Annotated in this window: 152 protein-coding genes and 3 pseudogenes (1 of these 155 running past the window's edge); 78 read left to right on the top strand and 77 right to left on the bottom strand. The window is 72.1% G+C overall.

From position 1 onward, the window contains the following. Nucleotides 1–162: 162 nt before the first annotated feature. Entirely contained in the window at nucleotides 163–615 is a 453-nt protein-coding gene (locus ADK67_RS14395) for a VOC family protein (RefSeq protein ID WP_053716910.1), read from the bottom strand. A 205-nt stretch (nucleotides 616–820) separates the two neighbouring features. Here ADK67_RS14395 and ADK67_RS54625 point away from each other — a divergent pair, with 205 nt between their 5' ends. Next, nucleotides 821–952: a hypothetical protein gene (locus ADK67_RS54625; protein ID WP_269435998.1), complete on the top strand. Its 132-nt coding sequence runs from the start codon at nucleotides 821–823 to the stop codon at nucleotides 950–952. A gap of 28 nt (nucleotides 953–980) precedes the next feature. Beyond that, nucleotides 981–1526, top strand: coding sequence for an isochorismatase family protein (locus ADK67_RS14390; protein ID WP_197289443.1), 546 nt, complete (start codon nucleotides 981–983; stop codon nucleotides 1524–1526). 51 nt (nucleotides 1527–1577) lie between these two features. On the opposite strand, the gene ADK67_RS14385 is transcribed toward ADK67_RS14390, so the two are convergent. From ADK67_RS14385 to ADK67_RS14365, 5 genes are all read right to left on the bottom strand, one after another. Continuing rightward, nucleotides 1578–2327, bottom strand: coding sequence for a GH12 family glycosyl hydrolase domain-containing protein (locus tag ADK67_RS14385; protein WP_082403466.1), 750 nt, complete (start codon nucleotides 2325–2327; stop codon nucleotides 1578–1580). 98 nt (nucleotides 2328–2425) lie between these two features. Next, the gene (locus ADK67_RS14380; protein ID WP_053716909.1) at nucleotides 2426–3025 is read right to left on the bottom strand and encodes a hypothetical protein; all 600 of its coding nucleotides are present in this window, start codon (nucleotides 3023–3025) and stop codon (nucleotides 2426–2428) included. A gap of 41 nt (nucleotides 3026–3066) precedes the next feature. Continuing rightward, nucleotides 3067–4905, bottom strand: a complete 1839-nt coding sequence (locus ADK67_RS14375; protein WP_197289442.1) for an outer membrane protein assembly factor BamB family protein — start codon at nucleotides 4903–4905, stop codon at nucleotides 3067–3069. Nucleotides 4906–4949: 44 nt separating this feature from the next. Next, nucleotides 4950–6332, bottom strand: a complete 1383-nt coding sequence (locus ADK67_RS14370; RefSeq protein WP_053716907.1) for an FAD-binding oxidoreductase — start codon at nucleotides 6330–6332, stop codon at nucleotides 4950–4952. A 63-nt stretch (nucleotides 6333–6395) separates the two neighbouring features. Beyond that, nucleotides 6396–6977 carry a TetR/AcrR family transcriptional regulator gene (locus ADK67_RS14365; RefSeq protein ID WP_053716906.1) on the bottom strand — a complete coding sequence of 194 codons (582 nt, stop codon included), beginning with the start codon at nucleotides 6975–6977 and terminating at the stop codon, nucleotides 6396–6398. Between the two features lie 78 nt (nucleotides 6978–7055). Here ADK67_RS14365 and ADK67_RS14360 point away from each other — a divergent pair, with 78 nt between their 5' ends. Then, the gene (locus tag ADK67_RS14360; RefSeq protein ID WP_053716905.1) at nucleotides 7056–8231 is read left to right on the top strand and encodes a YbfB/YjiJ family MFS transporter; all 1176 of its coding nucleotides are present in this window, start codon (nucleotides 7056–7058) and stop codon (nucleotides 8229–8231) included. Here ADK67_RS14360 and ADK67_RS14355 read toward each other — a convergent pair. Both ADK67_RS14355 and ADK67_RS14350 read right to left on the bottom strand, forming a co-directional pair. Beyond that, nucleotides 8149–9087: a helix-turn-helix transcriptional regulator gene (locus tag ADK67_RS14355; RefSeq protein WP_053716904.1), complete on the bottom strand. Its 939-nt coding sequence runs from the start codon at nucleotides 9085–9087 to the stop codon at nucleotides 8149–8151. The two genes, ADK67_RS14360 and ADK67_RS14355, sit on opposite strands and share 83 nt — an antisense overlap. A 53-nt stretch (nucleotides 9088–9140) precedes the next feature. Next, entirely contained in the window at nucleotides 9141–9488 is a 348-nt protein-coding gene (locus ADK67_RS14350) for a hypothetical protein (protein WP_053716903.1), read from the bottom strand. Between the two features lie 104 nt (nucleotides 9489–9592). Here ADK67_RS14350 and ADK67_RS14345 point away from each other — a divergent pair, with 104 nt between their 5' ends. Next, nucleotides 9593–10171, top strand: coding sequence for an RDD family protein (locus ADK67_RS14345; protein ID WP_053716902.1), 579 nt, complete (start codon nucleotides 9593–9595; stop codon nucleotides 10169–10171). A gap of 54 nt (nucleotides 10172–10225) precedes the next feature. Here the strand turns inward: ADK67_RS14345 and ADK67_RS14340 are convergent, their stop codons facing one another. Together ADK67_RS14340 and ADK67_RS14335 are read right to left on the bottom strand one after the other, a co-directional pair. Beyond that, nucleotides 10226–11065: a hypothetical protein gene (locus tag ADK67_RS14340; protein ID WP_053716901.1), complete on the bottom strand. Its 840-nt coding sequence runs from the start codon at nucleotides 11063–11065 to the stop codon at nucleotides 10226–10228. After that, entirely contained in the window at nucleotides 11062–11562 is a 501-nt protein-coding gene (locus ADK67_RS14335; RefSeq protein WP_053716900.1) for a SigE family RNA polymerase sigma factor, read from the bottom strand. The genes ADK67_RS14340 and ADK67_RS14335 overlap by 4 nt, the downstream gene beginning before the upstream one ends. A 151-nt stretch (nucleotides 11563–11713) precedes the next feature. Here ADK67_RS14335 and ADK67_RS14330 point away from each other — a divergent pair, with 151 nt between their 5' ends. After that, nucleotides 11714–12859, top strand: a complete 1146-nt coding sequence (locus ADK67_RS14330) for an acyl-CoA dehydrogenase family protein (protein ID WP_053716899.1) — start codon at nucleotides 11714–11716, stop codon at nucleotides 12857–12859. Here ADK67_RS14330 and ADK67_RS14325 read toward each other — a convergent pair whose 3' ends face one another. Next, the gene (locus ADK67_RS14325; RefSeq protein ID WP_053716898.1) at nucleotides 12860–13786 is read right to left on the bottom strand and encodes an NAD(P)-dependent alcohol dehydrogenase; all 927 of its coding nucleotides are present in this window, start codon (nucleotides 13784–13786) and stop codon (nucleotides 12860–12862) included. 93 nt (nucleotides 13787–13879) lie between these two features. Between ADK67_RS14325 and ADK67_RS14320 the strand changes: the two genes are divergently transcribed. Continuing rightward, a complete protein-coding gene (locus ADK67_RS14320) occupies nucleotides 13880–14497 on the top strand; it encodes a TetR/AcrR family transcriptional regulator (protein ID WP_053716897.1) in 618 nt (205 codons plus the stop codon). Between the two features lie 30 nt (nucleotides 14498–14527). Here the strand turns inward: ADK67_RS14320 and ADK67_RS14315 are convergent, their stop codons facing one another. From ADK67_RS14315 to ADK67_RS52505, 4 genes and pseudogenes are all read right to left on the bottom strand, one after another. After that, nucleotides 14528–15346 carry a siderophore-interacting protein gene (locus ADK67_RS14315; RefSeq protein WP_053716896.1) on the bottom strand — a complete coding sequence of 273 codons (819 nt, stop codon included), beginning with the start codon at nucleotides 15344–15346 and terminating at the stop codon, nucleotides 14528–14530. A 127-nt stretch (nucleotides 15347–15473) separates the two neighbouring features. Then, nucleotides 15474–16565, bottom strand: a complete 1092-nt coding sequence (locus ADK67_RS14310) for a hypothetical protein (RefSeq protein ID WP_053716895.1) — start codon at nucleotides 16563–16565, stop codon at nucleotides 15474–15476. A 219-nt stretch (nucleotides 16566–16784) separates the two neighbouring features. Further along, nucleotides 16785–17885, bottom strand: a pseudogene (locus tag ADK67_RS48210) (aminotransferase-like domain-containing protein); the annotation flags it as partial. A 300-nt stretch (nucleotides 17886–18185) separates the two neighbouring features. Continuing rightward, nucleotides 18186–18419, bottom strand: a pseudogene (locus ADK67_RS52505) (GntR family transcriptional regulator); the annotation flags it as partial. Nucleotides 18420–18540: 121 nt separating this feature from the next. Here ADK67_RS52505 and ADK67_RS14300 point away from each other — a divergent pair. From ADK67_RS14300 to metG, 4 genes are all read left to right on the top strand, one after another. After that, nucleotides 18541–19146, top strand: coding sequence for a LysE family translocator (locus ADK67_RS14300; protein ID WP_053716893.1), 606 nt, complete (start codon nucleotides 18541–18543; stop codon nucleotides 19144–19146). 153 nt (nucleotides 19147–19299) lie between these two features. Continuing rightward, entirely contained in the window at nucleotides 19300–19920 is a 621-nt protein-coding gene (locus ADK67_RS14295) for an L-threonylcarbamoyladenylate synthase (protein ID WP_053716892.1), read from the top strand. A 102-nt stretch (nucleotides 19921–20022) separates the two neighbouring features. Next, nucleotides 20023–20802: a hypothetical protein gene (locus tag ADK67_RS14290; protein ID WP_053716891.1), complete on the top strand. Its 780-nt coding sequence runs from the start codon at nucleotides 20023–20025 to the stop codon at nucleotides 20800–20802. A gap of 177 nt (nucleotides 20803–20979) precedes the next feature. Continuing rightward, nucleotides 20980–22476, top strand: coding sequence for a methionine--tRNA ligase (gene metG / locus ADK67_RS14285; protein WP_053716890.1), 1497 nt, complete (start codon nucleotides 20980–20982; stop codon nucleotides 22474–22476). 27 nt (nucleotides 22477–22503) lie between these two features. Here the strand turns inward: metG and ADK67_RS14280 are convergent, their stop codons facing one another. The 3 genes from ADK67_RS14280 to ADK67_RS50800 form a co-directional block, all read right to left on the bottom strand. Then, nucleotides 22504–23310 carry a hypothetical protein gene (locus tag ADK67_RS14280; RefSeq protein ID WP_053716889.1) on the bottom strand — a complete coding sequence of 269 codons (807 nt, stop codon included), beginning with the start codon at nucleotides 23308–23310 and terminating at the stop codon, nucleotides 22504–22506. 211 nt (nucleotides 23311–23521) lie between these two features. Beyond that, a complete protein-coding gene (locus ADK67_RS14275) occupies nucleotides 23522–25018 on the bottom strand; it encodes a chitinase (RefSeq protein WP_053716888.1) in 1497 nt (498 codons plus the stop codon). A 115-nt stretch (nucleotides 25019–25133) separates the two neighbouring features. Next, nucleotides 25134–25298 (bottom strand): hypothetical protein, encoded by a 165-nt coding sequence (locus ADK67_RS50800; RefSeq protein WP_157620298.1) that lies wholly within the window; start codon nucleotides 25296–25298, stop codon nucleotides 25134–25136. 168 nt (nucleotides 25299–25466) lie between these two features. On the opposite strand from ADK67_RS50800, the gene ADK67_RS14270 reads away from it, so the two are divergent. From ADK67_RS14270 to ADK67_RS14255, 4 genes are read left to right on the top strand one after another with little or no spacing between them, the layout of a single operon-like run. Further along, the gene (locus tag ADK67_RS14270) at nucleotides 25467–27932 is read left to right on the top strand and encodes a hypothetical protein (protein WP_053716887.1); all 2466 of its coding nucleotides are present in this window, start codon (nucleotides 25467–25469) and stop codon (nucleotides 27930–27932) included. Further along, nucleotides 27925–28590, top strand: a complete 666-nt coding sequence (locus ADK67_RS14265) for an ABC transporter ATP-binding protein (RefSeq protein ID WP_231648179.1) — start codon at nucleotides 27925–27927, stop codon at nucleotides 28588–28590. The genes ADK67_RS14270 and ADK67_RS14265 overlap by 8 nt, the downstream gene beginning before the upstream one ends. Then, complete coding sequence (locus ADK67_RS14260; protein WP_053716886.1) at nucleotides 28587–29231, top strand: ABC transporter ATP-binding protein; 645 nt, start codon at nucleotides 28587–28589, stop codon at nucleotides 29229–29231. The genes ADK67_RS14265 and ADK67_RS14260 overlap by 4 nt, the downstream gene beginning before the upstream one ends. Before the next feature lie 6 nt (nucleotides 29232–29237). After that, nucleotides 29238–30281: a GDSL-type esterase/lipase family protein gene (locus ADK67_RS14255; RefSeq protein WP_053716885.1), complete on the top strand. Its 1044-nt coding sequence runs from the start codon at nucleotides 29238–29240 to the stop codon at nucleotides 30279–30281. Here ADK67_RS14255 and ADK67_RS14250 read toward each other — a convergent pair. Beyond that, entirely contained in the window at nucleotides 30256–30882 is a 627-nt protein-coding gene (locus ADK67_RS14250; protein ID WP_053716884.1) for a hypothetical protein, read from the bottom strand. The genes ADK67_RS14255 and ADK67_RS14250 overlap by 26 nt on opposite strands. A 17-nt stretch (nucleotides 30883–30899) precedes the next feature. Next, entirely contained in the window at nucleotides 30900–31490 is a 591-nt protein-coding gene (locus ADK67_RS14245; protein WP_053716883.1) for a winged helix-turn-helix domain-containing protein, read from the bottom strand. A gap of 73 nt (nucleotides 31491–31563) precedes the next feature. Here ADK67_RS14245 and ADK67_RS48945 point away from each other — a divergent pair, with 73 nt between their 5' ends. Both ADK67_RS48945 and ADK67_RS48940 read left to right on the top strand, forming a co-directional pair. Continuing rightward, complete coding sequence (locus ADK67_RS48945; protein ID WP_053716882.1) at nucleotides 31564–32325, top strand: MFS transporter; 762 nt, start codon at nucleotides 31564–31566, stop codon at nucleotides 32323–32325. A 15-nt stretch (nucleotides 32326–32340) separates the two neighbouring features. Then, complete coding sequence (locus ADK67_RS48940; protein WP_053716881.1) at nucleotides 32341–32772, top strand: hypothetical protein; 432 nt, start codon at nucleotides 32341–32343, stop codon at nucleotides 32770–32772. A 4-nt stretch (nucleotides 32773–32776) separates the two neighbouring features. Here the strand turns inward: ADK67_RS48940 and ADK67_RS14230 are convergent, their stop codons facing one another. Together ADK67_RS14230 and ADK67_RS14225 are read right to left on the bottom strand one after the other, a co-directional pair. Further along, complete coding sequence (locus ADK67_RS14230; RefSeq protein WP_053716880.1) at nucleotides 32777–33028, bottom strand: hypothetical protein; 252 nt, start codon at nucleotides 33026–33028, stop codon at nucleotides 32777–32779. 7 nt (nucleotides 33029–33035) lie between these two features. Continuing rightward, nucleotides 33036–33617, bottom strand: coding sequence for a GNAT family N-acetyltransferase (locus tag ADK67_RS14225; protein ID WP_053716879.1), 582 nt, complete (start codon nucleotides 33615–33617; stop codon nucleotides 33036–33038). A gap of 852 nt (nucleotides 33618–34469) precedes the next feature. Here ADK67_RS14225 and ADK67_RS14220 point away from each other — a divergent pair. From ADK67_RS14220 to ADK67_RS14200, 7 genes are all read left to right on the top strand, one after another. Further along, on the top strand, nucleotides 34470–34928 hold the full coding sequence (locus tag ADK67_RS14220) for a nitroreductase/quinone reductase family protein (RefSeq protein ID WP_053716878.1): 459 nt from the start codon (nucleotides 34470–34472) through the stop codon (nucleotides 34926–34928). 143 nt (nucleotides 34929–35071) lie between these two features. After that, nucleotides 35072–36718 (top strand): FAD-binding oxidoreductase, encoded by a 1647-nt coding sequence (locus tag ADK67_RS14215; protein WP_082403463.1) that lies wholly within the window; start codon nucleotides 35072–35074, stop codon nucleotides 36716–36718. A gap of 56 nt (nucleotides 36719–36774) precedes the next feature. Further along, nucleotides 36775–37473 (top strand): SDR family NAD(P)-dependent oxidoreductase, encoded by a 699-nt coding sequence (locus ADK67_RS14210; RefSeq protein ID WP_197289440.1) that lies wholly within the window; start codon nucleotides 36775–36777, stop codon nucleotides 37471–37473. 168 nt (nucleotides 37474–37641) lie between these two features. Continuing rightward, nucleotides 37642–37776 carry a hypothetical protein gene (locus ADK67_RS54620; RefSeq protein WP_269435997.1) on the top strand — a complete coding sequence of 45 codons (135 nt, stop codon included), beginning with the start codon at nucleotides 37642–37644 and terminating at the stop codon, nucleotides 37774–37776. Between the two features lie 460 nt (nucleotides 37777–38236). Further along, a complete protein-coding gene (locus ADK67_RS50795) occupies nucleotides 38237–38539 on the top strand; it encodes a hypothetical protein (protein ID WP_157620291.1) in 303 nt (100 codons plus the stop codon). 8 nt (nucleotides 38540–38547) lie between these two features. Then, a complete protein-coding gene (locus ADK67_RS14205) occupies nucleotides 38548–38718 on the top strand; it encodes a hypothetical protein (RefSeq protein ID WP_157620289.1) in 171 nt (56 codons plus the stop codon). Between the two features lie 139 nt (nucleotides 38719–38857). After that, the gene (locus ADK67_RS14200) at nucleotides 38858–40036 is read left to right on the top strand and encodes an acyl-CoA dehydrogenase family protein (protein ID WP_053716875.1); all 1179 of its coding nucleotides are present in this window, start codon (nucleotides 38858–38860) and stop codon (nucleotides 40034–40036) included. A gap of 98 nt (nucleotides 40037–40134) precedes the next feature. On the opposite strand, the gene ADK67_RS14195 is transcribed toward ADK67_RS14200, so the two are convergent. The 3 genes from ADK67_RS14195 to ADK67_RS14185 are packed head-to-tail and all read right to left on the bottom strand — an operon-like array spanning nucleotide 40135 to nucleotide 43491. Next, nucleotides 40135–41409, bottom strand: coding sequence for a dihydrolipoamide acetyltransferase family protein (locus ADK67_RS14195; RefSeq protein WP_053716874.1), 1275 nt, complete (start codon nucleotides 41407–41409; stop codon nucleotides 40135–40137). After that, complete coding sequence (locus tag ADK67_RS14190; RefSeq protein ID WP_053716873.1) at nucleotides 41402–42421, bottom strand: alpha-ketoacid dehydrogenase subunit beta; 1020 nt, start codon at nucleotides 42419–42421, stop codon at nucleotides 41402–41404. The genes ADK67_RS14195 and ADK67_RS14190 overlap by 8 nt, the downstream gene beginning before the upstream one ends. Then, a complete protein-coding gene (locus tag ADK67_RS14185; RefSeq protein WP_053716872.1) occupies nucleotides 42418–43491 on the bottom strand; it encodes a thiamine pyrophosphate-dependent dehydrogenase E1 component subunit alpha in 1074 nt (357 codons plus the stop codon). The genes ADK67_RS14190 and ADK67_RS14185 overlap by 4 nt, the downstream gene beginning before the upstream one ends. Nucleotides 43492–43612: 121 nt before the next feature. Here ADK67_RS14185 and ADK67_RS14180 point away from each other — a divergent pair, with 121 nt between their 5' ends. Continuing rightward, nucleotides 43613–44095, top strand: a complete 483-nt coding sequence (locus ADK67_RS14180) for an Lrp/AsnC family transcriptional regulator (RefSeq protein ID WP_053716939.1) — start codon at nucleotides 43613–43615, stop codon at nucleotides 44093–44095. Here the strand turns inward: ADK67_RS14180 and ADK67_RS14175 are convergent. The 4 genes from ADK67_RS14175 to ADK67_RS14160 all read right to left on the bottom strand — a co-directional run bounded on the left by ADK67_RS14175 (nucleotide 44077) and on the right by ADK67_RS14160 (nucleotide 47603). Further along, entirely contained in the window at nucleotides 44077–44772 is a 696-nt protein-coding gene (locus tag ADK67_RS14175; RefSeq protein ID WP_053716871.1) for a CAP domain-containing protein, read from the bottom strand. The two genes, ADK67_RS14180 and ADK67_RS14175, sit on opposite strands and share 19 nt — an antisense overlap. A 243-nt stretch (nucleotides 44773–45015) precedes the next feature. Continuing rightward, complete coding sequence (locus ADK67_RS14170) at nucleotides 45016–46296, bottom strand: HAMP domain-containing sensor histidine kinase (RefSeq protein ID WP_053716870.1); 1281 nt, start codon at nucleotides 46294–46296, stop codon at nucleotides 45016–45018. Next, the gene (locus tag ADK67_RS14165; RefSeq protein ID WP_053716869.1) at nucleotides 46293–46973 is read right to left on the bottom strand and encodes a response regulator transcription factor; all 681 of its coding nucleotides are present in this window, start codon (nucleotides 46971–46973) and stop codon (nucleotides 46293–46295) included. Before ADK67_RS14165 ends, ADK67_RS14170 begins: the two co-directional genes overlap by 4 nt. Before the next feature lie 69 nt (nucleotides 46974–47042). Further along, entirely contained in the window at nucleotides 47043–47603 is a 561-nt protein-coding gene (locus tag ADK67_RS14160; RefSeq protein ID WP_053716868.1) for a TetR/AcrR family transcriptional regulator, read from the bottom strand. Nucleotides 47604–47738: 135 nt separating this feature from the next. Between ADK67_RS14160 and ADK67_RS14155 the strand changes: the two genes are divergently transcribed. After that, nucleotides 47739–48521, top strand: a complete 783-nt coding sequence (locus ADK67_RS14155) for an SGNH/GDSL hydrolase family protein (protein ID WP_231648178.1) — start codon at nucleotides 47739–47741, stop codon at nucleotides 48519–48521. Nucleotides 48522–48725: 204 nt separating this feature from the next. Here the strand turns inward: ADK67_RS14155 and ADK67_RS14150 are convergent, their stop codons facing one another. After that, on the bottom strand, nucleotides 48726–49457 hold the full coding sequence (locus ADK67_RS14150; protein ID WP_053716938.1) for an SDR family NAD(P)-dependent oxidoreductase: 732 nt from the start codon (nucleotides 49455–49457) through the stop codon (nucleotides 48726–48728). Nucleotides 49458–49563: 106 nt separating this feature from the next. Here ADK67_RS14150 and ADK67_RS14145 point away from each other — a divergent pair, with 106 nt between their 5' ends. The 7 genes from ADK67_RS14145 to ADK67_RS14115 all read left to right on the top strand — a co-directional run bounded on the left by ADK67_RS14145 (nucleotide 49564) and on the right by ADK67_RS14115 (nucleotide 58723). Beyond that, nucleotides 49564–49926 carry an ArsR/SmtB family transcription factor gene (locus tag ADK67_RS14145; RefSeq protein WP_053716866.1) on the top strand — a complete coding sequence of 121 codons (363 nt, stop codon included), beginning with the start codon at nucleotides 49564–49566 and terminating at the stop codon, nucleotides 49924–49926. Between the two features lie 46 nt (nucleotides 49927–49972). After that, nucleotides 49973–50518 carry a hypothetical protein gene (locus tag ADK67_RS14140; RefSeq protein ID WP_053716865.1) on the top strand — a complete coding sequence of 182 codons (546 nt, stop codon included), beginning with the start codon at nucleotides 49973–49975 and terminating at the stop codon, nucleotides 50516–50518. A gap of 58 nt (nucleotides 50519–50576) precedes the next feature. After that, nucleotides 50577–51074: a MarR family winged helix-turn-helix transcriptional regulator gene (locus ADK67_RS14135; protein ID WP_082403473.1), complete on the top strand. Its 498-nt coding sequence runs from the start codon at nucleotides 50577–50579 to the stop codon at nucleotides 51072–51074. A 274-nt stretch (nucleotides 51075–51348) separates the two neighbouring features. Continuing rightward, nucleotides 51349–52053 (top strand): VIT1/CCC1 transporter family protein, encoded by a 705-nt coding sequence (locus ADK67_RS14130; protein WP_053716863.1) that lies wholly within the window; start codon nucleotides 51349–51351, stop codon nucleotides 52051–52053. Between the two features lie 140 nt (nucleotides 52054–52193). Continuing rightward, a complete protein-coding gene (locus tag ADK67_RS14125; protein ID WP_053716862.1) occupies nucleotides 52194–52406 on the top strand; it encodes a hypothetical protein in 213 nt (70 codons plus the stop codon). Between the two features lie 382 nt (nucleotides 52407–52788). After that, nucleotides 52789–57279 carry a glutamate synthase large subunit gene (gltB, locus tag ADK67_RS14120; RefSeq protein ID WP_053716861.1) on the top strand — a complete coding sequence of 1497 codons (4491 nt, stop codon included), beginning with the start codon at nucleotides 52789–52791 and terminating at the stop codon, nucleotides 57277–57279. Next, nucleotides 57272–58723 (top strand): glutamate synthase subunit beta, encoded by a 1452-nt coding sequence (locus ADK67_RS14115; RefSeq protein WP_053716860.1) that lies wholly within the window; start codon nucleotides 57272–57274, stop codon nucleotides 58721–58723. The genes gltB and ADK67_RS14115 overlap by 8 nt, the downstream gene beginning before the upstream one ends. A gap of 183 nt (nucleotides 58724–58906) precedes the next feature. Here ADK67_RS14115 and ADK67_RS14110 read toward each other — a convergent pair whose 3' ends face one another. The 3 genes from ADK67_RS14110 to ADK67_RS14100 form a co-directional block, all read right to left on the bottom strand. Further along, nucleotides 58907–59515 carry a DUF4360 domain-containing protein gene (locus tag ADK67_RS14110; RefSeq protein ID WP_442974139.1) on the bottom strand — a complete coding sequence of 203 codons (609 nt, stop codon included), beginning with the start codon at nucleotides 59513–59515 and terminating at the stop codon, nucleotides 58907–58909. A gap of 106 nt (nucleotides 59516–59621) precedes the next feature. Beyond that, entirely contained in the window at nucleotides 59622–60239 is a 618-nt protein-coding gene (locus tag ADK67_RS14105; protein ID WP_053716858.1) for a DUF4360 domain-containing protein, read from the bottom strand. Nucleotides 60240–60498: 259 nt separating this feature from the next. Further along, nucleotides 60499–61017 (bottom strand): MarR family winged helix-turn-helix transcriptional regulator, encoded by a 519-nt coding sequence (locus ADK67_RS14100; RefSeq protein WP_053716857.1) that lies wholly within the window; start codon nucleotides 61015–61017, stop codon nucleotides 60499–60501. Nucleotides 61018–61076: 59 nt separating this feature from the next. Here ADK67_RS14100 and ADK67_RS14095 point away from each other — a divergent pair, with 59 nt between their 5' ends. Next, nucleotides 61077–62588 carry a GGDEF domain-containing protein gene (locus ADK67_RS14095; protein ID WP_053716937.1) on the top strand — a complete coding sequence of 504 codons (1512 nt, stop codon included), beginning with the start codon at nucleotides 61077–61079 and terminating at the stop codon, nucleotides 62586–62588. 229 nt (nucleotides 62589–62817) lie between these two features. Here the strand turns inward: ADK67_RS14095 and ADK67_RS14090 are convergent, their stop codons facing one another. Beyond that, the gene (locus tag ADK67_RS14090) at nucleotides 62818–63792 is read right to left on the bottom strand and encodes a hypothetical protein (protein ID WP_157620287.1); all 975 of its coding nucleotides are present in this window, start codon (nucleotides 63790–63792) and stop codon (nucleotides 62818–62820) included. 189 nt (nucleotides 63793–63981) lie between these two features. On the opposite strand from ADK67_RS14090, the gene ADK67_RS14085 reads away from it, so the two are divergent. After that, nucleotides 63982–65616, top strand: a complete 1635-nt coding sequence (locus tag ADK67_RS14085) for a serine/threonine-protein kinase (RefSeq protein ID WP_157620285.1) — start codon at nucleotides 63982–63984, stop codon at nucleotides 65614–65616. A 63-nt stretch (nucleotides 65617–65679) separates the two neighbouring features. Further along, nucleotides 65680–66723 carry a methyltransferase gene (locus tag ADK67_RS14080; protein WP_197289439.1) on the top strand — a complete coding sequence of 348 codons (1044 nt, stop codon included), beginning with the start codon at nucleotides 65680–65682 and terminating at the stop codon, nucleotides 66721–66723. A 12-nt stretch (nucleotides 66724–66735) separates the two neighbouring features. On the opposite strand, the gene ppk2 is transcribed toward ADK67_RS14080, so the two are convergent. From ppk2 to ADK67_RS14065, 3 genes are all read right to left on the bottom strand, one after another. Beyond that, nucleotides 66736–67683: a polyphosphate kinase 2 gene (ppk2, locus tag ADK67_RS14075; RefSeq protein WP_231648181.1), complete on the bottom strand. Its 948-nt coding sequence runs from the start codon at nucleotides 67681–67683 to the stop codon at nucleotides 66736–66738. 110 nt (nucleotides 67684–67793) lie between these two features. Next, nucleotides 67794–68936: a trypsin-like serine peptidase gene (locus ADK67_RS14070; RefSeq protein ID WP_157620283.1), complete on the bottom strand. Its 1143-nt coding sequence runs from the start codon at nucleotides 68934–68936 to the stop codon at nucleotides 67794–67796. Nucleotides 68937–69154: 218 nt separating this feature from the next. Then, entirely contained in the window at nucleotides 69155–69745 is a 591-nt protein-coding gene (locus ADK67_RS14065; RefSeq protein ID WP_053716853.1) for a hypothetical protein, read from the bottom strand. Nucleotides 69746–70044: 299 nt separating this feature from the next. Between ADK67_RS14065 and ADK67_RS55340 the strand changes: the two are divergent. Together ADK67_RS55340 and ADK67_RS55335 are read left to right on the top strand one after the other, a co-directional pair. Continuing rightward, nucleotides 70045–70629: pseudogene (locus tag ADK67_RS55340) on the top strand (ankyrin repeat domain-containing protein); the annotation flags it as partial. Between the two features lie 74 nt (nucleotides 70630–70703). After that, entirely contained in the window at nucleotides 70704–71009 is a 306-nt protein-coding gene (locus ADK67_RS55335) for an ankyrin repeat domain-containing protein (protein WP_442974138.1), read from the top strand. Nucleotides 71010–71015: 6 nt separating this feature from the next. Here ADK67_RS55335 and ADK67_RS14055 read toward each other — a convergent pair whose 3' ends face one another. Next, a complete protein-coding gene (locus ADK67_RS14055) occupies nucleotides 71016–72008 on the bottom strand; it encodes a LacI family DNA-binding transcriptional regulator (protein WP_053716851.1) in 993 nt (330 codons plus the stop codon). A 102-nt stretch (nucleotides 72009–72110) separates the two neighbouring features. On the opposite strand from ADK67_RS14055, the gene ADK67_RS14050 reads away from it, so the two are divergent. From ADK67_RS14050 to ADK67_RS14040, 3 genes are all read left to right on the top strand, one after another. Continuing rightward, on the top strand, nucleotides 72111–74027 hold the full coding sequence (locus ADK67_RS14050; RefSeq protein ID WP_053716850.1) for a discoidin domain-containing protein: 1917 nt from the start codon (nucleotides 72111–72113) through the stop codon (nucleotides 74025–74027). 86 nt (nucleotides 74028–74113) lie between these two features. Continuing rightward, nucleotides 74114–74656 carry an SMI1/KNR4 family protein gene (locus tag ADK67_RS14045; RefSeq protein WP_053716849.1) on the top strand — a complete coding sequence of 181 codons (543 nt, stop codon included), beginning with the start codon at nucleotides 74114–74116 and terminating at the stop codon, nucleotides 74654–74656. Nucleotides 74657–74740: 84 nt separating this feature from the next. Further along, entirely contained in the window at nucleotides 74741–76192 is a 1452-nt protein-coding gene (locus ADK67_RS14040) for a protein adenylyltransferase SelO (protein WP_053716934.1), read from the top strand. Between the two features lie 3 nt (nucleotides 76193–76195). Here ADK67_RS14040 and ADK67_RS14035 read toward each other — a convergent pair whose 3' ends face one another. Then, on the bottom strand, nucleotides 76196–77386 hold the full coding sequence (locus ADK67_RS14035; RefSeq protein ID WP_082403460.1) for a UDP-N-acetyl glucosamine 2-epimerase: 1191 nt from the start codon (nucleotides 77384–77386) through the stop codon (nucleotides 76196–76198). Nucleotides 77387–77551: 165 nt separating this feature from the next. On the opposite strand from ADK67_RS14035, the gene ADK67_RS14030 reads away from it, so the two are divergent. The 3 genes from ADK67_RS14030 (at nucleotide 77552) to ADK67_RS14020 (ending at nucleotide 80758) form a co-directional block, all read left to right on the top strand. After that, on the top strand, nucleotides 77552–78781 hold the full coding sequence (locus ADK67_RS14030) for a sensor histidine kinase (protein WP_197289438.1): 1230 nt from the start codon (nucleotides 77552–77554) through the stop codon (nucleotides 78779–78781). After that, a complete protein-coding gene (locus tag ADK67_RS14025; protein ID WP_053716847.1) occupies nucleotides 78778–79455 on the top strand; it encodes a response regulator transcription factor in 678 nt (225 codons plus the stop codon). The genes ADK67_RS14030 and ADK67_RS14025 overlap by 4 nt, the downstream gene beginning before the upstream one ends. Nucleotides 79456–79576: 121 nt before the next feature. After that, nucleotides 79577–80758 (top strand): hypothetical protein, encoded by a 1182-nt coding sequence (locus ADK67_RS14020; protein ID WP_053716846.1) that lies wholly within the window; start codon nucleotides 79577–79579, stop codon nucleotides 80756–80758. A 9-nt stretch (nucleotides 80759–80767) separates the two neighbouring features. On the opposite strand, the gene ADK67_RS14015 is transcribed toward ADK67_RS14020, so the two are convergent. The 4 genes from ADK67_RS14015 to ADK67_RS14000 form a co-directional block, all read right to left on the bottom strand. Continuing rightward, on the bottom strand, nucleotides 80768–81553 hold the full coding sequence (locus ADK67_RS14015) for a cyclase family protein (protein ID WP_231648177.1): 786 nt from the start codon (nucleotides 81551–81553) through the stop codon (nucleotides 80768–80770). 86 nt (nucleotides 81554–81639) lie between these two features. Next, nucleotides 81640–82740, bottom strand: a complete 1101-nt coding sequence (locus ADK67_RS14010) for a zinc-binding dehydrogenase (protein WP_053716845.1) — start codon at nucleotides 82738–82740, stop codon at nucleotides 81640–81642. Next, nucleotides 82737–83153, bottom strand: coding sequence for an acyl-CoA thioesterase (locus tag ADK67_RS14005; RefSeq protein WP_082403458.1), 417 nt, complete (start codon nucleotides 83151–83153; stop codon nucleotides 82737–82739). Before ADK67_RS14005 ends, ADK67_RS14010 begins: the two co-directional genes overlap by 4 nt. 32 nt (nucleotides 83154–83185) lie before the next feature. Then, the gene (locus tag ADK67_RS14000; protein ID WP_053716843.1) at nucleotides 83186–85678 is read right to left on the bottom strand and encodes a helix-turn-helix transcriptional regulator; all 2493 of its coding nucleotides are present in this window, start codon (nucleotides 85676–85678) and stop codon (nucleotides 83186–83188) included. 170 nt (nucleotides 85679–85848) lie between these two features. Between ADK67_RS14000 and bdeA the strand changes: the two genes are divergently transcribed. The 5 genes from bdeA to ispH all read left to right on the top strand — a co-directional run bounded on the left by bdeA (nucleotide 85849) and on the right by ispH (nucleotide 92189). Beyond that, the gene (gene bdeA, locus ADK67_RS13995) at nucleotides 85849–86715 is read left to right on the top strand and encodes a bis(hydroxyethyl) terephthalate hydrolase (RefSeq protein WP_157620280.1); all 867 of its coding nucleotides are present in this window, start codon (nucleotides 85849–85851) and stop codon (nucleotides 86713–86715) included. A 431-nt stretch (nucleotides 86716–87146) separates the two neighbouring features. Next, nucleotides 87147–88550 carry a family 2B encapsulin nanocompartment shell protein gene (locus ADK67_RS13990; RefSeq protein ID WP_053716841.1) on the top strand — a complete coding sequence of 468 codons (1404 nt, stop codon included), beginning with the start codon at nucleotides 87147–87149 and terminating at the stop codon, nucleotides 88548–88550. 31 nt (nucleotides 88551–88581) lie between these two features. Beyond that, nucleotides 88582–89991 (top strand): family 2B encapsulin nanocompartment shell protein, encoded by a 1410-nt coding sequence (locus ADK67_RS13985; protein WP_053716840.1) that lies wholly within the window; start codon nucleotides 88582–88584, stop codon nucleotides 89989–89991. Between the two features lie 196 nt (nucleotides 89992–90187). After that, nucleotides 90188–91228, top strand: a complete 1041-nt coding sequence (locus ADK67_RS13980) for a family 2 encapsulin nanocompartment cargo protein polyprenyl transferase (protein ID WP_053716839.1) — start codon at nucleotides 90188–90190, stop codon at nucleotides 91226–91228. Between the two features lie 22 nt (nucleotides 91229–91250). After that, nucleotides 91251–92189: a 4-hydroxy-3-methylbut-2-enyl diphosphate reductase gene (ispH, locus tag ADK67_RS13975; protein ID WP_053716838.1), complete on the top strand. Its 939-nt coding sequence runs from the start codon at nucleotides 91251–91253 to the stop codon at nucleotides 92187–92189. Nucleotides 92190–92206: 17 nt separating this feature from the next. Here the strand turns inward: ispH and ADK67_RS13970 are convergent, their stop codons facing one another. Then, on the bottom strand, nucleotides 92207–94744 hold the full coding sequence (locus ADK67_RS13970) for an ABC transporter permease (RefSeq protein ID WP_053716837.1): 2538 nt from the start codon (nucleotides 94742–94744) through the stop codon (nucleotides 92207–92209). After that, the gene (locus ADK67_RS13965) at nucleotides 94744–95502 is read right to left on the bottom strand and encodes an ABC transporter ATP-binding protein (protein WP_053716836.1); all 759 of its coding nucleotides are present in this window, start codon (nucleotides 95500–95502) and stop codon (nucleotides 94744–94746) included. The genes ADK67_RS13970 and ADK67_RS13965 overlap by 1 nt, the downstream gene beginning before the upstream one ends. Before the next feature lie 586 nt (nucleotides 95503–96088). Between ADK67_RS13965 and ADK67_RS48935 the strand changes: the two genes are divergently transcribed. After that, nucleotides 96089–96433 (top strand): DUF742 domain-containing protein, encoded by a 345-nt coding sequence (locus ADK67_RS48935; RefSeq protein ID WP_082403457.1) that lies wholly within the window; start codon nucleotides 96089–96091, stop codon nucleotides 96431–96433. Here the strand turns inward: ADK67_RS48935 and ADK67_RS13955 are convergent. From ADK67_RS13955 to ADK67_RS13945, 3 genes are all read right to left on the bottom strand, one after another. After that, a complete protein-coding gene (locus ADK67_RS13955) occupies nucleotides 96386–97294 on the bottom strand; it encodes an NAD(P)-dependent oxidoreductase (protein WP_053716931.1) in 909 nt (302 codons plus the stop codon). The genes ADK67_RS48935 and ADK67_RS13955 overlap by 48 nt on opposite strands. Before the next feature lie 271 nt (nucleotides 97295–97565). Next, entirely contained in the window at nucleotides 97566–98303 is a 738-nt protein-coding gene (locus tag ADK67_RS13950; RefSeq protein WP_053716834.1) for an anti-sigma factor family protein, read from the bottom strand. A gap of 4 nt (nucleotides 98304–98307) precedes the next feature. Further along, nucleotides 98308–98871: a sigma-70 family RNA polymerase sigma factor gene (locus ADK67_RS13945; RefSeq protein ID WP_082403456.1), complete on the bottom strand. Its 564-nt coding sequence runs from the start codon at nucleotides 98869–98871 to the stop codon at nucleotides 98308–98310. Nucleotides 98872–99049: 178 nt separating this feature from the next. Here ADK67_RS13945 and ADK67_RS13940 point away from each other — a divergent pair, with 178 nt between their 5' ends. The 9 genes from ADK67_RS13940 (at nucleotide 99050) to ADK67_RS13900 (ending at nucleotide 111472) form a co-directional block, all read left to right on the top strand. Continuing rightward, entirely contained in the window at nucleotides 99050–99628 is a 579-nt protein-coding gene (locus ADK67_RS13940; protein ID WP_197289437.1) for a hypothetical protein, read from the top strand. Between the two features lie 12 nt (nucleotides 99629–99640). Then, on the top strand, nucleotides 99641–100393 hold the full coding sequence (locus ADK67_RS13935; protein WP_053716832.1) for a DUF4142 domain-containing protein: 753 nt from the start codon (nucleotides 99641–99643) through the stop codon (nucleotides 100391–100393). A 194-nt stretch (nucleotides 100394–100587) separates the two neighbouring features. Further along, nucleotides 100588–101427: a ferredoxin gene (locus ADK67_RS13930; protein ID WP_197289436.1), complete on the top strand. Its 840-nt coding sequence runs from the start codon at nucleotides 100588–100590 to the stop codon at nucleotides 101425–101427. Then, nucleotides 101424–103292 (top strand): NAD(P)/FAD-dependent oxidoreductase, encoded by a 1869-nt coding sequence (locus tag ADK67_RS13925; RefSeq protein ID WP_063797596.1) that lies wholly within the window; start codon nucleotides 101424–101426, stop codon nucleotides 103290–103292. The genes ADK67_RS13930 and ADK67_RS13925 overlap by 4 nt, the downstream gene beginning before the upstream one ends. Nucleotides 103293–103346: 54 nt before the next feature. Beyond that, complete coding sequence (locus tag ADK67_RS13920; protein ID WP_053716831.1) at nucleotides 103347–104615, top strand: hypothetical protein; 1269 nt, start codon at nucleotides 103347–103349, stop codon at nucleotides 104613–104615. Between the two features lie 164 nt (nucleotides 104616–104779). Then, nucleotides 104780–105457: a D-Ala-D-Ala carboxypeptidase family metallohydrolase gene (locus ADK67_RS13915; protein ID WP_231648176.1), complete on the top strand. Its 678-nt coding sequence runs from the start codon at nucleotides 104780–104782 to the stop codon at nucleotides 105455–105457. Between the two features lie 239 nt (nucleotides 105458–105696). Next, nucleotides 105697–110106, top strand: coding sequence for an nSTAND1 domain-containing NTPase (locus tag ADK67_RS13910; protein ID WP_053716830.1), 4410 nt, complete (start codon nucleotides 105697–105699; stop codon nucleotides 110104–110106). Nucleotides 110107–110110: 4 nt separating this feature from the next. Next, nucleotides 110111–110953, top strand: coding sequence for a hypothetical protein (locus tag ADK67_RS13905; RefSeq protein ID WP_231648175.1), 843 nt, complete (start codon nucleotides 110111–110113; stop codon nucleotides 110951–110953). 108 nt (nucleotides 110954–111061) lie between these two features. Next, nucleotides 111062–111472 (top strand): hypothetical protein, encoded by a 411-nt coding sequence (locus tag ADK67_RS13900; RefSeq protein ID WP_053716829.1) that lies wholly within the window; start codon nucleotides 111062–111064, stop codon nucleotides 111470–111472. Between the two features lie 206 nt (nucleotides 111473–111678). Here ADK67_RS13900 and ADK67_RS13895 read toward each other — a convergent pair whose 3' ends face one another. Beyond that, complete coding sequence (locus ADK67_RS13895; protein ID WP_157620276.1) at nucleotides 111679–113163, bottom strand: S1 family peptidase; 1485 nt, start codon at nucleotides 113161–113163, stop codon at nucleotides 111679–111681. After that, a complete protein-coding gene (locus tag ADK67_RS13890) occupies nucleotides 113163–113801 on the bottom strand; it encodes a hypothetical protein (RefSeq protein ID WP_157620274.1) in 639 nt (212 codons plus the stop codon). The genes ADK67_RS13895 and ADK67_RS13890 overlap by 1 nt, the downstream gene beginning before the upstream one ends. A gap of 118 nt (nucleotides 113802–113919) precedes the next feature. Here ADK67_RS13890 and ADK67_RS50790 point away from each other — a divergent pair, with 118 nt between their 5' ends. Further along, nucleotides 113920–114387 (top strand): YkvA family protein, encoded by a 468-nt coding sequence (locus ADK67_RS50790; RefSeq protein WP_053716826.1) that lies wholly within the window; start codon nucleotides 113920–113922, stop codon nucleotides 114385–114387. Between the two features lie 3 nt (nucleotides 114388–114390). On the opposite strand, the gene ADK67_RS13880 is transcribed toward ADK67_RS50790, so the two are convergent. Then, nucleotides 114391–115125, bottom strand: a complete 735-nt coding sequence (locus ADK67_RS13880; protein ID WP_053716825.1) for a lysophospholipid acyltransferase family protein — start codon at nucleotides 115123–115125, stop codon at nucleotides 114391–114393. A 77-nt stretch (nucleotides 115126–115202) separates the two neighbouring features. Here ADK67_RS13880 and ADK67_RS13875 point away from each other — a divergent pair, with 77 nt between their 5' ends. The 3 genes from ADK67_RS13875 to ADK67_RS13865 are packed head-to-tail and all read left to right on the top strand — an operon-like array spanning nucleotide 115203 to nucleotide 118320. Then, nucleotides 115203–116393, top strand: a complete 1191-nt coding sequence (locus tag ADK67_RS13875; protein WP_053716824.1) for a PP2C family protein-serine/threonine phosphatase — start codon at nucleotides 115203–115205, stop codon at nucleotides 116391–116393. Next, the gene (locus ADK67_RS13870; protein ID WP_053716823.1) at nucleotides 116393–117886 is read left to right on the top strand and encodes a sensor histidine kinase; all 1494 of its coding nucleotides are present in this window, start codon (nucleotides 116393–116395) and stop codon (nucleotides 117884–117886) included. The genes ADK67_RS13875 and ADK67_RS13870 overlap by 1 nt, the downstream gene beginning before the upstream one ends. Continuing rightward, entirely contained in the window at nucleotides 117883–118320 is a 438-nt protein-coding gene (locus ADK67_RS13865) for a response regulator (RefSeq protein ID WP_053716822.1), read from the top strand. Before ADK67_RS13870 ends, ADK67_RS13865 begins: the two co-directional genes overlap by 4 nt. On the opposite strand, the gene ADK67_RS48925 is transcribed toward ADK67_RS13865, so the two are convergent. From ADK67_RS48925 to ADK67_RS13840, 6 genes are all read right to left on the bottom strand, one after another. Then, on the bottom strand, nucleotides 118317–118430 hold the full coding sequence (locus ADK67_RS48925) for a hypothetical protein (protein ID WP_231648180.1): 114 nt from the start codon (nucleotides 118428–118430) through the stop codon (nucleotides 118317–118319). The genes ADK67_RS13865 and ADK67_RS48925 overlap by 4 nt on opposite strands. Nucleotides 118431–118825: 395 nt before the next feature. Next, complete coding sequence (locus tag ADK67_RS13860; RefSeq protein WP_053716821.1) at nucleotides 118826–119827, bottom strand: MBL fold metallo-hydrolase; 1002 nt, start codon at nucleotides 119825–119827, stop codon at nucleotides 118826–118828. 9 nt (nucleotides 119828–119836) lie between these two features. Continuing rightward, nucleotides 119837–121084: a glycosyltransferase 87 family protein gene (locus ADK67_RS13855; protein WP_053716820.1), complete on the bottom strand. Its 1248-nt coding sequence runs from the start codon at nucleotides 121082–121084 to the stop codon at nucleotides 119837–119839. Nucleotides 121085–121100: 16 nt separating this feature from the next. Beyond that, nucleotides 121101–122345 (bottom strand): glycosyltransferase 87 family protein, encoded by a 1245-nt coding sequence (locus ADK67_RS13850; RefSeq protein WP_053716927.1) that lies wholly within the window; start codon nucleotides 122343–122345, stop codon nucleotides 121101–121103. Next, nucleotides 122338–124110, bottom strand: a complete 1773-nt coding sequence (gene mptB / locus ADK67_RS13845; protein WP_157620272.1) for a polyprenol phosphomannose-dependent alpha 1,6 mannosyltransferase MptB — start codon at nucleotides 124108–124110, stop codon at nucleotides 122338–122340. The genes ADK67_RS13850 and mptB overlap by 8 nt, the downstream gene beginning before the upstream one ends. Before the next feature lie 277 nt (nucleotides 124111–124387). Next, the gene (locus ADK67_RS13840; RefSeq protein WP_053716818.1) at nucleotides 124388–124657 is read right to left on the bottom strand and encodes a GNAT family N-acetyltransferase; all 270 of its coding nucleotides are present in this window, start codon (nucleotides 124655–124657) and stop codon (nucleotides 124388–124390) included. Between the two features lie 63 nt (nucleotides 124658–124720). Here ADK67_RS13840 and ADK67_RS13835 point away from each other — a divergent pair, with 63 nt between their 5' ends. After that, entirely contained in the window at nucleotides 124721–125743 is a 1023-nt protein-coding gene (locus ADK67_RS13835) for an LLM class flavin-dependent oxidoreductase (protein ID WP_053716817.1), read from the top strand. Between the two features lie 83 nt (nucleotides 125744–125826). Here the strand turns inward: ADK67_RS13835 and ADK67_RS13830 are convergent, their stop codons facing one another. Beyond that, nucleotides 125827–126165 (bottom strand): hypothetical protein, encoded by a 339-nt coding sequence (locus ADK67_RS13830; protein WP_053716816.1) that lies wholly within the window; start codon nucleotides 126163–126165, stop codon nucleotides 125827–125829. 251 nt (nucleotides 126166–126416) lie between these two features. Between ADK67_RS13830 and ADK67_RS50785 the strand changes: the two genes are divergently transcribed. Beyond that, nucleotides 126417–126581, top strand: a complete 165-nt coding sequence (locus tag ADK67_RS50785; protein ID WP_157620269.1) for a hypothetical protein — start codon at nucleotides 126417–126419, stop codon at nucleotides 126579–126581. Here the strand turns inward: ADK67_RS50785 and ADK67_RS13825 are convergent. Beyond that, nucleotides 126578–129688: a BTAD domain-containing putative transcriptional regulator gene (locus ADK67_RS13825; protein ID WP_053716926.1), complete on the bottom strand. Its 3111-nt coding sequence runs from the start codon at nucleotides 129686–129688 to the stop codon at nucleotides 126578–126580. The two genes, ADK67_RS50785 and ADK67_RS13825, sit on opposite strands and share 4 nt — an antisense overlap. 127 nt (nucleotides 129689–129815) lie before the next feature. Between ADK67_RS13825 and ADK67_RS13820 the strand changes: the two genes are divergently transcribed. Next, nucleotides 129816–131345, top strand: a complete 1530-nt coding sequence (locus tag ADK67_RS13820; RefSeq protein ID WP_053716925.1) for an MFS transporter — start codon at nucleotides 129816–129818, stop codon at nucleotides 131343–131345. Between the two features lie 47 nt (nucleotides 131346–131392). On the opposite strand, the gene ADK67_RS13815 is transcribed toward ADK67_RS13820, so the two are convergent. Then, on the bottom strand, nucleotides 131393–133384 hold the full coding sequence (locus ADK67_RS13815; RefSeq protein ID WP_053716815.1) for a UvrD-helicase domain-containing protein: 1992 nt from the start codon (nucleotides 133382–133384) through the stop codon (nucleotides 131393–131395). 156 nt (nucleotides 133385–133540) lie between these two features. On the opposite strand from ADK67_RS13815, the gene ADK67_RS13810 reads away from it, so the two are divergent. Continuing rightward, nucleotides 133541–134374: an SDR family NAD(P)-dependent oxidoreductase gene (locus tag ADK67_RS13810; RefSeq protein WP_231648174.1), complete on the top strand. Its 834-nt coding sequence runs from the start codon at nucleotides 133541–133543 to the stop codon at nucleotides 134372–134374. 30 nt (nucleotides 134375–134404) lie between these two features. Here ADK67_RS13810 and ADK67_RS13805 read toward each other — a convergent pair whose 3' ends face one another. Then, nucleotides 134405–134959: a TetR/AcrR family transcriptional regulator gene (locus ADK67_RS13805; RefSeq protein WP_053716813.1), complete on the bottom strand. Its 555-nt coding sequence runs from the start codon at nucleotides 134957–134959 to the stop codon at nucleotides 134405–134407. A gap of 80 nt (nucleotides 134960–135039) precedes the next feature. On the opposite strand from ADK67_RS13805, the gene ADK67_RS13800 reads away from it, so the two are divergent. Further along, the gene (locus ADK67_RS13800) at nucleotides 135040–135939 is read left to right on the top strand and encodes an SDR family oxidoreductase (protein ID WP_053716812.1); all 900 of its coding nucleotides are present in this window, start codon (nucleotides 135040–135042) and stop codon (nucleotides 135937–135939) included. A 3-nt stretch (nucleotides 135940–135942) separates the two neighbouring features. On the opposite strand, the gene ADK67_RS13795 is transcribed toward ADK67_RS13800, so the two are convergent. The 3 genes from ADK67_RS13795 to ADK67_RS13785 are packed head-to-tail and all read right to left on the bottom strand — an operon-like array spanning nucleotide 135943 to nucleotide 138769. Next, on the bottom strand, nucleotides 135943–136746 hold the full coding sequence (locus tag ADK67_RS13795; protein ID WP_082403470.1) for an ABC transporter ATP-binding protein: 804 nt from the start codon (nucleotides 136744–136746) through the stop codon (nucleotides 135943–135945). Next, entirely contained in the window at nucleotides 136743–137771 is a 1029-nt protein-coding gene (locus ADK67_RS13790; protein WP_082403448.1) for a FecCD family ABC transporter permease, read from the bottom strand. Before ADK67_RS13790 ends, ADK67_RS13795 begins: the two co-directional genes overlap by 4 nt. Then, the gene (locus ADK67_RS13785; protein WP_053716809.1) at nucleotides 137768–138769 is read right to left on the bottom strand and encodes a FecCD family ABC transporter permease; all 1002 of its coding nucleotides are present in this window, start codon (nucleotides 138767–138769) and stop codon (nucleotides 137768–137770) included. Before ADK67_RS13785 ends, ADK67_RS13790 begins: the two co-directional genes overlap by 4 nt. 74 nt (nucleotides 138770–138843) lie before the next feature. Between ADK67_RS13785 and ADK67_RS13780 the strand changes: the two genes are divergently transcribed. Beyond that, entirely contained in the window at nucleotides 138844–139374 is a 531-nt protein-coding gene (locus ADK67_RS13780) for a hypothetical protein (protein WP_053716808.1), read from the top strand. 71 nt (nucleotides 139375–139445) lie between these two features. On the opposite strand, the gene ADK67_RS13775 is transcribed toward ADK67_RS13780, so the two are convergent. Both ADK67_RS13775 and ADK67_RS13770 read right to left on the bottom strand, forming a co-directional pair. Further along, nucleotides 139446–140072, bottom strand: a complete 627-nt coding sequence (locus ADK67_RS13775; RefSeq protein ID WP_053716924.1) for an FMN-dependent NADH-azoreductase — start codon at nucleotides 140070–140072, stop codon at nucleotides 139446–139448. Nucleotides 140073–140167: 95 nt separating this feature from the next. Next, nucleotides 140168–140812, bottom strand: coding sequence for a TetR/AcrR family transcriptional regulator (locus ADK67_RS13770; protein WP_053716807.1), 645 nt, complete (start codon nucleotides 140810–140812; stop codon nucleotides 140168–140170). A gap of 102 nt (nucleotides 140813–140914) precedes the next feature. Here ADK67_RS13770 and ADK67_RS13765 point away from each other — a divergent pair, with 102 nt between their 5' ends. From ADK67_RS13765 to ADK67_RS13755, 3 genes are all read left to right on the top strand, one after another. Beyond that, nucleotides 140915–141820, top strand: a complete 906-nt coding sequence (locus tag ADK67_RS13765; protein WP_053716806.1) for an NADP-dependent oxidoreductase — start codon at nucleotides 140915–140917, stop codon at nucleotides 141818–141820. Further along, complete coding sequence (locus ADK67_RS13760) at nucleotides 141817–142626, top strand: hypothetical protein (protein ID WP_053716805.1); 810 nt, start codon at nucleotides 141817–141819, stop codon at nucleotides 142624–142626. Before ADK67_RS13765 ends, ADK67_RS13760 begins: the two co-directional genes overlap by 4 nt. Nucleotides 142627–142708: 82 nt before the next feature. Continuing rightward, nucleotides 142709–144205, top strand: a complete 1497-nt coding sequence (locus ADK67_RS13755) for a hypothetical protein (RefSeq protein ID WP_053716804.1) — start codon at nucleotides 142709–142711, stop codon at nucleotides 144203–144205. 49 nt (nucleotides 144206–144254) lie between these two features. Here ADK67_RS13755 and ADK67_RS50780 read toward each other — a convergent pair whose 3' ends face one another. From ADK67_RS50780 to ADK67_RS13735, 4 genes are all read right to left on the bottom strand, one after another. Then, nucleotides 144255–145037: an IS630 family transposase gene (locus ADK67_RS50780; RefSeq protein WP_197289435.1), complete on the bottom strand. Its 783-nt coding sequence runs from the start codon at nucleotides 145035–145037 to the stop codon at nucleotides 144255–144257. After that, complete coding sequence (locus ADK67_RS52500; protein WP_197289434.1) at nucleotides 144926–145396, bottom strand: helix-turn-helix domain-containing protein; 471 nt, start codon at nucleotides 145394–145396, stop codon at nucleotides 144926–144928. The genes ADK67_RS50780 and ADK67_RS52500 overlap by 112 nt, the downstream gene beginning before the upstream one ends. Nucleotides 145397–145483: 87 nt before the next feature. Continuing rightward, on the bottom strand, nucleotides 145484–146887 hold the full coding sequence (locus ADK67_RS13740; protein ID WP_053716802.1) for a hypothetical protein: 1404 nt from the start codon (nucleotides 146885–146887) through the stop codon (nucleotides 145484–145486). Then, complete coding sequence (locus ADK67_RS13735) at nucleotides 146887–147747, bottom strand: WXG100 family type VII secretion target (protein ID WP_053716801.1); 861 nt, start codon at nucleotides 147745–147747, stop codon at nucleotides 146887–146889. The genes ADK67_RS13740 and ADK67_RS13735 overlap by 1 nt, the downstream gene beginning before the upstream one ends. Before the next feature lie 164 nt (nucleotides 147748–147911). On the opposite strand from ADK67_RS13735, the gene ADK67_RS13730 reads away from it, so the two are divergent. Continuing rightward, entirely contained in the window at nucleotides 147912–148781 is an 870-nt protein-coding gene (locus tag ADK67_RS13730; RefSeq protein ID WP_053716800.1) for a class I SAM-dependent methyltransferase, read from the top strand. Here ADK67_RS13730 and ADK67_RS13725 read toward each other — a convergent pair. Then, a complete protein-coding gene (locus ADK67_RS13725) occupies nucleotides 148747–149184 on the bottom strand; it encodes a DUF4267 domain-containing protein (protein ID WP_063797595.1) in 438 nt (145 codons plus the stop codon). The two genes, ADK67_RS13730 and ADK67_RS13725, sit on opposite strands and share 35 nt — an antisense overlap. A 90-nt stretch (nucleotides 149185–149274) precedes the next feature. Here ADK67_RS13725 and ADK67_RS13720 point away from each other — a divergent pair, with 90 nt between their 5' ends. Then, the gene (locus ADK67_RS13720) at nucleotides 149275–149844 is read left to right on the top strand and encodes a TetR/AcrR family transcriptional regulator (protein ID WP_053716799.1); all 570 of its coding nucleotides are present in this window, start codon (nucleotides 149275–149277) and stop codon (nucleotides 149842–149844) included. Here ADK67_RS13720 and ADK67_RS13715 read toward each other — a convergent pair. Beyond that, nucleotides 149841–150248 (bottom strand): PPOX class F420-dependent oxidoreductase, encoded by a 408-nt coding sequence (locus tag ADK67_RS13715; protein ID WP_053716798.1) that lies wholly within the window; start codon nucleotides 150246–150248, stop codon nucleotides 149841–149843. The two genes, ADK67_RS13720 and ADK67_RS13715, sit on opposite strands and share 4 nt — an antisense overlap. A gap of 193 nt (nucleotides 150249–150441) precedes the next feature. Between ADK67_RS13715 and ADK67_RS13710 the strand changes: the two genes are divergently transcribed. From ADK67_RS13710 to ADK67_RS13700, 3 genes are all read left to right on the top strand, one after another. After that, nucleotides 150442–151197: an SDR family oxidoreductase gene (locus ADK67_RS13710; protein WP_053716797.1), complete on the top strand. Its 756-nt coding sequence runs from the start codon at nucleotides 150442–150444 to the stop codon at nucleotides 151195–151197. Further along, on the top strand, nucleotides 151194–152114 hold the full coding sequence (locus tag ADK67_RS13705; protein WP_053716796.1) for an RNA polymerase sigma-70 factor: 921 nt from the start codon (nucleotides 151194–151196) through the stop codon (nucleotides 152112–152114). Before ADK67_RS13710 ends, ADK67_RS13705 begins: the two co-directional genes overlap by 4 nt. 154 nt (nucleotides 152115–152268) lie before the next feature. Next, nucleotides 152269–153042, top strand: a complete 774-nt coding sequence (locus ADK67_RS13700; protein ID WP_157620265.1) for a hypothetical protein — start codon at nucleotides 152269–152271, stop codon at nucleotides 153040–153042. Nucleotides 153043–153053: 11 nt separating this feature from the next. Here ADK67_RS13700 and ADK67_RS13695 read toward each other — a convergent pair whose 3' ends face one another. The 3 genes from ADK67_RS13695 to ADK67_RS13685 are packed head-to-tail and all read right to left on the bottom strand — an operon-like array spanning nucleotide 153054 to nucleotide 155344. Then, entirely contained in the window at nucleotides 153054–154232 is a 1179-nt protein-coding gene (locus ADK67_RS13695) for an FAD-dependent oxidoreductase (protein WP_053716794.1), read from the bottom strand. Beyond that, nucleotides 154229–154810, bottom strand: a complete 582-nt coding sequence (locus ADK67_RS13690) for a PadR family transcriptional regulator (protein ID WP_053716922.1) — start codon at nucleotides 154808–154810, stop codon at nucleotides 154229–154231. Before ADK67_RS13690 ends, ADK67_RS13695 begins: the two co-directional genes overlap by 4 nt. Nucleotides 154811–154861: 51 nt before the next feature. After that, entirely contained in the window at nucleotides 154862–155344 is a 483-nt protein-coding gene (locus tag ADK67_RS13685) for a GNAT family N-acetyltransferase (protein WP_053716793.1), read from the bottom strand. A gap of 148 nt (nucleotides 155345–155492) precedes the next feature. Here ADK67_RS13685 and ADK67_RS13680 point away from each other — a divergent pair, with 148 nt between their 5' ends. Next, nucleotides 155493–156065, top strand: a complete 573-nt coding sequence (locus ADK67_RS13680; protein ID WP_053716792.1) for a snapalysin family zinc-dependent metalloprotease — start codon at nucleotides 155493–155495, stop codon at nucleotides 156063–156065. Nucleotides 156066–156157: 92 nt separating this feature from the next. Then, entirely contained in the window at nucleotides 156158–156457 is a 300-nt protein-coding gene (locus ADK67_RS13675; RefSeq protein ID WP_053716921.1) for a DUF6191 domain-containing protein, read from the top strand. A gap of 55 nt (nucleotides 156458–156512) precedes the next feature. Here ADK67_RS13675 and ADK67_RS13670 read toward each other — a convergent pair whose 3' ends face one another. Together ADK67_RS13670 and ADK67_RS13665 are read right to left on the bottom strand one after the other, a co-directional pair. Continuing rightward, entirely contained in the window at nucleotides 156513–156707 is a 195-nt protein-coding gene (locus tag ADK67_RS13670) for an MbtH family protein (protein WP_053716791.1), read from the bottom strand. Further along, nucleotides 156704–163174 carry the end of a non-ribosomal peptide synthetase gene (locus tag ADK67_RS13665; protein ID WP_053716790.1) on the bottom strand. The gene runs 6879 nt beyond the window's last position, so 6471 of the gene's 13350 nt are visible here — the last part of the coding sequence; its start codon lies off the right edge, out of view; it ends in the stop codon at nucleotides 156704–156706. The genes ADK67_RS13670 and ADK67_RS13665 overlap by 4 nt, the downstream gene beginning before the upstream one ends.

Here is a 163174-nt window from a genome sequence, read left to right as displayed (position 1 = left end):
ACGATCCACGGCGGCGACTCACCCCTCCTCACGACCGAACATGATCCACATCGGGCAGACCCGACGCCACCACAGTGATCATTTTGTTAGGACCAGTAAGAGTCAAGTGAGCCTCAGGTACCCGATCAACGCCCCCGTCACTCCTCGAAGACCGCTCCGGCGCTACGAAGCGCAGAACTCGTTGCCCTCCGGGTCCAGCATGACCCACCAGTGCCCCGCCGGGCCCTTGTCGAACTCGCGGACGCGGGTCGCGCCCAGCCCTTCCAGCCGGGCCACCAACCGGTCGAGCCCGCCCGGCTCGCTGTGGATGTCGATGTGCAGGCGGTTCTTGCCGGACTTCGCCTCGGGCACGTCCTGGAACAGCAGCCGCCGCCCGCGGCCGACGCCGCTGGCCGCGTCGAACGGGTCGTCGGGGTGGCGGACGGCGGCGTAACCGCGGAAGTTCTTGCGCCCGTTGTGCTCGATGACCGCTTCCGCGCCGAGGTGGCCGGCCGCCAGCAGCTGCTCGATGAGCGCGCTCGGGTCCTCCACCTCGTAGTCCAGGGCCGCGGCCCAGAAGTCCGCGAGGGCGGGTGCGTTCTTGCTGTCGATGACCAGCTTCCAGCTCAGTGCCATGTAACCAAGTATGACGGTTACATGGGCCGACCGCAATCCGATAACCCCTCGAGTGGACGTTCACGGTGTTGCGGCATTGGGGTGACAGGCCGGGGCAGCCGTCGGCGTTCGAGCCTCGGGCCCGCACTCCTCTGCGACACTCCTCTGCGACACTGGCCGGGCCTGCGCTCGCCAGGCGACCTCGTCGGATCGAAAGGAACGCGCCATGGCAAGGGTTCTGCGACTGCTGCCGGTGCTCGCGCTCGCGATCGGCACGATCTTCCTCGGCTCGGCCGCGACGGCGTCCGCCGACAGCGGCGCCCAGGTCGGGACCAACGGCTACACGTGGAGCAACTGACCGGTCCGCCCGGACAGGCCGAGCCGGCGTGAACGCGGCACTGCTGATCGTCGACCTGCAGGAGATGCTGGTCCCGCTCGTCTGGCGCGGCGAGGAACTGGCCGACCGCGTCGCCGCGTTGGCGCGCGAAGCCCGGCGGCACGGTGTGCCGGTGGTCGCGCTGCGGCAGATCGGGCCCAGTGGCACGGACTTCGACCCCGAGTTGCCGGGAACGCGGATCAGCTCGCGCCTCGGCCTCGAACCGACCGACGTCGTGGTCGACAAGACGGCGACCGACGCGTTCTACGGCACGGACCTCGCCGCGTTGCTCGCCGAACGGGACGTGGACACCGTGGTGCTGACCGGCCTGGCCACGGACTACTGCGTGGACGCGACGGCGCGGTCCGCGTTGAGCCACGGCCTGGACGTCGTGCTGGTCAGCGACGGCCACGCGCCGGCGGCCGACGGCGACCCCGCGGCGGGCCTGACCGCCGAGCAGGTCGTCGACCGGCACAACCGGCTCCTCGGCACGGCCGTCCACCCCGGCGGGACGGTGCGCCTGGTCGCGGCGGCGGACGTCGTGTTCGGACGGTGAGCGCGCCGAGGGCCGGTCCGGGGGTCGGCCCGGACCGGCCAGGTCGTGCGATCAGCCGCTGACCGAGGCGGAGAAGCTGTTGACCGCCAGGCCGGTGCCGCCGTTCCACGGCTCGAACCCGGCTTGGATGCTGGTCAGGTACCAGGACGTGGTGATCGCGCCGCGGTTGCGGACGTCGTTGACGAAGTCGAGCACGTTGAACGACCACGAGTTGATCGGCGACGGCGCGACGTAGGAGATCACGTTGTTGGCGCCGTTGCTGCCGCGCCAGACCTGCCAGCTGCGGCCGCCGACGGTGGTGTTCCCGACCGCGCTGCCGATCGGCTGGATCGAGCCCTGGCGGTTGAACCAGATCATGATCTCCATCTGGTTGACCCCGTTGGTCTTGGGCGTCGGGTCGAGCCAGATGTCGTAGGAGGCGTTGTAGGTGCCGCCGACGTAGGTGTAGTTGATCGAGGACGACGCGCTGCGGATCCGGCTGACCTGCATGGGCAGGTTGCTGCCCGGCGAGCAGTTGGAGTAGTGGCAGCCGAGGAACACCGACGGGTACGACAGCGGCGCGCCGTTGGTCGGCGCCGAGCCCTGCTGCTGCGTGATCCGGAAACCGGTCGAGGTGACGTTGATGCACTGGGTCGCCGACGTGCCCCAGCGGTTGTTCTGGACCACGTAGCGGCCCTGGATGGTGGTCGATCCGTACTGCTCGCAGATCGTGGTGTCGGCTTGGGCCGGCCCGGCTGCGGCGACGACCGCGGACGCGGCCATCAGGCCGGCCAGCACGAAGGCGCGGACAGTGCTTCGCATGGAACTCCTTCCGAAGGGTCCACGACGGCGGGGATCTCCTGGGAGCGCTCCCAGGGTAGCCCGGAACGCCCCCGGACGCCTACGTCCCACCGGGACGATCAGTCGTACGTCGTCAGCACCAGGCAGAGCAGCGCGCCCTCGTCCACGATCTCGTGGCCGCTGAGGGACTCGGACCCGACCGGGAAGACCAGCCCGTTCAGCCCGGTCTCGGCGTCCAGCACGACGTTCGCCCAGTTGTCGCGGCGGAAGTGCGGTCCCTTGGTCAGGATGCGGTCCTGCACGGCGGGGAAGAACGACGGCCGGTCACCCTCGAACGGGAGCGTGGCACGCATGGCTTCCTCGCCCCACAGCACGGCGAAGTCCTCGATCAGGTGGATGTCGTCGTAGCCGTGGACGTCCCAGTCGGCCGCCGCGATGCGCGCGGGCTCGGCCAGGGGGATCACGAGCATGCTCGCGAAGTACCGGGACTCGTCGGGGTTCCAGCTGTCGATGTCGACGTAGCCGCCGACGTAGACCGGGTTGGGGCCGGCGGGCAGCGCGTGGGTGAAGCCGCCCTCCGTGTGCCACGGCGTCTCCCAGATCACCCGGCCGTCCGCCACCACGAGGTCGCCCGCGTGGTCGAAGCAGTCGGGCCGGATCGTGCTCGACCGCCTGGTGTACTTGTCGGCCAAGCGCCACAACAGCTGCTGCACGTCCACGTGGTCGTGTCCTCCCGGTCGTCCGGCGCCCCGCGCCGCGGTCACGCGGTCGACCGCCGCGTCGTGATCCCCGTCTCCGACGAGCCGGTGACGATCACCAGCCCACCGCCCGCCGTGCCGCGCGCGGCCGGCTTCGTCACCTTGCCGTCGCAGTCGATCGGCTCGCCCACGCGGCGGCCGGTCTCCGCGTCCCACCGCAGCACGATTCCGTCGAGCCCCGCGCTGACGAACACCGCGCGGCCACCTTCCGGGCGGGCCGCGACCAGCGCGGTCACCGAGCGGGACGGCGTGTGCCCAGCCATGGGATCACCCACGGGCTGCCCGGTCGCCGCGTCCCACCGCCGCAGGACGCTCTTCCGCACCACGCCGGCGAGGAGTGCCCGTCCGTCGTCCAGGACGACCGCGGCCAGGGGACCGCGGACGCCGTCGTCGCCGGTGATCGGCTCGCCCACGCGTTCGCCGGTCTCGACGTCCCAGCGCAGCACGGTGTTGTCGGAGGCGCCGCTCGCCAGGAGCGTGCGGCCGTCGGGGAGGCGCACGGCGGCCAGCGACCGCACGTTGCCGGTGTGGCCGGTGAGCGGGTCGCCGACGGGCTGTCCCGTCGCGGCGTCCCAGACGCGCACGGTGTGGTCCTGGGAGCCACTGGCGACCAGGACGCGCCCGTGGTGGTCGAACGCGAGCACGGACGTCACGGTCTTGGTGTGCCCGGTGAGGGGTTCACCCCGCTGCCGGCCGGTGGTGAGGTCCCAGAGCCGCACCGCCAGGTCCTCTCCCCCGCTGACGAGCAGCGGGCCGAAGGCGGCGACCGACCACACCGGCGCGGTGTGGCCGACGAGCGGTTCGCCGACGGGTCGGCCGGTGGCCAGGTCCCAGCGGCACACCGTCGTGCCGCCCGCGCTCACGAGCAGCGTCCCGGTGGCGGTCAACGACCGCACGCCCTGTGCCGGGCCGGTCAGCCGGTCGCCGACGGCCTCGCCGGTGGCCGCGTCCCACCGGCGCACGTCGCCGTCGTCGGCTCCGCTGAACACCGTCGTGCCGACAGCGGCCAGCGACCGCACCGGACCGCGGTGACCGGTGAGCGGCTCTCCGACCGGGGTCCCGCCGTCCCACCGGAACACCGAGCCGTCACGGCAGCCGGCCACGAGCAGCGTGCGGCCGTCGTCCAGGGCGACCGGGAGCAGGGACAGCACCGCGGCGGGGTGGCCGGTGAGCGGGTCGCCCGCCGGTCGCCCGGTCGTCACGTCCCAGCGGCGCACGCTGCCGTCGTCGGAGGCGCTGAACACCACCGCGCCCACGACGGCCACCGAACGCACGGGACGGTTGTGCGCCACCACGGGGTCGCCTTCGGGTCGGCCCGTCTCCGCGTCCCAGCGCCACAGCGCGCCGTCGGCGAAGCCGCCCACGACGACCGTGCGGCCGTCGGACAGCGCGGCGGTGGCGAGCGACCAGACCGAGGACTCACGGCCGGGCAACGGGTCACCCGCGGGCAGGCCGGTCGTCACGTCCCACCGGCGCACGTCGCCGTCGTCGGAACCGCTGAACACCACCGTGCCGAGGACCGCCAACGCCCGCACCCGCCCGGTCCGGGGCACTTCCGGCAACCGCTCCCCCGCCGTCACGTCCCACCGCACCACGCGGCCGTCCTCGCGACCGCCGAGGACCAAGGCGCGGCCGTCCTCGGCGGTCGCAGCGGCCAGCGACCACACCCACTTCCGGCCGTCGAGCGGTGCGTCCAACGCCTGTCCGGTGGCCGCGTCCCAGCGGCGCACACCGCCGTCGTTCGACCCGCTGACGAGCACCGCGCGCCCGTCGGCCTGCCGGGTGGCGGCCAGCGCGGTGATCGGGCCGCGGTGCGGTGGGCGGATCGACGCCGTGTCCATGTGAGTGATCATCCACGACCGGGTGATCATCATCCGGGCTCGGGTCAGGCGAGCCCTTGGGGGAACGCGAGGACGCGGTCCGGGTCGTACCGGCGCGCGACGCGGCGCAGCCGAGGGAGGTTGCGGCCGTAGTAGGCGGTCGGCCAGTCCGGCATGTCGGGGTCGATGTAGTTGACGTAGCCGGTGTCGTGGCCGATGCCGTCGCGCAGGTCGGCCAGCAGGCGCCGGGCTTCCGCCTCGCTGACGCCGACCACGTCGACGTACGCCTGCGCACTGGAGATGGCGTGGCGGTGCGGGAACGCGGTGGCGTCCGGCCGCACGCGCGCGATCGCGCCGCCGAACGTGTCGAACTGGACCCGTCCCGTCCGCCGCCCGGCCAGCAGGGAGACGACCCGCGCAGGCTCGACCGGTCGGTGCAGCATCCGGGACGACGCCACGAACGGCGAGCCGTCGTCCGGTTGGCACGCGGGCAGGCAGCCGGCGAAGAACCGCATCGCGGTGCCGTAGTCCATCGGCAGGACCGTGCGTTCGGTCGGCGCGACCTTCGCGGCGAACCGGTCGAGGAGCCGGTCCAGCTCGCCGTCCGGCCCGATCCAGCTGCCGGCGACGGTGACGGACGGCGGGCTGCCCGCGCCCACGTCGCACGCGGACCACAGGCCGTCCGGGGTGTCGAGCACCCACTCCTGCCACGCGCCGAGCACGTCGGTCGCCGCGCCCGCCGGGAACCTCAGGACGAAGACGGCCACATCCGGCGCGGGCGCGGTGTCGAACGTGAACGACGTGACCACGCCGAAGTTGCCGCCGCCCCCGCCGCGCAGCGCCCAGAACAGGTCGGGCTCGGTGTGGTCGTCGGTCCGGCGGGGCCGGTCGCCCGGCGTCACGACCCGCGCGGCGCGCAGGTGGTCGATCGTCAACCCGTACCGGCGCCCGACCACGCTGATCCCGCCGCCCAGCGTGAGCCCGCCGATGCCGACCGTCGGGCACGACCCGGCGGGCAGCAGGCGGCCGGCGCGCGCCAACTCGTCGTACAGGTCGATCATCCGCGTGCCCGCGCCGACCTCGGCCCGACCGCGGTGGTCCACGCGGATGGCGCGCAACGCGGACAGGTCGACGACGAGACCGTGCTCGGGCACCGAGTAGCCGGCGTAGCTGTGCCCGCCGCTGCGCGCGGCGACGGGAATCCGCTCCCGGGCGGCGAAGTCCAGGCACCGCGCGACGTCGGACTCGTCGGCGCACAGCGCGACGGCCGCGGGCCTGCGGTGCGCGTACACCGTGTTGTACGGCCGGCGCACGGTGTCGTAGACGTCGTCACCGGGCAGGACCAGCCTGCCGGTGAGCCCGCGGCGCAACCGGTCCCAATCGCGCTCCCACGCGGCGAGCCCGACGAGTGCGGTGGCCTGGATGAAGGTTCTGCGACCGAATCCCATGAGTCCCCCCGACCCATGGTCCCGCGGTCGCCGGACGCGCCAAGCCGCCGAACGGGTTCGGTGTCAGGTCGCGGCGGCGAGCAGGGTGCGCGCGGCGCGCAGGGCGTGGTCGCCGGCGCCGGTCGGGCCGTGGTGCGTGGCGACCACGGTCGCGCCCTCCACCAGCATGAGGAGCTGCCGCCCGAGGAGGCGTGGGTCGGCGGCTCCGGCGCGTTCGGCGATGCCGACGAGTGTGTCGAGGTACCGGTCCAAGTGGCGTGCGGTGATCGCGCGCACCGGCTCGACGTGGTGCTGGGCGGCGGCGTTGAGCATCGCGCAGCCGCGGAACCACGGCTCGTCGAACGTCCGCTGGAAGGTGTCGAACACGGCGGTGAGCTGGTCGGCGGGATCGGGCCCGGCGGCGGCGACGGCGGCGGACAGCGACCGCGTCGCCCGGTCGCTCCGGGCTTCCAGCACGGCCCGCACCAGCCCGTCCTTGGTGCCGAAGTGCCGGTAGAGGGTTTCCTTGGACACGCCGAGGCGCGTGCACAGCTCGGCGACGCCGATGCCGTCCAGGCCGCGTTCGTAGAGCACGGGGGTGGCCGCGTCGAGGATCGCGGCACGGGTGCGCCCCGGGTCGATCGTGGAGCCCTTGGCCACCGGCATGGCACAGATGGTACCGATCGGTTCGACCGACTGCTAGCGTGCCGGATGGTACCGATCGGTTCGATCTCAGGGGGCACGATGTGGCAGGCGGCGCGGCTCGCGCTCGGCACGGCGTCCGCGCTCGGGCTCGCCCGGTTCGCCTACGGGCTGCTCCTGCCCGCGATGCGTGACGACCTGGGCTGGACGTTGGCCGAAGCCGGTGCGATGAGCACCGCCAACGGGCTCGGCTACCTGCTCGGCGCGCTGGTGACGGCGGCCGTCGTCCGCCGCTCCGGCGTCACGGCCGCCTTCCGCCGGGGCATGGTCGGCACGGCGGTCACCCTGGCCGCCACCGCGCTCAGCGACGACTTCACGGTGCTGCTGGTGGTGCGCGCGGCGTCCGGTGCGGCGGGAGCCGTGGTGTTCATCGCCGGTGGTGTGATCGCCTCGCGCGTCTCCACCCGGCTCGGGTCCGGCACGCCGATCACCGTGTACTTCGCGGGCGCGGGCCTGGGCATCGCGTTCGGCGGCGTGACGATCCCGTTGCTGGGCAACGACTGGCGGGTCGCCTGGCTGGTCCTGGGTGTCGCCGCCGCGCTGGCGACGCTGGTCTCCTGGACCGCGGCGCGCGCGGGCGGTGAGGCGCCCACCGCGACGGCCGGTCGGGCACGGGTGCGTCCGCTGTGGCGGGTCGCGGTGGCGTACTCGCTGTTCGCGCTCGGCTACATCACCTACATCACGTTCCTGTCGGCGTACCTGGTCGAGCGCGACGCCCCGACCTGGCAGGTGGTGCTGACGTGGGCGGCGCTCGGCCTGGCCGTGGTGGCGGCGCCCGCCTTGTGGAGCCGTCCGATCGGCGCCTGGCCGGGTGCTCGCGCGCCGGCCACCCTGCTGGCCGTGCTCGGCGGCGGCGCGGCGTTGGCGTTGGCGGCGCAGACGTACTGGGTGGTCCTCGGCTCCGCGGTCGTCTACGGCGCCACGTTCATGGGCGTGCCGGCCGCCGTCACCGCGCACCTCCGGGACGCCGTGCCGCCCGCCGACCTGACCGCGACGCTGGCCGCGTTCACCACGCTGTTCGCGGCCGGTCAGACCGCCGGGCCCTGGCTGGCCGGGATCGTCGCCGACCGCACCTCGACCGACGCCACCCTGGCGTGGACCGCCGTCCTGTGCGCGCTGGCGGCCGTGGTCGTGGTCAGTCCACGGCGGCGGCGAACCGCGCGGCGAGCGCCACGACCGCGGCCCTCAACTCCGGCCCGCCCTCGACGCGGAAGTTGAACGGCACGGTCGCCAGCCACTCCTGCGCGTACATGGCCGGGTTGCTCGTGCTGCCGACGAGCACGCAGCCGGCGCCGAGCGGTTCGAGGCGTCCCATCGGCGGCCGGATCCACGGCGCCACCTGCTCCGGCGGCGCGTGGAACACGACGCGGGTCGGGAACTCCCAGCCGGCGCCCAGGTTCTCCTCGACCGCCGCCACCGGGTCGAGGTCGGCGGGCGGCTCGAACCCGTGCTCGGTCTGCCGCACCGCGCGAACCCGGTCGATCCGGTAGGTGCGGACCGCGTCCGCGCGGTGGGAGTGGCACAGCAGGTACCAGCGCCCGTGCCGGACGACGACCGCCCACGGGTCGACCTCGGACTCCCACTCGCTGCCGGAGTCGTGGCGGTACGTGACGACCACGCGACGTCGGGCGGCGATGGCGGCGACGAGCGCGCTGGTCGTGGCGGGTTCGGGGCGGGCCGCGTTCCGGTCGGGCGCCGCCGACGCGTGCTCGCGCAGCACCGCCGCCTGCTTGCCGACGTGCTCGGGCAGCGCCCGGATGACCTTGCCCAGCGCGGGGTCGACCACGTCGTCGGCCGGGTTGTCGAGCACCGCCATGACCAGGACGAGCGCCTCGGACTCGGTGAACACGACCGGTGGCAGCCGCGTCCCGCGCCCGAGCCGGTACCCGCCGTACGGGCCGCGGGTCGACTCGACGGGGATGCCCGCCTCACGGAGGATGCCGACGTACCGCCGCACGGCCCGTTCCGTGACGCCCAGCCCCGCGGCGAGTTCGCCCGCCGTCACGCCGGGGCGCGCCTGGAGGATCTCCACGGCGCGCAGCGCCCGCGCGGTGGGGCTGAGTTCGGTCGACACAGGTGGACCTTAGACGTGCGCCGGGAACGAGCCCGCCTGCCCGCGAGCCGGGCTCACTGCTGGGTCGACGCCATGATCTGGCCCATCATGTAGATGAACGAAGCGCCCAGGTAGAACGGCACGGACAGCAGCAGGACCGCCCAGAACGGCAGCCTCGCCTTCCTGGTCAGCAACCACGCCAACACCGCCGAGAGCAGCAGCGGCACCGGCAGGTGGGCGGTCACGTAGTACAGGAGGTCGGCACCGAACGGGAGCGGGTCGCGGGCGGGGCTGATGAACCTCATCGCCACGAACACCGCCATCCCCGTCAGCAGGTGCGCCAGCAAGTACGGGACGATCGACGCCTTCGGCGGAGCGGCCTGCGGCACGCCGTGGGTGCGGGCGTTCGGATTCGGGTTCATGTCCCGTCCCCCTGACGTCGTGGAGCCCGGATCATACGTTCGCCCGACGGCCGATTCGACGTGATGCAGAATGTCGCCTGTCACGAACCGACTTGGAGGACGCCATGGCCGCTCCCGGCATCGACCGGCCGCCGACCAGGCTGGAGGTCGTCCAGGCCGAGGCGGCGCACGTCCTCGGGTCGAGGGCCGCCGCCGCACGCGTCGACGCGTTCTCCGACGGGGTCCTCTACGTCGGCGCCGGCGACCTGCGCCGGCTCCTCGCCTGGTTCATCGACTTCGTGGTGTTCCTGTTCGGGGTCGGTGTCGGCGTCGTCGTCCTCAGCCTGCTGTACACGTCCGGGAAGATCGACAACAACCAGCTCGTCCTGGGCGATCTCGCGCTGCTCGTCGTGGTGCCCCCGCTGTACGGCCTGTGCTACGGCAACGGCCGCGCGCTGGGCGCCGTGCTCACCGGCACCCAGCTCGTGCGGGTGTCCAGCGGCGGCCGGGTCGGGCTGAAGGCGCCGTGGGCGATGACCGTCCGCACCGTGCTGCTGCCGGCGCTGCTCGTCGCGGTCGTCGTCGGCGCGATGGCCGGCGGCTCACCACCCGGCTCACCGGCCAGGACCAGCATCGACCGCCGACGCACCCGCCTGCTCCACGCGGCGGGCTTCCGGAACATCGCCGACCAGCGCGTGCCGTGAGCCGACGCACGTCCGTCGGCGCGCCCCCGCAGAGGCGCGCCGACGACCGTGCCGTCACGGCTGGTAGCTGAAGCCGGGCTTCTTGATCATCTCGATCAGCTGCCGCTCGGTGAACGGCACGCTGTCGCGCGTGGACGATCGGTTGTACAGCGAGCCGTGGTCCACCACCGTGGTCTGGTTGACGACGGCGACCTCCACGAGGGTGCCGTCCGGGAAGCGCGCTTCCGCCGACACGTTCCCCGGCAGGCCGGTGCCGAGGTCGCGCGCGACCCGGACCTCGACACCGTCGACGGTCCTCACGGTCGGCCGGTCGAAGAACGGGCCGTTCACCGCGGTGAAGCGCATGCAGCGGCTCTCCACCGTGCACTTCTCCGGCGTGGTGACCGACCGCACGTGGAGCGTCAACGTCACGCGGCCCTTGGCGTCCGAGAACACCGCCGAGGCCCGGTAGCCACCGGAGGTGTCCGAACCGAAGGCGGTGAACCGGAGCGGCGGGGCGTTCCAGTCCGAGAGCGTGGGAAGGACCTCGAAGCCGTCCGGGACGACGTCCGCCGCGGCCAGTCTCGCGGTCAGCTCGGCGGCGTGCCCGGGTGTGGTCGGCACCGCGGGAACGTCGGTCGGCACGATGGTGAGCACCGGGCTCGACGCCGATCCCACCGACGCAGATCCCACCGACGCCGATTCCACAGTGGACCGACCGGCCACGTCGACGAGCACGCCCGCACCGATCGCGAGCACCACGCCCATGGACACCGTGCCGGCCACCACCGCCCGCCGTTGGGTCGTCACCTTGCGCGCCGACCTCAGCACCTCCTCCGGCGAGTACCGCGGCCCGGTGTCGTCCTCCAGCGCCGGGGCGAGCATCCGCCGCACCTCGTCCAGGTCAGTCGTCACGCCACTCCTCCTTTGTCCAAAGTGCCCGCCAGCTCGCGGCGCAACGCGGCGAGACCCTTGGCGCACTGGCTCTTGACCGTTCCCTCACCGCACTTGAGCAACTTCGCCGTCTGCGCGACCGACTGGTCCTCCCAGTACCGCAGCACGACCGCCGCGCGTTGACCCGGGGGCAACGTCGCCAGCGCGCGCTGCACGTCGATGCCGTGCCCGTGCTCCACCTCGTCGGCGGGCAGGTCCGGCGGCTCGGCCACCGGCCTCTCCGAGCCCTTCAACGGCCGCCGGTGGTCGATCACCGTGCGCACGAGCACCGTGCGCCAGTACGCGTCGACCGAATCGGCCCGCCGCACGCGTGACCACGAGCGGTACAGCTTGAGCAACGTGGCCTGTGCCAAGTCCTCGGCCAGGTGCCAGTCCGCGCACAGCAGGAACGCCGTCCGCCGCACGTGGCGGTGCTTCGCACGCACGAACTCGACGAACTCGGCGTCTTTGTCCTTCACCCGTCCACCCCCTCGGCCGTGACGACGAGATGGGGTCGGTGTTCGGTTGCCTCGACCCGTTCGGCGGGGTGAGGCCACGCGAATGGGCGCTCCGGTCCGGCGACCCGCGGTGGCACGATCGACCACACGCCGCAGCGCAGGGGGTTCCGTGATGACTTCCGACGTCCTGAACGCCATCGAAGCGCTCTCGCCGCAGCTCAAAGCCGCTGCCGCGCGAGCCGACGCGGAACGCCGGGTGGCCGACGAGACCGTGGCGGCGATGCGGGACGCGGGCACGTTCCGCGTCACCCGGCCCGCGAGGCACGGCGGCGGCGAGGCGTCGATCCGCACCCACTTGGACGTGTCGTCGGCGGTGGCCGCGATCGACGGTGGCGCGGGCTGGTGCACGGCGCTGTGGAACGGCGGCAACTGGATCGTCTCGCTGTTCCCCGAGCAGGCGCAGGAGGACGTGTGGGGCGCCGATCCCGACGCCCTGATCAGCGGCACGCTGATGCCGAGCGGCCCGGTCGAGCGCGTGCCGGGTGGTCACCGGCTCAGCGGCGAGTGGACCTACGCCTCCGGCATCGGGCACGCGTCGTGGGGCCTGGCGGCGGCGGTCCTGGACGGCGGCATGGCGTGGACGCTGGTGCCCCGCGAGGACTTCGAGGTCGTGGACGAGTGGCACGTGGCCGGGATGCGGTCGACCGGCAGCAACCGGTTCGTGGTGCGGGACGCGTTCGTGCCCGACCACCGCGTGCTGTGGCTGGACCGGATGGTGGCGGGCGACAACGTCACGTCCGCCACCGCCGCCACGTTCCGCGCCGCGTTCGTGCCCTCGCTCGTGACGATGATCAGCGGCCCGCTGCTCGGCCTGGGCCGCGCGGCCTTGGCGCACGTCATCGAGGCCGCGGCGGACAAGAGCATCGCCTACACGTCGTTCGACCGGCAGCGCGACTCGACCGCGTTCCAGCTCCTGGTCGCCGAGGCCGCCGCCGCGGTGGACAGCGCCGAGCTGCACGCCTACCGCGCCGCCGACCTCCTCGACCGGCACGCCGCCGAGGCCACCTACCCGTCCGAGCTGCTGCGCGCCCGTTGCCGCGCCGACGCCTCCGTGGCCGTCCGCCACGTGACCCGCGCGCTGGAGACGCTGCTGTACGCGCACGGATCGCGTGGCTTCGCCGATTCCAGCCCGCTGCAACGGATCTGGCGTGACGCGAACGTGGCCGCGCGCCACGGCATGCTCCTCCCCCAGGTGAACCTGGAGCTCTACGGCGCGGCCCTGGTCGGCGCGGAGAACACGGTCAGCCCGTTCGTCTGATCACCCGACGCGGATCACGTGCTTCCCGCGCACGCCACCGGCTTCGAACGCGCGGTGGGCCTCGGCGATCTCGGCGAGCGGGTGGACGGCGTCGACCACGGGCCGGACCGCGCCGCTCTCGACCAGCGCGGTGAGGTCGGCGAACAGGTCGGACCCGGGGTTCCCGCTGAAGAACCGGACGCGCCGCGGGCCGAACGCGGTGGACGCGAGCAGGTAGCCGATGTCGGCGGCGGAGCGGAACGCGATGCCGACCATCCGCCCGCCGGGACCGAGCAGGCGGCGGTACGTCCGGGGCTCGCTGCCGTAGGCGTCCAGCACCACGTCGAACCGGCCCAGGTCGGCGGGATCGGTGCGGTAGTCGACCGCCTCGTCGGCGCCCAGCTCGCGGACGAAGTCGAGCGTGCGCTTGCCCGCCAAGGCGGTGACGTGCGCGCCGTAGGCCTTGCCGAGCTGCACGGCGACGCTGCCCACTCCGCCGCTCGCGCCGCGCACGAGGAGCCGTTCGCCCCGACGCAGCCGGGCCTTGTCGCGCAGGGCGGTGATCGCGGTCGTGCCGACGCCCGGCAGCGCGGCGGCCTGGACCAGGTCGAGGCCGGCGGGGCTGAGGGCGAGTTGGCGCGGGCGCACGGCGACGTACTCGGCGGCGCTGCCGAACCGGCCGCGCGGCAGCCCTCCCCACACGTGCGCGCCGGGCGCGAAGCCGGGCCCGGACACGACCTCGCCCGCGAAGTCGATGCCGACCCGCTTGGGGAACTTCGAGCCGAGCAGGAGCTTGAGCTTCCCGGACCGGCCGATCAGCTCGCCGCCGTTGACGCTGGCCGCGTGGACCCGCACCAGCACGTGCCCCGGCGCGACCTCCGGGTCGGGCACCGTGCCCTCGTACAAGACCTCCGGCGGCCCGTACCGGTCGAACAGCGCTGCGCGCATTCCCGCACCTCTCGCGTAAGTGGAAGACACCTTCCACTTCGACGCTAACACGGTATCCGGAAGGTGCCCTCCACTTGCGTTAAAGTGAGAGGCATGGCCGGTGAGACGACTCGGTTGCGCGTGGACGCGCGGCAGAACCGCGACCGCATCGTGGACGCGGCGCGGGAGGCGTTCGCCGCCGACGGGCTGGACGTGTCGATGACCGGGATCGCCCGCCGCGCCGGGGTCGGCGTGGCCACCCTCTACCGGCGCTTCCCCACCAAGGCGGCGCTGGTCAGGGAGGTGTTCGCGGAGCAGTTGGCGGCGTGCACGAGCGAGGTGCTGCACGCGGCGGAGGAGCCCGACCCGTGGCGCGGGTTCTGCCGGGTGGTGGAGGAGCTGTGCGAGATGCAGGCCCGGGACCGGGGGTTCAGCGCGGCGTTCCTGACCGCGTTCCCCGACGCCGTGCCGGTGGACGAGCTGCGCGCACAGGCCGAAGAGGTGTTCGCCGGGGTGGTGGCACGCGCCAAGGGCGCCGGCGTGCTGCGGCCCGACTTCACCACCGACGACCTGGTCCTCGTGCTGATGGCCAACAACGGCCTGGTCACCGACTCGGTGGAGACGACGGTGGCCGCGTCCCGCCGCCTGGTCGCCTACTTCCTGCAGGCGTTCCAGGCCGACGGCCCACTGCCGCCACCGGCCCGCCTCGGCCTGCGCGACGCCCTCGGCTGACCTCCGCCTGTCCCCTGACTCGCCCCAGCTCTAGCCCTGCTCCTGCTCGACCCGCCGGTTCCACTCGCCCTTGGTCGACTGCCAGCCGTCCTCGTCCGCGCCGAGCCGCCAGTAGCCGGAGATCGACATCTGCTCGCGCGGCACGCCCCGGTCCAGCTTCAGGTGCCCGCGCAGGTCCTTGACCATGCCAGCCTCGCCGTGCGCGAAGACCTGGACCACGCCCTCCGGGAACGCCAACGCCCGCACCGCGTCCACCACGAGTCGGCCACGCAGGCCGCCGCCGCGGTGCAGCCAGCGCAGGTCCACCTGCCCCGCCGACCGCACGGCCTGCTCGTCGTCGGGCCCGTCGACCTCGACGAACACCTCCGCCCGGGCGCCGGCGGGCAACGCCTCCAGCGCCGCCGCGATGGCGGGCCACGCGCTCTCGTCACCGGCCATCAGGTGCCAGGCGACGTCCGGGTCGGGCGCGTACCCGCCGCCGGGACCGGCGAAGTGCAGCACGTCACCCGGCTGGGCCTTGGCCGCCCAGGGACCGGCCACACCTGAGTCACCGTGCGTGACGAAGTCGATCCACAGCTCGCCGGCCGAGGCGTCCCACTTGCGCACGGTGTACGTGCGGGTGCGGGGCCACTGGTCGCGCGGCATGGTCGCGCGGATCGCGCCGAGGTCGAACGGCTCGGGGTAGAGCACGTCGTCCAGCGGGAACGCGAGCTTGACGTAGCTGTCGGTGTACGGGCCGACGGCGAAGTCCGCGAGCCCTTCCCCACCGAGCACCACGCGGATCATCTGCGGCGCGATCCACTCGGTGCGCACCACGCGCCCGCTCCTGCCACGCGACCGTTCGGCCATGTCGGGTACTCCTCGGTGATTCCAACGGCGCAATCACCCTTCACCGTACGTGCCGGCCGGACCCGAACGGCCAACGGCACCGGTCCGCCGGGCGGTGGGACGCCGGATGTCCCACCGCCCGCGCGGGTCAGCGCACGCTCCACTCCTGCGCGAGTTCGGCGGCCAGGCCGAGGTTCGCCGCGGCGGCGTCCTCGGTCCGCCGCCCGTAGCCGCACGCCGCCGCGACGCCGGCGACCGGCATGCCGAGCGCCTCCACGGTGAGCCGCAGCGCCTCGCGGGTCTCCTCGGGGTGGTCCTCGGCCACCACGCCCGCGATGACCTCCACCCCGCGCCGCAGGTGCCGCAGCTCATCGTAGAACGCGGGGTCGGTGGGCGGCGGGCTGTCACCGCTGGTCACGGGCAGGTGCACGATCGGCATCGGCGCGCCCTTCCCGGCCAGCGCGTCGGCCAGGGCGTTGAGGAAGAGCACCGCCGGGCGCAGGTCGCTCGGCGTGAACACCGGCACGCGCTCCAGGTCGCCGTAGCAGAGGTGCAGCACCCACCGGGTGCGCGGCGCGGCGGACAGCACACCGGCCACCTGCCGGGACAGCTCGGCGGTCAACATCGGCCACGCCGCCGGCGGCGTGAGGTGGTAGGCCACCAGCACGGCGGGCGTCTCCAGTTGGAGCTGCAGCCGATCACCCCACCGGGCGACTAGTTCCGTCACCTCGTGCACCACCGCGACCTGCATGGTCGGCAGCCACTCCTGGGCGGCTTCGATCGAGCCGAACGCGAACACCGCCAGGTCGAGCGCGTTGGGGATGCCCACCTGCACGCGTGGCAGTTCACCGGTTCCGGTGACGCACAAGCGGTCCAGCGCCGCGAACGCCGCGTCGGCCTGCTCGACGCGGGACAGCCCGATCTCCTCCGCGCACAGCCGCTGACCGGGCCGGACGCGGTAGTACGGCATGTCGTCGTAGCCGCGGCTCTCACCGCCGCGCACCTGTTCGAGGCACGGCACGGAGGACATGTGGTGGGTGAGCCAGTCGATGATCCAGCGCGGATCGCGGTCGGACGGCAGGGCGGTGAGCGCGGCGTTGCCCCGGTGCCGAAGGAACCAGCCCATGGCGGTGGCGGGGTCGTCGCACAGCGGACGCGGCAGTGAGCCGACGAGGTGCACGGGCAACGTGTGGCGGTCGTGCTCTCGGTCGGAGGTCTTGGTGGGTGCGTGAACGGTCATGAGTGGTGTTCTGCTTTCGAACGGAGGGCGTGAAGTGCCCGGGAGTGCCGCAGGATCTCCGCGCCCGACTTCCCGGCGTCCGCTTCATCGTGACCCCGCCGACCGACCATGTCCAATTAGGATGATCAACAAAATCCGACCGTGCACATCATCCACGCGATAGTGTGATTTTGCTGCCGGTAATGGAATTCTGCGTGATCGACCGAACAAGAGGGACCGTCATGATTGCCGGTGAACGTCCGCGATGACGGCGACGCCTTCGGCGATGTCGGTCGGCGCGCTCGCGCCGTAACCGAGCACCAGCCCGGGCGGGCCGGGCCGTTGCCCGTGCCACGACAAGGGCTGCGTCTTCACCCCTCGGAGCAGGGCGGCGGCGGCGAGGTCGGTGTCGGAAACGCTGTCGTCAAAGGTGATCAGCAGGTGCAGCCCGGCGGCGGCGCCGTGCACGACCGCGCCGGGCAGGTGCCGTGCGATCGCCTCGATCATGGCGTCCCGCCTGCGGCGGTGGCGTCGGCGGGCGAACCGCAGGTGCCGTTCCAGTTCTCCGGAGCCCATCATGGCAGCCAGCACGAGTTGCGGCAGCACGGCGTTACCGAGATCGGCATAGCGCTTCGCTTCTATCACACTGTTTTGATATGCGGTCGGCACGATCAACCACCCCACGCGCAATGCGGGAGCGAGCACTTTGGACACACTTCCGGCGTAACAAACACGTTCGGGGAGCATCGCTCGCAACGCGGGCACGGGCGGCCTGTCATAACGGTGTTCTGCGTCGTAGTCATCTTCGATGACGAGACCGCCGTCCTCCGCCCACCGCATCAGCTCGCGCCGCCGCGCGCCGCCGAGCACCACTCCGGTGGGGAACTGGTGCGCCGGCGTCACCAGGACGGCGGGCGCTCCCCCAGACCGCAACTCGTCCACCCGGATGCCCTCGCCGTCCACCGGGACAGGTGGTGTGCCGAGGTCCCAGTTGCGAAGGTGCTGGCGTGCGCCGAGCGATCCGGGATCCTCCACCGCGATCTCGGTGACGCCGTCGCGGCCCAGCACTTGGGCGAGCAGGCCGAGCGCTTGCGCGACGCCGGCGACGATCACGACGTCGTCAGGGTCGACGCGGACGCCGCGGTTCCGGGCGAGCCAATGCGCGACCGCGTGGCGGAGCGCCGGCGTGCCGCGCGGGTCGCCGTACCCGAAGTCCGACGCGGCCAACGTGCGGAGGACGGCGCGTTCGGCCCGCAGCCAGGCGGCACGGGGGAACGCGGCGAGGTCCGGCACCCCGGGCGACAGGTCGATCCGCGCGGGGACACCGCGCAACGCGTCGAACGCGTCCGCTTCGGGCGGCCGTGCGAAAACCGTGTCGTCAACACTGTCGTCAACCGGGTCGCCAACCGACCGGACCGACCCACCGCCCAACCGACCAGACACCCCACCGGTTCCCGACCGCCGCACCACCCCGCCACCCGCACCCGACGACCCGCCGTCACCTGCCCGCCGCACCACCGCACCATCCGCACCCGACACCCCACCGGTTCCCGACCGCCGCACCAGTCCGCCACCCACACCTGACGACCCGCCGGCCGACCGCCGCACCGGCGCAACGGCCGGGCGAGGCGGAAACCCTTGAGGCGCAGCCACTACCACCGTGCCCGCCCGACCCCGTCCGCTGACGTGACCGTCCTCAGCGAGCCGTTGGTACGCCTCGGTGACCACCCCGCGCGACACCCGCAACTCACCCGCCAGCACCCGCGTCGCGGGCAGCCTGCTCCCGACCGGCAGCCGCCCGTCCGCGATCGCCTCCCGGAGCCGCCGGGCCAGCCACTCGGCCCGACCTCCCACCGGCGCGTCGCGGACGTCCAGTTGCAGGAAGTCCGACCCCGCCGTTATGGACCTGTCGACTGGGTCTGGATTGGACCTGTTCACCGGACCAGTCTGTCACCAGGGTGGACCGCATGAACCGCTCCACGACCGGGCGCACCCGGTGACCGTCGAGTTCCTGCTGACGTCCCTCGTCATCGTCGCCACCCCCGGCACCGGCGTGCTCTACACGACCGCGGCCGGTCTCGCCGGTGGTGTGCGGGCCGCCGCCGTGGCCGCGGTGGGCTGCACGTTGGGCATCGTGCCGCACATGTTGGCCGCGCTCACCGGGTTGGCCGCGCTGCTGAACGCGAGCACGCCCGCGTTCCAAGTCCTCAAGTACGTCGGCGTCGCCTACCTCTTCTACTTGGCGTGGAGCACGATCCGCGACAAGACCGCGCTCGCCGTCGACGCCGGCACGCCGAACCGCACGGTGACGCGGGTGGTGGCGTCCGGGGTCATGGTGAACCTGCTCAACCCGAAGCTGACGATCTTCTTCTTCGCGTTCCTGCCGCAGTTCGTGCGGCCGGACGACCCGTCCACCGTGCTGCGCATGGTCGAGCTGAGCGCGGTGTTCATGGCGCTCACGTTCGTGGTGTTCGTCGGCTACGGCTGGTCCGCCGCCGCGGTCCGCGACCACATCATCGGACGCCCCCGCGTGCAGACGTGGATCCGCCGGGGGTTCGCGGGCGCCTTCGTCGCGCTCGGCGCGCTGCTGGCGTTCGCCTGACCCGCGACCGCGCGAACCTGAGCGTTGAATTCAGGTGTTCCGAACGTAGGACACGCGTGTTCTGAACGTAGGACTCTCGCGACCTGAACGTAGGACTCTCGTGTTCTGGAGGTAGGACACGCGGGTCGGGATTCGGGCTACTAGGCTCCCCGCATGGCGAGGTACTTCGACGTGCACCCGGTGAACCCGCAGCGCAGGTCCATCGACCAGGCAGTGGAGCTGATCAAGTCGGACGGCCTGATCGCCTACCCCACCGACTCCTGCTACGCGCTCGGCTGCCGGCTCGGCAACAAAGCCGGGCTGGACCGGATCCGGCAGATCCGACACCTGGACGACCGGCACCACTTCACGCTCATGTGCCGCGACTTCTCCCAGCTGGGGCAGTTCGTGCACGTGGACAACACGGTCTTCCGGGCGATCAAGGCGGCGACGCCGGGCAGCTACACGTTCATCCTCCCGGCGACCACCGAGGTGCCGCGCCGGCTGATGCACGCCAAGAAGAAGACGGTCGGCGCCCGCATCCCCGACCACCCGGTCGCGCTGGCCCTGCTGGAGCAGCTCGGCGAGCCGCTGCTGTCCAGCACCCTCCTGCTGCCCGACCAGGAGGAACCGCTGGTCCACGGCTGGGACATCAAGGAACGGCTGGACCACGTGGTCGACGCCGTGCTGGACGCGGGCGACTGCGGCACCGTGCCGACGACCGTCGTCGACTTCTCCCAGGGTGAGCCGGAGATCGTCCGGCACGGCGCGGGCGATCCATCCCGCTTCGAATAGCACGGTGAACGGACCACGGCTGTTGCTCCGCTCAGAGGTATGGGGAGCGCTCCCAGAGCCGATAGCTTCCTGCTGCCCCCCTCAGCGCAGAAGGAGCTACCCGTGCGGAAACGGTTGTCCTCGGCGGTCCTCGCCGTCCTGCTGTCGGTCGTCGCCCTACCGGTCGCGGACGCGGCCGGCCCCGATCAGGCGGACCGCCGGCTGAAGACCTGCGCCCGTGCCGGCCTGCTGTTCTGCGAGGACTTCCAGCACGTGCCCACCGGCGCGGGCACGAGCCTCAAGTGGGGCGTCGACACCCGCAACGGCTCGCTGGAGGTCGAACGCGACCGGCGCGGCCAGAAGGTGCTGCACGTGCGGGCCGAGGGCAACGGCCGGGCGTTCCTCAAGGTGGACGACTTCGCCGCGCCGGGCAACAGCTTCTACGGCCGGGTGCGGGTGCGCGTCGAGGCGTTCCCGGACGCGCCGGACTGGGCGCACTACACGCTGATCGAGGCCACGGGTGACGGCCCGGAGGTCGTGCGCCCGCTCGGCGGCCAGTACGTGCCCACGTTGGACAAGGCGTTGTGGGGTGTGGGCGCGGACGGCGGTCCGACCGGCGACTGGACGAACTGGCGCGAGTCGGCGCCGTCGAAGGCCGACGTGTGGCAGTGCGTCGAGTGGCGGATGGACGCCTCGGACAACCGGATCACGCTGTGGTTCGACGGCGTGCCGAACCCGGACCTGACCGTCTCGACCCGCGAGCACGGCGGCAACCAGGTCGACTTCCTGTTCCCGAAGTTCGACACGGTGAAGCTGGGCTGGCAGCTCTACCAGCCCAACGAGGGCAGCTACGACCTCTGGCTGGACGACATCGCGCTGGGCTCCGAGCGCATCGGCTGCTAGCCGCGAAAACCAGGCGCGGGACGGGCGGTGGCGCTGCTAGCGTCGCCGCCATGTCCTCGTCGTGCCCCGTCATGATGCCCCGCCACGCGGGGCGGCCGACGCTGCACGGATGACGAGTCCGAGGCCCCCGTCCCAGGGGTCTCCGCCGGCCGGGAACCCCCGCACCAGGAGGTTCCGATGTCGCGCTACTACGTGACGACCGCCATCCCGTACGTCAACTCGCGCCCGCACCTGGGTTTCGCGCTGGAGATCGTGCAGGCCGACGTGCTGGCCCGGCACCACCGCCAGCGCGGCGACCGGGTCCGCTTCCTGACCGGCACCGACGACAACTCGCTGAAGAACGTGCTGGCCGCGCAGGCGGAAGGCCTGTCGACCGCCGAGCTGGTCGACCGCAACTCGGCGGCGTTCGCGGCGTTGCGCGACCCGTTGGCGTTGTCGTTCAGCGACTTCATCCGCACCAGCCGCGACGCCAGGCACCGCACCGGCGTGGCACGGCTCTGGCGCGCGTGCGCGCACGACCTCTACCGACATCACTACGAAGGCCTGTACTGCGTCGGCTGCGAGCAGTTCTACACGCCCGCCGAACTGGTGGGCGGCAGGTGCCCGGAGCACGACGTCGAGCCGCAGGCGGTGGCCGAGGAGAACTGGTTCTTCCGGCTCTCCCGCTACGGCGACCGGCTCCGCGACCTGATCGTCGACGGCACGGTCCGGATCGAGCCCGCCGCGCGCCGCAACGAGGTGCTGGCGTTCATCGCCGCCGGCCTGCGCGACTTCTCGGTCTCCCGGTCACGCGCCCGCGCGCACGGCTGGGGCATCCCCGTGCCGGGTGATCCGGACCAGGTCGTCTACGTGTGGTGGGACGCGCTGGGCAACTACATCACCAGCCTCGGCTACGGCGGCGAGGGCTCGAACTACCGCCGCTGGTGGGTGGACGGCGACCGGCGCGTGCACGTGATCGGCAAGGGCGTGATCCGCTTCCACGCCGTGTACTGGTTGGCCATCCTGCTGTCCGCGGGCGAGCCGCTGCCGACCGACATCCTGGTGCACGACTACCTCACCACCGACGGCCGCAAGATCAGCAAGTCGGCCGGCGCCGTGGTCGACCCGGTGGCGTTGGCCGACCGGTACGGCTCCGACGCGGTGCGGTGGTGGCTGCTGCGCGACGTGCCGCGCGTCGGCGACGCCGACTTCACCGAGGCCCGCCTGGTCGCCCGCGCGAACGAGGACTTGGCCAACGGCCTCGGCAACCTGGTCAACCGCGTCACCGTGATGGTCCACCGCTACCGCGAGGGCAGACCACCCGTCGGTGTCGAGCCGGACGCCGACGCCGCGCCGTTGACGACCGCGTGCCGCGACGCGCCGGACCTCGTGCACGCCGCCGTCGCCGACTTCGACTTCCGGCGGGCGACGGCGGCGGTGTGGCGGATCGTGGAGGAGGCCAACCGGTACGTCGACCAGGTGCGGCCGTGGGACCTGGCCCGGGCGGAACGCGGCGGTGACGCCGGGGCGGGCAAGCGGCTCGACGCGGCCATCACGGCGCTGCTGACCGCGTGCCGCGTCCTGTCGACCCAGCTCACGCCGTTCGTGCCGGCGTTGGCGACGCGGATCTCCGAGCAGTGCGTCACGCTGACGGGCCAACTCCCCCAGCCGCAGCCGCTGTTCCCCAGGCTGTGACCCGAGGCTGTGCCCCCAGTCCGGATCTCAGTCGGGCAGCCCGGCGGCGAGTCCCAGCCACAGCAGTTGGACGCCGCTGAGCAGCAGGGTGGCGAGGAACGCGAGGGCCGCCTGCCCGATCCGCTCCCGCAGCCTCCCGGCGGCCGGTCCGGCGGCGACGTGCTGCCAGCACGCCATCAGGCCCGCCGGCACCACCACGGCGACCGTGACGAACAGCGACAGGATGCCGAAGTTGTCCTGGTCCCCCGCGGTCACCAGCAGACCGCTCACGACCGCGAGCACCCAGGAGGACACCCCGGTGATCACCGTCCGCCGGAACCGGTCGCCGTCCTCCAGTCGGGGCGCGCGGTAGAGGAGGAACGCGGCCAGCCCCGCGAGCAGCGCGAGCACCAGGGCGGCGGTGAGCATCAGACGTTCCCACCGGAAGTCGAGCACGTCACGCCACCACGGCGCGTGCGGCGCCTCGCTCGCGGGGACACCGAGCGAACCGACCCGGACCCACGGCGACGCGGGGCCGTACTCCGTGACGCGCGCGCACGTGAGCCGACGGCCGTCGTAGTTCGCGGCGCACGCCGTGAAGTGCGGGCCTGCCTCGACCTCGACGGTCAGCGGCCGACCGGCGACGGGCACGGCGCAGGTGGTCAGACCGCCGGTCACGGCGCAGTCGAAGCCGTCGACGACGGAGAACTCGGGGGTGTCGACCCGGTACAGCCCATCGGTCGCCCGGCCGGGCGCGATCGGCACGAGCAGGACGGCGAACAACAACAGGAGGACGGGCACGGCCTGCGGGAGCCAGCGCAGGAGGCCGACGCCGAGCCGGGTGCTGGTGGTCAAGGTCCACCTCCCTCACCCGCAGATCGGCCGGACGCGGGCAACCGTTAGCCGCCCGAGCCACAGCGCGGGCAACCGTTAGCCGCAGAGCCACCGCGCGCGCAACCGTTAGCCGCCGAGCCACAGCGCGCAACCGTTGGCCGCAGACCCGCGACGCGCGGGCGACCGTCGGCCGCGGACCCGCCGGGTGGCACCCCGGCGGGTCCGTGCGACATCACCTCGGCAGGTAGGCGCGGTGCGAGCGGGAGAACTCGAAGCCGTTGTAGCGGTCCCAGTTGACCGACCACGTCATCAGGCCGCGCAGGTTCGGGTAGCCGGCCTTGGGCTTGTAGGTGCCGCAGTTCGCGCCCTTCATCAGGCAGTCCAACGACTTGTGCACCTCGGCCACGGACGTGAAGCCGTTGCCCGCGTTGACGCTCGCCGGCAGGCCGATCGCCACCTGGTCCTGCCGCAATCCCGGGAACACCTTCGTAGCGTCACCGCGCACCGGGAACCCGGCCAGCACCATGTCGGCCATGGCGACGTGGAAGTCGTGGCCGCCCATGAAGTGGTACTGGTTGTCCAGGCCCATGATCGGGCCGGAGTTGTAGTGCTGGACGTGCAGCAGGGTCAGGTCGTCGCGCAACGCGTGGATCACCGGCAGGTACGCGCCCGCCCGCGGGTCCGCGCCGCCGCTGCCGCCGTAGTGCTGGTAGCCCACCTGGACGAAGAACGTCTCCGGGGCCATGGTGAGCACGAACTTCGCGCCGTAGCGCGCTTTCAGCGCCTTCAACGCCTGGATCAGGTTGACGATCACCGGCGAGGTCGGCGCGCGGAAGTCGGTGTCGCCCGCGTTGAGCGACAGCGAGTGGCCCTCGAAGTCGACGTCCAGACCGTCCAGGCCGTACTTGTCGATGATCGCCGACGCGGAGCGGACGAACGCGTCGCGCGCGGCCGTGGTGGACAGCTGCACCTGGCCGTTCGCGCCGCCGACGGAGATCAGCACCTTCTTGCCCTTGGCCTGCTTGTCCCGGATGCCCGCGATGAACTCGGCCTCGGACTCGACGTTCGGGCACTCGGCGACGGGGCACTGGGCGAAGCGGAGGTCGCCGGACGTCGCGGAGGTGGGTTCGGCGAACGACAGGTTGACGATGTCCCAGTCGTCGGAGACGTCCTTCATCCGGATGTACCCGGAGCCGTTGGCGAAGCTCGCGTGCAGGTAGCCGACCAGGACCCGCTTGGGCAGGCCGGTGACGGGCGGCGTGGTCGTGGTGGTGGTCGGCCCGGTGGTCGTTGTCGTTGTAGTAGTGGTCGTCGTTGTGGTTGTGGTCGGTGAACCGGCGCACGACGCGCCGTTGATCTTGCAGTTGGCCGGGCTCGCGGTGCCCGAGGCGTTGAAGCCGAACGTGACGGTGGCGCCGGGCGCGACGGTGCCGTTGTACTCGCGGTGGGTGAAGGAGTAGTGCCCGGACGAGTTGATCTGCAACGCGTCCCAGTAGGCGCCGACGGTCGTGCCGGCGGGCAGGTCGAACTCGACCTTCCACCCGGAGACGGCCGAGCCGGTCTCGTTCTTGATCGAGAACTGCGCGGTGTAGCCGGTCTCCCAGCTCGACGTCTTGGTGAACGTCGCGGTGACCGAAGCGGCGTACGCGGGCGCGAAGCCGACCGCCGCCGCTCCCACCACCAACGCCGCGACCGCCGCCACCCTGGCGAACAGGACCCTGCGCGACATCCGTCTCCTCCCAGCGGTGGCGGCCTCCAGGTGGGAGAATTGGACTAGACCACCACGGGGATGTCAAGACCGGACATCCGGTGCGGCACGCCGGCGGCCGGCGTGCCGCACGCGATCAGTTGTCGTCCTCCTGGTCGCCGTCCTGCTCGTCCTGCTGCTCGACGCCCGGCTGGTCGTTGTCGCCGTCACCCTCGTTCTCGCACCCGGCGCCGAGGGAGAGGAACAACGCCGCGCCGCTGACCAGCACGGCGAGCGACTTCTTCAGCACGTTCGGTTCCATGCTGTCCCGGTACCCCGAACGGGCCCGCGCCAACCGGAGCAAGCTCCGTGTCCGGCTTCGGTCGGCCGACGCCGGACAACAGGACGCGTTGTCCGGATGTTGTCCGGACGATGAACGCCGTTCACGAAAAGTCTCCTGCGGGAAGAGACCGGCGGTTACCGTTCGCTGGTGCAGATCCCGTGGCGAGCCGCTCCGCGCGCGGCCCTGTCGAGTCCGCTGACGTTGCTGGTCAGCGTCGTGACCGCGCTGTTGTTGAGCTTCGTGGTGGCCGCCGCCGTGCTGCACTCCGCCGCGTCCGGCAGCGCGGCGATCGACTACCAGCAGCGGCAGCTGTGCCAGGAGTCGCTGCACCCGTCGCTGGAGTCCACCGTCGGCGTGCCCCACGAGTACGTCGCCGACGGGGTGAAGGCCGTCACCGAGGCGATGGCGGGCCACCCGACGTTGATCGGCATGTACACCCGGGAGAAGCGCACGGACTTCGGCGGCAAGCAGACCTTGGCGAAGTTCGGCTACCGCGCCGGGGCCATGGATCACCTGAAGGTGCTGGAGGGCGGCGGGAAGGACGGCCTGTGGGTGCCCCAGAGCATCGCCGTCACCACCGATCTCCGGCTGGGCGAACGGGGCCTGGGCGGACGGCTGCCACCGGTCACCGCGATCTACGCCGACGTGATCGACCCGCTGCCCGGCTGGTGGTGCTCGGAACGCCACTTCGTGGTGCCGAACGTGCTCGACCGCGACGAGCTGGCCACCGCCGTGGTGTGGATGCCGAGCGCCGAGTCGTTCTACGCGCTGCCGCCGGAGGTCACCGGCCCCACGGACATCACCGTGCGCTTCCCCGCCGACGTGCCGCGCACGGTCGACGAAGCAGCGGCCCTGCTCACCGGGGGCACGGCCCGCATCGCCCCGATCAAGGACTCTTTCAACCGCACGATCTCACTGCTGGACCTGCCGGTGGAGAACGCCAGGCAGACCGCCGTCAACGTGCGCTCCGCCGTGCTGCCGCTCACCCTGATCAGCCTGCTCATCGGCCTGGCGGGCGTCGCGACGGTGACCGTGCAGTGGGCGCAGCGCCGGCAGGCCGAACTGCGGCTGCTGTGGGTGCGCGGCTCCGGCCCGGTCGCCCTCGGCGGTCGCGGCGTGCTGGAACTGGGCCTGCCGCTGGTGGTCGGCGGCGCGGCCGGGCTGGGCGCGGCGCGGCTGCTGCTGCCCGTGTACGCGCCGTCGGTCGTGCTGCCGCCGGGCACCGTGTCGACCGCGGCGCTGGCCGTGGTCGTGGTGGTGGCGTCGAGCATCGTGGTCACGTTCGCCACCGGCGCGCTGCGCACGCACCGGATGTTCCAGGTCGCGGGTCGCGGCAACCGGCTGCGGAAGGTGCTGACCGCGTTGCCGTGGGAACTGGCCACCGCCGCCCTGGCGGTGTGGGCGTGGGACCGGGTGCAGGACAGCGGCCTGGCCACCACGACGACGGTCGGCGGGCTGCCGCGCATCGACGCCGCCGCGCTGGCGTTCCCCCTGCTGGTCGTGCTCACGGTGGCGCTGCTGACGGCCCGGTTGGCGAAGTGGGCGTTGGCCGCGTCGCACCGGGCGAGGCTGTGGTCGAAGCCCGCCGCGCAGTTGGCGATCCGGCGGCTCGCGGCGGGCGCCGGCCCGGTGACCGGCGTGCTGCTGGTGGGCGTGCTGGCGGTCGGCACGATCGCGGTCGGCAGCGCCATCGCCGGGTCGCAGAAGACCGCGCTCGAGGTGAAGTCCGGCATGTACACGGGGTCGGACAGCTACGCCCGGATCTCGTCGGAGGTGACCGAGCTGCCGGAGGCGTTGCGCGGCGACTCCACCATCGTGGGTCTCGTCGAGCAGTACGACCGCACCGCGCTGGTGGTGGACCCGAAGACGTTCCTCGAAGGCGCGTTCCCGTTCGAGATCGACCCGGCGCTGCTGCACGAGCCGCTGCGGGTGGGCGACGTGCCGCGGCGCGAGGTCCAGCTGCCCGGGCTGCCGCCGATCAAGCCGGACAAGTGGGTGCCGTCGTTCCCGAAGCTCGGCACGGCCGGCTGGGTCGTGCCGCTGGACGTGATCGAGGACCGCGACGACATCGGCTCCTGGTACGTGTGGTCGCGCAAGCCGCTGGCCGAGATGACGTCGGCGCTCGCGGCGGCGGGCGTGAAGTTCTCGCGCACCGTGGGCGTGAAGGAGAAGGCGGTGCAGGGCCTGCCGTTCCTGACGATCCAGTGGACGTTCGGGTTCGTCACGGCGCTGGGCGCGGTGCTGGCGGTGGTGGCGTCGATCGCGCTGCTGCTGGCGGTCGAGGTGCGGCGGCGGCAGAACGCGCTGTCCGGCGCGTTCAGCGCCCGGATGGGCCTCGGACCGGCCGCGATGCTGCGCAGCCACCTGTTCGAGCTGGGCGCCGTGGCGGGCGCGGCGGTGGTCGTCGGCCTGGCCGCGAGCGCGGTGAGCAGCGGCTTCACCGTGCCGAAGCTGGATCCCGCGCCACGGCTCACGCCGGTGCCGGAGGTGCCGAACGTCGTGCCGCTGCTGGTGACGACGGTGGCGGGGAGCGTGGCGGTGGTGCTGGTGGCGGCGTGGATCGCGGTGCGCGCGGTGCGTTCGGCGAAGATCGGGGAGCTGATCCGTGGTTGAGCACGTGTTGCGGTTGCGCGAGGTGGGTGTGGACTACCGCACGCCCGCCGGTGCGGTGACCGCGGTGTCGGACGTGACGTTGGACGTGCCCGCGACGGGGCTGACCGTGCTGGCCGGGCCGTCCGGGTCGGGCAAGTCGACGTTGCTGCGGGTGTTGAGCCTGGTGGAACGGCCGACGCGGGGCGGGGTGGAGTTGCGCGGGATGGGCACGGCGCGGTTGTCGTCGGGCGCGCGGCGCAAGCTGCGGCGGCGCGACATCGCGTTGGTGTTCCAGAACCCGGCGGACAACCTGATCGGTCACCTGGACGTGGGCGACAACCTGCGTGCGGCGGCGCAGGCGGCGGGTCGGGTCGTGCGGGTGGACGAGGTGCTGGAGCAGCTGGGGCTGCCGGGCACCGCCACCTGGAAGGTGTCCGCGATGTCGGGCGGGCAGCAGCAGCGGCTGTCGTTCGGGTGCGCGTTGGCACGGCAGGCGACGGTCGTGCTGGCCGACGAGCCGACGTCGCAGCTGGACACGTCGTCGGCGGACCTGGTGCTGGAGACGTTGGCCGACCTGGCGCGCCGGGGCGTGCCGGTCGTGGTGGCCTCGCACGACCCGAGGCTGATCGCGTTGGCGGACACCAGGTTCGACCTGCGGAACGGGGCGTTGGCGGCATGACGGCGTTGCTGGCGAAGGGGATCGAGCGGACGTTCCGGCACGCGAGCGGGCCGGTGCACGTGCTGCGCGGGGTCGACCTGGAGGTGGCGCCGGGCGAGCTGGTGACGTTGTCCGGGCCGTCCGGGTCGGGCAAGAGCGCGTTGCTGGCCGTGCTGGCGGGGTTCGACCAGGCGGACAGCGGCACGGTGGAGATGGCCGGCGAGGTGCTGACGTCGGCGCCGTCGTGGCAGGTGTGCGCGTTGCTGCCGCAGGCGCTGGGCCTGGCCGGTGAGCTGACGCTGGCGGAGAACGTGGCGCTGCCGCTCCGGCTCGGCCGCACCGGCGGTTCACTCGACCGGGTGACCGAGCTGCTGGCGGAGCTGGGCATCGGCGAGCTGGCCGACCGCTATCCGGCCGAGGTGTCGTTCGGGCAGCAGCAGCGGGCCGCGCTGGCCAGGGCCGTCGTCGGCCAACCGGAGGTGCTGCTGGCCGACGAGCCGACCGCGCACCTCGACCAGCGCAGCGCGCCGACCGCGGTGCGGGTGCTGCGGCGCGCGGCCGACGCGGGTTCGGCGGTGCTGGTCGCCACGCACCACGACGAGGTGCACCGGGCGGCGGACCGCACGCTGGTGCTCAGCGGCGGACGGATCTCCGTAGGATAGGACCCGATGTTGCGCCGATTCGTCTCCGTTGCCCTGGCCTTCTCCCTGCTAGCCCTGTTGCTGCTGGTCAGCGACTCGCCGTACCCCCCGCTGCCCGGCCCGAAGCGTGACGCGCCGCGGGCGATCGTGGCGCTGGGCGACAGCACGATGGCCGGCGAGGGCGCGGGGTCGTACGAGCCGGGCACGAACGGCGAGAACGGCAACTGGTGCCACCGGTCGACGAAGGCGTCGGTGCACAAGACGCAGGTCGCCGGCGTGGACCGGGTGTTCAACCTGGCGTGCTCCGGCGCGAACTCCGAGCAGGTCGGCATCACCGACCAGCTGCGCAACACCGAGGGCTCGCAGGCACGGCAACTGGCCGCGATCGCCCGCGAGTACCGGGTGTCGGTGGTCGTGGTGGCGGTGGGCGCGAACGACGATCCCCGGTTCGCCGACGTGCTCGGCGCGTGCCTGCGGGCGTGGATCGAGCGGCGCACGGACTGCGCGAAGGCCATGGCCGACGAGTGGAAGGCTCGGGTCGAGCGGATGACGCCCAAGGTGGAGCGCGCGCTGCGCGACGTCCGCCGGGTGTTGCGGGACGAGGGCTACACGCCCCGTTCCTACACGTTGGTGCTGCAGTCCTACGCCGCGCCGGTCGCGCCGGGGCTGCCGTTCGACCTGCAGAACCTGGCCGGGTGCCCGTTGCGCACGGGTGACCTGGAGTGGGTGCGGGACCAGGCGGTCGAGCAGTTGTCGGAGGGTCTGCGGACGGCGGCGAAGGCCGTGGAGGCGCGGTTCCTCGACCTGGCGAAGGCCGGCGAGAAGCGCGAGGCGTGCATGGGTGGCAAGAAGATGGACGACGAGTGGTTCACCCGGCTCACGGTGGACTTCGACGGCCTTCGTGACGAGGCACGGGCGCGGCACGCGTTGCAGGAGTCGTTCCACCCCAACGACCGGGGCTACGAGCAGTTCGGCCGGTGCATGTCGGAGTTCCTGGCCATGACGGCGCGGGAGGCGTCGTGCGTCGCCGGGGACGACGGGAACCTCAACGCGGTGGTGGCGAAGGACTGACCAGCGCCGCGATGTCGGCCGCGGTCCAGAACGGCGTGCGGCGGGCCAGGTAGTCGGCGATCCGTCCGGTGCTCCAGCCGTGGGTCTCGGCGAGGCCGTTCGCGAGCATGGTCAGGTAGTTGGCGGACGGTTTGGTGTGCTCGACGTCGGCCGCGCTCCACGGTGCGGTGAACGTCAGCGCCGGGTGGCCGTCGTGCTCGCCGAGGTGGAGCAGGGTCTCGTAGCGGCCGGGCCCGAGCGCGTGCCTGCCGTCGGCCATCACCACGGTCAGGTCGAGGTCCGCGCCGGGGTCGCGGTACATCTCCTGGGCGGCGACGTCGGCGAACTGCGCGGTGGTGACGAGGTAGCCGCGGCCGGCCGCCGTGCCGGGCAGGCCGGGGTCGTAGAACGCCCGGCCGCCGAGCCAGACGGGCGACTCGGTGGCGAAGTAGATCCCGCCGGGCACCTCCAACGCCATGGTGTCCAGCGGCGGGCTGGCGTCCCGGCACCCCGGGTAACCGCGCGTCGCACCGACCGGCGTGCCACCGGCGAGGTAGCACGCGAACCGCTCGGCGTGCATGTTCGACCCGTAGCTGACGTACCAGACCAACCGGCTCGGCATGATCCGATGATCCCCCCTCACCGACCGTCCGGTGCGTAGTACGCGGCGAACAGGCGGACTTCGACGCCGTCGTCGTGGTGCGCGGTGTCGTGGAGGTCCTGGACGAGCGCGGCCAGTCGGTCGCGGAACTCGGCGGCCTTCGCGGCGGGGATCGACTGGCGGACGGCGATGGTGATCGGCTCGACGTGGGCCGCCGTCACTTGTCCGGCACGGGCCGCGTCGAGGTACTCGTCGCGGTAGTCGTCGAACGCGGCGGTGATCGTCGCGGCGGCGTCCTCCGTGTCGCGGTGGCGGCCGAAGAAGTCGGCGTCGAGCACGAGCGAGGACTGGCACGCGCGGTAGCGGTGCTCCACGATCCCGGCGACGAGCCTCGTCTCGGCGGTCTCGATCAGGCCGCGCGCTTCGAGCTGCTTGACGTGCCGGTAGAGCTTGGTCGGCTGCTCCCCCAGCTCACCGGCGAGTTCCTTGACCGAGCTGACCTGGTTCTCGTGCCGCATGAGGACGCGGAGGATCGCCAGGCGGAGCGGATCGCCGAGTGCCTTGAAGGTCTCCACGTCGGCGACCTTCCGGACGGCGCCCCGGCCGTGTTCGTCGTGGTCGGTGGTCACCGGCGCATCTTTTCACACCGGCGCAACCATTCACGCTACGGTAAGCATTCATGGTTGCGTAAATGGAGGCGGCATGACGCAGGGGGCGACATCGCTGTGGCAGAACCGCCGGTTCCGGCTGCTGTGGTCGGGGTCGGCGTTCAGCGTGGTGAGGCTCGAAGTGGCGGACATCGGCTATCCGCTCGCGATCCTGGCGCTCACCGGGTCGCCGGCGCAGGCGGGCTTGTTCGGCGCGGTGCAGGCGGTCGCCACGCTGCTGGCCGGACTGCCCGCCGGCGCGGTGCTGGACCGGCACGACCGGCGGCGGGTGCTGCTGGTCACCGAGGGCGCCCGGGCGGTGGTGACGGCGGGAGTGGCCGTGGCCCTCACGACCGGCAGCCTGCCGTGGGGCGGTTTGCTGCTGGTGGCGGTCGTGCTCGGCGCGATGCAGCCGTTCGGTGGCGCGGCCCGGATGCTGTTGATCCGCGTGGTCGTGCCACCGGATCAGCTCACCGGCGCGCTCACCCAGGACGAGGTCCGGTCGGGGTCCGCGCAGCTCGTCGGCCCACCGCTGGGAGGGTTCCTGCACGGCCTGGGTCACGCGCTGCCGTTCGTGTTCACCGCGCTGTCGTTCGTGCTGTCGTGGGCGTGCGCATTGGTGCTGCGCGTGCCGAGGGCGGAGCCGGCAGCCGGTGCGCCGCGGCGGGAAGCGCACTTACTCGCGGGTGTCAAAGGCATCTGGCACGTGCCGACGTTGCGCGCGGCGACGCTGCTCGTGGTCGCGGTCAACACGACGGGTGCGCCGATCGCGCTGATCGCCGTGGTCGTGCTGCGCGAGCAGGCGGTGGCCGCCTAGGCGATCGGCCTGGCGATGTCCGGCATGGCGGCGGGCGTGCTGGCGGGCGCCGCCCTGGTCGGGCCGCTGCACCGGCGCTTCCCGCCGGGCGCCCTTCTGTTGGGCGTGGCGCTGGCGGAGGTTCCGCTGTTCGCCGGTCTCGCGCTGCCGCTGGGTCCGTGGTGGGTGGCGGCGATCCTGTTCTGCGCCGTGCTCGGCGCGCCGACGTTGCGCGTGCTGGTCGACGTGCTGATCTTCCGGCAGGTCGCCGACGAACGGCGTGGGCGCACGATCGCCGCGGTGATGACGTTGTTCGGCGCCGGTGTGCCCGCCGGCACGGCGGCCGGCGGGCTGCTGCTCCAGCACTTCGGCACACCGACCGCGGTGCTCGTGCTCGCGGGCGCTCTCGCCGTGCCGGCCGTGCACGCCCTGGCACGGCCGGAGATCCGTCGTGCCCGGTGGCCCTAGCGGTTCACAGGCACCAGAGGCACGCGCGGGCCGTCGGGTGTTCGGTCTCCAGCTCCGCGCGGGTGCCCACGAGCTTCACGTAGCTGCCCACCCACGTGGTGCCGCGGGTCGGTGTGCCGTTGATCGTGCGGCAGGAGGCGCGGTGCAGCATGAGGTTGTTCGGGTTCAGGCTGCGCTCGGCGTTGATGACGTACTGGTCCTGGTTGTCCGCCAGCCAGTGCTCGTAGGCGCCGCTGTCCTCCGTGAACCTCTTCATCCGGACATCATGCGCCGCCCGGCCGCCACCGGCTGTCCGCCATCCGGTGCCACTCGTCCTCCAGGATCGCGTAGATCAGCTCCTCGCCCCACGCGCCCTTGAAGATCTCGTTGTGCCGGAAGTGGGCCTCGCGGCGCATGCCGAGCCGTTCCATCACGCGCCACGACGGCTCGTTGAACGCGTCGCACGACGCGACGACGCGGTGCAGGCCGAGGTGGGTGAAGCCGAGGTCGAGCATGGCGGCGGCGGCTTCGGTGGCGTAGCCCTTGCCGTGGTGGTCGGGGTGGAAGATGTAGCCGACCTCGCCCTGCCGGTGCGCCTCGCTGAGCCACTTGAGCACGGCTTCGCCGATGACCTCGCCGTCCTTCTCGACCGCGAGCGCGAGGTGGTCGCCCTCCTTCTCCGGCCACGTCACCGCTGCCTTCAGCGCCAGGCTGTCGGTGGTCTCCTCGGGCGTGCGCGCTTCGCCGTACAGGTAGCGGACGACGTCCGGGCGGGACTGCCAGGAGTGCAGGGCGGCGTGGTCGGCGAGGGTGAAGGGGCGCAGGGTCAGGCGCCTCGTCCGGATGGGGTAGTCGGGCTTGGTCACGCCGGTCAATCTACGAAAAGTGCGGCGCGGCCGTCGCCTCCGTTTTCCCGTGGAGAGCGGACGGGAGGGTGTCCAACGGACCAGGTCTGCGTCACTCGGCGCGATCGTGCATGAACAGTCGGCTACAAGAGGTTGAATAATCCGAATTAGGGCGATTCCGGTCGAGGCTGACGCCGGCCTGACTCCTCGTCACGTTCGACCGGCCGATCAGGTCCGCGACCCTCGCCAGGTCCACCGCCGGCAACCGTGTGCGGCGGAGCCTTCCCGCAACGCCGAGACCGGCCGATCCAGCTGCTTCGGCGAGAGAGGCAGTCCGCGCCGGAAGGACCATTGGAGACCAATCCGGTATCGCCTTCGGCCACCCATCGGCGCCCTCATATATACACCGAGTTGTGGGACAGACACTCGCAGTTGCCGGGCGATCTCGGACGCCGACATACTGCATCTCCCCAAGCCGGAGTCAGCGGACACGCCGCGAGCTAACCTCGACATTAAACTTCCGAATGGCTTAGGGCCGACCATTAAAATTCTGTATGGCTAAGAGTGCAGCCCGGCGGAAGAGTTCCTTCCGCAAGGGCACGTCGGTGGTAGCATCGGTTATCCGCAGCGATATGGTCCACGAAAGCAGGCCACCCACGACTCGGCAATCCGGGAACGCCGGGTCGCGCCAATCACTCACTGTCCCCGCCGTGCGCGAGTCTGTGACTTGCCACACTGTCACATGAGGGTCGCAGCGTGACTTCTTTGCAGGTGTTCTCCTCGCCATCAGCCGTCAACCAGCTCTTATTGGGCCGTGGAATGGCGCGGCAGACATGCCCAGCTGCCGGCCACCCCAAACGGGAGCCAGGACCGATGACCGAATTGACCGAATACGGCAACGACTTCAACCGTCGGCTGGCCGAGGAGTTCCGCGCCAATGGCGGCGTCGTGAGCGGCCCCTTCGCGGGCACCCCTCTTCTCCTGCTCCACCACACCGGCGCCAAGTCGGGCACCCGGTACGTCAGCCCCCTCGGCTTGTTCGCCCCCGGAGACCGCACCTGGGTCGTCGTCGCTTCCGCCGGTGGCAGCGACCGGCATCCCGCCTGGTACTTCAATGTTCGCAAACACCCCGAAACGGCCATCGAGGTCTCCGACGGTGCCGGTGGCATCGCCATCCACCGGGTACGGGCTCGAGTCGCCGAAGGCGCCGAGCACGAGAAGCTCTTCGCCGCCTTCACCACCGCGTACCCCCACGTCGCCGACGCCCAGGCGAAGGCCGACCGGACGTTCCCCCTCGTCGTGTTCGATCCGCTGGACGCTCCGACGAGCTGATCACACCCGCGCACGCCGGAAGCAGGGCCGGCAACTGCGCACGATAGAAGATGTTGGCCTCCACATCCACGTTTAGGTTGTGAACCGCTTGCCCGGTCAACGTGGAGGAGACAGCAATTCCCGATAAGTAGCGTGGAGGAAACATGCCCGAGAAGCAGCAAGGTCCCAGCCGAAGAAGGTTCCTCGCCGGCACCGCCATCGGAGTGGGCGGTTCGGTACTTGTCGAGAGTGCGCTGCTTTCGGGTACCGCGTTGGCCACCGAAGCCGGCGGCGGTCCGGTCGCTGCCACGAGCAGCGCCACGACAGTCTGTGCTACCGACATTCAGTACCCGGACTTGGTCATAGGGTTGAACCCGCGATGGTCGGCGAGGCCCGACAACGTTTACGTCGTAGATGCGCCCGAGCAGATCGCCCCGATCGTGGCCGGTGCGATCAGCCAGGGAAAGAAGATCACCGTTCGCGGCGGAGGTCACTGCTTCGAGGACTTCGTCTACAGCGGTGACGCCAAGGTCATCATCGACCTCACGAACATGAACCGGATCTACTACGACGCGGCCACCAACTCGATCGCGATGGAAACCGGCGCGACGTTGTTGGACGTGTACGAGAAGCTGTACCAGACCTGGGGCACGGTCATTCCCGCCGGTGTCTGCTACTCGGTCGGCCTCGGCGGCCACGTCGCCGGTGGCGGCTGGGGATGGCTGGTCCGCCGCAACGGCATCGTGGTCGACCACCTCTACGCGGTCGAGGTCGTCACCGTGAACTCCTCGGGGCAGGTGAAGACGGTTCTCGCGACCCGTGAGGCGAACGACCCCAACCGCGACCTCTGGTGGGCGCACACCGGGGGCGGTGGCGGCAACTTCGGCGTCATCACGCGGTACTTCTTCCGCTCCCCCGGCGCCACCGGCACGGACCCGCGCAAGCTGCTGCCGAACCCGCCCGCGAAGGTCCTGTTCAACGCCACCGGCTGGAACCTGAACAACCTGACGGAGGCGCAGTTCTCCCGGCTGCTCATCAACTACGGCAGCTGGCACGCCGCGAACCTCTCGCCGTCCAGCCCGGGTCGTGACCTGGCCTGCCTCTTCCAGGTCTTCCACAAGTCGAACGGTCAGATCATCGCGCTGACCCAGATCGACGCGGCGACGCCGAACGCCCAGTCGATCATGGATTCGTTCATCGCCCACCTGGCCAACGGCGCGGCGCCCCCGCTGTTCACGCAGACCACTCCGATGCCGTGGCTGCAGTTCATGAAATACACGTCCACCGCCAACCCGCTGGCGAACGACCCGACCCTGCGCGCCGAGTACAAGTCGGCGTTCATGAAGCAGCCGTTCACCGCGACACAGGCCGCGACGATTTACCGCCACTTCACCCGATCGGACGTATCGAACAAGAACCTCAACCTCATCCTCAGCCCTTACGGTGGGGCGACCGCTTCGGTTCCCCAGGCGGACACCGCCATTCAGCATCGCGACGCCGCGTACAAGGCACTGTGGGCGGCACCGTGGTCGAATCCGGCCGATGATGCGGTCAACATCGCCTGGGCACGCCAGGTGTACTATGACGTCTATGCCGACACCGGCGGTGTTCCCGTGCCGAACGCCGCCTCCGACGGGGCCTACCTGAACTACTGCGATGCCGACCTGAGCGATGGGGCGTGGAACAGGTCGTCAACACCCTGGCACGGGCTCTACTACAAGGGCGCCTATCCACGTCTGCAGCAGGTCAAGCTGCGGTACGATCCGCGTAACGTATTCCGTCATCGGCAGTCGATCCAGCTTCCGTCGTGACTAATGGTAATCATATTGGAGGGCAATACATGTCAATCTCGGGTAAATCGGTCCTGGTGACCGGTGCAAACCGGGGTATCGGACGGGCGCTCGTCGACGCAGCTCTGGCCAAGGGCGCGAGCCGGGTGTACGCCGGAACGCGGCAGCCGCTCAGCCACTCGGACGACCGCGTCGTTCCGGTGACGCTGGACATCACCGATGCGGGTCAGGTCGCCGCGGCGGTCGAGCAGGTCGGGTCGATCGACGTTCTGGTGAACAACGCCGGCTCGTTCGGTTTCGACGACCTGAGCGACCCCGCGGTGGTGCAGGGTCACCTGGACGTCAACGTCGGTGGAACGCTTCGGGTGACCCAGGCCTTCCTGCCGTCGCTGATCCAGACGTCCGGTCGGATCATCAACATCGTCTCGCTGAGCGCGATCTCGCCGGTTCCCATGGCGCCCAGCTACTCGATGTCGAAGGCCGCCCTGTACAGCCAGACCGTGGCGCTGCGCACCGTGTTGGCCTTCAAGAACGTCGCCGTTCACGCCGTGTTCCCCGGTCTGGTCGACACCGAGATGACCAAGGACTTCGGCGATGTGCCGAAGGTGTCTCCGGAGGCTGTCGCCAAGGCCGTGTACGACGCGGTCGACGCCGGTGTCGAGGAGATCTTCCCCGACGACTTCGCGATGATGATCGGCGGCAACTTCGCCGACAGCCCCTCGAAGGCACTGGAGCGCGTGTTCGCCGAGCAGGCGAAGGCCGCCCTGGGCGGCTGATTCCCAGCACGAGTACGCGGCCCCGCTTCGGACTGACGAAGCGGGGCCGCGTCATGTCCGACGTGCGGCGGGCCGGTCCGGGCCGTGCTCGATCTCGTAGACGAAGCGCACGTGCGGACAGCTCGACCGAGCGGGTGGCCGGCGTTCAGGGTGTCACCCTCGCCGACCATGAGCGCCACGAGGAACCGACCGAACGGCAGCGCGAAGCTCGCCGAGGGCAGCGCCCAGGCGGCGGTGGTCCAGGGCAGCGCGGACAGCTCCATCCCGGCGCCGAGCAGGACCAGCAGGATCAACCGCCGCTGACCGGTGAACCGGGCGGCGATGTCGATGTCGCCGTCGCGCAGCTCCCGCCAAGGAACGCCACACCTGCTCCAAGGGTCGCTCGAACAGGGGTGTCGCCCTCGATCCGGTCTTCACTCAGAAGGACTCCTGCTGCTGTCGTCGGATCTAGCGCTGGCGACACGTGCAACCTTATAGTTGCACAAGCTAGGCTCCGGACGCCACCCGCGGGTTGCGCCTCAGCCCAGGCGCCCACCGGCCCGCACCGCACACCGCAGGGAGGAAGCGACCGACCAGCACAAACCTCCCGCAAGACTTTCGACCCAGGCGGAGAACGATCTCCGCCAAAGAGGTCTGAAAAGAGCAGGATAGAAGAGACTCCCGGGGCGACACGGGGCATACGATGATCTGGTGATCGCGCCGGCGAAGGGCACGATCGCGACGCGACCGACACAGTGATCCGGCCCATCAGGAAGGCGTGTGAATGACCACGGGAGTCCACTATTCCGATTCGTCGGGAACAGTGACCACCATCCCGAGTGACGCCGATCCGGCGAACTCGCTGGCGGGCGACTTTCGCACGGACAACCTCACCGTGTACACCATTCACCCGCACTACGTGGCCGGCGGCATCGGCACGCCGCTGATCCTGCCGCCCGACCGGCCGCAGACCTGGTGGGATTCTTCGCGCAGCGCTCCGACTCGCCGGGGGCGATTCGCGCCTTCGGCGCGTAATACAACACGTTCGGCCAGGACATCATCGACCTCGTCACCTACGACAAGGTGACCGCGACGATGCTCGGCATGGTCTCCGGCGGCGGCGACGGCACGTTCGCCGCGCTAATGCAGGCCACGCCGCCCAACCAGGGCAATGACGTCAAGGTCGTCGTGGTCGACGCGGGCCACTACTTCGTCGACGAGGTGCCTCAGGTGGTGATCGACGAGTTCACCAAATTCTTCGACTGATCCCAGAGGGGGGCGACGCCGTGTTCGCCGAGGGCCGGCCAACGATGACCGGCCGCACTTCTTTGGACCATCGGGTTTCGGATGACAGCCATCCATGCCCCGACCGGTGGGTCGGGCGGGCACGTTACGGAGTATTGAGATGACCATCAAGACCGCTCCATCGCGGGACGAGCTCATCGGCAGGGTGAGCGAACTGGTCCCCGTCTTCAACAAGAACGCGCCGTGGCAGGAGGAGAACCGCGTCCTGCACCCGGACTCGATCGACGCCCTGACGGACGCCGGGCTGCTGAAGCTGACCCTCCCGGCGCGGTACGGCGGCTACGAGTCCGACACGACCACGACGGTCGACGTCCTGACCGAGATGGCCTTAGGTGACGGCGCCGTCAGCTGGGTCGCCACGGTGTGGACCATCAGCAACTGGTTGGCCGGCCTGTTCTCCGACGAGGTCCAGGACGAGGTCTTCGGTTCGGGCGACGCCCGCATCAGCGGCACCTTCGCGCCGGGCGCGGCCGGGGTGCCGGTGGACGGTGGCGCGGTGTTCAACGGCAAGTGGGGCTTCAACACCGCCGCACCGCAGAGCAACTGGAACGCGCACGCCGCGGTGCGCATCGTCGAAGGGCAGCAGCCCGAGCCGGTGCTGATCCTCGTGCCCATGTCGGACCTCGAGGTCATGGACGACTGGCACGCGTCGGGCCTGCGCGGGTCGAGCAGCGTCACCACCATCGCGAACAACGTGTTCGTCCCGGACTCGCGCATCCTCCCGATGCTGCCGGTCCTGCAGAGCGGCACGCACCGCTCGGTGCTGAACGCCGCGGCCAAGATGTGGAACACCCCCTTCCTGCCGTTGGCGACCGCGGTGGTGTGCGGGACGCACCTGGGCCTCGCGCGCGCCGCCTACGCGGCGTTCATGGAGCGGCTGCCCACCCGCGTCATCACGTACACCGACTACGAGCACCAGAGCCACGCCCCGCTCACGCACCTGCAGATCGCCGACGCCACGGGCCGGATCGACGAGGCCGACTTCCACACCCACCGCGTGGCCGCGAAGCTCGACGCCAAGGCCGGCGAGCCGTGGACGTTGCTCGACCGCGTGAGCGCTCGCCTGGACCTCGGGCTCACCGTCCAGCGGTCCAGGGAGGCCGTCGACATCCTCGCCACCGCGAGCGGTGCTTCGTCGGTCCTCGACACCGTGCCGATCCAGCGGATCGCGCGGGACAGCCGGGCCATCGGGCTGCACGCCTACCACCACCCGAACACGAACATGGAGCTGTACGGGCGGGTCGTCGCGGGCCTCGAGCCCAACACCATCTTCCTCTGAGCACGTCGGGGCTCCCCACACCGTGCCAACGGTGCGGGGAGCCCCGCGGTGCTCCACCTCCAGGCCGGGTCGGCGGCGGAGCGGTCCGTCGATCCGGCCTAGAGGTCGGCCAAGGCGGTGATCGGGGACTCGACGCAGTCCGCGACGAACCGCAGGAACCCGCCCGCCGTGCCGCCGTCGCACACCCGGTGGTCGAAGGCGAGCGTCAGCTGGGCGACCTTGCGCACGGCGAGCTGCCCGTCCACCGCCCACGGCCGGTCGATGATGCGGCCGAGGCCGAGGATCGCGGCTTCCGGGTGGTTGATGATGGCGGCCGAGCCGTCGACGCCGAACACGCCGTAGTTGTTGACGGTGAACGTGCCGCCGGTCATCGCGGCGGGCGTGAGCTTGCCCTCGCGCGCCGACGCGGTGTGCGCGGCGATGGCGGACGCGAGTTCGGCGGTGGTCAGGGACTGGGCGTCCCGCACCACCGGCACGACCAGGCCGCGGTCGGTCTGGGCGGCGAACCCGAGGTGCACCTGGTCGAGGACGACGACCTCGTCACCCTCGACCCGGGAGTTCAGCTCGGGGAACTTCTTCAGGCCCAGCACGGTGAAGCGGGCCAGCAGCGCGAGCAGGGACACCGTCGGCATCGCGGCCCGTGCGGCGAGGAAGTCGGTGGCGTCGACGTCCACCCAGACGGTCGCTTCGGGGATCTCCCGGCGTGAGGTGGCCAGCTTCGCCGCGACCGCGCCGCGCAGTCCGCGCAGGGGGATGCGCCGGCCGGCGGCGGGAGCGGGGTCGGGCGTGACGCGGGCGGCGAGTTCGCGTTCCACGTCGGCACGCCGGATGACGCCGCCCGGCCCGGTGCCGGTGATCCGGTCGAGCGCCAAGCCGTTGTCCCGCGCGAGTTGCCGCACGAGCGGGGAGATCACGGCGGGACTGGTCGCGGGCGGGTTCACGGTCGCGGCGCTCTCCCCCGCCCCGGTCCTCTCCCCTTCCGCGTTCACGGTCGCGTCGGGTGTTCCGAGTGTTGAACTCGGGTGTTCCGAACGTAGGACACTCGCGTGCTGAACGTAGGACTCACGGGGGCGGCGTCGGCGGCGCGGTGTTTCGGAGGTGCCGTAGCCGATCAGGACGTTGCCGCTGCCCGACTGCTCCGGCTCGCCCACCGTCAGCAGCACCGAGCCGACGGCCAACTGCTCGCCCGGCTCGCCGAACCGCGCGCTCACCACGCCCTCGTACGGGCACGGCACCTCGACCACGGCCTTCGCCGTCTCCACCTCGACCACGGGCTGGTCGATCGCCACCCGGTCGCCGACCGACACCAGCCAGGTGACGATCTCGCCCTCGGTCAGGCCCTCGCCCAGGTCGGGCAGCCGGAAGTCAGGCACGGTAGCTCCCCACGACCTCGTCGTCCCACTGGAGCCGGGCGATCGCGTCCAGGATGCGGTCGACGCCCGGCAGGTGGTGCTCCTCCAGCTTCGGCGGCGGGTACGGGATGTCGAACCCGGTCACCCGCAGCACCGGCGCGTGCAGGTGGTGGAAGCACCGCTCGGTCACCCGCGCCACGACCTCCGCGCCGTACCCGCCGAACCCGGACGCCTCGTGCACGACCACCGCGCGCCCGGTCTTGACCACCGAGGCGCACACCGTCTCGTCGTCGAACGGCGACAACGACCGCAGGTCGACGACCTCGACGTCCCAGCCCTCCTCCGCCGCCGCCTCGGCCGTCTCCAACGCGGTCGCCACCATCGGCCCGTACGCGATCAGCGTGACGTCCCGCCCGGCGCGCCGCACCAACGCCCGGTCGAACCCGATCGACCCGGACCCCGCCGGTGACGGCAGCGCGCCCTTGGCCCAGTACCGGCGCTTCGGCTCCAGGAAGATCACCGGGTCCGGCGAGGCGATCGAGTCGCGCAGCAACCGGTAGGCGTCGTCGGGCGTGCCCGGCGTGACGACCCGCAGGCCCGGAGTGTGCGTGTAGTAGGCCTCCGACGAGTCGCAGTGGTGCTCGACCCCGCCGATGCCGCCGCCGTAGGGCACCCGGATCACCACCGGCAACGACACCCGGCCGCGCGTGCGGTTGCGCAGCTTGGCCAGGTGGCTGGTGATCTGCTCGAACGCCGGGTAGGCGAACGCGTCGAACTGCATCTCCACCACGGGCCGCAGCCCGTTCATCGCCATGCCGATGGCCGTGCCGACGATGCCGGACTCGGCCAGCGGCGTGTCGAACACCCGCTGCTCGCCGAACCGCGCCGCCAGCCCGTCGGTCACCCTGAACACGCCGCCGAGCGCGCCGACGTCCTCGCCGAACACCAGCACGGTCGGGTCGTCGGCCAACGCGTCGCCCAACGCCCGGTTCAGCGCGCCGGCCATCGAGACCTGCTCGGACACCGCGGTCATGCCAGTTCCTCCCGCAGCGCCGCCGCCTGCTCGCGCAGGTGGCGGGGCGTGGTCGCGTAGACGTGCTCGAACAGCTCGTCGGGCGACGGCACGACGTCGACGTTCAGCTTCGCCCGCACGGACGCCGCGAACTCCTCGGCCTCGGCCGCCACCGCCGCGCGCCGCGCGTTGTCCAGCAGCCCCCGTGACGTCAGGTACGCCTCCAGCCGGTCGACCGGGTCGCGGTCCAGCCACGCGGCGACCTCGTCGGACGTGCGGTAGCGGGTGGCGTCGTCGGCGTTGGTGTGCGCCTCGATCCGGTAGGTCAGCGCCTCGATCAACGTCGGCCCGCCCGACTCCAGCGCCTCGCGCACCACCGCGTGGACGGCGGCCACGTCGTTGCCGTCGACCAGCACGGACGGCACGCCGTACCCGATGCCCTTGTGCGCCAACGACGGCGCGGCGTTCTGCTTGGACATGGGCACGCTGATCGCGTAACCGTTGTTCTGCACCAGGAACACCACCGGGGCCCGCCACACGCCGGCGAAGTTCAGCGCCTCGTGCGTGTCGCCCTCGGACGTGGCGCCGTCACCGAGCATGACGAGCGCGGCGGTGTCCTCGCCCTTGAGCCGGGCCGCGTGCGCGAAGCCGACGGCGTGCAGCGTGTTGGTCGCCAGCGGCGTGCACTGGGGGCCGACGCGGTGCTCGTACGGGTCGTAGCCGAGGTGCCAGCCGCCTTGCAGCAGGGTCAGCGTCTCGGCCGGGTCGACGCCGCGGGTGACGAGGGCGACGGAGTCGCGGTAGGTCGGGAACAGCCAGTCGGTGGGCCGCAGCGCGAGCACCGCGCCGACCTCGCACGCCTCCTGACCGCGTGACGACGGGTAGACCGCGAGCCTGCCCTGCTTGGTCAGGGCGGTGGCCTGGGTGTCGAAGCGCCTGCCGACGACCATCCGGCGGTGCAGCTCGACCAGCACGTCGTCGTCGGGCATGGACAGCGGCGAGTCGTCGACCGGCGTGCCGTCCTTGCGCAGCAGCGACAGCGGTTCGTCGCCGGGCAGCAACGTCCGCTCGGGCGCGCGGGTGCGGGCCATGGCTCCTCCGGTGTCTCAAGGGGCGAGATGGTGGGCATGGTCCAGCTCACACCGGCCAATGTTCCAGGTCCGGACCCGGAATCCGGACGAATGGCCGCGCAGGCGGGTTATGGTCGGCCACATGACGGCCCGGACTGGACATTCGGCACCGCTCGACGAGCTCGACCGGCGCATCGTGGAGGAGCTGCGCGCGGACGGGCGGGTGTCGATGCGGGCGTTGGCGGAGAAGCTGCACATCTCGCGGGCGAGCGCGTACTCGCGGGTGGAGCGGCTGCACCGGGACGGTGTCGTCACCGGGTACTCGGCGGTGGTCGACCCGGAGCGCTACGGCTTCGGCATCTCCGCCTACGTCTACCTCAAGATCAGCCAGCACTCGTGGAAAGCGGTGCGGCGGCGGGTGATGGAGATCCCCGAGGTGTGGCACGGCGCGCTGGTGTCCGGTGACTACGACCTGGTGCTGCTGGTGCGCGCGCCGGACGCGCACAGTCTGCGCGACCTGGTGCTGTCGCGGTTGCAGACGATGCCGGACGTGACGTCCAGCCACACCGTGCTCATCCTGGACGAGCTACCCGCCGGCGGTGACGGTCACCAGCCGAAGTTCTGAGTCCAGTAGATGCCGTAGGAACCGCCGCGGGCCATGCCGACGCCCAACGTCTTGAGCTTGCAGTTGAGGATGTTGGCGCGGTGGCCCGGCGAGTCCATCCAGCCCTTGACCACCGCCTCGGCGGTGCGTTGGCCGGCGGCGATGTTCTCCGCGCCGGGCGCGGGGTAGCCGGCGGCCTTGACCCGGTCGACGAAGCTGCGGCCGTCCTTGGACACGTGGTCGAAGTAGTTCTGGGCGGCCATGTCGGCGCTGTGCGCGCGGGCGGCGGTGGCGAGCCGGTCGTCGGCGGCCAGCGCGGGGCAGCCGTGCGCGGCACGTTCGCCGTTGGTCAGCTCGACCACCTTGGCCTCGGCCACCTCGACCTCGGTCCTGGTCGGCGCGACGGGCGCGGGTGGCTCGACCGGGACCTGTGCCTGCTTCGGCGGCTCGACGGTGGTCGTGGCCGTCGTCGTGGTGGTGGCCGGCGGCTGCTCGGGCGTCGTGGTGGCGGGCGCGGACGGCGTGGTGTCCGCCGTCGTGGTCGCGGTGGTCGACGCCGCGCCCGGTTGCGGCGTGGTGCGGATCGTGGCGCTGGCGCTGGCCGCGACGAGCGCCATCCCGTCCGGGTGCTCGCACCCGGCCAGGGCCAGCCCGGCGAGGACGACGGCGACCGGCAGCACACTGCTCTTGCGCGACACGCGGAAAACCTCAATCTGCATTCGGTGGCATTCGGGCGCGGCGACCGCGGGTGCGCTTCTTCGCAGGGTAAGCGCACGCGGCCGCCGCACCGAAGTGGGAACCGAGTGGGCCGGGCAAGGGTGGGAGCGCCGCGGACGACCTCAATTCCGTGAATAACTTTATCCAGGAATGCGGAACTGTCAACAACGGATTATTTAAGGAACATTTAAAGGTCGCATCAGGTGCGGAAAAGGGATCAGGGGTCAGACTGGCTCTTCCGCGCGGCCCAGCCGGAGCTGGACCCGCGTGCCGCCGAGCGGTCCGCGGTCGACGACCAGCGAGCCGCCGGTGGACTCCGCCGCCCGGCGGGCGATGTCGAGGCCGAGGCCGGTGGAGCCCGCGCCGCTGCTGCCCCGCCGCAACGCCGCCGCCAGGTCGTCGATGCCCGGCCCGGCGTCCTCGATCACGATGACCACGCGTTCGTGCTGGTGGAACAGTGCGACGACGAACCCGACGCCCTCCGGGGTGTGCCGGAAGACGTTGCCGAGCACGGCGTCCATCGCGGCGGCGAGGTCACTGCGGGTGAGCGGGACGAACGCCCGGCGCTCGGTGCCGCGCAGGTTCCACAGCCGCTGCTGGTCGTCGGCCAGGGCCGACCAGAACACCAGGCGGTCGTGCACGACCTGGGCCGCGTCGCACCGGCCGCCGTCGGGGTCGTCCAGCTCGCGGCGGGCGGCCCGGATGAGTTCGTTGACCTCGCGTTCGAGCGCGTGCACGGCTTGCCGGACGCGGTTGGCGCCGGGGTCCTGGCCGAGGGTTTCGGAATCGAGCCGCAACGCGGTGAGCGGGGTGCGCAAACGGTGGGAGAGGTCGGCCAGGATTTCGCGTTCGTTGGCGACCAGTTGGCCGATCCGATCGGCCATCCGGTTGAACGCGGCGGCCGCGTCGAGCAATTCCGGCGGATCACTCGGCGTGACCCTGGTGGTGAGATCGCCCTGACCCATTTTGCGGGCGCCTTCGGCGAGGGCGGCGGCGGCTTTCACGACCCGTGCGCCGAGGCGGTCGGCGACCAGCACGGAGCCGAGCACGAGGACGACGGCGACACCGCTGAGCGCGAGCCACGCCTGCTCGACGCCGCGGGACAGCTCGGCGCGCGGCACGAACGCCTCGACCACGGCCACCCGGCCCTCGCCCAGCAGCACGGGTTGCAGGTGCACGAGCCCGGCCGGTATCGGCTCCGTGGACGCCAGGCCCTGCTCCCGGGCGGTGCGGATCTGCTGGTCGGTCGCCACGGGCACGCCGACGACCTCGCCGTCCGCCAGGTGCACGGCGACCCGGCCGGCGCTGGCGGTGAGCGCCTGGCCGACGGACGCCGGGTCGGAGGTGATCACCAGGACGGGGGTGAGCGCGCCGGCGAGGCGTTCGGCGTCGACGAGCGCGCGGTCCTCGGCCAGCTGGCGCACCACGAGGGCGAGCGGGATCAGGAACGCGAGCGCGACCATCGAGGTGACGGCCAGCGAGACGAGCGCGAGCGACTTCCTCACTCGGCCGCCGTGAGCTTGAACCCGACACCGCGCACGGTGTGCAGGTAGCGGGGTTGCGCGGCGCGTTCGCCGAGCTTGCGGCGCAGCCAGGACAGGTGGACGTCCAACGTCTGGTCGTCGTGCCTGCCGGGCAGGTTCCACAGGTTGGCCAGGAGTTCGGCGCGCGGCACCACCTTGCCCTCGCGGGCGGCGAGGTAGGCGAGGAGGTCGAACTCCTTGCGGGTGAGGTTCAGCTCGCGGCCGTCCAGGCGGGCTTCACGGCGGTCGAGGTCGACGGTGAGGCGGCCGACGCGGAACGTGGCGGGCGCGGCGTCCTTGCGCGCGCGGCGGAGCACGGCGGAGAGCCGGGCCGCGAGGTGCTCGCTGGAGAACGGCTTGACCAGGTAGTCGTCGGCGCCGGCGTTGAGCAGGCGGACGATCTCGCTCTCGTCGTCACGGGCGGTGGCGACGATGACCGGCACGTCGCACACGCCGCGCATCATCCGCAGGGCGTCCGCGCCGTCCATGTCGGGCAGGCCGAGGTCGAGCACCACCAGGTCGAACGCGCCGCCGGTGATCTCGCGCAACGCCTCCAACGCCGTGCCGACGGGCAGCACCGCGTGCCCGAGCCCGGTCAACGCCCGGCTCACCGCCGACCGCACCACCGGATCGTCCTCGACGAGCAGCACCGAGACCATGGCGCGCACCGTAACGCGGTCGGGCGCGCCGTCCACCGCTCCCCCGGCCCCACCGCGCGCCAAGCCGTGTCAGCCGTGCACCGATCCGGCCGTCCGATCGGGTTCCGGGAGGAACAGACCGTTCAGCAGCACGGGGATCGCGCGGTGCGGGTCGGGTGTCCGCTCGACGGCCGCCTGGAGCATGGTCAGCACGACCACTACGTCGTCCAGCACGATGCCGTGGCGCAGGTGGCCCGCCGCCCGAGAGCGGTCGAACGGTCCGCGCAGCGCGTCCAGCAGTCGACGCACGTGGCCGCGCCGGTCGGGCTCGGGGAACCGGCGCAGCTCGTCCACCAGCGGGCGCATCGACACCTGGTAGGCCATCACCGCCTGGAGCAGCGGGCGGAACGCGGCCGGGTTGTCGGCGTTGCGCTCGGCCGCCGCCACCAGCAGCCCCAAGTGGTTGCGCGCCAGCGTGAGCAGCAACGTGCGGCGGTCGGGGAAGTGCCGGTACACCGTCGCCTGGCCGAGGCCCGTCAGGCGGGCGATCCGCGCCGGTGACGGTGTCGTGCCGCCGACCACGAGCTCCTCGGCCGCGCGGATGATCGACGCCCGGTTCCTCAGGGCGTCGCTGCGGCGCGGAACGGTCATGGCGGCACCCCGACGAAGCAGTCCAGGTTACTCGCAGGTAATGAGAATAGCACCGACTGTGATCCCTCGGAACGCCTTCGTAACGTCGGCGACCTGCCGCCTTCACGCAGGTGATTCTTCGAGGAAGGACTGGACGTGCGCGGACGTCTTCTCAGGGTCGTGTGCGCGGTGCTGCCCGCCGCCCTGGCCGTCATGCTCACCTCGACCGCGGCGCGGGCCGCCGCCCCGGTCGACTACGTCGCCCTCGGCGACTCGTACTCCTCCGGCACGGGCGCGCCGCCGTACCTCAGCGGCTCGTGCTACCGCAGTGCGCGCGGGTACGCGCAGCTGTGGGCGAACACGCACGAGGTGTCGTCGTTCAAGTACGCCGCCTGCGGCGGGGCCACCACGAGAAGCATGACCGACCAGTTCGCCTCGCTCGACGCGGGCACCGACCTGGTCTCGATCACCATCGGCGGCAACGACGTCGGGTTCGCCAACACCATGATCACCTGCGTCACGGGCAGCGACACGAGCTGCGTCAACGCCGTGAACGCCGGCATCGAAACCGCGCGCACCACGTTGCCGGGGCGGCTCGACGCCACGTACGCGACGATCCGCAACCGCGCCCCGAACGCGACCGTGGTCGTGCTGGGCTATCCGCGGCTGGTGGAGCCGAACGGCACGTGCATGAGCGCGACCAAGCGTGCGGCGCTCAACCGGGGCGCCGACGACCTGCACACCGTGATCTCGGCCCGGGCCGCGGCGGCCGGCGTCCGCTACGTCGACGCCCGCGCCCACTTCGCGGGCCACGGCGCGTGCGGCGGCTCGCCGTGGATCAACCAGTTCTCCCTGTTCCGCCTGGCGGAGTCGTTCCACCCCAACGCGACGGGCTACAGCCAGGGCTACCTCCCCCTGCTGAACTCCGCCACCACCTGACCCCCTCGCGCGTGTCGAACCTTCAAGTCACGCGTGTCCTACGTTCACGTCAAAGATCGACTGTTCTGAGCGTTGAACTCGGGGTACGCGAACGTAGGACACGCGCGTTCTGAACGTAGGACACGCGCGTTCTGAACGTAGGACACGCGCGTTCTGGAGGTAGGACACGCGCGTTCTGGAGGTAGGACACGCGGGAGGTGGGGGTTAGCCGATGGTGCGGCCGCCGTCGGCTTGGATCAGTTCGCCGTGGACGTAGCTGGAGCGCGGCGAGGCCAGGAAGACGATGACCTCGGCGATCTCGCGCGGCGAGGCGGTGCGGGCGAGCGGGGACCTGCGGCCTGATTCGGCGACGGCTTCGGGGGCGAGGGCCTGCGTCCCCTCGGTGACCGTGGCGCCCGGCGCGACGGCGTTGACGCGGATACCGGTGCCGCGGTACTCCACGGCCCACGTCCGGGTCAGGGATTCCAAGGCCGCCTTGGTCGCCGCGTAGGCCGCCGCACCGGGGACGGCGTACGAGGTCGCGGACGTGGACACGTTGACCACGCTGCCCCGGCCGCGGGCCGCCATGCCCGGCAGCAGCGCGGCGGTCAGGAAGAACGGCGCCCGCACGTTCACGTCGAACAGCCGCTCGAAGCCCGCCACGTCCTGCTCCGCGGTCGGCGTGAACGGGAAGACACCGGCGTTGTTGACCAGCACGTCCACCTCGCCCGCCGCCTCCGCCAACGAACGCACCGACGCCAGGTCCGCCATGTCGGCGGCGATGAACTTCGCCCTCCCACCCTCCGCCTCGATGGACGCCACGGTCTCCGCACCGCGCGCCGCGTCACGCCCCGTGACGATCACCATCGCGCCACCGGCCGCCAACAGCCGCGCGGCCTCCCGGCCGATGCCCGACGTGCTGCCGGTGACCAGCGCAATCTGCCCGTCAAACTCCATGTGATCCCACACCTCGCCCATTCGAAGTTCGGTGAACATCGAACAACCTATCGTGACCAGTTCGATGTTCGCAAAACCTCGAACATGGAGCCTCTAGACTGTCCGCGTGCGCCACGCGGACGCCAACCCGGACGTCGATCAGCTGACCCTGACCGACGTCCTCGCGGCGCTCAGCGACCCCCTCCGCGTCGGCCTGGTCCGCCTGATGGCCGACGGCGCGGAGTACACCTTCGGCGAGTTCGCCGTCCCCGTCGCCAAGTCGACGCTCAGCCACCACCTCAAGGTGCTCAACGCCGCGGGCCTGACCTGGCGCCGCGACGAGGGCACCCGCTGCTACCTCCGACTGCGCCGCGACGACCTCGACACCCGGTTCCCGCACCTGCTCGACACCGTCCTCGCCGCCGCCGACCGGGACGACGTCGGCAGCCACGTGGGCAACCACGCCGGCCACCACGTCACCACGCCGTGAACCCCGTGCCGAGCAAAGGGGTTCACCGCGCCGGCAGGATGTCCGGGTGACCAGGGGCCTGCAGTACTTCGCCGCGTGGTCGGCGTCGACCGCGGTCGCCGTGGTGCTGTCCTGGCTGGGCATCCGGTTCGTGCTGGACGCGGGCGCACCCGAACGGCCGCGCGTCGTCGCCGGACCGACGCAGTCCTCGGCGATCGCCAGGGCCACCACCACGACCACCACCCCCGCGCCCATCACCACGACGACCACGGTCGCGGTGATCGCGACGGTGGCGCCGACCACGACGACCACGGTGCCGCCGACCACCACCACGACCACGCAACCCCTGCCGTCGGAGAACGGCACGTGGACCGAGCGGAACGGCGAACCGGTCTACCTGCGCAGCTTCACCCTGCACGGCGGGGTCGCCGCGATCAGCTTCTCCGCCACGGACATGGAGCCCATCTCGGCCACACCGCGCCAGGGCTTCGCCGCCACCGTCGAACAGCCCGCGGACGCCGTCGTGGTCGAGTTCACCAACGCCGGCCACCGCTCCCGGCTGGAGGCCACCTGGGTCGGCGGACCGCAGTGGCGGATCGTGGAAACCGGCTGACCACCGTCGACGCGGAGCCGTGAACCGGAACTCGACCGACTCCCGGGTCAGGACCGCGATGACCCTGTTCACCCACGGCGGCGACACCGCGGCGTTCGAGGCCGCCGCCGCCGTGCGCACCGCCCACCACGCCGTGGAACGCCTGCGGTCACGCGGGACCGACAGTCGCGGGCTCAGCTCCGGCGCGCTGGACGTCCTGGTGCGCCTGAGCGCCGCGCCCGAGGACGGCATGACGCTCGGCGTCCTCGCGCGGTCGGCCGGCGTCAGCGCGCGCAACGTCACGGGACTGGTCGACACCCTCGAACGGGACGGCCTGGTGGCACGCGAGCCCGACCCCACCGACCGGCGGTCCGTCCTCGCCAGGATCACGCCCACCGGCCAGGAGTGGCTGGACGCGTTCCGCCGCCCGTCCGAGGTCGCGATGTCGGCGATCTTCCGCGGCTTCACGCCCGCCGACCTGACCGCGCTCCGGCACCTCTGCCTCCGACTGGCGGACAACCAGCGCCTGATCGAACAGCACCTCGACCGGACAGCCACCCAGGACGACCAAGGCTGACCCGCTCCGACCACCGGCACCGGCTGTTCAACCGGTGTTCGCGCGCCCAGTCGGCACACCGCACGATGCGCCGTCGGACGGCACGGGCGGCGCCGTGGCCGCGACCGACCCGACCCCGAGCGGCACCGCGCGCCCGCCGGCCACCGCTCCCTGATTCGTCAGCCGGGAGTCGATCACGCCAACCCCAGGGGGCGGAATCCGCCCGCTGTCCACCCCTTCACCCGTTCGCGGGAGGGATGCCACCCGTTAGCCGAGTGGTGGTTCGATCACGGTCATGACGCACCCCGGCGAACCGCACCACGACGACCTCTCCGGCAGGCTCAACTGGCTGCGCGCCGGTGTCCTCGGCGCCAACGACGGCATCGTGTCGACGGCGGGGCTCGTGGTCGGCGTCGCGGGCGCCACGGCCGACCGCACCACGATCCTCGCGGCGGGCGTCGCCGGGCTCGTCGCGGGCTCGCTGTCGATGGCGGGCGGCGAGTACGTGTCGGTCAGCACCCAGCGGGACACCGAGCGGGCCGCGCTCAAGCTCGAGGAGCGCGAGCTGCGCGACATGCCCGAGGAGGAGGAGCGCGAGCTCGCCGAGCTCTACCAGGACAAGGGGCTGTCCGAGGAGCTGGCCGCGCAGGTCGCCCGCGAGCTGACCGAGCGGGACGCCCTGCGCGCGCACGCCGAGATCGAGCTGCAGATCGACCCGGACAACCTGACCAGCCCGTGGCAGGCCGCGTGGGCGTCGCTGGCGGCGTTCGCGGTCGGCGCGCTGATCCCGTTGGTCGCGATCGTGCTGCCGCCGACCGGCTGGCGGGTGTGGGCGTGCGCGGTGGCCGTGCTGGTCGGTCTGGTGCTCACCGGGGTGGTCAGCGCCCGCCTCGGGGCGAGCCGCGTGGGCCGCGCGGTGCGCCGCAACGTGGTCGTCGGGTCGCTCACGATGATCGTCACGTACTACGTCGGTCTCCTGTTCGGAGCAACGGTCGGCTGATCCCGATCACGCAGCGCGCACACCCTCCGGAGCGGGTCGGAGAAAGTCGCGACCCGGAGGTGTGAGGTACGCAAAGTGCGGGTACTCGCACCCGACCTGTCGCCGTCGAGCGCGACGGGCCCGGACCGGAGGTGTGCGCCGTGACCCACCCACCGACATCCCTGCTCGTGCTGCGGGGTGAGAAGGCCGAACGCCGGCTCTGGGCGCTGCTGGCCGCGCTGTTCGCGCTGGTCTCGGGCGTCAACGTGATCCTGGCCGTGAGCGAGGCCGCGTGGTGGCAGGGCGCCCTCGCGGCGCTGTGCCTCGCCGTCGCGGTGGGCTGCGGAGTGGAGTCCAGAAGAGCCGGCAGCTGACTTCACCCGACGCTGAAGCCGCGAAACCGAGCGAAACTCTGGTCCGACCGGGTGTACCCCGCTGGTCGGAACGGCGTCAAGTAGGGGTGTGATTCACCACGACGCCCTGTCGGACTAGAGCCATAACCGCGAATTCACACTATCGTCACAAGACCCCGGCAATCCCGGTGCACCGCCAAGCGCTCCCGAACGGCCCCATCCGGCCGCGAGGCGCGCACGAGCAAGTGCAGTTCTCCCGCACAACGGAGTGCGGAACCCACGCCGAAGATCTCTCGGGCGTGGGTCCACAGCCAGTACCTGCAGGCCGAGTTGTCCGCGTAAAGCCGCGCGCGGGCGTTCGGCCGTCTCCGTATGCCCGGACGACGCCACGGGAGGGCCCGTTGTGACCCACCACCACCAGCCGCAAGGCCTTTACGACCCGCAGTACGAGCACGACGCCTGCGGTGTCGCGTTCGTCGCCGACCTGGCCGGTCGCAGAAACCACGCGATCGTCAACCAGGCTCTGGTGGCGCTGCGCAACCTCGAACACCGGGGAGCGCGCGGCGCCGAGCCGGAGACCGGTGACGGCGCGGGCATCCTGATCCAGGTGCCCGACGCGTTCTACCGCGAGGTCGTCGACTTCCCCTTGCCCGAGCCCGGCGGCTACGCGGTAGGCACCGCGTTCCTCCCCCAGGAGGGTCAGGACGAGGTCAAGGGCCGGATCGAGCGCATCGCCGCCGAAGAGGGCGCGACGGTCCTCGGGTGGCGCGAACTGCCGGTGGACGCCGACCACGTCGGCCCGACCGCGAAGACCACCATGCCCGCGTTCAGCCAGCTCTTCCTCAGCGGAGCGGAAGGGCTGGAGCTGGAGCGCCTGGCGTTCGTGGTGCGCAAGCGCGTCGAGCACGCGACCGACGTGTACTTCCCGAGCCTGTCCGGGCGGACGATCGTCTACAAGGGCATGCTCACCGAGCCCCAGGTGGAGAAGTTCTTCCCCGACCTGACCGACGAGCGGGTCACCAGTTCGATCGGCCTGGTGCACTCGCGGTTCTCCACCAACACGTTCCCGTCGTGGCCGCTGGCCCACCCGTACCGGTACGTGGCGCACAACGGCGAGATCAACACGTTGCGCGGCAACCGGAACTGGATGGACGCGCGCGAGTCGATGCTCGCCACCGACCTGATCCCCGGCGACCTGTCCCGGGTCTTCCCGGTCATCACGCGCGGCGCCAGCGACTCGGCGACGTTCGACGAAGTGCTGGAGCTGCTGCACTTGGGCGGGCGCAGCCTGCCGCACGCGGTGCTGATGATGATTCCCGAGGCGTGGGAGAACCACGCCGAGATGGACGCGCAACGGCGCGCGTTCTACGAGTTCCACTCCACGCTCATGGAGCCGTGGGACGGCCCGGCGCTCGTGGCGTTCACCGACGGCACCCTGATCGGCGCGGTGCTCGACCGCAACGGCCTGCGGCCGGCCCGGTACTGGGTCACCGAGGACGGCCTGGTCGTGCTCGGCAGCGAGGCGGGCGTGCTGGAGTTCGACCCGGCCACGATCGTGCGCAAGGGCAGGCTGGAGCCCGGCCGGATGTTCCTGGTCGACACCGCCCAGGGTCGGATCATCGACGACGAGGAGATCAAGGGGCAGCTCGCGGCCGAGCACCCGTACCAGGAGTGGGTCGCCGACGGCGTCCTGCACCTGGCCGACCTCCCGGCGCGTGAGCGCGAGGTGCCGACGCACTCGTCCCTGGTGCGCCGCCAGCAGGCGTTCGGCTACACGGAAGAGGAAATGGCGCTGCTGCTGGGCCCGATGGCCCGCTCCGGCGCGGAACCGATCGGGTCCATGGGCAACGACGCGCCGTTCGCGCCGCTGTCGGACCGGCCGCGGCAGCTGTTCGACTACTTCACGCAGTTGTTCGCCCAGGTGACCAACCCGCCGCTGGACGCGATCCGCGAAGAGCTGGTCACCTCGCTGCACGCCACGCTCGGCGCGGAGCCCAACCTGCTGTCGGTCGACGCCACGTCGTGCCGCCGGATCTCGTTGCCGTTCCCCGTGCTGGACAACGACGAGCTGGCCAAGCTCGTGCACGTGGACGACGACGGCACGCTGCCGGAGTTCCGCACGTTCACCGTCCGCGGCCTGTACGACGTGGCGGGCGGTGGCGAGGCGCTGGTGCGGCGGCTGGACGAGATCCGCGCCGAGGTGTCCCGGGCGATCGAGGACGGCGCGCGGCTGGTCGTGCTGTCGGACCGGGGCGTCGACCAGGAGCACGCGCCGATCCCGTCGCTGCTGCTGACCGGCGCGGTGCACCACCACCTGGTGCGGGAGAAGACCCGCACCCAGGTCGACCTGATCGTGGAGGCGGGCGACGCCCGCGAGGTGCACCACATCGCGCTGCTCATCGGCTACGGCGCGAAGGCGGTGAACCCGTACCTGGCGATGGCGTCGGTGGAGGAGCTGCCGGACGTCGAGCCGGAGGTCGCCACCCGCAACCTGATCAAGGCGCTGGGCAAGGGCGTGCGCAAGACGATGTCCAAGATGGGCGTCTCGACCGTGGCGTCCTACACCGGCGCGCAGATCTTCGAGGCCATCGGCCTCGGCGGCGAGGTCGTGGACTCGTGCTTCACCGGCACCACCTCGCGGCTGGGCGGCGTCGGCTTCGACGTCATCGCCGAGGAAGTGGCGCGGCGCCACCGGATGGCGTTCCCGGCCGACGGCGTCCGGGCGCACCACCGCGAGCTGGAGGTCGGCGGCGACTACCAGTGGCGCCGCGAGGGCGAGGCGCACCTGTTCAACCCGCAGACGGTGTTCAAGCTCCAGCACTCCACCCGCACCGGCCGTTACGACATCTTCAAGGAGTACACGCGGGGCGTGGACGAGCAGGCCAAGCGGCTGATGACGCTGCGCGGGCTGTTCGCGTTCAAGGAGGGCGTGCGCGAGCCGGTGCCGATCGACGAGGTCGAGCCGGTCTCGTCCATCGTCAAGCGGTTCGCCACCGGCGCCATCTCCTACGGCTCCATCTCGCAGGAGATGCACGAGGTGCTGGCCATCGCGATGAACCGGCTGGGCGCGAAGTCCAACACCGGTGAGGGCGGCGAGGACGCCGAGCGGTTCACGCCCGACGCCAACGGCGACTCGCGGCGTTCGGCGATCAAGCAGGTGGCGTCGGGCCGGTTCGGCGTGACGAGCGAGTACCTGGTCAACGCCGACGACATCCAGATCAAGATGGCGCAGGGCGCGAAGCCCGGCGAGGGCGGCCAGCTGCCCGGCGCGAAGGTGTACCCGTGGATCGCCAAGACCCGGCACTCCACGCCCGGCGTCGGCCTGATCTCGCCGCCGCCGCACCACGACATCTACTCGATCGAGGACCTGGCGCAGCTCATCCACGACCTGAAGAACGCCAACCCGGCGGCGCGCATCCACGTGAAGCTCGTCTCCGAGGTCGGCGTCGGCACGGTCGCGGCGGGCGTGTCCAAGGCGCACGCGGACGTGGTGCTGATCTCCGGCCACGACGGCGGCACCGGCGCGTCACCCCTGTCGTCCATCAAGCACGCGGGCGGACCGTGGGAGCTGGGCCTGGCCGAGACGCAGCAGACGTTGCTGGCCAACCGGTTGCGCGACCGGATCGTGGTGCAGACCGACGGCCAGCTCAAGACCGGGCGGGACGTGGTGATCGCGGCGCTGCTCGGCGCGGAGGAGTTCGGCTTCGCCACCGCTCCCCTGGTCGTGTCGGGCTGCGTCATGATGCGGGTCTGCCACCTGGACACCTGTCCGGTCGGCGTGGCCACGCAGAACCCGGTGCTGCGGGCGAAGTTCGCGGGCCAGGCCGAGCACGTGGTGAACTTCTTCGAGTTCATCGCGCAGGAGGTCCGGGAGCTGTTGGCGCAGCTGGGTTTCCGGACCCTGGCCGAGGCCGTCGGGCACGCGGACCTGCTCGACACGCGGGCCGCGGTCGACCACTGGAAGGCGGCCGGGCTCGACCTGTCGCCGATCTTCCACGTGCCGCCGCTGCCCGAGGGCGCCGCGCGGCACCGCACCACCACCCAGGACCACGGTCTCGACAAGGCGTTGGACAACACGCTGATCCAGCTCGCCGAGGGCGCGATCGCCTCGGGTGACCGGGTGCGGCTGGAGCTGCCGGTGCGCAACGTCAACCGCACCGTCGGCACCATGCTCGGCTCCGAGGTGACCAAGCGGTGGGGCGGCGAGGGCCTGCCCGACGACACGATCGACATCACGTTCACCGGCACGGCCGGGCAGTCGTTCGGCGCGTTCGTGCCGCGCGGCATCACGTTGCGGCTCGTCGGCGACGCGAACGACTACGTGGCCAAGGGCTTGTCGGGCGGTCGGATCGTCGTCCGGCCGGTGCCCGACGCGCAGTTCGCCGCCGAGCAGCACATCATCGCGGGCAACGTGATCGGCTACGGCGCGACCGGCGGCGAGGTCTTCCTGCGCGGCAAGGTCGGCGAGCGGTTCTGCGTGCGCAACTCGGGCGCGCTGGCCGTCGTCGAGGGCGTCGGCGACCACGGGTGCGAGTACATGACCGGCGGCCGGGTGGTCGTGCTCGGCGCGACCGGGCGCAACTTCGCCGCGGGCATGTCCGGCGGCATCGCCTACGTGCTGGACGCGGCCGTGCAGCGGGTCAACCCCGAGATGGTGGACCTCGACCCGCTGGACGAGTCGGACCGTGAGTTCCTGCGGCGCGCGGTGGAGAAGCACTACCTGGAAACGGACTCGGCGGTGGCGCACGCGCTGCTGGCCGACTGGGACCTGGCGGTGGACCGGTTCACCAAGGTCATGCCGAAGGACTACAAGCGCGTGCTGGCGGCACAGGCCCGGGCCGAGCTGGAGGGCCGGGACGTCAACGAAGCGATCATGGAGGCGTCTCATGGCTGACCCTCGTGGGTTCCTCACCACCGAGCGTGAGACTCCGCGCAGCCGTCCCGTTTTCCTGCGCCTGCGCGACTGGCGCGAGGTGTACGAGGAGTTCGAGCGGCCCAAGCTGGAGAAGCAGGCCGGCCGGTGCATGGACTGCGGCATCCCGTTCTGCCACCAGGGCTGCCCGCTGGGGAACCTGATCCCCGAGTGGAACAACCTGGTGTTCAGCGACGACTGGCGCAAGGCGGCGGACCGGCTGCACGCGACCAACAACTTCCCGGAGTTCACCGGGACGTTGTGCCCGGCGCCGTGCGAGGCCGCGTGCGTGGTGGGGATCAACGGCGATCCCGTCACCATCAAGCGGGTCGAGATCTCCATCATCGACCGGGCGTGGGACGAGGGCTGGGTCACGCCCCAGCTGCCCGCCACGCGCACCGGTCGTTCGGTGGCCGTGGTGGGTTCCGGGCCCGCGGGCCTGGCCGCCGCGCAGCAGCTGACCCGCGCCGGGCACTCGGTGGTGGTGCTGGAGCGGGCCGACGCGATCGGCGGGCTGCTGCGGTACGGCATCCCCGAGTTCAAGATGGAGAAGTGGCGGCTGGACCGCCGGCTGGACCAGATGCGGGCCGAGGGCACCGAGTTCCGGACGAACGTGAACGTCGGCGTGGACGTCACGGTCGAACAGCTGCGGGAGTCCTACGACGCGGTGGTGCTGGCGGGCGGCGCGACGGCGTGGCGCGACCTGCCCGTGCCGGGCCGTGAGCTGGCCGGCGTGCACCAGGCGATGGAGTACCTGCCGGGCGCGAACAAGGTGGCGCGCGGCGAGCTGGACGCGCCGCCGATCACCGCGGAGGGCAAGCACGTCGTCGTCATCGGCGGCGGCGACACCGGCGCGGACTGCGTCGGCACGGCCCACCGCCAGGGCGCGCTGTCGGTGACGCAGCTGGAGATCATGCCCCGGCCGCCGGAGAAGCGCGCCGAGGCCCACCCGTGGCCGACCTACCCGATGCTGTACCGGGTCACGTCGGCGCACGAGGAGGGCGGCGAGCGGCTGTACTCCGTGTCCACTGTGGAGTTCCTCGGCGACGACGACGGCGCGGTGCGGGCGTTGAAGCTGGTCGAGGTCGAGGCGTCCGGCGGGCGGTTCGAGCCGGTGCCCGGCAGCGAGCGGGAGATCCCGGCGCAGCTGGTGACGTTGGCGATGGGCTTCGTCGGCCCGGAGAAGGACGGCCTGCTCACCGAGCTGGGCGTCGACCTCGACGCGCGCGGCAACGTGGCGCGGGACGAGGAGTTCGCGACCTCCGTCGACGGCGTGTTCGTGGCCGGCGACATGGGCCGCGGCCAGTCGCTGATCGTGTGGGCCATCGCCGAGGGCCGCTCGGCCGCCGCCGGCGTGGACGCCTACCTGACGGGCCGCGCCGTGCTGCCCAGGCCGATCGAGCCCACCGACCGGCCGCTCGTGTGACTCGTCCCCGGCCGCACAACGGAGTGCGGCCGGGGACGCCCTTCCCGGGTGGCCGGACAGCGTGGTCCGGCCACCCGGGTCGGTCAATCCGGTGCGCGCGCCGATCGCTCGAACGTGCGGCGCACGCGCTCAGGCGGGCCGGTCTCGGTGGGCGGGGATCCACCGCTCACCGAGCCGGTCCGTTCACGGGCAGGTCTTCCAGGCGAAGTGGTACGTCGTCTCGACGCTGCCGTCCGTGGAGTCCATGGACATGAAGCTGGTGGTCTTCGTCGTGTCGGACGAGCCGGCGCTCACCCGCAGCTCCGTGTTGATGTTGAACAGCCGTTGCTCACCGCACGGGTGGTACACGATCGCGGCGAGTTCGGTGGTGTCGGTGGCCTGCCAGTCGTCGCTGAACGGTCCCGCGTAGCTGTGGCTCCGGTACGCCGTCGGCGACATGCCCTGGAAGTAGTAGTTGGCCCGTTCCAGACCGCTCGCGCCTTGCTCGAGGTGGGCGAAGCCGCGGTAGTCGGTTTGCGCGATGCCGTAGGTGAACCCCTGTGGGATGTTCAGCCTCAGGTTGAGCTGGCAGTTCTTCCGGAAATCGGTGGGCAGCGCGCCTACGCCCACCTGCGCCATGAACTGGCTGTAGGTGACGGTGAACGCCTTGTTGTCCGGTGAGACCGCCACGGCCGCGGTACCGGCCGGGCATCCGGAGCCGTTGACGGTCACCACGTCGATGGTCATGTGATCCGGCGGCGGGGTGGTGTTCGGCGCCCCGCCGGGAGGAATGACGATCACCGCCGCCGCCATGGTGACGGCCGCCACGAAATTGAACATGCAGCACCTTCCGACTCGTCAATGAGCACGGTATCGGCGGCGAATTGACGCAAGTCCCTCGGTCACCGGTCGGGCTGCCTCAGCACCGCTTCCACGAGAAGTGGTACGTGGTGCTCACGTTGCTGTCGGTCGAGTCCATCACCATGAAACTGGTGCCGGTCGACGTGCCCGCGGTGACGCGCAGTTCCGTGTTGATGTTGAACATCCGTTGTTCGCCGCACGGCGCGTAGACGATGGCGTCCCATTCCGTGGCGTCCGTGGCCTGCCAGTTGTCGCTGAAGGGCCCGGCGTAGGAATGGCTCTTCCGGGCGGTCGGCGACATGCCCTGGAAGTAGTAGTTGCCCTGCTCCATGCCCACCGCGCCGCGCTGGAGGTGCGCGAACCCGCGGTAGTCGGCCTGTGCGATGCCGTAGGTGAAGCCCTGGGGGTAGTTCAGCTCCAGCGTGAGCTGGCAGTTCTTCCGGAAGTCCGTCGGCTCGGAGTCGGCGCCCGCCTGCGCGAGGAACTGGCTGTAAGTGACGGTGAAGGCGGTGCGGTCCGGTGCGGCGGCGACCGCCGCGGTGCCCGCCGGGCAACCGGACCCGTTCACGGTCCTGACCTGGACCGTGACGTATTCGGGCGCGGTCTCGACCGTCGTTTCACTTGAGGGGACGAGCGCGGACAGGGTCAATGCAGCCGCGGCCACTAAGGTCAGCATGAACGGCCTTTCTCGTGCGGTTCGACATGCGATGTGACGGCGGTTACAGGACCGTAGCGCAATGCCGCACCGAGCACTGCTCCTCCATTAGAGTGGAATCACTCCCAGATAGTGGAACAAATGCTTTCCCGAAGAAATGCGCACGCCGTTTCCAGCCGACCGGGCATAGTCGGCGCACGAATTGCCGCCGACCACGGGCGAGCCGCACGGCGTTTGTTGAAATCGCGACGATATTGCGAAATACCGCGTCTCGACCGGACTACCTCGGACGGGCGGCGGCCACTCGTCGGATCAATTGCGCCATCTGTGCGCGTTCGTCCTCGTCCAGCACGGCGAACCAGCGCGCCTCGCGCGCGTTCTGGCGCGGGAACACGCCCGACACCGCCTCGCGGCCCTCCCGGGTGAGCGCCACGAACACCACGCGCCGGTCCTGCCCGTCCCTGGTCCGCTCGACCAGCCCGGCCCGCTCCAGCGTGTTGATCAGGTTGGACATCGCCGACCTGGTCGTGCCGGACAGGTCTGCCAGCCGCGCGGGCTGGGTCGGACCGAGGATCCACAGCTTGAACATCAACCGGAACCCGGGCATGGTCCACCCCTGCTCGCGGTGCACCAGCGCCTCGTAGTCGGTGATCATCATGTACGCCAGGTGCAGCACGTTGTACGAGAGGCCGAACGCGTCCGCGTCGCCGCCCAACTCGCCGATCCGGTGCCGCGCGAACCGCTCGTACTCCTGCTCCGTCGCCACGTCTTCGGCGACGGGAACCTCCTGCTCTGCCACCCGCCGATCCTCCCAGGGTGACCCGGCCGAAGGCACCGGAATGCGGCACACTGACCGGCGTGATCGGGACGAGGCGGTTCGCCATCACGGCCGCGGTGGTGCTGGCGCTGGCCACCGCCGCGTCCGTGGCCGCGAGTTTCGACATCGTCAAGGGTGAGGGCGCCGTGGTCCTGGACGACCTCGCCCAGCTCGCCACGGGCCTGTTCGCGACCGGTTGCTGCTGGTGGACGGCTCGCCGGGCGACCGGGCCGGACCGCCGTTGGCGGCTGGCGATGGGCTTCGGCATGGCGGGCTGGTCCACCGGTCAGGCGTTGTGGACGTGGTACCAGCTCGTCGAGCGGCGCGCGGTGCCGTCACCGTCGCCCGCGGACGCCGGCTACCTCAGCATCGTGCCGTTCGCGTTCATCGCCCTGCTGGTCATCGGCAACTTCCGCCGGTCGGACCGGCCCGACGCGCTGCTCGACCGCCGTTCCCGCAGCGCCCGGCTGGTGCTGCTGCTCGACGGCCTGATCGTGGTCGGGTCGCTGTTCGTGCTGACCTGGACCACGTCGCTCGGCGGGCTGGTCGCCGCGGGCCACCCGGGTTCGGCGGCGTTCCTGGTGGCGATCGCCTACCCGGTGACGGACCTCGTGCTGCTGGTGATCGTGGTGGTGCTGAGCGCGGACCGCAAGGTCGTGCTGCGACCGCAGCTGCGGTTGCTCGGGCTCGGCCTGGTCGGGCTGGCCGCGTCCGACTTCGCGTTCGCCTACCTGGTCAGCATCCAGGCGCCGGAGGTGCCGCCGCTGGCCAACGCCGGGTTCGTGATCGGGCCCGCGCTGATCGCGTTGGCGGCCTTGGCGCCCGTGCCGTCGCCCTCGACCGGGCCGAGCCGCAACCGGCGGTCGTGGCAGTGGGCCTACCTACTGATGCCGTACGTGCCCTTACTGGTCAGCAGCGTGCTGGTGCTGCGGCGCACGATCATCGGCGACCTCGGGCCGTTGGACGCGGTGGAGATCGGCTGCGGCTTCACCGTGTTCGTCGCGGTGATCCTGCGGCAGCTCGTGACCCTCGTGGACAACACGAAGCTCGTGCTGCTGCTGCGCGAGTCCGAGCACACCCTGACGCACCAGGCGCACCACGACCCGTTGACCGGGCTGGCCAACCGGGCGCTGTTCGAGCGCAGGCTGGACGAGGCGTTGGCCGAGCACCACCGCGACGGCACGCCGTTCGGGTTGCTGTTCGTCGACCTGGACGACTTCAAGGCGGTCAACGACGTCTCCGGCCACGCGCACGGCGACGCGATGCTCGAACGGGTGGCGCAGCAGTTGCGGCAGTGCGTCCGCGACACCGACGTGGTGGCGCGGCTCGGCGGCGACGAGTTCGGCGTCCTGGTCGAAGGACTGGAGGAGCCGGAGAAGGTGGCGTTTCGCATCCTCGACGCGCTCGGCGAGGAGATCAGCGCGTCGGTCGGCGTGGTGATCTGCGCCGACCACGACCCCGAGGCCACCGCCGCGTCCGTGCTCAACCGTGCGGACAAGGCCATGTACGAGGCCAAGCGCGACGGCGGCCGGGGTCTGGTCATCCACCCTTAGGCGCCGGCCGACCAGGTCGCCCGGAGCCTCGGGACCCGGTGGCGGCACGGCCTGTGACCAGGTGATTCAACGGTGGTTAAGCGTTTCGCCGGCACACGTCGGGCATGCTCGCTGTGCCGGGCGGATGTCAGGGGGGTGTTCGTCCGGAGACGGAGCCGGTCGAGGCGCCGCGGTGTCCCAGCCCGCAGGCCGCCTCCCGGCTCCGTCCGGTCCGGGTCGTGCCACGCCGTCACGCCGGCAGGCCGGCCCACACCTCGGCCGCGACGACCCGCACCGCGGCGCACGCGTCCTCGACGGTCGCGCCGGTCGGCAGGGCGACGGTGACGAGGGCGAGTTCGCTCAACCCGTCCTCGAACGGGACGTGGGTGGTCTCCGCGCCGCACAGCACGAGCGACGACGTGGTCAAGCCGGACATCACGGTGGGGCGGCCGGCGATGTCCTCGAGCTTGCTGTTGCCGCCGTTCGGCTCGGTCGGCGTGCCCACCGAGTAGGTGACCCGCACCCTGGGCGGGGTCGTCGTGCCGTCCGGGCTCCACCGGCACTGGTGGCCCGCCGGGTAGGGCCAGGCGCGCGAACCCGCCAGTCCGGGCAGCCGCGCGACCGTCGCGTCCGACAGCCCGCGGCACGCGTGCACCGGCCCGAGGGACTTCGCCGCGTACCGCCGGCGCTCCACGTCGCCCGCGAGCACGCGGTCCGCGATGGCGCGCACCACGACGTCGGCGACCGCGCACAGCAGCGGCGCGGGCACGTCCTCGGTGGAGTGGTTGTCGACGGTCACGTTCAGCGCCACCAGGTCGGGGAACACCAAGCCGCGCTGGCACTGGACGCCGCTGCCGCCGCGGATCTCGACGATCCGCAACTCCTCGTACGGCACCAGCGGCCCGTCGAACACGGCCTCGTGCTGCACCCGGTCCAAGCCGCCCGCCACCACGTCGAGCACCGCACCGCCGGTGGTCACCTTGAGCACGCAGTAGTCGAGTGACTCGACCGGCGCGATCGACGCCTCGCCGAACACCGCCACGTCCGCGGGCTCCACCTGCCCGCACGGGTCGATCGACGCCGGGTCGCGCAGCAGCACCTCGGCGGTGCGCGCGGGTGGTTCGGGGAACGTCGGGTCCGGCACCGGCACGGCGGTCCCGGTCACGGTGGCGCCGCACCCGACCAGCAGTGCCACTAACGGGACGACGCCGAGCGCTCTCGCCATGACGGCAGCGTAAGGGAGGATCACCTGGCCACGACACGGTTTCACCCAAGCGCCAGGCGGCCCGCACAGGCCCGTCGACCCGGAACGCACGCCCCTCCGCGACCGCCGACCCGAGGCGCGCTCACCTGTTTGGCGTCAGCGCGATCAGGGCACTCGGAAGTGTCCTGTTCACGCGACCGGAGGTATGAAGTGTCACCCTCGGTAGGCGACAAGGTGCCGTCCGGCCGCTACCAGCTCATCGAGCCGATCGGGATCGGCGGCATGGCCGAGGTGCACCGGGCGTGGGACACCGTGCTGCGGCGGCACGTCGCGATCAAGCTGGTGCGGCCCGGTTTCGACCCCGCCGACGCCCGGCGGTTCGACAACGAGGTCCGCGTCCTGGCCGGGCTCACGCACCCGGCGCTGGTGTCGGTCTACGACGCCGACACCACGGCGCCGACCCCGTTCGTGGTGCTGCGGCTGGTCGAAGGCCGGACCCTGCACGAACGCCTCGCCCTCGGACCGCTGCCGCTGGACGAGGTGCGCCGGCTCGGCGCACGGCTGGCCGACGCGCTGGCGCACGTGCACGCCCACGGCCTCGTGCACCGCGACGTGAAGCCGGCGAACATCCTGCTCGACCGCGAGGACAACGCCTACCTGGCCGACTTCGGCCTGGCCCACCTGACCGGAGCCACCCGGCTGACCCGCACGGATCAACTGGTCGGCACCGCCGCCTACCTCGCGCCGGAACAGGTGCTGGGCCAGGAGATCGACCACCCGACCGACGTCTACGCCCTGGGCCTGGTGCTCCTGGAGTGCCTGACCGGCCGGCGCGAGTACGAGGGCGGCGACGTGGAGGCCGCGGTCGCCCGCCTGCACCGCCCACCCGTGATCCCCGACGACCTGCCCGCCGACCTCCGGAACCTGTTGGCCCGGACCACCTCCGCCGCGCCGGCCGACCGGCCGACCGCGCACGACTGCGCGCAGGTCCTGCTGGGCGCGATCACCCTGCCACCCGGTGACGCCGCCGAACCGGCCACCACCGTCCTCGCCCCGCCGCCGGAAGACCGGCCCGAGCCGGACGTCGACCCCGCTGCCGCGCCCGGCAGCGCAACCAAGCAGGCAACCGACCCCATCGCCCCACCACCCGACGCAGCCGGGCCCGACGCCGACCCCGCTGCCCCACCGCCCAAGGCAACCGAGCGGGTCAACGCAGCCGCTGCCGTACCGCCCAACAGCGCCGAGCCGGTCAACGCAGCCGCTGCCACGCCGCCAAACAGCGGCGAGCCGGACGCCGACTCCGCCGCCACGCCGCCCGACACAGCCAAGCCGAACACCGACCTTGCTGCCCCACCACCCAGCACAGTCGAGGCGGACACCGAGAAGCTTCCCCGTGCGGGCACGCGCCCGTCGTACGCGCTCGTCGCCTCGGCAAGCGCGCTGGTCGGCGCGTTCGCCATCACGTTGGCCGCGCTCTCCGGCGACCGACCCGCCACCTCCGCCCCGCCCGAAGCAACGACGCAGCAGGCGTCCCCCGGCACGGCGACCTCCGCCGACCCGGCGCAGGACCAACCCCGGTTCATCGTCACGCCCCAAGCCACCGGCACGACCCCCGCGCCCACCACACCGCAGCCCACGACGTCCCCGGCCGACGACCCGGCGGCCGAAGACGCGCCGGCCCGGAACGCGGCCGACCCCCAAGCCGGACCCGACGGCGACACCACCGCGCCGGTCGTCACCACCACCGGCCAACCCACCTCCGCCCCGGCGACCACCACGTCCGAGAGCCCGCAGCCGAGCCCCGAACCCGAACCGTCGGTCCAGCCGACGGAGGACGGCGGCTGACCCGGTTGCCCGAACGGGAACGATTACTGGCGATGACTCTCGGTCATCACTAACGTGCGGACAGTGTCAACTGTGGAGAACTCCCCCGGCTCGGTCGAGCGGCCGGCGGAAACCGACCCCCGCTTCGCCCTGATGGACCACGCGATGGGCTACCTGTTCTCGGCCGCGTTGCGCGCCGCCGCGGCGTTGGGCGTGGCCGATCACCTGAGCACCGGGCCGCGTCCGGTCGCCGAGCTGGCCGAGGCGGTCGGCGCCGACCCGCTCAACCTGCACCGGATGCTGCGGCTGCTGGCCACGCGCGGGATCTTCGTCGAGGACGACGAGGGCCGGTTCGCGCTCACCCCGGCGGCCGAGTTGCTGCGCGGCGACGTGCCGGGGTCGTTCCGCTCCGCGGTCCTGATGCTCACCGACAAGACGTTCTGGCAGCCGGCGGGCGAGTTGGAGGAGGCCGTGCGCACCGGCACCTCGCCGTTCGAGCGGCTGTTCGGGATGCCGTTCTTCGACCACTTCGCCCGTGACGCCGACACCGCGGCCGTCTTCCACGTCGGCATGGCGGAGATGTCCGACCCGGAGAACCCCCTCGTCGCGTGGGCGTACGACTTCCCGGCGTCGGCGACGGTCGTCGACCTCGGCGGCGGGCACGGCGGTCTGCTGCTGGCCGTGCTGCGCGAGCACCCCGGGTTGCGCGGTGTGCTCTTCGAGCAGCCGCACGTGCTGCAAAAGCACCGGCTCGGCGAACTCGGCGCGGACGACCGCTGGGAGCTGGTCCCCGGCGACTTCTTCACCGGGGCGCCGCCCGGCGACGTCTACCTGATCAAGCGGATCCTGCACGACTGGGACGACGAGCAGTGCGTGCGCATCCTCCGCCACTGCCGCCGAGCCGTCTCCGACCACGGCCGCGTGCTGGTCGTCGACGCCGTGATCCCGCCCGGCAACGACCCAGACCCGGGCAAGGTCATCGACCTGCTCATGATGAGTTCGCTGACCGGGCGGGAACGCACCCGCGCCGAGTTCGACGCCCTGTTCACCGCGGCAGGCTTCCGGCTGACCGGGGTGATCCCGACCGGCACCCGGCTGTCGATCGTCGAGGGCATCCCCGTGACGTGAGAACGACCTGCCTCAGGGGTGCACGCCCGGTCCGTGGTCGGCGTCGGTGGCGTGCGCGAGGGGGGTCGGGCTGAGCGTGGCCTCGTCCTCGCCCTCCTCCAGCAGCGTGGCCGCCGGGCCGACCACCCGCGGGTCCGGCTCGCCGACCACCTCGGGGTCCTTGTCGGTGTAGTCGACCCGCGCCAGCACGCTGCGCATGGCCTCGATCCGGGCCCGCTTCTTGTCGTTGCTCTTCACCACGGTCCACGGCGCGGCGCGCGTGTCGGTGGCCCGGAACATCGCCACCTTCGCCTCGGTGTAGGCGTCCCACCGGTCCAGCGACTCGACGTCGTTCGGGCTGAGCTTCCACTGCCGCACCGGGTCGACCTGCCGGATCAGGAACCGCGTCCGCTGCTCCGCCCGCGACACCGAGAACCACAGCTTGACCAGCACGATCCCGTCGTCCACCAGCATCCGCTCGAACGTCGGCGCCTGCCTCATGAACCGCTCGTACTGCTCGTCGGTGCAGTAGCCCATGACCCGTTCGACGCCGGCGCGGTTGTACCAGGACCGGTCGAACAGCACGATCTCGCCGGCGGTCGGCAGGTGGTCGACGTACCGCTGGAAGTACCACTCGCCCTGCTCGCGCTCGGTCGGCTTGCTCAACGCCACGACCCGCGCACCACGCGGGTTGAGGTGCTCGGTGAACCGCTTGATGGTGCCGCCCTTGCCCGCCGCGTCACGCCCCTCGAACACGACGACCATCCGCCCGCCGGTGTCCTTGATCCAGTACTGGAGCTTCAGCAGCTCGATCTGGAGCAGGCGCTTGGACAGGTCGTACTCCTCGCGCGTCAGCCGCGTCGGGTACGGGTAGTTCTCACGCCAGGTGTCGATCTCCGTGCCGTCGGGGTGCCGCAGCACGGGGTCGTCCCCGTCCTCGTAGTCCACCACGAGGTCGTCCACGCGCAGGCCGGGGAACAGGTCGCCGAGGTCGAGCACGCTGTCCACCGGTTCGACGTACCCAGCCGCGGTCCGGCCAAACCTGCCGGTCACGCGGGCCGCACCCCAGCGAGCGCGGCCCGCGTGAGGCGTTACAGCAGGGAGCCGATCTGGCCGGCGACCAGGTCGATCCGGACGCCCTGGTTCGGGCAGCCGCCGTAGTGGTGCAGCCCGATCACCTTGTGCGTGCGCCGGGACAGCACCGGCGAGCCCGACGAGCCGCCCTCGGTGTCGCACCGGTAGGCGATGTCGGACTGCGACGAGCTGCCGTTCACCCGGACGGCGGACACGGCGCAGTAGCCGCCGCCGTTCTGGTCGTCACGCAGGGAGAGCTTCTTGAGCTTGCCGGCCGGGTGGCCGACGATGTACATCTCCTCGCCGACCGCGGGCACCCGCGCGTCCAGCTCCAGGTAGCCGAACGACGACAGCGACGCGAAGTTGGTGACGCTGAACAGCGTGTAGTCCAACGCCGCGCTGGTCTTGAGCACCGACGACACCAGCACCTTGGTGACCGCCGAGCTGGCCGTGCCGCCGCAGGTCGGGCACTGGTAGTTGAACCAGACCTCGATACCGGTGCCGCTGGTGAAGCAGTGGTTGTTGGTCAGCATCCGGTTGTTCGCGCCGACCCGCCAGGCCGTGCACAGCGAGCCGCCGTTGCGCAGCAGCTTGGCCACCGCCCTGGTCCTGCCGAACTCGGTGGGGTTGCTCGACTGGTAGCAGACGGCGTCGCGGTAGTCGTTCGTGCCGCAGATGCTCTTCGGCGTCAGTTCCGCCGCCGCGGCCAGTTCCGCGTCGGTGTACCCGCGGGTGATCTTGTCGAGCTTCACCCGGCTGGCCGGGTGCGCCGGTCCGCCGTCCCGGCCGCGCAGGCTGACCACGGCCTTGTCGCCGGTGACCGACATGGCCCAGAAACCTGTGCCGTCCACGGTCGCGGTGCCCGACGCGGTGACGTCGGCCGTGTAGCGGTACGACTCGGCGCCGGTCGGGTCGGACACCGTGAGCACGTCGCCCGCGACCAGGCGCAGGCCGGTGAAGTGCGTCTTCAGGTACCACGAACCGGGACGTTCGACGGTGGTGGTCAGGGTCTTGCCGCCGAGGACGGTCGAGACGACCTCGTCCTCGCCGACCTTCTGGGTCTGTTCGACGTGTTGCGGTGTCGGTGCCGCGGTCGCGGTTCCGCCTAAGAGCGGTACCACGAGGAGGGCGGCAGCGAGGAGTTGCAGGGTTCTCCGCACTGGTTCACCTCACAGCTTCAGCAGGGATGGGGTGACACCCCGCTGATGCTGCTCCTCGGAACGTGAGGTGTCAGCCCTCCGAACGTCGGGTAAATCCGTCTACTTAGGACAGTGCGCGGCCGGGCGGCACGTCGTGGGCGTTCGCGAACCGGACGGCGGGCCCGGCGCGATCGGCCGCGCGACCGCCGCCACGTGGATCGTCCTTTGTGGACTAACGGCTAGTGGCGCAACCGGCCCGCGATGCCGCGGCCGTCGGTCGCCACGCCCTCGATCGTGGTCGGGTCGACGCTCCACCGGTGGGCCAGCGCCATGACGTCGTCCTCGCCCGGGGTGGTGTCCCACCAGCTCTCGTCGTCCGCCGACTCGGGCCGGGTGCCGACGCCGAGCGAGTTCTCGTCCACCGTCACCTCGCCCTCGAACAGCGGCACGCCGCCGCCGTCGAAGTGGTAGGCCCGGCGCACCTTCCCGCCCGCGGCCAACGCCCAGGCGCACGTGCCGGTGACGCGGTGGGTCTGGAAGAACTGCACGTGCCCGAGCCGCGCGCTCAACCCGACGACCCACTCCAGGAAACCCGGGCTGGACGCGTCGGGCAGGCCGTGACCCGGCACCAGCACCCAGGGGCCGATCGGCGGCGCGACGAACACCGCGCCGTCGTAGGCGAGGTCGACGCCGTGCGCCCACGTCACCCGCTTGCGCCGGATCAGCCCCAGCACGTCGGCCGCGGTGGCCGGGTCCGGCGCGGTGACGGCGAGCCACAAGCACTTGTAGCCGAACGGGACTGCCCGGTCCACGCCCATGCCGAAAGCCACGCGCCAATCCTCGCATCCCCCACGCCCCACCGCTCCCGTTTACGGCGGTCACGACGTGTCGAGCCGCAGACCGGGACTCAGCGGCCAACCGCCCCACGGCCGGTACGCTCGGCACCGCGCCGGAGGGCGCTGCCGGGTCCGCGGGCAGGACTGAGTCCACCTCCACCACCGAACGAGCCACCCCCTCGTGACGATCTCTTTCGACCCGGACGCGGACCACGGGCAGCGAAGGAGACGTCGTGCCCCACCTTCCCGCGCGGCCGGACCTCGACCAGTTGCGGCACCAGGCCAGGGACCTCATGCGTGCCGCCCGTCGTGGCGACTCCCCCGCGCTCGCCCGCGTCCGGGCGGTGTCCGACCAGGTCGTCCTCGCCTCGGCGCAGCTCGCCATCGCCCGGGAGCACGGGTTCCCGAGCCGGCCCAAGCTCAAGCTGGAGGTCGAGCGCCGCGACGTCCTCAACCAGCGCGACCCGTCCCGGCTGGCGGACTTGCCGGCCAGGCACCCCGAATCGGCCACCACCAAGATGGCGGGCTGGTCCGACCACCGCAGGGGCGCCGACGTGCTCGGCTACCTGGCCATGCTGCGGTTCGACCACCGCCGCCTCGGGCTGCCCCGCGACGTGCCCGGCGCCGCCGCGGCGGCCAAGGCGCTGATCGACGCCGGCGCGCCGGTCGACGGGCACCCCGGCGACCGGGAGACCCCGCTGATCACCGCCGCCAGTTATGGCGACGCCGAGGTCGCGAAGGTGCTGATCGACGCGGGCGCCGACCTCGACGCGGCGTCCGCGCCGGACTCCGGGGGCGTGCCCGGCGGCACGGCGGTGGAGCACGCGGCGGTGTTCGGGATGACCGACGTCCTCGACCTCCTGGTCGCCGCCGGAGCCCGGGTCGACAGCCCGGAGATGGCCGCCGCGGCGGGAGACCTGTCCGCCTGGCCGCCGGCCGGGCTGAGCCCGCAGTGCCGGCTCCGGTCGTTGTGTTCGCGGCCGACCACCAACGGTTGGACGTCATCGACCTGCTCGTCGCCGCCGGCACCCCGGTGGACGAAGCCGACGCCGTCTGGCAGCGGATGCCGCTGCACGTCGCCGCGGCCAACGGCAAGCCCGCCGGTGTCCGCCGGCTGCTGGAGCACGGCGCCGACCCGACCCTGCGCGACCCCGAGCACCTCCGCACGCCGCTGGAGTGGTGCCGGCAGTCGGACGACAGCCCAGGGCACGAAGAAGTCGAAGCCCTCCTCGTGAAACGAATGGAACAAACGCTGTAACAAGGGTCAGACAGGTGCCGGCCCCGTGGACTCGCGCACGACCAGCGTCGTGGACAGTTCCAGGTGCAGGGCTTCGGGTCGGTGCCCGTCGAGGATCCGCATGAGCTGGGTGACCGCGATGCGGCCCATCTCCTGCAACGGCTGGCGGACCGTGGTCAGCGCGGGACGGGTCGCGCGGCTGAGGTCGATGTCGTCGAACCCCGCGACCGACAGGTCCGCCGGCACCCGCAGGCCCCGGTCGTGGGCGGCTTGCAACGCGCCCACGGCCAGCTTGTCGTTGAAGCAGACGATCGCGGTCGGGCGGTTCGGCTCGTCCAGCAGCTCGGCCGCGGCGCGCACCCCCTCGGCCGCGGTGGGTTCGACGTGGTGGACGCGGTGCCGGGCGGGCAGGACGCCCGCCTGGGCCAGCGCGGCGTGGTGGCCCGCCGTGCGCGCGTCGCCCGCCAGCCAGTCCAGCGGACCCGCGATGACGCCGATGTCGCGGTGGCCGAGGTCGACCAGGTGCGCGGTGAGCGCCCGGGCGCCCGCGAGGTGGGCCGCGGACACCGAGGCGATGTCCGGTGGCGGCGCGGTGCGCGGGTCGACCACGACGAACGGGAAGCCGCGACGAGCCAGCGCGACGAGCCGCTCGCCGTCCTCCGGCGGCAGGATCAGGATCGCGGCGTCGACGTCGGGCTCGTCGGGCAGCGTGGTCAGCACGTCGGCGTGCTGGGAGGACACGCCCGCGTCGAGGACCATCCGGACGCCGTGCAGCCGCAGCGTCTCGGCAATCGAGGAGACGATCAGGCCGAAGTAGTCGGTCAGCAGGTAGGGACACCGGACGTGCACGGTGCGGCGGCGGCCCTCGGGCGCGTCGGCACCGCTCCGCGCCATCGCCTGGAGCACCAGTTCACGCGTGCGCGGCGCCACGCTGACGTGGTCGTTGAGCACCCTGGAGACGGTGGCGATCGAGACGCCGGCCGCCGCGGCGATGTCGCGCACCCTCGCACGCTTGTTCACCTCGGCAGCTTAACCGCGTCTTGCACCTTGACTTGTCCGGCACGTCACGTGTTCCATCACGAAACACATTCCCGAGCTTGTTACATTGCTCGAAGGAGCGCGATGAAGAGATCCCGGACGATCGCCCTGACCGCCGCCGCGGCGCTCTCGGTCGGCCTCACCGGCGCCGTGCAGGCGGCGGACCGCGACACAACCTCGGCCCGGGTGTGGGTCACGACGGTGGATCGGACCGAACTGCTCGCCGAACGCCCGTCCGTGGCGTTCCGGACCGGCGCGTCGCCGCACCAGACCATCGTGGTGGACCCCGACGTGACCTACCAGGAGGTCGACGGCTTCGGCGCGTCGATCACCGACTCGTCGGCCGACGTGCTTTACAGGCTCACCCCGGCGGCGCGCGAGGAGACGATGCGCAAGCTGTTCGACCCGGTGCGCGGCATCGGCGTGAGCTTCCTGCGCCAGCCGATCGGCTCCTCCGACTTCACCGCCGAGGCCGAGCACTACACCTACGACGACGTCCCGCCCGGCCGGACCGACTTCGAGCTGCGCCACTTCAGCATCGCCCACGACCAGGCGAAGGTCCTGCCGCTCCTGCGCCGGGCGAAGCAGCTCAACCCGGCGTTGAAGGTCATGGGCACGCCGTGGAGCCCGCCGGCGTGGATGAAGACCACGGACTCGCTGGTCGGCGGCCGGTTGAAGGACGACCCGGCGATCTACCAGGCCTACGCCCGCTACCTGGTGAAGTTCGTCCAGGCGTACGCCGCTTCGGGCGTGCCGGTGGACTTCCTGTCGCTGCAGAACGAACCGCAGCACCGCAAGCCCGACGCGTACCCCGGCACGGACCTGCCGGTGGCGCAGCAGATCAAGGTCATCGAGGCGCTGGGACCGTTGCTGCGCAAGGCGAGCCCGCGCACGAAGATCCTCGCCTACGACCACAACTGGAGCACCCACCCGAACGACGTCGCCGCCACGCCGCCCGGCGAGGACCCGGAGACCGACTACCCGTTCCGGATCCTGGAGAGCCCGGCCGCGCGGTGGGTCGCGGGCACCGCGTACCACTGCTACTCGGGCGACCCGGCGGCGCAGACCGCGCTGCACGACGCGTTCCCGGACAAGGGCATCTGGTTCACCGAGTGCTCCGGCTCGCACGGCCCCGACGACCCGCCCGCGCAGGTCTTCCGCGACACGCTCAAGTGGCACGCCCGCAACGTCGTCATCGGCACGACCCGCAACTGGGCGAAGTCGGCGGTGAACTGGAACATCGCGCTGGACAGCACGGGCGGCCCGCACCTCGGCGGCTGCGGCACGTGCACCGGCCTCGTCACCACCCACCCGGACGGGACCGTGTCCACCGACGCCGAGTACTACACGATCGGCCACCTGGCGAAGTTCGTGAAACCGGGCGCTAAGCGCGTCGCCAGCACGTCGTTCGGCACCACGGGCTGGAACGGCCAGATCATGGACGTCGCGTTCCGCAACCCCGACGGCTCGACGGCGCTCGTCGTGCACAACCAGAACGACGACCCGCGCACGTTCGCGGTCAACGTCGGTGAGCGGATCTTCGACCACACCCTGCCCGGCGGCGCGCTGGCCACGTTCACCTGGCCGCGGAGCAAGGCGTTGGACAGCGGGCTCGACCCGGTGTCCCTGGACGGCGCCACCGCCACCGCCGCGCCGACCGGCGACAACCCGGCCGCCGCCGTGGACGGTGACGCCTCGACCCGGTGGAGCAGCGGCCAGGGGCAGGAACCCGGCCAGCACCTCCAGGTCGACCTCGGCCGCGACGCGAAGTTCCGGCGGGTGGTCGTCGACAGCGGCGGCAACCTCGGCGACTACGCCCGCGGTTGGCGGCTGTCGGTGAGCGATGACGGCGTCGATTGGCGGACCCTGGCTTCCGGCGACGGCGTCGGCCAGCTGACCACTATTGACGTGCCGCCCACGCGTGCCCGCTACCTGCGCGTCAGCACCACCGCGTCGGCCGGCAACTGGTGGAGCGTCGCCGACCTCCGCCTGTACCGCTGACGCTGTCCCGGTCGGGGTCGTGCCGACGCGGACCCCGACCGGGCCGGCGGTGTTAGCGTCCGGGTGATCATCAGGGGGGATGTGCGATGACGGACGCGGGCAACGTGGTGGGCCGCACCGCGGTGGCGCTCGACTGGTGGGACAGGGTTCCGCCCGAGCTCGACTGGGCCTCGGTCGAGCGCCGGGTGGGCTTTCGCTTTCCCGCCGACTACCAGGAGTTCATGGCCCGGTTCCCGTCCGGGATCTTCCGGGACGTCGTCAGGATCCACAACCCGGTCCAGGACCAGCGGTCCCTGGCGGGGTTCGAGGAGGATCTCGACCGGATGCTGACCGGGGTCGAGGCGCTCCAGGAGTACGACGACACCTACGCGCCGTTCCCGGAGCCACGCGGTGTGATCCCGTTCGCCGGTGACCTCGCGGGCGGGTCGCTGTTCTGGCTGCCCTGGACTCCGGACCCCGACCGGTGGCACGTCGTGCGCCTGAACAGGAGCAGCCACTGGACGAGGACGAAGCGGTCGATGACGGCGGTGATGCTCGAACTCGCGACCAGCCGGAGCGAGCGCAACGTCCTCGGCTGGGACCTGTCCGCGAAGGACCAGGTGTTCGAGCCCTTCGACCAGGACTCGTGACCCGGCGTCCGCGTGACCCTTCGCGCGAGAACCGGGCGTGACCGCTTCCGAAGCCCGTGACCTGGACGACGTACCGTGGGTCGGGTGAGCATCGCACCGGCAACCGTCACCCTGAGCGACCACTTCGCCCGAACGCTCCCGGAGCTGGCCCTCGCCTGGCAGGCCGAGCACGCTCCCGCGCCGAACCTGCTCGCGCTCAACGAACGGCTGGCCGCCGAACTGGGCCTGGACGCCGCCTGGCTGCGGAGCCCGGACGGCCTGCGGCTGCTCGTCGGCGAGCACGTCCCCGACGGCGTCACGCCGGTCGCGCAGGCCTACGCCGGGCACCAGTTCGGGCACTACGCCCCACGGCTCGGCGACGGTCGCGCCCTGCTGCTCGGCGAGGTCGCGCACGCCGACGGCAGCTCGCGCGACCTGCACCTCAAGGGCTCCGGGCGCACGCCGTTCGCCCGCGGCGGCGACGGTCTCGCGGCGGTGGGCCCGATGCTGCGCGAGTACGTCGTGAGCGAGGCGATGAACGCCCTCGGCATCCCGACGACCCGTTCCCTGGCCGTGGTGGCGACCGGGCGGCCGGTGCGCCGCGAGACCGTGCTGCCGGGCGCCGTGCTCGCCCGGGTGGCGAGCAGCCACCTGCGCGTCGGCAGCTTCCAGTACGCCCGCGCCACCGGTGACGTCGACCTGCTGCGGCGCCTGGCCGACCACGCGATCGACCGCCACCACCCCGCCGCCGCGGACGCCGCGAACCGCTACCTCGCGCTGTTCGAGGCGGTCGTCGCGGCACAGGCGTCGCTGGTCGCCCGGTGGATGCTCGTCGGCTTCGTCCACGGTGTCATGAACACCGACAACACGACGATCTCCGGCGAGACCATCGACTACGGGCCGTGCGCGTTCATGGAGGCGTTCGACCCGGCCACCGTCTACAGCTCGATCGACCACGCCGGGCGCTACGCCTACGGCAACCAGCCGCGCGTGGCCGAGTGGAACCTGGCCCGGCTCGCCGAGGCCCTGCTCCCCCTGTTCTCGGACGACGAGGAGCAGGGGGTCGCGCAGGCCGTCGAGGCGCTGGGCGCGTTCCGCGGGCGGTACAACGACACCTGGTCGGCGGGCATGGCGGCGAAGCTCGGCCTCGACCGCCCGGCGCCCGCGCCGCTGGTGGACGACCTGCTCACCCTGCTCCAGGACAACCACGTCGACCACACGTCGTTCTTCCGCCGCCTGGGCGCGGCGGCCGACGGCGACACCGAGCCCGCGCGCGAGCTGTTCCTCGACCTGGCCGGGATCGACGCCTGGCTGGCCCGCTGGCGCGCCCACGGACCGGACGCCGCCGCGATGCGCCTGGTCAACCCCGCCTACATCCCCCGCAACCACCTGGTGGAGGAAGCCCTCGCCGCCGCGACGACGGGTGACCTGGCGCCGCTGGAACGGCTGCTCGACGCGGTGACGGCCCCGTACGACGAGCGCCCCGGCCTCGACCGCTACGCGGAGCCCGCGCCGGCGGACTTCGGCGCCGCCTACCAGACCTTCTGCGGAACCTGACCGTCAGCGACGGGCGGCGGGCCGCACCAGGTCGCGGACGGCGGTCGCGATGCGCTCGCCGCTCCGCGCGTCACCGAACGGCGACGGCACGTCCGCCAGCCGCGCGCGGCGTGCGTCGCCGTCGACGAGCCAGTCCAGCGCGATCGAGGCGATGTCGTCGTGCGGTCCGACGAGCCGGCCGAAGTCCCGCAGCACCTCGGGCCGCTCCGTCGACCGCCGGACGACCAGCACCGGTCGCTTCAGGACGGTCGCCTCCTCCTGCACGGCGCCGGAGTCGGTGACGAGCAGCCCGGCGTGCTTCGCCAGCGCCAGGAACTCGGAGTGCCAGAGCCGGTCGACCACGCGCAGGTCCATGCCGGACGACAGGACGCCGGCGCGGGCCACCGCCGCCTTGGTGCGCGGGTCGGCGGGCACCACGACCGGGTAGCCGGCGTCGACCACGTCCGCGAGCTGGTTCGTGATCGCGAACAGCGCTTCCTCGTCGTCGGTGTTCTCCGGGTGGCCGAGGGTGGCCAGCACGTACCGGTCCGGTTCGAGTCCCCACGTCCGCAGCACGGTCCGCCGGTCCTGCTCCGCCATGAGCCGGTGGCGCACGGCCTCGACGGTGGTGCCGCCGGTGAGCCGGACGTCCCGGACACCGAGCCCTTCGGCTTCCAGGTTGCCGACGTTGACCGGGGTCGGCGCGCACAGCACGTCGGACATCCGGTCCAGGAGCACCCGGTTGTGCTCTTCGGGGAGTCCGAGGTCGTGGCCGCGCACCCCGGCGTCCACGCGCACCAGCGGGATGCCCCGCGCACGGGCGGCCAGCGCGCCGGCGAGCGCGGTGTCGGTCTCGCCCGCCACGAGCACGGCCTCCGGCCGGTCGGCGGCGAAGTACCGCTGGAACCGGTCGAGCGCGACCGCGATCTCGCAGCTCCGGGTGTCGGCGCCGGGGAACGCCAGGTCGAGCCGCACGTCGGACCGGCCTCGGTGCGGGTGCCGTCCGCACCGCACCAGACGGGCCGTGTCGCCGAGCGCGCTGAGGACCGGCGCGAGCTTGAAGACCTCCGGCCGCGACCCGAGCACGACCGCGACGCTGCCGGCCCGCGGCGCCGCCGTGGCGGTGGGCCTGGCCGGAGGCGTGGCGGTGGGCTCGGCCGGGGACGTCACCGCCGGGACGGCGCGTCGTTCGGTGTGCTGCAGGACTGCGGTCATCGTGGCCTCCGTGAGCCGGTTGGTTGGTCGGTGTCCAGGTAACCCCCGGCGGAGGGCCGCTCGCGTGGCCCCGCGATGACGGCTCGCGGCACCTTGTAGACCCTGGTTGACGGGTCGGTCGACGCCGAGTCGCCGACGCGCGTCCGTGCTGCTTGCATGGTGTGGGTGAGGCGACGTTGGCAGCACCTGTTCCGCTCACGGCGGCCTCGTGACGCCATGGCGGCCCTGGTGATCGTCGGTCCCGCCGCGGTGGGGCTGCTGACCGGTCTGCACCGCCTGGCGCCCACGCCGACGCCGGCCGCGTTCGCCGCCATCTCGGCACTGTGCGCGCTCGTGGTCGGGCTGTGGCGGCGTGAGCACGACTGGACGGCCACGGTGGTGGCGTGCGCCACGTTCGTGCTGACGGACCTGCCGTACCCGCTCTACGTGATGACCTTCTCGGTGACCAGGCGGCGGCGCTGGGCGCCCGCGGTCGTCGCCATGGCGTTGCTGCTCCTCTGGCCCATGCACCAGACGTTGTTCGAGCCGGTCACCGACGCCGGTCGCCTGTTCGAGTTCGAGACCAGCCTGCCCGCGAACGGGATCAACGGGCTGGTCTACTGGGCCCTCGCCGCGGTCGCGCCGTTCGTCATGGGGCTGGCGAAGAACAGCCTCGAAGACGTGTCCGCCGAGCGGGAGCGGCACGCCGCGCAGTCGGCGGAACGCCAGCAGCGGCTCCGGGAGAGCACGTTGCGGGAGCGGAGCCTGACCGAACGCGCCCGCCTGGCGTCGATGATGCACGACGGTGTCGGCCACCACGTCAGCGTGATGGTGACCACCGCGGGCGCGATCAGCGTCGACGCCGCGGCCACCGAGTCGATCAGGCGGCGCTGCGAGCAGATCGCGGACGTCGGCAGGCAGGCGATCGGGCAGCTGGGCGAGGTGCTCGACGTGCTGGCCGCGCCGGCGGAGGCGGACGGCGCGGTGGCGCGGTTCGGCCTCGGCGACATCGCGGACCTGGTGCGGGACTACCGGTCACTCGGCGTCGAGGTGGCCTACTCGGCGGACGGGACCACCGGCGCGTGCGGCCCGGCCACCGAAGACCTGTGCTACCGGGTCGTGCGGGAGTCGCTGACCAACGTGCTGCGGCACGCGGACGTGCCGCGGGCCGACATCCGGCTCACGCACGCCGACGACCGCGTGCGGCTGACCGTGACCAGCCCGCTGCCGCCGCGGGACCGGCCGTCCCTGCCCGGCACGGGGCGCGGTCTGCGGCTGCTCGCGGAGGAGGCGGCGTTGGCGGGCGGCAGCCTCGACGCCACCCCTTCGGGTGACGTGTTCGTGCTGCGTGCGGACCTGCCGGCCGCGCCGCGCGGTCGCGACGCCGAGGACCCCGTGGGACGATCGGCGTCATGATCAGGGTGATCGTCGTGGACGACCAGGCCCTGATCCGCGCCGGGACGAGGGCGATCCTGGAGTCCGCGGAGGACATCGAGGTGGTCGGCGAGGCGGCCGACGGCGCCGAGGCGGTCGCGGTGTGCCGCGAGCACCGGCCCGACGTCGTGCTGATGGACCTGAGGATGCCCCGGGTGGACGGCGTGACCGCCACCGCGCAGTTGAAGAAGGACCCGACGCCGCCGCTCGTGCTGGCGCTGACGACGTTCGACGACGACCAGCTGATGATCGACGCGCTGACCGCGGGCGCGGACGGGTTCCTGCTCAAGCAGCTCACGCCCCGGGACCTGATCAGCGCGGTCCGGGCGGTGAACGGTGGCGCGTCGGTGCTGAACACCGAGCTCAGCAGGCGGATCCTCCGGCGCATCTCGGGCCCGACCGCCGCGTCCACCGCGTTCCCGGACGCCGCCGGGCGGCTCGACCTGCTCAGCGAGCGGGAACGCGAGGTGCTCGGCCAGGTCGGGCTCGGCCTGGACAACGCGGAGATCGCCGAACGCCTCTTCATGAGCGTCTCGACGGTCAAGACCTACGTCTCCCGCACGCTCACGAAACTGCAACTGGACAACCGCGTCCAAGCCGCGCTGCTGGCCAGCCAACTGCGCCTGACCCCCGACGACCACCCGTCCGGCGGTTAGCCTTCCGGCGGCGCGTCCCGGCTAACGGCGACGAGGCGAACGGCGATCCGGGGATGACGGCGCCACCCGCCCGTCACGACGCACCGGACCCGGTGCGCGACCCCCGCCGTGCGGAGGACCGTTGGCGCAGCTCGTCAGCTCGTTGATCCGGCTGTTCGCCGTCGAACTGGTGGTGCTGCTGTTGGCGGTGGTCGGTGGCAACATCGTGATCGCGGCGCTCGCGGCCGCGCTGAGCCCTCGCGCCTCGGCCCGGCAGCCGAGCCGCAACCGGTTCCGCCGGTTGGCCGGGAGCTGGGTCGGTGTGGCCGTTGGCACGGCCGTCGTGATCTTGGCCTACGCCATGGCCGGCGCGTGGCTCGGCACGAGGTTCACGATCGCCGCCGACGCCGAGACCGCCTCGGCCGAACCGTTCATGACGTTCACCGGATCGGTGGTGGGGGCGATCCAGGTCTCGAGGTTCCGCGACGACTACCTCGACTACCGGCGGCACACCGACTTCCGGCTCTGGGCGCGCCACGGCGGCAGCAGGCCGCTGGCGGCGGCACACGGCTACTACCTCGCCGGGTGGCGACGGCACGCGGTCGCGCAGGCGCTGTCGTTCTCGATCCTCGTCGTGGTGTTGATCGTGGTGTTCAAGGCGTTGAACCAGACCGTGGACGACTTCGACCTCGCCGGGTTGACGGCCGGGGTGACCGTCGTCGTCGCGCTCCTGGTGGCGAAGCGGCTGGCGATCGGCGTGTGGACGGTCGTGCGACCTGATCACGAACTGATCCGCCTGTGCACCGTGCCCACTCCCCGCGGGACGGCGGTGAGCACGACGGGGATCGGCGAGCAAGCCTTGACCCGCCCCGGCCGGTGGCGGAGCACCGAGCACCGGGTCAGCTTCCGGGTCGCCTACCTGCTCGAGTGGTGCTTGAGGAACATGGCCGGCCGGTTCGCACGCGATCAGCGGGAGGTGCTCGTCGCGGCCGGTTGCGCCATCGCCGAGTCGTTGCGGACGCACGCGGTGGACGCCGACCAGAGCGCCGCGAACCGGGAAGCGTTCCGCCGCCGCCTCTTCTTCGCCGTGCAGCTGGCCACGGCACGCGATCCGCTGCGCTTCGTGAACCCGATCCTCGAACTGACGTTGGGCGAACCCGACCCGCCGCCGCTGCCGAGGCGACGGGCCGCACGCCTGTTGGAGAACGCCAGCGGCGTCGTCAACCAGCACTGGCCGTCGCTGAAAGCGGTGTTCGTGGTGGCCGCGCTCGGCGCGCTCCTGGTGTTCGGGAAGTTCACCGACATGCTCGGCCTGCTGAAGTGAACCCCGTCGTCACCGCTTGGGCACGAAGGCGTAGATGCTGGCCGGCGAGCCGGAGCCGCGGCGGTTGATCGTGCCGCCCACCAGGATGTGCGCGCCGGTCGGCGGCAGCTCGGCCAGGTTCGCCAGGACCTCCAGGCTGATCCGGTGCTCGCGGTAGAGCAGCTTGGAGACCCGGTACTCGGCGTCGAGGGCGGACTCGGGGCTGAACGTGTCCGTGCCCAGCGCGCCGCGCCTGCCGAGCCGACCGGTGTCCACCAGCCACTGCACGGCCGCCAGCGAGAACCCGGGCTGGTGCATCACGCCGTCGGCGTCGAAGTTGAAGAACGCCTCGGTGCCCCAGCGCTCCTCCCACCCGGTCCACAGCACGACCGCGGCCTCGTTCGGGATGCGGCCGTGCCGCTGCTCCCACCGCTGCAGGTCGGCGACGCTCACCTCGTAGTCGGCGTCGCGCGCGGTCCGCTCACGCACGTCGATCTTGACCGCGGGCAGGAACAGGTCCTCGGCGTCGAGCTCGTCGGCGTGCGGCTGGCCTTCGTTGAAGTGCGAGGGCGCGCCCCAGTGCGTGCCGGTGTGCTCGCCCTGCTGCACGTACTGGAGGTAGAACCCGTGCTCCGGCACGGTGGTCACGGTGGTGAGGGTGAACGCCGGGTCGCCCGGGTAGACGTTGGTCCGGTCCGGGTCGTTGACGTGGGCCAGGTTCACCAACCGGTAGTCGGCCAGGCCGAGCGGACCCGAACGCCCCGCAGCACCCGCCGAACCGCCGCCCGCGATCACGCCGCCCACCGCCGTAGCCACACCCGCGAGCATCGACCGTCTCCGCACCGCCGACCACTCCTCTGCCCAGCCGTCACCCGATCCGGGCAACCGTACCGGCTGGGTGATCACAAGACGACGACCTGCCGGACGGCTTCTCCTGAGGCCAAACGGGTGAACCCGGCGTTGATGTCGTCCAGCGCGAGGCGTCCCGACAGCAGTTCGTGCACGGGCAGCTGCCCGGCCCGGTAGAGGTCGACGAACCGGGGCACGTCCCGCCGCGGCACGCACGACCCGAGGTAGCTGCCCTTCAACGTCCGCTCCTCGGCGACGAGGCTCAACGCGGGCAGCGTGATCGTGCGGTCGGGGTGCGGCAGGCCGACGGTCACCGTGGTGCCGCCCGCGGCGGTGGCCAGGTAGGCCTGCTCCAGCACGGCCGCGACGCCGGTGGTGTCGATGACCTTGTCCGCGCCGCCGCCCGTCAACGCGCGCACCTCCTCCACCGCGTCGGGACCACCGGCCACGTCGTCGGTCGCGCCGAGCTTGCGCGCCAGTTCCCGCTTGTGCGCCACCACGTCCACGGCGATGATCCGCGACGCGCCGGCGGCCCGTGCGGCGAGCAGCGCGGCCAGCCCGACACCGCCGAGCCCGAACACCACGACCCGGTCGCCCGGCGTGACGCCCGCGCTGTAGAACGCCGCGCCCGCGCCGGTGAGCACCGCGCAGCCGAACAGGGCGGCGATCTCGAACGGCAGGTCGGCGGGCACGAGCGTGGCCGACTTCTCCGACACCACGGCGTGCTCGGCGAACCCGGACACGCCGAGGTGGTGGTGCGGACGCGTGCCGTCGGGCAGCCGGAGCCGCCGCCCGCCGCCGAGCAGCGTGCCCTCGCGGTTGGCCGCCGCACCGGGCTCGCACAGCGCCTGCCGCCCGGACACGCACCGGCGGCACGACCCGCAGGCGGGCACGAACGACAGCACCACCCGGTCGCCGACGGTGAAGTCCGACGCGCCGGGCCCGGTCTCGACCACCTCGCCCGCGGCCTCGTGGCCGAGCAGCATGGGCAGGGGCCGGACGCGGGAGCCGTCGACCACCGACAGGTCGGAGTGGCACAGCCCGGTGGCGTGCACCTTGATGAGCAGTTCGCCCGCGCCCGGCGGGTCGAGGTCCAGGTCGAGCACCTGCAGCGGTCCGCCGACCTCGGTCAGCACCGCGCCCCTGGTCTTCACGCGACCACCAGCCCTTCCATCGCGGCGCGCAGCCCGGCCGGGATGGCCACCGGCTTGCGGGTCTCGCGGTCGGTGAACACGTGCACGAAGTGCCCTTCGGCGACCACGTCGTCCTTGCCCTCCGGGTAGAAGCCGACCTCGTAGCGGACGCTGGAGCGGCCGAGGTGCCCGATCCGCAGGCCCGCGTCCACGGCCTCGGGGAACGCGATGGACGCGCGGTAGTTGCAGTGGGATTCCACGCACAGCCCGATCGCCTGCCCGCGGTGGATGTCCAACCCGCCCTCGGCGATCAGCCACGTGTTGATCACCGTGTCCATGAAGGCGTAGTGCACGACGTTGTTGACGTGCCCGTACACGTCGTTGTCGTGCCACCGGGTCGGTATCCGCTGCCAGTGCCGGTAGTCCTCACGCACGCGTCCTCCTGAGCGCCACACAACCTCCTGGGTCAGTCGAGCATCCGAGTCAGCTCGACGCGGGACCGCACCTCGAGCCTGGCGAAGATGTTGCGCAGGTGGTGCTCGACGGTGCGGTGGCTCAGGAACAGCCGCGCGGCGACCTCCCGGTTGGTCGCGCCCTCGGCGACCAGGCGGGCGATCTGCGCCTGCTGCGGGGTCAGGCCCGCGGTCGGGTCGACGTCGGAGCGTCCCGCGGCCCGGTTGGCGGCGCGGTCGGCGGTCCGGTCGGCCTGGGTCGGTCCGACCGCCTCGCCCGCCGCGCGCAACTCGGCGCGGGCGCGGGCGACCCAGCGGTCGGCCTCGTAGCGCTGGAAGATCTTCACCGCGTCGCGCAGCAGGTCGCGGGCGGCGCGCGGCTTGCGGTCGCGCCGCAGCCGGTGGCCGTAGAACAGCTCGGTCTTGGCCAGCTCCATGGCGGTGCCGCTGGCCCGGTGCAGCCGGATCGCCTCGCGGAAGTGCTCCTCGGCGCGCAGGCCGTCGGCGAGCAGGCCGTGGCAGCGGTGCGACAGCGCGAGCCGGGCCGCGCTGCCCGTGGTGCCCGCCCACTTCTCGTACCGGCGCAGCGCGCGGTCCGCGGTGGCTGGCCGGCCGCAGCCGACGGCGGCCTCCACCACGTGCGGCGCGGCCATCACCTTGATGCCGGTGTGCACGCCACCCGACCCGGCGGCCATCAGCCGCAACCGGTCCAGCGCGTCGGCCGGGCGGTCGAGCACGAGGTCCACGCAGGCGAACGCCCACGCGCCGAACGTGCCGGAGCGGCCGAGCCCGCGTTCGGCGATCTGCTCGGCGGCGGTGTCGATGCGGTGCATCGCGGTCTCGGTGTCGCCGCGCAGGGCGGCGACCAGGGCGAGGATCGTGAGGTGGTCGACCACGGCGTTGTGCTGGCCGATGGAGGTCGCCGCGTGCACGCCCTCGAACGCGGCGGACAACGCCACCGAGTGCTGGTCCAGCAGCAACGCCGACAACGCGCGGTAGACCAGCGCCCACGGCACCAGGGCGGTCAGGCCGTGCTCGTGCGCCGCGGTGACCGCGCTGGTCGCCAGCTCGTGCGCCCGGGACGCGTCGCCGAGGGTGTAGGCCGCCTGGCCGCCCCAGATCTTGGCCTGCGGGTGCGGCACGCGTTCGGCCAGCTCGACCACCGACCGCAGCACGGGCAGCGCCTCCTCGTGCCGCCCGGCGAACGTGGCGGCCATGCCCGCGAGGTGGTCGAGGGTGATCCGGGTTTCGTCGGGCTCGTCGGGACGGCGCAGGCGGGCGGCGAACGCGGCGGTCTCGGCGTACCGGGCGTGGTCGCCCGCGATGCTGGCCGCCTCGCCCGCGAAGCCGAGCGCGGTGATGGCCAGGCTGCGGTGCGTGGCGACGAGTTCGCCCGCCGCGTGCAGCAGTCGGCGCACGGCCACGTCCGGCAGGCCGTTGCCCAGGTCGATGCCGCCGCGCAGCAGTTCGGTGCGGGCCCGCAGCTCGCCGCTGTCGGTCAGCCGCGCGGCGGTGCGCAGCGCGACGCGGGCCCGGCGGGGCGCGCCGGACGCCCAGTGGTCGGTGGCCGCGGCGATCAGGTGGCGCGCCCTGGCGTCCGGGTCGGCGGCGAGCGCGGCGGCGCGGTCGTGGTCGCGGGCGGCGGCCGGGTAGTCGCCGCAGCGGCGGGCCCGGCTCGCGGAGGCTTCCAGCCGTTCGGCGAACGCGTCGCGCGCGCCGGGCACGCGGGCGGCCTCGTGCCAGGTGCGGCGCGGTCCCGGCGGCAGGTTCTCGGCCAGCGCGGCGTGCGCGGCGTAGCGCAGGGCCAGCGGGATCTCGGCGCGCAGCGTGGACCGGACCAGCGTGCCGCCGTCGAGCAGGGCGTTGGCCTCCTCCACCGCGGCCAGGTCGAGGTCCGGCATCCGGGCCAGGGCGTCGGCGTCGACCTCGTCGTCCACCACGCTCAACGCTGCCGCGTGCCTGGCCTGAGGTGAGAGCGCCTGGAAGCGGGCGCGGAACCGGGCCCGCAGCGAGCTGTCCTCGGGCAGCGCGTCCGGCGCGGGCGCGGTGCCGCCGAGCTGCTCGGAGGTCAGCGCGCGGGCCAGTTCGGTGAGCGCGAGCGGGTTACCCCTGGCCAGGTCCGCGACGTCGTCGGCCAATCCGGGCGCGAGGCCGGGCCGCAGGTCGCGCAGCACGCGCAGGCTGTCGGCGTGGTCGAGCGGGTCCAGCCGCACCCACGGCAGCCCGAGCGGCTCGCCCTCGGTGGCGATCAGCACGGCCACCGGCTCGTCGGCGGCCTCGGCGGCGAGTTCGACGAGCCAGTCGGTGTCCTCCAGGAGGTGGGCGTCGTCCACGCACAGCAGCACCTGGCGGTCGGTCGTGACGGCGCTCTCCCGCACGGCGGCCAGCATCGCGGTCTTGCCGGCGCCCGGGCCGCCGCGCAGCACCAGCGCCCCGCCGTGACCGGCGCGGGCGCGGGCGAGCAACGCGTCGACGGCGACGCGCTGCCGGTCACGTCCGCGCAGCATGCGGCCAGTCTGGCCGGAGGGCGACGTCCGGCGGAAGAGCTGCGGCGGAAATTATCTACCAGCGTTAGTTTTCGACCCGGGACCGGTGGTTGCACCGATGCGGAGCACTCACGTAGTGGCGCAAGGTCATCGCTGTCCGTAGTTCCCTGCCAAGCGAGGTGTACACCGACGTGCAACTCCGCAAACTGATCCCCGCGCTGATCCCCGCGCTGGCCCTGTCCCTGGTCGGCGTCGCGCCGGCCACCGCAGCCGAGGAGGAGTTCCGGCGCGGCCCCGCGCCGACCAACTCCAGCATCGAGGCGTCCCGCGGCCCGTTCGCCACAGCCACCACCACGGTGTCCTCCTTGTCGGTCACCGGCTTCGGCGGTGGCACGATCTACTACCCGACCAGCACCGCCGAGGGCACCTTCGGCGCGATCGCCATCTCGCCCGGCTTCACCGGCACGCAGTCCACCATCTCGTGGCTGGGCCCGCGCATCGCGTCGCAGGGCTTCGTGGTGTTCACCATCGACACGAACTCCACGCTGGACCAGCCCGACAGCCGGGCGAGCCAGCTGCTGGCCGCGCTGGACTACCTGACCCAGCGCAGCACGGTCCGCACCCGGATCGACGCGTCCCGGCTGGGCCTGATGGGTCACTCGATGGGCGGCGGCGGCACGATGCGCGCCGCCGAGCAGCGCCCGGCCCTGCAGGCGGCGATCCCGCTGACCGGGTGGCACACCGACAAGTCCTGGGGCAGCACGCGGGTGCCGACCCTGGTCGTCGGCGCCGAGAACGACAGCGTCGCGCCGGTCTCGTCGCACTCCATCCCGTTCTACACCTCGCTGCCGTCCACTTTGGACAAGGCGTACCTGGAGCTGAACGGCGCCAGCCACTTCGCGCCCAACAGCTCGAACACGACGATCGCGAAGTACAGCATCGCGTGGCTCAAGCGGTTCATCGACAACGACACCCGCTACGAGCAGTTCCTCTGCCCGTCGCCGGCCAACAGCTCGCTGATCTCGGACTACCGGGACACCTGCCCGCACGGGGTCTGACCGCGCGATCGCAGACCCGGGCGTGGCGTCGCGGCCACTCGCGACGCCACGCCCGTTCCACAGATCGACCACGCGGTGCCGACATCACGTCGGCACCGCGTTTTTCGCTGCCCACTTACGGGTGAACTTTTAGCCGCACCTCTGCGGTTTGATGACTGAGCGTTCGTCCAGGCCACCGTGAACAACACTTTGCGGTGAAGATTGCTACAACGAATGCCGTAGTCATTCCCCCTCAGCACGAATGAGACCACCAATGCACGCCAAGATCACCCGTTAATTACTTGCGAGGTGGACGAGATCCACAGTGAGTACGCGTACCAGGCCCGATTGACCCTCAGGGGTGTCGTCACATCGGCCGCTTCCCGTAGCGCATTCAGGCTCACTACGGTCGATCCGGACCAATGAGCTAAATCCGATTGGCGGTGTGAGCGGTGACTGTGACCGATTCGGACTTGGAGACCGAGCGACCACGCTTGAGCCTCGGCACGGCGGCAGCGCGGAACCTGGCGACCACGACCAAGTCCGTTCCCCAGATGCAGGGCATCACCTCGCGGTGGCTGCTGAAGCTCCTGCCCTGGGTGGAGGCGAAGGGCGGCGCCTACCGGGTCAACCGCAGGCTCAGCTACGAGGTCGGCGACGGGCGGCTGACGTTCACCAACATCGGCGCGGACGTGCGGGTGATCCCGCAGGAGCTGACCGAACTGGCGCTGCTGCGCGGCTACGACGACGTCGAGGCGCTGACCGCGCTCGCCGACCGGTTCACCCAGCACGAGTACGAGCCCGGCTCGGTGATCGTGGAGGAGGGCCGTCCGCAGGACACGGTCTACCTGATCGCGCACGGCAAGGTGAACAAGGTCGGCCGGGGCGAGTACGGCGACCAGACCGTGCTCGGCTCGCTGGCCGACGGCGAGTACTTCGGCGGCAACGTCCTCGCCGGACCGCAGGGCGAGTGGGAGTTCACCATCAAGGCCGTCACGCCGGTGATCGCGCTGGCGCTGCCGTGGGAGGAGTTCGAGCAGCTCAACGGCGAGGCGGGCGGCCTGCGCGCGCACATCCAGCGGATGTTCGCCGCGGGCGGCAAGTCCAACGACTACGGCGAGGCCGAGATCGACATCGCCTCGGGCCACGAGGGCGAACCCGACCTGCCCGGCACGTTCGTCGACTACGAGGTCGCGCCGCGCGAGCTGGAGCTGAGCGTCGCGCAGACCGTGCTGCGGGTGCACAGCCGCGTCGCCGACCTCTACAACCAGCCGATGGACCAGGTCGAGCAGCAGTTGCGGTTGACCATCGAGGCGCTGCGCGAGCGCCAGGAGCACGAGATGGTCAACAACCGCGACTTCGGCCTGCTCAACAGCGCGGACCTCAAGCAGCGCATCCACACCCGCACCGGACCGCCGACCCCCGACGACATGGACGACCTGCTGGCCACGGTGTGGAAGGAGCCGACCGCGTTCCTGGCCCACCCGAAGGTGATCGCCGCGTTCGGCCGCGAGTGCAGCAAGCGCGGCATCTACCCGTCGACCGTCGACCTCAACGGCCACCACGTACCTGCGTGGCGCGGCGTGCCCGTGCTGCCGTGCAGCAAGATCCCGATCACCAAGACCCGCACCAGCTCGGTGATGCTGCTGCGCGCCGGCGAGCAGAACCAGGGCGTCATCGGCCTGCACCAGACCGGCCTGCCCGACGAGTACCAGCCCGGCCTGTCGGTGCGGTTCATGGGCATCAGCGAGAAGGCGATCATCTCCTACCTCGTCAGCGCCTACTACTCCACCGCGATCCTCGTGCCGGACGCGATCGGTGTGCTGGAGCACGTGGAACTCGGCCGCGAAGACTGACTAGTCCCCCCGACCAGATTGGGCAGCCCCAGTGACCGTGACAGACCCCGGCCTCGCACCCGAAGAGGCCGAGCAGCAGCGGCAGAGCCTGAGCACCGCCGGCGCGCGGAACCTCGCGACCACGACCAAGTCCACCCCGCAGATGCAGGGCATCTCGCCGCGGTGGCTGCTGCGCAAGCTGCCCTGGGTGACCACCCAGGCAGGCACGTACCGGGTCAACCGCCGCCTCACCTACGCGCTCGGTGACGGGCGGGTGAGCTTCACCAGCACCGGCGCCGACATCCGGGTCATCCCGCAGGAGCTGCGGGAACTGCCCGTGCTGCGCGACTTCCCGGACGACGACGTGCTGGTCGCGTTGGCCGACCGGTTCCGGCAGCGCGAGTTCCAGCCGGGCGACGTCGTGGTCTCGTCCGGCGACCGGGCCGAGGAGGTCTTCCTCGTCGCGCACGGCAAGGTGAACAAGATCGGGCAGGGCAAGTACGGCGACCAGACCGTGCTGGACACGCTGGCCGACGGCGACCACTTCGGTGACGAGGTGATGTACGGCAACGAGGTGGAGTGGGACTTCACCGTCAAGGCGGTCACCCCGGTGATCGTGCTCGCGCTGCCGTGGCGGTCGGTGCAGGAGCTCAACGGGCAGGCCGAGGCGCTGCGGGCGCACATCGACGCGTTCGCGCGCAACGCTGGCAAGCCGCAGAACAAGCACGGCGAGGCGGCGATCGAGATCGCCTCCGGCCACGAGGGCGAGCCGGACCTGCCGGCCACGTACGTGGACTACGAGCTGTCGCCGCGCGAGTACGAGCTGGAGGTGGCGCAGACCGTGCTGCGGGTGCACAGCCGCGTCGCCGACCTCTACAACCACCCGATGAACCAGACCGAGCAGCAGTTGCGGCTGACCATCGAGGCCCTGCGCGAGCGCCAGGAGCACGAGATGATCAACAACCGCCGGATCGGGCTGCTGCACAACGCCGACCTCAGGCAGCGCATCCACACCCGCTCCGGACCGCCGACCCCCGACGACCTGGACGAGCTGGTGTCCCGGCGGCGCAAGACGGCGTTCATGCTGGCCCACCCGCGCGCGATCGCCGCGTTCGGCCGGGAGGCCAGCAAGCGCGGCCTGTACCCCGGCACGGCCGACGTGGACGGCACGAAGGTGGTCACCTGGCGCGGCATCCCGCTGCTGCCGTCGAACAAGATCCCGATCACGCCGCAGGGCACGACCTCGATCCTCGCGATGCGGATCGGGGAGAAGGACAACGGCGTGATCGGGCTGCACCAGCCGGGCATCCCGGACGAGGTGCAGCCGAGCCTCAACGCGCGGTTCATGGGCATCAACGAGAAGGCGATCGTGTCCTACCTGGTCAGCGCCTACTACTCGGTGGCCGTGCTGGTGCCCGACGCGCTCGGGGTGCTGGAGCACGTGGAACTCGGCCGGTCCTGACCGACGCCGTCGTGCACGGCAGCCGGGCCACCGCGCCCGGCTGCCGGTTCTCCGCCCTCCCCGCCGGCCCTTCGCGTCGGTCCTCCCCCCAGCCGGTTGTCCCGCCGGTCATCCCCAGCCGGTTCTCCGCCGCCGGCCCTCCCCTGCCCGTGCCTGCTCCGGTAGCCGGGCGCATCCCCGAACAGGAGCTGTGCCGATGACCGACCTGGACGTGAGCCTGGATCACCGGACCGCGCGCGAGGTGCTGGACTGGAGCCGCGCCGGGCTCGACCCGGCCCTGCGCTCGGCGGTGGACCGGTTGCCGGACTCGATGCGGGCGATCGCGGGCTACCACTTCGGTTGGTGGGACGAGCAGGGCAGGCCGACCGGCTCGGACGCGGGCAAGGCGATCCGGCCCGCGCTCGTGCTGCTCGGCACGCAGGCGGTGGGCGGCGCGGCGCACGTGGCGCTGCCGGCCGCGGTCGCGGTGGAGTTGGTGCACAACTTCTCGTTGCTGCACGACGACGTGATGGACGGCGACAAGACCCGGCGGCACCGGCCGACGGCGTGGCACGTGTTCGGCGTGAACCCGGCGATCCTGGCCGGTGACGCGTTGCTGACCCTGGCGCTGGACGTGCTGGCGGGCAGCGGTCACCCGAACGCGCAGCAGTCGATCCGGGTGCTGTCGAACGCGGTGCAGCGGCTGCTGGACGGGCAGAGCGCGGACCTGGCCTTCGAGGAACGCGGCGACGTGCGGTTGGCCGAGTGCGTGCGGATGGCCGAGTGCAAGACCGGCGCGCTGCTGGGCGCGGCGTGCGCGTTGGGCGCGTTGTTCGGCGGCGGGCGGGCGGACCAGGTGGAGCACCTGCGGTCGTTCGGCGAGCGGGTCGGGTTGGCGTTCCAGTTCGTGGACGACCTGCTCGGCATCTGGGGCGACCCGCAGGTGACCGGCAAGCCGGTGTACTCGGACCTGGGCAACCGCAAGAAGTCGCTGCCGGTGGTGGCCGCGCTGACGTCGGACACGGCCGCCGCCGGCGAGCTGGACGCGTTGTTCCACGCCGAGGAGCCGCTCACGCCCGCCGAGCTGGCGCGGGCGGCGGAGCTGATCGAGGCCTCGGGCGCGCGGGCGTGGAGCCAGGGCCGGGCGGACGAGCTGCTGGCCGAGGCACAGGAGCACCTGCGTGCCGCCGGGCCGTCCGAGCGCGCCGCGCGCGAGCTGGAAGCGGTGGCGCGCCTCGCCACCCGCCGTGACCGCTGATCCCGCCTACCCAGGAGTGGCCATGGCTTTCCCCGTAGTGCTGCTGGCGTCGCCCCGGTCGTTCTGCGCGGGGGTGGAACGGGCGATCGACATCGTCGACCGGCTCCTGGACCAGCGCGGTGGGCCCGTCCACGTGCGGAAGCAGATCGTGCACAACACCCACGTGGTGGCCGAGTTGGAGGCGCGCGGCGCGGTGTTCGTCGACGAGCTGGACGCGGTGCCGGACGGTGCGACGGTGGTGTTCTCGGCGCACGGGGTGTCGCCCGCGGTGCGGGAGGAGGCCGCGCGGCGCGGGTTGGACGTGGTCGACGCGACGTGCCCGCTGGTGACGAAGGTGCACGCGGAGGCGAAGCGGTACGCCGCGCGCGGCGACACGGTGGTGCTGATCGGGCACGCCGGGCACGAGGAGGTCGAGGGGACGCTCGGCGAGGCGCCCGAGCGGACCGTGCTGGTGCAGACGGTCGCGGACGTGGCGGCGCTGGAGGTGCCGGACCCGACCAGGGTCTCCTACCTGACCCAGACGACGCTCGCGGTGGACGAGACCGCCGAGGTGCTGGCGGCGTTGCGGGAGAAGTTCCCGGCGCTGCGCGGTCCGTCGGCGGCGGACATCTGCTATGCCACCACGAACCGGCAGGAGGCGGTGCGCGACATCGCGCGGGACGCCGACCTGGTGCTGGTGGTGGGCTCGCGGAACTCGTCGAACTCGGTGCGGCTGGTGGAGACCGCCCGCCGGATGGGCACGCCCGCGCACCTGATCGACGACGTCTCCGACATCCGGGAGGAGTGGCTGGACGGCGCGCGGGTGGTCGGGGTGAGCGCGGGCGCGTCCGCGCCGCCGGCGCTGGTGGACGAGGTGATCGAGGCGTTGGGCGCGTGGGACGTCCAGGTGCGCGAGACGGCGCGGGAGACGATCCGGTTCACCCTGCCCGCGGCGGTGCGCGGAGCGCCCGGCCGGCCCTGAGCGGACCGACCGGGCGCTCACTCGTAGGAGATCGCCTGCAGGACGTTCAGCCGGGCGGCGCGGATCGCGGGCAGGATCGCCGCGACCACGCCGACCCCGGCGGCGATCAGCAGGTAGCTGCCCAGCTGCGCCCACGGGATGCCCAGGTCGGTGATGCCCATGTCGGTGAGCGCCCGGACCGCCGCGACGCCCAGCGCGACGCCGACCACCAGGCCGAGCAGCGCGCCGAACACCGAGATCACCACCGACTCGACGGTGATCATCCGCATCACCTGCGCCCGGCGCATGCCGATCGCCCGCAGCAGCCCCAGCTCGCGGGTCCGCTCGATCACCGACAGCGCCAACGTGTTGATCACGCCGAGCACCGCGATGAGGATCGCCAGGGCGAGCAGGATCTGGATCATCAGCAGCACGGTGTCCAGCTGCGAGGCCTGCTGCCGCGCGTAGGAGCTGAGGTCCTGGACGGAGACCTCCGGGTTGTCGGCGAACACCGGCTCGACGGCCTTGCGCACCTCGGCCGCGTCCACACCGGGGTCGGCCTTCACGAACGCGGTGTTGATCTGCGCCAGCGCGAACTCGTCGACCACCGACTCCGGCAGGAAGACGGCCTCGTTGAGCACCCTGCTCTTGGCCAGCACGAACGCGACCGTGTACGTGCGCTGCTCGCCCTTGGTGGTCTGCACGGTCGCCGTGCTGCCCTGGCGCAGGTTCAGCGCGGTCGCCATGGGCTCGTCCACGGCGATCTGGCCGTCCTCGAGGTCGGCGATCGTGCCGCCGGTGGCGCTGAGGCCGAAGACGCGCGCCATGGCGGGCACGTCGGTGACCACGGTGGCGAACTTCTGCTGACCGTCGACGAGGACGCCGTCGTTGTACCAGCCGAACGCGGACTCGACGCCCGGCGTGGCGAGCACCCGGTCCAGCCGGTCCGCGGTGAACCCGCCGCTGCTCTCGCCGTTGACGGACTCGCCGGAGACGATCAGGTCGGCCTTGATCTGCGTGTCGGCGACCTTGGTGATGCTGGTGGTGGCCGAGGTGAGCACCACGCTCACCCCCGTGATCAGGGCGATGCCGACCATGAGCGCGGCGGCGGTGATGGCCGTGCGGCGCGGGTTGCGGGCGGAGTTGCGCCGGCCGAGCGTGCCGGGCATCGACCACGCGAGCAGCTTGCCGATCACCGACACCACGGGCCTGCTGATCAGCGGCGTGAGCAGCGCGACGCCGACGAACGCGACCAGCAGCCCGGTCATGATCAGCCACAGCGTGCCGTCGGCGAACCCGAGGCCGAGCATCCCGCCGCCGGCCAGCGACAGCACGCCGCCCGCGACGGTCAGCCTGGTCAGCGGCCGGTCGGGGGTGGCGGCCTCGCGCAGCGCCGCGACCGGAGCGATGCGGGACGCGCGCAGGGCGGGCAGCAGCGCCGCCAGCACGGTCACGACGATGCCGACCGCGAACGACGAGATGATCGCCGACGACGGCACCGCGATGCCCGCGAGCTGGAGGCTGCCGCCGCCGAACGTGCTGAACAGCGTGGCCAGCAGGGCGCCGACGCCGATGCCCGCGGCCAGGCCGACCACCGAGGCGACCAGGCCGATGACCACGGCTTCGAGCACCACGGAGGCGATCATCTGCTTGCGGCTCGCGCCCATCGCCCGCAGCAGCGCCAGCTCACGGGTGCGTTGCGCGACGATGATCGAGAACGTGTTGAGGATGATGAAGATGCCGACGAACAGGGCGATGCCCGCGAAGCCGAGCAGCACGTAGTTGAAGAACGCCAAACCTTCGCCGATCTCGTCGGCGGACTCCTTGGCCAGCTGCTCGCCGGTCTTGACCTGGTAGGCGTCACCCAGCGCGGCCTGCACGCGGTCCCGCAGCACGGCCTGCGACACGCCTTCGTCGGCGCGGACCGTGATGCCGCTGTACGCGCCGGGCGCGGCGAGCAGGAGCTGTTGGGCGGCGGGCTGGGTGAACGCGGTGGTGAGCTCGCCGCCGAGGGAGTCGCGGTTGCCGGGGTAGCCGAAGATCCCGGCGACGGTGAACGTCCGCTTCGGCTCCAGGGTCAGCACGGAGATCTGCTCGCCGACCGTGAAGCCGCCGGTCTTGGCGAGGTAGGCGCTGATGGCCACCTCGTCGTCACGCGCCGGCGCGTGGCCCTCGCGCAGTTCCTCCTGCCCGCCGTCACGCCACGCCGTGCCCACCCTGGGCGCGCCGGAGGTGGTGAGCACCTTGCCGTTCTCGCCGATGGGCCGGGCCGATCCGATCACGTCGCCGACCGCCGTGCGGACGCCAGCCACGGCCTCGACGGCCTTGACGTCGTCGGCGGTCAGGGTGCCGGCGCGGGCGGCCTCGGGGTCGCCCTGGTCGACCTTCGGCTTGACCGCGACCTCGACGTCCACCTCGGAGTAGACGGTGGCGAACAAGTCCTTGAACGAGCGGTCCAACGTGTCGGTCAGCACGAACGAGCCGGACACGAACATCACGCCGAGCACCACGGCCAGGCCGGACAGGACCAGCCGCAGCTTGCGCGCCAGCACGCTCTTGAGCGTCGCCTTCAACATCACGCCACGACCAGCCGGTCGTCGCCGTCGAGCGCCTTCATCGTGTCGAGCACGGCCGCCGCCGTCGGGTCGTGCAGCTCGCGCACGATCCGACCGTCGGCCAGGAAGATCACCCGGTCCGCGTACGAGGCGGCGTTCGGGTCGTGGGTGACCATGACGACGGTCTGGCCGAAGTCGCGGGCGGAGCGCCGGAGGAAGCCGAGCACCTCCGCGCCGGACCGCGAGTCGAGGTTGCCGGTCGGCTCGTCGGCGAACACCACCTCCGGCCGCGCCACCAGGGCACGGGCGCAGGCCACGCGCTGCTGCTGGCCGCCGGACAGCTGCGTCGGCCGGTGCGTGAGGCGGTCGCGCAGGCCGACGGTGTCGATGACCGTGTCGAACCACGCGCGGTCGACCTTCTGGCCGCCGATGGCGAGCGGCAGCGTGATGTTCTCCTCGGCGGTGAGCGTCGGCAGCAGGTTGAACTGCTGGAAGATGAAGCCGACCTGGCGGCGGCGCAGGTCGGTCAAGCCCTTGTCCCGCAGGCCGTTGACCTTGGTGTCCCCGATCCAGACGTCACCGGAGTCGATCGTGTCCAGCCCGGCCAGGCAGTGCATGAGCGTCGACTTGCCCGACCCGGACGGTCCCATGATCGCGGTGAACCGGCCGCGGTCGAACTCGACGCTCACCCCCGCCAGCGCCGTGACCGCGGCCTCCCCCGTGCCGTAGGACTTCCACACGTCCACCGCTCTCGCGGCGGCACCCACGTTGCCCGTCACCGGTCTCCACCCCTCGTGCCGGACGGCGACCGCCGTCCACTCCGGCAAATGTGGCGGATGGGCGGGTCTCGGCGCGTCGGGAATGACCCCGGAATCGCGGTAGGGGTAATTCCCCTAGTCCCGTGCGGGAAACCCGAACATCAAACCTTGGTCAACAACCGTTGTGAGAGCGCTCCACCCGTCCCTACGTTGGTTTCGGCCACAAGCCGCTCGGTGGTGAGCTCATCGCCAGGACACCGGAAACCCCTCGAAGTGTTCTGCGAGGTAAGCGTGATCGCGAATCCCACACCCATCGGGTAGACCCCCGGCGGACGCCTGGGACGACCAGTCCCAGGCGATCCGGAGCCGAACGACCGGCGAACGGACGGTGAAGAAGACCGATCATCCGATGGCTGCGCACAGGCCGCGCACAGCGTCGAACACCGCCCGGAAGCGACCGGGCACGGACCGTCGCCGTGACGCGCGAACTCTCCCACATACCGGGAAAACCGAGACAGGAGCGGTGATCGCTCGTAGGGTCTACCGGCGTCAGCGACCCTGACGGTTGCGCGACCAAGATCAACTTCGACGGCTTTGAGGAGCTGGTGTGTCGACCCTCCGGGTGCGTCCCTACACCAGAACCGGCGGGCGGACGCGCTCCGCGACGACGCTGGCCATCGAGACCATCGTGACGACGAACGAAAGAGCGGCGAGAGACGCTCTCACGTCGACCGCGGAACACCGCATCATCAGCGACCTGTGCCGCAATCCGCATTCCGTCGCGGAAGTCGCGGCGACTTTGCGTTTGCCGCTCGGCGTGGTCCGGGTGTTGTTGGCGGACATGTCCGACATGAGCCTCATCAACGTGCACGAGGATCAGGCGATCGACGCCAAGGGCAGGCCGTCACTGGAGTTGATGGAACGCGTCCTCATGGGGTTGCGCCGAATCTGACCGTTCCCGCAGGGCGTGCACGACGGCGGCCACGTCCTGTTCGCCGTGCCCCAGCTCCACCGTGCGGCCCATCAGGGTCAGGCACTCGTCCATCAGCGGCGAGGCGACCCCGGCGGCGCGGGCGGCGGCGGTGATCAGGCGGGTGTTGGTGAAGACGTCGCGGGCCGCCGCCTGGGCCTCGAAGTCGTCGGCGAGGAGCTTCGTGGTCTTCGCGCGGGACACCTTGCTCGCCATCGGGCCCTTGTCCAGCACCTCGACCAGCGTGCCGAGGTCGAGCTCGTGCCGTTCGGCGAAGTGGAACGCCTCGGCGAGGCCGGTGGTCATGGTGATCAGGAACAGGTTCACGGCCAGCTTCATCAGCAGGGCGTTGGGCGTGGGGCCGCAGGTCACGACCTCCGCGCACAGCGGCGCGATCACGTCGCGGACCCGTGCCACGGCGTCCTGGTCGCCGGCGAGCATGGCGACGAGCTCACCGGCCTCGGCCGGGCCGCGCGAACCGGAGACGGGCGCTTCGACGTAGTCGCCGCCGGCGGCGCGGACGTCGGCTCCGAGGGCGTGCGAGTAGCCGGGCGAGGTCGTGCCCATGTGCACGATCGTGCGGCCGCGGACGTGGTCGGCGAACCGGTCCGTGCCGCGGTCGAGGACGGCGTCGATCGCGTCCTCGTGGGCGAGCATGAGGATCACGACGTCGGCGGCGGCGAAGACCTCGGCCGGTGTCGCCGCGACCCGCGCGCCCGCGTCCCGCAGCGGTTCCGCCCGGTGCGGCGACCGGTTCCACACCACGACCGGCCGGCCGGACCGCGCCAGGTTGAGCGCCATCGGCTGCCCCATGATGCCGAGACCGACGAATCCGACCTCCACCACGACCTCCTCCGCACGACGGCACGGCGCCGCCTCCCTGGTGGGATTAAACGCCGTGCCGGTGCTGCCGGTTGAAGGGTGGTGCGCCGTGCGTGTCGTGAGCGTTCAACTCACGCGTTCCGAACGTAGGACTCTCGCGTCCTGAACGTAGGACTCTCGCGGTCTGAGCGTTCGACACGCGTGTTCTGGACGTAGGACACGCGTGGTCTGAGGGTTCGACACGCGGGACCTGAGGGTTCGACACGCGCGGGGGTGGGTGGGGGTGCGTGGGTCAGGAGGAGGTGGGTAGGCGGACCAGGGTGGCGCCTTCCTTCGTGTCCCGCACGACGAACTCCGTGATGTCGTGCCAGCGCATGCCGACGGAAGCCTGCAACGTCACCGGGTCCTTGCCCGGTCCCGTCGTCGTCACCAGCCAGGAGCCGATGACCATCGCCTCACCCGTGCGCGACTTCGCGATCAGCTCGCACCGGGTGGGGCCCTTGGCGCCCTTCACCTCGACCTGCAACGACGTGCCCCACGGCTCGGGGCTGGCCGAGAGCCGGGCGAACACGCCGGTCGCGGGGTCGGTGCGGGTGATGGTGCCGGACGCGTCCGGAGCGCCCTTCGCCACGTTGGACTGCTCCGGCACCGACTGCGTGGTGGAGGAGCCGGCGACCGAGTCGGACGGTGCGGCGACGTTCACCGACACGACCGCGGTCAGCACGACGAGCAACGTCGCGGCGGCGGCGGCCAGCAGCGCGACGTTGCGGCGCTTGCGCGCCCTGGTTTCCGAGACCGAGTCGAGCATCGCGCGCACCGAACGGCCGTCGGGCCGCTCCCCCGCGTTGGCGCGCAGCATGCCGTTGGCGTCGGCCTCGTCGAGCAGATCGGGCAGTTCGGCGAAATCGCGCAGGTCGAGCGCACATCGACGGCATTGGGCGAGGTGGTTCTCGAACGCGTCGACCTCGTCCTCATCGAGGACACCGAGGACGTACGCCGCCACGTCGATGTGGAACGGCTGCGAAGTCACCTGTTCAGCCCCGATCCTGCAACGCTCGCCGCAGGGCGCGAAGCGCGTAGTACACCCTGGACTTCACCGTGCCGGGCGGTACCCCGAGCACCGCTGCGGCTTCCCCGACGGTCCGATCCCTCAAGTACGTCTCGAGAATAGCCTCCCGGTGTTCCTCCGTCAGTCCGTTCATCGCTTCGGCTACGACTATGGCCGCCAGCGTGCGGTCCGCTTCATCCCGCTGCGGGGCCTCGTCGGACGGCGTCAACTCCGACTCCTGCGGTCGGACGCTCCGCTTGCGACGGTCGTCGATGACCAGCCGCCGGGCCACGGTGAACAGCCAGGAGCGCAGCAGGACGGGGTCCCGCTCCAGCTTCTCGGCGTTGCGCCACGCCCGTACGAGCGTCTCCTGGACGATGTCCTCTGCCCACTGCCGGTCGCTGCCGGTCAGCCTCATGGCATGCCCGAGCAGCGCGCTGCCGAACTCCTGGTAGAGCCTGCGGATCAGCTCGTCTTCCAGACTCAAGTCCGGCCAACTGTGATCTCTTGGGGGGGAAGTGCTGCGTCTGTGCCGCGCCACGCCGAGCATCCAAGCGCGCCGAGGGCTTCCGCGTCGAGGGTTTGGCCGCAAAAAAAGTCGTTGATTTGTTCGTGAACCGTCATCGCATCGTGTCCGTACTCCACGGTATCCGCTTCAAAGGCACGGACCCGGCCTACCGGTCCGCTAGCCCTTTCGGCGGACCCGCCAGCAGGAGAAAGGACCAATGATGCGCAGTCGACGTACCCGGAAGGCGTTGCTGCTGGTTCCGGCAGCAGCGGCGTTGTTGCTGGTCAGCGCCTGTGGCGCGACCGGGGTCGACAACGCCGCGAGCCAGAACGCCGCGAACGGCGCCGGTTCCGGTTCGACGACTCTCCAACAACAGCCGGAATTCGGCAAGGAACCGCACCAGATGCTCTCGGCGACCGAGTCGAAGCAGGTCGGGTGGTTCGTCGCGGACGCGGGCGGCTTCGCGCTGTACCGCTACGACAAGGACACCGCGAAACCGTCGAAGTCCACTTGCGACGCCGAGTGCCTGAAGGCGTGGCCGCCCGTGCTGGTCAGCGACCACACGATGACCTCCGGCGTCGACCCGACGCTGGTCGGCTCGGTGGCCCGCGTGGACGGCAAGAAGCAGGTCACGCTGGCCGGCTGGCCCCTGTACCGGTACGCGGGCGACAAGAAGGCGGGCGACCTGACCGGCCAGGGCAAGGGCGGCACGTGGTTCGCGGTGACGCCCGAGGGCAAGAAGGCGCAGGCCAACGACGGCGCGGCGCCCGGCCAACCGTCCACCGGCGACGGCTACTAGGACGAGAAACCCATGTCAGCCAAGCGTTTCGCGGCGGTCGCGCTGGCCCTGCACCTGCTCCTGCTGCCCGCGCTGCCCGGTGTCGCGCACGCCGACGACCCGCCCGGCGCGGGGCCGGTGGAGCAGACGCCGCTGGGCCCGATCACCGCGCAGGACAAGGATCTGCTGGTCAAGGTGCGGCTGGCGGGCCTGTGGGAGATGCCCATGGGCGAGGAGGCGCAGACCCGCGGCGCGAGCGCCCGGGTCAAGGAGGTCGGCGCGCAGCTGGCGAGCGACCACGCGTTCCTCGACGAGCGGGTGGTGCGGCTGGCGTCCCAGATGGGCGTTCCGCTGCCGGACGAGGCCAACGCCGACCAGCAGTCGTGGATGGCGGAGATGCGGTCGCGCACCGGCGCGGCGTTCGACGACTCGTTCGCCAACCGGCTGCGCGCCGCGCACGGCTCGATCTTCCCGGTCATCGGCACGGTCCGGTCGACCACGCGCAACGAGGCGATCCGGCAGTTCGCCCAGGTGTGCAACCAGATCGTGCTCAAGCACATGACCTTGTTGGAGAGCACCAACATGGTCACCGACATGGGCCTGTCCAAACCGGTGGCGGCCGGCGCCGCGCCCGGCAACGCGGTGAACGCCGACCCGGTGCGCGCGTCGGCGCAGCTCCCCTCGGGCGGCCCGAGTCCCCTCGCCGTGCTCCTCATGTGCCTGGTAGGCGCGGTGGTGACGATCGGAATCCTGCGCCTGCTCCGGCCACGCAACAACGTCAAGTGAGAGGAGGTGATCGTCGGACCGCTACCACAGCGCTTCTCCCGGAGCGGAGAACTTCCACACCCTCGAACCCGCCCGGCAGGTCGTGACCACTCCTGCGCGGCCCGCCGGGCGGGTCGGCCCGACGGGGCCGGCCACGGGTCGGCCCTCTCCCACCGCCTGCGAGTTCTCTCCCGCCATCTCGGAGGTAAAGACCAGTGCTCACCCAGGTCCCGCTGCTGATCGCCCAGGCGACCGGCGGCGACCACGACGCCGGAGTGCGCCACGTGGCGCAGATCTCGGCCCGCCTGGCCTACGCGACCATGTGCGCCACCCTGTGCTGGGGCGTGCTGATCGCCACGGGCTGGGCCAACAAGATCTCCGGCAGACAGGGGTTGCGCAACAGCCACATGGTGCTGGCGACCATGGCCCTGACGTTCGGGTCGCTGCACGCGCTCGCGTTCACCCTGTTGCAGCTCGGCGCTTTCTCGTACCTGAAGATCCTCGTGCCGTTCTACGACGGCGGGCTGTTCCGGCACGCCCTCGGCATCCTCGGCCTGGAGATCATGCTGACCCTCGCGATCACCGCGGGTCTGCGCAAGAAGGTCTACTACCGCAAGTGGCTGCGGCTGCACCAGCTGGCCTACCTCGCGGTCGCCGTCACGGTGGTCCACTCCTGGTTCGGCGCGGTCGCGAACGGCAACCTGGCCGTGCTGTGGTTGGCAGGCCTCACGATCCTGGTGCCGACGGCGACCATCGCCATCGCCCGCTTCCTGCCGCCGGACTGGCTGGTGAAGCTGGGCATGCTGGAGCCGGAGCCCGGTTTCGAGCCCGAGCCGGACGGCGCGGGCGGCAGCGCGTTGGACATCAGCGTCGACAACGAGCGCTGCCACCGCTACGGCATCTGCCAGGCCGAGGCGCCGGGGCTGTTCCAGCTGGTCGACGACGAGCGCCTGCGGTACGAGCGCAGGCCACCACCCGAGCAGTTCGCGAAGGCGCGGGCCGCCGCGCGCGCTTGTCCGATGCGCGCGATCGAGCTGCGGGAGCGTGTCCGGTGAAGAACGAGGAACGCGTGGTGATCGCGGGCGGCGGGTTGGCCGGCCTGCGCGCGGGCGAACGGCTGCGGGAGCTCGGCTTCCGCGGCGAGATCGCCATCGTGAGCGCGGAGCGGCACCTGCCCTACCACCGGCCGGCGCTGTCCAAGGAAGCCATCAACGGCGAGCTGATCGCGTCCGACCTGCGGCTGACCATCAGCCGCGAGCTGAACGCGGTGTGGCGGCTCGGCACCGCCGCCACCCACCTGGAGCCGGACCGGCGCGTGGTCGGCCTGCCCGGCGGCGAGGAGCTGAAGTACGACGGGCTGATCATCGCGACCGGCGTCGAGCCGCGCCACCTCGCGGGCGCGCCGCGCCAGGACCCGCGCATCCACGTGCTGCGCACCGTGGACGACGCGATCGCGATCAAGCAGGCGATCAACTCCACGCAAGGGCTGATCGTGGTCATCGGCGGCGGCCTCATCGGCTGCGAGATGGCCGCGTCGGTGAAGATGATGGGCCGGGACGTGGCCATCGTGAGCCGCTCGTCCACGTTGCTGGGCAGCGCGGTCGGCAAGAACATCGCCGACACGGTCACCGAGGCGCACCGGGTGCGCGGTGTCCGGATGGCGATGGGCGTGAAGATCCGGCACTGGGTGCGCCAGGCGGGCGGGGTGGCGATCCACCTCTCCGACGGGCAGGTGTTCTTCGCCGCGGTCGTGGTGATCGCGGTGGGCGCCTCGCCGTCGATCGCCTGGCTGCGCGGATCGGGTCTGGTGCTGGAGGACGGCGTGCTGTGCGACCCCACGTGCCACGTGGTCGGCGGGTCCGACATCGTGGCCGCGGGTGATGTCGCGCGGTGGCCGAACCTCCGGTTCGGAGGACAACCGCGTCGGGTCGAGCACTGGCTCAACGCGGTGGAAATGGGGCGGGCGGCCGCGGAGAACCTGTTGGCGGGCAGGGAGAATTCGCGGCCGTTCACCCCCGTGCCCCGGTTCTGGACCGAGCAGTACGGGATGCGCATCCAGGGGTCGGGCCTGCCCGCGATGGGCACGGACACGACGACGTTGGCGGGCTCGCAGAAGGACCACCGGACCATCACCGGGTTCGTCAACGACGGGCGGCTGGTCGGGATGGTCGGGTTGGACGCGCCGACGGCGATGATCAAGCTGTCGACGGAGCTGTGGCGGCAGAACCGGGTGACCGCGAGCGGCCCGCAACGCCGACCGCCGCAGCACGTGCCACCCCAGCAGGACCCCGTGCCGCAGAACGCACCCCAGAACGCACCCCAGCACGTGACGCAGAACCTGGCGCAGAACGCGCCGCCGCCCGTGCCGCCGAGGGAGCCGACGCCGGTGACCGGGCCGATGGCGTCACCGGCCCGGCACCAGGAGTCGGTGCGGTTCGAGGCTCCACGCACGGAGTCGGTGCGGTTCGAGGCACCACGCACCGAGTCGGTCAGGTTCGAAGCGCCACGCACCGAGTCCGTGCACTTCGAAGCGCCGCGCGGCAGGTCCGAGCGGGCCCGGCCGACGCGGTCGGAGCAGTCGATGCGGTTCGAGGCCGTGCGGTCCGAGGCGTTGCGGTTGGAGAACGCCCTGCTCCAGGAGGCGGTCCGGTCCGAGGCCGCGCGGTCGGACTCGGCCCGCGCCGAAGCCGTGCGAGCGCGAGCCGAAGCCGTGCGGTCGGAATCCCGGTCGGAATCCGTGCGGTCCGAACCCGGCCCGGCGCGCACGCAGTTCTCGGACCCGGTCGAACTGGCCAGGGTGCCGCGCCAGCAGCAGGAGTCGCAGCCGTTGCCGTTACCGCCCTCGCACGCCCCGGTCGTGCGGTCGCGCGGGCAGAGCCGGTCGCTGGCCCGCACCGGACCGAAGGCCAGACCCCGTTGATCCGTTACCTCGCCGCCGTGTCGCCGTAACCCCGGCCGCCAAGCATTCCGTCCCATGGCGCAGCGGAGTCGAGTCACCGTCGTCGGGATCCCCGCCCGAGACGAGGGGCGCACGGTCGGCGCGGTGGCCCTGGCCGCCGACGCCGGCCTGCGCCTGGCGTGCCCCGACGGCGTGAACGTCGTGGTGCTGGCCGAGAACGGCAGCACCGACGACACCGTGCGCCGGTTCACCGGGACGCCCCTGCACGCGCGGCAGGTCGTCGCGAGTTCCGGCGGCGACGGCACCGGCAAGGGCACGAACGTGTTCGCGATCATGGACCGGGCGCTGGACCTGGACGCGGACCGGCTGCTGCTGCTCGACGCCGACGTGCGGTCCGCCGAACCGCGGTGGATCCCGGCGTTGGCGGACGCGGTGGACGACGCCGAGCCGACCCTGGCCGTGCCCGCGTACCGGCGCGACCGGTTCGAGGCCAACACCACGAACCACCTGGCCAGTCCGCTGCTGGCGGCGGTGTTCGGCGTGCACGTGCAGCAGCCGATCGGCGGCGAGTTCGCGTTCAACCGCGCCTTCCTCGACCGCGCCCGCACGTGGCCGCGGCCCGACAGCGCGCACCTGTACGGCATCGACGTGTGGCTGACCGCGAACGCGCTGCGCGAACGCTTGCGGGTGGTCGAGGTGCCGTTGGGGCGCAAGCTGCACAACTCGCCGTTCCCGAAGATCCTGCGGTTGCCGCAGCAGGTGTTGGACTCGCTGTTCCACGTCGTGCTGCGGACCGGCGGCGTGCGGTCGACGGGCTTCGCGGCGCCGAAGCCACGTGCGGCGGTGGACGGCGCCGCGGTGCGGCAGGACCCGGCGGTGGTGTCGCGGGTGTCCGAATCGGTCGGGCGGTACCTGGCCGCGCACCGGGGCGAGGTGCGGGCGCTGTTCCCCTCGGCGGGTTCGGCGCCGTCGGCTCCGTGGGGCCTGCGGGTGACGACGGAGGACTGGCCGGAGGTGCTGGCGGACGCGGTGGCGGCGGTGGCGGGCGGCCGGTTCGAGGCGGCGCGGGACCACTTGGTCGCGCTGTACGTGAACCGGGTGCTGACGTTCTGGGACGAGATCGACGGGTTGCGCGACGAGGAGGTCGACGGGTTGCTCGACCGGCAGGCGGCGCAGACCGTGCGGGCGGTGCGGCGCCGGCGGATCGAGTTCGGCGTCCCCGGCGTCCCCGGTGGGTCAGGCGACCGAAGCGATCCGGCCGGCCGGACTGGACCGGACGGGTTCGACGTGCGGCACTGGGCCGGGTTCAACGACGTCCCACCCGCGTGGACGGTGCCCGCGTGACCAGCCGTTCACAAACTGTTCCCGTGGTGTGAAATATTCAGACATCAAGGACAGATTGACGCAAGTTTACCTCTCCGCCAGGCTCCAGACCCGTCCCCCAACCCGGTCTGGAGGTCCCTGTGCTCCGACTTGTTTCCTATCTGGCGTCGTTAGCGCTCGTCGCCGTGGTTCTCGTGACTGGTGGCGGCACGGCGCAAGCCGACGGCTGCTACACGTGGAACCGAACCCTCTCCCAGGGCACGTCCGGTGAGGACGTGCGGCAGTTGCAGATCCGCCTGTCCGGCTACCCCGGCTACGGCGCCGTGCTCGGCCTCGACGGCCAGTTCGGCCCGGCGACGAGGTCCGCGGTCGTGCGCTTCCAGCAGGCTTACGGCCTGTCGGCGGACGGCGTGGCGGGCAACGCGACGTTCTCGAAGCTCTACGCGCTCCAGGACGACGACTGCACGCCCATCAACTTCTCCTACGCGGAGTTGAACACCTGCAACTCCACCTGGGCGGGAGGCAAGGTCTCGGCGACGACGGCGAAGTTCAACGCGTTGGTGTCGATGTGGAAGCTGCAGGCGATGCGGCACGCGCTCGGCGACCAGGCGATCCGGGTCACCAGCGGCTTCCGCAGCATCTCGTGCAACAGCGCGGTCGGCGGCGCGTCCGATTCCCGGCACCTGTACGGCGACGGGGTCGACCTCGGCTCCGGGCCGCACTCCCTGTGCCGCCTGGCGCAGCAGGCCCGCAACCACGGCTTCAACGGCATCCTCGGCCCGGGCTACCCGGGTCACGGCGACCACACCCACGTCGACCACCGGAGCAGCCGCTTCTGGTCGGCGTCGTCCTGCGGCATCTGACCGATCCGCCAGGTCGCTCACCCCGGCGGTCCGCGGGTCCGTCCCTCGACCCGCGGGCCCCGATCCCCGGATCCCGCAGGCACCACCCCTTCACCCGGCGGGATCCGCTGAAGGACCGCGGGCCGCGAACGGGCTTCCACACCCCGTTCGCGGTCCGCGGCGCCCCACTCCGCACGCTCGCCCGGTAGAACGGTGGGCGTGGCCCAGTAAGGTTCGGGCGGGCGAGACGAGGGGGCGCTATGGGGGCGCGGTCCGGCTTGGCGGACTTCGGGCGGTACGAGATCCGTGACCTGCTCGGGCAGGGCGGCATGGGCGTGGTGCACCGCGCCTACGACACCGTCAACGACCGGGTCGTCGCGCTGAAGCGGCTCTCCGCCGCCGCGACGGACCAGGAGTACCGCGCCCGGTTCCAGCGCGAGTCGCGCATCGCCGCCGCGATCCGCCACCCGAACGTCATCCCGGTCAACGACTTCGGCGAGGTCGACGGCCACCTCTTCCTCGACATGATGCTGGTCGAGGGCACGGACCTGCGGCGCGCGCTGGGCGGTGGCGAGGTCGACCCGGTCCGGGCGCTGAAGATCCTCGGCCAGGTCGCCGCCGCCGTGGACGCCGCCAACGAGCGCGGCCTGCTCCACCGGGACGTGAAGCCGTCCAACATCCTGATCGCCGCCGGCGACCACGCCTACCTGGCCGACTTCGGCATCGCCCGGGAGACCTCGCCCGAGGCCACCGCCCTGACCAAGTCGGGCGACCTGATCGGCTCGTGGGACTACATGGCGCCGGAACGGCTGTCCGGCGGCGCGGTCGACGGCCGGTCGGACCAGTACTCGTTGGCGTGCGTGCTGTTCGAGTGCCTGACCGGCCGCCTGCCGCACCCGGCCACCGACCCGGCCGCGAAGGTCGCCGCCCACCTCCTGCAGCCGCCGCCCGCGCCCTCGGTGTTCAGCCCGACCGTCAGTCCGGGCTTGGACGCGGTGGTGCTGCGCGGTCTGGCGAAGGACCCGGCGCGGCGGTTCGAGTCGGCGACGGCGCTGATCGAGGCGGCGGAGGCGGCCGCGTTCGACGGCGAGACCGCGCACGCCGCCCGGCCGACGTCGCCCGGCCCCGGTGAGGACCAGGGTCGGCTGGTGCGCGCGATCCTCCGCTCCACCCACCGGCCGCGCACGTCACGCCCGCAGCCGCCGGCCACGCCGTACCCGGGCCTGAGCGGGTTCGAACGGGCCGACGCGGACCTGTTCCACGGCCGCGCGCACGTCGTGACCGAGCTGCTGGTCCGGTTGGCGGAGCAGGTCCGCGGCGGTGAGCCGGTGGTGCTGGTCGGCGCGTCGGGCGCGGGCAAGTCGTCCGTGCTCAAGGCCGGTCTGCTGCCCGCCCTGGCCGCTGACGGCGACGAGACGTGGCCCCAGGTGGTGTTGACGCCGGGGGTGGACCCGGTCGGCAACCTGGCCGCCGCGATGGCCGCGCGCACGGCGGCCGGCGCGGCCGAGTGGGCGCGGCTGATCCGGGAGTCGCCCGGCCGGTTCGGCGAGTGGTGCGCCGGTGCGACGCGCCCGGTGATCGTGGTCGACCAGTTCGAGGAGGTGTTCAACGCGCCGGAGCCGGACCGGCTGGCGTTCGCCGGCGCGTTGACCGCCGCCCGGCCGGCGCTGGTCGTGCTGGCCGTCCGGGCGGACCTGGTCGACCGGTGCATCGAGCTGGCACCGCTGCGGCCCGCGCTGGCCGCGCCCGTGCTGCTGGGCCCGTTGGACGCGACCGGGTTGCGGCAGGCGATCGTCAGCCCCGCCAAGGACTTCGGCGTCGACGTGGAGCCCGGCTTGCCGGAGCGGATGATCGCCGACCTCGGCGTGCGCGGTGAGATCGGCTACGACCCCGGCGCGCTGCCCCGGTTGGCGCACGCGCTGCGCGAGTCGTGGCTGCACCGCGACGGGCCGGTGCTGACGCTGGCCGCCTACCGCCGCGCGGGCGGCATCGACGGCGCGGTGTCGCGCACCGCCGAGGAGATCCACTCCGCGCTGGACCCGGTGGGGCGGCACGCGTTGCGGGCGATCCTGCTGCGGCTGGTCGCCGTGCTGGACGACGGCGCGGTGGTCCGGCGGCGGGTCGACCCGGCGGAGTTCGCCGCGCAGCGGCACGTGCTGGACCGGCTGATCGCGGCACGGCTGGTGACCGTGGACGGCTCGGGCGCGCGGCTGAGCCACGAGGCGTTGTTCACCGCGTGGCCGCGGCTGCGGGACTGGATCGAGGAGGACCGCGCCGGCCTGGTGCAGCACCGCCGGTTCACCGACTCGGTCCGGGCGTGGGTGGAGTCCGGGCAGCACGACGACGACCTGTACCGGGGTGTGCGGCTGGCGTCGCTGACCGCGTGGCTGGAGTCGGCGCGGGACCGGGTGCGGTTGCAGCCGGTCGAGCAGGACTTCCTGGCCCGCTCCACGGCGGCCGAGCACGCCGGGCAGGTGGCGGCACGACGGCGCACGAACCGGTTGCGCGGCTTGGTGGCGGCGTTGAGCCTGCTGCTGGTGGTCGCGTCGGTGGCGGTCGTGGTGGCGACGTTGTCGCGGCAGACGGCGCAGGCCGAGCGGGACCGGGCGGACAACGGTCGGCAGCAGAACCTGTCGCGGCAGTTGGCGGCGGAGTCGGCGTTGGCCAGGACGGTGGACCCCCGGCGGGCGGCGTTGGCGGCGTTCGGCGCGTGGCAGGCGAGCCCGACCGTCGAAGGGCGCAGCGCACTGCTCTCCGCGGTGACCGACGCCTACAGCGGCCGGATGACCGGGCACGTCGGCGCGATCAACGCGCTCGCGGTCAGCGGCGACGGCAAGGTCGCGGCGTCCGGCGGCCGGGACGGCACGCTGCGCCTGTGGGACGTGCCCTCGCGCCGTGAGCTGGCCGTGCTGGACGACAACGGCGGCTGGTACCGGACGGTGTCGATGAGCGCCGACGGCCGGCTGCTCGCCACCGCCGACCCGGACAAGACGAAGGTCGAACTGTGGGACGTGCCGGCGCGCAAGAGGGTGTTCACCGTGCCGGGCCGGGCGGTCGACACGGCGCTCTCGCCGGACGGCGGCACGCTCGTCGCCTACACCGATCGCGGTGTGGTGCTGTGGGAGACGGCGGGGTTCACCGAGCGGGCGGTGTTCGCCGCGGAGTCGTCCATCCGGATGGTGTACCTGCCGGATCCCGGGCTGGTGGCTTTGACCAACGGCAACGACGTCGCGGTGCACCGGGCGGGCGACGGCGCGCTGGTCGCGAACCTGACCGGGCACACCGGCGAGGTGAGCGCGCTGGCGTTCGCGCCGGACGGCGGGCTGCTGGCCAGCACGGGGATGGACTCGACGGTCCGGTTGTGGGACACCTCGACGTGGACCGCGCGCCAGGTGTTCACCGCGCCCGAGGTGGGGTTGAGCTCCGTCACGTTCACGCCGTCCGGCTCGGCCGTGGTGGCGGGCGCGGTGGGTGCGAGCGTCTACTCGTGGGACCTCGCGACCGGCGACCAGATCACCCAGTACGCGGCCGGGTCGGTGACCACGTTCGCCGTGGTGATGTCCGCCGACGGCCGCATCCTGCTCAGCTCCGACTCCACCGGCGTGATCACGGTGTGGTCCTACCAGCGGACGACGTTGGGCCCGCGCGACGCCGTCCTGCTCGGCGCGGCGTTCCAGCCCGGCGGCAACCTGCTGGCCACCACCAGCGGCAACGGCGTGGTGCGGCTGTGGGACCACCGGGAATCGCGGCTGGTGCACGAGCTGAAGGCCCACACCGACGACGCCTACGACGTGGCGTTCAACCCGGACGGCTCCGAGCTGGCCACCGTGGACGAGGGCGGCCTCCTCGTGGTGTGGAAGGCGGCGACGGGCGCGGAGGCGCGCCGGTTCTCCCGGCCCGGCACGGAGTTCACCTCGGTGAGGTTCAGCCCGGACGGTCGGACGATCGCCGTCACGGGCCGCACCCCGACCGGGTCGACGGAGGACCGCGACGAGGTGCTCCTGCTCGACGCCGCCGACCTGGAGCTGGTGCACCGCCGGGCGACGACCCAGGAGCCGCGCAACACCCCCGTCAACGGGGTGGAGCCCAACTACCCGACCGGCATCTCGTTCCACCCGGACGGCCGCACGCTCGCGGTGACGTTGTCGGGCGGCCGGATCGGGCTGTGGGACCTCGTGGACCCCGGCACGGCGTGGCAGATCCTGCCCGGCCACGACGGTGTCGCGATCGACGTCGAGTTCAGCCCGGACGGCTCGGTGCTGGCCACGGGAGGCGGTGACCGGCTGGTGAAGCTGTGGCGGGTCAAGGACGGGGTCGAGGTCGGCGTGCTCACCGGCAACGACGCGCCGGTGCGCCGGGTGGCGTGGAGCCCGGACGGCCGGACGCTGGCCACCGCGAGCCAGGACACCGTGGTGCGGCTGTGGGAGTTCGACGGGTCGCGGCAGCTGGCGCGGCTGGACCGGCACGGCGCCGAGCTGAACGACGTGGCGTTCGACCCGAGCGGCGAGCTCGTCGCGTCCGTGGGCGCGGACGGCACCGCCCGGCTCTGGGACCTCGTGCCGGACCGCGCGGTCGAGCTGCTGTGCCGGAGGCTCGACCGGGAGTCGCTGGCCGAGGAGTGGCGTGCGCTGGGGCCGGACCGGGGCGACCCGCCCGGTTGCCCGGAGTAGCGCCGTGCCGAGGGTGGTGGTGCGGGGCGCGGGCCTGGCTTCGGTGGTGCTGGGGCCGGGCGAGTCGCTGCTGTTCGGCCGGGCGCCGCACGGTGTCGTGGGTCCGGCCCGCCCGGGGCGGGTGGTCGTGGCGCTGCCGGACTGCGCGCCGCACGTGTCGCGGCTCGTCGGCGAGTTGGCCGTCGGCGCGGACGTGGTGTCGTTGCGGTGGCTCGGCGCGGGCGAGGCACAGCTGTCCAGCCTGTTCGACGCGCCGGGCGGCGCGCGGCGGGTGATCCTGACCCGGTCGGCGACGGCGTTGCTGGACGTCGGCGAGAACCAGCTCGTGCTGCTGCTGGGCAGGCGAGGTGACGGCGACGGGTTCGCCGACCTCCAGCTCACCATCGACGTGGAGCACGTCCCGGCGGGGTCGGACGACGCGTTCGGGTCGGCGGGTGGCGACACGCAGACCGGTCCGGGGCTGGTGCGGGGCGGGCGGGACTGGTTCGTCGCGCTGGCGCTGTGCGAACCGTGGTTGGTCGGCGCGGACGACTACCCCCGGCCGCCGTCGAACCGGGAGATCTTCGAACGGGTCCGCGAGTGGCACGGCTACACCTGGAACCTGCACCGGCCGCAGCGGGTCGACGACGCGATCCGGGCGATCTCGGCGATCGCGTTCGGCGCGGCGGACGACCCGTTCCTGGCGCCGCACGCGGGCCGGCTCCAGAACACTCGGTTCGCCGTGGCCCGCCGTGCCGCCGAGGTCCGCCTGGTGACCGCCGCCGACCTCACCGAGGTGGAGCGGACGGCCAGGAACCGGAAACTTCCACCCCCGCCGTCCTCGCCCGGCCACCCGCCTGCTCCGTAGCGTCACCGGTCAGGGGCGCCGGACGGTCGCCCCGCTCCTCACGGCTCCCGACCGGTTCCGCGCCAGCGGCGACCGGGGTCGCGCCGTATCCGGGAAAGGACCGCCGCCATGGTGCAGCACGATTCCTTCGACTCGCCGACCACCTACCGCCACGCCGAGCCGCGCGCCAAGAAGGGCGCCGGGATCGTCGTGCTGCTGGTGCTGATGACCCTCGCCAACGTCCTCGTGCTGGTCTTCGGGGTCATGGGCTGGGTGGACGAGATCGACCACGGCGCCGAGTGGGGCGACGACTCGTTGCAGGCCGTCGTGCTGCTGACCTTGGTGAGCCTGGTCGCCGTCATCGGCCTGGCCGGCGCGTGGTTCACCCGCAAGTGGGGACCGCGGCTGTACGTGCTGACAGCCGGGTTCAGCCTGCTGTTCGGTCTCGTCATCTCGGGCGGCGAGGGGTTCTCCCCGTTGAGCCTCGTCGGTGTCGGCCTCGCGGTCGGGCTGTGGCTGCACGCCGAGAACAAGTGGTAGCGAACAACGGGACGCCAAGCGGCCGGTATGTCCACAACGGACACACCGGCCGCCGCCGTGCTCACCCGTTCACGCCGGAGCCGGTGGCGCGGGTTAGGTCGCTCACCCGGGCCATCGTATTGACGGCCCGGCTCGCGGAGCGCCCCACTCGATCCGGAACGTCCCGCCGCCCGGCCAACCGATCCCGATCAGGTGCCACGCCCCGATCAAGGCTGCGGTGCGGCGGGCCCGTCCTCGTCCTGCCGCTCGACCTTCACGGTCGGCGACTCGGCACCGGCCCGAACGGTCGGCGACTCGTCGACCGGCGGCTGAACGGTCGACGCCACCACAGCAGTCGGCGAGTCGGCGACCACAGGCGGAACGGTCAGTGGCACAGCGATCGGCGGCCCAACAGTCGCCGGCACAGCGGCCGGCGCGACGACCGGCGCGGCCTGCACCGGGATGCCGAACGGCGGAGTGTCCACATCGGACGCGACCGGCGGTACGGCGCCCGACGGCACCATCGCGGGCGCCAGCCGACGCCTGCGGGTCAGAGCGATCGCCGTGCCCGCCGTCGCCGTGGCCACCGCGACACCGCCGCAGAGCACCGCGAACCCGATCAGCAACGACGAATCGCCACCGGCCGACCCACCGCGGTCCACCGCGAGCCGCCGGTACTCCGCCGCCTGCAAGTGCCCGGGCGAAGCGGCCAGCACGTCGTCGAACCCGTCCACCGCGCCGTCGAAGTCGTCCGCGAAGTAGCGGTCCAGCGCGGCCCGGTAGTCGCGGTCGTGCTCGCCCGGCTCGGCCTTCACGTCCTTGCCCGCCACCACGTCCAGCAACGTCGAGGACGCGGCGGCGAAGTTGAACGACTGCGTCTCCCCCGGCGAGCCCTGGCTCACCAGGCCGACGATCCGGCCGTCCATGTCGACCACCGGCCCGCCGCTCATGCCCTGCGTCGCGGCGGCGCTGAACTCGTAGAACGGCCGGTCGTTCTGCGTCCGGCGCGCCGACACCTGGCCGTTCTTGTTGCTCGGCTCCAGGCTCGGGTCGACCGCGGCGCCCGCCGAACCGGGGTAGCCGATGGCCAGGATCGGCGTGCCGACCGCCGTCTGGTCGGTCCGGATCTCCAACGACGGCAGGTTCTCGCGCGGCACCTTCAGCACCGCCACGTCACCCTCGGTCGGCGCGACGAGGTCCACCACGGTGGCCGGCGCGACGTCCCGGATGGGGCCGTCGCCGGTGGCCTCCATCCGCTCGACCTGGATCGCGCGGTCGAGCGGGCGGTCCGGGTTCGCGCCCTCGGCGACGGCGTGCTCGGCCAGCTGCGCCTTGGCCTTGACCCGGTCCACGACCCGGCCCACCGCCGCCAGGTCCTGGATCGCCGCGTCGAACAACGCCCCCGCGCCACCCTGCGGTCCGGTGTGGACGCAGTGGCTCGCGGTGGCCACGTGCCCGTCCGGGCTGATCACCGCGCCGCTGCAGGTGGCCTTCACGACGTAGCCGTTCGCGCCGCCGAACACCTCGCCGGTGCGCTTGTCCCGCACCCAGCCGTGCCACTCCACGGTGATGAACACGATCGCCGGCCTGGCGATGGCCGCGGCCAGCTCCTCCGGGCTCGACGGCTGGGCCGCGGCGACCGGAGCACCGGGAAGAGCGGCGGGAGCGGCCGTGAACGCCAGCAACGCCGCCGCGACGAGCAACGCGCGCATCAGCCGTACACCCCGAACCCGGCGGTCCGCGCCCACACCGACCGGTAGCCGCTGGAGTTGCTCTCCACGAGCTGGGTGCCCTGGCAGGCGTAGTCGTCCACTTGGTGCCGCACCTGTTCCGACGGGATCGTCTGGGTCTCCACCAGACCGCGCTGGTCGTAGTAGGCCCAGGTGAACTGCGTCTTGGTCTGGTTGACGTAGGTGATGGCCTTGTCGGTGGCGGTCCAGGTGAACTCGATGAACCCGTTGCCGACGAGCCGCAGCTCGTTGCCCTGGTACGTGCCGTGGAACACCACGTTGTCCATCCGCTCGGTCCCGGTGCCGTCCGGCCGGAACTCGTACGCCCGCCCGCTGGTGACCATCGGCAGCGGGTCGACGCCGTTGTAGAACTTGACCATGACCTGCTCCTCCACCGTGCGCCACGAGCCGATCAGGCACAACGGCGGCCCGACCGGGCGGGTGGTGTCCGGGCGGGCGGTGGGCGAGGCCCGCCCGGCGGCCACCGGCGCGGCTTGGTCGGGCCGGTCGTCGGCGAGGACCACGGCGGTCAACCCGCCCGCCGCGAGGACCGCGCACGCGGCGACGACGAACAGCACCACGACGGCGGATCGCGCTGGTAACCGGGGGGAATCGCTCACCACGCCATCGTATGGACCGGTCCGCCCGCGCCGTGAGCCGTTGATCCGGAAGTTTCCGCGCCGTGATCAGGCGCCCGCTCCACCCGCGCGGACGGCCCACCGCCACTACGATGAACGTGTGATCTTCCTCAGCGTGGTCCTCACCCTGCTCGGGCTGAGCACGCTGCTGTGGCGCGACGACGAGCTGATCGGCCTGCCTCCCGTCGTCGCCGGCTCCGGCCTGGTGGTGCTCGGCGTGGCGGCCGGTGTGCTGTGGGTCGTGCGCAGGCGCCGCCGGTGGGAGCGCAACGGCGAGCCGCGCCCGGTCGGCACCGTGCTCGACCGGGCCAAGGCGCTGCCCCGGCTGCTGCGCGAGCGCAAGGCCTACGGCCTGCCGACCAGCACCATGGCCACGTGGGCGTTCGCGGTGGTCTACCTCGTCTCCCCGATCGACCTGCTGCCCGAACTGCTGCCGCTGATCGGCGTGACCGACGACGCGGGCGTGGCCGTGTGGCTGCTCACCAGCGTGTCCACCGTGACGGGCCAGTACCTGCGGTGGGAGCGCGAGCGCTCGGGCCAGGCCAAGAAGGCCAGGAAGACCCGCTGACCGTCACGCGCTCCCGGGCCGCGGCAGCTCGCGCACACCGCTGAGCAGCGTGGTCACCGCGTCCATGATCCGCGCGGTGGCCTGGTCCAGCACGGCCTTGGTCGGCTCCAGTCCGTACAGGTCGGACAGGTCGACCTCCGCGCCCGCCACCACGGACACCTTCCGCCACGGCCGGGGCACGAACTTCCCCGGCGGCAGCAGCTCCCGGGTGCCCCACTGCGCCACCGGCACGACGGGCGTGCGGGTCGTCAGCGCCAGCCGCGCCACGCCGTTCTTGCCGCGCATGGGCCAGCCGTCGGGGTCGCTGGTGAAGGTCCCTTCTGGGTAGACGATCACGCACTCACCCTCGTCCAACGAGGTGCGCGCGCTGTCCAGCGCCTTGCCGGCCCGCACGCTGTCGCGGTCGACCGGGATGTGCCGCCCGGACGACATGACCCACCCGAGCACCGGCGCCTTCCACAGGCTCGCCTTGGCCAGGTACCGGGGCACGCGGCCGGACGCGAGCGCGAACGCGGTCAGCGTCACGGGGTCGGCGAACGAGAGGTGGTTGGACGCCAGCAGCACCGCACCCTCTCGGGGGATGTTGGTCCGGCCCGCCATCCTCATCCGCACGAACAGCACCACCAGCGGCCACAGCAGGTCGATCGCCACGGAGTACCAGAAACCGCGGCCCCGCCGGGGCAAGCGGGTCGTCAGCGCCACCATCTGGGAGAACGTCACGCCAGGATCTTCGGTCATGCGCCCGGGCGCTGTCACCGCGCCCCACCGCACCGCCGTAACCCAGGGCTGATCGAGTTCGACTAATCTCCTCCCCCGTGGCAGGGCTCCCCGCACCGCGGACCGCGGTGAACCGGATCAACGTGCTCCTCGTCGAAGACGACGAGGGCGACGCCGTGCTGGTCGAAGCCCTGCTGGAAGAGGTCGAGGCGGACGTCGCCCTGCACCGGGCGCGGACGCTGCGGGAGGCCGAGGGCCTGCTGGCCAAGGCGGACTGCGTGCTGCTCGACCTCGGCCTGCCGGACACGACCGGTCTCGACGGCCTGACCAGGCTGCTGGCCAACCCGGCGCCGGTGGCGATCATCGTGCTCACCGGCCTCAACGACGAGCACCAGGGCACCCAGGCGGTGGCCCAGGGCGCGGAGGACTACCTGGTCAAAGGCCAGGTCGACGGCGTGGGCCTGGCCAGGAGCATCCGCTACGCGGTCGGCCGCAAGCGGGCCGAGGAGACCCAGCGCCAACTGCGCGACGAGCAGCTGCTGGCGGCGGAGAAGACCCGCCTGGAACGCGGCCTGCTGCCGTCGCCGATCATGCACGGCGAGGACATCGGCTGGCAGGTCCGCTACCGCCCCGGCGGCAGCCGGATGCTGCTCGGCGGCGACTTCTACGACGTGGTGCGCACCGCCGACGGCACGCTCCAGGTGCTGATCGGCGACGTGTGCGGGCACGGCCCGGACGAGGCCGCGATCGGCGTGTTCCTGCGCATCGCGTGGCGGGCGCTGGTGCTGGCCGACCAGGAGCCGTCCCGGGTGCTGCGCACGTTGCACGAGATCCTGGAGCACGAACGCCACCAGCCCGGCCTGTTCACCACGGCGTGCATGGTGACGATCTCGCCGGACCGCCGGTGGGCGCGGGTCTACCTGGCCGGGCACCCGGAGCCGATGCTGCTGGTCGGCGACCGCGTGGTGGAGCTGCCGCGCGACCGGGCCGGGCTGCCGCTCGGCGTGCTGCCCGACAGCAGGTGGAGCGGCCTCGACGTGCCGCTGCCGCCGGGGTGGTCGATGCTGCTCTACACCGACGGGCTGGTCGAGGGCCGGGTCCACGGTGACAGCGAGCGGCTGGGCTCGGAGCGGCTGATCGACCTGATCGGCGAGATCACCGCGGCGCGGCCGGACTGGGCCCGCACGCCGGCGACGCTGCTGGACAACCTCATCAGCCGGGTGAAGGAACTCAACGGCGGGGAGCTGGACGACGACATGGCCGTGCTGCTGATCTCGGACCGCGCCTGATGGACTACCGCACCCGGTGGCCCGCGAGCAGGCTCCTGGTCGCGGCCGTGGCGGTCCTGATCGTGGTGTGCGCGGGCGCCATCGGCAGCCTCCTGGTCGCGCTGGACAGCCTCACCGACGCCCGCACCGAACTGCTGGAGCGGATCGACCCGGCGGGCCGCGAGGTGCTCGAGATGCAGACCGCGCTGGTCAACCAGGAGACCGGGGTGCGCGGGTACGTGCTCACCGCCAACCAGGACTTCCTCACCCCGTACACCGAGGGGCGGCAGGCCGAGCTGGACGCCGTGGAGTCCGCCCGCTCGCTGCTGTCGGCGGCGCGACCCGACCTGGTCCGCGAGCTGGAGGAGGTCGAACGGCTGGCGACCGACTGGCGGCAGGGCTACGCCGACCCGCTGGTCGACCTGGTGTACGTGTCGGGCTTCCCGCAGGCCACCCTGGCCGACGCCGAGCGCGGCAAGGCGCTGTTCGACCGGGCGGGCGCGGCGGTGGCGGCGTTGAAGACCAAGGTCGAGGAGGCGTCCGCCGCGGGCCGCGACAACGTGACGAACGTGGCCACGCAGGCGTTCTGGCTGGTCATCGGGCTCGGCCTGCTGCTGGTGCTGATCATCGCCGGGGTGGCGGTGATGCTCTACCGGATCGTGATCGCGCCGTTGACAGGGCTGGCGGCGGACGTCCGGCAGGTGTCGTCGGGCGACTTCGCGCACGCCGTCGAGGCGGGCGGGCCCCGGGAGACGGTGATGCTCGGCCAGGACGTCGAGGCCATGCGGGTGCGCATCCTGTCCGACCTGGAGGAGCTGCGGCGGTCGAACTCGGAGCTGGAGCAGTTCGCCTACGTCGCGTCGCACGACCTGCAGGAGCCGCTGCGGAAGGTGGCGAGCTTCTGCCAGCTGCTGGAGCGTCGGTACTCGGGTCAGCTCGACGACCGCGGCGAGCAGTACCTGAAGTTCGCGGTGGACGGCGCGAAGCGGATGCAGGTGCTGATCAACGACCTGCTGGCGTTCTCCCGGGTCGGCCGGATCACCCGCGAGCAGACCCTGGTGGACTGCGACGAGCTGGTCGCCCAGGTGCTGGACAACTACTCCGAGGTCATCGAGCGGACGCAGGCGACGGTCGAGGTGGCGGACCTGCCGACGGTGCGCGGCGAGGCGTCGTTGCTGGGTGGCGTGTTCGGCAACCTGATCAGCAACGCGTTGAAGTTCCACGGCGACGAGCCGCCGCACGTGCGCGTGGACGTGGAGCGGACGGACGAGTCGTGGACGTTCACGGTCAGCGACCAGGGCATCGGCATCGACCCCGAGTACGCTGAGCGGATCTTCGTGATCTTCCAGCGCCTGCACCACAAGGACGACTACCCCGGCACCGGCATCGGGCTGGCGATGTGCCGGAAGATCATCGAGTACCACGGTGGCACGATCTGGCTGGACACCAGCGAGGGCGACACCGGGACCACCTTCAAGTTCACGCTGCCGGCTGTAGAGGACGACGAGCAATGAGCAACCCGCTGAACGTGATCGACGTCCTGCTGGTGGAAGACGACCCCGGCGACGCCTTGATGACGCAGGAGGCGTTCGAGCACCACAAGATCCGCAACCAGCTGCACGTGGTGCGCGACGGCGTCGAGGCGCTGGAGTTCCTGCGCCGCCAGGGCCCGTACGAGGACGCGCCGCGGCCGGGGCTGATCCTGCTCGACCTGAACCTGCCGAAGATGGACGGCCGCGAGGTGCTGGCCGAGATCAAGGCGGACGAGACGCTGCGGCCCATCCCGGTGGTGGTGCTGACCACGTCGGAGGCGGAGGAGGACATCCTGCGCAGCTACAACCTGCACGCCAACGCCTACGTCACCAAGCCGGTGGACTTCGACCGGTTCATCGAGGTCGTCCGGCAGATCGACGACTTCTTCGTGACCGTGGTGAAGCTGCCCCGCTAGGGCTGGTAGGCGGCCGGGAAGACGCGCACGGCCTCGTCGGCGAACCGGAGGAGTTGTTCCTCCGGGTAGGGCTCGGGGTTGAACATGGCCCGGTTCAGCGGCACGGACAGCGCGAGCCAGGTGAAGTGCTGCGCGGCGAGCAGCGGGTCCGGCGCGGTGAGCCTGCCCTTCGGCCGGCCGGCGTGGTGACGCGGTGGTCCGGTTCCAGGTCGCGTGCGGCGTCCCGGAGGAGTTCACCGCCGGGATGCGGCAGTCACCCGGCCAGCCGACGCTGGAGGCGATGGCCCGCACCACCGCCTACGACCTGACCATCACCGGCACTCCCCCGGACCTGGCGTCGATCACCGCGCCGACGCTCGTGCCGGACAGCGAGGGCAGCGACGAGCGGCTGCGCGAGTGGCCGACGGCGTGGCCGAACGCCCGCCGAACGCCCGCCGCCGCACGGTGGCCGGCGGCTGGCACGGCGTGGCGCCGGACGTGCTCGCGCCCGTGCCGGCCGAGCACTTCAGCTGACGACCGCGTACCGCACCACGCCGTCGTCCTCGGCGGCGGTCAGCAGCCCGCGGTGGACCAGCACGTCGAGGTGCGCGGCCGTCTCACCGGTGGCCAGCACCTGGTTGAACAGGTCCAGCTCGGCGAACTTCCGCCCGCGCCGGGTCCAGCCGAGCACGCGCGCGGTCTCGAAGGCCGTGCCGGTGCCCGCCCGCACGGCGTCCAGCGTGGCCGTGAGGCGGTCTTCGTGGTGGGCGAGCAGTTCGTCCACCCTGGCGTGGCTCGACTCGGTGACGGGGCCGTGCGCGGGCAGCAGCCGCAGGTCCGGGTGCTCTCGGACGAGGCGCAGCGAGTCGAGGTAGTCGCCGAGCGGCAGGGCGGGCCGGGCGGGCTCGAAGCCGATCGACGGCGTGATGTGCGGCAGCACGTGGTCGCCGGCGAACAGCAGCGACGACTCGGCGTCGATGAACACCACGTGCCCGCGCGTGTGGCCGGGCGTCGGCAGGACGCGCAGCACCCGCTTCTCCAGGGCCAGGTCGTCCTCGCGGAGCCACTCGTCCGGCTCCTCGTAGTCGCGCAGCTCGGCCTCGCCCACCGACTCCACCACGGCGCGCCACCGCTCGGCCAGGTGCGGCGCGCCCCACGTGGCCAGGTCGCGGAACCCGTCCCGGCGCCGAGCGGTGATCTTGGCCAGGGACGGCTGCTCGCCCGCGCCGAGCGCGATCTTCGTGCCGAACCGGCGGCGCAGGGCGACGGCCATCGTGTAGTGGTCGCGGTGCACGTGCGTGACCAGGAAGCGGCGGACGTCCTCGAAACCGCGGCCCAGCGCGCCGAGCGCCGCCTCCAGCGCCACCTCGCCCGCGTCGAGGGCCCAGCCGGAGTCGATCAGGACGACGCCGTCACCGTCGTCGATCGCGTACACGTTGACGGTGTGCAGCCCGTCGTTGGGCAGGGGCAGCGGTATGCGGTAGACGCCGGGCGCGACCTCGAAGACTCCGGGTTCGGTCCACTCCATCCCCGGATCCTACTTGCCGGTAACCTCAGCTGGACCCGGCAGTGGCGCGTTCGCCGGTTCGCGCCGCGCCACCGCCTTCACCACGAACGGGATCACGGCCAGCGTGAGCAGCGCCAACGCCGGGTACGCCCAGCCGATCGCGGACAGCCAGCCTGGCCTCGGGATGGTCCAGATCGTGGGCTGCCGGTCGAGCTGGAAGGCGATCACGTCCCAGAACATGATCGGGCACCACAGCACCAGCAGCAGGCTCCGCGCCCACGTCGCGATCCTGGTGTGCACCAGCCAGATCAGCAGCGGCGCGATCCACACCCAGTGGTGGTCCCACGAGATCGGCGAGAGCAGCAGCCCGAAGACCTGCACGACCAGCACGCCGATCAGCACGTCGCCCGCACGCACCGCGGCACGCAGCGCGAAGCCCGCCAGCACGGCGGACACCACCACCGCGAGCACCCACGGCCACGTCATCTCGACGTCGTAGCCCAGGGTCCGCGACAACGCGCCGCGCAACGACTGGTTGTGCGCGGTGCCGATCGGGCCGACCCGGTCGGCCGCGCCGAGCAGCTCGAACCAGTAGTGCTTGGCCTGCGCCGGGTCCACCAGGAAGCCGAGGCCGACGCTCACCACGAACGCGACGATCGACCACACCGCCGCCGCGAACCGGCGCGTGACCAGGTAGTACAGCCCGGAGATCGCGGGCACGAGCTTCACGCCCGCCGCCAGGCCGATCCCGATGCCCGCGAGCCGCGAGTCCCGGGCCGTCATCGCGCCCAGCACCACGGCCGCCAGCAGCAGGTTGACCTGCCCGAAGTCGAACGTGTGCACCACGGGTTGCAGCCACAGCAGCACGGCGGTCCACAGCAGCGCCCGACGCCGCCACAGCGCCGCGTCCGCCGTCCAGCCGTCGCCGGCCACCAGGCGCAGGGCGACGCGCACCATCCAGTACAGGCACAGCCCGGACAGCAGGCGCAGCGCCCACTGCGCGGCGACCCACGGCAGCCACGTCATCGGCAGGAACACCAGCGCGCCGAACGGCGGGTAGGTGAACGGCAGCGGGAAGTCGGGCGGCGAGTTCGGCGAGGTGACGTCGTAGAGGTCGCCGGAAAGCACGTGGGGCGCCAGCGCCCAGTACACGTACAGGTCGATCGTCTCGTTGCCGAAGCCGGTGACGATGGTCCAGCCGCGGCCCAGGACGGACGCCACGAGCAGCAGCGGCGCGGCGACCAGCAGCCACCGCTCCGCGTTCACGAGCACGCGCACCGCGGGCGAGGGTGGTTCAGGTGACACTGGGCTTGACCTTCGACGTCTCGGCGGGCGGCGTGACGCCGACCGGCTCGCGGGTGTCGGCGCGCAGCGCCCGCGGCATCACCGCGAGGGTGAGCAGCCCGAGCAGCGGGTAGCACCAGCCCAGCGCGGCCAGCGGCCACGGCCGGGGAATCTCCCAGATGGTCGGCTGCTGGTCGATCAGGAAGGTGATCAGGTCCGCGCCGGTCACCACGACCCACGCGGCGGCCACCGCCAGCACGGGCCACGTGCGGCGCGCGCCGTAGACGGCCCACAGCACCAGCGGGATCACCCACACCCAGTGGTGGCTCCACGAGATCGGCGAGAGCAGCAGCCCGAACAGCTGCACGGCGACCACGGTGGCCAGCGTGTCCCCCGCCTTCACCGCGGCACGCAGCGCGAACCCAGTCAGCACGGCCGAGACCGCCACCGCGAGCAGCCACGGCCACGTCATCTCGACGTCGTAGCCGAGGGTCCGCGACAACGCGCCGCGCAACGACTGGTTGATCGCGGACCCGACCGGGCCGACCCGGTCGGCCGCGCCGAGCAGCTCGAACCAGTAGCGCCACGAGTCGGCGGCCGAGGCGGCGAAGCCGACGGCCACGGTGAACGCGAAGCCGACCGCGGTCCACAGCGCGGCCTTGAACCGGCGCGTCACCGCGAAGTACAGCACCGAGATCGCCGGGGTGAGCTTCAGCCCCGCCGCGACACCGACGCCGAAGCCCGCCACCAGGCGCCGGGTGGCGACCATGGCGGCGAAGGTGCCGGCGATCAGCACCAGGTTGATCTGACCGAAGTCGAGCGTCTTGCGCACCGGCTCGCACCACAGCGCCAGCCCCGTCCACAGCAGCGCCCGGCGTGACCAGGTGGCGTCGAACCGCTGCCCCGACCTGCCGGCGACCAGCCCCAACGCCGTCCGGACCAGCCACCAGAGGCAGATCAGGGACAGCACCTGCCACGCGATCCGCGCGGCCACCCACGGCAGCCAGGACAGCGGGAGGAACAGCACGGCCGCGAACGGCGGGTAGGTGAACGGCAGCGGGAAGTCCGCCGTGAACGGCATGTCGATCGTGTAGAGCTGATCGGTCAACAGGTTCGGCGCGAGGCTCCAGTAGACCTTCAGGTCGATCATGCCCCAGCCGCTCGGCGCGCCCAGGCGCCAGAAGTACCAGCCCAGCGACAAGCACAACACCAGCGGGGCGAACCTCAGCACCCGCTGTTCAACCCGTTCAACCACCCGTGCTCCCACGCTGCTGTCCGGCCGCGTCCGGCTCGCCCACGTCGTCGGCCTCGACGGCGGGCGGCGCCTGCTCGATGTCGGGCGGCGGCGCCTGCTCGACGACCCGCGCCGGCGGCTCCACGACCTTCGTCGACGGTTCGACGACCTTGGTCGACGGTTCGACGACCTTCGTCGACTGGTCCACGACCCGCGTCGGCTGGTCGGTCTTGCCCGACCGCGCCCGCAGTTCCCTCACCAGCGCCCACACGGGCCGGCGTTCCAGGAGCGACCGACCGACCCACACGCCGATCAGGACGGTGACGGCCAGGTAGGACCACCAGACGACCGGGTTCGCCGAACCATAGTGCCAGCGGGCGACGATCGTGCCGTCGGGGAGCGTGATGAGGACCATCCAGACCGAGAAGCCCGCCGCGATCGCGAGCCACTTGTCCTTCCAGGCGAACGCGGCGGCGAGCGCCAAAGCCCAGGTGAAGTACCACGGCAGCACGGACGGCGCGAGCACGGAAGCGGCGAGCAGGGCGATCGCGGCGCGCCGCACGGCGTCCACACCGCCCGCCCTGGCCAGCCACCACTGGCGGACCAGCACGGCCGCGAGCACGTACACGCCGACGGACCGGAAGAACCCGAGGAAGCCCTCGTAGGTGGCGCCCGGGATGTGCCGCCCGACCGAGTGGTAGAGCAGTTCGGCGACGGCGCAGGGCAGCGACATCCACGTCAGCAGCGGCGTCTGGCTCTGCAGCACGTTGATCCAGCCGAGGTCGACCCCGGCGATGATCGTGGAGAGCGCGAAGACGCCGGCGAACGTGATGCCGCCCACCGCGCACGCCTGGAAGAACCGCTGGCGGGCGGGGCCGGACATCCGGGCCACCCACACCCAGATCAGGAACGGGATCACCAGGACCGCGGTGGCCTTGACCGCGGTCGCCAGGGCGATCACCGCGATGCCGCGCACGTGCTTGCCGTCCAGCACCATCAGCACGCCGACGGCCATCAGGCCGACCATCAGGATGTCGTTGTGCGCGCCGCCGATGCCGACGGCGATCACGAACGGGTTCGCCACGGTGAGCCACAGCGCCACCGACGTGCGCCCGCCGAGGTGCCGCACCAGTCCGGGCATCGCCCAGGCGAGCATCGCCAGTCCGCTGAAGACGGCGAGCCGCATGAGGACCGCGCCGATGATGACGTTGTCCCCGGTGATCGCGACCACGCACTTGGCCACCAGGAGGAACAGCGGCCCGTACGGCGACGGCGTGTCCTGCCACAGGGAGGCCACGTTGCCGCCCAGCGACAGCGGCAGCACGGACGCACCGGTCGTGTAGGGGTCGAACCCGTGCAGCGCCACCGCGCCCTGGGCGAGGTAGCTGTAGACGTCCCGGCTGTACAGCGACGGGCCGATCAGCAGCGGTGCGGTCCACGCGGCGGCGGCCAGCACCACGCCGCGCCCGTCGACCTGGCCGGCGCGCACCATCCGCCCGAGCCGCACCCACGAGTAGGCCATCAGCGCCACGCCGGCGAACACCACGGCGGTGGCGAGGTCGCGGCCGTGGCCGTACCGCACGGCGTTGAGGATCGTGCCGGTCAGCAGGGGGTCGCGGCGGAGCACCGCGCCCGCGCCGACGCCGCCGAGCGCGATCAGCAGTCCGCCGAGCGCGCCGAGTCTCAACAGCCTCGGTGGAACCTGCCGGAAGACCTCCGACCACGTGCCCGCCCGACGAGTCGGGCCGTCCGTGCGTGCGCCACTTCCGCTCACGTCAGCGGTCACAGCCAGGCCCACCTCGTCGGTCTCGTGTCAGGTCCCCGTCGACCGTGTCTGTTGTCGACGACATCACCATCATGGCGGGGATCTGGGACGAGTGAGGCCACGATCAGTAATGTTGACACGATCAGCTACCACTGTTGACCAAAAGCCGCCTACTTAGCCGTGTTGTTACCCCCCTTTGTGATGATTCACACGGGGAAGCAACCTCGATCGGGTATGCGCTGGTGAGCCGGTGCGACCAGGCGTGGACGCGTGGCGCGCCCGCCTCGTGCGCGGACCGTCACGCGGTCTTCAGCTCGGGGTGCTTCTCCAGGTAGCCCTGCACGAACGAGCACTCGGCCACGACGCCGAGGCCCTTGGCGCGCACGTCCTCGAGAGCCTGCCGGACGAGCTTGCCGCCCAGGCCCTTGCCCTCGACCGAGACCTCGGTGTGGGTGAACGTGACGACGCCGTCCGCCTTGGTGTAGTCGGCGAAGCCGCCCAGCTCGCCGTCCAGGTGGACCTCGTAGCGGGACTGCTCGGGGTTGTCGGACACGGTCACAGCGGTCACCGGTGCTCCTCCAGGCTCGTTCTTGGCAGGTGCCACCGTAGTGGCAGCGTGCAAGATTGTCGGATGGACGTGTATCTGCTGATCCTGGGCGATCACCTGCCCGACCCGCACACCGGGCGGAGCGTGAGCGAGTGCGACCGGTTGCGGGCGATGGTCGAGCAGGCCGTCGTGGCGGAGGAGGCCGGTTTCGCCGGGGTGGCGATCGGCGAGCACCACTTCACCCGGTACATCGTCTCCGCGCCGGAACTGCTGCTGGCCACCATCGCGGACCGCACGTCGACGTTGCGGCTGTCCACCGGGGTGACGCTGCTGGCGCACCACGACCCGGTCCGGGTGGCGGAGAACCTGGCCACGCTGGACGTGCTGTCGCGGGGTCGGGCGGAGCTGATCGTGGCGCGGGGTGTGTCGCAGCGCACGGACGTGGCGTTCGGGGTGCAGGACGACCTGCGGGCGCGGTTCGACGAGAACCTGCGGCTGCTGCTGCGCCTGCTGGAGGAGAAGCACGTCACGTGGGAGGGCAAGTACCGCAGCCCGCTGCTGGACGTGACGACGACACCGCGCCCGGTGCAGCAGCCGCGGCCGTTGGTGTGGATCGGCAGCGGGTCGGCGGTGTCGGCGGACCTGGCGGTCGAGCTGGGGCTGCCGCTGATGCTGCCGAGCACGTTGCGCGACCCGAGCACGCACCGGCCGGTGGTCGAGCGCTACCGGGCGGCGATGGGCGGGCGCGGTCGGGTGGCGTTGCCGAGTCACGTGTTCGTCGCGCCGACGGCGGCGGAGGCGCGGGCGACGTGGCGGCCCCACTTGACGGCGTACGCCGAGTTCGCCGACCCGTGGCGGGGTGACGGCGACGTCGACATCGACCTGCTGATGGAGGGCGCGGCGGTGTGCGGCGACCCGGCGGAGGTGACCGAGCGGCTGAACCGGCTGACCGACCTGCTGTCGCTGGACGCGCAACTGGTCATGGTCGACATCGGGGGTCTCCCCCACCAGGCCGTGCTGGACACGATCCGCCTCTTCGGCCGTGAAGTCCTGCCGAACCTGACCCCGGCACCGGCCCGTGCCACGAACCCGCCGCGGGCGTCCTGAGCGTTCGCGGCGGGCTGTGCCGCGAGCCGCCGCGGCTCCCGGCACAGCCCATTTCCGAGGGACTCACACGAAGGGCCTACTCGTCACGCGTCGTGACCCACCTTGTCCTCGACGACCGCGATCAGCAGCACCTCGACCTCGCCTTCGTAATTGTCGTCGTTGCCGAAGTCGCGCAGCAGGTACTCAACCGGCACGGTGACCGTGGAATACCCGCTGCTGGCCGGCTGGAAGTGGGGGGTGCCGAGCTTGACGGAGAGCACCTGCACAGTGCGCTCACCGTCCGAGTAGACGGCCGAGAAGCTCTTCAGCGCAGCGTGCGCGTCCACCACCTTGCCGGGAACGCGGAACGTCACCTCGGCCTTCTGCGCCTCCCGCATCTTCTTCGGGAAGGTGTGCTGCCGTGAATCGAGGTAGATAGACATCTAGCGGTCCTCTCTCTCTGCGATTTCGCCGACGGTCACGGGATCATGCATTCGTGACCGCTTCACCAGTATCGCCGCGCGAACTCGCGAGAAAATGCCCGGACCGCATTCCTCACTCGACGGGAGCGCTTCTTGCCCGCATCGATCGATAGGCGTACCGGGTTTTTCAGACAATGGCGACAGCGGGTTATCGCCACTCCGATAGGTAAAACGCCGGCGAAGTGGGTACACCGGCGGTGAAGGAGGTTGACATGGTCCAGCCACAACCGCCCGAACCGCGGCCCGTGCCCACGCCGCCCCCGATGCCGCAGCCGCCCCGGGAGCCGTCGCCCAGCACCGAGCCGCCGATCCCGCCCACGCCCGAGCCGCCACCGCCCAACAAGCCGGCGCCCAACGAGACGCCGCCCACCGGCTAAGGGGCCAGGAGGGTCGGCTCCGCGCCGTGGGTGAGGCCGTGGGCGTAGGCGGACGTGAAGGAGTCGCCCAGGGCTGAGCGCGAGGCCGCAGTGATCCGGGTCACGTCGCCGCGTTCGCCGGGAGGGAGCGGAGCGCCCGCTTCCTCCCGCAACGCGGCGGCGGCGCCCAGCAGGCGGGCCGCGCGGCCGTGGTCGCCGGCCAGGGCTTCCGCGCCGGCCAGGCCTTCCAGGGCCAGGGCGACGGCACGCGGGTCGGCGGCGTTGCGCGCGGCGGCCAAGCCCTCCAGGTGCAGGGTGCGGGCGGTGTCGGCGTCGCCGCGCTGTTCGGCGATGAAGCCCAGTTCGGCGACGATGAGGGCGATCGCCATGTCCGACTCCAGCCGCCGGTCGTAGGTGAGCCACTTGCGCAGCAGCGCTTCGGCCTCGTCGAACCGACCTTGGCGTCGCAGGCTGAGCGCGAGGCCCAGTTCGGCGAACTCCTCGCCGATCGTGTAGCCCTGCGCCACGGCCTGCGCACGGGCGCATTCGTGCAGCTCATCGGCTTGTTCGTGATCACCGGTCAGCAACGCGATCCGGCCGAGCGCGGACAGCTTGTCGGCCACGTCGGTGCTCAGGCCCAGTTCCTCGGCGATCCGCAGGCCCTCGCGGTGCAGGTCGGTGGCACGGTCGTAGTCGCCGACGACCTCGGCGTGCGTGCCGAGCGCGAACGTCGCGTGCAGCCGCCCCCACCGGTCACCCACCTCGGTGAACAGGGCCATGCTGCGCTCGCCGTGCCGGGCCATCGCGGCCAGGTCGCTCCGCGTGAACGCGTAGCGCGCGAGCGTGCCGTGCGCGGCGGCCGTGCCCCACCGGTCGTCCTGTGCCTGGAACACCGCCAGCGCCGACGCGACCAGGTCCTCGCCGACGCCCGGCTCGCCGATCCCGAGGCCGACGAACCCGAGGAACCACTCGGCGCGGGCCCGTCGTGCCGCGGCGTCCCGGTCGACGGGACGAGCCGCGGGACGGGCGGGCAGCGGCACGAGGCCCGACGTCACGCCCATGAGCAGGCTGAACGCGGTGTGCCACAGCCGGACCGTGTCCGTCACGTCCTCCGGGCCGCCGCCGGCCAGCGCCGCCGACAAGGCGCGACGCCCCTCGCCGAGCCTGCCGCGCAGCACCCAGTACCAGGCCAGCGAGTCGACCAGCGGCAACGCCTCGCCGTCCCGGGCCGCGTGGTCGATCGCCGCACGCAGGTTGGCCGCCTCGGCGTCGAGCAGGCGCAGCCACCGCCGCTGGTCCGGGCCGCGCAGGCACGGGTCGGCGGACGCGGCCAGTCGCGCGTAGTGGTCCCGGTGCCGCCGCTCGACCAGCGCGACCTCGCCCGCCTCGCGCAGCCGGGCCGAGCTGTACTCGGCGACCGACTCCAGCAGCCGGTAGCGCGGCGGGTCGTCGCCGGGAGTGGTGGTGACCAGGGACCGGTCGACCAGGCCGGCCAGCAGGTCGGGCACGTCGAGGTCGTCGCCACCGGCCACGGTCTCCGCCGCGCTCAACGTCCAGCCGTCCACGTGCACGGACAGCCGACGCAGCACGGTCTGCTCGGCCTCGGTCAGCAGCTCCCAGCTCCAGTCGAGCATCGCCCGCAGGGTGCGCTGCCGGGCGGGCGCGCCGCTGTGCCCGGCGGTCAGCACGCGGAACCGGTCGTCCAGCCGCGCCAGCACCTCGTGCACGCCCCAAGCGCGGACCCTGGTCGCGGCGAGTTCCAGGGCCAGCGGGATGCCGTCGAGCCGGCGGCAGATCGCCGCGACGGCGTCGGCGTTGTCCGGCCCGAGGGCGAAGCCCGGCGCGCCGGCCGCGGCACGGGCCACGAACAGCTCGACGGCGCTGGGCTCGGCCAACGTCGGCACGTGCCACAGCAGCTCACCGGCCACGCCGAGCGGGCGTTGGCTGGTGGCCAGCACGCGCAGCCCCGGCGCGGCGCGCAGCAGCCCGGCGGCCAGCTCCGCCACGGCGGGCGCCACGTGCTCGCAGTTGTCCAGCAGGAGCAGCATCCGCTTGGCCCCCACCGCCTCGGCCAGCTTGCCCGCCAGGTCGGTCGCCACGCAGTCGCGGATGCCGACGCTCGCCGCGACCAGGGCCGCCACCTCGTCCGGCGGCGCGCCCGCGGGCAGGGCGGCCAGCTCGACCAGCCACGTCCCGTCCGGGAACCCGGTCGCCACGTCGCGCGCCACGGCCAGCGCCAGCCGCGTCTTGCCCACGCCGCCCGGCCCGGTGAGGGTGACGAGCCGGTCGGCCGCGAGCAGCGACCGCACCCGGCCGACGTCGGCGTCCCGGCCCACCAGGTCGCCGAGCGGGTGCGGCAGGTTCGTCGGCGGCTCCACCGCACCGCCCAGCGACGGGTCCTGGTCGAGGATCGCCCGGTGCAGCGCGGCCAGCGCCGGCCCGGGCTCGACGCCCAGCTCGGCGACCAGCCGCGTCCGCAGGTCCCGGTAGCCCGCCAACGCCTCGCTCTGCCGTCCGACCTGGTAGAGGGCGCGCAGGTGGGCGGCGCGGAGGCGTTCGCGCAACGGGTGCCGCGCCACCAGGTCGCCCAGCTCGTCAGCCAGCACGCCCGGCTCGCCGAACTCCAACCGTGCCTCCGCGCGCTGCTCCCACGCGGTGAGCCGCAGCTCCTCCAGCCGGGCGGCGACCTCGCGGGTGAACTCCTCGTCGGCGAAGTCGGCCAGCACCGGTCCGCGCCACAACGCCAGCGCGTCGTCCAGCAGCGCGACGCGGGCACGTGGATCACCGGCGGGTTCGGCCAGCAGCGCTTCGAACCGGCCCGCGTCGACCGCGTCCGGGGTGACGTCGAGCAGGTAGCCGGGCGGGCGTGAGACGACCAGCCGTCGGGCGCCGGGTTCGGCGTCGTCCAGCGCGGCGCGGAGCTGGGAGACCCTGGTCTGCAACGCGCCGGCGGGGTTCGCGGGCAACCGGTCGCCCCACAGGCGGTCGATCAGCCGGTCGGCGGGCACCACGCGGCCCGCGTCGATCACCAGCTGGGCCAGCAGCGCCCGGACCTTCACCTCGGGAACGCGGACGGGACGGGCGTCCGACGTCCACGCCGCGAGCGGGCCCAGCACCCCGAAACGCACGGTCGAGACCGTACCCGAAGGCGACCTGAAGTCGATCTGGACGGTTCCTGGAGCCGCGCCGGCCACCGTGGGTTCCACCGGGCGGGACCAACCGCCCGGGCTGTTCGAGCAGAAGGAACGAAACACCATGTCTGTCGATGTCGGTGACCGGGCCGGGACCAGGGAATGGCTCGGACTCGCGGTGCTGCTGCTGCCGACCGCCCTGCTGTTCCTGGCCATGACCGTGCTGTTCCTGGCCACCCCGCACATCGCCGCCGACCTGCGGCCGACCAGCGACCAGCTGCTGTGGGTCAACGACGTGTACGGGTTCGTGATGGCCGGGCTCCTGGTGGCCATGGGCACCGTCGGCGACCGGATCGGCCGGCGGCGGGTGCTGGTGTTCGGCGCGGTGACGTTCGGGCTGGCGTCCGTGGGAGCCGCGTTCGCGCCGAACGTCGAGTTGCTGATCGCGGCGCGCGCGCTGATGGGCGTCGGCGCGGCGGCCGTGATGCCGTCCACGTTGTCGCTGGTCAGCACCATGTTCCGGGACGCGCGGCAGCGGGCGACGGCGATCGGGCTGTGGGCCGCGTCGGTGTCGGTGGGCGTCGCGGTCGGACCGCTGGTCGGCGGGTTGCTGCTGGAGACGTTCTGGTGGGGCGCGGCGCTGCTGATCGGCGTGCCGGTGATGGCGCTGGTGGTCGTCGTGGCGCCGCTGTCGGTGCCGGAGTACCGCGCGCCGGGTGTGGGGCTGCCGGACGTTCCTAGCGTGCTGCTGTCGATGGCGTCGCTGCTGCCGTTCGTCTACGGGATCAAGGAGTTCTCCAAGTCCGGGCTGACGGTGACGTCCGTGGTGACGGTGGTCGTCGGCGTCGGGTTCGCGGTGCTGTTCGCCCGCAGGCAGCTCCGGCTCGACAGCCCGCTGCTGGACGTGCGGCTGTTCGCGAACCGGACGTTCAGCGGCGCGTTGGGCGTGTTCCTGCTGTCCGCGATCGCGCTCGGCGGCATCTACCTGCTGTTCACGCAGTACCTGCAGCTGGTGGCCGGGCTGTCGCCGTTGGCGGCGGGGCTGTGGATCCTGCCCGCGGCGCTGGCGCTGGTGGCCGTGTCGACGTTGTCGCCGATCGTCGCGCGGCGGGTGCGGCCGGCGTACGTGGTGGCGGGTGGCGCGGTGTTCTCGGTGGCCGGGTACGTGGTGCTGACGCAGGTCGGGAGCGTCGGCGGGCTGCCGCTGCTGATCACCGGGTTCTACCTGCTCTACCCCGGCATCGCGCCGACGATGGCGCTGACCACCACGCTGGTGATCACGGCCGCGCCGCCGGAGAAGGCGGGCGCCGCGTCGGCGGTGAACAGCACGGCGAGCGACCTCGGGGTGTCGCTCGGGATCGCGTTGATGGGCAGCATCGGCACGGCCGTCTACCACGCCACGATGCCGTCCGGCGTGCCCGCCGAGGCCGCGGACTCGTTGCCGGGTGCGCTGTCCACGGCCGCGGGCTTGCCGGCGGACGCGGCGCGGGCGTTGGTGGAACCGGCGCGGGCGGCGTTCACCGACGGGCTCAACGTGGCCGCGGTGGTGGCGGCGGTGCTGGTCGCGGGCGCCGCGCTGCTCGCGGTGACCGTGCTGCGGCGGGTGCCCGCGACCGCCGTGCCGACGGCCGAGCCGGAAGTGGTGCACGCCTGATCCCGGGGGTGCCGGGGACGCGGGTCCGCCGCGTCCCCGGCGCCTTGCTACGTGCGCACGACGACCAGGCGTCGGGTCGCGCGGGTCAGGGCGACGTACCGCTCGGCCGGCGTCATGCGTTCGGGGTCGACCACGACGACCGTGTCGAACTCCAGGCCCTTGGCGGCGCGCGGCGTGAGCGGGCCGGTCGGGGTGATCACCGCGAACGTGCCGGTGTCCGGGCGGAACGACTCCGGGTCGGCGCCGGTGACTTCGAGGGGCGGCTCACCCCGCCGCACGGACGTCGGCGGCACGGCGGCCGGGTCCACCTCGGCCAGCGCGCCGGCGGCGTAGGCCATGATCTCGGCGGGCGTGCGGTAGTTGACCGTGAGCCGCCGGTACTGCCAGCGGTCCCGGGCCAGCGGGTCCAGCACCCGCCGCCAGTCGCGGGCCCCCGCTTCGGCCTGGCGCTGGGCCAGGTCGCCGACCACGGTCATGGACCGGTTCGGCCCGCGCCTGGCCAGCAGCCGCCAGTCCATTTCGGACAGTTCCTGCGCCTCGTCGACGACGATGTGGCCGTAGGTCCACTCGCGGTCGACGGCGGCGCGTTCGGCCAGGACGCGGTGGTCGACGGGCGCGTGGCGGTCGGCCAGCCACTCGGCGTCGACCAGGTCGACGGCCCGCAGCTCGTCCTCGTGCATGGCCTGGTCGGTGTCGATGACGTGCAGCACGCCCTGCGCGTACTCGACGGCCCGCCTGCGTTCCTCCGCCGCGCGCCGTTCGGCCCGGCCGTCGGAGCCGAGCAGTTCGGCGGCCTCGTCCAGCAGCGGCACGTCGGAGACCGTCCACGCGTGCGGGTCGTCGCGGCGCAGCTCCGGGTGGCCGAGGGCGGCGCAGCGGCCCGCGTAGAGGTCGGCCAGGAGCTGCCGCGGGGTGAGCACCGGCCACAGCGCGGCGACGGCCCGCCGCACGTCGGGGTGGCCGTCGAGTTCGCGGCGCACGTCGGCCGCGAGTTCCGGCCAGTCCTCGCCGATGAGGTCGAGCGCGGGCGCCACCAGGGCGTCCACCAGGGCTCGGTGGAACACGGGCTGGGCCTCGTTGTGCTTGAGCCCGGCGGCACGCGCCCGTGCCCTGGCCCGGGCGGCGATCTCGGCGGTCAGCTCGACGGTGACGTCCTCCAGCTCGACCGGGATCGGCTCGGCGGGCGTCTCCTCCCGGTCGGCGATGGCCGCCACCAGCAGGTCGACGGCACCCAGGCCGCCCTTGAGCGCCTGGAGTTCCGGGGTGTCCTCGCGTTCGGTCCGAACGCCCGGGAACAGCTCGCCCGGCGTGGCGAACACGACGTCGGTCTCGCCCAGCGACGGCAGCACTTCGCCGATGTACCGCAGGAAACCCGGGTTCGGGCCGACCACCAGCACGCCTTGCCGGGAGAGCCGTTCGCGTTGCGTGTACAGCAAGTACGCGACGCGGTGCAGCGCCACCGCCGTCTTGCCCGTGCCGGGGCCGCCCTCGATCACCAGCACGCCCCCATGCGGCAGGCGGATCACCTCGTCCTGCTCGGCCTGGATGGTGGCCACGATGTCGCGCATCGTGTCCGAGCGGGGTGCGTTCAACGCGTCGAGCAGCGCTTTCGAGGTGAGCTGGAGTTCGTCGTCGTAGAAGCTCTCCAGCCGCCTGCCCTTGGTGCGGAAATGGCGGCGGAGGGTCACCCCCTCGGGATTCGCCGCGGTCGCCGTGTAGAACGGGCGGGCGGCCGGCGCGCGCCAGTCGGTCAACAACGGCTCGTAGTCGCGCTCGGTGTCGAACAAGCCGATCCGGCCGACGTAGACGCGGTCCTCGGCGGTGTCGATGCGGCCGAAGCACAGGTTCTCGTCCGCCACGTTCAGGCGGCTGACCTGCTCGGACAGCGTGCGCACGGCCACCTCGCGGTGCCAGCGCTGCTCGTGGCCGTCCTTGAGCGCGGCGTCGAGCTCGGCCTGCGCGGCGGCCCGCTCACGCTCCAGCCGATCGTGCAGGAAGGTGATCCGCTGTTGTTCGGCGGACAATTCCCCGGTGGTCACGCTTGCCCCCTGTGATATACTGGGACTGTCTTCATCCCGCCATTTCCGGCGAAGTCAACCTTTATGTTTACCACATTTCCGCGCGCGTTCTGCCGGCGCTGCGCCGAATCGCCTGATCGCGTGAAATGATCGGTGGCTGGTGAACGGACCGCGGGGGTGGGTGTGGGGATCCTGGACGGCAAGGCCGTGATCGTGACCGGTGCGGGTCGCGGGTTGGGCGAGGCGTACGCGCGGCACGCGGCGGCGTCGGGCGCGCGGGTCGTGGTGAACGACGTGGAAGGCGCCCCGTCGGTCGCCGCGTCGATCGTGGACGCGGGCGGCGAGGCCGTGGCGCACACCGGGTCGGTGACCGATCCGTCGGTCGCGACGGCGCCCGTGGAGCTGTGCGGGTCGGCGTTCGGGCGGGTCGACGGCCTGGTGAACAACGCGGGCGTCACGCACTTCGCCGAGCCGTGGGACGACGAGCCGGACGTGCTGCGGTCGGTGGTCGAGGTGAACGTGCTCGGCACGATGTACTGCGGCACGGCGGCGGCGAAGGTGATGCGCGGCGGGTCGATCGTGAACGTCGTGTCGGGCGCGATGCTGGGCCGCGCCGGCGCCGCGGCCTACTCGGCGTCCAAGGGCGCGGTGGCGTCGCTGACCCTGTCGTGGGCCGGGTCGCTGGCCGCGCGGGACGTCCGCGTCAACGCCGTCGCGCCGCTCGCGTGGACGCCGATGATGGACCTCGACCCGCGTGCCGACCAGATCAGCTCACGCGACCAGACACCGGACAAGATGGCACCCCTGGTGACGTACCTGCTCAGCGACCTGTCCACCGGCGTGACGAGCCAACTGATCCGATTCCTGCCGGACAAGCTGCACGTGGTCTCGCAGTACGCCGTGAAGCGGCCCGTGCTGACCCGCGACTCGTGGGACGTGGACTCCATCGCCGCCGTGTTCGAGACCGACCTGACGCCCGAACCCCCCGGTCGCGCGAGGTGGCAGGTCTGAGCCGGGTGCGGCTCGCCCGCACCGGCGCGATCAGAGGGCGCGCAGCAGTGCGGCGGTGTCCGCGATGCAGGCGGCGAGGGCCGGTGGGCGCTCCTCCGACACCCAGCGGGTGAACGCGAGCTGGAACACCGTCACCGCGCTGTGGGCGGCGAGGGCGGCGATCAGGTCGTCGACGCCGCGCGTGCGCAACGCCTCGGCCGTCGCGTCGACCAGGGCGGTGAGCTTGAGCAGTTCCCGTTCCCGCAGTCCCGGGTTGGCCTCGACCAGCAGGTTCCGCCGCACGGCGTGCTCGCGCCGGTCCTCCAGCAGGCCACCCGCCGCGATCACGCCGGCCAGCGCGGCGTCGAGGGGCCCCGACGAGGCGGGCGCGGCGAGGATCGCGGTGGACGCCGCCTGCTCCAGGGCCTGGGAACCGTCGAAGAGCACCTCGCGCTTGTCGGCGAAGTGGCGGAAGAAGGTCCGCTCGGTCACGCCGGCGCGTTCGGCGATGTCGACCGCGGTCGTGTGGTCGAAGCCGCGCTCGGCGAAGAGGTCCATCGCGGCGCGGATCATCCGCCCGCGGGCGTCCGGCTCCCAGCGGCTCATGACCGGCAGTGTAGTAATGACAGCCGCTGACATGTCGTGCTACGTTCGATGTCAGTCACTGACATGTTGGAAGGAACGTCATGCGCGTCTTCGTCACCGGTGCCTCCGGCTGGATCGGCTCGGCCGTCACCGACGAACTGCTCGCCCACGGGTACGAGGTCGTCGGCCTCGCCCGCTCCGACGAGGCCGCCGCCGCGCTGGAGGCCAAGGGCGTCACCGCCCACCGCGGCAGCCTGGACGACCTCGACAGCCTCGCCCCGGCCGCCGCGGCCACCGACGGCGTCGTCCACCTCGCCTTCAAGCACGACTTCACCGACTACGCGGGCGCCGGGCGCAGCGAACGCGCCGCCGTCCAGCGGATGCTCGACACCGTCGAGGGCAGCGGCAAACCGTTCCTGTTCGCCTCGGGCCTCGACTCGGGCATCACGGACCGGCCGTTCACGGAGGACGACCTGTCACCGCACCACGGCGCCGACTCACCGCGCGGCGGCAGCGAGAACCTCGCGCTGGGGTACGCCGACCGCGGCGTCCGGCCGGTGGCGCTGCGCCTCGCCGCGTCCGTGCACGGCATGGGCGACCACGGCTTCGTCTCGACCCTGGCGAAGGTCGCGAAGCAGCGGGGCGTGGTTGGCTACCTCGGCGACGGCTCGAACCGCTGGCCGGCCGTGCACCGTTCCGACGCCGCCCGGCTCGTCCGGCTCGCGCTGGAGCAGGCGCCGGCGGGGTCACGGGTGCACGCCGTGGCCGAGGAAGGACTGCCCCTCCGCGACATCGCCGCCGCCCTCGGCGACTACCTGGGCCTGCACACGGTGTCGGTCGCCCGGGAGGACGCCGAGGCGCACTTCGGCTGGATCGGGCACTTCGCCGGCCTCGACATCACCGCGTCGAACGCCCGCACCCGGGAACTGGTCGGCTGGACGCCCACGGGCCCGACGCTCTTCGAGGACATCGCCGCCGGGGCCTACGCCCTGCCGGAGTGACCGCTACGCGGACTGGGTGACGCGCTGCCGCCGCAACGGCACGATCAGGGGCGTGTCGGTCTCCGGGTCGGCGATCACCCGGCACGGCAGGCCGAACACGTCCTCCACCAGCTCCGCCGTCACGATGTCGGCCGGCTTGCCCTGCGCCACCACGCCGACACCGGGCTTCATCGCGATCAGGTGGGTGGCGTAGCGGCACGCCTGGTTCAGGTCGTGCAGCACGGCGACCAACGTGTGGTTGCCGTCCTCGTGCAGGTCGGCGCACAGGTCCAGCACCTCGACCTGGTGCGCGATGTCGAGGAACGTGGTCGGCTCGTCCAGCAGCAGGATCGACGTCTGCTGCGCCAGCACCATGGCGAGCCACACGCGTTGCCGCTGCCCGCCGGACAGCTCGTCGACGAGGCGGTCGGCCAGGTCGTGCACGCCGGTCATCCGCATCGCGCCGGCGGTGACCTCCTCGTCCTCGACGGACCACTGCCGCAGCAACCGCTGGTGCGGGTACCGGCCGCGGGCCACGAGTTCGCCGACGGTGATGCCGCCGGGCGCGATGGAGGTCTGCGGCAGCAGGCCGAGCCGGCGGGCGACCTCCTTGGAGCGGTACGTCGAGATCGCCTCACCGTCGAGGTACACGGCGCCGGCGCGCGGTTTGAGCATCCGCGCCAACGCCTTGAGCACGGTGGACTTGCCGCAGGCGTTGGGGCCCACGATGACGGTGAACGAGCCGTCCGGGATCTCGACGTCCAGTTCGGACACGACGACGCGCTCGTCGTAGGACAACGTCAGTTCCGACCCTCGGAGCCTGGTCACGTCGTGCTCCCCTTCCGCCACTCGTGGGCCAGCAGCCACACCAGGTAGAGCCCGCCGATCGCGCCGGTGGCGATGCCGACCGGCAGCTGGGTCGTCGGGAACAGCCGTTGCACCGCGAAGTCGCTGACGACCAGCAGCAGACCGCCGGTCAACGCCGACGCGGCCAGCCCGGGGCCGGACGCGCCGGTGAGCCGTCGGGCGACCTGCGGCGCGGCCAGGGCCACGAAGCTGATCGGCCCGGCGGCGGCCGTGGCGACGGCGGCCAGGCCGACGCTCACCGCGAGCAGCGCCAGGCGGGTGCGCTCGGCGTTCACACCGAGTCCCGTCGCGGCGCTGTCGCCCATCTCCAGCAACGCCAGCCGCCTGCCCAGCGCCAGCGCGCACGGCAGCAGCACGGCCAGCACGACGGCGACCACCTGCGCCTGGTCCCAGCCGCGGTTGTTCAAGCCGCCGACCAGCCACGTCTGCGCGGCCAGCGCGCTCTCCAGCGTGGCCCGGGTGAGCAGGTAGGAGTTGACCGCGAGCATCATCGCGCTCACGCCGATGCCGATGAGCACCAGCCGGAAGCCCTGCACGCCCTGCTTGAGCGCCAGCAGGTAGACGGCGGTGGACGTGAGCAGGCCCGCGACGGTCGCGCCGAGCGCGGTGGCCGCCATGCTGCCCTGCGCCAGCACGAGGACCGCGATCGCGCCGGTGGCCGCGCCCTGGGTGAAGCCGATGATGTCGGGGCTGGCCAACGGGTTGCGCGACAGGCTCTGCAGGATCGCGCCGCTGAGCGCGAGCGCCGCGCCGACCAGCAGACCGGTGATCAGGCGTGGCAGGCGCAGCGTGAAGATCACGAAGTCGGCGTAGCCGTCGCCCTGCCCGACGAAGGTCGACAGCACCTCGCCGACGGTCAGCGGGAAGTCGCCGGTCACCATGGTGGCGACGGCGGCGACCGCGGTCAGCACGGCGATGCCCGCGCTGACGAGCAGGGCGCGTTCGCTGATCCGCAGCGAGACGGCGGACGTCCGGACGGTCCTCACAGCGTGGCCAACTTCCGGCGCCGGCACAGCGCGATGAACACGGGCGCGCCGATGAACGCGGTGATGATGCCGACCTCCATCTCCTGCGGCGCGATGACCACGCGGCCGACGATGTCCGACCCGAGCAGCAGGATCGGCGAGAGCACCGCGGAGAACGCCAGCACCCAGCGCTGGTCGCTGCCGCCGATCATGCGGGCCACGTGCGGCACGGTCAGGCCGACGAACGCGATCGGCCCGGCGGCGGCGGTCGCGGCGCCCGCCATGAGCGTGACGGCGAGGACGCCGAACGCGCGGGTGCGGTTGACGTTCGCGCCGAGCGCCTTGCCCGTGTGGTCGCCGAGCGCCAGCACGTTGAGGTTCCGGGCGAGCAGGAACGCGATCAGGATGCCGGGCAGCACGAACGGCGACACCTGGCCGATCAGCTCGAAGTCGCGGCCGGCGAGCGAGCCGACGTTCCAGAACCGGAACGAGTCGAACGTGTGCGTGAACAGCAGCAGGATCGCCGAGACGTAGGCGTAGAGCACGGCGGTCAGGGCCGCGCCGCTGAGCACCAGCCGGTCGGGGGTGGCCGCGCCCCGGCCCGCCGCGCCGAGGACGTAGACGACGGTCGCCGTGCCGGCCGCGCCGAGCAGCGCGAACCACACGTACCCGGTGGGGCTGGTGATGCCGAAGAACGCGATGGCGGACACGATCGCCGCCGCCGCGCCCATGTTCACGCCGAGCAGGCCGGGGTCGGCGAGCGGGTTGCGGGTCAACGCCTGCATCACCGCGCCGGACAACCCGAGCGCCGCGCCGACCAGCAGGCCGAGCACGGCCCGGGGCACGCGGACGGCGCGCACGATGGCCGCGTCGCCGGTGCCGTCGTCGGCGAAGAGCAGGGCGAAGGTGTCCGCGAACGGGATGCTCTTGGTGCCGATCCACAGGCTGAGCAGCACGATCAGGCCCAGCACGCCGATCGACACCAGCAGGCCGACCCCTCGCACCGCGTCGCGCGACACCCGCACCTCCCCGAAGTTTAGGTAAGGCTAACCGACGCACGGGCCGAGTCGATCGTCCGGTTAGCCTCGGTGACGTGGACGAGGACAGGGCCCGGTGGTGCGAGCTGGCGGCGCTGCTGCCGCCGGCACGGGCGCGGGACGTGGTCGAGTGCTGGGACATCGGCGAGCAGGAGGCCGGGATCGACCTGCTGATGACCGGCCTGGCGGACGGCGACGTGGCGATCGACGACGACGAACGCGCGCGCATCGCCGTCACCGCGGAGGTCTGGGGCGTGCGGGAATCGGTCGAACCCGCCCTGCGCCGCTGCCGGTCACGCCCCGGCGGCCGGGTGCGGACAGTCGAAGGCGAACCGGCGGCGGATGCGGCGATGACGGCAGGTGCGGAGCCGTTGACGGAGGCGGGTGGCGAGCCGGAGGCGGATCTCGTCGTGGTTCCGTGGCTCGCGTGCGCCGACTGCGGCCGGGTTCTCGGCCGGGCGCACCGACTTGAGCCGTGGGGCGACCTCTCGTACGAAGCGCTGCACTACGTGCTGCCACCGCGGCGGTTCGGGCCCGAGGAGGCCTGGGAGGCGTTCACCGCCCTGACCGCCTGCGCCCACCGGTGACGCGCCGTCCCGCCGACGTGCCGGCCACCCGGCCGCGCTGGAGTCCCGGAGGGTCGGGGAGTCCGGGCAGGTCAGAAGTTCGCGGCGGCCTTGGCGGCCTCCTCGTGCGCCCGCTCACGGCGCGCGTCGGCGTCGGCGGTCACCAGGTTCGGGCGGAACTCGATCTCGGTGATGTCGGTGATCCCCGCCCAGCGCAGCCACCCGCTGAAGAACGGCCGCTGGAAGTCCTCGCCGAACGCCGGGCCGCGACCCTCCCCGTACACAGCGCCGGTGTAGACGACGGCCGCCTTCCTGCCCGTGAGCAGACCGGCGTAGCCGTGCTCGGGGTCGAACCCGAACGCCATGCCCGGCTGGCTCACCACGTCGATGAACTGCTTGAGGACGTAGGGCACGCCCGCGTTCCACATGGGCACGCTGAACAGGTACGCGTCGGCGGCGGCGAAGCGGTCGAACGTCCTGGTCGCGGCCTCCCACGCCCGCGCGGCGGCACCCGTCGGCTCCTGCCCCGCGAACACCGCCATCTTGGCCGCCGCGGCGTCCGGCCCGAACGGGGGCAGCGTGCCGTCCCACAGGTCGAACTCGTCGACCCGGTGGTCGGGGTGGTTCGCCCGGTAGGCGTCGAGGAACGTGCGGGCGATCGACAGCGACTCCGAGGCCTCGCCCCTCGGCGACGCGGAGATGTGCAGCAGGGTCGTCATGGTCCAGTCCTCCGTCACGATGCCATCAACCGGACTGCGGTCCGGTTGATGGCCACTCTAGCGGACTGCGGTCCGGTTTCGCGCGGAGACGTGGATCACGGCATGATCCGACCGGTGAGGACCAGTCGGGCCAGGTGGGTGAGGTCGGTGGCGACGCGCTCGGCGGAGAACACGTCGCCGGTGGCGTGCCGCAGGTCGGCGGCCAGCGGTGCGAGCAGCGCGTGCGCGAAGTAGTCGGCGTCGAGGTCCGGCCGCGCCTCGGCGAGCAGGATGCGCACGTGCAGGTGCCAGAACCGGTACGCGCCCGTCCGGTAGCGGGCGCTCGGGCTGGCGGTCTCGGACAGCCGCACCAGGTCGAGGTTAGCCTCCAGGAAGTCCGCGTACGCGACCACGAACGCGACCAGCCGCTCCCCCGCGGGCGCGTCCGGCCCCAGCGGCGGCGGCCCGCCGAGGATCGCGGCCTGCAGTTCCTCCTCGCGCGCGCCCAGCAGCGCCGAAGCCAGCCCCGCCTTGTCGCCGAACCGGCGGAACAGCGTCCCCTTGCCGACCTCGGCCGCCGCGGCGATCTGGTCCATCGACACCTCCGCGACGCCGTGCCGCGCGAACAGCCGCGCCGCGACGTCGAGGATCTTGGCCCGGTTGCGCGCCGCGTCGGCCCGTTCCCTCGGCGCGGGCTCGCGCAGCCGGGCCAGTTCGACGTCCTGGGGCGCACCACCGCCGCGCGCGGGCTTGTCGGTCATGACGGCGGACTGTAGCCGGGAGACCGTGCGAAGGCCGCGACATCGCCTTGCCGGTGCGGTCGAGCACGCGACCGTCCACCGCGAGTCCACTGAGGAGACATCGTGAAAGCCGTTGTGCTGAGCCGTTTCGGCGGTCCGGAAGAGCTGCGCCCCGCCGAGGTCGAACGGCCGGAGCCCGGTGCGGGCCAGGTGCGCCTGCGGGTGCGGGCGGCCGGGGTGAACCCGTACGACGCGGTGGTCCGCGCGGGCGGCATGGAAGCCGTCTTCACCACGCCGTTGCCGACGATCCTGGGCATCGAGGTCGCGGGCGTGGTCGACGCGGTCGGCGCGGACGTCACCGACTGGTCGGTCGGTGACGACGTGCTCGGCTGGTCCGACACCGGCGCGTACGCCGAGTTCGCGTTGGCGACCACGGTCGTGCGCAAGCCGGCGGGGCTGTCGTGGGAGCACGCCGTGACGCTGCCCGTGGCCCTGGAGACCACCGACCGCGTGTTCGGCCTGCTCGACGTCAAGCCGGGCGAGACGTTGCTGGTGCACGGCGCGGCGGGCGGCGTGGGCTCGATCGCCGTGCAACTGGGCGTGCTGGCGGGGTTGCGGGTCATCGGCACCGCCGGTCCGGCCAACCAGGAGCACGTCGCCGCGCTCGGCGCCACGCCGACGACCTACGGCGAGGGCTTGGTGGAACGGGTGCGCGCGTTGGCGCCCGAAGGGGTCGACGCGGTGTTCGACGTGGCGGGCAAGGGCGCGCTGCCCGCGTCGATCGAGCTGCGCGGCGGCACGGGCCGCATCGTCACCATCGCCGACTACGCCGCCGACTCGCTGGGCGTGGTGTTCACCGGCGGCCCACAGCAGCGGTCCGCCGAACGCCTCGCCGAACTCGCCGAGCGGGCCGCGAAGGGCGAGGTGGTGACCACCGTCGGCGGCACGTTCCCGCTGGCCGACGCCGCCGAGGCGCACCGCGTCAGCGCACGGGGCCACGGGCGGGGCAAGCTGGTGCTGACGGCGTGAGCGCCCTGGCGGTCGTCGAGCTCGACCGGACCACGTCGGAAGGCTGGGACAAACCGGCGAAGCCCCGGGAGCTGGGCACCGTCGCGGGGCTGCGCTTCGTCGCGTCCGGCGTCGAACTCGCGGCGTGGCGCGGTGGCGCACGCGCGTGGTGGCACCGGTGCGGCGCGAACCCGCGCGCCGTGCACGTGAGCGAGGACCGGCTGCTGGTGCTGACCGACAGCCGGGACTACCACGCGTGGGGCCACCTGGGTCCGGCGCTGCTGCTCGACCTCCGCACCGGCGACCGGCTGGCGGAGTTGCGCGGCGACCGGGCGGCGGCGGTGGACGGCGGCCGGTTCGTGCTCGGGCTGGAGGGCTACGGGATCTTCGAGACCTGGCTGCACGACCGGGACGGGGCGCTGCTGACCACGTGGCACACGTACGGCCACTACGTGCCCGACGCGGACGGGGTGCGCGTGGTCGAGTGCGACCGGCGGTCCCCCACCGCGTCGAGGTTGGCGCGCTTGCTGCCCGACGGCGAGCTCGAACGCGGTGACCGGCTGCGGAACGGGCAGGCCGCGGAGCCGGTGGTGCTGCCGGACGGCACGCTCGTGGTGCTGGACGCCGGCGTGCTGCTCGCGGTCGGGCACGACCTGCGTGCCGCGGTCCTGGCCGAAGTGGTGGACGTCGGTGCGGACCCGTGGCAGTTCTGGGGGACGGTGGAGCTGCGCGGCGACGTCCTGGTGGTCACCGCCTACGAGCACGTGCGGGACGTGTCCGTCTTCCTCACCCATCGCGTCCGCTACGCCTTGACGGGCGTCGCCTGACCCGAACCACCCTCTGGACACCTGGTCACACCTGCCTGTAACACATGGTTAACAAGTACCGGCAGGAGTCCGAGGAGGTCCGATGGCGGCACGGGACATGGATCGACGCGCGGTGCTGCGCCACGCGGGGGCGGCGGGTGCGGTCGGGGCGCTCTCGGCGCTGTTCGGTAACGTGCCCGCGATGGGTCAGCCGTCCACGACTCCGTTCGACCTGCACTTCGCGGTGGCGCACAAGCACCGCCCGTTCGACCTGGTCGCACCGCGTTTCGTGCAGTACGACAGCGCGATCACACCCCCGCCGGCCACCTCGACCACGCTGGTCCGGACCGGTGTGCGGCCCCGTGCGCCGTTCGGGTCGGTGCTGGTGGAGGTGCAGCGCGCCGAAGGTGTGGTGGTGGCGGGCCTGGCGGGCGGCGGCACGTCCGTGCTCGGCACGCTCGACGCGGCCGCGGGCAAGGCCGCGATCGAGGTGACCACCGGCGGCGTGACCACCGTGGTCAAGTCCGCCGACGTGCGCGTGACCGGCGCGTTCCGGTTCGCCGTCGTGGTCAACGAGAACGCGGTCACCGTCCTGGTCGACACCACCGGCGCCGGCATGGGCTGGCAACCGGTGCTGACCGAGCGGGACGGCGTGCGCGCGCTGGTCGACCTGCGGGTGCCCGCGGTGCTGGGCGGCCTCGACTACGCCTACGGCGGCCGTGGCGACGTGCGGCTCGGCCGGGTGCGCGCGGGCTACTTCGGCCAGGCGGGCGTCCGCGACCCGCACGTCGTGCAGCACGCCGACGGCAGGCCGTACATCCGCGACGGCAAGCTGTACGTGACCATGACCAACGCCGGGCTGGGCTTCTTCCAGCAGGCGCACTGGGCGGTCTGGACGATCGACCTGGCCGACCCGGCGAAGCTGGAGCAGGTCGCGATCCTGTTCTTCGAGCGCGACGGCGTGGTGCTGGGCGACCACGCCGGGCAGATCGTGTACGACGACCGCACCGGCCGGTTCATCCTGCTGATGAGCTCGTGGGGCGACTTCGCGTTCCGGGGCGTGCACATCCGGCACACCGCGACCACCGCGAACGTGCTGCGCGGCGTGCACGTCCTGCGCACCGAGCGGCTGCCGCTGCCGACCTCCGTCAGCTCGTGGGACCCGGCCCTGACCCGCGTCGACGGCCGCTGGCGCCTGGCGTTCGTGGAGAGCGAGGCGCAGCAGCCGGCGTTCGTGTTCCACCCGGCGCTCGCCGTCGCGGCTCCCGGCGCGGACTACACCGACACGCGGCTGGTCGGCGCGGACACCTCGGTGGACCAGACCGAGGGCACGATCATCCAGCGGGTCGGCCGCGAGTGGTACCTCTTCGCCAGCGACGGCGACGCGCGGCAGTACCCGGTGTACGACCTGGCGATGCGGAAGCTGGGCACGCTCGACGCGCCGTACGGCACGAACATCCCGCACCCGATGCTGCTGCCGGTCGGCCGCGAGTGGTGGCTGATCACGTTCGACGGCACGCAGTACGCCGAGCCAGTGCTGGGGTACGGCGGGCACGGCGACCTGATCGTGATGCGCAGCCCCGCCCCCGGCCGCGGGTAGCCGGGGGCGGACGCGCACCTGACAAAGCCCTACTAGTAGACCGTCGCGGCTAACTCTTGGGGTATAGGTGGCGGAGTTTGATGCGTGCGTCGTCGGTGGTGAACTGCCAGCGGATCTGACGCTGTTCGGTGTTGATGGCGTGTTGCCAGGCGGCGAGTTCGGTGTTGAGGGTGTCGAGGTCGCTGATACGGCGGTCGAGGCATTGCCGGGACAGTGCGGACAGTTCGATCTCGGCGATGTTGAGCCAGGAGCCGTGTTTGGGGGTGTGGTGGATCTCCAGGCGCTGGGCCAGGGCGAAGGCCTCGCCGGGTTCGAAGGCCTCGTAGAGCGAGGCGATGCCGTGGGTGTTGAGGTTGTCCATGACCAGCACCACGGTCCGGGCGTCGGGATAGTCCATGGTCAGGAGGTGTTTGACCTGCCCGGCCCAGTCGATCTTGGTTCGCCGGGGCAGGGCGTGGACGCGGCGCCACCCGCGCAGGGGCTCGGTGAACACGAAGATCGAGCAGGTGCCGCACCGGACGTACTCGCTGTCGTGGCGGGCATCGCGGCCTGGCCGGGCGGGGAGTGGTTCGCGGACCTGGCCGAGGAGCTGGAAGGGTTTCTCGTCCATGCACACCACCGGACGGGCGGGGTCGTGCGGCCGGGCGTAGACGGCGAGCACGTCCTCCATGCGGGCGGCGAACTCCGCATTCGCGCGCGGCGGGATGTTCCAGGACTTCCTCAGATGAGGACGCAGTTCCGTTTTTTTAAGACCCGGCCGATGGTGGAGTGGTCCAGGTTCGGGATGTCCTCGGTGAGTTCGACGTGTTTCTCCAGCAGCCGCAACGACCATCGGGCGTGTCCGGCCGGCGGTTGAGAGCATGCCAGGGCGATCAGTCGGGCCTCGACCTCGCCGGTCACCGGGGATGGAACCGGCGGAAGATCCCGTTTCTTGCGTGACACCGTGGCCAGCGCATCGCCACCGGTCTCGGTGAACCGCTTGGCGACCAGCCGCAGCATCTCACCCGACACCCCGAGGCGGGCCGCGATTACCTCCTTCGGGTCCGGCTCGCCCACCGAGGTGTCCAGATCCAGCAGGACCTGAGCCCGTCTGATTGACGACGCCGGATGCACACCCGTGGTGATCAGCCGGATCAACGCCTCACGATCCCGCGCCGACAACCTGACCGGCCGCTTCAACTGGGACGCCATGTCAACCGTCCTTGTCCGGCAGGGAGAAGGACCTGCCGGTCAACAGGCTCTCAGCCACAAGCACCACAACTAAGCAGCGACACGCTACTAGCCCTGCAACTGCTTCTCCTTGGCGAAGAACTCCTTGATCAGGTTGTCGCGCACCCGCGGCCCGTCGGCCTCGTACGGGCCGCCGGGTCCGGTGAGCTGCTCGATCTGGTCGAGCAGCACCAGGCTCTGGTCCCGCTGGGCGGGGTTCATGGTGAGCTGCTGCCCGCCCACCGTGGTCGGGTTGCCCTGGACGTAGTCGCGCAGGCCGTTCCAGTCGGTCGGGGGCTGACCCGGCGGCGGCTGGTAGGCCAGTCGCGGCGGGTTGCCGTTCGCGTCGTGGTGGGCGTTCTCGTTGACGAGCACGTTCTGGTACTCCAGCAACGTGTTCTGCGAGTTGTGGTGGTCGAAGCCGTGCTCCCGCTGCCGGGCGTGCCCGACCTCGTGCAGCAACGTCGCGTTGTCGTTGTGCTGGTCGTCGATCATGAGCAGGTTGCTGTCGCCGTTGTAGGCGCCACCGCCCTGCATGTCGAGGGCGTCGGCCGCCGGGGTGCCCGCGAACTCCGGGTCGGCCATCAGCTCGGGCGGGTAGCCCATCAGGTCGCCCAGCCTCATGCCCTGCTGCTCGGGGGTGAGCCCGTGCCGGTTCTCCGGCGGCAGGTCCATGACCGGCGTGTCGAGGGTGTACGCGCTGCCGTCGGGCCGGTTGCCCGTGGGCACGACGACCGCGCCGACGTCGTTGTGCACGCCGAGCTGCTGCCGGATGTCGCCGATGCGGTCGCCGATCGGCCTGGTGTCCGGGCTCTGCATCGGCGTGGCGTTCGGCGGTGGCGGCATCGGGCCGTCACCGGTCACCTCGGGCGGCGGCGGCACGGTGTTGTCCTGGCCGTCGGGCTTGTCCTGGCCGCCGGTGTCGCCGGGACGGTTCTCGCCGCCCTCGGGACGGCCGCCCGACGAGCCCGGAGGGCCCTGGTAGACGTTGTTGTCCTGGCCGATGTTGTTCAGGTTGTCCGAGATGTCGCTGTCGGTGGTGCGCATCGTCTCGGCCGAGTCGCGCACCTTCTGCGCGGCGTTGGCGGCGGCGTCCGCGGCGGCCTTGGTGGTGTCCGCCCCTTGGCCGATCGTCGTGTTCAGCGGTGACGCGATCATGCTTCCGAACGCGCCGTACGCCTCGGCCGTCGCCTGGTGCGAGCCCAGGTTCTGGCTGGTCGTGGTGAGGCCGTCGCCCAGGTTGTCCAGGTTCTGCGCCTGCCAGTCCAGGTTGTCCAGGCTCATCGCGCTGCCGTTGTCGCTGATCTGGTAGAAGTCGTCGAACGGGTTCTGCGGCGACGGCGGCGGGCTGACCTCGTACCGGTCGCTGAACGGGTTGCTGGTCGTGCTGGTGGTGCTGTCCGGGCTGCCCGGCGGCGGCGGGGAGCCGCCGGGTGGCGGCGTGGAGCTGCCGCCCCCTCCGACGCGGGCCATCAGACGGCCGCCTTCGCCTGGTCGCCGGTCTGCGGCGCGGGGCCCTTCTCGTCGCCGTAGAAGCCGCCGTACCCGCCGCCCGCCTTGACGGTCTCGTGCACGATGCCGCCCGCGTCGCCGAACCGCGAGAAGCCCTGCGCGATCGAGCCCATCGAGCCGCCGAGCTTGCCGAGCCGCGAGGCCTGCCTGCCCAGCGCGGCGATCAGCTTGGCGATCCGGGCGCCGATCTGCACCGCCAGCGCGGTGGCCGCGCCGACCGCGTAGCCGATGAACCCGACGATGGACGCGCCCAGCGTGAACACCGCGGCCGCCGCCGCGATCAACGCGCCCTTGACGAGCTGCGCGAGCAGGCCGGCGATCAGGTCGCGCACGATGTCGCGCAGGATGATGATCAGCGTGCCGGTCACCGCCGTGACGCGCGCCGTGCCGTCGACGACCTCGGCCAACGAGTCCAGCTCGCCGCCGAGCCGGTCCATGCTCTGCTTGAACGCCTCGGCCGCCTTGCCCTCCCAGCCGGTGAACTGGGCCATCGCGCTCTTGTGCAACTCGGCCTGGTCGCGGATCTGCTTGGCGTCGGCCTTGACCAGCTCGATGTGCGCCTGGATGGCGTCGCGGTCGCCCATCAGCATGTCCAGCGGCTCGCGGAGGAAGCTGACGTGCTCGATCAGCCAGCCGATCCCGGCCGCCAGCAGCGTGCCGATCGGGTCGATCGCCAGCGCCACCGTCGAGGCGACCACGTCGATGGCGCCGAACGTGATGTCCAGCACGCGTTCGGTCTCGCTCTGCGCGTCGCCCTCGATCGTCTTGACGAAGCTCGCGTAGCTCTCGAAGATGCCGGCTCCGGTCCACTGGTCGGTCATCGCCGGCCCTCCCCGGCCGTGTCGCCGCCGTACCGTCGCTCTACCACGGAAATCGCTCCCCCTGCTCGGATTCGTTCAGGCGACAGTGGATACCGGCGCGCCAACGACAGACCAACGTCCGGCCAACTCCGGGTTTCGACCTGCGTGTTTGGCATGCTCAGGGCGTGACGAACCACATCGACGAAGCTCTGCGGGCGTTGACGGACGGCGACATCGGCGGTGCCAGGGAGGCGCTGCGCGGCGGGGACACGCCGTTGGCGGCGGCGTTGGCCGAGCACTTGGCGGCGACGCGGGACGGCTCGGTGTACGACCAGCCCGCGGCGTTCGAGGCGTTCATCGACGGCGGCGGCAACGTGGGCCTGTACCGGGCGGTCACCGAGGCGTTGGGGAGGGTCCACGCCGAGGCGCGGCCGACGAGCCTGCTGGACATCGGCTGCGGTGACGGGCGGGCGCTGGCGCCCGTGCTGGCCTCGGCGCACGCGCCGGCCTCGGTGACGCTGGTCGAGCCGTCGGCGGCGTTGCTCGACGAGGCGGTGCGGGCGTTGGCCGGGCACGAGGTCGATGCCCGGCACACGCGGGTGGAGCCGTTCGCGGCGGCGTTGCCCGCGGACGCGGTGTTCGGCGTGGCCCAGTCGACGTTCGCCCTGCACGCGTTGCCGCACGAGGTGCGCGACCGCGTGCTGGCGGACCTGGTCGGGCACGTCGGCGTGCTCGCCGTGGTCGAGTTCGACGTGCCGGACCTGCCGCACGGGAGCCCGGAGCACCGGCGGTTCCTGGCCGAGGCGTACGAGCGGGGGCTGACCGAGTACGAGGCCGACCGGGACCTGGTGGCGCAGGGGTTCCTGATGCCGGTGCTGACCGGCCAGCTGGTGCCGGGCGCGACCCGGTCGACCTGGGAGCAGCCCGCCGCGCGGTGGGCGGAGCAGGTCGAGCGGGCCGGGTTCACCGATGTCCGGGTCACCCGGCTGCACGACTACTGGTGGTCGCCCGCGTTCCTGCTCACCGCTTCAGGGTCTCCAGGGTCTGCGGCTTGACGGTCTCCGACGTCGCCGTCGCCCGCTTCCGGGTCTCCCACAGCATCGACGCCGCCACGGTGAGCACCAGCACGGCCGCCGAGCCGTGCACGGCCAGCGCGTGGGCCACCGTGCCACCGTTGGACATCACGGCGATGCAGTCGCCGATCGGGATGACCGCGTCGGCCAGCACCACCCAGCCGAGGGCGCGGCGGTGCCGGAGCAGCAGCAGGATCAGCGCGGTCAGCGCGTAGGCGATGTCGCGGACGCCCTTGACCACGAAGTACCCGTTGCCCTCCGGCCACGGGTCGATGCCGAACCCGGCCGCCGAGCCCTGCGGGTCGAGCAGGAAGCCCAGGCCGAAGTAGAAGCCCGCCAGGACGACGAGCACGCCGAGAACAGTGTTGATCCGGTGGTGGGACATGACCCGACTCCAGGTGCTAGCAGTGCTAGGTACAAGAGCGACACTAGCTTCTCGTGCGCTCGAATGTCTAGCGCTGCTAGCATCCGAAGCGTGTCCATCCAGGAACGCCGCGAACGCGAACGCGCCGAACGCCGTCGGCTGATCATCGACGCGGCCAGGGAGCTGGCCGAGGCGGAGGGGTGGGACGCGGTCACCACCCGTCGTCTGGCCGAGCGCGTCGAGTACAGCCAGCCGGTGCTCTACAGCCACTTCAAGGGCAAGGACGCGATCGTGCGCGCGGTGGCCGTGCAGGGTTTCGCCGACATGACCGAACGCATGCGCGCCGCCCGCACGGCCCACCGCTCACCCGTGCGGGCGCTCCGCGCGCTGGCGGTGGCCTACTTGGACTTCGCCGCCGAGCGTCCCGCGCTGTACGACGCCATGTTCGTGCGCGAGGTCGACCTGTCGTTCGGCACGGCCGAGTCGCCGCCCGAGCTGCGGGCCGCGTTCGGCGAGTTCGTGGCCGTCGTCGAACCCCTCGCCGGCGACGACGACGTGGAGACCAGGATCGAGGTGTTCTGGAGCGCTCTGCACGGCCAAGCCACCCTCGACCACGGCCGCCGCCTGCGCCCAACCCACCGCCGGGCCCGCCTCGACCTGCTGCTGAGCCGCTTCTCCTAGTGCACCGTCCTGGTCGACGGGTACCAGGCGTCACCGACGGGCTCGCCCGCGAGGTTCCAGCTCCAGGACACCGTGGGCGTGATGCGCAGGTAGGTGCCGGGGCCGACCAGGCCGGTCCGCTCGAACGGCTGCTCGGCGTCGCCGTACACGCGGATGCCCCGGGCGACGAACGGGTCGAGCGACACGAGGTCGTCGACCACCAGCGCCACCTTGTGGTGACCGGCGGCGATGTTGCGGAACTTCCGGGTACCGCGCACGGTCGGACCGCCGCCGACCCACAGGAACGTCCCGTCGAACTCGACGGCCACCGGCACGACGTCGGGCTGCCCGCCCGCGCCGAGGGTCGCCAGCCGGCCGAGCGGCTGCGACCGCAGGTAGTCGATCTCCTCGTCGGTGAAGGCCATGCCGAAAACTATCCGGATCCAACGGCGGGCGCGACGCGACGACGACCGGGGGTCAGGGGCATCGTGCGAACGGCTCGCCGGGGCGGACGGCGACGCTGCGCCGCCCCGGTCGTTCCCGTCCGGATGTCACAGGGCGCGAGGCTGTCTCGTCTCGGGTTCCGAAGGCGGTTCGGCGGAGGACGAGGAGCAGGTCATGAGCGAGCAGAAGGTCGCGCTGGTCACCGGGGCGAACAAGGGGATCGGCCGCGGGGTCGCGGAGCACCTCGCGGCGCTGGGCATGACGGTCCTGGTCGGCGCCCGGGACCGGCGGCGTGGTGAGGAGGCGGCCGAGGCGCTGCGCGCGGTGGGCGGCGACGCGCACGCCGTGACGCTGGACGTCACCGACCAGGCCACCGTCCGCGAGGTCGCGCGGCACGTCGAGGAGCGCTTCGGGCGCCTCGACGTGCTGGTCAACAACGCCGGCATCACCGGTTCCGGGCAGGTCTCGCCCGCGGACGCGCACGACCAGCTACCCGGCTCGGTCGACCTGGACATGGTCAGGGAGGTGTTCGAGACCAACGTCTTCGGGGTGATCGCGGTGACCAACGCGATGCTGCCGCTGCTGCGGCGGTCACCCGCGCCGCGCGTGGTGAACGTCAGCAGCCACGCCGCGTCGCTGACCCTCACCAGCGACCCGCACGGCCCGTTCGCCGCGCTGCTGCCGTCGGCCGCGTACTCGCCGTCCAAGACCGCGTTGAACGCGCTGACCGTGCAGTACGCCAACGAACTGCGCGGGGACGGCATCCTCGTCAACGCCGTCGCACCCGGCTACGTCGACACGGACAGCAACAACCACACCGGGTTCCTCACGGTCGCGCAGGGCGCGGCGGTCGTGGTGCGGCTGGCCACGCTCGGCGCGGACGGACCCACCGCGGGGTTCTTCGGCGAGGAAGGCCCGGTGTCCTGGTGACCCGTGACGAGGAGTTCGAGGAGCTGCGCCCGCTGCTGTTCTCGATCGCCTACCGGATCCTGGGCAGCGTGGCGGAGGCCGAGGACGCGGTCCAGGAGACCTGGCTGCGCCACGACGCCTCGCCGACCCGGCCGACGTCGACCAAGGCGTTCCTCTCGGCCGTGGTCACCCGGATCTCGATCGACGTGCTGCGCTCGGCCCGCGTCCGGCGCGAGGAGTACGTGGGGCCGTGGTTCCCCGAGCCGCTGCTCACCGACCCGTACCAGGACCCGGAGCGGTCGGCGGAGCTGGCCGACTCGCTGTCGGTGGCGGCCCTGCTCCTGCTGGAGCGGCTGTCCCCGCTCGAACGCGCGGTCTTCGTGCTGCGCGAGGTGTTCGGGTTCGGCTTCCCCGAGGTCGCGGCGGCCGTGGGTCGGTCGGAGTCGGCGTGCCGCCAGCTCGCGGTGCGGGCGCGCCGGCACATGGACGCGGGCCGGCCCCGGTTCGAGGCCGACCGGCGGGAGCGCGACGAGCTCGCCGGACGGTTCTTCGACGCCTTCCGGGAAGGGGACGTGGACGGTGTGCGGGAACTCCTCGCCGCCGACGTGCGATTGGTCGGTGACTCCGGCGGCAAGGCGCCGCAGTGGGCCGCGCGGTTCGTCGGCGCGGAGAAGGTGGCGCGGGTGCTCGCCTCGCTCGTGCCGCCGTTCGTCCGGATCGGCGGTGTCGTGGAGCCCCGGCCGGTGAACGGCGAGCCGGGCGCGGTGTTCCGCGACCGGGACGGCAAGGTGGTCAACACCTGGGCGCTCGACATCGTCGACGGGCAGATTCACACGATCCGCACGGTGATCAACCCCGACAAGCTCGGGCACGTGGGTCCGGTGGCGGACGCCTGGGCGGTGCTCCGCGAGACGACGGCGGCGGCCAAGACCACATAGGACGGTCCGGTCGGGAACCCCGCCTGTCCGGTGTTCACCGGACACCGGTGGAGCCATTGATCTCCTAACGTGTTGATCAGCTGTTGCACCGGCGCACGCGTGTACGCCGCCAGGGCGACAGCTCTCCGATCGACAACCCCCTGGAGGATGCGCCGTGACCACCCCATCGACACCCCGTCGACGGCGAAGGTTCGGCAAGGGCCTGGTGGCCGTCGTCGCCACCGGGCTCCTGCTCGCCGCGTGCGGAGGCGGTGGCGGCGTCGCGGGCAAGACGCCGACACCTCCGACTGCTCCCAGCGTCAAGTCGATGGAAGAGGTGAAGGCGGCCAACATCGAGGCGTGGAAGGCCTGTGACATGTTCGCCGACCACGTGCGCGAACTCGCCGAGTTCCTCGACTACCAGAAGTTCGCCGACGACCTGCTCAGCACGAACGGCCAGAACACGGCCGGGGTCCGGCTGTGCGAGGGGCGCGCCCTCTTCTACGAGGACCCCAAGCACCGGTCCAACAACGCCGAGGGGTTGATCTCGATCGGGTTCGGCACGGCCAACATGGAGGGCCACCTCTACCACGACGAGAAGTACAAGACGCCGACCGGGCGGTACGACCTGATGTTGCAGCTCATGCGCGACGTCTACGAGGACGAGGCCGGCAGCCTGGCCGAACGCACCCTCGACGGTCCGTGGGAGAAGGCGACCGTCATCCTGGGTGACACCGGCACCGGCACGACTCTCAGTGCCTTCGTCGTGGACACCAAGCGCGACTTCATGCTCCGGATGACCTTCGGCGGCCTCCGCATGAAGCACCACGGTGACAAGCTGACGTGGGACTGGGAGAAGGCCTCGAAGCACTTCCGCGAGGTCACCATGGTGAACGCCTACCAGGCGATGGCCGATCGCATCGACCATCCGCTCGACTACCCGCGCTAGAGCCGAGTCGGTCAGGCCGCGGTGGTGAGGGTGTCGTCCCACTCGATCCGGTGGTCGAACTGCCAGGTGAACCTCGCCGGGTCGGCGAACTTGAACGCCAGGGGCATCAGCGCGTCGCGCAGCAGGCGGCCCACGGGTCCGGCGGCCTTGTCGCGGTTCGTCCGCGCGGCCTGGGCGATGATCCGCTCCACCCGGCCGCGGCGCAGCGCCTCGTAGGTCCGGAACGCCTCGTCGTGCGGCAGGTCGCGCAGGCAGCGGGCCAGTTGCACGGCGCTCTCGAACGCCAGCGAGGCGCCCTGGCCCGAACTCGGCGACGTGGCGTGCGCGGCGTCGCCGACCAGCACCAGCCTGCCGCGGCTCCACTTCGGCACGCTCGGCACGTCCTCCAACGCGCCCGTCACGACGAGGTCGGCCGGGTCGGTGGCGGCGATCAGGCGCGCGGCGGGTGTGCGGTCGGCGGCGAACGCCTCGCCCAGCACGGCCAGCCACCGCGCCGGGCTCGTGGCCCGTGCTTCGGCGGTGGTCAGCGGTGTCTTGTGCGGCAGGTTGGCGAACCAGCCGCCGGAGCCGTCGTCGCCGACCTGGTAGCCGAAGAACGCGCGCTTGCCCGAGACGAGCCGCATCGCGCCGCCGGACGACGGCTCACCGGTCCGCGCCAGCCGCGCGCCGAAGCCGAGCAGACCGGCGTAGCGCGGGCCCGGCGCGTCCGGGTCGACGACCCGCCGCACGGTCGACCGGATGCCGTCCGCGCCGACCAGCACGTCGGCGTCCACCTCGGAGCCGTCGGCGAACCGTGCCGTGACGTGCGTGCCGCGGTCCACGGCGTCGACGAGTTCCTTGCCGTGCTCGATGCTGATCCCGCGCCGGAGCGCTTCCTCTCGCAGCACGCGGTAGAGGTCGTAACGCCACACGAGCAGTTGGGGCGGTTCGCTGCCGAACCGGCCGAGCGTCTTGCCCGTCCAGCTCTGCAGCTCCATCGCGGTCATCGGCGTGCCGATCTCCCGCACCGCGTCGGCCAGGCCGACGACCTCCAACGCCTGCAACCCGTTGGGCGCGATGCTCAGCGCGCCGCCCGAGCCGTCGGCCGTGCGGTCGTACCGCTCGTGGACGGTCGCCTCGATACCGGCCTTCCGCAGGGCCAGCGCGGCGACGGGCCCGCCGATGCCGCCGCCGATGACGGTCGCTCTCATCGTTCCTCCTCGTGGAAGCCCGCCCACAGCGGGCGCCAGTCGTCGATGCGCTCCAGGAAGTGCCGGACGAACGCCACCTCGGCGTTCAGCAGCGCGATGCGGTACTCCTCTTCGACCAGGAAGAGCGGGTGCGCGTCGGCGCCGGCCACGATCGCCTCGGCCTCGGCCAACTGCCGGCGCAGCCCGTCGAGCCGGTCGCGCAGCAGCGCGGCCACCTCGTCCGGGTGCAGGGCCGCGATCATGGACAGGGCCGCGACGAACTTCGGGTGCTCGTGCGCCGGCTCGGCGACGAGCTCGCGCATCCAGTCCTTCAGCTCGGCGCGGCCGGCGTCGGTCAACGCGTAGACCGTGCGCTCCGGCCGCTGGCCCTCGCGGGACGTCTCGTGCTCCACGATGAACCCGGCCTTGGCGAGCTGGCCGAACACCATGTAGAGCGAGCCGTGGGTGAACTTGATGCTGCGGTCGTCACCGTGCGCCCGCATGAGCCGGCTCAGCTCGTAGGGGTGCATGGGCGCGCGGACGAGATAGCCGAGCACCGCCAGCCCGAGCAGGTTGCCGACCTTGCGCTTGGACGTCACCGCCACCTCCTAGTCAACTCTGACTATCCAGGAACAACTAGTCGGCGTCAACTATTCGTGTACCGATCGTCGCATGCACACCAGGCCGGGCCGGTCGTCCCAGGAGTCCTCATGGGTGAAGCCGAGGCGTTCGTAGAGGCCGAGGGCGTCCTGCCGCCACTGCCAGACCGACAACCGCACCGACCCCGCGCCGCTGTCGGCGGCGTGCCGCAGCGCCGAGCCGACCAGCGCCTTCGCCGCTCCCCTGCCTCGACAGGCCGGGTCCACCCACAGCCGCTTGACCTCCAGCGAGCCTCCGGTCGGCGCGGAGGCCACCACGCAGCCCACCGCGTTCCCGCCGGTCTCGGCCACCAGCACGGTGTCCGCGGCGAACGCGGCCCGCGGGTCGAGCACCTCGGCCCGGTAGCGCGGCGGCAGTTCCTCGACGGCGGACACCGCGGCGCCCTTCTCGGCCTCGGTCCGCAGGTGGTAGGCGAGCAGGAGGGGCGCGAGCGCCTGGTCACGCCACAGGGAAACGGTGATCTCGTCGGTCATGGCCGCAGCTTCACACGGCGGGCCGACCCGATCACAGTCGAACAACCCTACGTATGGGTCTGGTGACAACCGGCTACGCGCTGGTTCGTTGGGTGGCGGGAGCCTCCCCTGTCACACGGCTCCCTTCCCTGTACCCAAGGAGACCACCATGCTCGTACGAAAGGCGGTCGGCGTCCTCGCCGGCGTGCTGGGACTGCTGCTGCCGCTGGTCGCGGTGGCGGCGCCCGCCGCGTCGGCGGAGCCGCAGGCCCTGGTCCGCACCCTGTACTACGACGTGAGCCAGGCCCAGGAGTTCACCGCGGACTGGGATCGCGCCGCGACGAACTGGAACAACTCGGTGTCCAACGTCAAGCTGGCCCGCCGGGCGTCCGGCACGCCGGTCAACATCCGCATCCTCGCGGACAACGGCTGGCCGCGCGCCTACGTGACGTCGCTCGGCAACGGCACCGTCTACATGGGACGCCAGGCCGTCCAGCAGGGCTACTACCGGCCGCGGATCTCGACGCACGAGATCGGGCACATCCTCGGCCTGCCGGACCGGCGGACCGGCCTGTGCGCCGACCTCATGTCCGGCTCCAGCGCGCCGATCTCGTGCCGCAACGACCTGCCGAACGCCGCCGAGCGCGCCGAGGTCGAGCGCCGGTTCGCCGGTTCGTTCGCACCGGCCGACGTGCGTGCGGCGGGCTTCACGGGCAGCAGCACGGAGTGCTTCGTGTACTGACCTGACGACACCTCGTGGGACGGCACCGCGCCGTCCCACGGGGTACTCCGGAACCCTCGCGCCCCGCCGGCCGTTCGGACCGTGTGGACGCGGTGGAGACGGTGTTGGCGTGGAGCATCCCCGGCGGGACGTTGGCCGTGGTCGGGGTCGCGGTGTACGAACTGCTGCGCCAACGCCACCGGAAGCACAAGGGCACACCCCTGGCCACCACGACCGTCAACGAGATCACCGCGATGTTCTACGGCTCCAAGCGGATGGAGCTGGACCACCGCGACTCCGTGGCCGTGATGCGCGAGGAAGACACCCAAGGCGCCCCACCGCTGGACATCGACCTCGACCACGGCGTGGTGCGGCTGCGGCCGGGCCAGGACCCCGGAGCACCTGAACGGTGAACTCGGGGGTCCTGAGCGTTCGACACGGTGGACGTGAGCGTTCGACTCGCGCCGGTCAGCGCAGGGACAGGGGGCGCAGGTCCGTCCAGTGCTCCTCGACGTAGGCGACGCACGCGTCACGCGTGTCGGGGCCGAAGCGCGTGGTCCAGCCGGCGGGGATGTCGGCGAACGAGGGCCACAGCGAGTGCTGCCCCTCCTCGTTGACGAGGACGTGGAAACGGCCTTCGGGGTCTTCGAACGGGTTGGTCACGGCTCGATCCTCTGGTCGGGGTCGGTCGTCGCGCGGTGCAGGTGGTGCAGCACGGCGTCGGCCAGGTGGTGGGCGGTGGTCGTGGTGAACAGGTCGGTCGCGTAGACGAGGTAGCACGGCACGGGGCCGTCGTCGCGCGGTTCGTAGAAGCTGACGGTCAGCTCGGCGGGTGTCGTGCCGGTCGGCACGGCTTCGAGCGAGCCCGTGTCGCCTTCCAGGGTCGACAGGACCGCCTTCTCGTGGTGGACGATCATGACCTGCGGCTCGGCGGGCACCGGCACGTCCGCGTGGTCGAACGCGGCCAGGTCGGTGGCCCGGACGCGGGCCAGCAGCTCGGTGTAGCTGGGGTCGCCCGCGGTGTCGGTGCGCAGCACGACCCGGTTGAAGAAGCAGCCGACCAGGTCGGCCAGCGCCTCCTCGGTCCGCCCAGCCACCATCGTGCCGATCGGCAGGTCCGTGCCGTACGGCGTCAGGGCCGCGGCCACGGCGGCCTGCACCACCATGAACATGCTGGTGCCGGTGCGGGTGGCCAGCCGGTCGATCGCCGCGTGCAGCGAGGCCGGGAGCGAGAACGGGACCACGCCGGCGGGGTGCCGGCCGGGCCGCCGCTCGCCGGAGCGGGGCAGCTGCAGCACGGGCAGGTCGCGCAGCGCGTCGCGCCAGAACGCCCGCTGCCTCTCCCCCACCGACTCCACGACTTCCAGTGACCACAGCGCGTAGTCGGCGTAGGTCACCGGCAGCACCGTCCACTGTGGAGCTTCACCGCGCCGGCGGGCGGCGTAGGCGTGCTGGAGGTCGCGGAACAGCGGCACGACCGACCACTCGTCCACGGCGAGGTAGCTCATGGTCAGCAGCAGCGCCTGCGCGCCGGACGCGTCCACGACCAGCCTGGCCCGCACGGGGAGATGGCCAGGCGGCACGGGTTCGGCGGCGATCGCGGGCAACGCCTCGGCCAGCGCCACCACCGGCTCCACGGCCAACGGCGGCACGGGGACGGCACGCTGCACGTCACCGTCCAGCACCGTGCGCAGCGGCTCGTGCCGATCCACGACGTCGGCGTACGCGGCGACGAGCGCGGGCACGTCGAACGGGGTCCGGGCGCGCAACGCCAGCGCGTGGTCCCAGAAAACCGGACCCCGCTGCACCGGCGCCAGCGGCAGCTCCACCGGGCGGTCGAAGCGCCGCAACCGCGGCCGGGCCGAGGTGGCGCCGGTCAGCCGCCCGGCGAGCCCGGCGACGGTGGGCGAGTCGAACACGTCGCGCAGCGCCACGTCGACCCCGAACACCGACCGGATCTTGCCGACCAGCCGCATGGACGCCATCGAGTGGCCGCCGAGGCCGAAGAAGTTGTCGTGGATGCCCGGCGACACACCAAGGATTTCGGCGAACAGCTCCGCGATCGCCTTCTGCTCCGGCGTCACGGGCCGGTCGTCGCCGGTCAGCGCGGACCAGTCCGGCCGCGGCAGGGCGCGGCGGTCGAGCTTGCCGTTCGGCGTCAGCGGCAGCGGACCGTCCAGGAAGAGCACCGCGGCCGGGACCATGTACTCGGGCAGCCGTTCGGCGACGAACGCGCGCAGGTCGTCGTCCGTCGAGCCGACCACGTACCCGACGAGCCTGGTCACGTCACCCGCGCGGTCGGCGAGCACGGCGGCCTGCGCCACGGCCGGGTGCCGGGTCAGGGCGGCCTCGATCTCGCCGAGCTCGATCCGGAAGCCCCGGATCTTGACCTGGGTGTCGACGCGGCCGAGGAAGTCCAGGTTGCCGTCCGCGCGCCAGCGCGCGCGGTCGCCCGTGCGGTACATGCGGGCGCCCGGAGGGCCGAACGGCGACGCGACGAACCGGGACGCCGTCAGCGCCGCTTGGCCGATGTACCCGCGGGCCAGGCCGCGGCCGGACACGTACAGCTCGCCGACCACACCGGGCGGCACCGGCCGCAGCCGGTCGTCCAGCACGTACACGGTGGTGTTGGGGTCGGGGATGCCGATCGGCACGGCCGTGTCCCACTCCGGCTCGGCCTTCCACAGCGTGGAGTTGACCGTGGCCTCGGTGAGGCCGTACGCGGCGAGCAGGTTGAGCCGCCCGGCCCAGCGGCCGATCACGTCCGGCGGCACGGTCTCGGTGCCGACCAGGATCGTGGAGCCCTCGGGCAGCTCGCAGTCGGCGGGCAGCGCGGACACCAGCGACGGCGGCAGGATCATGTGCGTGATCCGCCGGTCGCGCAGGAAGTCGGTCAGCTCCGGGCCGGCGACGCGCACCTCGTCCGGCGCGAACACCAGCCGCCCGCCCACGCACAGCGCCATGGTCAGCTCGAACACCGCCACGTCGAAGCCGACCGAGGCGAACTGCAGCACCCGGCTGTCCGCGGTGAGCCCCATCCGGTCGATGGCGGTCGCGGCGAGGCTGGCGATGCCCTCGTGCGGCACCACCACGCCCTTGGGCCGGCCGGTCGAGCCCGACGTGTAGATCACGTACATCGCCGAGTCGAGCCCGAGCGGTCCGCCCTCCACCGCGGACTCGTCCAGCGCGGCCAGCTCCGCGACCACGTCCGGGTCGTCCAGCAGCACGGCGGTCGTCGGAACTGGGGCGTCGGACGTGGTCACGACGACCGAAGCCGCCGAGTCCTCGATCATGTACGCGATCCGGTCGGCCGGGTGCGACAGGTCGAGCGGCAGGTAGGCCGCGCCGAGCTTGAGCGTGGCCACGACCGTGGCGACCATGTCCGCCGACTTGGGCACCGCGATGCCCACCACCGACTCGTGGCCGACACCGCGTGCCGCGAGGAGCCGGGCGATCCGGTTGGACCGGGCGTCCAGCCAGGCGTAACTGACGGAGCGGTGGCGGTCGACCACGGCGACCGCGTCCGGCTTCGCCGCGACGCACCGGGCGAACATCGTCGTGAACGTCTCCTCCGGCACCACCCGCGCGGTCCGGTTGAACTCGTCCACCACGCGCCGTCGCTCGTCGGGCGCGAGCAGGTCCACCGTGCTCACCGGCGCGGACGGCGCGGCCAGCACGGCGTCGACCAGCGTCGTCAGCCGCGCGCCGAGCCGTTCGACGGTCACCCGGTCGAACAGGTCGGTGGCGTACTCGAGCCGGCACACCACCGGACCGTCGACCACCTCGGTGAAGCTGAACACCAGGTCGAACTTCGCGGTCGTGGTCTCGTGGCCCACCCACGTCACCGGCAGGCCGTCGAACGACCCCGCGTCGCCGCCCCGGCTGTGGTAGCCCACCATCACCTGGAACAGCGGGTTGCGCGCCGCCGACCGGGTCGGGTTGAGCCGGTCGACCACGGCCTCGAACGGCACGTCCTGGTGCGAGAACGCGGCCAGCGACGTCTCCTTCACCCGGCGGACCAGCTCGGCGAAGCTCGGGTCGCCGGACAGGTCGGCCCGCAGCACGAGCGTGTTGACGAAGAAGCCGACCAGGTCGTCCAGCGCCTCGTCGGTGCGGCCCGCGATCGGCGCGCCCAGCGGGATGTCGTCACCCGCGCCCAACCGGCCCAGCAGGGCGGCGACGGCGGCCTGCAGCACCATGAACATGGACGCGCCGGACGCCTGCGCCAGCGCGCGCAGCCCGTCGGCCGCCCCGGGCTCGAACACCACTTCCAGGTCCGAGCCGCGGAACGTCGGCCGTCCGGGACGCGGCCGGTCGACGGGGAGTTCCAGCTCCTCCGGCGCGCCGGCCAACGTCCGCGCCCAGAAGTCGAGCTGCTGCTCGCCGACGACGTCCAGCACGTCCCGCTGCCACACGGTGTAGTCCGCGTACTGCACGGGCAGCGGCGTCCACCCGGGAGCTTCACCGGCCCGTCGCGCCCGGTACGCCGTCGCGAGGTCGCGCAGGAACGGCCGGTCGGACCACTCGTCGGTGGTGATGTGGTGCAGCAGGATGACGACGAGGTGCTCGTCCCGACCGAGGGGAGCGATCGTCACCCGCAGCGGCAGCTCGGTGCGCAGGTCGAACGGCCGCTCGACCTCGTCGCGCACGATGTCGGCAACCTCGTGCTCACCGGCCGGGCGGACCACCACCACGGGCGTGACGTCGTGCAGCACCCGCTGGTACGGCGTGCCCTCGTGCTCGCCGAACACCGTCCGCAACGCCTCGTGCCGGTCGACCACGTCACCGACGGCGGCGGTGAACGCCGGCACGTCCAGCGGGCCGTGCAGGCGGAACACCAGCGGGAAGTTGTAGGCGGCGGACGTGCCCTCCATCTGCTGGATCAGCCACAACCGCTGCTGCGCCGACGACAGCGGCAGCTCCGCGGGCCGTGCCACGGGCACCAACGGCGGCCTGGCCGACCCGCCTCCGGCGCGCAGGGCCAGTTCGGCGACCGTGGGCGCGTCGAACAGGTCCCGGATCGCCAGCTCGACACCGAGCGCCGAACGGGCCCGGCTGACCAGCCGGGTGGCGAGCAGCGAGTGGCCGCCGAGGTCGAAGAAGTTGTCGTCCACGCCCACCGACGGCACACCCAGCACGTCGGAGAACAGCCCGCACAGCACTTCTTCCTCGCGGGTGGCGGCGGCCCGCGACGACGCCGCGCCGGACACCACCGGCTTGGGCAGGGCCCGCACGTCCAGCTTGCCGTTCACGGTGAGCGGCAGCGCGTCCACCGGCATGATCGCGGCGGGCACCATGTAGTCGGGCAGGCTCGTCTTGAGGCTCTCGCGCAGCACCGCCGGGTCGACCGACGACGACACCACGTACCCGACGAGCCGCTTCACCCCGCCCGGACCGGCGTCCACGACGACCGCCGCGTGCGTCACGCCCGGCTGGGTCGCCAGCGCCGACTCGACCTCGCCCAGCTCCACCCGGTAGCCGCGGATCTTCACCTGGTCGTCGGTGCGGCCGAGGAAGTCCAGGTTGCCGTCCTGGCGTGCGCGCACCAGGTCGCCCGTGCGGTACATGCGGGTCCCGGGCGGGCCGTACGGGTCGGCGACGAACCGCTCGGCGGTCAGGCCGGACCGGTCGTGGTAGCCGCGGGCCAGGCCGACGCCCGCGATGTACAGCTCGCCGGGCGAGCCGGGCGGCACCGGCCGCAGGCGTGCGTCCAGCACGTACGCCCGGGTGTTCCAGATCGCCTTGCCGACGGTCGCCGTCTCGCTGTCCTCTGTGGACGCGCCGAGCGTGTTGATCGTGTACTCGGTCGGCCCGTACAGGTTGTAGCCGTACGTGCCGGGCGTCTCGCGCAGCCGCTGCCACACCGATTCCGGCACGGCCTCGCCGCCGAGCAGCACGAGCGCGGGCACGTGACCTTCGAGCAGGCCCTCTTCGATGAGCAGCTGGGCGTAGGTCGGTGTCACGTTGACGACGTCGACCAGGTGCTCGTCGCAGTACGCCACCAGGGCCGCCGCGTCCCGGCGCAACTCCTCGTCGCACACGTGCACCTCGTGGCCCTCGACCAGCCACAGCAGTTCTTCCCACGACATGTCGAACGCGAACGACACGGTGTGCGCGATGCGCAGCCGCCGCCCGCCCGCCGCCGCGATGGCGGGCGCGAAGATCGCCTGCTGGTGGTTGAGCTGCATGTTCGTCAGGCCGCGGTACGGCGTGACGACGCCCTTCGGCCGGCCGGTCGAGCCGGACGTGTAGATCACGTACGCCGGGTGGTCCAGCGAGAACGTCGGCCACTCGACGTGCTCCGACGCTTCGGGCAGGTCGTCGGCGCCCAGATCATCGAGGCAGAGCGCGTCCGGCACCAGGCCCACCGCCGTGGTCGACAGCACGCACAGCGGCTTCGTGTCCTCGATCATCAGCAGCAGCCGGTCGGCCGGGTGGTCGAGGTCGAGCGGCAGGTAGGCGGCGCCGGTGCGGAGCACCGCGAACAACGCCACCACCATCTCGGTGGTGCGCGGCAACGCCAGCGCGACCACCCGTTCCGGCCCCGCGCCCCGGCTGATCAGCAGCCGGGCCAGGGCGTCGATCCGGTCCTGCAACTCGGCGTAGGTGAGCCGTTCGTCGCCGAAGACGAGCGCGGTCGCGTCCGGCGTCCGGCGCGCCTGGGCGGCGAGCAGGTCGGCGACGGTGTCCTCGACCACCGGGTTGGCGCTGGCGTCCCACTCGGCCGCGAGCGCCCGGCGTTCGTGGTCGGGCAGCACGTCGAGCGTGCCGAGCAGGGCGTCCGGTGAGTCGACCAGCCGGGCCAGCACGGTGGTGTACCGGGTGAGCAGGGCTCGTGCGGCGTCGGCGGTGAAGACGTCGGGCCGGGACGCGAGCGTGACGCGGGTGCGCGCGCCGGGCGTGATGATGAGCGTCAGCGGGAAGTGCGTGCCGTCCACATTGGACACATTCAGCACGCCGTGCCGGGACGCGAACTCCGCTTGGCGGTCGTCGCCGTCGCCGGTGCGCAGCACGAACAGCGTGTCGAACAGCTGCCGGTGCCCGGCCTCCTGCTGGATCTCGCCCAAGCCGACGTGCTCGTAGGACATGAGCGCGGTCCGCTCGGCCTGCACGCGCCGCAGCAGCTCCAG

Origin of the sequence: Saccharothrix sp. NRRL B-16348 (assembly GCF_001280085.1) — a bacterium.
Classification (GTDB): Bacteria; Actinomycetota; Actinomycetes; order Mycobacteriales; family Pseudonocardiaceae; genus Actinosynnema.
Note: the sequence above shows the minus strand (reverse complement) of the source record. Positions and strands in the feature narration are given on the sequence as shown.

What these genes read in the sequence shown, in the direction of transcription:
- ADK67_RS13835 (WP_053716817.1), top strand. Translation starts at nt 124,721, where the DNA reads ATGGACGTGTATCTGCTGATCCTGGGCGATCACCTGCCCGACCCGCAC.
- ADK67_RS13725 (WP_063797595.1), bottom strand. Translation starts at nt 149,184, where the DNA reads ATGTCCCACCACCGGATCAACACTGTTCTCGGCGTGCTCGTCGTCCTG.
- ADK67_RS14250 (WP_053716884.1), bottom strand. Translation starts at nt 30,882, where the DNA reads ATGCCGAGCCGGTTGGTCTGGTACGTCAGCTACGGGTCGAACATGCAC.
- ADK67_RS13710 (WP_053716797.1), top strand. Translation starts at nt 150,442, where the DNA reads ATGAGCGAGCAGAAGGTCGCGCTGGTCACCGGGGCGAACAAGGGGATC.
- ADK67_RS14275 (WP_053716888.1), bottom strand. Translation starts at nt 25,018, where the DNA reads ATGTCGCGCAGGGTCCTGTTCGCCAGGGTGGCGGCGGTCGCGGCGTTG.
- ADK67_RS14315 (WP_053716896.1), bottom strand. Translation starts at nt 15,346, where the DNA reads ATGGCCGAACGGTCGCGTGGCAGGAGCGGGCGCGTGGTGCGCACCGAG.
- ADK67_RS50800 (WP_157620298.1), bottom strand. Translation starts at nt 25,298, where the DNA reads ATGGAACCGAACGTGCTGAAGAAGTCGCTCGCCGTGCTGGTCAGCGGC.
- ADK67_RS13800 (WP_053716812.1), top strand. Translation starts at nt 135,040, where the DNA reads ATGCGCGTCTTCGTCACCGGTGCCTCCGGCTGGATCGGCTCGGCCGTC.
- ADK67_RS14230 (WP_053716880.1), bottom strand. Translation starts at nt 33,028, where the DNA reads ATGAAGAGGTTCACGGAGGACAGCGGCGCCTACGAGCACTGGCTGGCG.
- ADK67_RS14350 (WP_053716903.1), bottom strand. Translation starts at nt 9,488, where the DNA reads ATGAACCCGAATCCGAACGCCCGCACCCACGGCGTGCCGCAGGCCGCT.
- ADK67_RS13695 (WP_053716794.1), bottom strand. Translation starts at nt 154,232, where the DNA reads ATGAGAGCGACCGTCATCGGCGGCGGCATCGGCGGGCCCGTCGCCGCG.
- ADK67_RS14035 (WP_082403460.1), bottom strand. Translation starts at nt 77,386, where the DNA reads ATGACCGCAGTCCTGCAGCACACCGAACGACGCGCCGTCCCGGCGGTG.
- ADK67_RS14345 (WP_053716902.1), top strand. Translation starts at nt 9,593, where the DNA reads ATGGCCGCTCCCGGCATCGACCGGCCGCCGACCAGGCTGGAGGTCGTC.
- ADK67_RS14320 (WP_053716897.1), top strand. Translation starts at nt 13,880, where the DNA reads ATGGCCGGTGAGACGACTCGGTTGCGCGTGGACGCGCGGCAGAACCGC.
- ADK67_RS13870 (WP_053716823.1), top strand. Translation starts at nt 116,393, where the DNA reads ATGGACTACCGCACCCGGTGGCCCGCGAGCAGGCTCCTGGTCGCGGCC.
- ADK67_RS14325 (WP_053716898.1), bottom strand. Translation starts at nt 13,786, where the DNA reads ATGCGCGCAGCGCTGTTCGACCGGTACGGGCCGCCGGAGGTCTTGTAC.
- ADK67_RS14045 (WP_053716849.1), top strand. Translation starts at nt 74,114, where the DNA reads ATGACGGACGCGGGCAACGTGGTGGGCCGCACCGCGGTGGCGCTCGAC.
- ADK67_RS14385 (WP_082403466.1), bottom strand. Translation starts at nt 2,327, where the DNA reads ATGCGAAGCACTGTCCGCGCCTTCGTGCTGGCCGGCCTGATGGCCGCG.
- ADK67_RS14150 (WP_053716938.1), bottom strand. Translation starts at nt 49,457, where the DNA reads ATGGAGTTTGACGGGCAGATTGCGCTGGTCACCGGCAGCACGTCGGGC.
- ADK67_RS14000 (WP_053716843.1), bottom strand. Translation starts at nt 85,678, where the DNA reads ATGCTGCGCGGACGTGACCGGCAGCGCGTCGCCGTCGACGCGTTGCTC.
- ADK67_RS14370 (WP_053716907.1), bottom strand. Translation starts at nt 6,332, where the DNA reads ATGGGATTCGGTCGCAGAACCTTCATCCAGGCCACCGCACTCGTCGGG.
- ADK67_RS14205 (WP_157620289.1), top strand. Translation starts at nt 38,548, where the DNA reads ATGCTCGGCATGGTCTCCGGCGGCGGCGACGGCACGTTCGCCGCGCTA.
- ADK67_RS13935 (WP_053716832.1), top strand. Translation starts at nt 99,641, where the DNA reads ATGTCAGCCAAGCGTTTCGCGGCGGTCGCGCTGGCCCTGCACCTGCTC.
- ADK67_RS14375 (WP_197289442.1), bottom strand. Translation starts at nt 4,905, where the DNA reads ATGGACACGGCGTCGATCCGCCCACCGCACCGCGGCCCGATCACCGCG.
- ADK67_RS14180 (WP_053716939.1), top strand. Translation starts at nt 43,613, where the DNA reads ATGACGGCCCGGACTGGACATTCGGCACCGCTCGACGAGCTCGACCGG.
- ADK67_RS14200 (WP_053716875.1), top strand. Translation starts at nt 38,858, where the DNA reads ATGACCATCAAGACCGCTCCATCGCGGGACGAGCTCATCGGCAGGGTG.
- ADK67_RS14215 (WP_082403463.1), top strand. Translation starts at nt 35,072, where the DNA reads ATGCCCGAGAAGCAGCAAGGTCCCAGCCGAAGAAGGTTCCTCGCCGGC.
- ADK67_RS14395 (WP_053716910.1), bottom strand. Translation starts at nt 615, where the DNA reads ATGGCACTGAGCTGGAAGCTGGTCATCGACAGCAAGAACGCACCCGCC.
- ADK67_RS14260 (WP_053716886.1), top strand. Translation starts at nt 28,587, where the DNA reads ATGACGGCGTTGCTGGCGAAGGGGATCGAGCGGACGTTCCGGCACGCG.
- ADK67_RS14135 (WP_082403473.1), top strand. Translation starts at nt 50,577, where the DNA reads ATGACCCTGTTCACCCACGGCGGCGACACCGCGGCGTTCGAGGCCGCC.
- ADK67_RS13895 (WP_157620276.1), bottom strand. Translation starts at nt 113,163, where the DNA reads ATGCGCGCGTTGCTCGTCGCGGCGGCGTTGCTGGCGTTCACGGCCGCT.
- ADK67_RS14365 (WP_053716906.1), bottom strand. Translation starts at nt 6,977, where the DNA reads ATGCCGGTGGCCAAGGGCTCCACGATCGACCCGGGGCGCACCCGTGCC.
- ADK67_RS13715 (WP_053716798.1), bottom strand. Translation starts at nt 150,248, where the DNA reads ATGGCCTTCACCGACGAGGAGATCGACTACCTGCGGTCGCAGCCGCTC.
- ADK67_RS54620 (WP_269435997.1), top strand. Translation starts at nt 37,642, where the DNA reads ATGAGCGCCACGAGGAACCGACCGAACGGCAGCGCGAAGCTCGCCGAG.
- ADK67_RS14160 (WP_053716868.1), bottom strand. Translation starts at nt 47,603, where the DNA reads ATGACCGTTCCGCGCCGCAGCGACGCCCTGAGGAACCGGGCGTCGATC.
- ADK67_RS50785 (WP_157620269.1), top strand. Translation starts at nt 126,417, where the DNA reads ATGGTCCAGCCACAACCGCCCGAACCGCGGCCCGTGCCCACGCCGCCC.
- ADK67_RS14310 (WP_053716895.1), bottom strand. Translation starts at nt 16,565, where the DNA reads ATGACCGTTCACGCACCCACCAAGACCTCCGACCGAGAGCACGACCGC.
- ADK67_RS14115 (WP_053716860.1), top strand. Translation starts at nt 57,272, where the DNA reads ATGGCTGACCCTCGTGGGTTCCTCACCACCGAGCGTGAGACTCCGCGC.
- ADK67_RS48940 (WP_053716881.1), top strand. Translation starts at nt 32,341, where the DNA reads ATGTCCGGCATGGCGGCGGGCGTGCTGGCGGGCGCCGCCCTGGTCGGG.
- ADK67_RS52500 (WP_197289434.1), bottom strand. Translation starts at nt 145,396, where the DNA reads ATGGCGTCCCAGTTGAAGCGGCCGGTCAGGTTGTCGGCGCGGGATCGT.
- ADK67_RS14190 (WP_053716873.1), bottom strand. Translation starts at nt 42,421, where the DNA reads ATGACCGCGGTGTCCGAGCAGGTCTCGATGGCCGGCGCGCTGAACCGG.
- ADK67_RS14050 (WP_053716850.1), top strand. Translation starts at nt 72,111, where the DNA reads ATGAAGAGATCCCGGACGATCGCCCTGACCGCCGCCGCGGCGCTCTCG.
- ADK67_RS14110 (WP_442974139.1), bottom strand. Translation starts at nt 59,515, where the DNA reads ATGGCGGCGGCGGTGATCGTCATTCCTCCCGGCGGGGCGCCGAACACC.
- ADK67_RS54625 (WP_269435998.1), top strand. Translation starts at nt 821, where the DNA reads ATGGCAAGGGTTCTGCGACTGCTGCCGGTGCTCGCGCTCGCGATCGGC.
- metG (WP_053716890.1), top strand. Translation starts at nt 20,980, where the DNA reads ATGTCGCGCTACTACGTGACGACCGCCATCCCGTACGTCAACTCGCGC.
- ADK67_RS13680 (WP_053716792.1), top strand. Translation starts at nt 155,493, where the DNA reads ATGCTCGTACGAAAGGCGGTCGGCGTCCTCGCCGGCGTGCTGGGACTG.
- ADK67_RS13970 (WP_053716837.1), bottom strand. Translation starts at nt 94,744, where the DNA reads ATGTTGAAGGCGACGCTCAAGAGCGTGCTGGCGCGCAAGCTGCGGCTG.
- ADK67_RS14130 (WP_053716863.1), top strand. Translation starts at nt 51,349, where the DNA reads ATGACGCACCCCGGCGAACCGCACCACGACGACCTCTCCGGCAGGCTC.
- ADK67_RS14165 (WP_053716869.1), bottom strand. Translation starts at nt 46,973, where the DNA reads ATGGTCTCGGTGCTGCTCGTCGAGGACGATCCGGTGGTGCGGTCGGCG.
- ADK67_RS13940 (WP_197289437.1), top strand. Translation starts at nt 99,050, where the DNA reads ATGCGCAGTCGACGTACCCGGAAGGCGTTGCTGCTGGTTCCGGCAGCA.
- ADK67_RS13920 (WP_053716831.1), top strand. Translation starts at nt 103,347, where the DNA reads ATGGCGCAGCGGAGTCGAGTCACCGTCGTCGGGATCCCCGCCCGAGAC.
- ADK67_RS14255 (WP_053716885.1), top strand. Translation starts at nt 29,238, where the DNA reads ATGTTGCGCCGATTCGTCTCCGTTGCCCTGGCCTTCTCCCTGCTAGCC.
- ADK67_RS50780 (WP_197289435.1), bottom strand. Translation starts at nt 145,037, where the DNA reads ATGGTCGTTGCGGCTGCTGGAGAAACACGTCGAACTCACCGAGGACAT.
- ADK67_RS13735 (WP_053716801.1), bottom strand. Translation starts at nt 147,747, where the DNA reads ATGACCGACCAGTGGACCGGAGCCGGCATCTTCGAGAGCTACGCGAGC.
- ADK67_RS13805 (WP_053716813.1), bottom strand. Translation starts at nt 134,959, where the DNA reads ATGAGCCGCTGGGAGCCGGACGCCCGCGGGCGGATGATCCGCGCCGCG.
- ADK67_RS13945 (WP_082403456.1), bottom strand. Translation starts at nt 98,871, where the DNA reads ATGCTCGGCGTGGCGCGGCACAGACGCAGCACTTCCCCCCCAAGAGAT.
- ADK67_RS50795 (WP_157620291.1), top strand. Translation starts at nt 38,237, where the DNA reads ATGACCACGGGAGTCCACTATTCCGATTCGTCGGGAACAGTGACCACC.
- ADK67_RS13910 (WP_053716830.1), top strand. Translation starts at nt 105,697, where the DNA reads ATGGGGGCGCGGTCCGGCTTGGCGGACTTCGGGCGGTACGAGATCCGT.
- ADK67_RS13900 (WP_053716829.1), top strand. Translation starts at nt 111,062, where the DNA reads ATGGTGCAGCACGATTCCTTCGACTCGCCGACCACCTACCGCCACGCC.
- ADK67_RS14360 (WP_053716905.1), top strand. Translation starts at nt 7,056, where the DNA reads ATGTGGCAGGCGGCGCGGCTCGCGCTCGGCACGGCGTCCGCGCTCGGG.
- ADK67_RS13685 (WP_053716793.1), bottom strand. Translation starts at nt 155,344, where the DNA reads ATGACCGACGAGATCACCGTTTCCCTGTGGCGTGACCAGGCGCTCGCG.
- ADK67_RS14025 (WP_053716847.1), top strand. Translation starts at nt 78,778, where the DNA reads ATGATCAGGGTGATCGTCGTGGACGACCAGGCCCTGATCCGCGCCGGG.
- ADK67_RS13860 (WP_053716821.1), bottom strand. Translation starts at nt 119,827, where the DNA reads ATGGAGTGGACCGAACCCGGAGTCTTCGAGGTCGCGCCCGGCGTCTAC.
- ADK67_RS13980 (WP_053716839.1), top strand. Translation starts at nt 90,188, where the DNA reads ATGACCGACCTGGACGTGAGCCTGGATCACCGGACCGCGCGCGAGGTG.
- ADK67_RS13880 (WP_053716825.1), bottom strand. Translation starts at nt 115,125, where the DNA reads ATGACCGAAGATCCTGGCGTGACGTTCTCCCAGATGGTGGCGCTGACG.
- ADK67_RS14185 (WP_053716872.1), bottom strand. Translation starts at nt 43,491, where the DNA reads ATGGCCCGCACCCGCGCGCCCGAGCGGACGTTGCTGCCCGGCGACGAA.
- ADK67_RS14220 (WP_053716878.1), top strand. Translation starts at nt 34,470, where the DNA reads ATGACCGAATTGACCGAATACGGCAACGACTTCAACCGTCGGCTGGCC.
- ADK67_RS14105 (WP_053716858.1), bottom strand. Translation starts at nt 60,239, where the DNA reads ATGCTGACCTTAGTGGCCGCGGCTGCATTGACCCTGTCCGCGCTCGTC.
- ispH (WP_053716838.1), top strand. Translation starts at nt 91,251, where the DNA reads ATGGCTTTCCCCGTAGTGCTGCTGGCGTCGCCCCGGTCGTTCTGCGCG.
- ADK67_RS13865 (WP_053716822.1), top strand. Translation starts at nt 117,883, where the DNA reads ATGAGCAACCCGCTGAACGTGATCGACGTCCTGCTGGTGGAAGACGAC.
- ADK67_RS48945 (WP_053716882.1), top strand. Translation starts at nt 31,564, where the DNA reads ATGACGCAGGGGGCGACATCGCTGTGGCAGAACCGCCGGTTCCGGCTG.
- ADK67_RS13755 (WP_053716804.1), top strand. Translation starts at nt 142,709, where the DNA reads ATGGCGGCACGGGACATGGATCGACGCGCGGTGCTGCGCCACGCGGGG.
- ADK67_RS14295 (WP_053716892.1), top strand. Translation starts at nt 19,300, where the DNA reads ATGGCGAGGTACTTCGACGTGCACCCGGTGAACCCGCAGCGCAGGTCC.
- ADK67_RS14330 (WP_053716899.1), top strand. Translation starts at nt 11,714, where the DNA reads ATGACTTCCGACGTCCTGAACGCCATCGAAGCGCTCTCGCCGCAGCTC.
- ADK67_RS13740 (WP_053716802.1), bottom strand. Translation starts at nt 146,887, where the DNA reads ATGGCCCGCGTCGGAGGGGGCGGCAGCTCCACGCCGCCACCCGGCGGC.
- ADK67_RS14090 (WP_157620287.1), bottom strand. Translation starts at nt 63,792, where the DNA reads ATGGCGAGAGCGCTCGGCGTCGTCCCGTTAGTGGCACTGCTGGTCGGG.
- ADK67_RS13820 (WP_053716925.1), top strand. Translation starts at nt 129,816, where the DNA reads ATGTCTGTCGATGTCGGTGACCGGGCCGGGACCAGGGAATGGCTCGGA.
- ADK67_RS13770 (WP_053716807.1), bottom strand. Translation starts at nt 140,812, where the DNA reads ATGACCGACAAGCCCGCGCGCGGCGGTGGTGCGCCCCAGGACGTCGAA.
- ADK67_RS13775 (WP_053716924.1), bottom strand. Translation starts at nt 140,072, where the DNA reads ATGACGACCCTGCTGCACATCTCCGCGTCGCCGAGGGGCGAGGCCTCG.
- ADK67_RS13830 (WP_053716816.1), bottom strand. Translation starts at nt 126,165, where the DNA reads ATGTCTATCTACCTCGATTCACGGCAGCACACCTTCCCGAAGAAGATG.